The organism is Fodinibacter luteus (assembly GCF_039541575.1).
GTDB lineage: Bacteria > Actinomycetota > Actinomycetes > Actinomycetales > Dermatophilaceae > Fodinibacter > Fodinibacter luteus.
This window is the reverse complement of the sequence record NZ_BAABGM010000008.1, coordinates 1-189,767: the sequence shown is the minus strand read 5'-3', so window position 1 is coordinate 189,767 and position 189,767 is coordinate 1. Positions and strand designations below refer to the sequence as shown.

The following is a 189,767-nucleotide window of genomic DNA, read 5'->3' as shown; positions in this document are numbered from 1 at the left end:
CGGGCATCCTCGGATGAGTCAACGACTGCGACCACGCGGGCATTTAGCGTGAGTCAACTCGCGGATTTCGGTTCCCGGCGGGGATGCGTGTATCGTTCCGGGTCGCAGGACGGCCTCCCCTGGCCGCCCTCGCACCACTCGTCCGGGTGGCGGAATTGGCAGACGCGCTAGCTTGAGGTGCTAGTGCCCTTATTGGGCATGGGGGTTCAAGTCCCCCCTCGGACACACATGGTCGGCCCCGAGCCGTCCCTCGAGGTGCCCGAAGCTCCCGCCCGGTGACGTTCCGGCCGGGAGCTTTCGTCGTCCCCCGGGTCGGCCGCGCCAGCGTCAGGGACCATCCGCGGGTCCGGAACGGGCGAGGTCCTCGAGCACGCGGCCGAGCAGCTGCACTGCCTGACGCTGCTCGGGCTCGCTCAGCGCCCCGAGCCACTGCGTGACGGCGAGTCGGTCGTCGAGGTCGCGCCTCGTGAAGACCTCGCCGACGCGCGAGGTCACGGCGAGGCGGCGCACCCGGCGGTCGTCCCCGTCGTGCCGCACCTCGACCAGGCTCTTGCGCTCCAGGACGGCGACGACCTGACGCGCGTTCTGGTGAGAGGTGCCGAGTGCTCGAGCGGTCTCCCCGAGGGTGGGCGCACGCTCGCTCTCCTCGACGAAGGTGAGCACCGCCGCCTGCTGGGTGGTGAGGTCGAGCTCGGCCAACCGCTGGTCCATCCTCGTGCGCAGGTGGGTCGCCAGGACGAGGACGGTGCGGAAGAGCTGCACGGAGGGCTCGGAACCGAGCGCGGGATTGACGTCCGGGGGCATAGGTAATATCTTACATAGATTCCCAGAAGGCGGCGACGATGATCCTGCTCCTCCCACATGCCCTCTTCCTCTCCGAGGTCTCGAGGGCCGTGCAGATCGCCATGGCCCTGCGCGACCGCGGCATCCCCGTCGCCTTCGGCAGCCGCGGTGGCAGCTACGCCCACCTCATCGAGGCGGCCGGCTTTCCCGTGTCGCGGCTCGAGCCGGGCCTCACCCCCGAGATGGAGCAGTCGTTCCTCGAGGCGATCCTCGCCATGGGACCACGCACCAGCCGGGACTTCTACACCGACACCGAGCTGGTCGCCGCCGTCGACGCCGAGGTCGCCCTCATCCAGGAGGTTCGTGCCGACCTCGTCATCACCGGGTTCACCCTCTCCGCGTACCTCTCGACCCGGGTCGCCGGGGTGCCCCTGGCGACGGACCACGGTGGCTCGTTCGTGCCGCCCGTGCTGGCCCACGGGCTCTGCCCGGTCGCGGTCAACCCGCCGGACCCCAACCTCGCGAAGCTCCCTCACCGCGTGCAGCACTGGATCGCGAACCGGGCCCCCGCCCTCATCCGCGGGCCGGTCGCGCAGCTGAACCGGCACGCCGCGCAGCGGGGGGTCGACCCGCTGCCGCGCCTCCTGGGGCTGATGTGCGGCGACCTCACCCTCGTCACGGACCTGCCGGCGGTCCTCGGGCTGAGCGAGCACGAGCTGGAGCGCTGGGAGCCGCGGTGGCCCTTCCGGCTGCGACCGGGAACGACCTTCCGGTTCACCGGGCCGCTCTTCGCCCACCTCGACCTGCCCGTTCCCCCCGCGGTCGACGAGTTCCTCGACGGCGACGACCCGGTCGTCTACGTCGCGCCGACCTCGGTGAGCGAGCCGCTCCTCCGCTCGATCGTCGAACGCACTCGCGAGACCGGTCACCGGGTGCTCGTCGCGGCGACCGTCCACGACCTGACCGACCTGGCCGACGACCGCACCCTCGTCTGCGGCATCCTCCCGAACCACGAGGTCATGCCGCGCGTGGCCGCCGCCGTCATCATGGGCGGGCAGGGCAGCGTGCAGACCGCCATCGCCTCCGGCACCCCCTTCGTCGGCCTCCCGTACCACGGGGAGCAGGAGCTCAACGTCGCGGTCGCCGAGCGCCTCGGCATGGCGATCCGGATGTCTCCCGGCGAGGTGACGACCCCGGCCCTCACCGACGCGGTCGCCCGCCTCCTCACCCAGCCCCGCTACGGCGCAGCCGCCCGCTCGGCGGCCGGCCTCTACGCGGATGTCGACGGCGCTGCGCTCGCCGCCGACGTCATCCTCGCGTGGCTCGCCGAGCGCGCGGCAGAACGAGCAAAGGCACCCGCCTGACGCACACCGACAGCCTCACCGTCGCAGGGGTGCTCGCCGCACGTAGTGGCCCCGGCCCGGTTCGACGTCGGCCGGCTCGCCGTCGCGAGCGACGACGCGCCCGCGGCTCAGGGTCAGTGCGGGCCAGCCGGCGACCTGAAGGCCCTCGTAGGCGCTGTGGTCGCAGCGCGAGTGCAGGCGCACGGCATCCAGACGGCGGGTCGCCGACGGGTCGAAGACCACGAGGTCCGCGTCCAGGCCCGGCTGCACCGCACCCTTGACGTGGTCCAGGCCGAAGAGCCGGGCCGGTGCCCCGGACGTGACCTCGACCCACTGCTCGAGCGTCAGCCGCCCGTCGAGCACTCCCTGGTAGACGAGCGACAGCCGGGTCTCGACCCCGCTCAGACCCCCCGGGATCTGCCGGAAGTCCGCCCAGGCACCGCCGGCGGTCCCCCGTCGCCGGTCGGCGGTCGTGAAGGGGCAGTGGTCCGTCCCCACCACCTCGACGTCCCCGGCGCCGAGAGCCTGCCACAGCGCCGCCCGGTCCGCCGCCTCGCGCAGTGGCGGGGCGCAGACGAAGTCCTGCTCCCCCGCCTCGAGGTGCGACTGGTCGAGGTGGAGGTAGTGCGGGCACGTCTCGGCATGGATGTCGGCACCACGAGCCCTCGCCGCGCGAACGGCCTCCAGCCCGGCCGCGCTCGAGAGGTGGACGACGTACAGCCAGGCCCCCTGCGCGAGCGCCAGCTCCCCGACCCGCCGAACCGCGGAGGCTTCGACCGACGGCGGCCGGACCGACGGCACGGCCTCCGGCCCCGTCCTCCCGGCCGCGAGCGCCGCCGCCGCGAGGGCCTCGACGGTGGTGCCGTCCTCGGCGTGCACGCACACCCGCACCCCGGTGAGCCGGGACGCCGCCAGCGCCCGCCCGAGGGTCTCGTCGTCCACCATGAGCCGGTCGGGGTACGCCATGTAGAGCTTGACGCTCGTGACCCCCTCCTCGACGAACCGCTCGAAGCGGCGCACGGCGTCGTCGAGGCGCTCCGGCAGCTCGGTGATGGTGAGGTGGAACCCGTAGTCGACGACCGCTCGGCCCCGAGCGCGACCGTGCCACGTCGCCAGCGCCTCCTCCCACGGCTCGCGGCCCGCGCCGGCGAAGTCGACGACGCACGTCGTGCCGCCGCACGCCGCCGCCACCGTGCCCGACTCGAAGTCGTCGGCCGACGTCACCGCGCCCACGGGAAGGGCGAGGTGGGTGTGGACGTCGATGCCGCCCGGGACGACGTACGAGCCGCTCGCGTCGACGACGTCGGCCCCGGCCTCCGCACCGGCCCGGGCGAGGTCCGGCCCGACGGCGGCGATCCGCCCGTCGCGGACGAGCACGTCCGCGCGGCGTCGGCCGACGGCATCCACGACGGTGCCACCGCGCAGCACGAGCGGACGGTCCACGGCGGCCGCTAGGCGTGCAGGGCCCGCCACACCCGCTCGGGCGTGAGCGGGAGCGCGTTGACGGCGACACCGGTCGCGTCGAGAATCGCGTTGCGCACGGCGGGGGCCACGCCGTCGATCGCGATCTCGCCGACCGACTTCGCCCCGAACGGCCCGCTCGCCTCCATCGTCTGCACGAGGAACACCTCCATCGGCGGGGTGTCGTCGGACCGGAAGATCCAGTACGGCCCGAACTGGGCGTTGACGGCGCGCCCGAGCTCGTCGAGGACGACCTCCTCGGTGAGGGCGTACCCGAGGGCCTGCACCATCGCGCCCTCGACCTGCCCACTCGCGGTCGTCGGGTTGATCGCGACGCCGCAGTCGACGGCCATGACGAGCCTGACGACCGTGACCTGCCCGGTGTCGACGTCGACCTCGATCTCGGCCATCTGCGCGGCGAAGGGCGGCGGCGACACGCCCGAGACGTGGGAGGCCGTCGCCATGATCTGCTCCTGGTCCTCGACGTGGAGGGAGTGCAGCGCGACGTCCTCGAGCGAGACCGACCGCCCGTCGGGTGCCCACGCGCGCCCGTCGTGCAGCCGGATGCCGGCCGCGCCGTCCGTGCCCGCCGCACCGTCGGGGTAGAGCAGGCGGGCGGCCCGCACCGTGATCCTGGCGGCGACGGTCTCGGCCGCCTTCTTGACCGCCCCCCCGGAGATGTACGTCGTGCTGTCGGCGTACGCCCCGACGTCGAACGGCGTGAGGTCGGTGTCGGCCGCGTAGACGACGACGTCGTCCGCCTGCACGCCGAGCACCTCGGCGGCGATCTGCGCGAGGACCGTGTCGGCGCCGGTGCCGAGGTCGGTGGCCCCGACGAGGAGGTTGAACGACCCGTCGTCGTTCATCTTGATCGAGGCGCCGCCCATGTCGAGGTTCGGGATTCCGGTGGCCTGCATGCACAGGGCGAACCCGATGCCGCGCCGGAGGTGCGGCCGGTCGGCGGGCTGCCTCCACGCCGGGTCGTCCCTGCGCTCCCAGCCGATGGCGCGCCGGGCCTGCGCGACGCACTCGTCGGTGGCACAGGTGGTGACGCGCGGCATCCCCTCCGCCCCGACGTCCATGGCGCCGCGCTCGCCGAGCGCCGGGAGGATGTCGATGGGGTCACCGGTGCGCACCCAGTTCCGGCGCCGCAGCTCGATGGGGTCCAGGTCGAGCTCGCGGGCGATGTCGTCCATGTGCGACTCGAGGGCGAAGAGCGCCTGCGGGGCGCCGTAGCCGCGGAACGCCCCGGCCACCGGCCGGTTCGTGTAGGCGACGTCGGCCGTGTAGCGCTTGGCCGGGCAGTTGTACTCCGACAGCCCGCGCTGGCCGGCGACCGACTGCACGGTGAGGCCGTGCGTCGCGTACGGCCCGGTGTTGCCGACGACGTGGAGGTCCTGGGCGAGCAGCCGGCCCTCCGCGTCGACGCCGGTGCGGAAGGTCAGGGTCTGCGCGTGGCGGATCCGCGAGGAGACGAACTCCTCCTCACGGGTCAGCTCGAGGCGCACCGGGCGCCGGGTGGCCAGCGCGAGGTGGCCGACGACGTCCTCGAGGAGCATCTCCTGCTTGCCGCCGAACCCGCCCCCCATCCGCGGCTTGATGACGCGGATCCGCTTGACCGGCAGCCCGAGCACCGGCGCGACCATCCGTCGGGCGTGGAAGGGCACCTGGGTCGAGCTGCGCAGCACGAGCCGCTCGTCCTCGTCGAGCCACCCGATGCAGATGTGCGGCTCGATGGGGCACTGCTGCTGCTGCTGGACGTGGAAGGTCTGCTCGAAGACGTGCTCCGCCGCGTCGAAGGCCGCGGCGAGGGCGTCGTCCGGCACCGTCTGGCCGACGATGTGGTGGCTCGTGTTGCGGGCGGCGTCGTGGATGCCGTCGGTGTCACCCTCGTCGTGGATGACCGGCGCGCCCGGTGCGATCGCCTCGACCTCGTCGAAGACGGCCGGGAGGACCTCGTAGGTCACGTCGAGGAGCCGGCAGGCCTGCTCGGCCAGCTCGACCGTCTCGGCGGCGACGGCGGCGACCCGGTCGCCGACGTGGCGCACCTTGTCGTCGAAGCTCACCTGGTCCCACGGTCGGGGGTTCGGCCAGCTCTGGCCGCCGGACGCGTACTTGACCCGGGGGGTGTTGAACGCGTGGAGGACGGCGTGGACGCCGGGAAGGGCCCGCGCGCGCGAGTCGTCGATGGCGAGGATGCGGGCGTGGGCGTGCGGGCTGCGCAGCACCTTCGCATACAGCATCCCGCGCAGCTCGATGTCGTCGACGAAGGCGGGGCGCCCCTTGACGAGCCTGACGCCGTCGACCTTGGGCGCCGAGGTGCCGACGACCCGGGTCGGCGGGACGTCCGGTGACGGCACGAGGCGGGGACGGGCGAGCGGGGCGTCGGGCACGGCATCCGGCGCGGGCACGGCATCCGGCGTCGTGGCTCCCTCGAGGGGCGGGACGATGACGGGCTCCATCGGCTCGGGGGTCTCGCCCCGCAGCAGGGCCGCGGCGCGATGCACCGCGTCGACCACCTTCACGTAGCCGGTCTCGCGGTCGAGGATGCCGGAGAGGGCGTCGCGGATCTCGTGCTCGGAGGGGTCGGGCACCCGCTCGAGGAGCGCCCGGGTCGCGAGCACCATGGCCCCCGCCGAGTAGCCGGACTGCAGGGCCCCCGACTCGACGAACGCGGCCTGGATCGGGTGCAGCTCACCGGTGGCGACGTCGAGGGACTCCAGGGTCGTCACCTCGTGGCCACCCGCCTGGGCCGCGAGGAGCACGTCGGCCGCGACGAGGCGACCGTCGACGAGCACCGCCGCGGCCCCGGTCTCCCCCGTCTCGGACCCGTAGCGCACGCTGAAGCAGCCGAGGCGGCGCAGCACGGTGAGCAGCGAGTCACCGGGCGCGCAGGTGACGCGCCGCGGCATCCCGTTGAGGGTGAGCTCGACGTCCGTCATGCGATCGCCTCCACGGCTCGGGCCAGGAGCACCTCGGCGAGGGCCCTGCGGTAGTCACCGGCCCCCCGGAAGTCGCCCGGCGGGTCGGGCACGGCGCCGGGTTCGACGAGCACGGGGGTCGCGGCGACGCCGGTGAGCGCGAGGAGCCGGCCACCGTCGCTCGCGCGCGCGGCGGCCGCGACGATGGCACGGTCGGCCGGGGTGCGAGCCGTGCGGAACACCGCGGCGGGGCCGCTCGTCCGGATCGTGACCGCGGTGAGGAGGCTCGCCGCCGGCAGCGGCAGGTCGGCGAGGACCTGGGCGAGCGGCACGGCCTCGGTGGTCTCCCGGGTGCGCAGGTGGACGACCGCCTCGTGGACGAGCAGGGCCGCGAGCAGCTCGCTCTCCGGGTGCCCCGTGGCGAGGCATCCTCCGACCGTGCCCTGGGCGCGCAGCGTGCTCGGGTGCTCGCGGCGTGCGGCCTCGCGGACCACGTCCGGGACACCGTCGCCGTCGGCGAGGTGCTGCAGGGTCGTCATCGCCCCGATCGTCAGCTCGTCCCCCGCCCCCGCCCGGAAGCCGGCGAGGTCGAGGGCCTGGAGGTCGACGACCTCGACCTCCTCGTGCGTGCGCTCCCCGCCCAGCCGCGTTCCACCGGCGAGGGCCACCGCCCCGGGACGCTCCAGCAGCTCCAGGGCCTGCGCGACGGACGACGGGCGCCAGTAGGCGGTGGTGGTCACGACCCCAGCATGGTCCGCCCGCAGCGCTGCTGGCTAGGTGGTGTCGGCAAACTCTCGTGGGTCCCGGGTGCGGGACGAGCCGGCCGTCACCGACGTGCCCGCCTCGCCGCGCAAGGCGGCCTCGACGTGCTCGGGGTCGGTGATCACGGCCCGCTCTCCCCCGCCCTCGAGGAACTCGCACACGGCCCGGATCTTCGGCGCCATGCTGCCCTCCGCGAAGTGGGTGCCCTCGGCGAGGTACGCCCTGGCCTGCTCGAGGGTGAGGTGGTCCACCCACCGCGCCCGCGGCGTGCCGAAGTCGAGGGCGACCCGCTCGACGGACGTCGTGATGAGGAACAGCTCGGCCCCCAGCTCGCGCGCGAGCAGGGAGCAGGCAAGGTCCTTGTCGATGACCGCCTCGACCCCGAGCAGGTCCCCCGCCGCGTCGGCGGCGACCGGGATGCCGCCACCCCCGGCCGCGACGACGACCGCCCCGCTCTCGACGAGGGTGCGGATCGCGTCGAGCTCGACGATGCGGCGCGGTTCCGGCGAGGCGACGACCCTCCGCCAGCCGCGGTCGGCATCCCGGGCGACGTCCCAGCCGTCCTCCTCGCGGTGCCGTCGTGCGGCGTCCTCGTCGAGGAAGGACCCCACGGGCTTGCTCGGTCGGCCGAAGGCCGGGTCGTCCCGGTCGACCTCGACCTGGGTGACGACGGCGACGACCGACGTCCGGACGCCGTCGCGGCGCAGCCGGTTCTGCAGGTTCTGCGCGAGTGCGTACCCGATGGCCCCCTGCGTGTCGGCGCCGCAGACGTCGAGCGGCACCCGGTGCAGCTCGTGGGCGGCCAGGTCGGACCGCCGGAGGATGAAGCCGACCTGCGGCCCGTTGCCGTGGCCGATGACGACGTCCCACCCGTCCTCGACGAGGGCCGCGACGTGCTCGGTCGTCTCGTGGGCGGCGATGTACTGGGAGCGCACGTCCTGGTGCTGCCGGTCCTTGATGAGCGAGTTGCCGCCGATGGCGACGACCATCCTGCGCCGCATGCCCGATCCCTTCATCGCATCGTCAGCGCCATGACGGCCTTCTGGCCGTGCAGGCGGTTCTCGGCCTGGTCGTAGACCGCGCTGCGCGGGCCGTCGATGACCTCGTCGGTGACCTCGACGCCTCGCTCCGCAGGCAGCGGGTGCATGTACACGGCGTCCTCGCCGGCCGTGGCGAGCCGACGGCCGTCGGTGACCCACGACGCGTACCGGTCGAGGAGACGTGCCTCCTCGGCCTCGTCGGTCGCCGTGAGCACGGCGCCCCAGCTCTTGGCGTAGACGACGTCGGTGCCCCTGATGCCCTCGTCGAAGTCGTCGAGGACCTCGAAGGAGGCCCGGCTCCGGCGCGCGTTCTCCCGCGCCTGCTCGACGACCTCCGGCATGAGCGCGAACTCCGGCGGGTGCACGAGACGCACGTTCATCCCGAAGCGTGGCAGCAGCAGGATGAGGCTCTGCGGCACGCTGATCGGCTTGGAGTACGACCGCGCGCAGGCCCAGCTCACCGTCGCCGTGCGACCCCGCGGGTCACCGAACCGTTCGATGACCGTCATGAGGTCGGCGAGGGCCTGGTGCGGGTGGAACTGGTCGCACTGCATGTTGAGCACCGGCGCCCGGCTCGCCGTCGCGACCTCGCGCAGGTAGGTGTTGCCCACGCCCCAGTCGACGTTGCGGATCGCGATGCCGTCGTTGTAGCGCCCGAGGATCTCCCCGATCTCCTTCGCGGTGTCCCCGTGCGCGATCTGCGTCGACCGGCTCTCGATGAACTGCGCGTGCCCCCCGAGCTGGGCCATCCCCGCCTCGAACGAGGCGCGGGTCCGGGTGCTCGCGAAGAAGAAGAGCATCGCGAGCACCTTGTCGCGCAGGTACGGGTGCGGCTGCCCGAGGGCGCGGTCGCGCTTGAGGGCGAAGGCGACGTCGAGCACGGTGTCGACCTCGTCCTTCGTCCACTCCTGGAAGTCGATGACGTCCCGGCCGCGCAGGTTCGTCTGCATCGCCGCGGGCCCTACTCGACGGCCCCGAGGACGAGCGCGAGCAGCGCCATCCTCAGCACGACGCCGTTGGCCGCCTCGACCCAGTAGCGGGCGTGGCGCGTCGCGTCGACGTCGGTCGGCAGCTCGTCCATCCGGGGCAGCGAGTGCAGGATGATCGCGTCGCGCCGCGCCTTCTCGCGCAGCAGCTCGCGGGTGACCCGGTATGCCGCGGGCGTGCGCCCGCGCTCCTGCGTCGCCTCGACGCGGGCCTGGGTGTAGTCGGCCTGCACGACGGGCTCGACGTAGATGACGTCGGCGTCCGCGATGCACGCCTCGACCGACTCGACCGCGCGGTAGGTGACGTTGCGCTCGTCGAGCTCCGCCGTGAAGTCGTCGAGCAGCGACATGTCGGGCGGGGCGACGACCATCGCCTCCATGTCGAACTGCGACGCGGCGTACAGGAGCGAGTGCATCGTGCGCATCCGCATGTCGCCCACGCAGAGCACCCGCAGCCCGTCGAGCGTTCCCCGCTCCCGCCAGATCGTGTACAGGTCGGTGAGCACCTGGGTGGGGTGCTCGCCCCAGCCGTCCCCGCAGTTGATGACCGGCACCGAGGACCACCTGGCGGTCTCCTCGGGGGCGCCCTGCTGGTGGTGCCGCATCGCGATGACGTCCCCGTAGTACTCGAGCATCCGCGCGGTGTCCTTGAGCGACTCCTGGTAGAAGTCGCCGGCGCGGGTCATCTTCGCGTCGGAGAAGCCCAGCACGTGCCCGCCGAGCCGGTGCATCGCGGCCTCGGTCGACAACCGGGTCCGGGTGCTCGGCTGGTAGAAGGCCGTGAGGAGCGTCTTGTGCCGCAGCAGGTCGGTGTTGCGCCGGCTCTCGGCGTGGGGGCGCAGCTCCTCGGCGACCGCGAAGATCCGGAAGTACTCCTCGCGCTCGACGTCCCGCAGCGACAGGATGTCGCGCCCCTGGAAGCTTCTCATCGTGGCTCCTCCTCCATTCACTGGGCGAACGTGTCGATCATGAGCCGGACGTCGTCCCCGACCGGGTAGAGCACCGGGCAGGTCGACCCGGCGGCGAGGTACTCCTCGACCTTGGCGCGGCACTCGTCAGGGCTCCCCGACGCGGTGATCTGCTGGACGACGTCGTCCGGCACGAGCCGCATGGCCCGGCGGATCTCCTCTGGTCCGGCCGGCCAGGTGAGCACCTCGCCGATCCGGTCGAGCAGGTCGGGGTCGACGCCGCTGGCGCGCATGATGTGCGGCTGCTGCCCGAGGTACTGGGTCAGCAGCTCGCGCGCGCGGTCGAGGGCGAGCGAGCGGTCCCGGTCGACCGAGCAGACGACGAGCTGCGGGCGGTCGACGTCGTCGAGGGTGCGCCCCGCCCGCTCGGCTCCGGCCGACAGGGCCGCGAGCGCACGCTCGCCGTACTTCGGTTCGACCATGTAGTTGAGCAGGACCCCGTCGGCGATCGCGCCGGCGAGCTCCATCATCTGCATCCCGGTGGCGCCGATGTAGATCGGCACCCGTCGGGGCGTGCGGTCGCCGTGGACGACGTCGATCTCGACGTCGTCGAGGTGCACGAAGTCGCCGTGGTAGGTGACCCGCTCCATCGCGAGGAGCCGGCGGGTCGCCTCGACGGTCTCCCGCATGGCCCGCAGCGGCCGGCGACGGTCGATGCCGACCTTGCGCGCGAGCGGGTCCCACCAGGCCCCCAGGCCGAGCAGCACGCGTCCGGGGGCGAGGTCGTCGAGCGTCGCGAAGGTGGCGGCGAGCAGCCCGACGTTGCGGGTCCAGATGGGCACGACCCCCGCCCCGACCTTGACCCGGCTCGTCACGGCGGCGTACGCCGCCATGGGGACCGTCGCCTCGCGCACGAGGCGGCTCTCCGCCTGCCACACCGCCTCGAAGCCGCGGTCCTCCGCGTAGCGGGCGTACTCCATCCCGTCGCGCAGCGGGTGGAGGTCCTGCAGGTACAGGGCGACCCTCATGACTGGCTCCCTCGGGGCTCGAAGGGGTGCGGAGGGACCGACTCGAGCCGGGCCCGGAGCCGGGCGGCCTCGCGAGCGCCGTCCGCGGCGACCTCCGCCTCGTCGAGCCGCGTCGACCGGCGGTCGGCGATGACGAGCTCTCCCGCGACGACGACGTCGCGGACCTGCGCCGACGACAGGCCGAGCACCCAGTGGTCGGCGAGGGTGTCGGCGGTCACCGTGCCCGGGGCCGGGTGCTCGAGCACGACGAGGTCGGCCGGCGCCCCCGGACGCAGGATGCCGAGCAGCGGCTCGTCGTGGACCCGTCCGGCGAACCTGGCCCCCTCGGCGAGGCGGGCGAGCGGCCACGCCGTCGTCGTGCCGAGGTCGGCCTCGCGAGCCCGCAGGTAGCCGGCCTGCGACTCGGCGATCAGGTCTCCCCCGATGCCGTCGGTGCCCAGGGCCACGCCGGCGCCGACGTGGGCGAACGGTGACTGGCCGACGGCGTTGCCCATGTTGCTCCGCGGGCAGCACACGACGGTGGCACCGGAGCCGGCGATCCGGGCCACCTCCGGTGGGGACAGGTGCACGCAGTGGGCGAGCAGGGCCCGGTCGGTGAGGACCCCCGCGCGCTCGAGGCGGTCGACGACCCCCGCGCTCCCCCGCGCCCGGGCATCGTCCTGGTCGACCTCGCCCTCGGCGACGTGCACGTGGACGCCCACCCCGGCGCCGCGCGCGAGGTCGGCGAGCTCGCCGAGGGTGTCGTCGCCGAGCGTGAAGGACGCGTGGGCGCCCACCATCCCCCGGGCCAGGGTGTGCGATCGGGTGAGGAAGCGCCGGTTCTCGGCGAGGCCCGCCCGGGCCCGTCGCGGCCCGTCGCGGTCGGTCACCTCGTAGCAGAGCACGCTGCGGATGCCGACCTGCGCCAGGGCCTCGGCGATGACGTCGAGCGAGCCGTCGACCGCTTCGGGGGACGCGTGGTGGTCGACGACCGTCGTCGTCCCGGCGCGCAGCGCGTCGAGCCCGGCCCGCAGCGCCGAGGCCCGGACGGCATCCTCGTCGAGGGCGCGGTCGAGCCGCCACCACACCCGCTGGAGGATCTCGGTGAAGGTCGTCGGCGGGGGCAGGTGGTACGGCATCCCCACGGCGAGCGCGGAGTAGAGGTGGTGGTGGGCACAGACGCCACCGGGTACGACGAGCGTGCCGGAGCAGTCCCGGCGGGGCACGAAGGGGGGCGCGACCCCGACCGCGACGACCCGGTCGCCCGCGAGCACGACGTCGGCGTGCACGACCTCGGGCGGGTCGAGGTCGGTGACCACCGTCGCGCCGCACAACGCGAGGGAGGGAACGAGGCCCGAGACCTCCGCCATCGTGCGCACCTGCTTTCGTCCGCTTCCCAGAATGCTCCTGGGGCGGCCCGTGCCGCCATGACCACGGTCACCCGTGCGGTGACCGGTCGACCCCGGTGAACAGCACCCCCACCCGGTCGCCGGGGCCGACGGTGCCGTCGGCGACGAGGTCGAGCAGGCCCGCCAGCCCGGCCGAGCCCGTGGGGTCGACGGCGCACCCGGCTGCGTGGCCGAGGTCGTGCGCCTCGACGAGGCGGTCCTCGGTCACGACGAGCGGGTGGCCGCCGGTGGCGAGCATGCCGCCCACCACGGCGACCCAGTCGTAGGTCTCGTCGTCGAGGATGCCGGTCGCGAGGCTGTGCGGCTCCGCCTCCCACGGCCACATGAACCGTGACCGGTGCCGGGCGGCACGGTGCATGGCCCGCTCCACCTCGGCGGCCGACGGGGTCGGGGGCAGCCCGGCGCGCACCCGGTGGTAGGCGCGCTCGAGGGGGTGCCCCCCGGTCGTCTGCACCGTGTGCACCCGGGGGGCCCGTCCGATCGCGCCGAGTCGCACCGCCTCGTCGAGGGCCTGGACACAGGCGCTGGCCAGCGCTCCCCCACCGACCTGGACGACGAGGTGGTCCAGCGTCGTGCCCGCGACGCGCAGGTCGGAGACGACCTCCTGGGCCAGGGTCTCGCCGCCCTCGACGACGAGCCCGTTCTCGGGCCCCTGGCAGCTGAGCGGCAGGGAGCCGGCGGTCACCTCGGCGCGCAGCCGCTGGAGCGTCGGGTCCCCGTCGACCCCCGGCTCGCGCGCACAGGTGACGACGTCGGCACCGAGCTCGCGCAGCCCTGCGAGCACGGAGCGGTCGGCGTCGACCGGCACGAACACCCGGAGCCGGCGGTCCGCCGCGCGCGCCAGGACCGCCGCCGCGAGGGCGGCGTTGCCGCAGCTCGCGATGACGAGGTCGGGCCGCGCGCCGGGGTCCGCGAGGCCGAGCCGCTCCGCCACCTCGAGGTGGAGCAGGACCCCCATGAGGTGGCGTCCCTTGTGCGATCCGCTGACGTTGCCGGTCTCGTCCTTGACCCACACTCCCCCGCCGGCGGTGCCGGGGTCACCGCCGCCACCGAGGCCGAGCCGCTCGGACAGGATGCCGTCCCGCCGGAACGGCGTCGCCCGGAACCCCGTCCCGGCGACCCGTGCCACGGCGTCGTCGAGGCGGCAGGTCAGCTCGACGAGCTCGTCGTCGGCCACGCCGGCGGCTCGGGCCCGGTGGTGGCTGTGGAGCAGGCCGCGGTAGTGGACGAAGGGTGACGCTCCGCTGGCCGTGCCATCGGGGAAGCGCACCTGCTCGGGGTCGAGCACCCGGGTGAGCACGTGGTCGACGTCGCCGCGGCCGGCCCGCGGGCAGCGGAACGGGAACGGGTCGTCCGGTGGCGGCGAGGCACCGCAGCCGAAGCAGACGAGGCGGCTGGCCGGCATCCCCACCCGGCTCACCGCGCCGCGACGCCGGTGCGCTCGTTGAACTCGACGACGAGGTCGTCCCACGCGTCGATGCTGTCGAGCAGGCCCGTCCAGAACTCCGGGTCGCGCCGGGCGACGAAGTCCTCGACCGAGGTCCCGCGCTGCTCGACCCACGTGTAGTAGCCGAGGTTGAAGATCCGGTCGCGGTCCGCACGGGTCGCCTCGAGCACGTCCCCGGTGTCGGCGCCGAGCACCCACTGGCCGAGCACGCGCGCGGCCGCCGCCTCGTCGAAGCCGTCGGCGAAGTCCCGGGCCCGGATCCGTCGCCGCTCGCTCTCGTAGAGCTCGGCGCCGTCGGTGGCCACCGTGACGACGACGTCGTCGGGGCCGAGGTCGCGCAGCCGGGCGAGCTTGACGGCGGCGACGACGTTGCAGATGCTCGACAGCCCGAACGACGGCAGCGCGGCGAGGGTCGAGTCCGGCACGCCGCGCCGCTCCCGCAGGTAGGCGAGGCCGGCCGGGTCGTCGAACAGCACGGAGAGCTCGTCGGTCGCGCGGTCGCTGACGCCGACGACGGCGTCGGTCGCGTGGACGTGGTGGATGAGCGGGACGTGCTTGTCACCGATGCCCTGGATGTTGTGCTCGCCGAACCCGTTGCGAAGCAGCGTCGGGCACTCGAGCGCCTCGACGGCCACGATGTCGGCACCGTAGGCCTCGGCGAGGTGGTCGCCCGCCCCGAGGGTGCCGGCCGACCCGGAGGCCGCGACGAACGCGTGGAGCCGCAGCCCGGCATCCTCCTCGCGCAGGTGCTCGAAGACCGTCCCGAGCGCCCGGCCGGTGCACAGCCGGTGGACGAGGTGGTTGCCGAACTCGGAGAACTGGTTGATGACGACGTTCGCGGGGTCCTGCGCCAGCTCGTCGCAGCGCTCGTAGATCTCCCGCACGTTGCTCTCGGTCCCCGGGGTGGTGATGACGTCGTCCGGGGAGGTCACCCAGTGGCGCAGCCACGCGAAGCGCTCGGCGCTCATCCCCTCGGGGAGCACGGCCACCCCGCGGCAGCCGAGGATGCGCGAGATGGCCACCCCCCCGCGGCAGTAGTTCCCCGTCGAGGGCCACACGGCGCGCTGGGACCCCGGGTCGAAGCCCCCGGTGACGAGGCGCGGGACGAGGCAGGCGTACGCGGGCAGCACCTTGTGCGCGCGGATCATGGGGAACCGGTCGCCGAGCACGACGACGACCCGGGCGGCGACGCCGGTGAGCTGCGGTGGGAGCACGACGTGCTCGGGCACGCTGACCGACGAGCGCCGGGTGGCGTCGTTGAACCAGTGGATGCGGAAGAGGTTGCGGGGGTCGGCGTCGTCGGGCCCGACCCCCTCGAGGGCGGCCGTCACCCGCTCGGGGACGAGGGTGGGGTCGGCGAGCTGGCGCAGGGTGGGCAGGACGACGCCCGCGTCCCGCAGGTGCGCGACCGCGCGGTCGCGGGTGCGCTCGTCGACGACCCGGTCGGGGAGCTGGAGTGGTGGCACGACGTCTCCGTTCGGGGGGTCACACCAGCCGTTGGAGGCGGCTGGCGATGGTGTGGTGGCGGCGGAGCATGTCCTCGAGGCCGGGGCGCACGAGGGCCCCGTCCTCGACGACCGGCCGGCCGGCGACGACGGTGTGGCGGGGGGCGAGGGGGCCGCAGCGCAGCCACGCCTCGACGGGGTCGGTCAGGGCGCCGGCGAAGCGGATGCCGGTGAGCGGCCAGCACACGAGGTCACCCACCGCCCCGGGGGTGAGGGTGCCGAGCTCACCGGCGCGACCCAGGCACGCGGCGGACCCGCGGGTGGCGATGTCGAGCACGTCGCGCGCGGTCATGCCCGTCGGCCCCCTGCGCTGGTGGCCGAGGAGCAGTGCCGTGCGCGCCTCGAGCCACAGCGAGGCGTGGTCGGTGGAGGCGGAGCCGTCGCAGCCGAGCCCGACGGGGGCGCCCGCGGCCCGCAGCTCGGCGACCGGGGCGGTGCCGCCGCCACCGATGAGCATGTTCGACGAGGGACAGTGGGCCACACCCACCCCGGCGGCGCCGAGCCGGCGCACCTCACCGCCGTCGGGGTAGATGCAGTGCGCGACCCAGCTGCGCTCGCTCATCCACCCGACGTCCTCGAAGTGCTCGACCGTGCGGCAGCCGAAGGTGCGGGCCGCGAAGCGGTCCTCGTCGGGGTCCTCGGCGAGGTGGGTGTGCAACCGCACGTCGAGCCGCTCGGCGAGCTCGGCGGTGCGACGCATGAGGTCGGAGGAGACGGAGAACGGCGAGCAGGGCGCGAGCGCCACCCGTACCATCGCCCCCCACGAGCGGTCGTGGTGGAGGGCCACGAGCCGCTCGCTGTCGGCGAGGATGTCGTCGTCGTCCTGGACGACCGAGTCCGGGGGCAGCCCACCGTCCTTCTCCGACAGGCTCATCGAGCCCCGGGTCGGGTGGAAGCGCATCCCGAGCTCGTGGGCCGCCGCCACCTCGGCCGACACGAGGTCCCCCGCGCCCCGGGGGTGCACGTAGAGGTGGTCGGTCGTCGTCGTGCACCCGCCGAGGGCGAGCTCGGCCAGCCCGACCCACGTCGAGACGTGGACGGCCTCCTCGTCGAGCCCGGCCCACAGCGGGTACAGCGTCGTGAGCCACGTGAAGAGCGAGGCGTTGACCGTCGGCCGGTAGGCCCGGGTGAGGTTCTGGTACATGTGGTGGTGCGTGTTGACGAGGCCGGGGGTGACGAGGCAGCCGTCGGCCCGCAGCACCCGCTCGGCGGCCGGGCGCTCGTCGAACGGCCCTCCGACCGACTCCACGAGGCCACCGCGCAGCGCGACCCATCCCCCCGCGATCTCGCGGTCCTCGGCGTCGAGCGTCGTCACGAGCTCGGCCCCGTCGACGAGCAGCTCGACGGTCACCCCTCGACCGTACCGACCGCGCGTGCGCGTGGCACGGGGGTGCGCCCGAGAACACAGGCCCGGCGGGAGCGCTCAGTCCGCGAAGGCGTCGACGGCGTCGGTGACGTCGGCGAGGAGGGGGTCGAGGCGCTCGCCGCCCTCCGGCGGGATGGCGCCGGACTCGACCGCCTTGCCGTACTCCTCGACGAGCTTGTCGGTCTCGTCGGCGACCTTCCCCGCGTCGTCCTCGCGCAGCGCCCTCTCGATGTCCCGCACGATGTCGTCGAGGGTCTTGGCGGTGTCCCGGTCGACGACGTCGTCGCGCTGGAGGACGCCGAGCTCGTCGGCGAAGACGGACAGCGCACCGGCGACGGCCTCCGCAGGATCGGGCTCCTGCGTCGTCGGCGTGGGCTCCTGCGTCGTCGGCGTGGGCGTGGGCGTCGGGGTGGGGCTCGCCGTCGTCGGCGTGGGTTCGCTGCTCGGCGCCGACGTCGTGACCGTCGCGGTGGACGTCGGCGTCGCTCCCGCCTGCTGGGTGTCGTCCGGGCGCAGGAGGAGCCACAGCACGAGACCGACGGCGGCGAGCGCGACGGCCGCGAGCACCCAGGTGAGCGCCCCGGTGCCCCGCCCCTCGGGCTCGGGCTCGGGGTCGAGCGGCGCGCTCGGCGGGACCGGCACGACCGGCGGGGGCGGTCCCGGGTCGAGCCGCTGCGTCGTGGCGGCACCGGCCGCCGGCAGCACGGTGGTGCCCCCACCGGTCAGCGGCTCGCGCGCGACGAGGGCGGCGGCCACGGTGGCGGCCCCGGCCGGGCGGTCGGCGGGGTCCTTCGCGAGCAGCCCGTGGACGAGGTCGGCGAGCCAGTCCGGCGTGTCGGGGCGCAGGTCGCGCACGTCGGGGACGAGGTCGTGCGCGTGCATCATCATCGTCGCGACCGGGGTCGCGGCGCGGAACGGCGGACGTCCGGCGAGCAGCGCGTACAGCACGCACCCGAGGGCGTAGAGGTCGGCCCGCCCGTCGACGCGACCGCCGAGGGCCTGCTCGGGCGCGAGGTACTCGGCCGTACCCATGACGGTGTGGGTGGCGGTGAGGGCCTGCGACCCGGTGGACTCCGCGAGCTGGGTGATGCCGAAGTCGAGCACCCGGACCCGGCCGTCAGAGGCGTAGGCGATGTTGGCCGGCTTGATGTCGCGGTGCACGAGGCCGCGGGCGTGGGCGGCGTCGAGTGCCGACGCAACCTGCCGCCCCACCTCGACGACCTCCTCGACGGGCACGGTGCCCTCGGCGATGCGGTCGGCGAGGCTCGGTCCGGGCAGCAGCTCCATGACGAGGTAGGCGGTGTGGTCCTCGACCCCGCTGTCGTGCACGGTCACCACGCCGGGGTGGTTGAGCCCGGCGGTGACCCGGGCCTCGCGCTCGAAGCGCGCGGCCCCCGACTCGTCGGGGACCCGGCGCAGGTCGATGATCTTGACGGCGACCTCGCGGCCCAGCACCGAGTCGGTACCGCGCCACACCTCGCCCATGCCGCCGCGGCCGATCGGCGCCTCGAGGACGTACCGGCCGGCCAGGCGTCGCTGCTCGCTCGTCATCACCGCAACCCTACTGGCACTCCCGTAGCCTGTCGGGTGTGCTCGAGACCGTGACGGCGACGCGCTTCGTCGCACCCCTGCGCGAGGGCGGATCCCTGCCGGGGCTCGTCGAGGCCGACGACCTCGGCACCTACGTCGTGAAGTTCACCGGCGCCGGGCAGGGGCGCAAGGTGCTCGTCGCCGAGGTGCTCGTCGGCGAGCTCGCCCGCCGCCTCGGCATCCCCACCCCCCGCCTCGCGGTCGTCGACCTGCCGAGCGCCATCGCCCGGTACGAGGCCGACGAGGAGGTCCAGGACCTCCTCAACGCCAGCCCCGGTCGGAACCTGGGCGTCGACTTCCTCCCGGGGTCGTTCGGCTACGACGGGTCCCGGGCACCGGACGCCGAGGACGCCGGGGCGATCCTGTGGCTCGACGCCTACACCGCGAACGTCGACCGCACCTGGGCCAACCCCAACCTGCTCGTCTGGCACGGGCGCACCTGGGCCATCGACCACGGCGCCTCCCTGTGGTTCCACCACTCCTGGCCGAGCCGGCCGCCGGACGTGCGACGGTTCGTCGACCAGCCGTTCGACCCGAGCCGGCACGTGCTCGCCGCCGTGGCCACCCCGGTGGCGCAGACGCACGAGCGGCTCGCCCCGCTCGTCACCGACGCCGTCGTCGAGGAGGTCGTGGCGCTCGTGCCCGACGAGTGGCTCGAGCCGACGTCGAGCCTGCCCGACCCCGATGCCGCCCGCGCCGCCTACGTCGAGCACCTCACCCTGCGCCTCGCGGACCCCCGGGCCTGGATCGGAGCGGCGTCATGAGCCACCCGTACCAGTACGTCGTGCTGCGGTACGTCCCGCGCGTCGACCGCGGCGAGTGCCTCAACGTCGGGGTCGTCGTCCACTCCCAGTCGGCGGGCGTGCTGCGCTGCGCCTTCCACCTCGACGAGCCGCGCATCCTCGCCGTCGCGCCGGATGCCGACCTCCCCGGCCTGCGTGCCGCCCTCGAGGCCGTCGGCACGATGTGCGAGAGGCCCCCGAGCGAGGTCGACGCCACCCTGTCGACCCAAGGCAAGCGCTTCGGCTGGATCACCGCCCCCCGCTCGACGGTGCTCCAGCCCGGTCCCGTCCACGGCGGCTCGGTCGCGGACCCGGCCGCCGAGGCCGACCGGCTGCTCGACCGGCTCGTGCGCTAGTGCGTTGCACCGAAAATTCGCAAGATAGCTAGAAGAGCGCCGACGACGAAATCCTCGACTCGATCGGACGACTTCTTACAGGAATCTCAGGCGCAGGACACTAGTCGTTCGCGCCGAGCCCTGCCCGACGTGCCCGCTGCACCGCGTCTGCGCGGTCGGCGGCTCCCAGCTTGGTGAGCACCGACGACACGTGGTTGCGGACGGTCTTGTCGGAGAGGAAGAGCGCCTTGGCGATGCGCCGGTTGTCATAGCCACGGGCGAGGAGGTCGAGGACCTCGCGCTCCCGGTCGGTCAGCTGTGGGAACAGCTCGCGTCCGGGCTGGGCCGCCAGTCCGGAGAACCACGCGCCGAGTCGATCGGCTACCGCCGGGCTGAACACGGCGCCTCCGGCGGCGACGGTCCGCACCGCGTGGAGCAGGTCCTCCCGTCCGCCACCCTTGACGAAGTAGCCGCGGGCTCCCGATCTCATCGCGGCGACTACTGCGGCGTCGTCGGCCGACATCGTGATGACCAGGACCTTCGTGGCAGGGCAGAGGGCCGTGATCTCGCGGGTCGCGTCGGCGCCCGAGCCGTCCGGGAGGTTGAGGTCCATCAGGACGACGTCGGGGAGCAGCTCTTCGGTGAGCGCGAGTGCGGTGGCGACGTCGTGGGCCTCACCGATGACCTGCAGGTCTTGCTCACCGGCCAGCGCTGCGCGCACCCCGTCGAGAAACAGCGGGTGGTCGTCGACGAGCAGTAACGAGGTCACGAGGACACCTCCGAGATGGGTAGGAAGGCCTGGATGCGGGTGCCGCGCAGGCTCGTGGGAGTGGAGACCACGAGTCGACCACCGAGCTCCTCCGCGCGGTGGTGCATCGAGGTGAGCCCGACGCCGCGGCCGTCACCGGGCTGAAGACCGACCCCGTCGTCCTCGATGGTGAGGACGAGGACGGTGTCCTCGACGGCGAGGCTCACGGTGACCTGGCTCGCGCCGCTGTGCCGCACCACGTTCGCCAGTGCCTCGGCGGCGATCCGGTAGGCGGCGGCCTCGCTCGCCGGTCCCACGTCGGGAAGGGAGCCGACCTCGACGGTGACGTCGAGTCCCGGGGCACGCACGCGGTCCGCGGCAAGGGCGATGGCACGGCCCAGCCCGAGGTCGTCCACCCCCGGTGGGCGCAGACCTTCACAGATGTGTCGCACCTCGGCGACCGCCTGCGCGATGCCTTCACCCGTGCCGTCCAGGAGCCGTTGGGCGGTTGCGTCCCCGACGAGTCGGCGCGCCGACTCCACCTGCAGCCTCATCCCGGCGAGCGTCGCCCCGAGGCCGTCGTGCAGCTCCCGTCTCAGACGCCTCCTCTCGACCTCGCGGGTGGCGACGAGGGCCTGTCGGCTTCGCTGGAGCTGCTGGTGGAGCTGGAGTGCTGCCAGGGCCGGTGCGGCCTGGTCGGCGACGTGAGCCAGGATCTCGGCGTCCCGAGGGTCGAGCCTGCGCTCGCCCGGGCGTGGAGCCACCCGAAGCCGCCCGACGACCTCACCGCGGTGGCGGAACTCGAAGGCCGGTGCGCCCTCGGGCACCGAGCCCCCCGCCTCTGCCACGGCCCGGCGCTCGTGATCGACGTCGAGCTCGACCTCGGCGCCCCCCAACCGCAGCGAGGTGACGACGCGGTCACAGACGACATCCGGCACGCTCGACACGTCCAGGCCAGCGGTCGCGAGGTCCTGACCCAGGAGGGCGAGCACGGCGTAGGGGTCCGCGCGTTCGCCGTAGTAGAGCCGGTCCACCCCGGCGGAGAGTCGCTTGGCGAGGGGCTGGAGCACCACGCCGGTGATACCGGCGGCGAGTGCGGCGCCTGCCGTGGGGCCAGGGCCGAGAAAGGCGCGAAGCAGCGCCAGGGCGCTGACGTAGAGCCCCGCGAGGCAGACGGCCAGGCTCGCGGCGACCAGAGCCCGGCGCACCGCGAGGTCGAGGTCGTAGAGCCCGTGCCGGGTCACGGCGACACCGATGGCCAGCGGCAACAGGAGGATCGCGACGGCCTGGGCGAGCACGTCCCACGGTGAGGGGATCGCCCCCTGCGCGAGAGTGACCGCGAGGAGCAGAGCGGCCGGCACGACGAGCACGGCCACCTGGCGCCGGGCCACCCCGTGCGAGGAGCGCACCCGCACCACCAGCGCCGCGAGCCCTGCGAGCACCGCCGGCCCCACCAGCAGCGCACCCGGCACGGTGAATGCCATGGCGACCGTCTCCGAGGTGACCGGCTTCTCGACAGGGACCTGACCCAGGAAGGGTTCGGGGTACAGGCACACCCCCACCGACAGCAGGGCGGTCCCGACCACGGCGCAGCGCGCCGCAAGCCGCCATCCCCGCCCGAGCAGCAGACCGTCCGGGTAGAGCAACGGCACCAAGGTGATGAGCGGGAAGAAGCCCGGCACCCACAGCCAGCCCTGCAGCTGCACCAGGACCGCGGTGGAGGTGGCATCCGGCGGAAGAACGAGGGCAAGCGCGGTGCACAGCGCCGCGAACGCGGCCGCGACCCCGCTGACCAACATCACCCGACCGAGGGTGCGGGCGCCGGCCGTGACCTCGGCCACGGCGATGCCCACCGCGATCACCGGGAAGCCAAGGCCGACCGCCGCGTCGACGAGCACCTGGGGAGCGGGCGCCAGCGACCAGACCTCGCCGGTGAGGACGACGATGACTGCGACGACCGAGGCCACCACGGCCACCACCGCTGGTACGAGGGTGGCGATCGCGCCGGTCGCGGGTGCGCCGCCGGCGGCGCTGAGGACGCCGCCGGCCCCGCGGCGCCGGAGCGGCCGCGGGGCGACGTCGGGCGCAGGCATGCGCCGCAGTGTAGGCATCAGGTGGCCCGGTTCAGCGCCGGTTCCGGGACTGCGCGAGTCGCGGTGCGAGGAAGGACACGGCCCCCAGTGCCAGGACCGTTCCGGACCACACCGGAGACTCGCCCGTGGCCAGGCCCGCAGCGCCGATCACGCTGCAGGCGCCCGCCACCCAGCCGAACAGGCCACGTGCCTGGCGGACGGTAGCCCCGAGCAGCGCCAGCACGGTGAGGGTCGTGACCACCCAGGCCATGTCGAACAAATGCGGGTTCTGCGAGTGGTAACCGGTGGTCGCAGCGTTCTGCAAGGCGAGCTGGTCGACGGCGTACGGCATGAGGACCGCCCCGATGATCAGGGCGAGCGGCGTGAGCACCGGATCCACACAGACCGTCCCGCGCAGCCGCGGCCGCAGGGGAAGGGCAGCCCACAGGAGGGCGCCGGTCACCGTGATGACGGCCAGCAGCACTCGCGCGCCGCCGCCCCCGGCCACCGCCGAGGCGGCAAGTCCCGTGCCCATGAAGGCGAGGTGACGGTAACCCGCAGCGGTCGACGGTCGCCGGCCGCGCCATCCGGCTCGGGCGAGGGGCAGGACCGCGCCGAGCCAGAGGATCGTCAGGATCAGGCCCTGCCCGGTCAGCTGGTGGAAGCGGTGGTCGGCGTCGGCGCCGGTCAGCAGCATCGCGGTGATCGTCACCGTGAACATGATCGGGATGGCGCTGGCGGCTAGTGCAGCGGTGGCGACCGCGACGCGACGGCCAGCGCTGGGACGGGAGACTCCGGTGGAGTTCTCGGTGGACGGGACGGGTGCTGTGATGGTTGTCATGACGGCAACGCTCCCGTGCCCGATGTCCCGGGCACATCGCCGCAATGTCCCGAGGATGTCCCGGTCGAGCCGCTGCCGGAGACGCGGTCGACGGCGCCGTGCTCCAGACCCCCGGTCCGCCCTTCAACCCGGTGCGAAAGCACAGCTACGACGTCACCGGGACCTTGGTCTGCCTTGTCGGCGTCGCCATCATCATGTCCACCCCTCGCAACGCGTGAACGCACCCTCGGCCTACTCCCTGCGGCCAGGCGCAGACCCAGCACTGGAGCAAGTCGCCAAGATGCGTCTCTCCGCAGCAGTCAGACAACCCCACCCGCGAAGGCCCCCCGGCTACGAACGGGAGAACGTCTAGTGTCCTGCGCCTGAGATTCGTGTAAGAAGTCGTCCGATCGAGTCTCCTGGGCCGTGCACCCGCGGCGAGTGCGGAACCGGGTGCCGCGGCGACCGCGGGCGCCCGCACGGCGAGGTGTCAGCCGGGCACGCGCAGCGCCCACGCCGCGACCGCGCCGGCGGCCGCGACGTTGAGCGAGTCCACGCCGCCGCGCATCGGGATGCGCACCGTGACGTCGACGGCGGCGACGGTGTGCCGGGAGAGCCCGTCGCCCTCCGTCCCGAGCACGAGCGCGAGCCGGTGCGGGGGGTCGGCGGCGAGCACGTCGAGGGCGACGGAGTCGTCCTCGAGCGCGAGGGCGGCCACGGTGAAGCCGAGCTCGCGCAGCCGCTCGACTCCGCGCGGCCACGGCCCGGTCCGCGTCCACGGCACCTGGAAGACCGTGCCCATGGAGACCCGGATGGCGCGGCGGTAGAGCGGGTCGGCGCAGCGGGGGGTGACGAGCACGGCATCCACCCCGAGGGCGGCGGCGCTGCGGAACACGGCCCCGACGTTCGTGTGGTCGACGACGTCCTCGAGCACGAGGACCCGGCGGGCGCCGTCGAGCACCTCGGGCAGGGACGGGAGGGCCGGGCGGTGCATGGCGGCGAGTGCGCCCCGGTGCAGGTGGAAGCCGGTGAGGCCCTCGATGACCTCGTGCTCCCCCACGAAGACCGGGATGCCGGCCGCCTCGGCCCGCTCGACGAGGTCGGCGAGGTCGGCGAGCCAGCGGCGGGCCATGAGGTAGGAGCGCGGCCGGTGCCCCGCGGCGAGCGCCCGACGGATGACCTTCTCCGACTCCGCGATGTAGAGCCCGCGCTCCGGCTCGGTGCGGCGGCGCAGCGCGACGTCGGTCAGCCCGACGTAGTCCACGAGCCGCTCGTCCTGGGCGTCGGTGATCAGCTCGGGCACCCGTCGATCGTAGGTGCCCCGGGCAGCGACCACGGTGGGGTCGCCTCGGCGTCAGCCCAGGACCGCCCGGGCGATGACGACGACGCTCGCCACGACGCAGAAGGCGAGGACGGCGAGGCGGAAGCGGTCGGCGTCGACCCGCGCGCGCAGGGGTGCGGCGGTCGCGTAGCCGAGCAGGACGAACGGCACCCACGCGAGGCCGCCCACGACCTGCTCGCCGGTCAGCTGCCCGCCGAGGGCCAGCCCACCGATCCCGAGCGCCGACCCGGCGAGGAAGAAGACCGCGAGGGTCGAGCGCACCCGCTCGGGGCGCTCGTGCTGGAGCACGAGGGCGAGGAACGGACCGCCGATCGCGGCCGCCGTGCCGGAGACACCCGAGACGGCACCGGCGACCGCCGCGTTGACCGGGGTGGGCCGCAGCTCGATGGTGCGGACCGACAGGGCCACCGTCACGAGGATGAGCACGCCGACGAGGGCCGCGATCGCGCGGGGGGAGAAGGCGGCGACGACCGCCACCCCGAGCGGCGTGAACACGGCACGGGCCCCCAGGGCCCACCCCAGGGGCCGCCACGCGATGTCCCGGGTCCCGTGGGAGAGCTGGAGCACCGGCAGCGCCATGGCGGGGACGAGCAGGGCGGCCGGCATGAGCTCGGGGGCGAGGAGGACGACGAACGGGGCGGCCACGACCGCCATCCCGAACCCGATCGTCGACTGCACGACGCCCCCGGCGAGGACGACGAGGCCGAGGGCGAGGACGAGGGGCCAGTCCATCACGGCACGCTGAGCAGCCGGGCGATCGCGACGAGCCCGATGACGACGATGACGGCGCGCAGCACCGGCGGCCGGAGCCGGCGCCCCACGGTGGACCCGACGACCCCGCCGACGGTGGCGCCGACCGCGATGAGCAGGACGACGAGCCAGTCGATCTGGTCGGGTGCGACGACGACGAAGACGACCGCGGCGACGGCGTTGACGATGGTGGCGAGCACGTTCTTGTAGCCGTTGAGCCGCTGGATGGGGTGGGTCGACAGGGCCCCGAGGACGCCCATGAGGATGATCCCCTGGGCCGCGCCGAAGTAGCCGCCGTAGACCCCGGCACCGAACACGCCGGCCTGCATCGCCCGCTCGTGACCCCGCTGCGACGCCGTCCCCTCCGACCGCCTGCGCTCGGCCCAGGCGCTGAGCCGGGGTCCGGTCACGACGAGGACGAGCCCGACGAGGATGAGCACCGGCACGATCGTGCGGAACAGCTCGGGGTCGAGGACGAGGAGGAGGACCGCACCGGCGACCGCCCCGACGAAGGACATCGGGGCGAGCCGGAGCAGGTCGGCGCGGGCCCCGACGAGCTCACGGCGGTAGCCGATGCTGCCCGTGAGCGCACCCGGCACGAGGCCGATGTTGTTCGAGATGTTCGCGGTCACGGGCGGGACGCCGAGGAGCAGCAGCGTCGGGAAGGTGATGAGGGTGCCCGACCCGACGATCGTGTTGATCGTCCCGGCGCCGATGCCCGCGAGGACGACGAGCAGGGCATCGAGCGCGGACACCCGGACACCCTATGCGGGTGCCCGGGTGCCGAGGTCGCGTGGTCCGGTCAGCGCGGCGGGGGCGGCGGGGGCTGCTCCTCGCCACCAGGTGCCGGCGGTGCGGGCGGCGCGGGGGGTGCCGGCGGTGCCACCGGGGGGGCGTCGGGACGCGGCGGCACGGCATCCGGTCCGGGCTCGATGGGCGGCTGGACGCGCGACGCAGGGGCGGCGTGCTCCTCGGCCTCGCGGCTCGCGAGGCCGGCCTGGCCGCGGGCCCGGGCCAGCGCCTCGGCGGGGTCCTCGAGGGTGGTCTCCTCGAAGGCCTCGGCCATCTCGCCGGGGTCGACCCAGTCGTCCTCGCCGCCGTCGTCGAAGCCGCCCTGGCCGCGGCCGAGCATGCCCCCGATGCCCTTGAGGGCGTCGGTGAGCTCGCTCGGCACGATCCACATCTTGTTGGAGTCACCGCGGGCGATCTGCGGCAGCACCTGGAGGTACTGGTAGGCGAGCAGCTTCTGGGTCGGCTTGCCCCGGTGGATGGCGTCGAAGACCTGCTGGATGGCGCGGGCCTGGCCCTGGGCCTCGAGGATGCGGGCCTGGGCCGAGCCCTCGGCACGCAGGATCTGGCTCTGCTTCTCGCCCTCGGCGGTGAGGATCTGGCTCGCCTTGGTGCCCTCGGCGTTGAGGATGATGGCGCGCCGCTCGCGCTCGGCCTTCATCTGCTTCTCCATGGACTCCTGGATCGACTGCGGCGGGTCGATCGCCTTGAGCTCGACGCGGTTGACGCGGATGCCCCACTTGCCGGTGGCCTCGTCGAGCACGCCGCGCAGCTGGCCGTTGATCTGGTCGCGGCTGGTCAGGGTCTGCTCGAGGTCGAGCGAGCCGATGACGTTGCGCAGCGTGGTGACCGTGAGCTGCTCGATGCCCTGGATGAAGTTGGCGATCTCGTAGACGGCGGACTTGGGGTCGATGACCTGGTAGTAGATGACGGTGTCGATGCTGACGACGAGGTTGTCGCTCGTGATGACCGGCTGCGGCGGGAAGGAGACGACCTGTTCGCGCAGGTCGATGTTCGCGCGCACGATGTCGACGAACGGCACGAGCAGGTGCAGGCCCGGCTCGAGGGTGCGCGAGTAGCGCCCGAGCCGCTCGATGATGAGCGCCGTCTGCTGGGGGACGATGCGCACCGTGCGCATGAGCACGACGATGACGAAGCCCGCCAGCAGGAGCAGGACGATGAGCGGGACGATGCCGTCTGGCATGGGTCAGCCTTTCGCGAGGCGCCGGGTGGCGCGTCAGGGAGTGGGGTCGGGGGGTGGCGCGGCGGCCTGGGGCGGCGCGACGGGGACGACGATGGCCGTCGCCCCGTGGATGGCGATGACGCGGACCTCCGCACCCGGCGGCACGACCGACGTGGTGCCCTCGGCGAGGCGGGCCGACCAGGTCTCGCCGGCGAGCTTGATCCGGCCGTCGCTGTCGGTGACGGCCTGCAGGACCCGGGCGTCGCGCCCGACGAGGGCCGAGGTACCGATGTGGTGGTCGGTCTCGTCGTCGGTGAACTGCTTGCGGATGAGCGGACGCACCCCGAAGAGCAGGAGCATCGCGACGACGACCGCGACGACGACCTGCATCGCGAACGGGGCGCCGAGCGCCGCCGCGAGCGCACCGGCCAGTGCCCCGCCGGCGAACATGAGGAAGACGAAGTCGACCGTCGCCGCCTCGATGGCGGCGAGGACGAGCCCGATCCCGAGCCACCACAGCCACACGTTGTCGCTCAGCCAGTCCATGGGTGGTCCCCTTCTGCGTGGTGCGTGGGCGCGGGATCGACGGGTGGCGTCCGCGGGCGCGGGCCCCGGGCGTCAGCGGGCGCGGGCCGCATAGCGGTCTCGGCGGACCTCGAGCTCGAGCGGCAGCCCGAAGGTGGCCTCGAGGTTCTCGGCGGTCAGGGTGATCTCGATCGGCCCCTGCGCGACGACCCGGCCCTCACGCATGAGCAGGACGTCGGTGAAGTTCGGCGGCACCTCCTCGACGTGGTGGGTCACGAGGACGAGGGCGGGGGCCGCGAGGTCGGCGGCGAGCTCGCCGAGCCGTCGGACGAGGTCCTCGCGCCCGCCGAGGTCGAGCCCTGCGGCGGGCTCGTCGAGGAGCATGAGCTCGGGGTCGGTCATGAGCGCGCGGGCGATCTGCACCCGCTTGCGCTCCCCCTCGGAGAGCGTGCCGAAGTGGCGCTGCGCGAGGTGGACCGCCCCGAGCGCCTCGAGGAGCTCGTCCGCGCGCCCCTCGTCGAGGACGTCGTAGGCCTCGCGCCAGCGCCCGACGACGCCGTACGAGGCCGTGACGACGACGTCGCGCACGCGCTCGTGGCCCGGGATGCGCTCGGCGAGCGCCGCGGACGCGAGCCCGATGCGCGGCCGCAGCTCGAAGACGTCGACGGTGCCGAGGACCTCCCCGAGGATGCCGGCCACCCCGGTCGTGGGGTGGATGCGCGCGGCGGCGAGCTGGAGCAGCGTGGTCTTGCCGGCCCCGTTCGGGCCGAGGACGACCCAGCGCTGGCCCTCCTCGACCTCCCAGCTGACGTCGTCGAGGATGACGTTGCCCCCGCGGACGACGCTCACGCCGGCCAACGCAAGGACATCGCTCATGCGGTGAACCCTAACGGGTCACGACGACAGCATCCGGCGCCTCAGCACGTCGAGGTACACCTGGTTGGTCTGCTCGCCGATCGAGGCCCAGGAGAACGACTCCACGGCGCGCCGCCGCCCCGCGAGCCCCATCCGGTCGGCCCGTGCGGTGTCGGCGACGGCCTCGGTGAGGGCCGCGGCGAGGTCGGCGACGAACCGGTCGGGATCGACGGGTGTGCCCGTGCCGTCCTGGACCTGCTCGATGGGCACGAGCCAGCCGGTCTCGCCGTGGACGACGACCTCGGGGATGCCGCCGGTCGCGGTCGCGACGACGGGCAGCTCGCACGCCATCGCCTCGAGGTTGACGATGCCGAGCGGCTCGTAGACCGACGGGCAGACGAACACCGTGGCACTGCTCAGCATGGCGACGACCTCGTGCCGCGGGAGCATCGTCGGGACCCAGACGACGCCGTCGCGGGTCTCGCGCAGGCCGTCGATGAGGTGCTCGACCTCGGCCTTGATCTCGGGCGTGTCGGGGGCGCCGGCGAGGAGCACGAGCTGGACCCCGGGCGGGAGTGCCGCGGCGGCCCGCAGGAGGTAGGGCAGCCCCTTCTGGCGGGTGATCCGCCCGACGAAGATGACACTCGGACGGTCCGGGTCGACGCCGTGTCGGCGCACGACGTCGTCGTCACGCTCGCGCTGCCACAGCTGCGAGTCGATCCCGTTGTGCACCACCCGCACCCGGTCGGGGTCGACCGAGGGGTAGGAGCGCAGGATGTCCTCGCGCATGCCGGCGCTCACCGCGATGACGGCGTCGGCCGCCTCGTACGCGGTCCGCTCCACCCACGAGGAGACCCGGTAGCCGCCGCCGAGCTGCTCGGCCTTCCACGGCCGCATCGGCTCGAGGCTGTGCGCCGTGAGGACGTGCGGGATGCCGCCCATGAGGCTCGCGAGGTGGCCGCCCATGTTCGCGTACCACGTGTGCGAGTGGACGAGGTCGGCCCCCTCGCAGGCGGCGGCGAGCGAGAGGTCGACACCGAGGGTCGCGAGCGCCGGGTTCGTGCCGGCCAGCTCGGCGAGGTCGGGGTGACCCGTCGTGCCGTCCTCGTCGCGGGGCTCCCCGAACGCGTGGACCCGCACGTCGAGGTCGCCGCGCTGGCGCAGGGCTCGGGCCAGCTCGGTGACGTGGACCCCAGCACCGCCGTAGATCGCCGGGGGGTACTCCTTGGTCAGGATGTCGATGCGCACGAAACTCACCCTAGTGACGCCCGAGGCCTCCCGGCGAGGGCTGCGACCCAATAGCGTGGGGCCATGGCGTACCGCAGCGGAGGTCCGAAGGTCCTGGTCATCGTTCTCGCGGGCGGGGAGGGAAAGCGCCTCATGCCGCTCACGGCCGACCGGGCCAAGCCGGCGGTCCCCTTCGGGGGCATCTACCGGCTCATCGACTTCGCGCTGTCGAACGTCGTCAACTCCGGCTACCTCAAGATCGTCGTCCTCACCCAGTACAAGTCGCACAGCCTCGACCGGCACGTCACCAAGACGTGGCGGATGTCGACGATGCTCGGCAACTACGTCGCGCCCATTCCGGCCCAGCAGCGCATCGACAAGTCCTGGTACCAGGGCAGCGCCGACGCGATCTTCCAGAGCCTGAACACCATCACCGACGAGAAGCCCGAGGTCGTCGTCGTCGTGGGCGCCGACCACGTGTACCGGATGGACTTCTCCCAGATGGTCGAGCAGCACGTCTCGAGCGGGGCGGGGGTCACCGTCGCGGCGATCCGCCAGCCGATCGACACCGCCGACCAGTTCGGGGTCATCGACGTCGTGCCCGACGAGCCGATGCGCATCCGGGCCTTCCTCGAGAAGCCGACCGACCCCGACGGGCTGCCCGACTCGCCCGACGAGATCCTCGCGAGCATGGGGAACTACGTCTTCGACGCCGACGTGCTCATCGACGCCGTCACCCAGGACGCCGCCCGCGAGGGCTCGAAGCACGACATGGGCGGCGACATCGTGCCGGCCCTGGTCGCGGAGGGCTCCGCGTACGCCTACGACTTCAAGAACAACGTCGTCCCGGGCGGCACCGAGCGCGACCTGGGCTACTGGCGCGACGTCGGGACGATGGACTCCTACTTCGACGCGCACATGGACCTCGTCTCGATCCACCCGGTGTTCAACCTCTACAACTACGACTGGCCGATCTACACGACGTACGGGCCGTACCCGCCGGCGAAGTTCGTCCACGGCCACCACGGCCGCTTCGGTGAGGCCCTCAACTCCGCCGTCTCGCCCGGCGTCGTCATCTCCGGGGCCCGGGTCAACGGCTCGGTCGTCTCCCCCGACGTCCACGTCCACAGCTACACCGAGATCGACTCGAGCGTCATCCTCGACGGCGTCCAGATCGGGCGGCACTGCCGCATCCAGCGGGCCGTCATCGACAAGAACGTCGTCATCCCCGAGGGCGCCTCCATCGGGTACGACAAGGAGCGCGACCTCGAGCGCGGCTTCTCCGTGACCGACTCGGGGATCACCGTCGTGGGCAAGGGACAGGTCGTCGTCCCGTGACCGAGGCCCCAGGGCGACCCATCCGCGTCGCCGCCCAGCTCCAGCCGCAGCACGCCTCGTACGCCGACATCAGGCGGGCCTGCGCCGACATGGAGGAGATCGGGGTCGACGTGCTGTTCACGTGGGACCACTTCTTCCCCCTCTACGGCGACCCCGACGGAGCGCACTTCGAGTGCTGGACGACCCTCGCCGCCTGGGCGGAGGCCACCGAGCGCGTCGAGATCGGCGCCCTCGTGACGTGCAACGGCTACCGCAAACCCCAGCTGCTCGCCGACATGGCCCGCACGGTCGACCACATCAGCAACGGCCGGCTCGTCCTCGGCCTCGGCTCGGGCTGGTTCGAGCGCGACTACACGGAGTACGGGTTCGAGTTCGGCAGTGCGGGTGGGCGGCTCGATGCCCTGGCGCGGGACCTGCCCCTCATCAAGGAGCGCTGGTCGAGGCTGAACCCCCCACCGACGCGGGACATCCCCGTCCTCGTCGGCGGTGGTGGTGAGCGCAAGACCCTGCGGATCGTCGCCGAGCACGCGAACATCTGGCACGGCTTCGGCGACCCCGACACGATCGCCCACAAGCACGCCGTCCTCGACGACTGGTGCCGACGGGTCGGGCGCGACCCCGGCGAGATCGAGCGCTCGGCCGGGGTGTCACGTCGGCCCGGCCGGCTGCCCGAGGACGTCGGGGACTACGCGGCCGGCGCCGAGGCGCTGTACGAGGTCGGGACGCGCCTGTTCACCATCGGCCTGACCGGGCCGGGGTACGACCGCGGTCCGGTCCGTGACCTCGTCGCGTGGCGCGACTCCCACGCTCGATAGCCTGCAGGGGTGTCCAGCGCACCCGGCCCCCCTGCGCCACCCCTGCCGGACCCCCGGCAGCGCACCCTCCTCCTCACCCTCGACGGCCCGGACCGCCCCGGCGTGACGAAGGCGGTGTTCACCGCGGCCTCGACCGTCGGCGCCGAGGTCCTCGACCTCGAGCAGGTCGTCGTCCGCGGCCACCTCGCCCTGTCGGTGCTGCTGTCCCCGGCGCGCGACGAGAACGTGCTCGTCGACCGCATCACCCGGGCCGCCGACGAGCTCGGGATGCGCGTCGTCGCCGAGGCCGGCCTCGGCGACAACGCCCCGCGTCCCACCGGGCGGGCCGCCGTCGTCGTCATGGGCGCCCCGCTCCGGGCCCACCAGGTCGCGGCCGTCGCCACCGCGATCGCCGCCCACGGCGCGAACATCGACCGCATCCGGCGCCTCTCGCGCTACCCGGTGACGACCGTCGAGCTCGACGTCTCGGGCGCCGACGTCGCCGGCCTGCGGCACGACCTGTCACTCGTCTCCCACGAGGTGGGCGCCGACATCGCGGTCGCCCCGGCCGGGCTCGCCCGTCGCGGGGCACGCCTCGTCGTCATGGACGTCGACTCGACCCTCATCCAGGACGAGGTCATCGAGCTGCTCGCGCAGCATGCCGGTCGTGCCGAGGAGGTGGCCGCGGTGACCGAGGCGGCGATGCGCGGCGAGCTCGACTTCGCGCAGAGCCTGCACGCCCGGGTGGCCACCCTCGCGGGGTTGCCCGAGTCCGTCCTGGCCGACGTGCGCGACGCCGTGCGGCTCACCCCCGGCGCCCGCACCCTCGTGCGCACCCTGAAGCGCCTCGGCCTCACGGTCGCCGTCGTCTCGGGTGGCTTCGCCGAGGTCGTCGAGCCCATCGCCCGCGACCTCGGCGTCGACCACGTGCGCGCGAACCGGCTCGAGGTCGTCGACGGCCACCTGACCGGACGGGTCCTCGGCGACGTCGTCGACCGGGCCGGCAAGGCCGCGGCGCTGCGCGAGCTCGCCGCGCTCGAGGGCCTGCCGCTGACCCGCACGGTGGCGATCGGGGACGGCGCGAACGACCTCGACATGCTCGCCGCCGCGGGCCTGGGGGTCGCGTTCAACGCCAAGCCGCTCGTGCGCCGCCAGGCCGACACGGCCGTCACGGTGCCCTACCTCGATGCCGTGCTCTTCCTCCTCGGCATCTCGCGCGAGGAGATCGAGGATGCCGACGCCGCCGACGACGCGCCACTAGGCTGACCGGGTGCCGCGCTACCCCACCACCACCCCCACGCTGTTCGTCATCGGTGGGGCCGAGGACCGGGTCGGCAAGGCGTCCCTCCTGCGCCAGTTCGTCAAGCTGTCCGGGGGCCGGCGGGCTCGGCTCGTGCTCATCCCCACGGCATCCTCGTTCCAGGACGAGGTGACCGCGTCGTACACGGAGGTCTTCACGCGGCTCGGCGCCGCCGCGCCCGCCGTCGTCAACCCCACGACCCGCGCGGACTCCCACGACCCGCGGGCCGTCGCCGCCGTCGACGCCGCGACCGGCATCTTCATGAGCGGCGGCAGCCAGCTGCGGCTCTCCCAGCTGCTTCCCGGCACACCGCTCGGCGACGCCCTGCACCGGGCCCACGAGCGGGGGGCCGTCGTCGGTGGCACCTCCGCCGGGGCGTCGATCATGTCCGACTACATGATCTCGATGGGTGAGGAGGGGGTCACCCCGCGCCAGCGCGCCGGCCAGGTCACGGCGGGCCTCGGGCTCGTGCGGGGCGTCGTCGTCGACCAGCACTTCGACCAGCGCTCGCGCTACGGACGCCTGCTGTCGGTCATCGCACCGTCGCCGCACCTGCTCGGCATCGGGATCGACGAGGACACCGCGATCCTCGTGCACGACCGCACCGAGTTCACCGTGCACGGGTCGGGCGCCGTGTTCGTCGTCGACTGCCGCGGCGCGGTCACCGATGCCGCCGACGCACGACCCGGCGCCCCCGTGCTCGTGTCCGGCGCGACGGTGCACACCCTCCCGGCCGGCTCGACCTTCGACCTCGCGCACCGACGACTCACCGGCTTCGTCGAGCAGCATCCCGACCTCGTCGTCTCGGTCGCCGCCGCCAAGGCCTGACCGGGGCCACGGACCACCGCCCACCGACCCGAGGAGCAGCGCCGATGGACCGCCCCACCCCCACCGGGCCCCCCGCACCCGAGCTGCGGATCGTCGAGTCCCGCGTCTACCGCGGCGGCAACATCTGGTCCTACGACCCCTCGGTGCACCTCGTCGTCGACCTCGGCGTCCTCGAGGACCACCCGAGCGACACCCTCCCGGGCTTCACGGACCGACTCCTCGCGGTGCTGCCCGGGCTCGCGCACCACACCTGCTCCACGGGGGTGCGTGGCGGGTTCGTCGAGCGGCTGCGCGACGGCACGTGGCTCGGGCACGTCGCCGAGCACGTCGCCCTCCAGCTCCAGCAGGAGGCCGGCCACGACCAACGCCGCGGCAAGACCCGGATGGTCAAGGGCAGCCCGGGCCTCTACAACGTCATCTACGGCTACACGAACGAGGACGTCGGCGTGGCCGCCGGACACCTGGCCGTCCGCCTCGTCAACCACCTCGTGCAGGCCGAGGAGGGGTTCGACTTCCCGACCGAGCTCGAGCGCTTCCTCACCCGGGCCGAACGCACCGCCTTCGGCCCCTCGACCGGCGCCATCATCGAGGAGGCCGTGAGCCGCGACATCCCGTTCATCCGGCTCAACACGGGCAGCCTCGTGCAGCTCGGCCAGGGCGTGCACCAGCAGCGCATCCGGGCGACGATGACGTCGAAGACCGGGGCCCTGGCCGTCGACCTCGCCGGCGACAAGGACATGACGACCAAGCTGCTCGCGTCGGCCGGTCTGCCGGTCCCGAAGCAGGAGACGGTGCGCTCCGCCGACGGCGCGGTGGCGGCGGCCCGGCGGATCGGCTTCCCCGTCGTCGTCAAGCCGCTCGACGGCAACCACGGACGCGGCGTCTGCCTCGACCTGCGGGACGACGAGGAGGTGCGCGCCGGGTTCGCCGTCGCGGAGGAGCAGTCCCGGCGCGGCTACGTCATCGTCGAGTCGTTCGTCACCGGCCGGGACTACCGCTGCCTCATCGTCGGGGGCCGGATGCAGGCCATCGCCGAGCGCGTCCCCGCGCACGTGACCGGCGACGGCACCCACACGGTGCGCGAGCTCGTCGAGCTGACGAACGCCGACCCCCGACGCGGCGTCGGCCACGAGAAGGTCCTCACGAAGATCCGGGTCGACGCGGCAGCCGAGGAGCTCGTGCGCGAGCAGGGCTTCGGTCTCGACGACGTGCCCCCCGCCGAGACGATGGTCAAGCTCGCCCTCACCGGCAACATGTCGACGGGCGGCATCTCCATCGACCGCACCTTCGAGGCCCACCCCGACAACGTCGAGATCGCCGAGGAGGCGGCTCGGCTCATCGGGCTGGACGTGGCCGGCATCGACTTCATCGCCCCCGACATCGCCTCGCCGGTGCGCGAGGCCGGCGGCGCCATCTGCGAGGTCAACGCCGCACCGGGCTTCCGGATGCACACCCACCCGACGATCGGCGAGCCGCAGTACATCGCCAAGCCGGTCGTCGACCTGCTCTTCCCGCCCGGCGCCCCGTCGCGGGTGCCGATCGTCGCCGTCACCGGGACCAACGGCAAGACGACGACGGCGCGGATGATCGCCCACATCATGAAGGGGCTCGGCCGCCAGGTCGGCATGACCTCGACCGACGGCATCGTCATCGACGAGCGGCTCGTCGTGAAGTCCGACGCCTCGGGGCCACGCTCGGCGCGGATGGTGCTCCAGAACCCGCGCGTCGACTTCGCCGTCATGGAGGTCGCCCGCGGCGGCATCCTGCGCGAGGGCCTCGGGTACGACCGCAACGACGTCGCCGTCGTCACGAACGTCGCCCCGGACCACCTCGGCATGCGCGGCATCGACACCCTCGAGCAGCTCGCCGACGTCAAGGCCGTCGTCGTCGAGGCCGTCCCCCGCGACGGGTTCGCGGTGCTCAACGCCGACGACCCGCTCGTGCGGCGGATGCGGCGCCGGTGCTCGGGCTCGGTCGTGTGGTTCACCCTCGCCGAGCCCGGGAGCCGGGTCCGCGAGCTCATCGACGACCACTGCCGCCGCGGCGGCCGCGCGGTCGTCCTCGAGCCCACCGACCGGGGCGACATGATCGTCATCCGGCACGGGCGCCGGTCGATGCAGCTCGCCTGGACCCACCTGCTGCCGGCGACCTTCGGCGGCACCGCCCTGTTCAACGTCGCCAACGCGATGGCCGCCGCCGGAGCGGCGTTCGCGAGCGGCGCCGGGCTCCACGAGATCCGCCAGGGCCTGCGGACGTTCACGACGTCCTACTACCTCTCCCCCGGCCGGATGAACCAGGTCAACGTCCACAACGTCGACGTCATCGTCGACTACTGCCACAACGCGCCCGGGATGCGCGTCCTCGGTGACTTCCTCGAGCGCTACGCCGACGTGAAGGCCGGCCAGAGCGACCTGGGGAGGATCTCCCGGATCGGGATGGTCGCCACGGCCGGGGACCGCCGCGAGGACGACATGCGCGAGCTCGGCGCCGTGGCCGCCGAGCACTTCGACGTCGTCGTCGTCCGCGAGGACCAGCGCCTGCGGGGTCGCGAGCGGGGGTTCACCGCCGGCCTGGTCGCCGAGGGCGTGCGCAGCCGGATGGGCGAACCGGGCGTGCGCTGCCGCCAGGTGGAGATCGTCCTCGACGAGACCGAGGCCGTCCGCCACGTCATGGCCCGCGCCAACCCGGGCGACATCGTCGTGCTCACGGTCGACCAGCACGCGGCGGTCATGGCCGAGCTCGAGGAGATGACGAAGCGGGCCCAGCCCGGCACCCACACCCGGGACTCGGTCGGCGACCCCGACCTCGACCCGGAGACCCTGCAGGAGGAGGCCCGCGAGTCCGGCGACACCGCTGCGCGCGACCTCGAGCCGGTGCCGCCCACGCCCTGATCGACGGCCGGGGGTCAGCCCCGCAGCTCGGCGGCGTAGGCGGTGAGCGCCCGGCGGTAGCGCACGACGTCGGGGTCGGTGCTCGACGCGACGACGGCGGCGAGCAGGTCGGCGAGGGCGTGGGTCGGGGTGTCGGCGTCGTGGCGGACGAGGGCGCGGAACGCGGCGACCCCGAGGCTCTCGGGATGCCGGGCCGCGACGTCGTCGATGACCGCCACGGCCTCGTCGAGGCGGCCGAGGTTGCGCAGGGTCGACGCGAGCTGTACCTGGGCGCGGTGGCGCTGCGGCTCGCGCAGCCCGGTCGCGAGGGCCTCCTCGTAGAGCGGCACCGCCAGCTCGTCGTGGCCGGCGCTGTCGTGGGTGCCGGCGTACTCGTAGGCGATCCGCGCGTCGCCCGGGTGCGCCGCGTAGAGGCCGGCGGCGAGGGCGACCCGCTCCTCGGGGTCGGCGACCTCCCACAGGGCGGCGAGGTCGTCCTCGGCCTCGTGCTCGCCCCGGGCCCGCACGACCTTGCGGCGCACCGTCTCGGGGTCGTCGGCGGTGGCGCCGACCGAGCGCAGCCAGGCGACGATCTCGGCCCGCTCGGCGTGGCACATGACCGCCGCCACGTCGCCGTCGTCGGCGACGCCGACGATCGCCTGCAGCCCGGCCAGCTCTGTCGGGTAGGAGGCGATGTCGGCGACCCCGGCGTTCGCGAGGCCGACCCGCAGCTGCCCCTCGAGGTCCTCGGCGGTGCGCCCCCGCAGGTAGTGGGCCTTGTGCGCGGCGACGACGTGGTCGGCGCGCAGGCCGGCGATCTCCCCGAGCGCGCGCAGGATCTCGTCGGTGCGGTCGCCACCGGTCCCGAGCGCCAGGTGCACCCGGCCGCCGGGCACGCACAGCCCGCGGGCCACGTCGAGGAGGGCCTCGAGGCCGGCCTCGTTGTGGGCGAGGTCGACGACGACCGTGCACTCCCCCGCCGCCACCGGGACCGTGTAGGTGTTCATCCGCCCGGGGTTGAGCACGTCGTCGGGGCGGAAGCCGCGCAGGCCCTCGACGACCGCGTCGCGGCTCACCCCGAGGCCGAGGGCCGCCGACGCGCCGGCGAGGGCGTTGAGCACGTTGTGGTGCGACAGCCCGGCCAGGGCCATCGGCAGGTCGACGACCCGCACGAGCCGGTCGGGGGCCTGGTCGGGGGCGAGGACGGTGACGTGGCCGTCGAGGACGGTCGTCGCGCGGCCGCCCCCGCCGAGCGCCTCGCGGACGGCGGGGGCGCTCGGGTCGGCCGTGAAGACCCACGGGCGGGCCCGGATCCCGGCCCGCATCGCCCAGACCCGGGGGTCCTCGCCGTTGAGGACGACCCAGCCCGACGGGCGGGTGGCCCGGGTGACGATCGCCTTGACCTCCGCGAGCTGGTCGACGGTGTCGATGCCCTGGAGCCCGAGGTGGTCGGCCGAGACGTTCGTGACGACCGACACGTCGTTGTGGGTCACCCCCATGCCGCGCAGGAGCATGCCTCCCCGCGCCGTCTCGAGGATGCCGACCTGCACGCCGGGGCTCTCGAGCACCGCGCGGGCCCCCGCGGGCCCTGAGTAGTCGCCGGGCTCGACGACCTCGCCCTGGACGACGACGCCGTCGGTCGAGCTCCAGCCGGTCCGCAGCCCGGCCGTCATGCAGATGTGCGCGAGCAGCCGGGTCGTCGTCGTCTTGCCGTTCGTCCCGGTCACCGAGGCCACGGGGATGCGCGGGGTGACGACGCGGGGCCCGTCGCCGAGGGGCGCGGAGGCGACGGCCACGGCGTGCTGGGCGACGGCATCCTCGAGGTCCCGGCCGGCGAGGAGGTCGGCGAGCACCGGCCCGATCGCCGCGCCGAGCGCCTCCGCACGCCCCCGGTGCCGCCAGACGAACGCGCACACGACGACCTCGGTCTCGGTGGCCGCGCGGGTGCGCACCCCGAGGCGCCGGGTGCCGGCCTCGGTGGCCAGGGCCCGGGTGACCCGCTCGACGAGCCGCAGGAGCACCTGCTGGCGCTGCTCGGAGCCCGCTGCGCCCGGCTGCCCCCGGCGCAGGCCGACGGCCGCGGCGAGCGAGCGCACGCTCTCGGGCGGTGCGGCGAGGTAGCCGGGCAGGGCGAGGGTCACCTTGACGGCCGGGCGCGGGAAGTACAGGTTCGGGCCCTCGAGGACGCGCACCTCGCGGGTGGCGACGCTCGGACCGGTCTCGGCGGCCTCGCTGCTCACGCGGGGAGCCTAGTGCGCGCCGGGGTGGGTCGAACGCTCAGACGCCGAGGGCGTGGAACCCTCCGTCGACGTGCACCATCTCGCCCGTCGTGGCCGGGAACCAGTCGGACAGCAGTGCGACGCACGCGCGGGCAGCCGGCTCGGGGTCGTCGACGTCCCAGCCGAGGGGGGCGCGGGCCCCCCAGGCCTCCTCGAAGCGCTCGAACCCCGGGATGGACTTCGCGGCCGTCGTGCGGATCGGCCCGGCGGCGACGAGGTTGCAGCGCATCCCCTTCGGGCCGATGTCGCGGGCGAGGTAGCGGTTCGTCGACTCGAAGGCCGCCTTCGCGACGCCCATCCAGTCGTAGACCGGCCACGCGACGCGCGCGTCGAAGGTGAGCCCGACGACGCTGCTGCCCGGCCCCATGAGCGGCAGCGCGGCCTTCGTGAGCGAGGCCAGCGAGTAGGCCGAGATGTGGACGGCCGTCGAGACGTCCTCCCACCCGGCCTCCATGAACGTGAACGCCGCCTGCGGCGCGAAGCCGATCGAGTGGACGACGCCGTCGAGGTGGGGCACGTGCTCGCGCACCCGGTCGGCGAGCGAGCCGAGGTCGTCCTCGCTCGTGACGTCGAGCTCGACGACGGGTGGGGTCGTGGGCAGCCGCTTCGCGATCGTCGAGGTGATCCGCATCGTGCGACCGAAGGACGTGAGCACGACCTCGGCCCCCTGCTCCTGGGCGAGGCGGGCGACGTGGAACGCGATGGAGGAGTCCATGAGGACACCGGTGACGAGCAGCTTCTTGCCCTCGAGCAACATCTGGCTGGCCTTTCGGTGGGGGTCGGTCGACGTGGGCGCGGCGTGGACGGGCGGTCAGTGCCCCATGCCCAGGCCGCCGTCGACGGGGATGACGGCGCCGGAGATGTAGGCCGCCTCGGGGCTGGCGAGGAAGCGCACCGTCGCGGCGACCTCCTCGGGGGTGGCGAAGCGGCCCGCAGGGATCGCCGCCTGGTAGGACTTCCGGGTCTCGTCGGGCAGGACCGCGGTCATGTCGGTCTCGATGAAGCCCGGCGCGACGACGTTCGCCGTGATGCCGCGCCCCCCGAGCTCGCGGGTGATCGAGCGCGCCAGGCCGACGAGCCCCGCCTTGCTCGCGGCGTAGTTGGCCTGACCGGGGCCCCCGTAGAGGCCGACGACGCTCGAGATGAGGATGATCCGGCCGCGCCGCAGCCGGATCATGCCCTTGCTCGCCCGGCGTGCGCACCGGAACGCCCCGGCGAGGTTCGTGTCGACCACCGTGTCGAAGTCCTCGTCGGACATCCGCATGAGGAGGCCGTCCTTCGTGATGCCGGCGTTGGCGACGAGCACCTCGACCGGCCCACCGAGCAGCCCCTCCGCCTCGGTGAACGCGGCGTCGACGGATGCCGCGTCGGTCACGTCACAGCGGACCCCGACGAGCCCCTCGGGTGCGTCGCCGGACCGGTGGGTGACCGCGACCCGGTCGCCCGCGTCGGCGAACGACCGTGCGATGGCCAGGCCGATCCCTCGGTTGCCACCGGTGACGAGGACGGTACGGGGCTCGCTCATGCTGTCGAACCTAGTCGACTACCGCTGGGTAGCCCGAGCGGGCGGACATACAGTGGACGGGTGCCCACGCTCCACCACCACCGACGCGCCTCGCACGCGCAGTCGGTGACGAGCGCCCCGGCGTCACGCACCGAGGACCAGGCCCGACGGCTGCGGCAGTACCTCGTGACGATGGGCATCCGCACCGCGTGCTTCATCCTCCTCGTCGTCATCGACGACTGGTACCGCTGGATCTTCGCCGCCGGTGCGGTCTTCCTGCCGTTCGTCGCCGTCGTCGCGGCCAACGCGGTCGCGCCCCGGGTCACCGGCCGGGTGCGGCCCGTCGTGCCGGTCGCGGACGACACGCGGCTCATCACCCGCGAACCCGACTCACCCACCGATCGCTGACATCGGGCGCTGCGGCTGCTCGAAGTCGGGGCGGTCGATGCCGTGCCCGGGCTTCTTCGCCCACATCTCCGCGACGACGAGCTCGGCGAGGTCGTCGTCGCTCGCCCCCGCGCGCAGCGGACCCCTCAGGTCGACCTCGCGCCGCGCGAACAGGCAGTTGCGCAGCTGCCCGTCGGCCGTGAGCCGCACCCGGTCGCAGCTGCCGCAGAACGGCGCCGAGACGCTCGCGATGACCCCCACGGTGGCGGGGCCACCGTCGACGAGGAAGAGCTCGGCCGGCGCGCTCCCCCGCTCCGGCACGGGCGTGAGCCGGAACCGGGTGCCGAGCCGCTCGAGGACCTCGGCCTGCGACACCATCCGCGAGCGGTCCCACGCATGCTGGGCGTCGAGCGGCATCTGCTCGATGAAGCGCAGGTCGTAGCCGCGGTCGAGGCACCACCGGAGCAGGTCGGGAACGTCGGTGTCGTTGACGCCGCGCATCGCGACGGCGTTGACCTTGACCGGGCTCAGGCCGGCATCCGCCGCGGCCTTGAGGCCGGCGACGACGTCGTTGAACCGGTCGCGCCGGGTGAGCCGGGAGAAGTGCTCGGGGTCGATGGTGTCGAGGCTGACGTTGACGCGGTCGAGGCCGGCGGCGGCCAGGGGTGCGGCGAGGCGGTCGAGGCCGATGCCGTTCGTCGTCATCGCGATGCGCGGGCGCGGGTGCAGCGACGCGACCCGGCGGACGACGTCGACGAGGCTGCGGCGCAGCAGCGGTTCCCCGCCGGTGAGCCGCACCTGGGTCACGCCCAGCCCGACCATGACCGCGACGAGCCGCACGAGCTCGTCGTCGGTGAGCATCTCGGGCTTGGGCAGCCAGTCGAGCCCCTCCGCCGGCATGCAGTACGTGCACCGCAGGTTGCAGCGGTCGGTGACGGAGACGCGCAGGTCCCGCCCGACCCGACCGAACTGGTCGAGCAGGCGCGGGGCGGGGAGGTCGGTCATAGGGAACCAATGTACGACGGGTACCGTGGCCGGGTGCTCCGGCGGCTCGTGACTCCTCGCTGGCTGGGTGCCCTCCTCCTCGCCGCGCTCTTCGCCGTCGCCTGCTACCACCTCGGCTGGTGGCAGTACGACCGGCACCTCGCCAAGGTCGAGCGCAACGAGCGGCTCGACGAGCACTACCGGGCGGCGCCGGTGCCCTTGGCGCAGGTGCTGGCACCGGCCGGGCTCGACCCCGACGACGAGTGGACCCGGGTCACCGCCACCGGCCGGTACGTCGCGGGGCCGGTCTTCGTGCGCAACCGCACCCGCGAGGGCCAGGCGGGCCTCGAGGTGCTGTGGCTGCTGCGCCCGGCCGGTGGCGGCCCCGACGTCGTCGTCGACCGCGGCTGGGTGGGCGCGAGCGACGAGGGTGCGAGGGTGCTGCCCGAGGTCCCCCCGGCGCCCGGGGGCGACGTCGAGGTCACCGGGTGGGTGCGCCGCGGCGAGGCCTCCCGGGGCCGCGACATGCCGCAGGGCCAGGTGGCCTCGCTCAACGTGGCCGAGGCGGGGGCGGCACTCGGGGCGGCCGCCGTGCTGCCGGGCTACCTGCTGCTCGAGGGCGAGGTGCTCCCCGACGGGACCGCCCCGCCGCGCCCGCTGCCCCTCGGGACCCCCGACCGGAGCCTGGGGCCGCACCTGGCCTACGGCTACCAGTGGTGGCTCACGATGTCGGTCGGGTTCGTGCTCGTGTGGTTCGGCATCCGCCGCGAGCTGCGCGCCGAGGACCCCGAGAAGTACCCGCGCACGCCGAAGAAGACCCGGATCTGGGACGAGGAGGACGCATAGCCCGCCCCTGACGCGGGTCAGATCCAGCCCAGCTCGCTGAACTCCGGGAAGAACGACCCGTCGACGGCGAGCCAGGCGACGCCCCAGCCGAGGAGCAGCAGCAGCCCGAGGCCTCCGACGACGAGGAGGAGCCGCGACACCGGCGCGGGGCGCCAACGCAGCCCGGTGACGACGAGGGTGGCGAGGAACAGCAGGCCGAGCACCGGCTGGGCGCCCTCGATGTAGGTGTTGACGAGGGTGAGGGCGACGAGCCCGCCCACGAGCAGGTCGAGCGGCCCGACCCGGAACTCGACGTCGCGCAGCGCCCACGCGACGGCGAGGAGGACGACGAAGAGCCCCGTGTACCAGACGAGGTGGCTGACGACCTCGTCCCACAGGTGCACGATGCTCGAGTCGGCGACGACGGTGTCCGCGACGTTGCTCGCCGAGTTCGCCGAGATGTGCAGCCCCTTGCCGAGGGCGAACGACACCCCACCGACGCCGAAGAGCACCCACTGCGAGCGCGTCGCCCCGGCCCGCACGAGGACGACGGCGGCCGTGCCGAGCACGGCGTAGGGGGTGAGCAGGTCGACCCAGTCGGCGACCCGGGTCTCACCGGCCGAGCCGAGGGGCCGGAACACGGTGCCGGCCTGCATGCCGACGACGACGGCCAGGGCGAACCACCCGAGCCAGCCCCGCACGCCGGAGTCGGTGCGGGCGGGGGCCGGGGCGGGGCCGGCGGATGTCGAGGTGCTCATGGCGACCTCCCGGTCGGGGGACACTCCGCGGGCGGACCGTCCGCGTCGTCCACGCTACCCGCTCCCGTCGCGGGGGCGCCCTGCCTCGCCGGTCAAACCCTGACGCGCGCGCCCTGGCCCGAACCCGGGAACCGGCCCCGAGCGGCCCCGGGTCGGCCCCGGGGGCCCGACGCGGCCGGGGCCCCGGCGAGGGACCGGTGGGGCGTGTGCCATGGTGGTCCATGCCCGAGCCGTCGCCCGAGGAGCGTTCCGACATCATCGTGTCCACCCTGCTCGAGGCCTTCGAGCCGCTCATGCAGGCGGACCCGCACGGGTTTCGCATCAAGTTCCGCAAGATGGCCCGAGATCCGTTCGCGTTCTACCGCGGCACGGCGTGCCTGTTCTACGCGGACGTCGGCGAGGGCGGTCGGTACGCCGACTTCGACCGCGACTGGGTGGACGCGGAGTCGGCCCGGATCTGGGTCCAGGGGGACCTGCACGCCGAGAACTTCGGCACCTACCTCGACGCCGACGGGCGGCTCGTCTTCGACGTCAACGACTTCGACGAGGCCTACCTCGGCCACTGGACGTGGGACCTCGCCCGCTTCGCGGCCAGCCTGGCCCTGCTGTGCTGGCAGAAGGCGCTGCCGGACGAGGTCATCGACGACCTCGTCGGCCGGTACGTGCGTGCCTACGCCGAGCAGATCGAGCACTACCAGAGCGTGGCCGACGACACGGAGTGGGCCCTGACCCTCGGCACGGCGGAGGGAGCCGTTCTCGACGCCCTGCACCGAGCCAAGCTGTTGACCCGCTTCGGCATGCTCGAGTCGATGACCGTCGTCGAGGACTACCGACGCCGCTTCGCGGACGCCACCGGGGTCCGCCGGCTGCCCGACGACGAGGTGCAGGCGGTACGGACGGCGTTCGACGCCTACCTCGACACCCTTCCGGAGACCCGCCGGGGCGCGGTGACGTTCGACGTGCTCGACGTCATCGGGCGCTCCGGCTTCGGCATCGGGAGCGCCGGGCTGCCGGCGTACAGCATCCTCATCGAGGGGTTCTCCCAGGCGCTCGACAACGACGTCGTCCTGTCGATGAAGCTCGGCAACGTCGCCGCACCCAGCCGGGTGGTCCGCGACGAGCGCGCAGCCGGCTACTTCGAGCACCACGGGCACCGGACGGCCACGTCCCAGCGGGCCCTCCAGGCGCACGCCGACCGGTTCCTCGGCTGGGCCATCCTCCCCGGGTCGGGGGGGTCCGCCGGCTACGTCGTCAGCGAGGTGTCCCCCTACGAGGCCGACCTGGACTGGGACGACGTCACCGAGCCCGCCGACCTCGCGGTGCTCGTGAACCAGCTCGGCCGGCCACGGCGAAGATCCACTGCGTGGCCGACTCCGAGTCCGCGCAGGACCTCGTGACGGTGAGCGTCGAGGACGCGGTCGGCGCCTGCATCGGCGACGACGTCGACGGGCTCGTCGAGGTCCTCACCTCGTTCGCGCAGGGCTACGCCCGGCAGGCCCGCGAGGACCACCGGCTCTTCGTCGACGCCTTCCGCGGCGGGCGGTTCGCGCACGTCGCGCCGGCCTGACCCGCCCGCGCGGTCAGGCCAGCGACTCGTCGAGGACCTCGCCGAGCTCCTCGGAGAACTGGGTGCGGTAGAGCTCGCTGTACAGCCCGCCGGCGGCGACGAGCTCGGCATGGGTGCCGCGCTCGACGATGCGGCCCTCGTCGACGACGAGGATGAGGTCGGCGTGACGCACCGTCGAGAGCCGGTGCGCGATGACGAGGGCCGAGCGGTCGCGCAGCGCGTGGTCGAGGGCCCGCTGGAGCGCCTGCTCGGACTCGCTGTCGAGGTGGGCCGTCGCCTCGTCGAGGACGATGAGGCCCGGACCCTTGAGGAGCAGCCGGGCGATCGCGAGGCGTTGCTTCTCGCCGCCGGACAGCCGGTGCCCGCGGTCGCCGACGACCGTGTCGAGCCCCGACGGGAGCGAGTCGACGAGGGACCACACCTGGGCGGCCCTGAGGGCGGCCACCATGTCGTCCTCGCTCGCCTGCGGTGCGGCGTAGGCGAGGTTGGCCCGGATCGTGTCGTGGAAGAGGTGGGCCTCCTGGGTCACGACCCCGACGGCGTCGTGCAGCGACTCCAGGCTCGCCTCGCGCAGGTCGACGCCGTTGATCCGGACCGACCCAGCCGTGGGGTCGTAGAGGCGCGCGACGAGCGAGGTGATCGTCGTCTTGCCGGCACCGCTCGGGCCGACGAGGGCGACGAGGGTGCCGGGCTCGACGGTGAAGGAGACGTCGCGAAGCACCGGCCCGCTGCCGCGCCGGTCGCCGGTCGCCGTGCTCTCGAGCGAGGCGAGCGACACGTCGTCGGCCGAGGGGTAGGCGAAGGCGACGTCGTCGACCTCGACCCGCACCGGACCCGGCGGCACCGGCCGGGCGTCCGGCGCCTCGGCGACGAGCGGCTCGAGGTCGAGCACCTCGAAGACCCGTTCGAAGGAGACCAACGCCGTCATGACGTCGACGCGGACGTTCGAGATCGCCGTGAGCGGGCCGTAGAGCCGGGCGAGCAGCGCCGTCAGGGCGATGAGGGTGCCGACGGTCAGCGTGCCCCCGACGGCCATGAGACCGCCGACGCCGTAGACCATCGCGGTCGCGAGCGACGCCACCAGGGTGAGCGCGACGAAGAACACCGACCGGTTGACGGCGATGCGCACCCCGATGTCGCGCACCCGGGCGGCCCGCACGGCGTACTCGCCGTCCTCTACGACGGGTCGGCCGAAGAGCTTGACGAGCAGCGCGCCGGCGACGTTGAACCGCTCGGTCATCCGGGTGCCGAGGTCGGCGTTCTCCACCATCTGCTCGTGGGCCAGGCTCGCCAGGCGCCGGCCCATGAACCGGGCGGGGACGAGGAAGAACGGCACGAGCACGAGGGCGGCCAGGGTCAGCTGCCAGGACAGGGTGGCCATCGCGGCGACGATGAGCACGAGCGTGATGGCGTTGCTCACGACGCTCGAGAGCACCGACGTGAACGCCTGCTGGGCCCCGATGACGTCGTTGCCGAGGCGGGTGACGAGGGCCCCGGTCTGGGCGCGGGTGAAGAAGGCGACCGGCTGGCGCAGCACGTGCGAGAAGACCTCGGTGCGCAGGTCGTAGATCAGCCCCTCCCCGATCCGGGCGGAGAACCACCGCTCGACGAGGGTGAGGACGCCGCTCACGACCGCGATCGCCGCGACGACGAGCGACAGGCGCACGACGACCTCGGAGTCCTTGGGGTAGATGCCGTCGTCGATGAGGGACCGCAGCAGGAGCGGCGTGGCGACGACGAGCAGCGACTCGACGACGACGAGCCCGAGGAACCAGGCGATCTGCACCTTGTAGGGCCGCGCGTAGCCCAGCACCCGGCGCGTCGTGCCGGGGGCGAGGCGGCGCTCCTTGACGCTGGCGTCCCTGCTCAGGCTGTGCAGCGCCTGCCACCCGTGCATGCTCACCGGCCGTGCTCCTCGTCGTCGTGTGCCTGTCAGTCAACCACCGACGACCGACACGTGTTCCGGCCCTTGTGCGGATGCCGTGCCCTCACCGAGGATGTCGGCGCACCCCGCCGGCTCCGACGGCGGTCGACGACGGAGGTATGCCGTGCCCGCACCACTGCGCCACAAGGTCCTGCTCGACGAGGACGAGATGCCGACGCGCTGGTACAACATCCTCCACGACCTGCCGACCCCTCCCCCGCCGCCGCTCCACCCCGGCACCGGTCAGCCGGTCGGCCCCGAGGACCTCGCCGCGCTCTTTCCCATGGACCTCATCGCGCAGGAGGTCGCGAGCGAGCAGTACGTCGACATCCCCGAGGAGGTGCAGGACGTCTACCGGCTGTGGCGGCCCTCACCGCTGTTCCGCGCCCACCGCCTCGAGCAGGCGCTCGGCACCCCCGCCCGGATCTACTACAAGTACGAGGGCGTCTCGCCCGCCGGTTCGCACAAGCCGAACACCGCGGTGCCGCAGGCCTACTACAACGCGCGCGCCGGCATCCGGAAGCTGACGACCGAGACCGGGGCCGGGCAGTGGGGCACCGCCCTGGCCTTCGCGTGCGCGCAGTTCGACCTCGAGTGCGAGGTCTGGCAGGTGCGCGCCTCGTACGACGCCAAGCCGTACCGCAAGATCATGATGGAGACCTTCGGGGCCACGGTGCACCCGAGCCCGTCCGACCTCACGGAGGCCGGCCGCACGATGCTCGCGAGCGACCCGGGCTCCCCGGGGTCGCTCGGCCTGGCGATCAGCGAGGCCGTCGAGGTCGCGGCCCAGGATGCCACGGTCAACTACGCCCTCGGCTCGGTGCTCAACCACGTGCTGCTCCACCAGACGATCATCGGGGAGGAGGCGCTGCTCCAGCTCGCGAAGGTCGGCGAGAGCGCGGACCTCATCGTCGGGTGCACCGGCGGCGGCTCCAACTTCGGGGGCCTCACCTTCCCGTTCCTCCGCGAGAAGCTCGCCGCCGGCGGTGCGGGCCCGGTCATCCGCGCCGTCGAGCCGGCCTCCTGCCCGTCGCTGACGCAGGGCACCTACGCCTACGACTTCGGCGACGTCGCCGGGCTCACGCCGCTGCTCAAGATGCACACGCTCGGGCACGACTTCATCCCCGACCCGATCCACGCCGGAGGGCTGCGCTACCACGGCATGAGCCCCCTCATCAGCCACCTCTACGAGGAGGGCCTCGTCGAGGCCGAGGCGAGGACCCAGCGCGACTGCTTCGCCGCCGGCGTGCTCTTCGCCCGCACCGAGGGCATCGTGCCGGCCCCGGAGCCGACCCACGCGCTGGCCGCCGCCGTCGACGAGGCGATCCGCTGCGTCGACACCGGCGAGGAGAAGGTCATCCTCACGGCGCTGTGCGGGCACGGCCACCTCGACCTGCCCGCCTACGACGCCTACCTGCGGGGCGACCTCGTGGACCACACGTGGGAGGACAGCGAGCTCCAGGAAGCCGTCGCCGCGGCCCTGACCCGGCTCCCGGCGATCCCGGGGTGAGGCCCCGGCGATCCCGGGGTGAGGCTCAGGCGAGGGTGACGAGGTCGCGGTAGTCGGCGCTGAAGAGGTCCTCGACACCGTCGGGGAGCAGGAGGATGCGTTCGGGCTCGAGGGCGTCGACCGCCCCCTCGTCGTGGGTCACGAGCACGACCGCCCCCTCGTAGGTGCGCAGCGCCCCGAGGATCTCCTCGCGCGATGCGGGGTCGAGGTTGTTCGTCGGCTCGTCGAGGAGCAGGACGTTCGCCGACGAGACGACGAGCAGGGCGAGGGACAGGCGGGTCTTCTCGCCGCCGGAGAGCACCCCCGCCGGCTTGTCGACGTCGTCGCCGCTGAAGAGGAACGAGCCGAGCACCTTGCGCACGTCGGTCTCGCCGAGGTCGGGCGCGGCCGACTTCATGTTCTCCAGGACGGTCCGCTCGACGTCGAGGTTCTCGTGCTCCTGGGCGTAGTAGCCGAGCTTGAGGCCGTGCCCCGGCTCGACCTGACCGGTGTCGGGCGCGTCGACGCCCGCGAGCATCCGCAGCAGGGTCGTCTTGCCCGCGCCGTTGAGGCCGAGCACGACGACGCGCGAGCCCCGGTCGATCGCGAGGTCGACGTCGGTGAAGACCTCCTGCGAGCCGTAGGAGCGGGACAGCCCGCTCGCCCGCAGGGGCGTCCTCCCGCAAGGAGAGGGCTTCGGGAAGCGCAGCCTGGCGACCTTGTCGTGCGCCCGCTCGGTCTCCAGGCCCGCGAGGAGCCGCTCGGCCCGGCGTGCCATGTTCTGCGCGGCGACCGTCTTCGTCGCCTTGGCGCGCATCTTGTCGGCCTGGGCCATGAGCGCCGAGGCCTTCTTCTCGGCGTTGGCGCGCTCGCGCTTCCTGCGGCGCTCGTCGGTCTCGCGCTGCTGGAGGTAGGCCCTCCAGCCGAGGTTGTACTGGTCGAGCTCACCGCGGTTGGCGTCGAGGTGGAAGACCTTGTTGACGACGGCCTCGAGGAGGTCGACGTCGTGCGAGATGACGACGAGGCCGCCCCGGTAGCCCTTGAGGTGGTCACGCAGCCAGGCGACCGAGTCGGCGTCGAGGTGGTTGGTCGGCTCGTCGAGGAGCAGCGTCTCGGCGCCCGAGAACAGGATCCGGGCCAGCTCGATGCGGCGCCGCTGGCCGCCCGAGAGCGTGCCGAGCGTCTGGCCGAGGACCCGCTCGTCGAGGCCGAGCGCGCCGGCGATCGACGCCGCCTCGGACTCCGCGGCGTACCCGCCGGCGGCGACGAACTCGGCCTCGAGCCGACCGTAGCGCCGCATCGCGCGGTCCTGACCCTCCCCCGTGCGGCTGGCCATCGCGGCCTCGGCGGCGCGCAGCTCGCGCACGATCGTGTCGAGCCCGCGGGCCGACAGGACCCGGTCGCGGGCGGTGACGTCGAGGTCGACACCCCGCGGGTCCTGGGGGAGGTAGCCGACGGCGCCGGTGCGGGTGATCGTGCCGGCCGCCGGCTGGGTGACCCCTGCCAGTGCCTTCGTGAGGGTCGTCTTGCCGGCGCCGTTGCGCCCGACGAGGCCAACCCGGTCACCGGGGGCCACGCGGAAGCTCGCGTCGTCGAGGAGCAGGCGCGAGCCCGCGCGCAGCTCGACGGAGGCAGCGGTGATCACGAGGGCCTTTCGGTGAGGGTGGACGCGGTCGTCACGACGGCAGTGGGCGCACGACGACGGGCTGTCGCCCTCTAGTCTAGGTGCCGCCGCGCGCCGCGCGGTCCACGCCCTCGCGACGGGAGCCCGGCATGAGCTTCAACGACAACGTCACCCTGGACACCTCGCAGGTGCGCTCGGGCGGCGGCGGGGGCGCCCCGGGCGGGATGGTCGTGGGCGGCGGCATCGGCGGCATCATCATGCTCATCCTCGCGATGATCTTCGGCATCAACCCCGGTGACATCACCGGCGGCGGGACGACGACCGAGCCCGGCCAGGTGCAGGCCGGCGGCGAGCAGGGCTCGGAGGCCTTCGCCGCGTGCCGCACGGGCGCCGACGCCAACGAGAACACCGAGTGCCGCGTCATCGGCACGGTCAACTCGGTCCAGGCCTTCTGGGCCGGCGAGCTGCCCCGCTACGGCAAGGAGTGGCAGCCGACCCAGACCGTGCTCTACCGGGGCACGACGCAGTCGGCGTGCGGCACGGCATCCAACCAGGTCGGCCCGTTCTACTGCCCCCTCGACAAGATGGTCTACATCGACGCCGACTTCTTCCGCATCCTCGAGCAGCAGTTCGGCTCGAGCGCCGGTCCGCTCGCGCAGGAGTACGTCGTCGCGCACGAGTACGGCCACGCGCTCCAGGACCAGCTCGGGCTGCTCGGCCGCGCGCAGCAGGACCCGCAGGGTCCGGAGTCGGGCGCGGTGCGCGTCGAGCTCATGGCCGACTGCCTCGGCGGGGTGTGGGCCCACCACGCGACGACCGTGCCCGACGAGGACACCGGGCAGCCGTTCCTCGAGCCGCTGACCGACCAGGACATCCGCGACGCCCTGTCGGCGGCCTCGGCGGTCGGCGACGACAGCATCCAGCAGAAGACCCAGGGCCGGGTGACGCCCGAGAACTGGACCCACGGCTCGGCCGAGGCCCGCCAGCGGTGGTTCCTCCAGGGGTTCAAGACCGGTGACCTCAACCAGTGCGACACCTTCGCTGTCGCCTCGGTCAACTGAGCCGCCGCACCCCTCACGAGCTCGCGAGGGCGGCGAGGAACGCCACGTAGCAGCCCAGCCCGGCCCACGCGAGACCACCGCGCAGCCGGGACGGGCCGTCCGCGGCGCCGACGACCAGGGACGCCGCGAGCAGCGACCAGCACGCGCCGTGGCCGTGGCGCAGCACCACCGCACGCCAGCCCGTGGCCGCCTCGGCCGCGTCGGGGACCACGAGGAACCACACGACCGACAGGCCGGCGGCGCCGACCGCCGCGGCGACGAGCAGGGGCCGGCGGTGGCGCGCCCAGCGCTCGCGCACCCCGGCCGCCCCGCCCGCGCTCACGGTGCCACCGACAGCTCGGCGATCGTCGCGTCGCACCAGGCGAGCGACGCCGACGCGACAGCCACCCCGTGCCCGAGGGTGCGGCCCCACCACGGCACGTCCGGCGACGCGTCCTGCGCGAGCTCGGCGGCGATGGCGGCATAGCGCTCGAGCGCGACCGCCAGCGCCTGCCGTCGGGTGCGCAGGTGCCCGAGCAGCACGTCGGGGTCGACGTGGCGGCCGAGGAAGACCTTGAGGAGCAGCTCGTCGCGACCGGGCGCGACCGGCCCGACGGGTCGGGCCAGCCACCCGCGCAGCTCGGACCAGCCGGATGCCGTGAGCGCGTGGACCCGGCGCCGCGACCCACGCACCCCCGGCTCGCTCGTCGTGACGACGTGGCCCTCGGCCTCGAGGGTGCGCAGCGTGGGGTAGATCTGCCCGAACCCCTCGTGCCAGAAGTGCGCGAGCGGACCGGTGGCGAGGGCGTGCACCTCGCTGCCCGACATGGGCTCGATGCTCAGCGCGCCGAGGACGGCGTACCGGGTGCGCGACTCGCGGCGGCTCACCCCGGAACCATATCTCGCAGATATCACCGGGGACCAGCCCCACGATGCCTCCCGTGGGTGCGGACGTGGTCGCCGGGGCGACCGTCCCCGCTCTCACGGCGCTCACTCCTCGATGGTGACCCGCACCGCCCGGGCCCGCTCCAGGGCCTGCCGCAGGACGACGAGCCGCGGGTCCGGCAGGTCGTAGAGCTCGCGCCGGGGCAGCTCGACCAGCCCGGCCAGCCGGGGGTCCTCGAGCGCCGCCGCGACGAGCGCCCGGTCGCCACCCACGAGGAGACCGGAGCCGGCCGGCATCCGGACCGCGCCGGCGGGACCGCCGAGCACGCGGACGGCGTGCTCGACGGTGGCCGCGACGAGCTCGTCGGCCTGGTTGGCCCGGCGGCGCGCGAAGCGCTGCTGGCTCCAGCCGCCGGCCGCCGTACGGGACTGGACGTACCGGGTGCCGACCTTGTGCGCGCCGAGCCGCTCTCCGGACGCGAGGCCGACGGCGTACCCGCCGCGGCGGACCAGGACGAGGGCCAGCGGGTCGTGGTCGAAGCGGTCGACCCCGACGACCCGCTGGGGGCCGTCGGGGTTGTTCACGGCGAAGCGCTCGAGCCAGCCGTCGAGGCGTGCCGGCGCGACCTCGACGACTCTGCGGGGCACCGGAGGTGGGTCAGATGTTGAAGCCGAGGGCGCGCAGCTGCTCGCGGCCGTCGTCGGTGATCTTGTCGGGGCCCCACGGCGGCATCCACACCCAGTTGACCCGGTACGAGGCCACGAGACCCTCGAGGGACTGGGCGGTCTGGTCCTCGATGACGTCGGTGAGCGGGCAGGCCGCCGAGGTGAGCGTCATGTCGATGACGGCGTGGTTCTGGCCGTCGACGGTGATGCCGTAGACGAGCCCGAGGTCGACGACGTTGATGCCGAGCTCGGGGTCGACGACGTCGCGCAGGGCCTCCTCGACGTCGGCGACGTTGGCCGGCGTGGGGTTCGCGGGGGTGTCGGTCTGGGTCACTGCGGGGCTCCTTCGGCCTGGTGCAGGGCATCGGTGAACGCCATCCACGACAGGAGGGCGCACTTGACTCGGGCGGGGTACCTCGCGACCCCGGACAGGGCGACGCCGTCGCCGATCTGCTCCTCGTCGCCGGGGTCCTCCCCCTTGCTCGTGAGCATCGAGCGCATCGCCTCGACCGTCTCCCGGGCCTCGGCGACGCGCTCGCCGGTGACCTCCTCGGCGAGGATCGACGCCGAGGCCACGCTGATCGAGCAGCCCATGGCGTCGTACGACACGTCCTCGACGACCGCGTCGTCGCCCTGGCCGGCGAGGTGCACCCGCAGGGTCACCTCGTCGCCGCACGTGGGGTTGACGTGGTGGACCTGCGCCTCGAAGGGCTCGCGCAGGCCGGCCCGCACCGGGCGCTTGGAGTGCTCGAGGATGAGCTCCTGGTAGAGGTCCATCAGGCGGGCACCTCCAGCCCGAACACCGCCGGGACCCGGTCGAGCGCCTCGAGGAGCGCGTCGACCTCCGCGGGCGTCGTGTAGGCGGCGAAGCTCGCCCGGGTGCTCGCCTGCACCCGCAGGGCCCGGTGCAGCGGCCACGCGCAGTGGTGGCCGACCCGCACGGCGACCCCGCGGTCGTCGAGCACCTGGCCGACGTCGTGGGCGTGGACGCCGTCGACGACGAAGGCCACCGCTCCCCCACGCTCGCGCAGGTCGTCCGGCCCGAGGACGTGCACCCAGGGCCGCTCCCCGAGCCCGGTGACGAGGCGCTCGGTGAGGGCTTGCTCGTGGGCGTGGACGCGGTCCAGCCCGAGGTCGGTGAGGTAGTCGCAGGCCGCAGCCAGCCCGACGGCCTGGGCGGCCACCGGCACGCCGGCCTCGAACTTCTGCGGCACCGGGGCGTACGTCGCCCCCTCCATCGTGACCGTCTCGATCATCGACCCGCCGGTGAGGAACACCGGCATCTCGTCGAGCAGCTCGGGGCGGCCCCACAGCACGCCGATGCCGAGGGGGCCGAACATCTTGTGACCCGAGAACGCGAGGAGGTCGACCCCGAGCCGGTCGACGTCGACGGGCAGGTGCGGCACCGACTGGCAGGCGTCGAGCACGACGAGCGCGCCGACGGCGTGCGCCCGCGCCACGAGCTCGGTGACCGGGTTGATCGTGCCGAGGACGTTGGAGACGTGGGTGAAGGCGAAGACCTTGGTGCGCTCGGTGAGCAGCGCGTCGAGGTCGGTGAGGTCGAGCCGTCCGTCGGGCGCGACCGGGACCCAGCGCAGGGTGGCTCCGGTGCGCCGGCACGCCTCCTGCCACGGGATGAGGTTCGCGTGGTGCTCCATCTCGGTGACGAGCACCTCGTCGCCCGGGCCGAGGGTGAACCGGTCGCCCCGGCCGCCACCGCCGCCCGCGGCACCGTTGCTGAACGCGTAGGCGACGAGGTTGAGCGCCTCGGTGGCGTTGCGGGTGAAGACGACCTCGCTCGCCCGGGCCCCGATGAACCGGGCGATCGTCTCGCGGGCCGCCTCGTAGGCGTCGGTGCCCTCCTCCGAGAGCTGGTGCGCCCCGCGGTGCACCGCGGCGTTGGTGCGCTCGTAGAACCGTCGCTCGGCGTCGAGGACCTGGCGCGGCTTGTGCGAGGTCGCACCCGAGTCGAGGTAGACGAGCGGGTGCCCCCCGCGCACCGTGCGCGACAGGATCGGGAAGTCGGCCCGGATCCGGGCCAGCTCCTCGGCGGTGAAGGGGGCGGCGCTCACTCAGGCCCCGGCGGTCTCGGTGAGGAAGCGGTCGTAGCCCTCGGCCTCGAGGCGGTCGGCGAGCTCGCGGCCACCCTCCTCGGCGATCCGGCCGTCGACGAAGACGTGGACGAAGTCGGGCTGGATGTAGCGCAGGATGCGCGTGTAGTGGGTGATGAGCAGGACGCCGGCGCCGGTGCTCTCCGTGGCGCGGTTGACCCCCTCGGACACGACCCGCAGCGCGTCGACGTCGAGGCCGGAGTCGGTCTCGTCGAGGACGGCGAACTTCGGGCGCAGGAGCTCCATCTGGAGGATCTCGTGGCGCTTCTTCTCGCCCCCGGAGAAGCCCTCGTTGACGTTGCGCTCGGCGAAGGCGGGGTCCATGCGCAGGTTGCCCATGGCCTCCCGGACCTCCTTGACCCAGGTCCGCAGCTTCGGGGCCTCGCCCTCGACGGCCGTCTTGGCGGTGCGCAGGAAGTTCGACACCGTGACGCCGGGGACCTCGACGGGGTACTGCATCGCGAGGAACAGGCCGGCCCGGGCGCGCTCGTCGACGCTCATCGCGAGGACGTCCTCGCCGTCGAGGGTCACCGACCCGGAGGTGACGGTGTACTTCGGGTGGCCGGCGACCGAGTAGGCCAGGGTCGACTTGCCCGAGCCGTTGGGTCCCATGATGGCGTGGGTCTCGCCGGAGCGGATCGTCAGGGTGACGCCGCGCAGGATCTCCTTGGTGCCGTTCTCCGTCTCGACGGAGACGTGGAGGTCGCGGATCTCGAGAGTGCTCACAGGGTGCTCTTTCCTCAGTCGCTTCGGGGGGTGATGGGGGTCGTGCCGACGTAGACCTCGCCGTCCTCGACCTTCACCGGGTAGACGTTGACGGGGACGGTGGCCGGTGGGCCCGAGGGTTCGCCGCTGCGCAGGTCGAAGCGGGAGCCGTGGAGCCAGCACTCGAGCGTGTGGCCCTCGACCTCGCCCTCGGACAGCGAGACGTTGGCGTGCGTGCACGTGTCGTCGAGGGCGTACAGCTCGCCGTTCCCCGCGCGCACGATCGCCATGACCTGGCCGTAGACGTCGGCCGCGGCGGCGCCGACGGCGGGCAGCTCGTCGAGGCGGCAGACCCGGACGAAGTCGGTGTCGGTCAGCTGCTCGCTCATGCGGCACCCCCCGACAGCTCGCGCTCGATGGCCGCCATGAGGCGGTGCTCGACCTCGGGCACGCCGATCCGGCCGACGACGCTCGCGAAGAAGCCGTGCACGACGAGGCGGCGGGCCTCGTCCTCGGGGATGCCGCGCGCCATGAGGTAGAACAGCTGCTCGTCGTCGAAGCGCCCCGTCGCCGAGGCGTGGCCCGCGCCCTCGATCTCGCCCGTCTCGATCTCGAGGTTCGGGACCGAGTCGGCGCGCGCGCCCTCGGTGAGCACGAGGTTGCGGTTGAGCTCGTAGGTGTCGGTGCCCTCCGCGCTGGCGCGGATGAGGACGTCGCCGACCCACACGGTGTGCGCGGTGTCGCCCTGCAGGGCACCCTTGTACTCGACGTTGGAGCGGCAGTGCGGTGCCGAGTGGTCGACGAAGAGCCGGTGCTCGAGGTGCTGCCCGGCATCCGCGAAGTAGACACCGAGGCCCTCGAAGGTGCCGCCGGGGCCGGTGTACGAGGCGTTCGTGTTCATCCGCACGATGCCGCCGCCGATGGTGACCGCGATGTGCCGCACCGTGGCGTCGCGCCCGACGACGACGTCGTGCTGGGCGAGGTGGTGGGTGTCGTCGTCCCACTCCTGCACCGTGACGACGGTGACGTGCGCGCCGTCACCGGCGACGACGGAGAGCACCTCGCCGTACTCGGACACGCCGTGGTGCTCGAGGACGACGGTCGCGCGCGCGAAGCGCCCGACCCGCACGAGCAGGTGGCCGTGGACGACCTCGCGCCGGGTTCCGGTGAGCCGCACGCGCACGGGGGCGTCGAGCTCGGCCTCGGCCCGCACGTCGAGCACCGCGACGCCGCCGCTGTGGGCGGCGGCGACGGCCGCGGCCCGGTCACCCGGCGCCGGGGCCCCACTCGCCCGCCACTCCTCGACGGATGCCGTCCGGAGCGTGACGCCGTCGGGCAGCGTCGCGTCCCACTCCAGGCAGGCACCGGTCGCCTCGTCCCGGAACAGCGCGCCGAGGCGGTCGACGGGCGTGAAGCGCCACTCCTCCTCGCGCCCCGTGGGTAGCGGGAAGTCGGCGACGGTGTACGACGTCGTGCGCTCGGCGCGCGACTGGTTCGGGACCATCGTCGCGGCGCTGTCGGTGTGCGCGCCCGACGCGGGGCGCTGGGGGGTCAGCAGCGACATCAGCCGACCGCTCCTTCCATCTGCAGCTCGATGAGGCGGTTGAGCTCGAGGGCGTACTCCATGGGGAGCTCCTTGGCGATCGGCTCGACGAAGCCGCGCACGATCATCGCCATCGCCTCCTCCTCGGACAGGCCTCGGGACATGAGGTAGAACATCTGGTCCTCGGACACCTTGGAGACCGTGGCCTCGTGGCCCATCTGGACGTCGTCCTCACGGATGTCGACGTAGGGGTAGGTGTCGGACCGGCTGATCGTGTCGACGAGCAGGGCGTCGCACACGACCGAGCTCCTCGAGCCGTGGGCGCCCTCCATGATCTGGACGAGGCCACGGTAGGACGTGCGGCCGCCGCCGCGAGCGACGGACTTGCTGACGATCGAGCTGCTCGTGTTCGGGGCGGCGTGGACCATCTTGGAGCCGGCGTCCTGGTGCTGGCCCTCGCCGGCGAAGGCGATCGACAGGGTCTCGCCGCGGGCGTGCTCGCCGAGGAGGAACACGGCGGGGTACTTCATCGTGACCTTGGACCCGATGTTGCCGTCGATCCACTCCATCGTCGCGCCCTCGGCGCACGTCGCGCGCTTGGTGACGAGGTTGTAGACGTTGTTCGACCAGTTCTGGATCGTCGTGTACCGGACCCGGGCGTTCTTCTTGACGATGATCTCGACGACCGCGGAGTGCAGGGAGTCCGACTTGTAGATCGGCGCCGTGCAGCCCTCGACGTAGTGCACGTAGGAGCCCTCGTCGGCGATGATCAGGGTGCGCTCGAACTGGCCCATGTTCTCGGTGTTGATCCGGAAGTAGGCCTGGAGCGGGATGTCGACGTGCACGCCCGGGGGGACGTAGATGAACGAGCCGCCGGACCACACCGCGGTGTTGAGCGCCGCGAACTTGTTGTCACCGGCGGGGATGACCGAGGTGAAGTACTCGCGGAAGAGGTCCTCGTGCTCGCGCAGCCCGGTGTCGGTGTCGACGAAGATGACGCCCTTGGCCTCGAGGTCCTCGCGGATCTGGTGGTAGACGACCTCGGACTCGTACTGGGCGGCGACCCCGGCGACGAGGCGCTGCTTCTCGGCCTCGGGGATGCCGAGCCGGTCGTAGGTGTTCTTGATGTCCTCGGGCAGGTCCTCCCACGAGGTGGCCTGCTTCTCGGTCGACTTCACGAAGTACTTGATGTTCTGGAAGTCGATGCCGGACAGGTCCGAGCCCCAGCTCGGCATCGGCTTCCGGTCGAACAGCCGCAGCGACTTCAGGCGCAGGTCGGTCATCCACTGCGGCTCGCTCTTGCGGGCCGAGATGTCGCGCACGACCTCCTCGTTGAGCCCGCGGCGGGCGGTCTCGCCCGCGGTGTCGGTGTCGGCCCAGCCGTACTCGTAGGTGCCGAGGCCCTTCAGACCCGGGTTCAGCTCTTCGATGTGGCTCGTCATGACGAGGGCCTCTCGGTGGTCGGGGTGGGGACGAACGTGGTGCAGACGTGGTCACCGTGCGCGAGGGTCGCGAGGCGCTGGACGTGGACGCCGAGCAGGCGCGAGAAGGCCTCGGTCTCGGCCTCGCAGAACTGGGGGAACTCGGCCGCGACGTGCTGGACCGGGCAGTGGCCCTGGCACAGCTGGATGCCGGTGAGCGGGCCGCCGCCGCGCCCGACGGGCCGGGCCGAGGCCGCGAAGCCCTCGGTGTTGAGCGCGTCGACGAGGGCCCGGGTGCGCTCGGCGGTGTCGTCCCCGGCGGTGGCGACCCGGTCGGCGAGGCGCTGCTCGAGCCCGGCCACCCGGTGCTCGGCGAACGCCTGGACGGCGTCGGCGCCGACGGTGGAGCCGAGGAAGCGCACCGCTTCTCCGGCGAGGTCGTCGTAGTCGTTGACGAGGGCGCGGTGGCCGTGCTCGGTGAGCACCCACGCCTTGGCGGGACGCCCGCGGCGGCGCGGGCCCGCCGCCGGCCGGGGCTCGACGAGCCCGTCGGCGTGCAGCCCGTCGACGTGCCGGCGCACGGCCGTCTCGGTGAGGCCGAGCCGCTCGACGAGGGCCGGGATGCTCACCGGGCCCTCCTGGCTCACGACACGCAGCACCCGGTCGCGCGTGCGCGACTCGAGGACGTGGGTGTCGGGATTAACCACACACCCATGTTAGGTAATTCCGGGCGTCAGGTCCAAGCAAGGGCACCCTAAGAGGTCGCGCGGATAGGTCACGGGCGTCGGGCGGGTCGGGTGTCCCAGCGGTGGGTGGTCCAGGCAATGCGGATCAGTCGGCGGGTGATGATCACGGCGTTGGCCAGGGCGATGAACGCGTCGATGACGGGGCCGTGTCGTTCGGTGCAGATGGCCAGTTTCTTGAACCCGCGGTTGTGCCAGGAGTTCGTCCGCTCGACCACCCATCGGGCGCCGGCCTGTAGGGGGAAGCCCTTGACGCTGATCACGCCGTGGCATCCCAGCTCGTGGAGCAGGTCACGGGTCTTGGCACTGTCGTAGCCGGCGTCCAGGTGCACCGTGATCTGGTCGGGCAGTCCCACTCCAAGCCCTTGGTCGAAGCGCGCCAGCTTCTCTAGGGTCGGGCGCAGCAGCGGGGAGTCGTTGCGGTTCGCCGGAGCGATCACACACCCCAGCGGGATCCCGCCGCTGTCGACCAGCAGGGAGCGTTTCGTTCCCAGTTTCCCTCTGTCCACGGGCGATTTGCCGGCAACCTCGCCACCGCAGGGGGCTTTGACGATGCACCCGTCGACGATCACGCTCGACAGATCCACCCCGACGACCTGGTCGTAGGCGTCCAGGCAGATCTGTTCGAGCTGGTCGAAGACACCGGCGTGGATCCACTCGTCGCGCCGGTCACGGATCGTGGTCGCCGAGCAGGTGCGGTCCCCGGCCTTGCCATAACTGGCGCCGAGCACCAGTACCTCAACGAGCTTGTCGAACACGATCCGGTCGGCGATGCGGGGGCGATGACACCCCAGCGGGTGGACAACGACGCGTTCGGGAAGAAGGGCCGCGAACTGGGCCCACAACGGCTCGGTAAGAGAGGATGGAAGAGCAGGCACGAGCGCCTCCTGGAGACGGCTGACTAGACACCACCTCTCCTACTCGCGCTCGTGCCTGCACCCCGTCAGCAACACGCACCCCAGCAGCAACATCGCTCACCTATCCGCGCGACCTCTAAGCCTCGACGTCGGCCTCCTCCTCGTCGAGCGGGAGGAAGACCGACGGCATCCGGCGGCGGGGGGGCGCGACGGCATCCTCGCCGAGGATCCGCTCGCGCACCGGTGCGGTGAGCACGCCGAGCGGTGCGGTGAGCACGTAGCCGTAGGCGACGACGAGCGCCGTGAGCCCCGGCGCGAGGACGAGCCCGAGGACGATGGCGAGCCCGACGAGCGCCGTCGTGACCCGCGCCGGCCGGGTCGTCGGCGACAGGAGGGTGCGGAAGGACCGGAAGCGCACCGTCATGACCATGAGCAGCGCCGGCACGACGCTCACGACGAGGGGGAACCACGCCCGCCAGGGACCGGTGCCGGGGCCCCACTGCGGCGAGTCGAGCGCGAGGATCGTCGCCATGACGACGGCGGCGGCCCCCGGGGAGGGCAGGCCGACGAAGTAGCGCTTGTCCGCGAGCGGGTCGATCGTCACGTTGAACCGGGCGAGCCGGAACGCCGCGCACGCGAGCCAGAAGAAGGCGGCGAGCCAGGCGAGCACCGGCCACTCGTCGAGTGCCCAGGTGTGGACGAGGATCGCCGGCGCGAGGCCGAAGGAGATGAGGTCGGCGAGGGAGTCGAGCTGGAGGCCGAACGGTGAGGTCGCCCCGACGAGGCGTGCGACGAAGCCGTCGGCGATGTCGAGCACGATCGACACCGCGATGAGCACCGCGGCGACCGTGAAGTGCCCGCGGAACGCGAGGAGCACCGACGACAGGCCGCTCACCATGTTGAGGGTCGTGAACGCGCTCGGCGCGAGGAGCCGGGCCCGTTCGCGCTTCGGGAGCTGGCGGAGCGAGACGACCCGCGCCCCGGTCGGGGACACGAGGCGCCACCGGTCGAGGATCCGGCGGCGCCCGGGGGCCGCCGGTGTGCTCACGACCTCACCCGGGCGGGGCGGGTCCATCGGGCGATGACCGTCTCCCCCGCGACGACCCGGTCGCCGGCCGACACGAGCAGGTCGCACTGCGGCGGGACGAAGACGTCCATCCGCGAGCCGAACTTCATGAGCCCGACCCGCTGCCCGGTGCCCAGCTCGTCGCCGACGGCGACCCGGGTCACGACCCGCCGGGCCATGAGGCCGACGATCTGGCGGAAGTGGACGCGCCGCAGCTCGTCGCCGACCTCGCGCTCGACCGTGATGTCGCTGCGCTCGTTGAGGTGGGCGCTCTCGTGCCGGTAGGCGGCCAGCCACTGGCCGGGACGCCGGACGACCTCGGTGACCCGGCCGCCGTAGGGGGCCCGGTTGACGTGGACGTCGAAGGCGGACAGGAAGATGCTCACCTGCTGCCACTCCCCCTCGGGCGCGACGCCGACCTGGCCGGGCCCGGCGTACATGACCTTGCCGTCGGCGGGCGAGAGGACGTCGTCGACGGGGACGGGCCGGTGGTCCGGGGTGCGGTCGGGGTCGCGGAAGAAGGCGGCCACGGCGAGCGCCAGGACGCCGAGCGCGGCGGCCGCGCGGGGCCGGCCGAGCAGGAGGGCGAGGGCGGCGGGCGCGGCGGCCACGGCGGTGGCGGGCCCGGCCTCCCGGTCGATGCGTGGCATGGACGCCAGCCTAGGATGTCCGACCATGGCGGGTGCAGTCCACGTGCGCGAGCTGCGCAGGTCGTTCGGGGCGACCGTCGCCGTCGACGGCGCGAGCTGGGACGCCGACGCCGGCACCGTCACCGCGCTCCTCGGCCCGAACGGCGCGGGGAAGACGACGACCGTCGAGTGCCTCGAGGGCCTCCAGCGCCCGGATGCCGGGGTCGTGCGGGTGCTCGGCGCCGACCCGTGGCGGTCCGGCGCGGAGCACCGCGCCCGGGTGGGCGTCATGCTCCAGGAGGGCGGGCTGCCCACGACGAGCCGCCCGCTCCCGCTCCTGCGCCACCTCGCCGACCTGTACCGGGACCCGGTCCCGGTGGCCGACCTCGCCGGGCGCCTCGGCATCGAGTCGTTCGCCGGGACGACCGTGCGACGGATGTCCGGCGGACAGCGCCAGCGCGTCGCGCTCGCCGCGGCGCTCCTCCCCCGGCCCGACGTCCTCTTCCTCGACGAGCCGACGGCGGGGCTGGACCCCCACGCGCGGCTCGCCGTCTGGGACCTCGTGCGGGCCGAGGCGGCCCGCGGGGCCTGCGTCGTCGTCACGACCCACTCGTTCGAGGAGGCGCAGCGCCTCGCCGACCGCGTCGTCATCATGGCCGCGGGCCGGGTCGTCGCCGACGGCACCCTCGACGAGGTGCGCGGCGGGCGCACCCTCGAGGACGTGTACTTCGCCCTGACGACGGGGGCGGCGCGATGAGCGCCCCCGGGGTCGCCGCCCCACCACGGCGGCGGGTGCTGACCCGCGCCGCGTTCGAGACGCGGTTGCTCCTCGCGAACGGCGAGCAGCTGCTCGTGTCGGTGCTCCTGCCCGCCCTCGCCCTCCTCGGTCTCGCCCTGTCGTCCGTCCCCGACCTCGGCCCGGGCGAGCGGGTCGACCTCGCGACCGCCGGGGCCCTCGCCCTGGCCGTCGTGTCCACCGCCTTCACCGGGCAGGCGATCTCCACCGGCTTCGACCGGCGCTCGGGCGTGCTCCGGCTGCTCGGCACGACCCCCCTCGGCCGCGACGGCCTGCTCGCCGGGAAGGCGCTCGCGGTGCTGTCGGTGCTCGGGGTCCAGGTCGTCGTGCTCGGAGGCCTCGGGCTGGCCCTCGGCGCCCGGCCCGCCCCGGGCGGGCTCGTCCCGGCCGCGCTGGGCCTGCTGCTCGGCAGCGCGACGTTCGTCGCGCTGGCGCTGCTGCTGGCCGGCACCCTGCGCGCCGAGGCCGTGCTCGCCGTCGCGAACCTCGTCTGGGTGCTGCTCCTCGGGCTCGGCCTGCTCGTGCCGACCGCCGAGCTGCCCGGGCCCCTGCCGGCGGTCGCCGCGGCGCTGCCGTCCGGGGCGCTCGGCGACGCGCTGCGCGCCTCGCTCGTCGACGGTGGCTGGCCGTGGGCGCAGTGGGCCGTGCTGGCCGCGTGGGGGGTCGTGGCTGGTCTCGTCGCCCGGCGCTCCTTCCGGTGGTCGGACTGACGACCGGCCCGTCGAACCCCGGGACCCGAGCCGTAGCCTTGTGCCCGTGACGAGCACGAGCACGACCGACCCCACGGCCCCACCGGCCCCTCACCCCGGCTCCCGCTGGCTGGCCCCGATCCTCCTGGCCAACCTCGTGGCCGAGGTCGGGATCGTCGTCACGGGCGGGCTCGTGCGCGTCACGGGCAGCGGGCTCGGCTGCCCGACGTGGCCGGAGTGCGTCGACGGGTCGATCACGCCGACGCTCGAGCAGGCCGAGGGCTTCCACAAGTACATCGAGTTCGGCAACCGCACGCTGACCGGGGTGCTCGGGCTGCTCGCCCTCGCGACGGTCGTCGCCGTGTGGCGCTGGGCACCGCGCCGGGCGATGAAGGTCGCCTCGGTCCTCGTCCTCGCAGGGGTCGTCGGGCAGGCCGTGCTCGGGGGCGCCACCGTGCTCCTCGGCCTGCACCCCGCGACGGTGGCCGCGCACTTCCTCGTGTCGATGGGGCTCGTCGCGGCCGCGTCCTACCTGTGGTTCGCCCGGCACGAGGATGCCGTGGCCCCGGTCCCGCTCGTCCCCGTCCTCGTGAGCCGCCTCGCGTGGGCCACCTGCGCGGTCGCGGGGCTCGTGCTCGTCCTCGGCACCGTCGTCACCGGGTCGGGCCCGCACTCCGGCGACGCCGACGAACCCGCCCGGTTCGGCCTCGACGCGCGCACCGTGTCGTGGCTGCACGCCGACGTCGTCATGCTCTTCCTCGGCCTCGTCGTGGCGACGTGGCTCGCCGCCCGGCTCACCGCGGGCGCCGCGCAGGGTCCCGCGCGGGCCTGGCTCGTCGTCCTCGGGGTGGCGCTCGCCCAGGGCGTCGTCGGCTACGTCCAGTACTTCACCGACCTGCCCGAGGCACTCGTCATCGCCCACATGCTCGGGGCGACGCTCCTCGTCGTCGCGCTGACCCACGGCATCCTCGCGCTGCGCCGACGCACCGGCGCGGTCAGCACGTAGGGCGACCCGGAGGAGGCCGCCCTCACGACGAGGTGGCGAAGCGTTCCCAGACGCGGTGCCGTCGCATGCTCGCGAGGAGGTCCTCCACGACGGCGTCGGCCGAGCCGACGTGGACGCCCGGCACCGCCTCGCTGAGGCCGACCGCGGTCGCGGTGTCGGCCCCACCGACGATCCCGATCGCCTTCGCGTGGCGGTAGACCTCGTCGACGAGGAGGCTGACCCGCGCGTCGACGGCCGGTGTGGCGACGGCGGCGGCCTTGGTGTCGAGCGGTTGCAGGGCGTTCGGAGCCGGGGGCGGCACCGAGACGAGGACGACGGCGTCGAACTCGACCGACCGCGCCGTGAGGAGGGTGCGGTGGGCGACCTCGGCCCGGTCCGGCCAGACGGGGCCGCCGCGCGGCGCGACGAGGAGCGGGACGGTGCCCGCCTCCGCGAGGGCCGCGACGACGGCAGCGGCGACGTCGGGGTCGGCGTCCTCGTCGACGACGACGCCGACCGTGCGACCCTCGACCGGCCACTCCTCGCCGAGCTGCGACAGCGCAGGGCTCGGGGCGGTGTCGCCCGGCTGCGCCTCTGCCGCGGTGGGCTCGGGCAGACCGAGCCCCGCCGCGACCGAGGCCGCGAGCCGGCCGTCGATCCGGGTCAGGCAGTCGACCTGACGCCGGCGGATCGTCTCGTCGTAGCACTTGCCGAGCTCGAAGGTGTAGGCCTGCACGATGTGGTCCTGCTCGACCGGGGTCATGCTCAGCCAGAACAGCCGCGCCTGGCTGTAGTGGTCGTCGAAGGACGCCGGCAGCTCGCGCACGGTCCGGCTCTTCGCGGGGACGGCCCTCGGCACGTCGACATAGGCGTTCTCGGCGTCCCCGGCGACGAAGGGGCAGCCACCGTCGAGGGTGTTCGGCTTGTAGGGCGCGACCCCGCCGTGGACGGCGCTCTGGTGCATCCCGTCGCGGAGCATGTCGTTGACGGGGGCGTGGGTCCGGTTGATCGGCAGCTGGTTGAAGTTCGGCCCGCCGAGCCGGGTCAGCTGGGTGTCGACGTAGGAGAACAGGCGGGTCTGCAGGAGCGGGTCGTCGGTCACCGCGATGCCCGGCACGAGGTGGCCGACGTGGAACGCGACCTGCTCGGACTCGGCGAAGAAGTTCGTCGGGGTGCCGCTCAGGGTGAGGATGCCGATGGGCTGCACCGGAGCCAGCTCCTCGGGCACGAGCTTGGTCGGGTCGAGCAGGTCGATGCCCTCGAACACCTGCTCCTCGGTGTCCTCGAAGACCTGGATGCCGAGCTCCCACTGGGGGTACGCGCCGGCCTCGATCGAGTCGTAGAGGTCACGACGGTGGAAGTCCGGGTCGACCCCGGCGATCATCTGGGTCTCCTCCCACACGAGTGAGTGGACCCCGAGGAGCGGCTTCCAGTGGAACTTCACGAGCGTGGTGCTTCCATCGGACGCGGTGAGCCGGAAGGTGTGGACGCCGAAGCCCTCCATCATCCGGTAGGAACGGGGGATGGCCCGGTCCGACATCGCCCAGATCGTGTGGTGCTGGGCCTCGGTGTGCAGCGACACGAAGTCCCAGAACGTGTCGTGCGCCGTCTGGGCCTGCGGGATCTCCCGGTCCGGGTGCCACTTCGCGGCGTGGACGACGTCGGGGAACTTGATCCCGTCCTGGATGAAGAAGACCGGCATGTTGTTGCCGACGAGGTCGAAGACGCCCTCCGTCGTGTAGAACTTCGTCGCGAAGCCGCGGGTGTCGCGCACCGTGTCGGCGGAGCCGCGCGAGCCGATGACCGTCGAGAAGCGGACGAACACCGGCGTCTCGACACCCTCGCGCAGGAACGCCGCGCTCGTCAGGTCGGCGGCGGCGCCGTTGCCGACGAACACCCCGTGTGCTCCGGCGCCGCGGGCGTGGACGACCCGCTCGGGGATGCGCTCGTGGTCGAAGTGGGTGATCTTCTCGCGCAGGTGGTGGTCCTCGAGCAGGGTCGGCCCGCGTGACCCGGCCTTGAGCGAGTGGTCCGTGTCGCGCAGACGGGTGCCGGTCGACGTCGTGAGGAAGGCCCCCTGCTGGGCCATGTCCGTGGGCTCGGCATCGAGCGGGGCTCCCGTCGGGGTGGTGGGCACCGGGGACTGCTGCTCGGGCTTGGGCGGCAGGGGCTCCCGCGGCGAGGTCGGCTCCTCGAGCGGGGCGGCGGCGTGCGTCGGGGCGCCGGGGGGCGGAGTGGGACGGGCTGCGTCATCGGTGCTCATGGGGGACGTCTACCCGCGCCGACCTGCCCCTATTCGCCACGGCGTCGTCAGGCGCGGACGGCGGTGACCGATGCCGTGTGGCACCCGGGCCCCTAGGAGGCGGCGTCGTCCGCGAGGAGCCCGAGGGCCCGGGCCCGGGCCACCGCCTCGCCGCGGGAGGCGACGCCGAGCTTGGCGAGGATGTGCGACACGTGGACGCTCGCCGTCTTCGTGCTGATGAACAGCGCGCGGCCGATCTCCCCGTTCGACCGACCCCGGGCCAGCAGGCCCAGAACCTCCGCCTCGCGCGCGGTGAGGCCGGTGGGGCCGGTCGCCGCCGGCCGGGAGCCGAGCCGGCCGAGGGACTCCTCGAGGGGGCCGGCGCGCAGCGAGCGGGCCGTCGCGCGCGCGGAGCGGAGCACCTCGTCGGCGGCCGGGTCACCCGCCGCGAGCAGCACCTCGGCGAGGCGACCCCTGGCCCGCGCCCCCTCGTAGGGCTCGCCGTGCCCGTCGAAGAGGTCGACGACCGAGCGCCACAGGCCGACGAGGTCGCTGACGGCGACGGCCTCCCCGCACGCCCACCGCACCCGCTCGAGCTCGGCCCGGGCGCGGACCTGCCAGGCCCGCCCCTCGGAGGTGGGCGCGGACAGCACCGACCCCTCGCCCCAGACGGCCGCGGCCTCGGCGGCGAGGCGCTCCGCCTCGGCCCGCAGCCCGGCCCGTCGGCCCGTCGGCGCGCCTCGCACGGCCGACGCGAGGTGGCCCGTGACGATCGCCGCGAGACGGACCTCCGCGGCCACCCGCCCCTCGCCCCAGATCTGTCGGAGGAACCCGACGACCTCGGCGTGCAGGGCCAGCATCCGGTCGACGTCGCCGGCCCGGCCGAGCAGGTCGAGGGCCGCGGCCCCCGACTGCACCGCGATCCGGCCGTCCTCGGGCCACCACGGGCGGGTCGCGGCGAGCAGGTCCTCGGCGCCCACCTCCCCCCGGGCGGCGCGCACCCCCGCGGCGGCCGCGTCGACGCTCGCGACCGCCCAGGCCGGCATCCCCACCTCCGCGGCGTGGTCGGCCAGGCGCATCGCGTGCTCCCACTCCCCCATCTCGTAGGCCGTCGTCACCGCCATCGCCCGCGTGTCGACCCCGTAGACCGACCACTCGAGGCCGGCACGGCGCGCCTCGGCGAGGGTGCGCTCGAAGGCGGCCAGGGCGGCAGCGTGGTCGCCCTGGCGGTAGTGCACCGACGCGAGGATGTGCATCGCGCGCAGCAGGGCGAGGTCGGGGGCGCTCGTCCACGCGGCGACGGCACCCTCGAGCCGGCGGATCGACTCGCCCGGGTCCCCGGCGGTCTCGCTGAGCCGGGCGAGGATCGACGCGAGGTCGGTGCGGTCGACCGTGAGGTCGTGCTCGACGGCCAGGGCCATGGCCTCGTCGGCGACGGCGAGGGCCTCCGCGTGGGCACCGCCGTCCATGAGCGCCTCCGCCCGGCGGGTCAGGACCCCGACGCGCAGGCCGACCGGGGCGTCCGGGCCCAGCAGGTCGAGGGCCTCCCGGGTGAGGGCGAGCCGGTCGACCCGCTCCTCGGTCATCCGGGCCGCGAGTGCGAGGCCGCACAGCAGCTCCGCGCGCTCGTGCGCCGTGGGCAGGTCGGTGGCGAGCCTGGCTCGCAGGAGCGCCATCGCCCGGCCGGTGCGGCCGCTGCCGTTGGCGGCGGCCGCGGCTCGCAGGGTGAGCCGGTGACCGGCGCCGGGGTCGTCCCCGGACAGGGCGAGGGTGAGCGCCGTCTCGTAGTGGGTCAGGGCCTCCGCCGGCCCACCCATCCTCCGGGCGGCGTCCCCCGCCCGCACGGATGCCGTGAGCGCCGCCTCGCGGTCGCCGGAGGCCAGGGCGTGACGGGCGAGGTCGGCGGCGGTCCCGAGGGTGGGGTCGTCGCGCAGGGCGTCCGCGCAGGCGCGGTGCAGCTGGAGGCGCTCCGTCGGCAGGAGGTCGTCCGTGACGGCCTCGGCCAGCAGCGCGTGACGGAACTCGTAGCCACGCTCCCCCCGGGGCTCGAGGACGTGGTGCTCGACCGCCGAGCGCAGGCAGGCCCGCAGCACCGCGGGCTCGACGCCCGCGACCCGCTCGAGGAGGGCGTGCGGCACCCGCCGGCCGATGACCGCGGCGACCCGCACGACGCCCTGGGCCGCGTCGTCGAGCCGGTCGACCCGGGTGAGCAGGAGCCGGGCGAGGTCGGCTGGGCCGGACCCCGCGCGGTCGCCGGCGGCCGCGGCGAGCTCCTCGGCGAAGAAGGCGTTCCCCTCGGCCCGCCGGGCGACCTCGTCGACGACGTCCTCGCTGAGGTCGGCCCCGGCCCGCCGCACGATGCTGCGCAGGTCGGCGTCGGGCAGCGGCCCGAGCTCGACGCGGGTCAGGGCCGGGAGCCGGGACCACACCGCGAGGGTCCCGGCGAGCGGGTGCCGCCGGTGGACGTCGTCGCTGCGGTAGGTCGCGAGGAGCCCGATCCCGTCGGGGGCGCCGCGGGTGAAGAGCAGGGTGAGCAGCTCGCGGGTCGACTCGTCGGCCCAGTGGACGTCCTCGACGACGACGAGCAGCGGCGCGCGCCGGCCGAGGTCGGCGAGCACGGCGTGGACCGCCTCGACGAGCTCGGAGCGCACCGGGTCGGCCCGGGCCCCCGACGCCGCCCGTGGCACGAGCGGCACGAGGCCCGGGTGGTCGACGACGAGGTCGTCCACGAGCCCCCGCTCCCGGGTGTCGAGGGCCGCGAACATCTCGACGAAGGGCAGGTACGGCAGGCTCGGGCCCACCTCGCCCACGCAGTGCCCGAGGAGCGTGCGGCGGGCGGGGTCGCGGTGCACGACGTGCCCGACGAGGGCGGTCTTGCCGATGCCGGCATCGCCGCCGACGAGGACGGACCCACCTCCCCCGTCGTCCCAGCCCAGGGCCTCGACGACGCGGTGGACCTCCTCCCGGCGGCCGACGAGCTCGGTCACGGAACGAGGCGGCACGGCTCGATCATGGCACCGGTCGGGGCCGGGGTCACGGGTGGCGGGGCCGGCCCGGGGCGGGGATGCCGGCCGGTGCCGGCCGCAGGACCCGCCGCACCCGGCGGGCCAGGTGGAACAGTCGGCGGCGGCGCGCGGCCGGCCGGTGCGAGGGATGCCGGGCGTCGGCGAGCCCGAACAGCTCGAGGCGACGGTCGATCTCGGCCCGGAGGAAGAGCTGGTCCGCGTAGGTGTTCACGGTCACTCCTGGTGTCTGCTGCCGGGAGCGTCTCTCCCGGCACGACCCAATCTCGTCCGCTGAGGTGGGGCGGCACATCGGGCAGGCGGCGTATCCCGTCGGCCGTCGGCACGCCTGAGGTACCTCAGCCATCCCGGGCCGCAGCGCCGACTCGTGGGTGAGCGGCGCTGGACGCGTCAGGCGATGGCGACGTGGAGCAGCGGGTCGACCGCGACGGCGAGGAAGAGCAGCGTGACGTACGTGATGGAGTAGTGGAAGAGCCGCATCGGTTTGAGCGCGACCCCGGTGAGCCCGCCCCGGGCCGCCCGCAGCAGCCGGTGGGCCTCGACGAGGAAGAGCAGCCCTGCGAGCAGCGCGGTGCCGGCGTACACCCACCCCATGCCGGCGACCGGGACGAGGACGAGGGAGGTCGCGACCATGACCCAGGAGTACGCGACGATCTGGCGGCCGACGGCGACGGGGCCCTGCTCCACCGGCAGCATCGGGACGCCGGCGGCGGAGTAGTCGTCGCGGAAGGCCATCGACAGGGGCCAGTAGTGCGGCGGGGTCCAGAAGAAGATGACGAGGAAGAGCACGACCGCGGGCCAGCCGACCGTCCCGGTCACGGCGGACCAGCCGATGAGGGTCGGCATGCAGCCGGCGACGCCGCCCCACACGATGTTCTGCGACGTGCGGCGCTTGAGCAGCATCGTGTAGCCGACGGCGTAGAGCGCGATCGCGGCCAGGGACAGGAGGGCGGACAGCACGTTGACGACGAGGGCGAACCACAGCGTCGAGACGACGGTGAGGACGGCGCCGAAGACGAGGGCGTTGCGGGTGCTGATCGCCCCGGTGACCATCGGCCGGTTGCTCGTGCGGTGCATGAGCCGGTCGATGTCGCGGTCGTAGACGGAGTTGAAGGTGTTGGCGGCCCCGGCGCTCAGGGTGCCGCCGACGAGGGTCGCGACGACGAGCCACAGCGGGGGCACCCCGCCCTGGGCGAGGAACATGACCGGCACCGTCGTGACGAGCAGCAGCTCGATGATGCGCGGCTTCGTCAGGGCGACGTAGCCGGCCACCGTCCGGCGTCGCCCGAGCCGCGGGACCGACGGTGTGTCGGTCGTCATCGGGGTCGTGGCCACGTCGTCCTTCGGGTCGGCCTGGAGGGTGTCCGGCGATTCTAGCCGTCCGCCCGTCGGCGGCCCCAAACACCCGTACCCCAGACACTAGGGTGGTCGGGATCCGTCCCACCGTGTGCACGACCCCCGCAGGAGAGGCCCCAGTGAGCACGAAGACCACGAGCAGCCGCAGCACGAAACCGACCGCCGGCCGCAGCCGGGAGATCACCCGCCCGGTCATGAGGCGGGCGAGGTGGACCGAGCACGACCTGCGTGCCGTCGACACCGCGCGCCTCCTCGCGGCCGACGCCGTGCAGAACACCGGCAACGGCCACCCCGGCACCGCGATGAGCCTCGCGCCCGTCGCGTACCTGCTGTACCAGAACGTCATGCGGCACGACCCGTCCGACCCCGCGTGGCTCGGTCGGGACCGCTTCGTCCTGTCGTGCGGGCACTCCTCCCTCACCCAGTACGTGCAGCTCTACCTCAGCGGCTACGGCCTGGGGCTCAAGGACCTCAAGGCCCTGCGCACGTGGGGGTCGCTCACCCCCGGCCACCCCGAGGTCCACCACACCGCCGGCGTCGAGATCACGACCGGGCCGCTCGGCTCGGGCCTGGCCTCGGCGGTCGGCATGGCGATGGCTCAGCGTCGCCAGCGGGGGCTGCTGGACCCCGACGCCGCTCCCGGGACCAGCCCGTTCGACCACCACGTGTGGGTCCTCGCCTCCGACGGCGACATCATGGAGGGCGTCGCCTCCGAGGCGTCCTCGCTCGCCGGCCACCAGGAGCTCGGCAACCTCACCGTCGTCTACGACGCGAACCAGATCTCGATCGAGGACGACACCGACATCTCGTTCAGCGAGGACGTCGCGAAGCGCTACGAGGCCTACGGCTGGGAGGTCGTCGACGTCGACTGGCGTCGCTCGGACGACCCGGCCGGCACCGCCGACTACACCGAGGACGTCGATGCCCTCCTCGGCGCGCTCCAGCGGAGCAGGCGGTCACGCACCCGGCCGACCCTCGTGCGGCTGCACACCGTCATCGCGTGGCCGGCACCGAACGCCAGGGGGACGGGCAAGTCGCACGGGTCGGCCCTCGGGGCGGCCGAGGTCGCGGCGACCAAGGAGCTCCTCGGCTTCGACCCGGCGAAGTCCTTCCAGGTCGAGCGCGACGTCCTGGCCCGGGCCCGTGAGGTGCGCGCCCGCGGCAAGGCCGCCCACAAGGCCTGGGACAGGACGTATGCCGCGTGGCGCCGGTCCGAGCCCGAGCGCGCGGCCCTGCTCGACCGGCTCGTCGACGGCCGCCTGCCCGACGGGTTCGACCGGGCCCTGCCGGTGTTCGACCCCGACCCCAAGGGTCTGGCGACGCGCGCGGCATCCGGCAAGGTGCTCGGCGCGCTCGCCGCCGGCCTGCCCGAGCTGTGGGGCGGGTCGGCCGACCTCGCCGAGTCCAACAACACGACGATGGCGGGCGAGGCGTCGTTCATCCCCAAGGGCAAGCAGACGCGCGAGTGGAAGGGCGGGCCGTACGGCCGCACCCTGCACTTCGGCATCCGCGAGAACGCCATGGGCATGATCCTCAACGGCATCGCCCTCGAGGGGCTCACCCGGCCGTACGGCGGCACGTTCCTCGTCTTCTCCGACTACATGCGCCCCGCCGTGCGGCTCGCGGCGATCCAGCAGCTGCCGGTGACGTTCGTGTGGACGCACGACTCGGTCGGCCTCGGCGAGGACGGCCCGACGCACCAGCCGATCGAGCACCTCGCGTCGCTGCGGGCGATGCCGGGCCTCGACGTCGTGCGCCCCGCCGACGCCAACGAGACGGCGGCCGCCTGGGCCGAGGTCCTGCGGCGCGGCCGCACCGCCGGCATCGCGCTCTCCCGCCAGAACCTGCCCGTCGTCGACCGCACCGAGCACGCCTCCGTGGCGGGCGTCGCCAAGGGCGCCTACGTCCTCGTCGACGCGTCGTCGGGCGCCCCCGACGTCATCATCATCGCGACCGGTTCGGAGGTCTCGCTCGCCCTCGAGGCGCGCCGGCGCCTCGAGGCATCCGGGGTCGCGACCCGCGTGGTCTCGATGCCGTGCCGGGAGTGGTTCGAGGAGCAGCCCCGGGCCTACCAGAACAAGGTGCTGCCCCCGGCCGTGCGGGCCCGGGTCAGCGTCGAGGCCGGTGTCGCGATGGGCTGGCACGACCTCGTCGGCGACGCGGGACGGTGCGTCAGCATCGAGCACTTCGGGGCCTCGGCCGACGCGCAGACCATCTTCCGGGAGTTCGGGTTCACCCCCGAGAAGGTCGTCAGGGCCGCGAAGGACTCCCTCGCGGCCGCCCGCCGGGCCGGCCTCGTGCCCGCCGTGAACGACACCGCACCGCGCTCGCGCAAGGACACCGGTACCGACGTCCCCACGAAGAAGGCCCCGAGCCGCAAGAGCGCGGCCTCGGCCGGGAAGGCAGCCCGACGATGACGAGCACCGCCCTGCAGGACCTCGCCGCCCACGGCGTCTCCGTCTGGCTCGACGACCTGTCGCGCGAGCGCCTGACCTCGGGCAACCTCCAGCGGCTCATCGACGAGCGCGGGATCGTCGGCGTCACGACGAACCCGTCGATCTTCCAGGCGGCGCTCGCCGAGGGCCACGCCTACGACGCCCAGGTCCGTGAGCTCGCCGGGGCCGGCCGCACCGTCGACGAGGCCGTCTTCGCCCTCACGACCCAGGACGTCCGTGACGCGTGCGACGTCTTCCGACCGGTCCACGAGGCCACCGGGGGCCGCGACGGCCGGGTGTCGATCGAGGTCGACCCGCGCCTGGCCCACGACACCGCACGCACCGTCGAGGAGGCCACGGCCCTCGCGGCGGCGGTCGACCGCCCGAACGTGCTCATCAAGATCCCGGCGACGGTCGAGGGCCTGCCGGCGATCAGCCAGGTGCTCGCGTCCGGGGTCTCGGTCAACGTGACCCTCATCTTCGCCCTCGACCGCTACCGGGCGGTCATGAACGCCTTCCTCACCGGCCTCGAGCAGGCCCGTGAGCACGGTCGCGACCTGTCGACGATCCACTCCGTCGCGTCCTTCTTCGTCTCGCGCGTCGACACCGAGGTCGACGGCCGGCTCGACGCCCTCGGCACCGAGGAGGCCGCGGCCCTGCGCGGCAAGGCCGGGGTCGCCAACGCCCGGCTCGCCTACCAGGCGTTCGAGGAGGTCTTCTCGACCCCACGGTGGGGCTCGCTCGCGGATGCCGGGGCCAACGCCCAGCGTCCGCTGTGGGCGTCGACGGGGGTCAAGGACCCCGCGTACCCCGACACCCTCTACGTCACCGAGCTCGTCGCGCCCGGCACCGTCAACACGATGCCCGAGAAGACGCTCGAGGCGACGGCCGACCACGGTGAGGTCGTCGGCGACACGGTCACGCCCTACTACGCCGAGGCCGCCGAGGTGCTCGACAGCCTCGAGCGACTCGGCATCTCGTACTCGGAGGTCACGGCCCAGCTCGAGCGGGAGGGCGTCGACAAGTTCGAGTCCTCGTGGCGCGAGCTGCTCGCCGGGATCACCCGCGAGCTCGAGAAGGCCTCGGCATGAGCGCCCTCGACGTCACCGCGACCGGGGCCGCCGCCGAGGCGGTCGCCCGGCACGTGCCGACCCTCGTGGCCGACCGGGTCGCGAGCCGGCTCTTCGCCCGCGACCACACCCTGTGGGGACGGGCCGCCGAGGAGGAGTCGGCCAAGCGGCTGTCGTGGACCGGCCTGCACCGCACCTCGCGGCACCTCGTCGGCGAGGTCGCGGCGCTGCGCGACGAGCTCGCCGCCACCGGCTACGACCGCGTCGTCCTGTGCGGCATGGGCGGCTCGTCCCTGGCCCCCGAGGTCATCTGCGCGACGGCCGGTGTCCCGATCGTCGTGCTCGACTCGTCCGACCCCGACGTCGTCCGGGCGGCCCTGACCGACCTCGACCGCACCGTCGTCGTCGTGTCGAGCAAGTCGGGCTCCACGGTCGAGACCGACAGCCAGCGCCGGGCCTTCGAGCAGGCCTTCCGGGATGCCGGCCTCGACCCGGCGGCGCGGATGGTCGTCGTCACCGACCCCGGCAGCCCGCTCGACGCCGCCGCACGGGCCGGGGGCTTCCGCGTCGTCAACGCCGACCCCGACGTCGGTGGGCGCTACTCCGCGCTCACGGCCTTCGGGCTCGTCCCGAGCGGGCTCGCCGGCGCCGACATCGAGGCGCTCCTCGACGACGCCGAGGCGGTGGCCGACGTGCTCGCGGAAGACGACGACGCCAACCCTGCGCTGCGCCTCGGCGCCGCGATGGCGGGCACCGAGCCCCTGCGCGACAAGCTCGTCCTCGTCGACGCCGGCACCGAGAACGTCGGATTCGGCGCCTGGGCCGAGCAGCTCATCGCCGAGTCCACGGGCAAGGACGGCACCGGCATCCTGCCCGTCGTCGCCGTCGGCGCCGAGCCCGCGCGCCTCTACGACGACGGCACGGTCGTGCGCCTCGTCGCGTCCGACCACGACGCCGACGCCGACGCCGACCACGCGACTCCCGCGACGGCATCCTCCCTCGTGACCGTCGCAGGCCCGCTCGGCGCCCAGCTGCTGCTCTGGGAGGCCGCGACGGCGGTCGCCGGCCGGCTGCTCGGCATCAGCCCCTTCGACCAGCCCGACGTCGAGAGCGCCAAGGCCGCGGCCCGCGAGCTGCTCGAGGCCGGCATCGGCGCGGGCGAGGAGCCGGCGTTCACCGACGGCGCCGTCGCCGTGACGGCGCTCGGGGGCGACTGGCTCGGCGACGCGACGACCGTCGACGCGGCGGTCGACGCGCTGCTCGGGCAGCTCGACCGCGAGCGGGGCTACGTCGCCGTCATGGCCTACCTCGACCGCGAGTCGGACGCCGACCTCGAGCACGTCGCCCGGGACCTGTTCGACCGCACCGGGCGCCCGGCGACGTTCGGCTGGGGGCCCCGCTTCCTCCACTCGACCGGGCAGTACCACAAGGGCGGTCCCGCGACGGGTGTGTACGTGCAGGTGACGACCGCGCCGGCGCAGGACCTCCCCGTGCCGGGGCGCGACTTCACCTTCGGCGAGTTCATCGCGGCGCAGGCAGGTGGCGACGCCGCGGTCCTCGCCGACCACGGCCGCCCGGTGCTGCGCCTGCACCTGACGTCGCACGACGCGGGGCTCGAGCAGGTGCGTGCCGCGCTCGGCCGGGGCCGCCCGTGAGCCCCGCCCGCGTCACCGCCACCTCGAACCCGCTGCGCGACCCCCGCGACAAGCGCCTGCCGCGGATCGCCGGCCCCTGCTCGATGGTGCTCTTCGGGGTCACCGGCGACCTCGCCCGCAAGAAGCTCGTGCCGGCGATCTACGACCTCGCGAACCGGGGCCTGCTCCCGCCCGGCTTCTCGCTCGTCGGGTTCGCACGCCGCGACTGGGCCGACCAGGACTTCGGGAAGATCGTCTACGAGTCGGTGCGCGAGCGGGCCCGCACGCCGTTCCGCGAGGAGGTCTGGCGCTCGCTGTCCGAGGGTGTGCGCTTCGTGCCCGGCAGCTTCGACGACGACGCGGCGTTCGACCTGCTCGCCGAGACGGTCCGCGCGCTCGACGAGCAGCGCGGCACGGGCGGCAACCACGCGTTCTACCTGTCCATCCCGCCGTCGTCGTTCGCCACCGTGTGCGAGCAGCTCGAACGCTCCGGCCTCTCGACCCCCCACCAGGGATCGTGGCGGCGGGTCGTCATCGAGAAGCCGTTCGGTCACGACCTGGCCTCGGCGCGCGAGCTCAACACCATCGTCGAGAAGGTCTTCCCGGCCGACTCGGTGTTCCGGATCGACCACTACCTCGGCAAGGAGACCGTCCAGAACCTGCTCGCGCTGCGCTTCGCGAACCAGATGTTCGAGCCGGTCTGGAACGCCAACTACGTCGACCACGTGCAGATCACGATGGCCGAGGACATCGGCATCGGCGGCCGCGCGGGCTACTACGACGGCATCGGCGCGGCGCGCGACGTCATCCAGAACCACCTCCTCCAGCTCCTGGCCCTCACCGCGATGGAGGAGCCGGTCTCCTTCGACGCGCAGGGGCTGCGCCTGGAGAAGGAGAAGGTGCTGTCGGCGGTGCGCCTGCCCGACGACCTCGCCGAGGGCACGGCCCGCGGGCAGTACGCGAGGGGCTGGCAGGGCGGTGAGGAGGTCGTGGGGTACCTCGAGGAGCAGGGGGTCGCCGCCGGGTCGCGCACCGAGACGTACGCCGCGGTCCGCCTCGACGTCGACACGCGGCGCTGGGCCGGGGTGCCGTTCTACCTGCGCACCGGCAAGCGGCTCGGCAAGCGGGTCACCGAGATCGCCGTCGTCTTCAAGACCGCGCCGCACCTGCCGTTCAAGTCCACGGCCACCGAGGAGCTCGGCCAGAACGCGGTCGTCATCCGGGTCCAGCCCGACGAGGGCGTGACGCTGCGGTTCGGCGCCAAGGTGCCGGGCGCGCAGATGGAGGTCCGCGACGTCTCGATGGACTTCGGGTACGGTCGCGCCTTCACCGCGTCCTCCCCCGAGGCCTACGAGCGCCTCATCCTCGACGTCCTCCTCGGCGAGCCGCCGCTCTTCCCCCGCCACGAGGAGGTCGAGCTGTCCTGGCAGATCCTCGACCCCATCGAGCAGTTCTGGGCGAGGAAGGGCCGGGCACCCGAGCAGTACCTGGCCGGGGGCTGGGGCCCCGCGGGCGCCGACGCGATGATGCGGCGCGACGGACGCGAGTGGAGGCTGCCGTGATCGTCGACCTGCCGAGCACGACGACGGGCGACATCTCACGGCGGCTCGTCCGGCTGCGGGCCGACACCGGCTCGATGGCGCTCTCGCGCGTCCTCACCCTCATCGTCGTCGTCGACGAGTCCGAGGCCGAGTCGGCCATCGCCACGGCCAACGACGCGAGCCGGCAGCACCCGTGCCGGATCATCGTCGTCGTCACGGGCACCCGGCGCGGCGCCGCCCGCCTCGACGGCCAGATCCGCGTCGGGGGGGACGCCGGCGCCTCCGAGGTCGTCGTGCTGCGGCTGTTCGGCCCGCTCGCCGGGCACGGGCGCGCCGTCGTGACCCCGCTGCTGCTCGCCGACTCCCCCATCGTCGCGTGGTGGCCGAGCAACGGCCCGCGCAACCCCGCGCAGGACCCCATCGGCGTCATGGCGCAGCGGCGGGTCACCGACGCCGCGCGCTCGTCGAGCGCTCCCCGCACCGTGCTCCGGCGGCTGTCCGAGTGCTACGCCCCGGGCGACGGCGACCTCGCCTGGTCCCGCATCACGCTGTGGCGGGCGGTGCTCGCCGCCGCGCTCGACCAGCCGCCCTTCGAGCCGGTCACGGCGGCGACGGTCGTCGCGGCGGCGGACTCCCCGTCGGGCGAGCTGCTCGCCGGCTGGCTCGCGTCACGGCTGCGCTGCCCGGTGACCCTCGCCCGCTCGCGCAACCGCTCCGGCGTCATCTCGGTGCGCCTCGAGCGGGCGAGCGGCACGATCGACCTCGTCCGCCCCCAGGACGGCAACACCGGGACGCTGTCGCACCCCGGCCAGCCCGACCGCACCATCGCCCTCGCGCACCGCGGTGACGCCGAGTGCCTCGCCGACGAGCTGCACCGCCTCGACCCCGACGAGGTCTACCACGAGGCGCTCACCGTCGGGCTGGAGAAGGTGCGGCTGTCCCGCAGGCCGGCCAGCGAGGTCGTGCGGGCGGGTCAGGCCCCGTCGGTGGCCGAGGCCGAGCGCACGGTCAAGCGCCTGCGTCGAGCGGCCCGGGCGAGCGGGAGCAGCGCGATGGTCGAGGCGCAGCCCATGCCGCCGAAGGCCGACGAACCGGACCGCGTGCACCAGGCCGCGGCACGCCGGCTCGCGAAGGCGAAGGAGGAACGCCGATGACCACGACGGTCGTCGTCCACCCGACCCGGCAGGGCCTCGCCGACACCGCCGCCGCCCGGCTCGTCGTCGCCCTCGTCGACGCGCAGTCGGCCCGGGGCGAGGCGCACGTGTCGATGACCGGCGGGTCCATGGGGTCGCAGCTCGTCAGCTCGCTCACCCGCGTCCCGGCCCGGGACGCCGTCGACTGGTCGCGCGTCCACGTCTGGTGGGGGGACGAGCGCTACCTGCCCGCGGGGGACCCCGACCGCAACGACACCCAGAACGACGAAGCGGGGCTGTCGGCCCTCGGGCTCGACCCGGCCACGGTCCACCGGGTCCCCGGCCCCGACGCGAGCGCCAGCGCCGAGGCGAGCGCCCGGGCGTACGAGGCGACCCTGCGGGCCCACGGCGGCGGCGCCTTCGACGTCATGGTGCTCGGGGTCGGGCCCGACGGCCACGTCGCCTCGCTCTTCCCCCACCACCCAGCAGCCGCGTCGCGCGACGCGATCGCGATCGCCGTCCACGACTCGCCGAAACCCCCACCCACCCGGGTCTCCCTGACCCGCGAGTGCCTCGAGCGCTCGCGGGAGGTCTGGTTCCTCGTGAGCGGGGCGGACAAGGCGGATGCCGTGCGGCGGGGCGTGCGCGGCGCGCCCTTCGAGACCACCCCGGCCGCGCACGTGCACGGTCAGGAACGCACCCTGTGGCTCCTCGACGTGGACGCGGCCGGCGACCTCGGGGGATGATCGGGCGCATGGGACTGCTCGACAGGATCCGCGGCCGAGGCGTCGACGACCCCGGGGCCGGTGATCCCGACGACGCGTCCGACGGCGGCGCCTTCGACGGTGGGGCCCCCGACGGCGTCGAACCGGTCGAGGAGGTCGGCGTCCGGCGCCCGTCCCCCGAGGAGGAGGCGGTGCTCGACGCCGCGCGCGCCGAGTACGCCGCGCACGGCATCCGGCCGGAGGACCTCGCGAGCATCGCGGCCGCCTACGAGGGCGCGCTGGCGGCGCACGACGAGGCCGCGGACGCCTCGGGCGTCGTCGCCGTCATCGGCGCGGCGATCGGCGACCACCTCGTCGCGACCGCGGGCTACCGCTGGGTCGTGAGCACCGACCCGTTCGGCACCGACCTCGCGGTCGAGCCGCCACGGCGCGGCATCCCCGTCGTGACGCGGATGCTCGTCGCCGTGCGCTGGATGGGCCGCGAGAGCGGGTGGGTCGAGGGCGTCACCGCCCACCTGGCGCGCGCGGGTCGCGGCTGACCGGTCTCCGGTCGTGCACGGCCGCGGCTCTGGGCCGGATGCCGCGGTGACTGGACGAGGCCGCCGCTACTGGATGAGGCCGCGGTCGCGCAGCGACTCGAGCGCCTCGTCGAGGATGGCCTCGCCGTCGGCGTCGGAGCGGCGCTCCTTGACGTACGCGAGGTGGGTCTTGTACGGCTCCACCTTGGGCGGTGCCGGAGGGTTGTCCTGCTCGCGTCCCGCGGGGAAGCCGCAGCGTGGACAGTCCCACTGCTCGGGGATCGCGAGCCCGGGCTCCTCGGAGAAGCTCGGGCGCGTCTCGTGCCCGTTGGAGCACCAGAACGAGACGTGGACGCGCGGGGCGACCTCGCCGCGCTCGGCCTCTCCCATCGGGCCTGCCCCGACGCGCGACCCACGGATCGCGTTACCACCAGCCATGTGAAGACTCCCTGTCAGGCGAAGCGCTCGAGGACGCCGAGACCGACGACGCAGGTGAACCACACGAGCGCGACCGCGATCGTGATCCGGTCGAGGTTGCGCTCCGCGACGGACGAGCCGCCGAGCGAGCTGGACATCCCACCGCCGAACATGTCGGACATCCCGCCACCCTTGCCCTTGTGGAGCAGGATGAGCAGGGTCAGGAACAGGCCACCGAGGACCAGGAGGACCTGGAGGCCGATGCGAACCGCGTCCACGTGTGAATCCTTCGTGCGGGGTCGGGGGGACAACCGGTCAAGGATAACCGCTGCCCGCGGTTGTCCCCGTCAGGCCCGGGTCACGACGTCGCGAGGTGGTCCCGGAACCGGCAGATGGCCGCGAACTCGGCCGGGTCGATCGACGCCCCGCCGACGAGGGCGCCGTCGACGTCCTCCTTGGCCATGATCGCCGCGACGTTGCCGGAGTTCACCGACCCGCCGTAGAGCACCCGGATGCCGTCCGCGACGTCGCCGCTGTAGAGCTCGGCGAGCTTGGTGCGGATGGCGGCGCAGACCTCCTGCGCGTCCTCGGGCGTCGCGACCTCGCCGGTGCCGATGGCCCAGATGGGCTCGTAGGCGATGACGACCGTGCGGGCCTGCTCGACGGGCAGCCCGTCGAGGCCCGCCTCGACCTGGGCGAGCACGTGCTCGACGTGGGTGCCGGCCTGACGGACCTCGAGGCCCTCGCCGCAGCAGAAGATCGGGGTGAGCCCGTGCCGGAAGGCGGCCTTGACCTTCGCGTTGACGACGGCGTCGTCCTCGTGGTGGTACTCGCGACGCTCGCTGTGCCCGACGGTGACGTAGGTGCAGCCGAGCTTGGCGAGGAACGCGCCGCTCACCTCGCCGGTGTAGGCCCCCGAGTCGTGCATGGACAGGTCCTGCGCTCCGTGCTTGAGCTCGAGGCGGTCACCGTCGATGAGGGTCTGCACGCTGCGGATGTCGGTGAACGGCGGCAGCACCGCCACCTCGACCGCCCCGAAGTCGTGCTTGCCGTCCTTGAGCGTCCAGTCGAGCTTCTGGACGAGGTGGGTGGCCTGGAGGTGGTCGAGGTTCATCTTCCAGTTGCCCGCCAGGAGGGGGGTGCGGCCGGAGGTCATGCGTTCAGTGCTCCTTCGTCAGGATGGAGATGCCGGGCAGCTCCTTGCCCTCGAGGTACTCGAGGGAGGCACCGCCACCGGTGGAGATGTGGCCGAACTGGTCGTCGGCGAAGCCGAGCTGGCGCACGGCCGCGGCCGAGTCGCCGCCACCGACCACCGTGAGCGCGCCCTGCGCCGTGACCTCGACGAGCGCCTCGGCGAGCCGCCGGGTGCCGGCGGCGAAGGGCTCCATCTCGAAGGCGCCCATCGGGCCGTTCCAGAAGACGGTGCGGGTGTCGGCGAGCCGGTCGGCGTAGAGCTCGGCCGAGCGCGGGCCGATGTCCAGGCCCATCATGTCGGCCGGGATCGCGTCCGCCGCGACGGTCACCGTCTCGGTGTCCGCGGAGAACTCGCGACCGCACACGACGTCGACCGGGAGGATGATCTCGACCCCGGTGCGCTCGGCGCGCTCGAGGTACTCCTTGCACGCGTCGAGGCTGTCGGCGTCGAACAGGCTCGTGCCGATCTCGTGGCCCTGGGCCGCGAGGAAGGTGAAGAGCATGCCACCCCCGATGAGCAGGCGGTCGGCAGTGCCCATGAGGTTGTCGATGACGGCGAGCTTGTCGGCGACCTTCGCACCGCCGAGGACGACGGCGTAGGGGCGCTCGGGGTCGACGGTGAGGCGCTGGAGCACCTCGACCTCGGTGCGCACGAGGCCGCCCATGGCCGAGGGGAGCCGCGTCGCGACGTCGTAGACCGACGCCTGCTTGCGGTGCACGACGCCGAACCCGTCGGACACGTACGCGTCGGCGAGAGCGGCGAGGGCGTCGGCGAACTCCGCGCGGTCCTCGTCGGTCTTGGCCGTCTCCCCGGGGTTGAACCGGAGGTTCTCGAGCAGCACGACGTCACCGTCGGCCATCGCGGCGACGGCCGCCCGCGCGCTCTCGCCGACGGTGTCCGTGGCGAAGGTGACCGGGCGGCCGAGCAGCTCGGAGAGCCGGTCGACGACGGGCGCGAGTGAGTAGCGCTCCTCGGGAGCGCCCTTGGGCCGGCCGAGGTGGGCGCACACGATGACGCGTGCGCCCGCCTCGGCGAGCTGCGAGATGGTCGGGACCGACGCCCGGATCCGGCCGTCGTCCGTGATCGTCGTGCCGTCGAGGGGCACGTTGAGGTCGGATCGGACGAGCACGCGCTTGCCGCGCAGGTCGCCCAGCGAGGCGATGTCACCCATGTCGGTCGGTCCCGTCCGCTCAGAGGCTCTTGCCGACGTGCAGGACGAGGTCGATGAGGCGGTTGGAGTAGCCCCACTCGTTGTCGTACCAGCCGACGACCTTGACCTGGGTGCCGATGACCTTCGTCAGGCCCGAGTCGAAGATGCACGAGCTCGGGTCGGTGACGATGTCGGCAGAGACGATCGGGTCCTCGGTGTACTTGAGGAAGCCCTTGAGCGGGCCTTCGGCAGCCGCCTTGACGATCGCGTTGACCTCCTCGACGCTCGTCTCGCGGCCGGCCTCGAAGGTGAGGTCGGTGGCGGAGCCGGTCGGGGTGGGCACGCGCAGGGCGTAGCCGTCGAGCTTGCCCTTGAGCTCGGGCATGACGAGGCCGATGGCCTTCGCGGCACCGGTGCTCGTCGGGATGATCGACAGGGCGGCGGCGCGGGCGCGGCGCATGTCGCGGTGCGGGCCGTCGAGGAGGTTCTGGTCGGAGGTGTAGGCGTGGACGGTCGTCATCAGGCCCTTGACGATGCCGAGCTCGTCGGACAGCGGCTTGGCCATGGGGGCCAGGCAGTTCGTCGTGCAGGAGGCGTTGGAGATGACGTGGTGGTTCGCCGGGTCGTAGTCCTCGTGGTTGACGCCCATGACGAACGTCGCGTCCTCGTTCTTGCCCGGTGCGGAGATGATGACCTTCTTGGCGCCACCGTCGATGTGGGCGCGGGCCTTCGTCGCGTCGGTGAAGAAGCCGGTGGACTCGATGACGATGTCGGCACCCACCTCGCCCCAGGCGATGGCGGCCGGGTCCTTCTCGGCGAAGACCTTGACGGTCCGGGAGCCGACGGTGATCGAGTCCTCGGTGGACGAGACGTCGTCGGGGAGCACGCCGAGCACCGAGTCGTACTTGAGCAGGTGCGCGATGCTCTTGTTGTCCATCAGGTCGTTGGCGGCGACGATCTCGATGTCGGCACCGGACGCCTGGACGGCCCGGAAGAAGTTGCGGCCGATGCGGCCGAAGCCGTTGATCCCTACGCGAACGGTCACGGTATGTGCTGCCTTCCACTCATCGGGCGTGCCGCCGATGAGCGGCACAGGGGGTTCCTCTCCCACCCTAGACCCACCCCGGAGGCCGCTGCGAGGCGTCCGGGGTACGGGCGAGTAACCGTTTACGCATGAGACGCCCGGCGTCTGGATTCATCGGGTGTCCGGCAAACCCTCGGGCGTCAGGTGTCGAGCATGTCGGCGGTCAGGCCCGCCTCGGTGTTCGGGATGCCGTCGTCGGCCGCCCGCCGGTCGGCCATCGCGAGCAGTCGCCGGATCCGGCCGGCGACGGCGTCCTTCGTCATCGGCGGCTGGGCGAGCTGGCCGAGCTCCTCGAGGGAGGCCTCCTTGTGGGTGAGCCGCAGCTCGCCGGCCTCGCGCAGGTGGTCGGGGATCTCGTCACCGAGGATCTCGAGCGCCCGCTCGACCCGGGCCCCCGCGGCGACGGCCGCCCGGGCCGACCGGCGCAGGTTGGCGTCGTCGAAGTTCGCGAGCCGGTTGGCGGTGGCACGCACCTCTCGCCGGATGCGGCGCTCCTCCCAGGCCAGGACGGCGTCGTGCGCCCCGAGCCGGGTCAGCATCGCGCCGATGGCGTCACCGTCGCGGATGACGACCCGGTCGACCCCGCGGACCTCGCGGGCCTTCGCCGAGATGCCGAGCCGCCGGGCCGCGCCGACGAGGGCGAGTGCGGCCTCGGGCCCGGGGCAGGTCACCTCGAGCGCGGACGACCGTCCCGGCTCGGTGAGCGACCCGTGCGCGAGGAACGCGCCTCGCCACGCCGCCTCGGCATCGCACACCGACCCGCTGACGACCTTCGGCGGCAGCCCCCGCACCGGGCGGCCCCGGCTGTCGATGAGGCCCGTCTGGCGCGCGAGCGACTCCCCGTCGTGCACGACGCGCACGACGTAGCGGCTGCCCTTGCGCAGCCCTCCGGCCGCGAGGACGAGGACCTCCGGGGTGTGGCCGTAGACCTCGGTGAGCTCGCGTCGCAGCCGACGCGCGGCGTTCGCCGTGTCGAGCTCCGCCTCGACGACGATGCGCCCCCCGATGATGTGCAGCCCCCCGGCGAACCTCAGTGTCGCGGCGACCTCGGACTTGCGGCAGCACGGTTTGGTCACGACGTGCCTGCTCAGCTCATCCTTCACCTTCGCGGTCATCGCCATGGCCGTCATCCTGCCACGGGTCACGGGGCCGGTCGCGAGGTCGTCACGATGTCCCGCAGGGCCGCCGCGAAGCGCAGCGGATCGTGCTCACCGGGCCGGTCGCGGCGACCCACCGTGGCGACGAACAGGCTGGCGCCGAGGCGAGTGCAGTGCTCGGCGAGGTGCTCCGCGTCGTCGACGACGGCGGGGTCGGCGAGCACGGCGTCGAGCCGCAGCCGCGGCGCGAGAGCCGCGAACGTCTCGAGGTGCCGCTCGGCGCTGAACCCGGCCGTCTCCCCCGTGCCGGGGTCGAGGTTGAGCACGAGGAGGCGGCGCGCCCGGGTCACCTCGAGCGCCTCGCGGACCTCGGGGACGAGGAGGTGGGTCATGACGGAGGTGAACCACGACCCCGGGCCGAGGACGACCCAGTCGGCGCTGCGGATCGCCGCCACCGACTCCGGGTAGGCCGGTGGGTCGGCCGGCACGAGGCGCACCGTCTCGACCGTGCCCGGGGTGACGGCGACGGTGGCCTGCCCCCGGACGACGCGCACGGCATCCGGGTCGGCGGGGTCGAGGCCGCTGACGTCGGCCTCGATGGTCAGGGGGACGGCCGCCATCGGCAGGACCCGCCCCTGCGCCTGCAGCAGCCGCGCGACGAGGTCGAGCCCGGCGACGGGGTCATCGTGCAGCTCCCACAGCGCGATGATGAGGAGGTTGCCGAGGGCATGGCCGCCGAGGGGGCCGTCCCCGGCGAACCGGTGCTGCAGGACATCGCGCCAGGTGTGCCCCCACTCGCTCTCGCTGCACAGGGCGGCGAGGGCCATCCGCAGGTCGCCGGGTGGCAGGACGCCGAACTCCTCGCGCAGCCGGCCGCTCGAGCCGCCGTCGTCGGCGACGGTGACGATCGCCGTGAGCTCGTCGGTGACGTACCGCAGGGCGGTCAGGGTGGCGGCGAGCCCGTGGCCCCCGCCGAGCGCGGCGACGACCGGGCCCGTCACTCGCGCCCCAGGTCGCGGTGGACGACGAAGGTGGCGACCGCGTCGCTCGTGAGCCGGGCGGCGACGGCCTGGGTCATCGCGACCGACCGGTGCTTGCCCCCCGTGCACCCGATGGCGACCGTCGCGTAGCGCCGCCCCTCACGCAGGTACCCGGACGTCACCGGCTCGAGCAGGTCGACGACGCGGTCGAGGAACTGGCCCGCACCCTCCTGGCCCATGACCCAGTCCGCGACGGGGGCGTCGGCCCCCGTGAGCGCCCGCAGCTCGGGGACCCAGAACGGGTTGGGCAGGAAGCGCATGTCGAACACGAAGTCGGCGTCCAGGGGGACGCCGTACTTGAAGCCGAAGGACATGAGGGCCAGCCGCACGCTCGGCCCGCCCTCGACCCCCAGGACGGGGATGAGCTTGCGGCCGAGCTGGTGGACGTTCAGGCCCGAGGTGTCGATGACGACCTGTGACTCGGCGCGCAGGTCGCGCAGCATCTCTCGCTCGGCCTGGATGCCGTCGAGGAGCCGGCCCTCGCCCTGGAGCGGGTGCGGCCGGCGCACGCTCTCGAAGCGGCGCACGAGGGCCTCGTCGGTCGCGTCGAGGAAGATGAGGTGCGGCTGCCAGCCCGCGTCGCGCAGGGCCGCGAGCCCGGCCTGCAGCTGGGAGTGGAAGGCCCGGGCGCGCACGTCGACGACGGCGGCGATCCGCAGGTCGGGCACGCCGCTGCGCCGTACCCGCCCCGCGAGCTCGGCCATCGGGGACAGCAGCTGGGGCGGCAGGTTGTCGACGATGTACCAGCCGCGGTCCTCGATGACGTTGGCGGCCGTCGACCGCCCCGCCCCGCTCATGCCGGTCACGATGAGGAAGTCGTTCGGGCCGGGGGCCGGGACCCCGTCGACGGTCCCCCCGTCGTCAGGCGGGTCCGGGTGCATCGACACGGCTCGCTCCTTCCTCGTCGACGACCTCACCGGTCGCGAGGTTGACCGCGGGCGTGCTGTCCGCGGTGGAGCCCAACTCTGCCGCAACGACCGCGGCGAGCGCAGGTCCGATGCCGGGCACGTCGGCGAGCTCCTCGACCGACGCCGCCCGGATCCGCTTGACCGACCCGAACCGGGCGAGCAGCGCCTTGCGCCGCTTCTCACCGAGGCCCGGGATGCCGTCGAGCCGGCTCGCGGTCATCGCCTTCGAGCGCCGCTGGCGGTGGAACGTCACGGCGAAGCGGTGCGCCTCGTCGCGCAGCCGCTGGAGCAGGTAGAGGCCCTCGCTCGTGCGGGCGAGGACGAGGGGATGCTCCTCGCCGGGGACCCAGACCTCCTCGAGTCGCTTCGCGAGGCCGACGACGGCGACGTCGACGACGCCGCTCTCCTCAAGGGCCCGGGCCGCGGCGTTGACCTGGGGCAGCCCGCCGTCGACGACGACGAGGTTGGGCCGGTAGGCGAACCGCGCGGGCCGGGTGCCGCCCTCGCCGCCGGGATCGTCGGCCTCCTCCCGCTGCCCGCGGCGGAAGCGACGCGTCAGCACCTCGTGCATCGCCGCCGTGTCGTCGGTGGCACCGGTCTCGTCGCCCCGCACGATGAAGCGGCGGTACTCCGACTTGCGGGGCAGGCCGTCCTCGAAGACGACCATCGAGCCGACGACCTGGGTGCCCTGGACGTGGCTGATGTCGAAGCACTCGATGCGCAGCGGCGCCTCGTCGAGGTCGAGCGCGTCCTGGATCTGCTGGAGCGCCTGGCTGCGCGTCGTGAGGTCGCCCGCGCGGGCCACCTTGTGCCGGGCCAGGCTCTGCGTCGCGTTGCGGGCGACCGTCTCCATGAGGGTGCGCTTGTCACCGCGCCTCGGCACGCGCAGGTCGACCCGGCTCCCGCGCAGGCCGGAGAGCCAGGTGGCAAGGGCCTCGGCGTCGTCGGGCAGCACCGGCACGAGCACCTCGCGGGGCACGGCGTCGCCGGTCTCCGGTCCGTACACGCGCTGGAGCAGGTGCTCGACGACCTCCGGCGTGGCCTCGGCGTCGCGCTCCGCAACCCACCCGCGCTGGCCGCGAACGCGCCCGCCGCGCACGTGGAAGAGCTGGACGGCCACCTCGAGCTCGTCCTCGGCGAGGGCGAAGACGTCGGCGTCCGTGGCGTCGGGCAGGACGACGGCCGACTTCTCGAGGACCCGCTCGAGGGCCCCGATGTCGTCGCGCAGCCGTGCCGCGCGCTCGAAGTCGAGCGCCGCGGCGGCCTCCTTCATCTCCCGGGTCAGCCTGCCGACGAACCGGCCGGTCTCCCCCGCCATGAAGTCGCAGAAGTCCTGGGCGATCTCGCGGTGCCGCTGCGCGTCGACGCGCCCGACGCACGGGGCGCTGCACTTGTCGATGTAGCCGAGCAGGCAGGGCCGCCCGACCTGGCCGGCCCGCTTGAACACCCCCGCGGAGCAGGTGCGCACGGGGAAGACGCGCAGCGCCAGGTCGAGGGTCTCGCGGATCGCCCACGCGTGGGCGTACGGCCCGAAGTAGCGGGTGCCCTTGCGCTTGGCGCCGCGCAGCACCTGGGCGCGGGGGAACTCCTCGCCCATCGTCACCGCGAGGTAGGGGTAGGACTTGTCGTCGCGGTACTTGACGTTGAACCGCGGGTCGAACTCCTTGATCCACGCGTACTCGAGCTGGAGCGCCTCGACCTCGGTCGAGACGACGGTCCACTCGACGCTCGCGCCGGTGCGCACCATCGTCGCCGTGCGGTGGTGGAGCGCGGCGACGTCCTGGAAGTAGGAGGACAGCCGCGCCCGGAGGTTCTTCGCCTTGCCGACGTAGATGACCCGACCGTCCCGGTCACGGAACCGGTAGACCCCGGGGTCGGTCGGGATCTCGCCGGGTCGCGGACGGTACGTCGACGGGTCGGCCACGTGCCCAACCCTACGACCGGGGTACGACGGCCCGACCCGGGCGGGCCGGCGACCGATGCTCAGGACAGGGTGATGCCGTCCGCGCCCACGGACACGCCCTTGACCTCGAGGCCGCGCGTCGCCGGGCCCTGCGTCACCGCGCCCGTCGCGATGTCGAACTGGCTGCCGTGGCAGGGGCAGGAGATGACACCGTCGGCGACGCTGCCGACCGTGCACCCCTGGTGCGGGCACACGGCCGAGAAGGCCTTGTAGTCGCCTGCCGTCGGCTGGGTGACGACGACCTTGAGGTTCTCGAAGACCCGGCCGCCCCCGACGGGGATCTGCGCGGTCGCGATCGCGTCCCCGGCCGCGGAGGCGGCGGCCGACGCCGCCGAGGACGCGGCGGACCCCGCGGCACTCGCGGCCGCGTCGACGGCGGCCTCGCCGGCACCGCATGCGCCCAGGCCGGCCGTGCCGGCGACGACGACGCCGGCGGCCAGCAGGCTCTCGCGCCGGGAGACGCAGCCGCACCCCGACGTGGCGGCGGAGGCGGGCGAGGGGGAGACGGTCGGGTCGGTGACGTGGTCGGTGCTCATCGTGGTCCTCAGCTCTCGTGCGCCCCGCCCTCGTCGGCGCCGTGGCCGGGTGCGTCCCCCGAGTATCACCGCCGAACCTGTGCCGGGGGCGGGACCGCGGGAGAACGGGTCGCGTGTCGGAGGCCAGGTAACAACTCGGCACCACTCTGACGTCAATGCTGGGCCTCGCCGACGGCGTGTGGTTACAGTTCGCATGCTCGCCAGACGCGGGCACGAGCACACCAGCTCATCCCATCTGCTCTACTCAGGAGGAAACGTGCCCCAGCGTTCCGTGGTTGCCGTTGGCGCCTCGCTGCTCGTGGCCTCGCTCGCGCTCGCCGGTTGTGGCACGCGCGGCGAGAGCGACAGCGAGTCCACCGGCGGTTCTGGTTCCAGCGAGAACAAGGTCGCCAAGATCGGCGTCATCGCGCCCCTGTCCGGTGACCTCGCCGCCCTCGGCAAGGGCATCTCGAACTCGGTCGACCTCGCCATCAAGCAGGCCAACGAGGCCGGCACCATCCCGGGCTGGACCCTCGAGCTCGCCGCCGAGGACGACGAGGCCAAGCCCGACGTCGGCAAGAACGCCGCGACCAAGCTCGCCTCGGACGCCGACGTCGTCGGTGTCGTCGGCACGCTGAACTCGAGCGTGGCGCAGAGCGTCCAGCCGGTGCTCGCCTCGGCGAACATCGTCATGGTCTCGCCCGCGAACACCAACCCCTCGCTCACCCAGGGCGCGGACTTCGCGACGGCGCCCAAGCGCACCTACCCCAACTACTTCCGTACCTGCACGACCGACTCGGTCCAGGGCCCCTTCGCGGCGCGCTACCTGTTCGAGACGGCCGGCATCAAGGAGGTCGCGACGGTCCACGACAAGAAGACCTACGGCCAGGGCCTCGTCGACGCCTTCGCGGCCGAGTTCACCAAGCTCGGCGGCAAGGTCGTCGCGGCCGAGACGATCAACCCCGACGACGACAAGTACGACGCCGTCATCAGCAAGATCAAGCCGTCGAACCCGAAGACCGTCTACTACGGCGGCGAGTACCCGCAGGCGGGTCCGTTCTCGCAGCAGATGAAGGCCGCCGGCCTGAACGTCCCGCTCATGGGCGGCGACGGCATCTACTCCGGTGAGTTCATCAAGCTCGCCGGCGACACGGCCGAGGGCGACCTCGCCACCTCGGTCGGCGCCCCGACCGACACCCTCGAGTCGGCGAAGGACTTCATCGCCGCCTACGAGGCCGCCGGCTACGCCGAGCCGTACGAGGCCTACGGTGCCTACGCGTTCGACGCCGCCAACGCGATCATCCAGGCCCTCAAGGTCTCGCTCGCCAGCGCCGACTCGGCCGAGGCGTCCCGCCAGGCCACGATCGACGCGATGTCGGACGTCTCCTTCGACGGCGTCACCGGTGCCGTGGCCTTCGACGAGTTCGGTGACACGACCTCGCGCGTCCTCACCGTCTACGGCGTCAAGGGCGGCAAGTGGGAGGCCGTGAACACCGCGGAGTTCAAGTGATCCCAGCGGCGTGACGTCACGCTCGTGACGGCGCCCTGACGGCGGGGGTGGTCCACCCGGACCACCCCCGCCGTGCTGTCCGCGGGCGCCGGCCGCCGGGCCCGGCGATGCCTCGACGGATGCCGCGTGGCGCGGGACAGCGCTCGTCGCAGCCGCTACGCTCCCCCCAGCCTGTTCACGACACCTAGGAGATCGTGGTGGACCAATTCGCCCAGCAGCTCGTCAACGGGCTGACCCTGGGATCGCTCTACGCCCTCATCGCAGTCGGCTACACCGTGGTCTACGGCATCGTCCAGCTGATCAACTTCGCCCACGGCGAGATCTTCATGATCGGCGCATTCGGAGCCCTCTCGACGTGGCTGATCTTCTTCGAGGGCGAGACCGCCCTGTGGACCCTGCCGTTCATGATCGCGGGCGCGATCGCCGCCTCGGTCACCACCGCCGTGCTCATGGAGCGCGTCGCGTACCGTCCCCTGCGTGGTGCGCCGCGCCTGGCGCCCCTCATCACGGCCATCGGTATCTCGGTCTTCCTCCAGGAGTTCATCCGGCTCTTCTACGGCCGGATGCCGTTCGTGGACTTCCCGGACGCGAAGCAACGCGTGCCCTTCCCGCAGATCGACGTCGTGACCGGCCCGGCCTTCGAGGTCGGCAACGTGACGATCCAGCGCTCCGCCCTGTTCACCATCGGCTGCCTTATCATGTGCGCCGCCGGGCTGTGGTTCTTCGTCAACCGCACGAAGACCGGTCGCGGCATGCAGGCCGTGTCCCAGGACCCCGACACCGCGCGGCTCATGGGCATCAACGTCAACCGGATCATCGTCGTGGCGTTCGCCGTCGGCGCCACGCTCGCGGCCGTCGCCGGCGTGGCGCAGGGCCTTCAGGTCACGAACATCAACTTCCGGATGGGCTTCCTCGCCGGCCTCAAGGCCTTCACGGCCGCGGTGCTCGGCGGCATCGGCAACGTCTGGGGTGCCGTCGTCGGCGGGCTCACCCTCGGCATCGTCGAGGCCATGGCCGTCCAGTTCATCCCGGGCACCTTCGGTGGCAGCCCGTGGAAGGACGTCTGGGCGTTCGTCCTCCTCATCCTCGTCCTGGTCTTCCGTCCCCAGGGCATCCTCGGCGCGAAGGTGGTTGACCGGGCATGAGCAAGTACTCGCTCCCGGACAGCGTCCGGACCGCGCACGGCGCCAAGGCCCCCTGGCTGGCGATCGCCGGCGGCGCGCTCATCATCCTCAGCGGACTGCTGTCCTGGTCCTACGACGACCGCATCCTCGGTGACCTGTCGATCCGCTTCTACCCGGCGGGCATCCAGATCTACGCCATGCTCTTCGGCGTCATCGCGGTCGTCCTCGGCGCCCTGCTCCTGCGTCGTCCCGCGTGGCTGAGCCCGGCCCGCGGCCTGCGGTTCCTCGGCGTCACCGCGTTCGTCTTCGTCGTCTGGGTCGCGGCGGCGATCTCGTACCAGAGCGGCGGCCTCATCAACGTCAACGAGGGGGCCTACGTGGCCCTCGCCGGCGCCGTGCTCACGGCCGCTGCCGGCTTCCTGTCCCCCGAGGTCGACGTCGACGTCATGGCGTGGCCGCGGCTGAGCAGCACGGTCGAGATCCTCATCATCGTCGTGCTCATGGCGGTCCTGCTCTTCACCCTCGCCTACACGCTCGAGATCGACGACGGCGTCATCTTCGCGTCGTTCCTCGTCGCCCTCATCGCCCTCGTCGGTGGGCTGCTGGCAACCGGGTTCGGCGCCTACCTGGGCTTCATCGGCGCCAACAACCGTCGCCCCCTGCTCCTGGCCGCCTTCCTCGTCGCCTTCCTCTTCCCGTTCACCCAGGACGGCTCCGACGCCAACATGTCGATCGCGACGCAGATCCTCATCTTCGCCGCCACGGCCCTCGGCCTCAACATCGTCGTCGGCCTCGCCGGGCTGCTCGACCTCGGCTACATCGCCTTCCTCGGCACCGGGGCGTACGTCGGGGCGATGCTGTCGACCTCCGCCTTCGCGACGGTCGACATCAAGCCGCCGTTCGTCGTCGTCATGCTCATCGGCGCGGCGACGGCAGCCGTGTTCGGCCTCATCATCGGCTCGCCGACGCTGCGGGTCTCGGGCGACTACCTCGCCATCGTGACCCTCGGGTTCGGCGAGATCTTCCGCCTCGCGATGTTCAACCTCGACGGCAACAACGGGCCGTCCCTGACGAACGGCCCGAACGGCATCCCCGGCATCCCCGACCTCAACTTCTTCGGCTTCGACTTCGGAGAGGTGCACACGGTCGCGGGCATCCCGCTCGGCCGGTTCAGCAACTACTACTTCCTGCTCCTGCTCCTCCTCATGTTCGTCATGCTCGTGTTCACCCGGCTCAACGACAGCCGGATCGGGCGCGGCTGGGTCGCGATCCGCGAGGACGAGCGCGCGGCCGAGGCGATGGGCGTCAACACCTTCGGCCTCAAGCTGCTCGCCTTCGCGGTCGGTGCGGCGCTGGCCGGCCTCGCCGGGACCATCAAGGCCCACGTCGACACCTCGGTGACGCCCGACCAGTACATCTTCCTCGAGTCGGCGTTCCTCCTGTCGGCCGTCGTCCTCGGCGGTATGGGCACGGTGCTCGGCGTGCTCGTCGGGGCGACCATCCTCAAGCTCCTCCCCGAGAAGCTGCGCGAGGTCAACGAGTACCGGCTGCTCATGTTCGGCCTGCTGCTCGTCGTCATGATGCGGTTCCGTCCCGAGGGCCTCATCGCCAGCAAGCGGCGCCAGCTCGAGTTCCACGAAGAGGACGAGGAGCTCAGCGAGCTCCTCCAGGCCGAGCACCTCCAGGAGGCGAAATGACCGTCACGGAACCCCAGTCGACCGGGCACCAGGTCGGGGAGAAGGTCGTCCTCGAGGCCAACGGCGTCACGATGCGCTTCGGCGGCCTCACGGCCGTCGACGACGTGAGCATGAAGGTCCACGAGGGCGAGATCGTCGGCCTCATCGGCCCCAACGGGGCCGGCAAGACGACGTTCTTCAACTGCCTCACCGGCATGTACATCCCCACCGAGGGCCGCGTCGAGCTCAACGGCCAGACGCTGCCCCCGAAGCCGCTCAAGGTCGTCAAGGCCGGCATGGCGCGCACCTTCCAGAACATCCGCCTGTTCGCGAACATGACGGCGCTCGAGAACGTCATGGTCGGGCGGTACTGCCGCACGTCGTCGATGGCGCTCACCTCGATCCTGCGCGGGCCGAAGTTCCGGCGTGAGGAGGAGGCGACCCGCGTGCGGGCACAGGAGCTGCTCGACTACGTCGGGCTCGCGAGGTCCACCGAGCTGCTCGCCCGCAACATGCCGTACGGCGACCAGCGCCGGCTCGAGATCGCCCGCGCACTGGCCACCGACCCGCAGCTGCTGCTGCTCGACGAGCCGACGGCCGGGATGAACCCCAAGGAGACCGAGGAGACGATGCACCTGATCCGCAAGATCAGGGACAGCGGGCTCGCGGTCGTCGTCATCGAGCACGACATGCGGTTCATCTTCAACCTCTGCGACCGCGTGCTCTGCCTCGTGCGGGGAGCCCTCCTCGTCGAGGGCACCCCCGGCGAGGTGCAGTCCGACCACCGCGTCATCGAGGCCTACATCGGTGGCGACGACGAGGAGGAGAGCGCGTGAGCGCCATGCTGGAGGTCCGCGACCTCGAGGTGTCGTACGGCAAGATCAAGGCCGTCAAGGGCATCAGCTTCAGCGTCGACGAGGGCGAGGTCGTCACCCTCATCGGCACGAACGGCGCCGGGAAGACGACGACGCTCCGCACGATCTCGGGGCTGCTGCGCCCGAGCGCGGGGTCGATCACCTTCCAGGGCCAGGACCTGACGAAGGTCGAGGCCCACGACATCGTCCAGCTCGGCCTGGCGCACTCCCCCGAGGGCCGGCGGATCTTCCCGCGCCTGACCGTCGAGGAGAACCTCCTGCTCGGCGCCTTCTCGCGCAAGGACAAGGACATCGACTCCGACCTCCAGGCGGCGTTCGAGCTGTTCCCCATCCTCGAGGAGCGGCGCGCCCAGCCCGCCGGCACGTTCTCGGGCGGCGAGCAGCAGATGCTCGCCATGGGGCGCGCGATGATGAGCCGTCCCAAGCTGCTCATGCTCGACGAGCCGTCGATGGGCCTATCGCCGCTCATGATGAAGCGGATCATGACGACGGTCACGACCCTGCAGCAGCAGGGCACGACGATCCTGCTCGTCGAGCAGAACGCGCAGGCCGCGCTCAAGCGGGCGACGAAGGGCTACGTGCTCGAGGTGGGCAAGATCGTGCTCACCGGCAGCGGTGAGGAGCTGCTCACGAGCGAGGACGTCCGCAAGGCCTACCTGGGCGAGGACTGACCCCCGCATCACCACAGGTTTCCCGCCGGATGCGGAAACCTCGAGGTTCGCGGGGCTCGCGAGGTCCATGCGGGGCAACCTACCCGCCCGACGATCGCCCCCCACCGGCACAAGGGTCGGACAAAGCGGGGTCAGGGCCCCGATATCTCCGAGGCTTGTTCGTCGCCCGGTCGACAGTGGTGAGGTTCCGCCGCGAACCTCAGGTTTCCCCCATCCGGCGGGAAAGATGCTGGGGCCGAGGAGCCCGGATGCCGTGCCACGGCATCCGGGCTCGCTCTCGTCCCGCTCGGCCGGCACGCTCAGCCGGCGTCCCGCTCGGTCGGCACGCTCAGCCGGCGGCCCGCTCGGTCGGCACGCTCAGCCGGCGGCCCGCTCGGTCGGCACGCTCAGCCGGCGGCCCGCTTGGCCGGCGCCTTGCGGGCCGACGCCTTCGTGGCCGCCTGCTTCGTGCCCCCCGGCTTGGTGGCCGCCGACCGTCCGTCAGCCGCGCGGGGTGTGCGGGGGTCGGTGGCCGCCGACACCGTGCCGGTCGTGGCCTTCCTCGCCGGGGCCCGGGTGCCCGCGGTGGCGCGCGCACCGGTGGCGCGGGCCGTGGTGCGGGCGGTCTTCGCGAGCACCGGCGCGAGGAACCGGCCGGTGTGCGAGTGCTCGAGGGTCGCGACGCGCTCGGGAGTTCCCTCGGCGACGACCCGCCCACCGCCGCTGCCACCCTCGGGCCCGAGGTCGACGATCCAGTCGGCGCTCTTGATGACGTCGAGGTTGTGCTCGATGACGATGACCGTGTTGCCCTTGTCGACGAGGCCCTGGAGCACCCCGAGCAGCTTGCGGATGTCCTCGAAGTGCAGGCCGGTCGTCGGCTCGTCGAGCACGTAGATCGTGCGGCCGGTGGAGCGCTTCTGCAGCTCGGTGGCGAGCTTGACGCGCTGGGCCTCACCGCCGGACAGCGTGGGCGCCGGCTGGCCGAGCCGGACGTAGCCGAGGCCGACGTCGTTGAGCGTGCGCATGTGCCGCGCGATGGCGGGCACGGCGGAGAAGAACTCGGCGGCCTCCTCGATCGGCATGTCGAGGACGTCGGCGATCGTGCGGCCCTTGAAGTGCACCTCGAGCGTCTCGCGGTTGTAGCGCGCCCCGTGGCAGACCTCGCACGGCACGTAGACGTCGGGCAGGAAGTTCATCTCGATCTTGATCGTGCCGTCGCCCGAGCACGCGTCGCAGCGACCGCCCTTGACGTTGAACGAGAACCTGCCGGGCTGGTAGCCGCGGACCTTGGCCTCGGTCGTCGTCGCGAAGAGCTTGCGGATGTGGTCGAACACGCCGGTGTACGTCGCCGGGTTCGAGCGCGGGGTGCGGCCGATCGGGCCCTGGTCGACGTGGACGACCTTGTCGAGGTGCTCGAGCCCGGTGACCGTCTTGTGCCGGCCGGGGACGTGCCGGGCGCCGTTGAGCTTGTTGGCGAGGACGTTGTAGAGGATGTCGTTGACGAGCGTGGACTTGCCCGAGCCCGAGACGCCGGTCACGGCGACGAGGTTGCCGAGCGGGAAGGACACCGAGACCGCGTCGAGGTTGTGCTCGCTGGCCCCGACGACGGCGACCGACCTGCCCTTCTCCTGCGGGCGCCGCACCGTGGGCGTCGGGATCTCGCGGCGGCCGGAGAGGTACTTGCCGGTGAGCGAGTCGGGGTGGGCGAGCAGGTCGGCGACCGTGCCGGAGTGCACGACCTGCCCGCCGTGCTCGCCCGCGCCCGGCCCGATGTCGACGACCCAGTCGGCGGTGGAGATGGTGTCCTCGTCGTGCTCGACGACGATGAGGGTGTTGCCGAGGTCGCGCAGCCGGGTCAGCGTCTCGATGAGGCGGTGGTTGTCGCGCTGGTGCAGCCCGATGCTCGGCTCGTCGAGCACGTAGAGCACCCCGACGAGCCCTGACCCGATCTGGGTGGCGAGCCGGATGCGCTGGGCCTCCCCGCCGGAGAGCGTGCCCGCCGGCCGGTCGAGGCTGAGGTAGTCGAGCCCGACGTCGAGGAGGAACCCGAGGCGGGCGTTGATCTCCTTGATGACGCGCTCGGCGATCTGGCGCTCGCGGACCGTGAAGTCGACGTCGTCGAAGAAGCGTGCGGCGTCGGCGATCGCCAGCCGGGACACCTCGGCGATCGAGCGCCCGCCGATGAGCACCGCGAGGGACTCGGGCTTGAGCCGGGCGCCGCGGCAGACGGGGCACGGGACCTCGCGCATGTAGCCCTCGTAGCGCTCGCGGCTCCAGTCGGAGTCGGTCTCGGCGTGGCGTCGCTTGACGAACTCGACGGCCCCCTCGAACCCCGTGGAGTAGGAGCGCTCCCGGCCGAAGCGGTTGCGGTAGCGCACGTGGACCTTGTGGTTCTTGCCGTGCAGCAGCGCCTGCTTCGCGCGCTGCGGAAGCGCCCGCCACGGCGTGTCCATCGAGAAGGCGAGGTCGTCGGCGAGGGCCGCCATGACCCGCTGGAAGTAGTCGGCGGCGCCGGACCCGCTCGCCCACGGCGCGATCGCCCCCTCGCCGAGGCTGAGGTCCTCGTCGGGGACGATGAGGTCGGGGTCGACCTCGAGCTCGGTGCCGATGCCGGTGCACTCGGGGCAGGCGCCGAACGGGCTGTTGAACGAGAACGAGCGCGGCTCGACCTCGTCCATCTGGAGCGGGTGGTCGTTGGGGCAGGCCATCTTCTCGGAGAAGCGGCGCTCGCGCTCGGGGTGGCCCTCCTCGACGTCGACGAACTCGACGACGAGGACACCGCCGGCGAGGCCCAGGGCCGTCTCGACCGAGTCGGTGAGGCGCCGCTTGGCCGAGGTGTCGTCGGCGCCCTTGGCGACGAGGCGGTCGACGACGACGTCGATCGTGTGCTTGACCTGCTTCTCGAGCTTCGGCGGGTCGGTGAGGGCGACGACCTCGCCGTCGACGCGGGCCCGGGCGAAGCCCTTGGACTGCAGCTCGGCGAACAGGTCGACGTACTCGCCCTTGCGGGCGCGCACGACCGGGGCGAGCACCTGGAACCGGGTGCGCTCGGGCAGCTCGAGGAGCCGGTCTACGATCTGCTGCGGGCTCTGGCGGGTGATCGGCTCACCGCACACCGGGCAGTGCGGACGCCCCGCGCGCGCGAAGAGCAGCCGCAGGTAGTCGTAGACCTCGGTGATCGTGCCGACGGTGGACCGGGGGTTGCGGTTCGTCGACTTCTGGTCGATGGACACCGCCGGCGAGAGCCCCTCGATGAAGTCGACGTCGGGCTTGTCCATCTGGCCGAGGAACTGGCGGGCGTACGCCGAGAGCGACTCGACGTAGCGGCGCTGGCCCTCGGCGAAGATGGTGTCGAAGGCCAGGCTGGACTTGCCGGACCCGGACAGGCCGGTGAAGACGACGAGGCTGTCGCGGGGCAGCTCGATGCTGATGTCCTTGAGGTTGTGCTCGCGGGCACCACGGACGACGAGGTGGTCATGACTCACGTCGTCCAGCCTAGGTGGGACCACCGACAGACCCCCCATCGGCGTCGTCGGGGCCCCGGCGTGGGTGCCCGGGGGTAGCGTTCGGAGCATGGCCACCGGCATCCCCGACGTCCTCGCCCGCGTCACGCCGCACACCGACCGCCTCCTCGCGACGGCCCGCGCGCTCGACGACGCGGCAGCACCCTCGCTCTGCGAGGGGTGGACACGCGGGCACGTCCTGACACACCTCGCCCGCAACGCCGACGGCCTGTCCGCCCTCGTCCGCTCCGCCGTCGACGGCACCGGCGAGACGATGTACGCGAGCCCGCAGGCTCGCGACGACGACATCGAGGCCGGCGCCGCCCGGCCGCTGCACGAGCTCGTCGCCGACGTCGAGGCCAGCGCCGGGTCCCTCGCCCAGGTGCTGCCCCGGCTCGGCCCCGGGCACGCCGAGCAGCGGCTCGAGCGCACGCCCGGCGAGTTCCTCGTCAAGGCGAAGAACATCCCGTTCATGAGGCTGCGCGAGGTCGTCTACCACCACGTCGACCTCGACGCGGGCTTCACGTTCGCCGGGGTCGAGCCCGACCTGCTCCGAGCCTTCATCGCCGAGGAGGTCCGCCGCCTCCGCGCGCTCGACCCCGCTCCCGACCTGACGCTGCGCACCCCCGAGGGTGACGAGTGGACGGTCGGCGTCGGCACGGCATCCGTGACCGGCTCCCCCGCCGCGCTCCTCGCCTGGCTGGCCCGCGGGCTCACCGGCGGGGTGGCCGGCGACCCCCTCCCCCGACTCCCGAAGGGACGGTGACACCCGTGACCTACACCGGCCACGTGACCCCCGGAGGCCCGACCGACATCCGCCGGCTCGAGCGCGCGACGATCCGCAAGATGTCGGTCTCCGAGATGCACAACAACGTCTACCTCGTGACCTGCAACGCCACCGGGGAGCAGCTGCTCATCGACGCCGCCGACGACGCCCACCGCTGCCTCGGCCTCGTGCGCGAGGGCACCGGGCGGCTCGACCACCTCGTCACGACGCACAGCCACTGGGACCACGTGCGGGCCCTGGCCGACGTCGCCCGGGCGACCGGCGCCACGACGTACGCCGGGGACGACGACGCCGACGCCCTCCCGGTGGCGCCGGACGTGCGGCTGCGGCACGGGGACGTCGTCACCGTGGGCGAGCTCGAGCTCGACGTCATCCACCTGCGCGGCCACACCCCCGGGTCGGTCGCGCTGTCGTGGGCGGACCCCGACGGCCACGCCCACCTGTTCACCGGCGACTCGCTGTTCCCCGGGGGCGTGGGCAACACGAAGAACCCCGGGCAGAGCTTCGACTCGCTCTACCGCGACGTCGTCGAGCGCCTGTTCGCGACCCACGGCGACGACACGTGGTTCTACCCCGGCCACGGCGACGACTCGACGATCGGAGCCGAGCGGCCGCACCTGGACGAGTGGCGCGAACGCGGCTGGTGACCGGCGGTGCGGACGGCCGTCCCGTCCGTGGGCGACCGGACGCAGCGCTCGGGCACCGGCGTCGGCTGGCTAGCCTGACCCGGTGACGAGCGCCGCCGACCGGGTCCCTGCCCCCCTGCTCGTCCTCGGCGGGATCGTGTCCGTGCAGTTCGGCGGTGCGCTCGCCCAGACCCTCATCCCGGTCATCGGCGCCGGCGGGTCGGTCGTGCTGCGCCTGCTCATCGCCACCGCGCTGCTGCTGCTCATCGTGCGACCCCGGTGGCACGGGCACTCGCGCCGGGCCTGGCTCACTGTCATCGCCTTCGGCGTGGCGCTCGGCCTGATGAACTTCGCCTTCTACAGCTCCCTCGTCCACCTGCCGATCGGGGTCGCCGTGACGATCGAGTTCATCGGCCCGCTCACGCTCGCGGCGGCGATGTCCCGCCGGCTCGTCGACGCGGTGGCGGTCGTGGCGGCCGCGCTCGGCGTCGTGCTCATCTCCGAGGCCCTCGAGACCCCGCTCGCCGAGCTCGAGTGGGTCGGCATCGCACTCGCCCTGGCGGCCGGCGGGTTCTGGGCCGCCTACATCGTGCTCTCCGGGCGCACCGGGGCCCTCTTCCCCCGCCTCGAGGGGCTCGCCATCGCGATGGTCGTGGCGACCGTCGTGACCCTGCCGTTCGGCGTCTCGAGCGTGCCGTCGTGGACCGGCGAGACGATCCTCAAGGGCCTGGGGATCGCCGTGCTCTCGTCGGTGCTGCCCTACTCGCTCGAGCTGCTCGCCCTGCGCAGGCTCTCGGCGAAGGTGTTCGGCATCCTGCTCAGCCTCGAGCCGGCCGCCGCCGCCCTCGCCGGTCTCGTCGTGCTCGGGCAGGTGCTCTCGGCGACCCAGCTCGCGGGCATGGCGCTCGTCGTGGCCGCCTCCGCCCTCGTGCTCGGGCTGGGTGCGCGCCGGGAACCGGACCCGGCCGAGACCGCGAACACCTGACGCGCACGGCATCCGGCTGCGCCGACGGACGCACCGGACGCACGGATGCCGGTCAGGAGCCGAGCCGCTGCTGCTCCTCCCGCTCGTCCTTCCGGGTCTTGAGCAGGCTGAGGACCGTCGTCGTGCCGAGGATGACGACGATGGCTCCGAGGGACATCCAGATCGGGATCTCGGGCACGGGCACGTTCTCGCCGCCGTTGATGAACGGCAGCTCGTTCTCGTGGAGGGCGTGGAGGAGCAGCTTGACGCCGATGAAGGCCAGCAGGACCGCGAGGCCGATGCTGAGGTAGACCAGCCTCTGGAGCAGGCCGCCGAGCAGGAAGTAGAGCTGGCGCAGCCCCATGAGCGCGAAGAGGTTGGCGACGAGCACGATGTAGGGCTCGCGGGTCAGGCCGTAGATCGCGGGGATGGAGTCGAGGGCGAAGAGCAGGTCGGTCGTGCCCAGGGCCACGATGACGAAGAAGAGCGGGGTCGCCAGGCGCTTGCCGTTCACCACGAGGAAGAGCTTCGTGCCGTGGTACTGCTGGGTCGCGGGGAAGCGCGACTCCACCCACTTCATGAAGCGGTTCTCCTCGTACTCGTCGTCGTCGGTCTCCCCCTCACGGGCCAGCTTGACCGCCGTGTAGATCAGGAAGGCACCGAAGATGTAGAACACCCAGCTGAAGTTCTCGATCGCGGCCGCGCCGAGCCAGATGAAGATGCCGCGCAGCACGATGGCGATGATGATGCCGATCATGAGGGCGAACTGCTGGAGCTTCTCGGGCACGGCGAACTTCGCCATGATGAGCAGGAAGATGAAGAGGTTGTCGACGGAGAGGGAGTACTCCGTGAGCCAGCCGGCGTAGAACTCCCCCGCGAGCTGGGCGCCTGCGAAGTACCACATGCCCAGGCCGAAGAGGATGGCCCCACCGACGTAGACGGTCAGGGCGAGGCCTGTTTCCTTGTTGGACGGGCGGTGCGGGTTTCGGGCGATCCAGACGACGTCGAAGATGAGGACGGCGGCAGCGACGCCGATCGTGACCCACCACACCCAGGGGTCGAGGTCGAGGGTCTCGGTGGCGGTCGGAAGGATCGCTGAGGTCACCGGCGGAGTCTACCGAGGCACGCCCGCCCCCACGAACGCGCGTGACGCGCCCCCGGTGTGCTCGCACGGGGCGGGGGCTCGACGGCGGGCACCTCCTCATGGGGCCGGACCGGTCGGTGGTGGGGTGAGGTCACCTCGTGGCCTCGCTCATCTGGCGGAGCTCCTTCTTGAGGTCACCGATCTCGTCGCGCAGCCGGGCCGCGAGCTCGAAGTGCAGGTCCGCGGCCGCTTGGTGCATCTGGGCGCTGAGCTCCTGGATGAGGCCCGCGAGGTCGCTCGCCGCCACCGGCGCGGACCGGCGGGCGCCGAGCGCGATGTCGGCGGATGCCGCGCCCCGGCCACCGCGCCCGCCGTCGCTCTTTCCGCGCGAACGGGCCCGCCCGGAACCGAGGAGCTCCTCGGTGTCGGCGTCCTCGCGGTTGAGCATGTCGGTGATGTCGTTGATCCTCTTGCGCAGCGGCTGGGGGTCCAGGCCCCGCTCGCGGTTGTACGCGATCTGCTTCTCGCGCCGCCGCGTCGTCTCCTCGACGGCCTCCGCCATCGACGGGGTGACCTTGTCGGCGTACATGTGCACCTGGCCCGAGACGTTGCGCGCCGCGCGCCCGATGGTCTGGATGAGGCTGCGTCCGGACCGAAGGAAGCCCTCCTTGTCGGCGTCGAGGATGGCCACGAGGGAGACCTCGGGCAGGTCGAGCCCCTCGCGGAGCAGGTTGATGCCGACGAGGACGTCGAACTCGCCCAGCCGCAGCTCGCGGAGCAGCTCGACGCGGCGCAGGGTGTCGATGTCGGAGTGGAGGTAGCGCACCCGCACTCCCTTGTCGAGGAGGTAGTCGGTGAGGTCCTCGGCCATCTTCTTCGTCAGGGTCGTCACGAGGACGCGCTCGTCGCGCTCGGCACGCATGCCGATCTCGTGGAGGAGGTCGTCGATCTGCCCCTTCGTCGGCTTGAGGATGATCTCGGGGTCGACGAGACCGGTGGGGCGGATGATCTGCTCGACGACGCCACTCGCCTTGGCGAGCTCGTAGGCGCCCGGGGTGGCCGACAGGTAGACGGTCTGGCCGATGCGCTCGAGGAACTCCTCCCATTTCAGGGGCCGGTTGTCCATGGCCGACGGCAGGCGGAACCCGTGGTCGACGAGGGTGCGCTTGCGCGAGGCGTCGCCCTCGTACATCGCGCCGATCTGGGGGACGGTGACGTGGGACTCGTCGATGACGAGGAGGAAGTCCTCGGGGAAGTAGTCGAGGAGGCAGTTGGGTGCGCTGCCCGGAGAGCGGCCGTCGATGTGCATCGAGTAGTTCTCGATGCCGGAGCACGACCCGACCTGGCGCATCATCTCGATGTCGTAGGTCGTGCGCATCCGCAGGCGCTGGGCCTCGAGCAGCTTGCCCTGCCGCTCGAAGACGGCGAGCTGCTCCTCGAGCTCGCGCTCGATGCCGGCGATGGCCCGTTCCATGCGCGCCGGGCCGGCCACGTAGTGCGAGGCCGGGAAGACGTACATCTCGTCCTCCTGGCGCACGACCTCGCCGGTGACCGGGTGGAGGGTGTAGATGGCCTCGATCTCGTCGCCGAAGAACTCGATGCGCAGGGCCAGCTCCTCGTACATCGGGATGATCTCGACCGTGTCACCCCGCACCCGGAAGGTGCCCCGGGTGAAGGCGAGGTCGTTGCGGGTGTACTGCATGTGGACGAACTTGCGCAGGAGGTCGTCGCGAGGCACCTCGTCGCCGACCCGCAGCGGCACCATGCGGTCGACGTACTCCTGCGGGGTGCCCAGGCCGTAGATGCAGGACACCGAGGCGACGACGATGACGTCGCGCCGGGTGAGCAGCGAGTTGGTGGCGCTGTGGCGCAGCCGCTCGACCTCGTCGTTGATCGAGGAGTCCTTCTCGATGTAGGTGTCGGTCTGCGGGACGTACGCCTCGGGCTGGAAGTAGTCGTAGTAGCTGACGAAGTACTCGACCGCGTTGTGGGGAAGCAGCTCGCGGAACTCGTTGGCGAGCTGGGCGGCGAGGGTCTTGTTCGGCGCCATGACGAGCGTGGGCCGCTGCACCTGCTCCACGAGCCAGGCCGTCGTCGCCGACTTGCCGGTGCCCGTCGCACCGAGCAGCACCGTGTCCGTCTCCCCCGCCCTGACCCGACGGGCCAGCTCGGCGATGGCGGCGGGCTGGTCGCCGGCGGGCTGGAAGTCGGAGACGACCTCGAAGGGCGCGACTCGCCGCTGGAGCTCTGTGGTCGGGCGCATGCTCCTACGGTATGCCGCGGCACCGACACGGGGGCTGGGCGACGGTGCAGCCCCGGCTGGCCATGCCGCGGCACCGGTCCTTGGGCCGACCCCGCACCAGGGGCGAGCCGACCGCGCACCGCGGGTGGGACGCGGGTCGGCGGATGGTCAGAAGGGCGGCGGGTCCACGGCCGCCCTGCCGCCCCGGCGACCGGGGTGGTGGTGACGACGGTGCCCGGGCGGCGCGGTGTAGGTGTAGGACCGACACCCCGTGGCGTCGGGACGCGGTGGCGGGGCGATCCGAAGCAGCTGCACCCGGGGGCCGCGCCACACCCCGCCCGGTCCACGCCGGGAACCGGCCGTCCCGCCGACACGCACGGAACTCGGCCCCGGCGTCCGCGGCCGAAGGTCGTCGTGACCACCGAGCACCTCGAGAACCGTCTCGAGATCGCTCACCGGACCCGTGGCCCCGGTGGGCGAGCCGGATGCCGTGCCCTTGGCCCGCTCGTCACCGGGCACGGGGGTCGCCGGGGCGGTGACCGTCGGGCTGCGGGAGCGGAGGACGACGAGGTCGAGGAGGTTGCGCGGTGCCGTCATCCGCCGACGACCGGTGGGGTCGGTCCACACGGCCGTGCCGTCGGGGTGGAGGCGCACCCTCCAGCCCGGCCGCTGCTTGATCCGGTGGTGCCGTCTACAGAGGCACATGATGTTGCGGTCGCTCGTGGGCCCGGTCGGCCACGGCCTGACGTGGTCGAGGTCACAGAACCGGGCCGCGACGGAGCACCCGGGGAACCGGCACCGTCCGTCGCGGGTCCGGACGAGCGCTGCGACCCGAGCGCTCGGCCGGTACGTCGAGGCCACGCGACCGGTCGGGTCGAGCAGTGCCCCCGTGGCCGGGTCGCAGGGGGCGTTGCGCGTCATGGCTCCCCGGATGAGGGCTTCCAGCCACTCCCGTCGCACGAGCACCGGGTCGCCGGGGAGGGGCCCGAGGATCTCGACGAGGTCGTCGGGCGACGGCCCGGGGTCGAGCGCCTCGGGGTCGCCCGGGCTCCGACCGAGGGGGCTGCGGGCGAGCCCGGGGTCTGCCACCGGGTCGGCAGGGCCGACCGGCCCGGTGCCTTCGGCGTGCTGGGCGGGACGCTCCGGTGTGGCGCTGTCGGGCGCCCCGTCAGCGTCGGAGGGCTCGGCACGCTCGACCGGGTCGGAGGTTGCGGGGACGGTGACGACGACCTCGGCGTCGATCGTCGCGCTGCCGGTGACGAGGTCGATGAGTGCCCGGCCACGGGCCGCCTCGATGCCGTCGCACACCCCCTCGGAGACGTACCGGCGGGCCAGGGCGTCGACCGCCGCCCAGCCGAGTGCGGCGTCCTCGGAGGGGAAGGTGCCCTCCCAGTGGTCGACCCCGGGCCCCTCGGGCCAACGGCGCAGCCCGCACTCCTTGCGGGCACGCTGGGCTCGCCGGCGCAGGAGATCGGGGCTGATCCGGGTGAGCACCCGCCGGCACCGGCGCCTCAGCTGGGTGGCCGTCTCGTCGCCGAGGTGGCCCTGCAGGGCGGCGACGACGGCGGCCGCGACCTCGAGCGGCGCCTCCTCGAGCTCGTCGACGATCACTCCCGCCCGGTATCCGTCGAGCCGACCCTCGAGCATCGCCGCGTGCAGCGCGCCGAGCCCGGACACGGCATCCGAACCGTCGGGCTCGCTGCCCGCGCGGGCGCCGCCCGCGCCGACGAGACGGGTGGCGTGCACGACGCGCCGCTGCGCGTACGCGTGCGACACGCACAGCGGGCCGGCCACGACGTCGGGGGCGTCGAGAGCCACGTGCCCCAGGGCCCGCCTCGACTCGACGACCGTGCCGTCCTCGAGCCACTCCTCCTCGACGGCAGCCACCCGCGCGATGGCGGCGTCCTGGATCGCGGTCGCCGTGTTGACGAGGCCCTGGCAGCCGGCCACCACCTCGGCCCACTCGGCCCGGGTGCGGCTCGACGCGCGGCCATGTGCCTGAATGCAACGCGCCAGGGTGTCGAGGGCCCGCCGAGCCTCCAGCAGCTCGGCCTCCGAGGGCGGAGCGGCGTCGCGGGTCGGCGCACCGCCGTCGACCGACGGAGTCACGACGTCGTCCATGCTCGCCCCTTCACCCAATCCCGCTCTCCCCCAGCAGGTCTCACCCTGCTCGAGCTGATGTGAGAAGCGTATCGCCGCCCACCGACAGGCCCTCCCGGCTCACACCGACCGCCGAGACCGGCCCGCAGCCGCCACCTCCCACGGACCCTCTGGCCACGACCACGCCACGGTGGGACGATCCGAGCATGCCGACGCCGACCCACGAGCCCCCGGCCTCCGTTCCCGGCCCCGACCCCCCTCCGTGCCGAACGGCCCGGAGCGCGCCCGTGAGCACCTGTGAGGGCTACCAGGACGGCGGCGACCACCCGACCCGCCGCGCCCACTCCCGCACCCGCAGGTCGGCGTCCTCGAACCACGGTTCCTTGGCCTCGGCGTAGTCCTGCGTCGACGCGACCGCCGTGGCCAGCACCGTCTTCATCGACGCGTACCCGGCGCGCTCCTGCGCGTCGGCGCGCAGCCAGTCACGGAACATCAGGGCCCACGACCACCCCGGCGACCCGACCTCACGGACGTGGACGTGGGCGATCCGGCCGGGGTCGCACGAGGCGTGGAAGCGCTTGTCCCACCGGACGCCGTCCTTGCCGTTGTCCCACCAGTTCCCCTCCTGACGGACGAACCCGGCCGTCGCCATCGCCCCGACGAAGGCGGGATCGTCGGCCGCGGCGAGCGACGCGACGCCCACCTGCAGGTCGACGACGTCCTTCGCGACGAGCCCCGGGACCGCGGTGGACCCGATGTGGTCGAGCGTCACCGCTTCCTCGCCCACGGCGTGCCGGATGCGCGCGAGCAGGCGCGCGGCCTGGGCCGGCCACGTCGGGTCGGGGGCCGAGAGCGTGGGGTGGGTGAGCCGCGACCGGATGCCGTGGCGCAGGTTGAGCTCGAACGGCTCGATCCGCTCGTGCCAGAGGCGCAGGACGCAGGCGCGCAACGCCTCCGGCGTCGCCTCGTTCTCGAGCCACACGTCGGCTGCTGCCCGCCGCTCCTCGTCGACCGCCTGGGCGGCGATCCGGGCCCGCGCGTCGGACTCCGTCATGCCGCGCAGCTCGACGAGCCGGCGGAGCCGGACCTCCTCGGAGGCACCGACGACGACGACGAGGTGGTACTGGGCCCCCATGCGCTTCTCGACGACGAGGGGCATGTCGTGCACGACGACGGCATCCGGTGGGGCTGCCGCGACGAGCTCGGCCGTCCGCGCCCAGATCGCCGGGTGCGTGATGGCCTCGAGGTCCGCGAGGGCGGCGCCGTCGCCGAAGACGACGCGGCCGAGCGCAGGCCGGTCGAGGCCGCCGTCGGGCCCGATCACCTCCGAGCCGAACCGCTGCCGGATCGCCGCCAGGGCGGGAGAGCCGGGCTCGACGACCTCGCGCGCGACGGCATCCGCGTCGACGACGACGGCACCGAGGGCCGCGAGCTGGGCGGACACGGTGGACTTGCCCGACCCGGTCCCGCCGGTGAGGCCCACGCGCAGCATGGACCGACCCTAGTGCGCCTCGTCGCGCACGTCCGCCCAGAGGTCCGCGAGGACGGCGTCGAACGCGACGGCGTCCCGGGGACCGTCGAGCCGCCGTGCGGTGAGGAGCGCGACGGTGCGCCCGGCGGCGGGGTCCGCGATCCCGAGGGTGCCCGTGCCACCGGCCCAGCCGGCGGAGCCGCGACGAGGGCCGGCCGGGTCGTCACGCATCGCCACCGACACGTGGTGGCCGAAGGAGTAGCCCGCGGGGACGAACGGTCGCGCCGCCGCGAGCTGGAGGTCCGTGAGGGCGGGCCGCCGCACCGCCCGGATGAGGTCGGCAGGGGCGACCGTGGGGGTCACGAGCTCGGCCAGGACCCGGGCTGTGTCGGCCGCGGTGCCCCAGAGGCCGCTCGAGAGCGTGAGCATGGCCGGTTCCGCCGGCCCGTCCGCCTCCAGGGGTTCCCATCCGCCCGGCCCACGCGCGTGGGCCGGCGCGGCCGTCTCGGGCCCCGGCGCGGCGAAGGAGACCGACGGGGTGTCGAGCGGCTGCGTGAGGCGGTCGGCGAGCAGCCGGTCCAGGGGCTGGCCCGAGGCGCGGGCGAGGACGACCGACAGCACGTCCGTGGACGTGTGGTACGCCCATCCCGCGCCGGGCTGGAAGGCGAGCGGCAGCTCGGCGAGCCGGGCGAGGAAGGTGACGTCGTCGACGGTGGGGGGCAGTGGGCCCGGGTGCACGCCCGCCCTCGCCATGGCCCGGGACAGCGGCGTCTCGCTCATGCCCATGCCGAGCCCGCTCGTCATCGTGAGGAGGTCGCCGACCGTCACCGGTCTGGTCAGCGGCTCGGTGTCGTCGAGGTCGGCATCCGGCCTGCGCAGCACCCGGACCCCGTCGAGCTCGGGCACCCACCGGCGCACCTCGTCGTCGGGAGCCAGCACCCCCTCCCCGCGGAGCACGGCCACGAGCAGGGCGGCCACCGGCTTGGACAGCGACGCGAGCCGGTACGACGACGCCTCGGTGACGGGAGGCCCGGTGTGGGGCCCGGTCGCACCCCGCACGGTCGTCAGGGTCCGGCCGTCGCGACCGCGCAGGGCGACGGAGTAGCCGAGCAGCTCGCCGTCCTCGACGAGCCGGTCGAGTGTCGGGGTGCGCAGGGGGTCCGTCGCGTCGGTGCGAGCCATCCGTCCACCCTGCCACGGTCCCGCCCGCGGGACGTCCGCAGCGACGGACGGCCGAAGGCCCGGGCACCCCTCACGGGTGACCGGGCCTTCGTCGGTGGGCGGACGGCATCCGAGGGGACGCCGTCGTGCCTCAGTTGCCGGTGAGCTTCTCCCGGAGGGCGGCCAGGGCCTCGTCGGAGGCCAGCGTGCCCTCGGAGGCCGGGGCCGGCGGGCGCGGCGCGCTGCCCTCGTCGGACGAGGAGGGCGTGGACGACGGCGAGCCCGACTCCGAGGAGTACGAGGTGGCCTCGCTGCCACCGGCGGCCTCGGCGTCGGCCTTGGCGAACGCCTCGACCTGGTTGCGGTGCGACTCCCAGCGCGCGTGCGCCTCGGCGTACTGCTTCTCCCAGGCCTCACGCTGCGACTCGAAGCCCTCGAGCCACTCGTTGGTCTCGGCGTCGAAGCCCTCGGGGTACTTGTAGTTGCCGGCCTCGTCGTACTCGGCCGCCATGCCGTACAGCGTCGGGTCGAACTCGACCTGGTTGGCGCCGTCCTCGTTGGCCTGCTTGAGCGAGAGCGAGATGCGGCGACGCTCGAGGTCGATGTCGATGACCTTGACGAAGATGTCGGTGCCGACGGTCACGACCTGCTCGGGCAGCTCGACGTGGCGCTCGGCGAGCTCGGAGATGTGGACGAGGCCCTCGATGCCGTCGTCGACGCGCACGAACGCACCGAACGGGACGAGCTTGGTGACCTTGCCCGGCACGACCTGGCCGATCGCGTGGGTCCGGGCGAAGTGCTGCCACGGGTCCTCCTGCGTCGCCTTGAGCGACAGGGAGACCCGCTCCCGGTCCATGTCGACGTCGAGCACCTCGACGGTGACCTCGTCGCCGACCTCGACGACCTCGGACGGGTGGTCGATGTGCTTCCAGGACAGCTCGGAGACGTGGACGAGACCGTCGACGCCGCCGAGGTCGACGAACGCACCGAAGTTGACGATCGAGGACACGACACCGCTGCGGACCTGGCCCTTGCCGAGCTCCTTGAGGAACGTCGTGCGGACCTCGGACTGCGTCTGCTCGAGCCAGGCACGGCGCGACAGGACGACGTTGTTGCGGTTCTTGTCGAGCTCGATGATCTTGGCCTCGATCTCCTTGCCGACGTACGGCTGGAGGTCGCGCACGCGACGCATCTCGACGAGGGAGGCGGGAAGGAAGCCGCGCAGGCCGATGTCGAGGATGAGCCCACCCTTGACCACCTCGATGACGGAGCCGGTGACGACGCCGTCCTCCTCCTTGATCTTCTCGATCGTGCCCCAGGCGCGCTCGTACTGCGCACGCTTCTTGGACAGGATCAGGCGACCCTCCTTGTCCTCCTTCTGGAGGACCAGGGCCTCGACCTCGTCGCCGACGGAGACGACCTCGTTGGGGTCGACGTCGTGCTTGATGGACAGCTCGCGCGAGGGGATGACGCCCTCGGTCTTGTAGCCGATGTCGAGCAGGACCTCGTCCCGGTCGACCTTGACGATGCGACCCTCGACGATGTCGCCGTCGTTGAAGTGCTTGATCGTCGCGTCGATCGCGGCGAGGAGGTCTTCCTCAGAGCCGATGTCGTTGATGGCAACCTGAGGGGCGGTCGTGTCGACCGTGCTGGCAGTCATGTAGTAGGAACTCCGATGTGGACAGATGGAATCGATGGGAAGGTACGAGCGCACGCGTGACCGCAAGCAGCCACACGGGTGCTGGGTCAGCCTACTGGTGCCCGCACGTCGGGGGCAAAACCTCTCGGATGCCGTCCGCCCGCCCCGTCCCGTTCACGCGGCCCCGGCCGTGAGCCAGGACGCCACCCGTCGCCCCGTCGGCGCGGCCGAGACCCGCTCGGCCAACCGGTCGTGGTGGGACGGCGAGGCCGAGGACTACCACGCCGAGCACGGCGCCTTCCTCGGTGACAGCGACTTCGTCTGGGGGCCGGAGGGCTGGACCGAGGCCGAGCTCGACCTCCTCGGGGTGCGCGACGGCATGACGGTGCTCGAGATCGGGTCCGGGGCGGCGCAGTGCTCGCGCTGGCTGGCTCGCACGCACCGCGGCCTGCGGGTCGTCGCCACTGACCTGTCGATGGGGATGCTGCGCACCGCCCGCCGGATCGACACCACCACAACGGATCTTCACCCACGTTCGGAGGCCGGCCGAGGGGTGCCACTGCTCCAGTGCGACGGCCAGGCCCTGCCGCTGGGCGACGAGACGGTCGACCGGGTGTTCACCGCGTACGGCGTCATCCCCTTCGTCGCCGACAGCGGCGCCGTCCTGGCGGAGGCCGCCCGGGTGCTGCGCCCCGGTGGTCGGTTCGTGTTCTCGACGTCGCACCCGGTGCGCTGGGCGTTCCCGGACGACCCGGGGCCGAACGGGCTCACGGCCACGACGTCGTACTTCGACCGCACGCCCTACGTCGAGAGCGAGGCGGGGGTCGTGACGTACGCCGAGCACCACCGCACCCTCGGCGACCTCGTGCGACAGGTCGTCGCCGCCGGGCTGGTGCTCACCGACCTCGTGGAGCCCGAGTGGCCCGCTCGCACCGAGGCGACGTGGGGCGGGTGGTCGCCACTGCGCGGCCGGCTCCTGCCCGGGACGGCGATCCTCGTCGCGGACCGCCCGGGCTGAGTCCGGGCGGGGCGGTGGAGACCCCGCAGGGGCGGTGCCGGACCGGCACCGCCCCTGCGTGTGACCTCAGGCGGTCTGCCGTCGGAGGAGGAACGCCCCGCCCGCTGCCAGGCCGAACAGCGCTGCCGCAACCAGTCCGCGTTGCAGGTTGTTGCCCGAGGTGCTGTCCACACCTGCGATCTCGATGGAGTAGGCCGCCTTTCCGGTGGCGTCAGCCGGTGCTCCGTAGATCATCGCCTCGGTCTGGGCCCGCTCCGCACCCGCCTCGATGAGCGCGTACTTGACGCCGTAGTCCGCTGCCGTCGCCTTGCCGGCGTCGATGAGCTTGCTCGTGCCCTCGTCGGAGAGCCGCTGCGCGCCCTCGGGCAACGCCGGGGCCGCCTCGGCGGCGGTTCCGAGGCCCACGGCGAGCTGGGACGAGCCGTCCGCCGCGGTGAGCAGCCCGTCGGCGAGCTGGTTCGCGCCGACCGCCAGCAGCTGGGTGCCGTCGGCGAGCTTCGCGGAGCCCGCACTGGCCGTGCCGGTTCCGTCGGCGAGCTGGTCGGCACCCGAGGAGACCTGTCCGGCACCGTCGGCGAGGGTGTCGAGGCCGGTGGCGAGGTCGGCGTTGCCCTCGGCGACGAGGGTCGCACCGACGGACAGCTTGTCCAGCCCGAGGATGAGGGCCTGGCCACCCGCGGACAGCTCGTCCACGCCGGCCTGGAGCGAGTGGATCCCACCGCGCAGGGTCTTGTCCGCGGAGGTGTCGTTGTCGTCGCCGACGGCAGCGACAACACCCCCGACGAGCGTGGCCACGCCCTCGTCGACCAGCTGCAGGCCCTCCAACAGCCCAGGCGTGTCTGGATCACAGACCCCCGGGAGACTCGCGTTGCTGAGCCCGCACTCGATCCGCGCCAGACCGGTGGCCGCTTCGATGAGGCTCGCCTTGAGCGCGGCGATGCCCGGAGAAACCTGGCCCGACAGGCCCGCTGCGATCTTCAGCAGACCCTGGATGGCACCCGGATTGTCCGGGTCGGTGTTCGACAGCCCTGTCGAGACCGCGGTGAGGACTTGCTCCGAAGTGGTGGCACTCGTCCTCAGCTGGGACTCGATGTTGGTCGCCGTGCCGTTGACGGTCCCGACGCACAGCGGGTCCGCGGCGCACGAGGGGACGTCGGCAATGTCGCGGATCGCGTTCCCGACCTGCTCGATGCTGCCGCCCGGCGCCAGTGCCGCGGTGTTCCCGTCCCTGACCCCGTTCACGCCGAGGAGCGCCTTCTCGAGGCCGGCTGCGATGGTCTCGGCGCCAGCGGCTGCGCCATCGACGCCGCCCTTGAGCTGGTCGATGGACCCACCGGTGGCCGTCGCCGCGGCCAGACCGGCGCGGATCTTCTCCACGCCCCCGAGGAGCGTCGTCGCATCGCCCGTGGTGCCGATCCCGGCGATGAGCTTCTTGATGCCGGCCTGCAACAGGCCGACGCCCTGCGTGGTGTCGGGGTCGGTCAGTGTTTCGGAGAGTGTCTCGAGGCCCGCGTCGACCTGGGCGAGGCCGGCGGCGACCTGGTCGAGCCCGGCGATCAGTGCCGGCGCTTGGGCCCCCGCCTGGTCCAGGCCGTCGGCGACCTGTGCCGACCCGCCGGCCAGCGTGTCGGCACCGGTCGCGGCCGTGCCGGCACCGTCAGCGACCTGGCCGGCGCCGTCGGCGAGCTGGTTCGCGCCGTCGTCGAGCTGGCCGAGGCCGCTGCTCAGCTCGGCGGCACCGGCGGCTGCCTGGTCGGTTCCGTCGGCCAGCTTGGCAGCACCGGGTGCCGCCGTGCCGGTGAGACCCGCGTTGAGCTGGCCCGCGCCGTCTTTCAGCTTGATGAGGCCGGCGAGGAGCTCGCCGGCGCCGTCGCGCAGCTTGAGGAGGTTGTCGTCGATCGTCGTCGCGCCGGCCGTGAGCGTGGCACCGGTGACGGCGCCCGACTGGTAGGCCGCGGAGCCACCCTTGAAGGACGGGCTGTCGAGCGGGCTCACCGGCAGGGCCGAGATGCTCGCGGGCGGGATCACCCCGTCGGAGATGTTCGCGCGGTAGCCGAAGGTCGCCTCCGGCGCACCGATCGGGCCGAACAGCGTCATCGTGAACGACATCTTCGTGCCGCCCCGACCGTCACCGGCCATGTTGGCCTCGTTGGACGTGACGTCGGTGAACGCCGGCGGGAGCACGGTGGTCAGCGAACCGACCATGGGGATGACGACGTCCTCGGTCGCCGTCACCATCGTGCCGGTGCCGTCGTCGTACGTGATGTCCTGCGGCTGCCCGGTGACGTTGCGCACGGTGTACTGGACCTCCAGGGTCCCGGTCTCGCCGACGACGTCCTCCGGCTCCACCTGCTCACCATCGAGGGCGTACGTCACCGCGACCTCGAGGGGCAGCTCCTGCGGGAAGTCGCTGACCGCGCGCAGTCGCAGGTCGCCGTCGACCTCGTAGGTGCCGACGATCTCACCGTCCACGACCTCGAACCCGCCGAAGGAGTCGAGGTTGCGCAGGCCCTCCGTCTCGACCGGGTTGCGCAGGTCGACGGTGCCGTTGCCCTGCATGGCGATCTGGTCGTAGATCCGCGCCACGTCGAGCTGACCGGTGGGGTCGAGGTAGGCCTGGACCGTCTCGGTGTTGGTGACGACGACGTCGTCGGCCACGATCGTGGCCGCGGCGGCCGGGCTCACGCCCAGCACCATCGCCGCCGAGGCGGCCAGCAGCGTGACGCCGAAACCGGCGACCCTGTGGGTTGTGCTCACTTCTTCTCTCCTGCCATCAGGCCGTTCAGTCGGTCGAGATCCTCGCCCGGAGTCTCAGGGGTTGCCGCGGGGGACGCAGGACCGGAGTCGCGACCCAGGCGGTGCGACCCGCGCTCGTCCGGAGTGTCACTCACCATTTCAGCGATCACCGACGTGGCCAGGTACCCCAGGCCAGCGGCGAGCAGCACGGTGGTCGCCGCCTGGGGCGACTCGTTGAGGAACTGCGCGGGCGCGTTGGTGAAGATCTCCTCGTAGGCGCCGATGATGGCCGCGACCCCGAGCAGGGCTGCCCACAAGGGGAGCCGGTTCATGCTGAACGCACACGCCGCCGCGCACAGCGCGACGACGAGGAAGGCCACGACGGCGCGTCCGTTCGCCGAGTCGGGGATGACCGCGGCCCGCAGTGCGAAGCCGATCCAGGCCAGGACGAAGCCGACCAGGAACGCGGCGATCCGCCCCCAGGAGTAGGGGTGTGGGACCAGCCCCAGGGCGCCACCGATGGCGCCGCCGAGCAGCGCGATGTGCTCGAGGTCGGAGTCGAGCATCCCTCCGACGCTGATGGCCAGTGCCGCAAGCACGGCCAGTACAAGCCCGGCGATCAGGCTTCGTCGCATAAACACCTCGCAAGAAAGGCACCCGACTGCGGTGGCGGGTGCGCTGGGTTACCAGACAGTATCGGCTACCTGCGGAAATGTGGTTGAAATCCGCGAAGCCACGCCAAGGTCAGTCTCCTCCCGCCCCGACCTGGCACGGGACGATCTCGGGGTGACCTTGACGACACCCGTCGGGGCCCGATGACGGGCGGTCCCCGCCTCAGTGGGCGGCGTCGTGCCAGGACCGGCCGACCCCGATGCTGACGTCGAGCGGGACGTCCATCTCGACCGCCGCACCCATCTCGCGCCGCACGAGCGCCTCGACGGCCTCCCGCTCCCCCGGGGCCACCTCGACGACGAGCTCGTCGTGCACCTGGAGCAGGATCCGCGAGCGCGCGCCCTCGGCGGTGAGCGCCCCGTCGACGCCCTTCATCGCGAGCTTGATGATGTCGGCGGCCGACCCCTGGATCGGCGCGTTGAGCGCCATCCGCTCGGCCCCCTCCCGCCGCTGGCGGTTGTCGCTCATCAGGTCGGGCAGGTAGCGGCGGCGGCCGAGCATCGTCGCGGTGTACCCCGTGGCCCGCGCCTCGGCGACGACCTCGCGCAGGTAGTCGCGCACCCCCCCGAAGCGCGCGAAGTACTCGTCCATGAGCCCCTGCGCCTCGCCGGTGGTGATCGTGAGCTGCTTGGACAGGCCGAACGCGGAGAGCCCGTAGGCCAGCCCGTAGCTCATCGCCTTGACCTTGCTGCGCATCGCGGGGGTGACGTCGCCGGGCTCGACCCCGAAGACCCGGGCCCCGACGAAGCGGTGGAGGTCCTCCCCCGAGCGGAACGCCTCGATGAGCCCCTCGTCGCCCGAGAGGTGCGCCATGATCCGCATCTCGATCTGGCTGTAGTCGGCCGACATGAGCGACTCGAAGCCCTCGCCGACGACGAACACCTCGCGGATGCGACGCCCCTCCTCGGTGCGGATCGGGACGTTCTGCAGGTTCGGGTCGGTCGAGGACAGCCGACCGGTGGCGGCGATGGTCTGGATGTACGTCGTGTGGATGCGGCGATCCGGCGCGACCGACTTGATGAGGCCCTCGACGGTCACCCGCAGGCGGCTCGTGTCGCGGTGGCGCAGCAGCGCCTCGAGGAAGGGGTGCTCGGTCTTGACGAAGAGGTCGGCGAGCGCGTCGGCATCCGTCGTGTACCCGGTCTTGGTGCGCTTGGTCTTCGGCATGCCGAGCTGGTCGAAGAGCACCTCCTGGAGCTGCTTCGGGCTGCCGAGGTTGACGTCGCGGCGGCCGATGGCCTCCCAGGCGTCCTCCTGTGCCTGGCGCATCTTGGCGCCGAAGTCGGCCTCGAGCGCCGTGAGCGCGGGCTCGTCGACGGCGATGCCGGTGCGCTCCATCCGCGCGAGGATGTCGACGAGGGGCAGCTCGAGGTCGCGCAGCAGCTCGGTGCCACCCGTCTCCTCGAGCCGCGTGGCGAGCACCTGGGACAGCTCGAGCACGGCACGGGCACGCACCATCGCCTCGCGCTCCGCCGCGTCGTCGTCGGCGGCGAAGTCGAGCATGCCCTGGTCGCCGGCCCCGGTCTCGGCCTTGAGCTCGCGGCCGAGGTGGCGCACGACGAGGTCCTCGAGGTCGAAGGACCGCTGGTCGGGCCGGACGAGGTAGGCGGCCAGCGCGGTGTCGGATCGCACGCCCCGCAGCTCCAGGCCGCGGCAGCTCAGCGCCTGCAGCTGCTCCTTGGCGTCGTGGAGCACCTTGGGCGCGTCCGGGTCGGCGAGCCACGCGGCGAGGACCGCCTCCTCGGCAGGGGTGAGCGCCGTGAGGTCGAGGTAGCCGGTCGTGCCGTCCTCGCCCGCGAAGGCGACGGCACCGGCATCCCCGCCGCCGCCGCGGTAGTGACCGACGACGACGACGCCGTGCGGCATCCGGCGGCCGTGGGCTCCGTCACCGAAGCGCAGGGGCAGGTCGGGGGCGTGCACGACCTCGCCCTCGAGCTCGAACCCGCCCTCGACCTCGTCCTGCTCGACCTCGAAGGTCTGGAACAGCCGGTCGCGCAGCACCCGGAACTCCAGGCCGTCGAAGACCCGGTGCACCTCCTCGCGGTCCCAGGAGGCGCGCTCGAGGTCGGGGACGCCGAGGGGCAGCTCGAGGTCGTCGACGAGCCGGTTGAGGCGGCGGTTGCGCAGCACCCCGTCGAGGTGGGCCCGAAGGTTCTCGCCGACCTTGCCCTTGATCTCGTCGACGTGGGCCACGACCCCGGCGAGGTCGCCGTACTGTGCCAGCCACTTGGCGGCCGTCTTCGGGCCGACCCCGGGCACGCCCGGCAGGTTGTCGCTCGACTCGCCGACGAGCGCCGCGAGGTCGCTGTAGCGCTCGGGCGCGACGAGGTACTTCTCGGTGACCGCGGCCGGGTCCATCCGCCAGACCTCGGACACGCCCCGGACCGGGTAGAGCAGGGTGACCTTGTCGGACACGAGCTGGAAGGCGTCGCGGTCGCCGGTGCAGATGACGACCTCGTGCCCGGCCTCGACGGCCTGCCGGGTGAGGGTGGCGATGACGTCGTCGGCCTCGAACCCCTCGACGCCGACGTGCCGGATGCGCAGTGCGTCGAGGACCTCGCGCAGCAGGGGCAGCTGGCCCGAGAACTCGGCCGGGGTGACCGAGCGACCCGCCTTGTAGTCGGGGTACTCGTCGGCGCGGAAGGTCTTGCGCGAGACGTCGAAGGCGACGCCGACGTGGGTGGGGGCCTCGTCGCGCAGGACGTTGATGAGCATCGCCGTGAAGCCGTAGACGGCGTTGGTGTGCTGCCCCGTGCTCGTCGAGAAGTTCTCGACCGGGAGCGCGAAGAAGGCCCGGTAGGCGAGCGAGTGTCCGTCGAGGAGGAGGAGCTTCACGCGTGGCAGCCTATCCACCATGACCGACACCCCCGGCCCTCCCGGCGCCGCCCCCGACCCTGCCCTCGACCCCACCCCCGACCGCACTCCCGGCACGCCCGGACCCCGTCCCGGCGTCGACCCCGGCGCCGACGCGCTGCGCGAGATGAACCCCGACTCGCTCATGCACCGGATGGGCATCGAGGTCGTCGAGGCCAGCGCCGAACGGCTCGTCGCGACGATGCCGGTGCGGGGCAACACCCAGCCCTACGGCCTGCTCCACGGCGGGGCGTCGGTCGTCCTCGCCGAGACGCTCGGGTCGATGGGTGCGGCGCTGCACGCCGGCCCGGACAAGGCCGTCGTCGGGCTCGACATCAACGCGACCCACCACCGCGCCGCCCGCTCCGGGGTCGTCACCGGCACGGCGACGCCGATCAGCCTCGGGCGCACCCTGGCCTGCTACGAGGTCGTCGTCACCGACGACGGCGGCCGGCGCGTCTGCACGAGCCGGATCACCTGCCTCATCCGGGACGCCGCCCCGGGCTCCTGACGGCCTCCCGGATGCCGTGCCGGGCCCGTCGGGTGCCGTGCCGGGCCAGCCGGACGCCGTGCCGGGTCGGAAGGCTGCCCGTCCCGCGTCAGAACGGACGCGACGCCGCGGGCAGGGCGCGGCTGCGCAGCGACCGCCGCCGCCGCAGCAGCTCGTTGCCGGTCTCGCAGCTCTCGGGGGCGAGCTTGCGGCGCAGCTGGCTCGTCGAGACGACCCGGCGCACGATGACCGAGGAGAACCCGAGCCGCGCGAAGAAGCGGTTGGCGTCGCGGCTGGCCTGCGGCACGTTCGAGACGACGAGCTCGCAGCCGGAGCGCTCCGCCGCCGACAGCACCGCCGCGATGAGTGACTTCGCCACCCCGTGGCGGCGGGCGGCGGGCGCGACCCACAGCTGCTCGATGGCGAGCTCGGCCTGGGGGCTGAGCCCGAACGGGTTCTCGGTCGTGATGGCGTAGCCGACGGCCTCACCGTCGAGGCGCGCGACGAAGACGTTGACGCCGGGCCGCCGCAGGGCCCAGCCGAGCCGGCCGTCGGCGACGAGGCGGGTGGCCGCCTCCCTGCTCGAGCCCGAGTCGACGCGGGCCGCGAGCCACAGCCCGGTGACGTCCCGCAGGTCGTCCCGGTCGACCGGGGTCACCTCCACCGTCCGCCTGGCCACAGCACCTCCGTCTCGGTCGACCCCGGCGTCGTCACCGGGCGGGAACGCTCCCGAGCACCCGACCCTAGACCCCGGGTGGGGGCGGGCGGAAGCCCGGGTCGGTGAGGATGTGGCCGTCGCCGTAGGCTGCCGCCGTGACCTCGCTGTTCCCGGGCGCCGGGACCCTTCTCAACGTCCTCACAGTCCTCGTCGGCGCCGGTCTGGGGATGGCCGTGGGGCACCGGTTCAAGGAGCACACGCGCTCGGTCGTCACCGACGTGCTCGGGCTCGTGACCCTCCTCGTCGCGGGGCTGTCGGCCATGTCGGTCACCGACCCGGCGCTGCGCGAGGCGGTGGGCGCGGGGTTCCCGCTGCTCGTCGTCCTCGGGTCGCTGCTCATCGGCTCGATCCTCGGTTCGGTGCTGCGGATCGAGGCCCGGCTCGAGGGCCTCGCGGGCACGATCCAGGCCTTCGTCTCCCGTCGGTGGAGCTCCGAGGGCGGCACCGACCACGCCGCCCGGGAACGCTTCATCGAGGGCTGGCTCACGGCATCCCTGCTCTTCTGCGTCGGCCCGCTGACCATCCTCGGGTCGCTCAACGACGGGCTCGGGCGCGGCATCGACCAGCTCGCCCTCAAGGCGGTGCTCGACGGCTTCGCGGCGATGGCGTTCGCCGCGAGCTTCGGAGTCGGGGTGCTGCTCTCCGCGGTGTCGGTGCTCGTCGTCCAGGGCACCCTGACCGTCGTCGGCGTGCTGCTCGGCTCGCTCGTCCCCGAGGCCCACATCGCCGCGCTCACCGCGACGGGCGGCCTCATGCTCGCGGGCATCGCGCTGCGGCTGCTGCGGATCCGCGACGTACCGGTCGGCGACATGCTGCCGGCCCTCGTCGTCGCGCCGCTGCTCACCCAGGTCGTCGTCTGGCTTCGCTGAGGTGCACGGGTCCGGGTGCCCCACTTTTCCGCCCCATGAGGGAAGCCCGCGGTCCACACGGGTTGACATGCCGTGCGAACCTCGCGTGTGCCGTGCCCAGCCGGGTCGCCCCGGTGCGCCACGGCATCCGTCGTGGGCGCAGGACATCCGTCGCGGGCTCAGGGGATCCGTCGTGGGCGCAGGACCTCAGGCCTTCTCCATGCCGGCGACGACCGCCTCGGCGACCTCGCGCATCCCCATCCGGCGGTCCATCGCGGTCTTCTGGATCCAGCGGAAGGCATCGGCCTCGGTGATCTTCAGCTTGGTCATGAGCACGCCCTTGGCCCGGTCGACGGCCTTGCGGGTCTCGAGCCGGTCGCCGAGGTCGGCGACCTCGGCCTCGAGCGCCTTGAGCTCGGACCAGCGCGACAGGGCGATGTCGATCGCGGGGGTGACGTCACCGGCCGTGAACGGCTTGACGATGTAGGCCATGACGCCGGCGTCGCGGGCCCGCTCGACGAGCTCGGTCTGGCTGAAGGCCGTGAGCATGACGACCGGGCAGATCCGCTCCTTGCCGATCTGCTCGGCGGCGGTGATGCCGTCCATGACCGGCATCTTGATGTCCATGATGACGATGTCGGGCCGCAGCGCGGTGGCCATCGCCACGGCCTGCTCGCCGTCGCCGGCCTGTCCGACGACGTCGTAGCCGGCCTCGCCGAGCATCTCGGCCAGGTCGAGCCGGATGATCGCCTCGTCCTCGGCGACGAGGACGCGCTTGGTCGACGCAGGGGACGCGGGGGGCGTGCTCTCACTCATGTGCCGGGAGCGGGACTCGAACCCGCACGCCCTCGCGGGCAGAGCATTTTGAGTGCTCCGTGTCTGCCGTTCCACCACCCCGGCGGGGGCCGTCGCCAGCATAGCGACGGGCGGCGTGGCCCCCGTCAGACGGTCCCCGAGGCGATCTCGCTGTACGCCGGGGCCACCCGGTTCTTCGCGTCGCCGATGCGGTGCACCCGCAGCGCGTTCGTGGACCCGGGGATGCCGGGTGGGGACCCGGCGACGATGACGACCTGCTCGCCCTCGACGACCCGGCCCGCCGCGAGCAGCACCTCGTCGACCTGCATCGCCATCTCGTCGGTGTGCTTCGCCTCCCCGACGAGGAAGGTCTCGACGCCCCAGGCGAGGGCGAGCTGGCTGCGGGTCCACTGGTTGGGGGTGAACGCGAGCATCGGGATGCGGGGGCGCACCCGGGCCAGGCGGCGGGTGGAGTCGCCGCTCGTCGTGAAGGTGATGAGGTACTTGACCCCGAGCAGCTCGCCGATGTCGGCGGCCGCCGCCGTGACGGCGCCGCCCTTGGAGCTCGGGCGGGTGCCGAGGGGCCGGATGCGGTGCATGCCGTGGTCCTCGGTGTTCTCGATGATGCGGGCCATCGTGCGCACCGCCGCGAACGGGTTCTTGCCGATGCTCGTCTCGCCGGACAGCATGAGCGCGTCGGCGCCGTCGAGCACCGCGTTCGCGGCGTCCGAGGCCTCGGCGCGCGTCGGGCGGCTGTTCTCGATCATCGACTCGAGCACCTGGGTCGCGACGATGACCGGCTTGGCCCGGCGGCGGGCGATCTCGCACGCGCGCTTCTGCACGAGCGGGACCTCCTCGAGCGGCATCTCGACGCCGAGGTCGCCGCGGGCCACCATGACGCCGTCGAAGGCGCGGATGATCTCGTCGAGGTTCTCGACGGCCTGCGGCTTCTCGATCTTGGCGATGACCGGGAGGCGGATGCCCTCCTCGTCCATGATCTGGTGGACGTCGCGGATGTCCTCGGCGGTGCGCACGAAGGACAGCGCGATCATGTCGACGCGGATCCTGAGCGCCCAGCGCAGGTCGTCCTTGTCCTTCTCCGACATCGCCGGCACCGAGACGGCGACTCCGGGCAGGTTGATGCCCTTGTTGTTCGACAGCGTGCCGCCCTCGAGCACCTGGCAGACGACGTCGGTCTCGGTGACGTCGGTCGCGATGAGCGCGAGCTTGCCGTCGTCGATGAGGATGCGGTCGCCGGCGGTGACGTCGCCGGGCAGGCCGGCGTACGTCGTGCCGACCTCCTTCTCGTCGCCGGGGACGTCGCGGGTGGTGATCGTGAACTGCGTGCCCGGGACGAGCTCGATCGGGCCGTTCGCGAAGCGGGCGGTGCGGATCTTCGGGCCCTGGAGGTCGACGAGGATGCCGACCGCGCGCCCGGTCACGTCGCTCGCCTTGCGCACGTCGCGGTAGACCCGCTCGTGGTCGGCGTGGTCGCCGTGGCTGAGGTTGAGCCGGGCGACGTCCATGCCCGCGCGGACGAGCTCACGCAGGTTCTCGGCGGAGGTCGTGGCGGGCCCGAGGGTGCAGACGATCTTGGCGCGGCGCATGCGGCAAGGGTATCGGTGGAAACGCTTCCACCGTGACGGGTGCCACATCCCGGACCGGGCTTCGGGACCCGCGCCGCGGGGCTTCCCGGGTCAGGCGATGAGGGGGCGGTCGGTCGGGTTCACCGGCCGGGGCAGGCGGGACGGCTTGCCCATGAGCCAGGCGTCGACCTCGTGCGCCGCCGACCGGCCCTCGGCGATGGCCCAGACGATGAGCGACTGCCCGCGCCCCGCGTCGCCGGCGACGAACACCCCGGGCACGTTGGTCATGAACGCGTCGTCGCGGGCGGCGTTCGTGCGCGCGTCGCGCTCGACGCCGAGCTGGTCGAGGAGGTCCTGCTGCGGTCCGAGGAAGCCCATCGCGAGGAGGACGAGCTGGGCCGGGATCTCGCGCTCGGAGCCCTCGACCCTCTCGAACCCGCTCTCCCCCATCCGCACCTCGTGCAGCCGCAGCCCGCTGACCCGCCCCTGCTCGTCACCGACGATCTCGCTCGTCGACACCGCGTAGACACGCTCGCCACCCTCCTCGTGCGCCGAGGCGATGCGGAAGGTCATCGGGTAGGTCGGCCACGGCTGGTTCGCGGCGCGCTCCGCCGGCGGCTGCGGCATGATCTCGAGGCTCGTCACCGACCGCGCACCCTGGCGGTGCGAGGTGCCGATGCAGTCGGCACCGGTGTCGCCACCGCCGATGACGACGACGTCCTTGCCCTCGGCCGTCACCTGGCCCTCGACGCTCTGGCCGAGCGCGACCCGGTTGGCGGGCGGCAGGAAGTCCATCGCCTGGAGCACCCCGTCGAGCTCGCGGCCCGGCACCGGCAGGTCGCGCGGCACCGTGGCGCCGGTCGCGACGACGACGGCGTCGAAGCGCTTGCGCAGGTCGGCGGCCGTGAGGTCGCGCCCGATCTCGACGCCGGTGCGGAAGCGGGTGCCCTCGGACTTCATCTGCGCGATGCGCCGGTCGAGGACGGCCTTCTCCATCTTGAACTCGGGGATGCCGTAGCGCAGCAGCCCACCGGGGGCGTCGGCCCGCTCGTAGACCGCGACCGTGTGCCCGGCACGGGTCAGCTGCTGGGCGGCGGCCAGGCCCGCGGGGCCTGAGCCGATGACGGCGACGGTCTTGCCGGAGAGCCGCTCGGGCGCCTCCGGGGTGACCGTGCCGTTCGCGAAGGCCCGGTCGATGATGCTGACCTCGACCTGCTTGATCGTGACGGCCGGCTGGTTGATGCCGAGGACGCAGGCCGCCTCGCACGGAGCCGGGCACAGCCGCCCCGTGAACTCGGGGAAGTTGTTCGTCGCGTGGAGGCGGTCGATCGCCTGGCGCCAGTCGCCGCGCCACGCGAGGTCGTTCCACTCGGGGATGAGGTTGCCCAGCGGACAGCCGCTGTGGCAGAACGGGATGCCGCAGTCCATGCAGCGGCCGGCCTGGCGCTGCAGCTCGGTGACCGGCTGCTCCTCGTAGACCTCCTTCCAGTCCTTGATCCGGACCGGCACGGGTCGACGGCGCGGCAGCTCGCGCTCGCGCGTCCTCAGGAATCCCTGGGGGTCAGCCACGGGAGGCCTCCATGATCCGCTCCCACACCTGGGTGCCGTCGAGGTCGAGGCCCTCCGCCGCAGCCTTCGCCCGCACGTCGAGCACGCGCTGGTAGGCCCGGGGCAGGACCAGGGTGAACGCCGAGCGGGACGCGTCCCAGTCGGCGAGGAGCCGGGCAGCCACCGACGAGTCCGTCCACCGGAGATGGCGCTCGAGGAGGTCGCGCACGACGAGCTCGTCCTCGGGCCGCAGCGAGCCGAGGTCGACGAGCTCACGGTTGACACGGTCGTGGTCGAGGTCGAGCACGTACGCGACCCCGCCCGACATCCCGGCCGCGACGTTGCGGCCGGTGGGGCCGAGGATGAGCGCGGTGCCACCGGTCATGTACTCGAGGCCGTGGTCCCCCACGCCCTCGACGACCGCCGTGGCGCCGGAGTTGCGCACGCAGAACCGCTCGCCGACCCGGCCGCGCAGGAAGAGCTCGCCGGAGGTGGCGCCGTAGGCGATGACGTTGCCCGCGATGACGTTCTCCTCGGCGACGAGCGCCGAGCCGGGGGCGGGCCGCACGACGACCCGGCCACCGGACAGGCCCTTGCCGACGTAGTCGTTCGCGTCGCCCTCGAGCCGAAGGGTGATCCCGGACGGCAGGAAGGCGCCGAAGCTCTGCCCGGCCGACCCGGTGAACGTGAGGTCGACCGTGCCGTCCTCGAGCCCCGCCGGGTGGGCCTTGGTGACCTCGTGGCCGAGCATCGTGCCGACGGTGCGGTTGACGTTGCGGATCGGGAACCGGGCCGTGACCGGGGCGCCGTGGTCGATCGCGTCGCGCGCCGCGGCGATGAGCTGGTGGTCGAGCGCCTTCTCGAGCCCGTGGTCCTGCCCCGTCGTGTGCCGGATGCCGGAGCCGTCGGGGCTGTTCACCCTGGCCAGGACCGGGGCGAGGTCGAGGCCCGAGGCCTTCCAGTGGGTGATGGCCCGGGACGCGTCGATGTGCTGGACCTGCCCCACGGCCTCCGCGACGCTGCGGAAGCCGAGCGCGGCGAGGTGCTCGCGGACCTCCTCGGCGATGTACTCGAAGAAGGTCTCGACGAACTCCGGCGTGCCGGAGAACCGGGCCCGCAGCTCGGGGTTCTGCGTCGCGATGCCGACCGGGCAGGTGTCGAGGTGGCACACCCGCATGAGGATGCACCCCGACACGACGAGGGGGGCGGTGGCGAAGCCGAACTCCTCGGCGCCGAGCAGCGCGGCGACGACGACGTCGCGCCCCGTCTTGATCTGGCCGTCGACCTGGACGACGATCCGGTCGCGCAGCCCGTTGAGGACGAGGGTCTGCTGGGTCTCGGCGAGCCCGAGCTCCCACGGCCCGCCGGCGTGCTTGAGGCTCGTCAGCGGGCTCGCGCCGGTGCCTCCGTCGTGCCCGGAGATGAGGACGACGTCGGCGTGTGCCTTGCTCACCCCGGCCGCGACCGTGCCGACCCCGACCTCGGAGACGAGCTTGACGTGGATGCGCGCCCCGGGGTTGGCGTTCTTGAGGTCGTGGATGAGCTGGGCGAGGTCCTCGATGGAGTAGATGTCGTGGTGCGGCGGCGGGCTGATGAGCCCGACCCCCGGCGTCGAGTGCCGGGTGCGCGCGACCCACGGGTACACCTTCGGGCCGGGCAGCTGGCCCCCCTCCCCCGGCTTGGCGCCCTGGGCCATCTTGATCTGGATGTCGTCGGCGTGGGTGAGGTAGAGCGAGGTGACGCCGAAGCGACCGGACGCGACCTGCTTGATCGCGGACCGTCGCTCGGGGTCCATGAGCCGCTCGGGGTCCTCGCCGCCCTCGCCCGTGTTCGAGCGGGCCCTGAGGCGGTTCATCGCGATGGCGAGGGTCTCGTGGGCCTCCATGCTGATCGAGCCGTAGCTCATCGCGCCGGTGTTGAACCGCGTGACGATCTCGCTGACCGGTTCGACCTCCTCGATCGGCACCGGGGGCCGCGGGTCGGCGCCGCCGAGCTCGAAGAGCCCACGCAGGGTCATCAGCCGCCCGGACTGCTCGTCGATGCGCTGGGTGTACTGCTTGAACACGTCGTAGCGGCGCGACCGGGTCGCGTGCTGGAGGCGGAAGACCGTCTCGGGGTCGAACAGGTGCGGTTCGCCCTCGCGGCGCCACTGGTACTCGCCGCCGACCATGAGCTTGCGGTGGGGCTGCCGGATGCCGTCCGGCGGGTAGGCCATCGCGTGCCGCGCCGCGGTCTCGGCCGCGAGGACGTCGAGCCCCACCCCGCCGAGCTGGCTCGACGTGCCGGTGAAGAACTCGTCGACGAGCTCCTGGGACAGGCCGATCGCCTCGAACACCTGGGCCCCGCGGTACGACGCGACCGTCGAGATGCCCATCTTGGACATCACCTTGAGCACGCCCTTGCCGAGCGCCTTGATGAGGTTGGCCACCGCCTTCTCCTCGGTGACCGAGGTGACGGCGCCGCTGCGGACCATGTCCTCGACGGTCTCCATGGCGAGGTAGGGGTTGATCGCCGCCGCACCGTAGCCGACGAGGAGCGCGACGTGGTGCACCTCGCGCACGTCGCCGGCCTCGACGAGGAGTCCGACCTGGGTGCGGGTCTTCTCCCGGATGAGGTGGTGGTGCACCGCGGAGGTCAGCAGCAGCGACGGGATCGGCGCGAGGTCACGGTCGGAGTCGCGGTCCGACAGCACGACGAAGCGTGCCCCGCCGGCGATCGCGGCCGAGACCTCGTCGAAGATCTCGTGCAGCCGTGCCCGCAGGGCGTCCGCCCCGCCGGTGACGTCGTAGGTGCCCTTGACGACGACGGTGCTGTAGCCGGGCAGGTCGCCGTCGGCGTTGATGTGGACGATCTTGGCCAGCTCGTCGTTGTCGATGACCGGGAAGGGCAGCACGACCTGGCGGGCGTGGGCGGGGTTGGCGTCGAGGACGTTGCCCTCGGGGCCCATCGTCGTGCCGAGCGAGGTGACGAGCTCCTCTCGGATGGCGTCGAGCGGGGGGTTGGTCACCTGGGCGAAGAGCTGCGTGAAGTAGTCGAAGACGAGCCGGGGCCGCTCCGACAGCACGGCGATCGGGGTGTCGGTGCCCATCGACCCCAGGGCCTCACCACCGGTGCTCGCCATCGGGGCGAGGATGACCTTGAGCTCCTCCTCGGTGTAGCCGAAGGTGCGCTGACGCCGCGCGACCGAGGCCGCGGTGTGGATGATGTGCTCGCGCTCGGGCAGGTCGGACAGCTCGATGAGCCCGGCGTGGAGCCACTCCTCGTACGGCTTCTCACCGGCGAGGGTGGACTTGACCTCCTCGTCGCTGACGATCCGGCCGGCCGCGGTGTCGACGAGGAACATCCGGCCCGGCTGGAGCCGCCCGCGCCGCACGACGTTCTCGGGCTCGATGTCGAGCACGCCGGCCTCGGAGGCGAGGACGACGAGGCCGTCGCCGGTGACCCAGTAACGGCCGGGGCGCAGCCCGTTGCGGTCGAGGACGGCGCCGATGAGGGTGCCGTCGGTGAACGTCACGCACGCCGGGCCGTCCCACGGCTCCATGAAGGTGGAGTGGAACTCGTAGAACGCCCGTCGGGCGGGGTCCATCGACTCGTGGTTCTCCCAGGCCTCCGGGATCATCATGAGCACGGCGTGCGGCAGGGACCGGCCGCCGAGGTGCAGCAGCTCGAGCACCTCGTCGAAGGTCGCGGAGTCCGAGGCCCCGGGGGTGCACACCGGGAAGATCCGCTCGATGTCGCCGGGGATGACGTCGGAGCTGATCTGGCTCTCGCGGGCCCGCATCCAGTTGCGGTTGCCCTTGACCGTGTTGATCTCGCCGTTGTGGGCGATGAGGCGGTACGGGTGGGCGAGCGGCCAGCTCGGGAAGGTGTTCGTCGAGAAGCGCGAGTGCACGAGCGCGAGCTCGGAGGCGAAGCGCTCGTCGGACAGGTCGGGGAAGAACGGCTCGAGCTGCCCGGTCGTCAGCATGCCCTTGTAGACGACGGTGCGCGCCGACAGGGACGGGAAGTAGACCTCGGCCTCGTGCTCGGCCCGCTTGCGCAGGCAGAACGCCACCCTTTCCAGCTCGAGCCCGGTGAGGCCGGCGCCGGACGCGACGAAGAGCTGGCGGAAGACCGGCATGCACTCCCGGGCCGAGCGGCCCACGAGGTCGGGGGTCACCGGGACGTCACGCCAGGCGAGGACGCGCAGGCCCTCCTCGCCGGCGATCCGCTCGATCCGGGCCTCGGCGGTGGTGCGCGCGTCGGCGTCCTGCGGCAGGTAGGCCATGCCGACGGCATACCCGCCCGCGGGCGGCAGCTCGGCGTCGAGGACCGCCCGGAAGAACGCGTCGGGCACCTGGGTGAGGATGCCGGCCCCGTCACCGACGAGGGGGTCGGCGCCGGTGGCGCCGCGGTGGTCGAGGTTGCGCAGCGCGTCGAGCGCGTGGACGACGATGTCGTGCCCGGCACTGCCCCGCATCGTCGCGACGAGGGCCACCCCGCAGGCGTCGTGCTCGTGCTCGCCGCGGTAGAGGCCCACGTCGTCGGGCTGGGCGGAGAAGCGGGCGACGGTCACGTCGCATCACCGTCCTCGGGGTCGTCGACCCCCGAGGGGGCCGGGCACGGCAAGGTCAGGCGCGGACGGCTCTGGCCACGTGCCGGAAGGATATCGCCGCACCCGCGCGTCTTGCCATCCGAGCGGTGCTATCCCACATCCTGGGACTTGGGGTCGCTCTCCGGGACGCGCCGGCGACGGTCGAGCCGGCCGGTGTACCAGATGATCCACACCCCGAGGAGGAAGACGAGGATGCTCGTCCAGACGTTGAGCCGCTGGCCGAGGACGAGCTCGGCCTCGTCGGTGCGCATCCGCTCGATGATGATCCGCCCGACCGGGTACCCCGCGACGTAGAGCCCGAAGAGCTGACCCGGGGCGAGTGTGCGCCGCTTCTCGACGACGAGCAGGGCGACTGCCAGCAGGACGAGGAAGACGGCCTCGTACAGGAAGGTCGGGTGGAAGACCCCGAGGAGCACCGGGTTGCCGGCCGAGTCGACGACCGCCCGACCGGCGGCCTGGTCCCACTCGTGGATCTCGAGCCCCCAGGGCAGGGTCGTCGGGCCGCCGTAGAGCTCGTTGTTGAACCAGTTGCCGAAGCGGCCGATGGCCTGGGCGAACGCGACGCCCGGGGCGGCCGCGTCCGCGAACGCGAGGAAGCTGATGCCCTGGCGACGGCATCCGATCCAGGCCCCGAGGGCACCGAGCGAGATCGCCCCCCAGATGCCGAGCCCACCCTCCCAGATCCGCAGGGCGTCGAGCGGGTTGCCGTCCGGGCCCCAGTACGGGTCGGGGGTCGTGATGACGTGGTAGATCCGGCCGCCGACGATCCCGAACAGGACGGCGTACGCCGCGACGTCGAGGGCCTGGCCCGCCTCGTACCCCCGCGGGACGAGGCGCCGGCCGGTGAGCCACACGGCGACGACGATCCCGATGAGGATGCACAGCGCGTACATCCGCAGCGGGAGCGGGCCGAGGTGGAGCACCCCGACCGTGGGGCTCGGGAGGTAGGCCGGGAGGTAGGCCGTCACTGGGTGGCGTTCTCGATGGCCTCGGTGAGCAGCTCGGGCGACGCGATGGAGCCGAGCTCGACGTCCTCGCCGTTGATCCGCACCGTCGGGGTGCCGCGCACGCCGTCCTGGAAGCTCGTCGCCTCGACCGAGTCGACGTAGTCGACGTACTTGCCGGCGTCGACGCAGGCCTGCCACGTCGTGAGGGCCGGGCCGGTCACCCCGGCGGCCTCGGCCATGCTCTGGAGCTGGGCGTCGGTGAAGCCCTCGCCCTCGACCGCGGGCTGGTTCGGGAACACCTGCTCGTGGAACGCCTCGAACCTGCCGTCGTCCGACGCGCAGAACGCGGCGTTGCCGGCCCGGGTCGAGCTGTCGTTGCCGAGGTTGTCGTCGAGGAAGTTCTTCACGTGGTAGACGAGCTTGATCTTCCCCTCCTGCGCCAGGCTCGTGAACGTGTCACCGACGACCGCCTCGAAGCTGGCGCACGCGGGGCACTGGTAGTCGACGTAGACGTCCACGGTCGGCGCGTTCGCGGCCGCGGTGACGTCCTGGAAGGCCGGGAAGCCCTGGCCGAGCTCGCTGACCCCGGTCGGCAGGGCGTTGCCCCCACCCGTGATCTCGTCCTCCTGGGACTGCTGCATCCAGATGACGCCGCCGACGACCGCGATGATCGCGACGACGAGCACCACCGTCGCCACGACGATCTTGTTGGCGCCGGAGCCCTGCGAGGTCTGCGCGGCCTGGATCTTGGCCTGGCGCGACGAGGCGGGCTGACGGGTCGGCTTCTTGCCCATGGTGGTCGGGATCTCCTTCAGTGTCCGAACAGGATGCGGTCGAGGGACGCGAGGGACCGCGGCCGCCACCACAGCCACGCGCCGGCGAGGGCGAAGGCGGCGTCACGGGCGATCTCCTGCGGGTACTGCGTCTCGTCGGCGCCGATCTCCCCGCCACCGCCGAAGCAGCCGCAGTCGATCGTCAGGCCGCGGGCCCACGCCTGGGCGATGCCGACGATGAACGCCAGCATGAGCAGGGTGGAGACGATGGCGACGGGGCGGGTGAACAGGCCGAGCACGAGGAGCACCCCGAGGACGATCTCGACGAACGGCAGCGTGAGGCCGATCCAGCCGGCGAGGTCCATCGGGAAGATCTCGTAGGCCTGCACCGCGCGCTCGGAGGTCAGCGGCTTGCCGACCTTGGCCGCGCCGGCCCAGATGAGGACGACCCCGAGGAAGAGCCGCGCCACGAGGCCGACGACGTCCTTGACGCGCTCACCCCGCTCGGGGCGGTGGCCGAGGTCGCCGGCGGTCGGCTCGGTCGTCGTGCTCACGCTCGTCCCCGCCTCACTCCGTCGGCCAGCTCTGTCGTCAGTGCGCGCAACGCCTCGAGGCGGTCGCCGAGTTCCCCCGGCCCGCCCAGGGCGCGCACGAGCGCCGAGCCGACGATGACCCCGTCGGCGTACGCGGCGAGCTCGGCCGCCTGGTTGCCCGACGAGACACCGAGGCCGACGCACACGGGCAGGTCGGTGACGGCGCGGGTGCGCTCGACGAGCCCGCGCGCGTCGGAGTCGACGCTCGTGCGCGCGCCGGTGACTCCCATCGTCGAGGCGGCGTAGACGAACCCGCGGCAGGCGGCGGTCACCCGGACGAGGCGCTCGGCGGTGGACGAGGGCGCGACGAGGAAGACCCGGTCGAGGCCGTGCTCGTCGCTCGCGGCGAGCCACTCCTGCGCCTCCTCGGGGATGAGGTCGGGCGTGATGAGGCCGGCACCCCCGCCCGCGGCGAGGTCGGCCGCGAAGCGGGCGACCCCGCGGCGCAGCACGAGGTTCCAGTACGTCATGACGAGGGGCGTGCCCCCGACCTCGCGCACCGTGGCGGTGGCGCGGAACACGTCGTCGACCCGAGTGCCGCCGGCGAGCGCCGCCGCGGCCGCGTGCTGGATGACCGCGCCGTCCATGAGCGGGTCGCTGTAGGGGACCCCGACCTCGACGACGTCGCACCCGGCCTCGACGAGCACCCGCATCGCCTCGATCGACGCCTCGACGGTGGGGAACCCCACCGGGAGGTAGCCGATGAGCGCGGCGCGGCCCTCGTCGCGGCAGCGCCGCAGCACCTCCTCGACCCCGCGGACGGTCGTCGTCACGATGCCCCCTCGACGAGGCCGAAGTACTCGGCGGCGGTGTGCATGTCCTTGTCGCCGCGCCCGGAGAGGTTGACGAGCAGGAGGGCGTCGGGCCCGAGCTCCGCGCCGACCTCCATGGCCCCGACGAGGGCGTGCGCCGACTCCAGGGCGGGGATGATGCCCTCGGTGCGGCTCAGCAGGGCGAACGCCTCCATGACCTTGTCGTCGGTGGCGTAGCGGTACTCGGCGCGCCCGCTGTCGCGCAGGAACGCGTGCTCGGGGCCGACGCTCGGGTAGTCGAGCCCCGCCGAGATCGAGTGCGACTCGACGGTCTGCCCGTCGTCGTCCTGCATGAGGTAGCTCATCGCGCCGTGGAGCACCCCGGGTGAGGCCGAGGCGAACCGCGCCGCGTGCCGCCCGGACGCGATGCCGGCCCCGCCGGCCTCCACGCCGATGAGCCGCACCCCGGCGTCGGGGACGAACCGGTGGAAGATCCCCATCGCGTTCGACCCGCCACCGACGCACGCGATGACCGCGTCGGGCAGGCGTCCGGTGAGCTCGAGGACCTGCTCGCGGGCCTCCTCGCCGATGATCTTGTGGAAGTCGCGGACCATCTCGGGGAACGGGTGCGGGCCGGTGACGGTGCCGATGAGGTAGTGCGTCGAGCGGACGTTCGTCACCCAGTCGCGCAGGGCCTCGTTGATGGCGTCCTTGAGCGTGGCGCTGCCGTGCTCGACGGGCACGACCTCGGCCCCGAGGATCTTCATCCGGGCGACGTTGAGCGCCTGGCGCTCGGTGTCGACCCGGCCCATGTAGACCGTGCACTCGAGCCCGAGCAGCGCCGCGGCGGTGGCGGTGGCGACGCCGTGCTGGCCGGCGCCGGTCTCGGCGATGACCCGGATCTTGCCCATCCGCTTCGTGAGCAGGGCCTGCCCGAGGACGTTGTTGATCTTGTGCGACCCGGTGTGGTTGAGGTCCTCGCGCTTGAGGACGACCCGGGCCCCACCGCAGTGGGCCGCGAACCGTGGGACCTCGGTGATGATGCTGGGCCGCCCCGTGTACGTGCGGTGCAGCCGGGCCAGCTCCTCCTGGAACTGCGGGTCGACGGCGGCCTTCTGGCGGGCCTCGTCGAGCTGCTCGAGGGCGGGGACGAGCGCCTCGGGGACGTAGCGGCCGCCGAACTCGCCGAACCGCCCGGGGCGGGGCAGCGGCTCGGGCTCGAGGACGCCGTCGGGAACGGGGGTCTCGGTCGTCGGGTCAGGCACCGGGGGTCCTCCCTGCGGCGGTGGACCCGGCCGCGACGATGGCGGCGGCACCGGCCCGCGGGTCGCCGGTGCGCACGAGCGCCTCGCCGACGAGCACGGCATCCGCACCCTGCGCGGCGTACGCCGCGGCGTCGTGGGCGTCGGCGATGCCCGACTCGGCGACCGTGACGCACGCCTGCGGGATGAGCGGGCGCAGCCGCGAGAAGGTCTCGGGGTGGATGTCGAGGGTCTTGAGGTTGCGCGCGTTGACGCCGATGACGGTCGCGCCGGTGTCGACCGCGCGCTGGGTCTCGACCTCGTCGTGGACCTCGACGAGTGCGGTCATGCCGAGCTCGCGAACCCGGCCGAGCAGGGCCGACAGCTGCTCGTCGTCGAGTGCGGCGACGATGAGCAGCACGAGGTCGGCACCGTGGGCCCGGGCCTCCCAGACCTGGTAGTCGGTGACGACGAAGTCCTTGCGCAGCACCGGCAGCGACACGGTGGCGCGGACGGCATCCAGGTCCTCGAGGCTGCCGCCGAAGCGGCGCGCCTCGGTGAGCACGGACACCGCCGCGGCTCCCCCGGCCTCGTACGCCGCGGCGAGGGCGGCCGGGTCGGGGATGTCCGACAGGGCGCCCCGGCTCGGGCTGGCCCGCTTGACCTCCGCGATGAGCGACAGGCCGGGGCGGCGCAGCACGGCCTCGGCGTCGATCGCCGGGGGCGTGGCGAGCACGGCGTGCTCGAGGTCGGAGATGGACCGGTGGCGCTCGCGCACCGCGAGGTCCTCGCGCACGCCCGCGACGATCGTGTCGAGGACGGTGGTCACGGTCGGACCGCCATCAGCGGATCGAGGGGGCCTCGTCGCGGTCGCGCTGGGCCGCGCCGTAGCCGGCCATCGACAGCACCTTCCCCGCGACGATCCCGACGACGGCCAGGATGGCGCCGCCGACGAACAACCACACGTTGGGGAACACCACCGCGAGCGACATGATCGCGGCGGCGACGATGAGGATGGTCACCGCGGTCCAGGCGGCGACGCTGTGCCCGTGGTCTTCGTGCTCGCTCATCTCGTCAACTTTCGTGCGGGGGCCGGCGACCCGGTTGGCTCGTGCCCGATTCTGTCAGGTTCGCTCGTCCGGACCCACATCGGTGGGGTCCCGGCCGGCGCTCAGCTCGTCCCAGTCGCTGCCGACGCGCTCCCCGCGCGGACCTGCGACGTCGGCGCCGGCCCCGGCGTCCGGGACCTCGTAGCGCGCCGACGGACCACCCCACTCCCGCAGGCCGCGCACGGCCCCGACGAGCCCGACGAGGGCGACGCCGCACGCGAGCAGCGCGACCCACGGCCACACCGTCGTGTCCGCGACGTTCTCGACCGACCCGGTGCGCCCCACCCGGGACGCGGCGACCGGGCCGAGCACGCCCTCGGGGTCGAGGAGGACCCGCACGGCGAGGGCGGCGGCCAGGCCGACCGAGGCGGCGTACGCGACGAGCGCGATGGCGCGCGCGACCCGCCCTGCGGCGACGACCGCGATCGCCGCGGCGGCGACGGCGAGGGCGAGGGCGGTCAGTCCGGGGGCCACCTCGGCGCCGGTCGCGCTGATCCGGGTGGCGCCGAGCACCGCGTCGTCGACCGCCCCGGTGACCCACGGCCGGAACGCGCTGACGAGCAGGCCCACCGCCCCGAGCAGGGCGAGCCCGACGACCGCGCCCTTCGTCGTGAGCCTCGTCACGAGACCGTCCGCATCGCCGAAGCGGTGGCGACCGCACGCAGCGCGGCCGTCGCCTTGTGAACGCACTCCTCGTGCTCGCGCTCCGGCACCGAGTCCGCGACGATGCCGGCGCCGGCCTGCACGTGCGCGACGCCGTCCGTCACGACGGCCGTGCGGATGGCGATGGCCATGTCGAGGTCGCCGTGGAAGTCGAGGTAGCCGACGACCCCGCCGTACACACCGCGGCGGGAGGGTTCGTACTGCTCGATGAGGGCCAGCGCACGCGGCTTCGGGGCCCCGGAGAGAGTGCCGGCCGGGAACGTGGACACGAGGACGTCGTAGGCGCTCACGCCGGGGCGGGTGTCACCGACGACCGTCGACTCGAGGTGCATGACGTGGCTGTAGCGCCGCACGTCCATGAACTCGACGACGTCGACGGTGCCCGGCAGGCAGACGCGCTGGAGGTCGTTGCGCCCGAGGTCGACGAGCATGACGTGCTCCGAGCGTTCCTTGGGGTCGGCGAGCAGCTCCTCGGCGAGCCGGACGTCGTCCTCGGGGGTCTTGCCCCGCGGGCGCGAGCCGGCGATCGGGTGGGTGATGGCGCGGTCGCCGGTGACGCGCACGAGCGCCTCCGGGCTGCTGCCGACGACGGCGTAGGACGACCCGTCGGGGTGCGGGAGCCGGAAGAGGTACATGTACGGGCTGGGGTTGGACGCGCGCAGGGCGCGGTAGACGTCGAGCGGGTCGGCGGCGCAGTCGAGGCTGAACCGCTGCGACAGGACGACCTGGAAGACCTCGCCCGCGCGGATGTCCTCCTTCGCGAGCTCGACGACCTCCTCGTAGCGCTCCCGTGTCGTGTTCGAGCGCACCCCGGCCATCGCCGCGTCGACGGCCGCGGTGTCGACGACGGCGACGGTGCTCTCGGCCGGGGCCGCGAGGGCCCGGGTCATCTCGTCGAGGCGAGCCACGGCATCCGCCCACGCCTGCTCGACCCGCTCGTCGGTGTCGTCGTAGTTGACGGCGTTGGCGACGAGGAGGATCGAGCCGTCGGTGTGGTCGAGGACCGCGAGGTCGGTGGCGAGCATGAGGGCGAGCTCGGGCAGGTGGAGGACGTCGGGGGTCGTGTCCGGGACGCGCTCCCAGCGCCGCACGGCATCGTAGGTGATGGCGCCGACCATGCCGCCGGTGAGCGGGGGCAGGCCGGCGATCGGCTCGGTCGCGAGGGCCTGCATCGTCCCCCGGAGCGCGTCGGTGGCGAGGCCGGTCGTCGGCACGCCGACCGGCGGCTCGCCGATCCAGTGCGCCTCGCCGTCGCGCTCGGTGAGGGTGGCCCGGCTCGCGGCGCCGACGATCGACCAGCGCGACCACACGCCGCCGTGCTCGGCCGACTCCAGGAGGAAGGTGCCGGGGCGCTCCCCCGCGAGCTTGCGGTAGACGCCCACCGGCGTCTCGGCGTCGCCCATGAGGCGGCGGACGACGGGGATGACCCGGCGGTCGCGGGCGAGCACGCCGAAGACGTCGAGGGTGGGCCAGGTCTGGCCGTAGGCGAGGTCGGGGGTGGTCGCCCGACCGTCGGATGCCGTGCTCACGCCCCGCCGTCCGGGTCGCCGCTGGTGCCGTCCGGGTTCCCGACGGCGGCAGCGAGGTGGTCCGCCCCGCCGTCCGGGTCGCCGCTGGTGCCGTCCGGGTCGCCGCTGGTGCCGTCCGGGTCGCCACTGCTGCCGTCCGGGTTGGCGACGGCGGCAGCGAGGTCACCGGCGTCGAAGCAGGTGCGGTCGCCGGTGTGGCAGGCCGCGCCGACCTGGTCGACGCGCACGAGCAGGGCGTCGCCGTCGCAGTCGAGGGCCACCGAGCGGACGTGCTGGACGTGCCCGGACGTGTCCCCCTTGCGCCAGTACTCGCGTCGGCTGCGCGACCAGTACGTGACCCGGCCCTCGGTGAGCGTGCGGCGCAGGGCCTCGTCGTCCATCCAGCCGAGCATGAGCACCTCGCCGGTGTCGTGCTGCTGGACGACGGCGGCGACGAGGCCGGCGGCGTCGCGCTTCAGCCGCGCGGCGACGGCCGGGTCCAGCGGGGAAACGTCGCGGGTCGGCCGCGCGGCGACGGGCGGCTCGGCAGCGGGGGACGTCGGGTCGGGGCTGGGCACCCGGTCATTCTGCCGTGACGGGTCGACGTCCCGGTCCGGGGGCCGACCCGCGGACCGGCAGCCGCCTGGCTCGGCCGGGAGGGCACGGGTCGCGGGGTTGCCCTCGGGCTACCGCCTGGTACTCGCTGCCCGGGCGACGAGTACTGAGTGGTAGGTCGCGCCGTCACCACGACCGACCCGGCAACGCCGAGCCGGGACCAGCCGACCTCCCCGGGCACCCGGCATCCGACGTACGGCCCGAACCCAGGAGCCTCCACCGAGTCGAGGTGATACCGCTCGCGACAACGTGCCATCACCTCCACCCCGCCAGCACCCGCCGAGGCCAGGTGATACCGCTCGCCACAACGCGCGCCATCACCTCCACCCCCGCGTCCCGGCCCGACTCCGGGGCATCCCCGCGGGGTCAGCGCACCGGCTGGCCGTCGGCGCGCAGCGCGTCCTTGACCTCGGCGATGGTCAGCTCACCGAAGTGGAACACGCTCGCCGCGAGGACGGCATCCGCGCCGGCCCGCACGGCGGGGGCGAAGTGCTCCACCCGGCCCGCTCCCCCGCTCGCGATGACCGGCACGGTCACCTCGGCGCGCACGAGTGCGATGAGCTCGAGGTCGAAGCCGTCCTTCGTGCCGTCGGCGTCCATCGAGTTCAGGAGGATCTCGCCGGCGCCGAGGGCCTGCGCCCGCACGCACCACTCGACGGCGTCGATGCCGGTGCGGGCGCGCCCACCGTGGGTCGTGACCTCGAACCCCCCGGCGGGGCGACCGGAGTCGTCGCGGCGGCGTCGGACGTCGGCGGACAGCACGAGTACCTGGGCCCCGAACCGGTCGGCCGTCTCGGCGATGAGCGCGGGCCGCGCGACCGCCGCGGTGTTGACCCCGACCTTGTCGGCGCCGGCCCGCAGGAGGCGGTCGACGTCGTCGACGGTGCGCACCCCGCCACCCACCGTGAGCGGGATGAAGACCTCCTCGGCGGTGCGGGCGACGACGTCGAGCATCGTGGCGCGGTCGCCGCTGCTCGCCGTGACGTCGAGGAAGGTCAGCTCGTCGGCGCCCTGCTCCCCGTAGCGCCGGGCGAGGGCGACCGGGTCGCCGGCGTCGCGCAGGTTCTCGAAGTTGACCCCCTTGACGACGCGACCGTCGTCGACGTCGAGGCACGGGATGACGCGGACCGCCACGGACATGCGCCCAATGTAGCCAGCACTAGAGTCGCCGCCATGTCCCACCCGCCCCTCGAGCGGCACCGGCCGGTCGAGCACGCCGACCCCGACCACGTCGCGGCGGTCACGGCGGCGGCCCGGGCGGCCCGACCCGTGGCGGGCGGCCCGGTGGTCGTGGCCGTCGACGGCCGCAGCGGCTCGGGCAAGACCCTCCTCGGCACGGCGGTGGCGCGCGAGCTCGGGTGCCCGGTCGTCCACGTCGACGCCGTGTACCCCGGCTGGGACGGGCTCTCCGCGGGGGTCGCCCTCGTGACCGAGCACGTGCTCGAGCCCCTCGCTCGCGGCGAGCGGGCGAGCTACCCGCGGTGGGACTGGATGCGCTCGCGCCCCGGCCGCACGGTCGCCGTGCCGCCGGGCACCCACCTCGTCCTCGAGGGCTGCGGCTCCCTCGTGCCGCCGGCGGTGGCCCACGCCGCCGTGCGGGTCTGGGTCGAGGCCCCGGAGGACCTGCGTCGACAGCGGGCCCTCGGGCGCGACGGTGACACCTACGCCCCGCACTGGGACCGCTGGGCGGCCCAGGAGGATGCCGTGTACGCCGCCTCGCGACCCTGGCTCACCGCCCACCTCGTGCTGAGGACGGCGCCGGCGTGACGCTGCTCGGGGCCCGCCGGGCCCTGGCCCGGGGCGTGGACCGGCTGCTCGACCGGTGGGTGCTCCTCCTCCAGATCGGCGTGGCGGTGCTTCTCGCCTGGCTCGTGGCGAGCGAGCTCCTCGGCCACGACAACCCGTTCTTCGCCCCCGTCACCGCGATCCTGTGCCTGGGGCTCACCTACGGCCAGCGGTTGCGGCGCATCGTCGAGGTGACGGTCGGCGTGGCCATCGGCGTGCTCGTCGGCGACCTCATCGTCATGGGGCTGGGATCGGGTGCGTGGCAGATGGCGCTCGTCGTCGTGCTCGCGATGGGTCTGGCGGTCGTCGTGTCGTCGGGGCAGCTGCTCGTCATCCAGGCCGGGGTGCAGTCGGTGTTCATCGTGGCGTTCGTCGCCGACCAGAGCGCGTCGTTCTCGCGCTGGGTCGACGCCGTCATGGGCGGCCTCGTCGCCCTCGTCATCGGGGCCGTCGCCCCCACCTCCCCGGTCCGCCGGCCCCGGGCGCTGGCCGCGCGCACGACCCGCGAGGTCGCCACGACCCTGCGCGACGTCGTCGCGGCCCTGCACCGCCGGGACCGCGTGCTCGCGGGCGCCGCGCTCGACGGCGCCCGGGCCCTGGAGACCCAGCTCGGCGAGCTGCGGACCGCCGCCGCCGAGGGCTCGGCCGTCGTGCGCCAGTCCCCCCTGCTGCGCCGGCACGCGCCGGTGGCCGAGGCGTCGTCGGCTCTCGTCGTCCCGCTCGACCGCTGCGTGCGCAACCTGAGGGTGCTCGCCCGCCGGGCCGGGGTCGCGGTCGCTCGCGACGAGGACGTGCCCGAGCACTACGTCGACCTCGTCGCGGCGCTCGCCGCCGCCGCCGAGGACCTCGCCCGGGTGCTCGACGAGCACGCGACCCCCTCGGCGGGTCGCCGGGTCCTCGAGCGCGTCGCGGGGCTGTCGGCGCGGGTCGACCCCACGGCGGGGCTGTCGGCCGAGATGATCCGCGGCCAGGTGCGCTCGATGGTCGTCGACCTGCTCGTCGTCGCCGGCCTGGACGAGGACGAGGCGCTGCGGCTCGTGCCGGAGTCCTACCTGCCCTGACGCGCGCCGCGCCGTCGGCCCCGGTGGTCGGCGACGAGGGCGGCGAGACGCCCGGCCTCGGCCCGGGCGAGGTCGCCGTCGGCGCGCTGGATCGCCATGACGGCGAGCTCGTCGGTGTCCTCGAGCTCTAGGCTCACCCACGGGGCGCCCTCGGGGAAGCGGACGTCGACGACCTCCTCCCACAGGACGGTGCGGGTCACCATGAGGTTGCGCACGGTGAGGCCGACGTCGTCCGGGACGGCCCGGATGCTCGCGTACCGGCCGAGGAAGGCGGCGAGCCCGGCGCCCAGGCCGACGAGGGCGAGTTGGTCGCCGACGGCCCAGCCGGTGCGGCCCATCCCGACCGCGACGCCCGCACACACGACGAGGGCCACCCCCGCCATGACGAGCGGCATGACCCGGCCGCGCCGGGGCCGGAACGGGGCGTCCGGGGCGCCGGGACCCTGCGCGGGGACGCTCACAGGCGGCAGGCCGTGATGTCGGTGACGAGGATCGCGCGCGCGCCCAGGTCGTACAGCTCGTCCATGACGGCGTTCGTGCCGGTGCGGGGCACCATGGCCCGCACGGCCACCCAGTCGCGGTTCTGCAGCGGCGACACGGTCGGCGACTCCAGGCCGGGGGTGATCGCGCAGGCGTCGTCGACGAGGGAGGCCGGCACGTCGTAGTCGAGCATGACGTAGTGGCGCGCGGTGATGACGCCGAGGAGGCGGCGACGCAGCACCTCGACCGCCGCGGTCTCCTCGCTGCCCTCGCGCCGCACGAGCACCGCCTCGCTGCGCAGGATCGGCTCGCCGAACACCTCGAGCCCCTGGGAGCGCAGCGTGGCGCCGGTCTCGACGACGTCCGCGATGACGTCCGCGACCCCCAGGGTGATCGCGGTCTCCACGGCCCCGTCGAGGCGGACGACCGCCGCCGGGATGCCGTGGTCGGCCAGGTGCTTCTCGACGAGGCCCTGGTAGCTCGTCGCGACCCGGTGGCCCGCGATGTCGGCGAGCGCGGAGGCGGTGCCGGGACGGGCCGCGTACCGGAACGTCGACGCCCCGAAGCCCAGTCCCATGACCTCGACGGCGGCCGAGCCGGAGTCGAGGAGCAGGTCGCGACCGGTCACGCCGCAGTCGACGGTGCCCGACCCGACGTAGACGGCGATGTCGCGGGGGCGCAGGTAGAAGAGCTCGACGCCGTTGTCGGCGTCGGTGACGACGAGCTCCTTGGGGTCGCGGCGGGTGCGGTAGCCGGCCTCGCGGAGCATGGCGGCCGCGGGCTCGGACAGGGAGCCCTTGTTCGGGACGGCGATGCGGAGCATGGGTTCGTGGGTCTCCGGTCAGAGGTGCTGGTAGACGTCGTCGGGCGAGATGTCGGTGGCGAGCATGAGCACCTGCACGTGGTAGAGCAGCTGGCTGATCTCCTCGGCGGTGCGCTCGGCCCCCTCGTGCTCGGCGGCCATCCAGACCTCCGCCGCCTCCTCGACGACCTTCTTGCCGATGGCGTGCACGCCGGCATCGAGGGCGAGCACTGTGCCCGACCCCGAGGGTCGGGTGCGGGCCTTCTCGGCCAGCTCGGCGTACAGGTCGTCGAACGTCTTCACGAGGGGCAAGCCTACGGGGGGCCCGCCCACCGACCGTCGAGCGTCCACCGGACCCCGGACCCCCGGACCCGGGCCACGGCCCCGGCCATCTGACCCGGCCATCTGACCCGGCCACCGGCTCCCGGCGGCGGCGCCGGCGCCGGCGCCGGGTCAGCCGACCGGGTCGAGCTCGCGCTCCGGCAGCGGGTCGGGCTCCTCGGTGCGCGAGGCCCGCAGCCACACGGTGAAGCCGACGAGGACGAGCCCGCCGTAGACCGCGTACAGCACCGCCGTCGCGTAGTACCCGCTGTGCCAGAGCAGGGGCACGCCGACGAGGTCGACGGCGACCCACATGAGCCAGAACTCGTTCCAGCCCCGGGCCATGGCGTACGTCGCGAGCATCGAGCCGACGAGGATCCACGCGTCGCACCAGAAGTACCAGCGCGGCGCGGGCCAGGCCGCGCCGATCGACGCGAGCACCCACTGGGCGACGACGACGCCACCGACCCAGGCGAGGAGGTAGCCGGCGCGCTCGCCCCCGGTGGCCCAGCGCGGGGTGATGGCCGGGGTGTCGGCGGGAGCGCCGGCGGCCAGCCGCGCGGTGCGGTGCTCCTGCCACCGCCACCAGCCGTACAGGCTCGTCATGATGAAGAACACCTGCCGGCCCGCCTGCCCGAAGAGCGGGGTGCGCGCGTCGGCGTCGAAGGTCGCGGACACGAAGATGACGAAGAGCAGGAGGTTGCCGACGATGCCGATCGGCCACGCCCACACCCTGCGCCGCATGCCGAGGATGGCGGACGCGAAGCCGAAGGCGTTGCCGACGACCTCGATCCACGGCAGCTCGTGGCCGGCGACCGTCACGGACTCGGCGTGGAGCCACGCGAGCAGCTCACGGAACGCGTTCACGTGGCGGAGCCGGCCCGTTCGAGGTCCCGCAGCGTGACGGCGGTCGCGACGGCGGCCGTCGCGGCCTCGTGGCCCTTGTCCTCCGACGAGCCCGGCAGGCCCGAGCGCTCGAGGGCCTGCTCGACCGTGTCGCACGTGAGCACGCCGAACCCGATGGGGACACCGGTGCCGACGGCCACCGCGGTCAGCCCGGCGGTGACCCCCTGGCAGACGTACTCGAAGTGCGGTGTCCCGCCCCGGACGACGACACCGAGGGCGACGAGGGCGTCGTACCGGGTCGCGAGGCGGGCACAGGCGACGCTCAGCTCGACGGTGCCCGGGACGCGGACGAGCGTCGGGCGCTCGACACCGGCATCCGCGAGGCCGCGCAGCGCGCCGGCGACGAGGCCGCCCATGACCTGCTCGTGCCACGACGCCGCGACGACGGCGACCCGCAGGCCGGTGCCGTCGACGGCGACGACGGGTGCTCCTTCTCCGCTCATGCTGTGCTGCTCCTCGGGTCGGGCGGCCGCGGTCAGGCCGTCGTGCCGGTGTCGGCCGTGTCGATGACGAGGTCGTGGCCCATCCGGTCGCGCTTCGTGCGCAGGTACGCGGCGTTCTCGGCGACCGGCGCGATCCGCAGCCGCTCGACGACGACGACGTCGATGCCGTGCTCGCGCATCGCCTCGACCTTGGCCGGGTTGTTCGTCAGCAGCCGTACCTCGGTGACCCCGAGGTCGACGAGCACGGCCGCCCCGGCGGCGTACTCGCGGGCGTCGATCGGCAGGCCCAGCTCGAGCTGCGCGTCGACCGTGTCGAGGCCCCGGTCCTGCAGCTCGTAGGCGCGCAGCTTCGCGCCGAGCCCCACCCCGCGGCCCTCGTGGCCCCGGACGTAGACGACGACGCCACCCTCGGCGGCGACCCGCTCCAGGGCGCGGTCGAGCTGGGGGCCGCAGTCGCACCGCTGCGAGCCGAGCACGTCACCGGTGAGGCACTCGGAGTGCACCCGCACGAGGGGGGCGTGCTCGGGGATGCCGCGCGGGCTGACGAGTGCGACGTGCTCGACCCCGGTGACCACGTCGCGGTAGGCGATGGTGCGGAAGGTGCCGTGGCGGGTCGGCAGCACGGTGTCGGCGACCCGCTCGACCCGGTCGTGGCGCTGCCGCCAGGCGATGAGCTCGGCGATCGTGATGACGGGCAGCCCGGCCCGCTCCCCCAGCTCGAGCACCTCGGGGGTGCGCAGCATGCTGCCGTCGTCGGCGACGAGCTCACCGATCGCGCCGACCGGCGCGAGGCCCGCGAGGCGGCACAGGTCGACCGCGGCCTCGGTGTGGCCGGGCCGGGCGAGCACCCCACCGGGACGGGCCCGCAGCGGCACGACGTGGCCGGGCCGGATGAGGTCGGTCGGAGTGGCGGTGCGGTCGCTCAGCGTGCGGATCGTGTGGGCCCGGTCGGCCGCCGAGATGCCGGTCGTGACCCCGGATGCCGCGTCGACCGTCACGGTGTAGGCGGTGCGGAGCGGGTCGCGGTTGTCGCGGACCATGAGCGGCAGCGCGAGGCGGTCGGCGACCTCCTCGGTGACCGGGGCGCAGATGTACCCCGACGTGTGGCGGATCGTCCACGCCATCCACGCATCGGTGAGGGTCTGCCCGGAGAGGACGACGTCGCCCTCGTTCTCGCGGTCCTCGTCGTCGAGGACGAGGACGGGGCGCCCGTCGCGCAGGGCCTGGAGGGCCTCCTCGACCGTCGCGAGGCTCATGACGCCTCCACCGTGGCGAACCGGGTCGCGAGCAGGCGCTCGACGTACTTCGCGAGCACGTCGACCTCGAGGTTGACGACGTCGCCGGCGCCCTTGGTCCCGAGCGTCGTCAGCTCGAGCGTCGTGGGGATGAGCGAGACCGTGAGCGCGTCGTCGATCACGCTGACGACGGTCAGGCTCACCCCGTCGACGGTGATCGAGCCCTTCTCGACGACGTAGGGCGCGAGGTCGGGCGGCACGGAGACCTCGACGAGCTCCCAGCGGTCGCCGGGGCTGCGGGCCGTGATCGTCCCGGTGCCGTCGACGTGCCCCTGCACGACGTGGCCACCGAAGCGTCCGGAGGCGGCCATGGCGCGCTCGAGGTTGACCCGGTCGCCGGGTCGCAGCGCCCCGAGGCTCGAGCGGTGCAGGGTCTCGGCCATGACGTCGACGGTGAAGTCGCCCTCACCCACCTCGACGACGGTGAGGCACACCCCGTTGACGCAGATCGAGTCGCCGTGGGTCGCGTCGCTCGTCACGAGTGGCCCGTGGACGGTCAGGCGTGCGGAGTCCGCGGCGGGCACGAGCTCGGTGACGGTGCCGAGCTCCTCGACGATCCCGGTGAACATGGCGGTCAGCTCCTCTGGAGGGGGCGGGCGGTGATCCGGACGTCCGGACCGAGGACGGTGACGTCGGTGGGGCGCAGGCGCACGGCATCCGAGATGGACCTGACCCCGAGGTCGGCCACCGTGGACGGACCGGCGCCGAGCAGCACGGGGGCCACGTAGGCGACGAGCTCGTCGACGAGTCCGGCGGCGAGGAAGGCGGCGAGGATCGTCGGGCCCCCCTCGAGGAGCACCCGGTGCACCCCGCGGGCGTGCAGGTCGGCGAGCACCACGGCGGGGTCGTGGGTGGCGAGGGCCAGCGTCTTGGCGGAGCCGTCGAGGAGGTGGCTCCCCTCGGGCACCGGGCGGAGCCCGACGACGACGCGCAGCGGCTGGCGCGGCGCCGCGGCGCCGTCCGCGCCGCGCACGGTGAGGCGCGGGTCGTCGGCGAGGGCGGTGCCGGTCCCGACGACGACGGCCCCGCAGCGGGCCCGCAGCGCGTGCACGTCGGCCCGCGCCACCTCCCCGGTGACCCACCGGCTCGAGCCGTCGGCCGCGGCGACGCGTCCGTCGAGGGTCGAGGCGGTCTTGGCGACGACCCACGGCCGGGCGGCCCGCCGGGCGTGGAGCCAGGACGCGTTGAGCTCCTCGGCCTCGGCCGCGAGCAGCCCTCCCTCGACGGCGACGCCCGCGCCGGCCAGCCGGGTGGCGCCGCCGGCGGCGCGCGGGTCGGGGTCGGTGACCGCGTAGACGACCCGGGACACGCCGGCGGCGAGCAGCGCCTCGGTGCACGGGGAGGTGCGCCCGGTGTGGTCGCAGGGCTCGAGGGTGACGTAGGCCGTGCCCCCGCGGGCCGCGTCGCCGGCCCGGGAGAGCGCGTCGACCTCGGCGTGGGGGGTGCCCGCCCCACGGTGGTGACCGACCGCGACGAGCCGGCCCGCGGCATCCGTGACGACGCAGCCGACGCGGGGGTTCGGGTCGGCCTCGGGACCCATCCGGGCAGCGTCGAGCGCCCGCTGCATGAGCGCGATGTGCTCGTCCATGTGCTGCCCTCGTGCCTCGAACCGGTCGTCGGTCGGGCTCCGGGCGATGGCCGGCGAGCGACGACGCCGCGAGGGCGCCGCCGACCACGGCCGCCGACGCCGACCCGAGGGCCGTCGTCGGCACGTGCTGCCTACCATCCGGACTTTCACCGTCGGTCCCGGAGTTCCACCGGGTCCACCGGCCGCTGGCTGCGGCCGGGTCGCGGACTGTCACCGCCGGTTCGGAGTTGCACCGACCCCGGAGCACGTGTCCCGGCCAGTATGCCGCACCGGGTGGCGCCGTCCAGCGCCGTTTCGCTGTGCGCTCACTCACGCGGCCCGGGGCGTGACGGGCGCCCGGGAGTCACCCCTCGACAACGACCCCCAGCGCGACGAGGAGCCCCGCCGCGCCGAACGCGTCGACGCGCAGCCCCCGGACGCGGTTGTCCGTGGGGTCGAGCACGTACCCCGTCGCGCCGAGCAGGCTCGCCCCCCGCAGGTCCGTCCCGGCGAACACCGCCCCGCCGAGCTCGCAGTCCCCGAAGTCGACGTCGCGGGCGTCCGCCCCGCTCAGGTCGGCCTCGCGCAGCGAGCAGCCGTCGAAGCGCGACCCGGTGAGCACGGCATTCTGGAAGGAGGCCAGGTCGAGCCGGCACTTCTCGAAGTCCCAGGGGCGGCTCGACAGCGCCGCCTCCGCCGCGCGCGACCAGGTCACCGCCAGGGCCGTGCACTCGACGAACCGGCAGTCGACGAACCGGGATCCGAGGACGTCGACCCGGTTGAGGTTGCAGCCGACGAAGACGCAGTCGGTGAAGGTGCACCCGCGCAGGACGGCGCCCTCCAGCACCGAGCGCTCGAACCGGCAGCCCTCGAGCTCGACCCCCTCGAGGACCTCCCCCGGGGCGAGACCCTCGGTGACGTGGAGGTCCGCGGCGTACCCACCCGCCCCGGCGAGGCGGTCGAGCAGGGATGCCGTGGCCGTCACCCGTGGGCGTGGCGCAGGGCGAGCGCCCGCAGCTCGGCGATCGCCCCGGCGGCCGACTCGGCTCCGTAGACGGCGGACCCGGCGACGAAGACGTCGGCCCCGGCCTCGGCGCACTGCTCGATGGTCGTCGCCGACACGCCGCCGTCGACCTGCACCCAGATCTCGCCGCCGTGCCGCCGCACCGCCTCGCGGGCCTCGCGGACCTTGGGCATCTGGTCGGCCATGAACGCCTGCCCGCCGAACCCGGGCTCGACGGTCATGACGAGCACCATGTCGACCTCGGGCAGCAGGTCGGCGTACGGCGCGAACGGGGTGCCGGGCTTGAGCGCGAAGGCGGCCCGCGCTCCGGCGGCGCGGATCGCCCGGGCCGTCGCGACAGCGTCCCGGACGGCCTCGACGTGGAAGGTGACCGACTGGGCGCCGGCCTCGGCGTACCCGGGAGCCCACCGGTCGGGGTCCTCGATCATGAGGTGGCAGTCGATGGGGACCGGCGACACCTCGAGCAACGCCTCGACGACCGGCAGGCCCAGGGTGAGGTTGGGCACGAAGTGGTTGTCCATGACGTCGACGTGCGCCCAGTCGGCGTCCGCGACCCGCCGCAGCTCGGCCTCGAGGTTGGCGAAGTCGGCGGACAGGATCGACGGGGAGATCTGCACGGCGACGACCCTAGCCGCCCGGGCCGACGCGGCGGATCCGGTGCAGGCCGTGCCGGCGGCAGGTGCTCACGTCAGCTTTCGGACGAGGGCGAAGAACATGGCGTCGGTGCCGTGGACGTGCGGCCACAGCTGGACGTACGGCCCGTCGCCGAGCCCGGGGACGGGCCGTCCGGCCGCATCCGTGAAGAGCTCGCGGGCGTCGACGACCTCGACGTCGCGGCGCCGCTTGACGACGTCGGACACGACGAACCGGGTCTCGGCGATGTGCGGGCTGCACGTGGCGTAGCCGATGACGCCGCCCGGGGCGACGGCGTCGAGGGCCGAGGCCAGCAGGGCGCGCTGGAGCGGCGCGAGCGCGGCGACGTCGGACGGCTGGCGGCGCCACCTCGCCTCGGGCCGTCGGCGCAGCGCGCCGAGGCCCGTGCACGGGGCGTCGACGAGCACCCGGGCGTAGGCCTCGGGCTCGTCCTCGCCGAGCTCGCGGCCGTCGGCCGTGCGCACCTCGATGCGACGGCCGAGACCGTCGGCGTGGCGGCCGAGCGCCGCGAGCGTCCGGCGGACGAGCTCGGCCCGGTGGGGGCTCACCTCGACGGCCGTGAGGTCGGCGCCGGCCTCCACGGCCAAGGCACCGAGCACCCCGGCCTTGCCGCCGGGTCCGGCGCACAGGTCGAGCCACCGGGCGGGCGCGCCGGGTGCGACCTCGGCGCGGGCGAGCGCGACGGCGAGCAGCTGGGAGCCCTCGTCCTGGACCGCGGCCCGTCCCTCCCGGACCGCGGCGACCGCCCCCGGGTCCCCGCCGCGCAGCACGACCCCGAGCGGGGAGAGCGCGCTGGGCTCGGCGTCGGCGGCCGCGACGAGCTCGGCGACGCTGCTCAGGCCCGGGCGGGCGACGAGGTGGACGCGCGGGGGGTCGTTGTCCGCCTCGAGGAGGGCCTCGAGCTCGGCGTCGACCGTGGCGGCGGTCGCCCGGCCGTGCCCGAGGAGCGATGCCCGCAGGGCGGTGACGACCCACTCGGGGTGGCTGTGGCGCACGCCGAGGGAGACCGCTCCTCCCCCGGGGGGCACGACGGCTTCACGCCACTGCTCGAGGTCGCGTTCGCTGACCCGGCGCATGACGGCGTTGACGAAGCCCCCGGCGCCGGCGCCGGCGACGACCGTGGCGAGCCCGACGGTCTGGTCGGCCGCGGCGTGGGTGGCGACCCGCATCCCGAGCAGCTGGTGGGCGCCGAGGCGGAGCACGTCGAGCACCTGCGGGTCGATCCGGGTGAGCGGCCGGCCCGCCGCGTCGGCGATGACGGCGTCGTAGAAGCCCTGCCACCGGATCGTGCCGAACCCGAGCTCGGTCGCGAACGCGGCGTCGCGACCGTCGAGGCGGTGGCGGCGCAGGATGGCCGGAAGCTCGAGGTTGGCGTAGGCGCCGTCGGCGACCCCGCGCAGCAGCGTGTAGGCGGCGAAGCGGGTCGGCTCGGCGCGGCGGGTCCGAGCGGACGGCGCCGTCGCACTGCGTCGCCGCGGCCCTCGGGCGCCGCCTCGTGCACGGTCCGGACCGCTGGGTCGCTGCCGTCCGCGCCCCTCCGGTCGACCTCCGCTCGGGCCTCCCTGCTCAGCCATCGAACCGCTCCCCCGGCGCGATGCGGATGCCGCGCGCCCAGTCCGCGGCCGCCATCGGCTTGCGTCCCTGGGCACGCACCTCGCCGAGCCGCACCGGCGAGGACCCGGTGCCGACGAGCACCTCGTGCTTCGTGACGAGCAGCTCGCCCGGGACGAGCGCGGGCTGGGACGTCGAGGCGGCGGCAGACGAGGCGACGGCAGACGAGGCGGCCGGCATCCCGGGAACGTCACCGGCCGGCATCCCGGGAGCGACCCCGGCCGACATCCCGGGAGCGACCCCGGCCGACATCCCGGGGGCGACCCCGGCCGGCATCCCGACCGGACCGAGCTTGAGCCGCTCACCCCGCAGGGTCGTCCACGCGCCCGGTGCGGGGGTGCACCCGCGCACGTGCCGGTCGACGACGTGGGCCGGCAGGCGCCAGCGGACCCGCGCCTCGTCGCTCGTGAGCTTGGGGGCGTGGCTCACGCCGTCGGAGGGCTGGGGCACCGGTCGCAACGAGCCGTCGGCGAGGCCGTCCATCGTCGCGACGAGCAGCCCGGCCCCGGCGTGGGCGAGCCGGTCGAGGAGGCTGCCCGCGGTGTCGTCCAGGCGGACCCGCTCGGTGAGCGTGCCGAGCACGGGACCGGTGTCGAGCCCCTCTTCGAGGACGAAGGTGCTCGCCCCGGTGACGTCGTCGCCGGCCATGAGCGCCCGCTGCACCGGAGCCGCGCCCCGCCAGGCGGGGAGCAGCGAGAAGTGCAGGTTGACCCAGCCGCGTGCGGGGACGTCGAGCGCGGCCCGGGGCACGAGCGCACCGTAGGCGACGACGGGGCAGCAGTCGGGGGCGAGGTCACGCAGCCGCTCGAGGAATGCGGGGTCGCGCGGCGTCGGGGGCGTCAGCACCTCGAGCCCGTGCTCGAGGGCGACCTGCTTGACCGGAGACGGCGCCAGGGTGCGCCCGCGACCGGACCGGGCGTCGGGGCGGGTGACGACCGCGACGACCTCGTGCGACGAGGCGAGCAGGGCGCGCAGCGAGGGCACTGCCGTCTCGGGGGTGCCGGCAAGGACGAGGCGCACTCAGCGCCTCCCGAGGGCGCCGACGTGCGGGCTGACCCGCACGACGGGGGGCGTCGCCCCCCAGTCGGTCTCCCGGACGAGGCGCATCGCCTCGCGGCGCCGCTGTGGGTCGAGCCGGTCGATGAACAGGATGCCGTCGAGGTGGTCGGTCTCGTGCTGCACGGCCCGCGCCAGGAGGTGCGTGCCCTCGATGGTCGCCGGCTCCCCGTGCATCGTGCTGCCGTGCGCGACGACCCGCACGGCGCGCGGCGTGTCGAGGCGCAGCCCCGGGAAGGACAGGCAGCCCTCCTGGTCCGTCTCCTCCTCGTCACCGAGCCTCAGCTCGGGGTTGACGAGGTGCCCGATGACGCCCTCGACGTGGTAGGTGAACACCCGCAGGCCGACCCCGAGCTGGGGTGCCGCGAGCCCCGCCCCACCGGCGTCGAGCATCGTGTCGGTGAGGTCGGCGACGAGGCGGCGCAGCTCCGCGTCGAAGTCGACGACCGGCGCCGCGGGGGTGCGCAGGACGGGGTCGCCGAAGAGGCGGATGGGGGTGACGCTCACGCCGGGGAGTCTAGGACGGATGCCGTGGCGCGGGTCACGTCGTCGGGTCGGGTGGGTCGACCCGGACCGACACCGGCTCCGGGTCCTTGCGGGCCGAGGCGCGCGCTCGCAGGGCGGCGAGCTCACGGGTGAGGGCGGGCCCGTCGGCCGGGGGCACCGTGACGACGGTGCGCCAGCGCTCCTCGCCCGTGTGGGCGCCCGGGCGCATGGGACCGAGCGGCAGGGGGCCGAGGACGGCCGCCGCGACGGGGAGGTCGAGCTCACCGACGGCGGCCTCGAGGGCGTGGCGGGCGCCGGTGAGCACGGCGAGGCGAGCGGCCGGCGGCAACGACAACCCCCGCCGCTCGTCGAGCTCGCGCTCGGCGAACCAGGCGGGGTCCCAGCGCACGAGCGCCTCGACGGCGGGAACGGGCACGTCGGTCGGCGCACCACAGAGCACGACCCGACCACCCTCGGCACCGGGACGCACGAGGGCCGCGGCCGCCAGCCACCGGCGCAACGACTCCTCCCCCGCGGTGAGGCTGGGGCGGTCGAGCAGCGCCCAGGCGTCGAGCAGGAGCGCAGCCGTGTAGCCGCCGGGCACCACGGGCTCGGCCCCCGGCGTGGACACGACGAGCCGCGGACTCGCCGCGACGGCATCGAGGACCGTGCCTGCTCCCGAGCGTTCGACCGGCACCCCGGGGAAGGCCCGCCCGAGCTCCTCGGCCGTGCGCCGCGCCCCCGTGACGGAGGAGCGCAACCGGAGGCCACCGCACGAGGGGCACGAGAACCCGGTCTCGACCCGGCCGCACCACCGGCAGGCCGGGGGCGCCTGCGGCCCGGGCAGGCCGAGCGGGCCGGCGCAGGTGGGACACCGGGCCGGCCGGCGGCACTCCTGGCACGACAGCGAGGGCAGGTACCCGCGGCGGGGCACCTGCACGAGGACCGGCCCGTCGACGAGTGCCTCCTTCGCCGTGCGCCACGCGATGCTCGGCAGGTGCGCGGCGGCGACCGCCGGGTCGCGCTCGGCGTCGTGTCCCTCCCCCGCCACCCGCACGGCGGGCACGGCGCGGCGCACGACCCCCCGCGGCGCCTCGACGGGCCGGAGGACCCCACGGTCGACGAGGCCGGCCACGGCGACCGACCGGCCGTACCCGGCGGCGAGCACGCCGGCGCCGTGCACCGCGGCGCGGGCGAGGATCACCTCGCGCACGTGCGGGTACGGGGCACGCGGCTCCTCGAGGAGGTCGTCGCCGTCGTCCCACCAGGCGAGGAGCCCGAGGTCGCGAACCGGGGCGAAGGCCGCCGCGCGGGTCCCGACGACGACGTCGACGTGCCCGCGCAGGGCCTTGAGGTAGGCCGTGTACCTCGCTTGCGGACCCTGGTCGGCCGTGAGCCTCGTGTGCCGCCCCGGCCCCAGGACGCGGGTCAGGGCGGGCTCGAGGCGCGCGACGTCGCGGTGGTCGGGGACGACGAGCACGGCGCCGCGCCCGCCGTCGACGGCGGCCCGGGCCGCCTCCGCGAGCAGGGACGGCCAGTCGGTCTCGGGATCCGTCGAGGGGAGCGTGACCACCGACGCGGCGGGCGCCCCGCCGTCGGTCAGGTGCCCCAGGAAGGCCGCACCGGCCGGGTAGGGGGACCAGGCCTGCGGCGAGCGCACGGGCAGGGGTGGCCGCGGCCGTGGCTGCGCGGCGAGGGCCTTCTCGGCGGTCGCGTGCCGCGGAGGCACGGCGAGGCGCAGCACGTCGCCGAGCGACCCGGCGTAGCGGTCGGCCAGCACACGGGCCGCCTCGAGCACCTCGGGGGCGAGGACCGGTTCCGGCGACACGACGCGCCTCAGGGGGCTGAGCCGGCCGGGGTGGTCGGCGTGGTCGCGGCGGTCGAGGACGAAGCCGTCGAGGTCCTGCCCGGCGAAGCGCACCTTGACCCGCACCCCCGGCGCGGCCGTCGTGGCCATCGAGGTGGGCACGGAGTACTCGAAGGGGCGGTCGAGGTGGGCCAGCCCGGTGTCGACCTGGACGAGCGCGACCGGCTGCACGTCCGTCGTGGGGTCGTCGCCGGCGAGCCGACGGGGGCGCCCGGGGGCTCTCGGCACGTGCAGCGCGAGCTGCCGTGCCTCGTTCTCCCGGGTCGCCGTCATGGCCCCGAAACTAGCGGAGCCCACCGACCGCGACCGGGTCGTCGGCTCGCGCTGTGGACACCGGCCCGGCAGGGCTCGGCTGTGGACGGCCCGGCCCTCAGCCGCGCGCCGCGCGCTGGAGGTCCTCCACCCGGTTCGTGCGCTCCCACGTGAAGCCGTGGTCGACCCCGTCGGCGTGGGTCCGGCCGAAGTGGCCGTAGGCGGCGGTCGCCTTGTAGATCGGGCGGAGGAGCTCGAGCTCCTCGAGGATCGCGGCGGGGCGCAGGTCGAAGGTCGCGACGATGGCCGCCTGGATGCGGTCGGCCGGCACGGTCTCGGTGCCGAACGTCTCCACGTAGAGGCCGACGGGCTGCGCCTTGCCGATCGCGTAGGCGACCTGGACCTCGCAGCGCCGGGCCAGGCCCGCCGCGACGACGTTCTTCGCGACCCACCGGGTCGCGTAGGCGCCCGACCGGTCGACCTTGCTCGGGTCCTTCCCGGAGAACGCGCCGCCACCGTGCCGGGCCATGCCCCCGTACGTGTCGACGATGATCTTGCGGCCCGTCAGTCCGGCATCCCCCATCGGGCCGCCGATGACGAACTTCCCGGTCGGGTTGATGTAGGCGCGGAAACCGTCGGTGCGCAGCTCGGTGCCGGCGTCGCGCAGCTCGGCGAGCACCGGGTTGATGACGTGCTGGTGGACGTCCGGCTCGAGAAGCCCCTCGAGCGAGACGTCCTCCGCGTGCTGGCTGGACACCACGACAGCATCGAGCGAGACGGCCCGGTCGCCGTCGTAGCCGATGGTCACCTGGGTCTTGCCGTCGGGGCGCAGGTAGGGCAGCTCACCGCCCTTGCGGACCGCGGTGAGCCGCTCCGCGAGGCGGTGCGCGAGGAACACCGGCAGCGGCATGAGCTCGGGGGTGTCGTCGCAGGCGTACCCGAACATCAGGCCCTGGTCACCCGCCCCCTGCTTGTCGCGCGGGTCCACGCCACCGGTACGGCTCTCGAAGGCCGTGTCGACGCCCTGGGCGATGTCCGGGCTCTGCTGGCCGATCGAGACGCTGACCCCGCACGACGCCCCGTCGAACCCCTTCGTCGAGCTGTCGTAGCCGATGGTGAGCACGGTGTCGCGCACGATCTTCGGGATCTCGACGTAGGCCTCGGTCGTGACCTCTCCCGCGACGTGCACGAGGCCGGTCGTCACCATCGTCTCGACGGCGACCCGGCTGCGGGGGTCCTGCGCGAGCATCGCGTCGAGGATGGAGTCCGAGATCTGGTCGCAGATCTTGTCCGGGTGCCCCTCGGTGACGGACTCGGACGTGAACAGGCGTGCGGACACGCGGTACTCCTTCGGGTGGGATGGGACCGACCGCGCCGAGCGGTCCCGTGCTCGGGTCAATCTACCCGCGCCCCTCCCCGCCCGCCGACACCGTCCGCGGCCTCCCCGATCGTCTGGGATCATGGGGTGCGTGTCAGACGGCTCGGCGAGAGAGGCGACGGCGGTGGACGCGGCCGCCGGAGCGCCCGTGACCCCCGTCGACGAGGCGCTCTCCGTCCTCACCCGGGCCCAGGCGCTCGCCGATCGCCTGCGCGCCGAGGCGCACCGCGAGGCCACCGAGGCCACCGCCGAGGCGAGCCGGGTGCGCGGCGAGACCCGGGAGGCCGCACACGAGCTCGAGCAGCTGCAGGCCGCCGCGCGCTCCGCGCGCGAGGAGTGCGAGCGACGCCTCGAGGAGACCCGCGTCGAGGTCGAGATCATGCTCACCGACGCGGCCGACCAGGCGTCCCTCCTGCGGGCGCGGGCGACCAAGGCGAGTGACGAGGCCGTCGCCGTCGCCGAGGAGCAGGCCGAGGCCCGGCTCGCCGAAGCCCGGGCCACCGCCGGCGAGCTGCTCGAGCGCGCCCGGCTCGAGCACGAGAGCACGATGGGCCGCCTCGCCGACGAGGAGCGCGCCCACCAGGAGCGCTGGTCCCGCGAGCACGACGCGCACGCTGCCGAGCTCGCCGACCTGCGCTCGACGACGCTCGCCGACCTCGAGCGGCTGCGCCGCGAGAGCGAGGCGTACGCCACGACGCAGCGCAGCGAGGCCGACCGGCACGTCGCGGCCCGGCTGGCCGAGGCCGAGCAGCTCGACGAGGGCTCGCGCGCCCGCGCCGACGAGCTGCTCCGATCGGCCCGCGAGCAGGCCGCCGCGCTCGTCGCCGAGGCCCGCGCCGAGGGCGACGAGCTGCTCACCGCCGCCGAGGCGCACCTCGCCTGGGCGCAGGGCACCGTGCGCGACATCCTCGCCCGAGCCGAGGCCGATGCCGAGGCGCGCTCGCGGTCCCACCACCAACAGCTCGCCGAGCGGTCCCGCGCCCACCGCCACCGGGTGCAGACCCTGCTCGGCAGTGCGACGACCCGCAGCCGCGACCGGCTCGCCGAGGCCGAGGCCGAGGCGACCCGGATGCGCGAGCAGGCCACCGCGGTGCTCGCCGAGGCGCAGGCGGATGCCGCCCGCACGCGCGCAGCCTCCGCTCGTGAGGCGGAGCGGGTGCTCGACGAGGCCCGGGCCCGTGAGGCCGAGGCCCACGAGCGCGCCGAGCGCCGGCTCGCCGAGGCCGAGCAGGGGGCCGGCCTCGTGCGCCAGCGGGCCGCCGAGGACGTCGAGCGGATGCACCGGGAGGCCCACGAGCACCACCGGGCCGCTCGCGCCGAGATCATGCGTGCCTCGCAGGAGGCTCGCGAGCGGGCCGACACCGTGCGGGCCGAGGCCCAGGCCGTCGTCGAGCGGGCCAGGGCCGAGGTCCACACCCTCGCCGCCCGTCGCGACGCGATCACCGCCCAGCTCGGCAACCTCTCGGGGGTCATCGACGCCCTCGCCGTCTCGCCGGAACCTGATCCACCCACCCCTGACCAGGAGTCATCATGAACCAGCCGGAGTTCCCGACCGTCTTCCGCGGGTACGACCCCGTGCAGGTCGACCAGCACGTCACCGCTCTCCAGCAGGCCGCGGACGCGGCCCGCCAGGAGGCGGCGCAGAGCTCGGTCGAGCTGACCAAGCTCCGCCAGGCCCACAACGCGCTCGCGGTGCAGCTCGAGGCCCAGCGCGACAGTGTCGCAGAGCTCGAGGAGCAGGCGCGCCGGGTCTCCAGCCCCACCTTCACCGACCTCGGGGAGCGCATCGGTTCGATGCTCACCCTGGCCGACGAGGAGGCCGCCGCCATCCGCGGGACGGCCGCCGAGGAGGCCGCCCAGACCCGGCTCGCCGCCGACGAGGCAGCCGCCCTCGTGCGGGCCGAGGCCGACCGCTACGCCGAGGAGGTGCGCTCGCGCGCCGAGGTCGACGCCTCCGAGGCCGTCTCGCGCGCCCGGCAGGAGGCCGACTCGATCGTCGACGACGCCGCACGCGAGGCCGCCGCCCGTCGCGAGGAGGCGGAGGCGTACTTCGAGAAGCAGCGCGCCACGGCAGCCGCCTCCGCCGCCGACTTCGAGCGCACCCTCGGGGAGCGGCGCGAGCGCGCCGCGGCGGAGTTCACCGCCCAGATGGCCTCCCAGGACCAGGCCCTGGCCGCGGTCCAGGAGCGCGCCGACCTGCTCGCCCGAGAGGCCGAGGACGAGCGGGCCACCGCCTCTGCCGAGGCCTCCCGCCACCTCGAGGCCGCCCGCGCCGAGGCTGCCGCCCTCGTGGCGTCCGCGAAGGACCATGCCGAGCGGATCCGCCGCGACTCCGAGCGCGAGCTCGCAGCCGCCACGGCCCGCCGCGACAGCATCACCGCCCAGCTGAGCAACGTGCGCAACATGCTCGCCACCCTCGGCGGCACCGCCGCCGTCGCCGACGTGGCGGACGTCGACGCGCACACGGCCGTCAGCGCCGACGAGGACACCGAGGGCGAGGAGCCCGCCGACCTGGACGCGCACACCGAGGTCGCGGCTGACGCCGAGGTCGGGGAGCAGACCGGGATCGAGGCGAACTCCGAGGCCGAGGAGCCCGCCGACGTGGAGGAGCGGGCCGAGGTCGACGAGCCCGCCGACGTGGAGGAGCAGACCGAGGTCGAGGGTCACGCCGGGGTCGAGGCCAAGCGCGAGGCCCACGCCCACCGCTGACGACCCGGCGGCGCGGGGTGGTGGGCGGTCAGAGCAGCGGCAGGACGGCATCCCAGACGGCGTGCGCGATCTCGCCCTTCGAGGCGGGCCCGACGTCGGTGACCGTGTCGGACCCGCGACGCAGGATGTGCACGGTGCTGTCATCGCGCCCGAAGGTCACCCCGACCCCGACCTCGTTGACGACGAGCAGGTCGCAGCCCTTGCGGGCCAGCTTGGCCCGCCCGTGCTCGAGCACCGTGCCCTCGGCGTCGCCGGTCTCGGCCGCGAAGCCCACGATGACGGGTGAGCCGGCGGCACCACGGGCGGCGACGAGCCCGGCGAGCACGTCGGGGTTGCGCACGAGCTCGACGACCGGCGCCGACTCGTCGGCGCTGCCGTCGGCACCCGTCGCGTGCGTCTTCTTGATCTTGTGGTCGGCGTACGCCGCGGGCCGGAAGTCGGCCACCGCCGCCGCCATGACGACGACGTCGGCGCCGCGGGCGGCATCCGTGACGGCCGCCTCGAGCTCGAGCGCGGTCTCGACGGGCACGACGTCGACGCCGACCGGGGTGGGCAGCGACGACGACGACACGAGTGTCACGCGGGCGCCACGCGCGGCGGCGGCCTCGGCGAGGGCGTGGCCCTGCTTCCCCGATGACCGGTTGCCCAGGTAGCGCACCGGGTCGAGCGGCTCGCGCGTGCCACCGGCGCTGACGACCACCCGGCGACCCTCGAGGTCCCGCCGGGCGGATGCCGTCGCCTCCCCCACGGTCGTGTCCCCCACCGTTTCTCGCGCCCTCGCCGGCGTGGCCGCCGCAGCAGATCGGGCGAGCTCGCGCTCGCACACCGCGTACAGGTGCTCGGGCTCGGGCAGTCGCCCGGGACCGGTGTCACGGCCGGTCAGCCGCCCGGACGCCGGGGGCACGACGTGGACGCCGCGCTCGCTCAGGGTACCGACGTTGGCCTGCGTGGCGGGGTGCTCCCACATCTCGGTGTGCATCGCCGGCGCCATGACGACGGGGCAGCGGGCCGTGAGCAGGACGTTCGTGAGCAGGTCGTCGGCCTGGCCCGTGGCGGCGCGCGCCAGCAGGTCGGCGGTCGCGGGCGCGACGACGACGAGGTCGGCCTGCTGGCCCAGGCGCACGTGGGGCACCTCGGTGATGTCGGACCACACGTCGGTGTGCACCGGCTGGCCCGACAGGGCCGACCACGTCGCCTCCCCGACGAAGCGCAGCGCCGCGGCCGTCGGCACGACGGTGACGTCGTGGCCACCCTCGGTGAGCAGCCGCAGGAGCGAGCAGGCCTTGTACGCCGCGATGCCCCCGGCGACCCCGAGGACGACCTTCACGAGGTCACTCCTCGGTGGGCGTGGAGGTCAGGAGCCCCTCGTTGATCTCGCGCAGGGCGATCGACATCGGCTTCTCGTGGACCTCGGAGTCGACGAGCGGACCGACGTACTCGAGCAGACCCTCCTGGAGCTGGGCGTAGTAGGCGTTGATCTGGCGGGCCCGCTTCGCCGAGTAGAGGACGAGCGCGTACTTGGAGTCCGCGCGCTCCAGCAGCTCGTCGATCGGCGGGTTGGTGATGCCGATGGGGTCGGCCTTGGTTCCGGACACGCGTCAGTCTCGCTTCGCTTCGGGGACGGGGGATCTCATCAATGATACGAGTTCCTCGGCCGCCCGCCGGACGTCGTCGTTGAGCACGACGGCGTCGAACTCCTGCGCGGACGCGAGCTCGACGCGGGCCGTGGCGAGCCGGGCCTCGCGCTCCTGCGCGTCCTCGGTGCCGCGGCCGACGAGCCGGCGGACCAGCTCGTCCCACGTCGGGGGGGCGAGGAAGACGAAGAGGGCGTCGGGCATCGTCCGGCGCACCTGCCGGGCGCCCTGCAGGTCGATCTCGAGCAGGGCCGGACGCCCCGCGTCGAGAGCCCGTTCGACGGGCGCCCGAGGGGTGCCGTAGCGGGCCCGGCCGTGGACGACGGCCCACTCGAGGAGCTCTCCGGCAGCGGCCATCCGGTCGAACTGGGCGTCGTCGACGAAGTGGTAGTGCACTCCGTCGACCTCCCCGGGGCGTGGTCGACGCGTCGTCGCGGAGACGGAGAGCCAGACCTCGGGATGGTGCTCGCGGACGTAGGCCGCCACGGTCCCCTTCCCTACAGCGGTGGGACCGGCGAGGACGGTGAGGCGGGAGCGGCCCGTCACGACCGCCCGAAGCGGTCGAGGAGCGCGGCGACCTGGTTCTGGCCGAGACCACGGACGCGTCGGCTCTCGGAGATGCCGACCTCCTCCATGATCTGGCGGGCCCGCACCCGGCCGACGCCGGGCATGGACTCGAGGAGGGCCGACACGCGCATCTTGCCGATGACGTCGTTGGTCTTGCCGTCGGTGATGACGTCGCTGAGCGAGGCGCCCGAGTGCTTGAGCCGGTGCTTGACCTCGGCGCGCTCGCGCCGGGACGCCGCGGCCTTCTCGAGGGCGGCGGCACGCTGTTCGGGGGTGAGCGGCGGAAGAGCCACGGGAGGAGTCCTTCGTCGACATGCGGGAGCTGGCTTCTCAACTCCCGGCGGTACGCGCTCGACTCTATCGCGCAGGCCACGGGACGTCCGGCACGTCGGGGGTCCCAGCCCCCGAGGTGCCGGACGCTGCGCCCAGCCCCCACGGGACGTCCGGCACGTCGGGGGTCCCAGCCCCCGAGATGCCGGACGCTGCGGGGTCAGCCCACCGCGGCCCGGACGGCCTCCGCCTCCCGTGCGGCCGCGCCGGCGAGCGCGGTGACCGAGGGCCCGGCCGACAGCACCGAGCGCGAGACGTTGGGCAGCACCTGCCCCAGGGCCGACCCGAACACCGCCCGCAGGTGCGCCGGCCCGGCTCCCTGGGCGCCCAGCCCGGGCGCGAGCAGGGGGGCCGCGCTCGCGGTGAGGTCGAGGCCGAGGCGGGACACGGCATCCCCGACCGTCGCGCCGACGACGAGTCCGACGTGCCCGAGCTCGCCCCGGGCGGCGGCGGCTGCGTTGTCGGCGGCAGCGCCGGCGACGACCGATGCCGCGACCGAGCGACCGTCCGCACAGGCGTGCTGCACCTCGGGCCCCTCCGGGTTCGAGGTGAGCGCGAGGACGAACACGCCGCGCCCGGTGGCCGCCGCGAGGTCGAGGGCGGGGCGCAGCGAGCCGTAGCCGAGGTAGGGGCTCACCGTGAGCGCGTCGGCCCGGCCCGGGCCGTCGTCGGAGAGGAACGCCTGGGCGTACGCCTCCATCGTCGACCCGATGTCCCCGCGCTTCGCGTCGAGGATCGTCATCGTCCCGGCGTCGCGCAGGTCCGCCAGCACCCGCTCGAGCACCGCGACCCCGCGCGACCCGAAGACCTCGAAGAACGCGGACTGCGGCTTGACGACCGCCACCCGTGCGGCGAAAGCCTCGACGCACGTCATCGCGAAGTGCTCGAGCCCCGCCACGGTGACCGGCAGGTCCCAGGCGGCGAGCAGGGCCCGGTGCGGGTCGATGCCGACGCACAGCGGGCCGTGCTCGTCCATCGCGGCTCGCAGCCGCACGCCGAAGGGGCGGCGGGTCGTCACGGGCGGAGTCGTCACGGGCGGACCATCCTCTCGTGGGCGATGCCGACGACGTCGGCGAACCGGGTGAAGCCGTGCCGGACGACCTCGGCCTCGAGCTCGTCGACGACCCGCCGCGGTCGGGACGGGTCGTTGAACGTCGCGGTGCCGACCTGCACGGCGCACGCCCCTGCGGCCACGAGCTCGAGCGCGTCGCGCCCGGTGCGCACTCCCCCGACCCCGACGAGCGGCGCCGTCGGCAGGCGACCGTCGCGCATCGCGGCGGTGACCTGCCACAGCGCGCGCACGGCCACCGGGCGGATCGCGGGGCCGGACAGGCCGCCGGTGACCCCCGCGAGCTGGGGGCGCAGAAGGTCGGTGTCGATGACCATGCCGAGCAGGGTGTTGATCATCGTCAGCCCGTCGGCGCCCGCGAGGAGGGCCGCCTCGGCGATCCCCACGATGTCGGTGACATCCGGCGTGAGCTTCGCGAGGATCGGGGTGGTCGACGGCAGCCGGTCGCGCACGATCCGCACGACCAGGTCCGACGACACCGGGTCGCAGGCGAAGACGAGGCCGCGGTTCGCGACGTTGGGGCACGAGATGTTCACCTCGACCCCGACGACGGCGCCGAACGCCGGGCTCGCCGCGAGCCGCTCGGCGACGTCGCCGAACTCCTCGGCCGTGGTGCCGGCGATCGAGACGAGCACCCGCGCGCCCACGGAGGCCAGCCAGGCGAGGTCCTTCTCGACGAACGCGTCGATGCCCGGGCCCTGGAGCCCGATCGAGTTGAGCATGCCGGATGCCGTCTCGGCCATCCGCGGCGTGCCCCGGCCCGAGCGCGGTGCGGCCATGACCGTCTTCGTCACGAAGGCGCCGAGCTCGGGGACCGGGAAGAACCGGTGCAGCTCCTGCCCGTTGGCCGCGCAGCCGGATGCCGTCATGACCGGGTTCGGCAGCGTGACCGGTCCCAGCGTCGTGCTCATGTCGACCATCAGTGACCCCCTGCCCGCGGCGCCCCGAGCGTGTCGGCGGGCACCCGGCAGATGCCGTCGCCGAAGGAGTCCCAGCGCACCCGGTCGCCCCGGAAGACCGGGCCCTCGACGCACGAGCGGACCATCCGGGTCACGCCGTCGTTGCCCGTCACGGGCATGACGCAGGTCATGCACACCCCGACCCCGCAGGCCATCGACTCCTCGACGGCCACCTGGGCGACGGCGCCGTGCCGCCCGGCGATCTCGGTGACCGCGCGCAGCATGGCCATCGGGCCGCAGCCGTAGACGACGCCGGCACCGGTGCGGTCGACGACCTCGCCGAGGACGTCGGACACCCAGCCGCGGCGGCCCGCCGACCCGTCGTCGGTCGTGACGCTCACCCCGTCGGCGCCGCGCCGGGCCTCGACGACGCCGAACAGCCGGTCCTCGGACGCCGCGCCGAGCACCATCTCGACGTGGCAGCCCCGCTCGCGCAGCGCCTCGGCGAGCCAGAAGAGCGGGGCCGAGCCGTAGCCGCCCCCGACGAGCACGCAGGGCACCGGCTCCGCCGGCAGCGGGAACGGGCGGCCGAGCGGGCCGACGACGTCGACGGGGTCGTGCACGCGCAGCCCGGTGAGCCACGTCGTGCCCGGGCCGTGCGCGGCGACGACGACGTCGACGGTGCCGCCGTACGTGCCCGACGGCTTGACCTTGTGGATGGAGAAGCAGCGCCGCAGGAGGGTGGCCGACGTCGGGCCTCCCACGGCGAGGGCGACGAACTGCCCGGGACGGGCCAGCTCGGCGACGCCGGGGGCGACGAGCGTGAGGTGGTGGTAGGCCCCGGCGCGCCGGGTGGCGATGAGCTCTCCGGTCACCTGGACGACCCCGCTCACGCCCGCGCCTCCACGCCGTAGAGGTCTAGGGCGGCCGCGTGGTCCTGCAGCGAGGTGACGTCGAGCTCGCCGGTGATGATGGCCTCGATGGCCTGCACGGCCGCCGCGAGCTGCTGCACCGTCGTGATGATCGGCTTGTCCATGGCGGTCGTCGCGGCGCGGATCGCGTAGCCGTCGGCCCGGGCCGACGCACTCGGCCCGCTCGGGCTGTTGACGACCATGTCGACCTCGCCGGCGTTGATCCAGTCGACGATGGAGCGCCCCTCGGGGCCCCGTTCGGCGTGCTTGAGCACGACCTCGGCCTCGATCCCGTTGCGGCGCAGCACGTCCGCGGTGCCAGACGTGGACACGATCCGGAAGCCGAGGTCGAGCAGCCGCTTGACGGGGAAGATGATCGCCCGCTTGTCGCGGTTGGCGACGGACACGAACACCGTCCCGGTCGTCGGCAGCCCGCTGATCGCGCCGAGCTGCGCCTTGGCGAAGGCGCGGCCGAAGTCGGTGTCGATGCCCATGACCTCGCCCGTGGAGCGCATCTCGGGCCCGAGCAGGCTGTCGACGACGAGCCCCTCGGCGGTGCGGAACCGCTTGAACGGCAGCACCGCCTCCTTGACCGACATCGGTGCGTGCGCCGGCATCCGCCCGCCGTCCGTGTGGGCGGGGAGCACCCCCTCGGCCCGCAGCTCGGCGATCGACGCCCCGAGCATGATCCGGGCCGCGGCGTTCGCGAGCGGCACCCCCGTCGCCTTCGCGACGAACGGCACCGTGCGCGACGCCCGGGGGTTGGCCTCGAGGACGTAGAGGATGTCCTGGGCGAGGGCGAACTGGACGTTCATGAGCCCCCGCACGCCGATGCCCTCGGCGAGCCGGAGGGTGGACTCCCGCACCCGCTCGAGCTCGCTCGCACCGAGCGTGACCGGCGGCAGGGTGCACGAGGAGTCGCCCGAGTGGATACCGGCCTCCTCGATGTGCTCCATGATGCCGCCGACGTACATGTCGACTCCGTCGTAGAGCACGTCGACGTCGATCTCGATCGCGTCGTCGAGGAAGCGGTCGACGAGCACCGGGTGCTCGGGGCTCGCGACCGTCGCCCGCTCGACGTATCCGCTCAGTGTGACGTCGTCGTAGACGATCTCCATGCCCCGCCCGCCGAGGACGTAGGACGGACGGACGAGCACGGGGTAGCCGATCTCGCGGGCGATCTCGACCGCCTCGTGGGCGCTGTACGCGGTGCCGTGCTTGGGCGCCGGCAGGTCCGCCTCGTGGAGCACCCGGCCGAACGCCCCGCGGTCCTCGGCGAGGTCGATGGCCTCGGGCGAGGTGCCGACGATCGGCACCCCCTCGGCCTTGAGCGCCTTCGCGAGCCCGAGCGGCGTCTGCCCCCCGAGCTGCACGATGACCCCGGCGACCGGGCCGGCCCGGCGCTCGACGTGGACGACCTCGAGGACGTCCTCGAGGGTGAGCGGCTCGAAGTACAGGCGGCTGCTCGTGTCGTAGTCGGTGGACACCGTCTCCGGGTTGCAGTTGACCATGACCGTGTCGTAGCCGGCGTCGCGCAACGCGAAGCTCGCGTGGACGCACGAGTAGTCGAACTCGACGCCCTGGCCGATGCGGTTCGGCCCCGACCCGAGGATGAGGACGGCGGGGCGCTCGCGCGGGGCCACCTCGTCCTCCTCGTCATAGGTGCTGTAGTGGTAGGGCGTGAGCGCCGCGAACTCGGCCGCGCAGGTGTCGACCGTCTTGTAGACCGGGCGCACCCCGAGCGCGTGCCGCACCCCGCGGACGACGGCCTCCGGCATCCCGCGCAGGGCCGCGACCTGTGCGTCACTGAACCCGTGGCGCTTGGCCAGCCGGAGGAGGTCGGGGTCGAGGCCGGGGGCGTCGGCGACGGCGTCCGCGACCTCCTCGATGAGCACCATCTGGTCGAGGAACCACGGGTCGATGCCGGTGACCTCGTGCACCTCCTCGACCGACAGGCCGCCCCGCAGTGCCTGCTGGACGAGCACGATGCGACCGTCGGTGGGGCGGCGGGCGTCGGCGAGCAGGGCGCGTGCCCCCTCGGTCGTCGGGCGCGAGCCGTCCCAGTGGAAGCTGCTGCCCGTCTTCTCGAGCGAGCGCAGCGCCTTCTGGAGCGCCTCGGTGAAGTTCCGGCCGATCGACATCGCCTCGCCGACCGACTTCATCGTCGTCGTCAGGGTGTCGTCGGCGGCCGGGAACTTCTCGAACGCGAACCGGGGCACCTTGACGACGACGTAGTCGAGCGTCGGCTCGAAGGATGCCGGGGTCTCCCTCGTCACGTCGTTGGGCACCTCGTCGAGGGTGTAGCCGATCGCCATCTTCGCCGCGATCTTCGCGATCGGGAACCCGGTGGCCTTCGACGCCAGCGCCGAGGAGCGGGAGACGCGCGGGTTCATCTCGATGACGATGATCCGGCCGTCGGCGGGGTTGACCGCGAACTGGATGTTGCAGCCGCCGGTGTCGACGCCGACCTCGCGGATGACCGCGATGCCGATGTCGCGCAGCCGCTGGTACTCGCGGTCGGTCAGGGTGAGCGCCGGGGCGACCGTGATCGAGTCGCCGGTGTGCACACCCATCGGGTCGAGGTTCTCGATCGAGCAGACGACGACGACGTTGTCGGCGTGGTCGCGCATGACCTCGAGCTCGTACTCCTTCCAGCCCAGGATCGACTCCTCGAGGAGCACCTCGGTGACCGGGCTGTACTGCAGGCCGGCGCCCGCGATGCGCACGAGCTCGTCCTCGTCGTGGGCGAACCCGCTGCCCAGACCGCCCATCGTGAACGACGGGCGGACGACGACGGGGAAGCCGAGGTCCTCGGCCGCGGCGAGCACCTCGCCCATCGTGTGGCAGATGACCGAGCGGGCCGACTCTGCGCCGCAGCGCTCGACGACGCCCTTGAACTTCTCGCGGTCCTCGCCGAGCTCGATGGCCTCGACGTTGGCCCCGATGAGCGGACAGTCGTACTTCTCGAGCACCCCGCGGTGGTGCAGCTCCATCGCGCAGTTGAGCGCGGTCTGCCCGCCGAGGGTCGCGAGCACGGCATCCGGTCGCTCTTTGGCGATGATCCGCTCGACGATCTCCGGGGTGATGGGCTCGACGTAGGTCGCGTCGGCGAACTCGGGGTCGGTCATGATCGTCGCGGGGTTGGAGTTGACGAGGACGACGCGGATGCCCTCCTCGCGCAGCACCCGGCAGGCCTGGGTGCCGGAGTAGTCGAACTCGCAGGCCTGGCCGATGACGATCGGGCCGGAGCCGATGACGAGCACGCTCGTGATGTCCTGCCGCTTCGGCACGTCAGGCCACCTCACCGTGCGTGGTGTCGCGCGTTCGGGCACTCGTCATGAGGTCGACGAAGCGGTCGAAGAGGTAGGCGGCGTCGTGCGGACCGGCGGCCGCCTCCGGGTGGTACTGCACCGAGAAGGCCGGCACGTCGAGGCACTCCAGGCCCTCGACGACGTCGTCGTTGAGGCAGACGTGGCTGACCCGCACCCGGCCGAAGGGCGTCTCGCTCTCGCGGTCGAGCGGGGCGTCGACGGCGAACCCGTGGTTGTGCGCGGTGACCTCGACCCGGCCGGTGGAGCGGTCCAGGACCGGCTGGTTGATGCCGCGGTGGCCGTACTTCAGCTTGTAGGTGCCGAACCCGAGGGCCTTGCCGAGGATCTGGTTGCCGAAGCAGATGCCGAAGTAGGGGATCCGCTCGGTGAGCACCTCGCGCAGCAGCGTGGCCTGCGGCTCGGCCGTGCTCGGGTCACCCGGCCCGTTGGAGAAGAAGACGCCGTCGGGCTCGACGGCCCGCACGTCCTCGATGGTGGCCGTCGCGGGCAGCACGTGGACCTCGATGCCCCGCTCGGCCATCATCCGCGGGGTCATCGACTTGATGCCGAGGTCGACGGCGGCCACGGTGAACCGCCTCTCCCCCACCGCCGGCACGACGTACGCCGTGTCGGTGGCCACCTGCTCGGCGAGCGAGGCGCCCTCCATGGCGGGCGAGTCGATGACCTGGGTGAGGAGGCGCTCACGGGGTGCGCTCGCGGCATCCCCGCTGAAGATGCCGACGCGCATGGCGCCGCGCTCGCGCAGGTGGCGGGTCAGGGCGCGGGTGTCGAGGTCGCAGATGCCGACGACGCCCTGGGCGTCGAGCTCGTCCTCGAGGGAGCGGCGCGAGCGCCAGCTCGAGGGTCGCAGCGCGGGGTCGCGCACGACGAAGCCGGCGACCCAGATGCGCCCGGACTCGTCGTCCTCGTCGTTCCAGCCGGTGTTCCCGACGTGCGGGGCGGTCATGACGACGACCTGGCGGTGGTAGCTGGGGTCGGTGAGCGTCTCCTGGTAGCCGGTCATGCCGGTGGAGAAGACGGCCTCGCCCACGGTCGTGCCGCGGTGCCCGAAGGCGCGGCCGGTGAAGGTGCGGCCGTCCTCGAGCACGAGCACGGCGGGCTCGCGGGTGGTCAGCATGCGGTGGGCTCCCCTCCTCGCGCGGTCACGGTGCCGCGCAGGATCGTCGTGTGGACCGCGCCGGTCAGGGTGCGGCCGTGCCACGGGGTGTTGCGGGACAGGGACTGCGACGCGTCGCGGTCGACGGTGACCGTGGCGGCGGGGTCGACGAGCACGAGGTTGGCCGGCCCACCGGGGGCGAGCGGACGGCCGTGGTCGGCGAGGCCGGCGATGCGGGCCGGGCCGGTGGACAGGAGCCGGGCGAGGTCGGCCCAGCCGAGCCGGCCGTCGGCGACGAGCAGGTCGTGGACGACCGAGAAGGCCGTCTCGAGGCCGAGCATCCCGAAGGCGGCGTCGACGAACGCGTGCTCCTTGTCGTGTCGGGCGTGGGGGGCGTGGTCGGTGGCGACGGCGTCGATCGTGCCGTCGAGCAGGGCGTCGACGAGGGCCGCGCGGTGCTCGTCCGGGCGCAGCGGCGGGTTGACCTTGAAGACCGGGTCGTAGCCGGCGAGCAGGTCGGTGCCGAGTGCGAGGTGGTGCGGGGTGACCTCCGCGGTCATCCGGATGCCGCGCGCCTTGGCCCAGCGCACGACGTCGACCCCCTCCGCCGTGCTCACGTGGGCGACGTGGACGCGGCTGCCGGTGTGCTCGGCGAGCATGGCGTCGCGGGCGATGACGCTCGCCTCGGCGACGGCCGGCCAGCCCGGCAGCCCGAGCCGGCCCGACAGCTCGCCCTCGTGGCAGCAGGCCTGGGGCCCGGCGAGGCTCGGGTCCTGGCTGTGCTGCGAGACGACGCCGTCGAACGCGCGGACGTACTCCAGGGCCCGACGCATGACCCGGGCGTCGGCGACGCAGCGGCCGTCGTCGGAGAAGACCCGCACCGCGGCGCGCGAGCGGTGCATGAGCCCGAGCTCGGCGAGCTCGGCGCCCTCGAGGCCCTTGGTCACGGCCCCGACCGGCACGACGTCGACGAGCCCGGCGGCGCGCCCGAGGTCGAGGATGCGCTCGGCGGCCTCGGCGGTGTCCGTGACGGGGCTCGTGTTCGCCATCGCCAGCACCGCGGTGAAACCACCGACGGCCGCGGCTCGGGAGCCGGACTCGATCGTCTCGGTGTCCTCCCGGCCCGGTTCGCGCAGGTGGGTGTGCAGGTCGACGAAGCCGGGAAGGAGCACCAGCCCGTCGGCGTCGACGCGCTCTGCGTTCTTCGGCGCGTCGACGGTGCCCACCTGCGCCACGACCCCGTCGGTGAGCAGCACGTCGCCGCGCTCGGAGGTGCCGTCGACGGCATACCAGGTGGGGCCGGTCAGCAGGAGGGAGCTCACGCGGCCACCCCCTCTCCGGCGAGCAGGTGGTACAGGACGGACATCCGCACGGCAACCCCCGCCGACACCTGGTCGAGGACGAGGCTCTGCGCGGCGTCGGCGGCGTCCGCGCTGATCTCGAGGCCGCGGTTCATCGGGCCGGGGTGGCAGATGACGGCCTGCGGGTTGGCGTCGGCGAGGGCGCGGAGGCGCTCGCGGGTGAGGCCGAACCCGATGGTGTACTCGCGGGGCGTCGGGAAGAATCCGCCGCTCATCCGCTCGCGCTGCACGCGCAGCATCATGACGGCATCCGGCCCGCTCGCGAGCAAGGCGTCGAGGTCGTCGCTCAGCTCGAGCCCGTCGGCGGCGGCCCAGGCCCCGATGCCGCTCGGCATGAGGGTCGGGGGCGCGACGAGGGTGACGTGGGCGCCCAGGGTGCGCAGCGTGATGGCGTTGGAGCGGAACACCCGGCTGTGGGTGAGGTCGCCGACGATGGCGACGTGGGCCCCGTCGAGGTCGCCGAGGCGGTGCTCCATCGTGTAGGCGTCGAGCAGGGCCTGGGTGGGGTGCTCGTGGGTGCCGTCCCCGGCGTTGACGACGCTCGCGTCGACCCACTGGCTCACCTGGTGGGCGGCCCCGCTGGCCATGTGCCGCATGACGATGGCGTCGACCGACATGGCGTCGATCGTGCGCACCGTGTCGCGCAGCGACTCGCCCTTGCTCGCGGAGCTGCCCTTGCCGGTGATGTTGATCGTGTCGGCGCTCATCCACTTGCCGGCGATCTCGAAGCTGCTGCGGGTGCGGGTGGAGTCCTCGAAGAAGAGGTTGATGACGGTGCGGCCGCGCAACGTCGGCAGCTTCTTGACGTCGCGGCGCTGGACCTCGTGCATCTCGGATGCCGTCGCGAGCAGCATCCGCACGTCGTCGCGGGTGAGGTCGGCGCTGGAGAGCAGGTGGCGGTTCACCGCGGCTCACCCCCCGCGATGCGCACGACGTCCTCGACGCCGTCGAACCCGGACAGGCGCACCTGCACCTTCTCGGCGTGGCTCGTCGGGAGGTTCTTGCCGACGTGGTCGGCGCGGATCGGCAGCTCGCGGTGTCCGCGGTCGACGAGCACGGCGAGCCGGACCGCGCGGGGGCGGCCGAGGTCGGAGAGCGCGTCGAGGGCGGCTCGGATGGTGCGCCCGGAGTACAGGACGTCGTCGACCAGGACGACGACCTTGTCGTCGATGCCTCCCGCCGGGATGACGGTGTGCATCGGTGCCCGCGTGGGCTGGTGGCGAAGGTCGTCGCGGTGCATCGTGATGTCGAGACTGCCGACGGGGACGTCGGCGCCCTCGACCTCGCGGATGAGGTCGACGAGCCGGTGGGCGAGCTCGACCCCACGGCTCGGGATGCCGAGGAGGACGAGGTCGTCGGGCCCCTTGTTGTGCTCGAGGACCTCGTGCGCGATGCGGCGCAGGGCCCGGGACACGTCGCTCGCGGAGAGGACGGTGCGACCGGACGGGTCGAGGGGGTGCCCGGCGGGCACGGTGCTGTCGGCACGCGTCACGACGCGGACCTCCTTCCCTGCCTCACGGGACAGGTCGTTAAAGGATGTCTGGGTGCTGCGGGGCCCACCGTACCGGGTCGCCGGGCGGGTCCCGACGACGGCTCGCGGAGTGGACGGGGGTGGACGTCGCGAGGGCACCAGGACCCACCGGCCCCGTCAGGGCACCGGGGGCGGGTCGTCCTCCCAGGACCGCCCGGGGCCGAGCGAGCGCTCGACCTCGAGCCCGTGGGCGTCGGCGACGCGCCGCACCCGGTGCACGAGGAGGGCGAGGTGGCCCGGGTCCGCGCGGCGCTGCGAGTCCTCGGGGGCGCCGGTCACCGTGACGCGCACCGCCGCGACGCCGGCGTCCCCGGAGGTCCCACCAGCAGCGTCCAGCGTCACCACCGCGCGCCACCACCCGGCGCCGGGGTCGATGACGACGAGCAGGTCATCCGGAGGAACCGGCTGCCGCGCCGACGCTCGCGTACCCGCCGCCTGCCCGGCGAGCTCCGCCGCCACGTCCAGGGCCTGCGCCCTCTCGAGCCGCGGGCGTCGACGCAGCGGGCCCCGAGCCCGGGGGCGCAGGAGGTGGGTCTCCCACGGCGAGAAGGACTCGAGAGCCTGTCGCGCCCAGTCCTCCTCGGTCCGCACCCGGGTTCCGACGAGCTCGTCGACGAGCGCCGAGAGGGCACGGGGGTCCGCGCCGGACCGGATGCGCTCGATGCAGCCGAGCACGCCGCGAACCGGCGCGTGCGCCGTCCCACGACCGTCGTCCGTGACGACGAGCAGCCCCGCGTCCCGGCTCGTGCCCGGCGCCCAGCGTGCTCCGACGGCGCGGGCCCCCTCGACCTCGAGGTCCCCCGCCCGCACGGCGAGCGCGTCGAGCACGGGAAGCGCCCCCGCCGGCAGGGAGCCGGCGAGCACGCGCGCCCCGGGTGCACCCGCCCACCACGGGGGTCGGGCGCCCAGCGGGGCGTCGCGGCCGGCCCAGACCCCCTCGAGCGCGCGGACCGCGTCGTCCAACCCCGGGCGATCGTCGGCCAGGCCGGCGAGCGGGCCGCCGGCGGACCGGAGGGCGGCCCACGCGACCCTGGCCGTCCCGAGCCGGTCGGCCGGCCCACCCTGCGTCGTCACACCCCGCACCCTGACACGCGGCGTCGTCGGAGACCACATGTCGGGATCTATAACTTATCGCTATACATGAACTAACCTGGTGTGATGCAATGGGGGCCGCGGGCCCGTACCCGGCCCGCCCCGCCACGTCGTGAAGGAGGCCACCGTGCACCCGTCCGTCCCGCCCCCCACCCACCGTGACGCCTCCTGTCGCGACGCCTCCGCCGGAGCTGCGCCCGCCGCCCCGGCGCCCGCTCCGCTCTTCCCGCCGAGGGACGCCGACGACGAGACCCGCCGCCGCTGGCTCGCGACGTCGCCCTGGCCGGAGGTCGTGTTCGCCTCGGCCGGTGCGGTCTGACGCCTCCGGGCCGCCCGTCCCGACGCCGGAGCCCCGGTGGCGAGGAGTCCTCGCCACCGGGGCCCGGTGTACTGCGGCGGGTGCGGTGCGCCTCAGAAGGCGCCGCGGTCGTACGTGCCGCCGTAGTACGTGCCCAGGCGGTCTCGATAGGCCGCGTCGTCGGACATCATCGTGTCGTCGAACTCCGGGGAGTCCTTGATCTGGTCCTTGGTCCGGTCCACGTAGACCTTCTCCTCGTTCCAGTCGACCCGGTCGATCGTGCCGGCCGGCAGCATCACCTTCCGGCCGAAGATCCACGGTCCGGTGTCGACGACGACATAGCTGCTGCCGACGTCGAGCGTGGCTCGGTCGATCTTGCCGATCGAGCCGTCGACGGCCTCCACGGAGAACCCGGTCAGGTCCTTGCCGCGGGACGACACCTCAGCGCTCTCGCGATAGTTCCAGGCATCCCAGGTACGGGTGGCCATGGCTTTCTCCTCTCGTTCGAGTGTTGCGGGCACCGGCACTCCTACCCGCCCAGCCACGGCCGAACCACGCTCTCAGGAAACGCTCAGGTGGAGATCCGCCGGGGCGGCGGCACCCGTCGGGCCCACTCCCCCACGCCCGGGGTGGCCCGACGACCGGCGGGCGAGGATCATCGCCCGTGAGGGGCGTCGCCGACGCCTCCGCGAGCGAGAGGGCCCGACCATGGCACACACGTACGGCATCACCGAGGTCGTCGGATCGTCGACGACCTCCATCGACGACGCCATCACGAGCGCGGTGGCGCGGGCGTCGACCACCGTGCGCGGGCTCGACTGGTTCGAGGTCACCGAGATCCGAGGGCACCTCGCCGACGGCGCGGTGGCGCACTACCAGGTCGGCCTCAAGATCGGGTTCCGCCTCGAGGAGTGAGCCGGCGGGCTGCTCGAGGAATGACCCGGCGGGCCGACCGCCGCAGCGAACGGCGGCGCGCGAGCAGCCTCAGGCCAGGGTGGGCTTGACCTCGGCGAGCCGTGCGAGCAGGCCGTTGACGAACCGCGGGCTGTCGTCCGTGGACAGCTCGGTCGCGAGCCCGACCCACTCGCTGATCGCCACGACCTCGGGCACGTCGTCGGAGTGGAGCACCTCGTAGGCGCCGAGCCGCAGGATCGCGCGGTCGACGGCCGGCATCCGGTCCAGGGTCCAGCCCTGCGCGTACGTCGCGATGAGTTCGTCGAGCTGCGCCCAGTGCTCGACGACCCCGCTCACGAGCTCGGCCGTGAACTCGGACAGCGGTGCCTCGGTCACCGGCGCGGCGAGCCGCTCCCGGAGCAGATCGCCGACGTTGACCTTGCGCTGCTCGGCCTCGAAGAGGAGGTCGAGCGCCCGCTTGCGGGCCTTGGTGCGGGCGGCCACGGGGTCAGCTGACCCGACCGAGGTACGAGCCGTCGCGGGTGTCGACCTTGACCTTCGTCCCGGTCTCGAGGAACAGCGGCACGGCGATCTCGGCGCCGGTCTCGAGCGTCGCCGGCTTCGTGCCACCCGTGGAGCGGTCGCCCTGCAGGCCCGGCTCGGTGTAGGTGATCTCGAGGACGACGGATGCCGGCAGCTCGATGAAGAGCACGGTGCCCTCGTGCCGGGCCACGATGGCGTCCTGGTTCTCGAGCATGTACTTCGCGGCGTCGCCGACGACCTCCGGGCTGACCGCGATCTGGTCGTAGGTGTCGCCGTCCATGAAGATGAAGTCGGTGCCGTCGTTGTAGAGGTACTGCATGGTGCGCTTGTCGACGTTCGCGGTGTCGACCTTGACGCCGGCGTTGAAGGTCTTGTCGACGACCTTGCCGCTCATGACGTTCTTCAGCTTGGTCCGCACGAAGGCCGGGCCCTTGCCGGGCTTGACGTGCTGGAACTCGACGACGGTCCACAGCTGGCCCTCGAGGTTGAGGACGAGGCCGTTCTTGAGGTCGTTGGTCGATGCCACGGGTGGTTCTTCGCTTTCGTCGACGTCGTGTGCCGTGCACCCGGTCGAGGGCGCGCGTCACCCCCGCGAGGGGGTGGGGATCCGCACGAGTCTAGCGCGACCGTGCCGAGCCCTGTGCGGCCGGCCGGGCCCTGTGGGGGCCCTGTGGGGCCGGTCGCGTGAGGCTGGGCTCGTGGGTCAGACCGCCACCGTGAGGGCGGCGACGTACCCGGCAGCCGCGTCGCCCGTCACCGTCGCGAGCTGGTGGATGCCGCCGTCGTCACCGAACACCATGTCGCGGGTCAGCGAGGTCCGGGCGAGGTTGGCCGCACTCGACGGGTAGGTCGCGCTGTCGCCGTACACCGCCTCGCTCGCCGCCCGGGGCAGGGCGACCTGGCTGGTCCTCACGATCCGCCCGTCGCTCGTCGCCTCCTTCGTGCTCCGGTAGACCTCGAAGTGGATGTGCGGCCACCGGCCGTCGTAGCAGCCCGGGAACACCGTGGTGAAGCTCGCGGTGCCCGAGGCGTCGGTCGGCTGCACCCCGCGGAGGTAGTTCTCGTGCTCGACACCCTGCGAGTACATCGAGTAACGGCCCTGCGCATCGGCGTGCCAGGCGTAGACCGCGACGCCCTCCATGGCGACGTACCCGGCGTCGGAGTCGAGCACGGTGAGGTGCACCGTGAGCGGAACGCCGGTGGCCGTGGTCGTCGAGGTGCCGAACGACGAGGTGATGTCGTGCCGCACGATCCCCGAGTCGTCGAGCACGTCGGCGCCGTTGCTCCCGTCACCCGGGAAGGGGCCTGCCGTCTCCTCGGGAACAACCGCGTCGACCGCCGTCGTGGATGCCGTCGCGCCGGGGGTCGCACTGTCCGTCGCCGCGTTCGTGGTCGACGCGCCGGAAGCCGTCACGGTCGTGGCGGCGGACGTGCCGTCCGAGCAGCCCACGAGGGCGAGGAGCCCGGCGCCGGACAGCAACCCGAGCGCGGACCGGCGCGCCACGAGGGTCCGGACGTCGAACTCGAGCCCGCGGTCGTGGTCGGGGTGCACCGGCTGTTCTGCGCCACCCACCGGCGTCTGCGGGTGCGGGTGCGGGTGAGGTCGTGACGTCGTCATGGCTCAACCATGGGGTGGCGCCCGGTGCCTGCGCCATGGGTCCGCTGTGCCCCGCCTGTGCCCGCGGCTGCTCGTCAGGGGCGCTCGGCGATGGCCTCGTAGGCTCCGCGCAGCCAGGCGTCGTCGGGCCCCTCGAGCCGCACCGGCCGCCCGACGTCCTCGAGGACGACGAAGCGCAGCAGCGTCCCTCGCGACTTCTTGTCCCGCCGCATCGCGGTGAGCAGCTCGTCGAACCGCCCTCCGGGGTAGGTCGTGGGCAGCCCGAGCGAGCCCAGCACCGACCGGTGCCGGTCGACGACGTCCTGCGCGAGGCGACCCGAGCGCAGCCCGAGCTCCGCGGCATACGTCATGCCGATGGCGACGGCCTCGCCGTGCCGGCGGCGGTAGCCCTCGACCTGCTCGACCGCGTGGCCGAAGGTGTGGCCGTAGTTGAGGACCTCGCGCAGCCACGACTCGGTGAGGTCCTGGGCGACGACCTCCGCCTTGACGCGGATCGCCCGCTCGACGAGCTCGCGCACGGGCGGGCCGTCCCACCGCGCCGCGCCGGACGGGTCGGCCTCGACGAGCTCGAGGATGCGCGGGTCGGCGATGAACCCCGCCTTGACGACCTCGGCGAGCCCCGCGACGAGGTCGGTGTGCGGCAGGGTGGCCAGCACGTCGAGGTCGCAGAGCACCCCGGCCGGCTCGTGGAAGGACCCGACGAGGTTCTTGCCCTCCGCCGTGTTGATCCCGGTCTTGCCCCCGACGGCGGCGTCCACCATGGCGAGCAGCGTCGTGGGCACGTGGACGACAGACACACCGCGCAGCCACGTCGCCGCGACGAACCCCGCGAGGTCGGTGACCGTCCCGCCGCCGACCGCCACCACGGCATCCGAGCGCGTGAAGGCCTGGCGACCCAGGGTGGCCCACAGCCCGGCCGCGACCTCGGCGGTCTTCGCCCCCTCGGTGTCGGGCACGCTCGCCTCGTGGACCGTCAGCCCCGCCGCCCGAAGCCGCGAGACGACGGGCGCGGCGAGCCCCACGAGGGCGTCCGGGCGCACGACGAGCACCTGCCGCACGGGCGGTGCGAGCAGGTCGGTGACCCGGTCGGACACCCCGTGCCCGACGACGACGTCGTAGGCCGCCCCGACCGGGATGACCGACGGGGCGCTGCCGCTCACGACGCCCCCAGGAGCCCGGCGACCTCCGACGCGACGTCCTCGGGCGTGCGGCCGGCGGTGTCGACCCGGTGGGTCGCGAGGCGCTCGTAGACCGGTCGGCGCTCGTTCATGAGCCGGACCCACGACGCGCGCGGGTTGACGGCGAGGAGCGGCCGGCTCTGGTCGAACCCGACGCGCTTCGCGGCATCCGCGATGCCGACGTCGAGGAAGACGACCACCTGCCCCGCGAGCACCTCCTGGGTGACCGGGTCGACGGGTGCCCCGCCACCGAGGGCGAGCACCCCCTCCTCCTCGGCCACGGCGCGGGCGACCTCGGCCCGCTCGAGCGCCCGGAAGGCCGCCTCGCCGTCCTCGACGAAGATGTCGGAGACGGTGCGTCCCGTCGCGGCCTCGACCGCCGCGTCGGTGTCGTGGAGCGGCACCGCGAGGAGCGCCGCGAGGGCGGCACCGACCGTGCTCTTCCCGGAGCCGGGAGGCCCGACGAGCACCACGCGGGGCGTCACTCGTCGTCCCAGGTGCGCATCGAGGCGGGGATGGCCGCGAGGTAGGCGGCGTGGTTGCGGGCGGTCTCGCCGACCGAGTCGCCGCCGAACTTCTCGAGGCACGCCTGGGCGAGCACGAGGGCCACCATCGCCTCGGCCACCACGCCGGCCGCCGGGACGGCGCACACGTCGGAGCGCTGGTGGATGGCTCGCGCGGGCTCGTCCGTGGCGACGTCGACGGTGGCGAGGGCTCGGGGCACCGTCGAGATCGGCTTCATGGCGGCGCGCACGCGCAGCAGCCCACCGACCGACATGCCGCCCTCGGTGCCACCGGCTCGGCCGGTGCGGCGGCGGATGACGCCGTCGGCACCCCGCTCCATCTCGTCGTGGGCGACCGACCCGCGGCGGGCGGCCGTGCGGAAGCCGTCGCCGACCTCGACACCCTTGATCGCCTGGATGCCCATGAGTGCGGCCGCGAGCCGGGCGTCGAGCCGACGGTCCCAGTGCACGTGCGACCCCAGACCCGGCGGCAGCCCGGTCACGACGACCTCGACGACCCCACCGAGCGTGTCTCCGTCCCGGTGGGCGGCGTCGACCTCGGCCACCATCGCCGCCGAGCCGGTCGGGTCGAACGCCCGCACCGGGTCGGCGTCGAGCGCCTCGACGTCGTCGGCGGTGGGCAGCGGTGCGTCCTCGGGGACGCTCGCCGCACCGATCGCGACGGTGTGCGACACGAGCCGGATGCCGTACGCCTGCTCGAGGAAGCGGGCCGCCACCTCGCCGAGCGCCACCCGGGCCGCGGTCTCCCGGGCCGAGGCACGCTCGAGCACCGGTCGCGCGTCGTCGAAGCCGTACTTCTGCATGCCGACGAGGTCGGCATGACCGGGGCGCGGCCGGGTGAGCGGCCGGTTGCGGGCGATCTCGCGCTCGGCGTTGACGTCGTCGGCGGCAGCGAGGTCCTCGACCGCGACGGGGTCGGGACTCATGACCGTGCGCCACTTCGGCCACTCGGTGTTGCCCACCCGGATCGCGATCGGCGAGCCGAGGGTGACCCCGTGCCGGACCCCCCCGAGGAACTCGACCTCGTCCTGCTCGAAGCGCATCCTCGCGCCGCGCCCGTGGCCGAGCCGCCGGCGGGCGAGGGCCGCGGTGAGGTCGGCGGTGGTCACGCGGATTCCCGAGGGCAGACCGTCGACCGTCGCGACGAGCGCGGGCCCGTGCGACTCACCGGCGGTCAACCAGCGCAGCATGGCCCGAATCCTGTCACGCGGTGCTCAGCCGCCTGACAGCCAGGTCAGGATCCGGGACGTGCCGCCGATCGCCAGCCAGGCCCCGAGGCACATCGCCGGCCCGTACGCGATCGCGGTCTTCGGCCCCGCCCGGCGCGCGAGCAGCAGGCCCGCCGCGGCCACGCCCCCGACGAGGAACCCCGCCGTGAGGCCGACGACGAGCTGCGCCGCGCCCAGCCAGCCGAGCAGCGCCCCGATGAGGGGGGCGAGCCGCACGTCCCCCCCGCCGACGCCTCCCCCGGGCAGCACGCCGAGGAGCAGGTAGACCCCGCCCATGACGACGAACCCGACGGCGGCACCGCGCCACCGGGGCTCGCCGGAGGCCACCGTCGCCACCGCGAGCAGCCCGAGGATGGCTGCCCCGGTGGGCACGACGAGACCGACGGGGAGCCGGTGCACGTCGAGGTCGATCCACACGAGCCCGACGGTCAGCCAGGCGAAGAGCAGGTATGCCGGGAGCGCGGCCCAGGCGGCCAGGTCACCGATGGCCCACGCCGCCACGGCGGACAACAGCGCGGTGAGCGGGCCGGGCCACCAGTTGCGGCCCGGGGGGTGGTCCGCCTCGTCTTCGGGGATGCGGTAGCCGCCGGTGGCGAGCTCGCGCCCGGTGCGGTGGCCGACGGCGCCCATGACGAGCGCCACGGCGAGCACGACCCACGAGGGGGTCACCCGGCCCCCAGGGCGGCGCGCCCCGCGGCGGCCATCGCCGCCACGGGGGCCTCGTGGCCGGTGAAGAGCCGGAACTGCTCGGCCGCCTGGTGCACGAGCATGTCGAGCCCGGAGACGACCGACATCCCTGCCTCCCGCCCGGCGTGGGCCAGCGGCGTCGGCCATCCGGCATAGGCGACGTCGAGCAGCACACCGTGGTGCACCGCGGGCACCCCGGCGGCCGCGACGTCGCCGGCGGCGGCCGGCAGCGTGGAGACGACGACGTCGTCGGCGGTCGTGACCCACGGCCCGAGACCGGCGGCCGAGCCGCTGCGGATGCCGGCGCCCAGGTCGAGCGCCCACGCGAGCAGGTCGGCGGCCCGGCTCGTGTCGCGGGCCCGGACGGTGAGGGTCGTGACCCCGAGCTCGGCGAGGGCGAGCACGCTCGAGCGGGCCGTGGCCCCGGCGCCGAGCACGAGCGCGCGGGTCGCGCCCTCCGGCAGGTGCGGCGCCAGGGCCCGGACGAGGCCGACGACGTCGGTGTTCGTCGCGTCCCAGCCGCCGTCGCCCCGGCGCACGAGCGTGTTGACCGCGGCGGAGCGCCGGGCCACGTCGTCGACCGTCGTCGCGACCGTCGCCCCGACCTCCTTGAGCGGCATCGTGAGCGACAGGCCGCGCCACTGCCGGCCGAGGCCGGCGATGAAGCCCGGAAGATCTGCCGCGTCGACCTCGTGGGCGTCGTACTCCCAGTCCGCGAGGCCCGCCGCGGCGTACCCGGCGCGGTGGATCGCCGGGGAGAGCGAGTGGGCGATCGGGGACCCGAGGACCGCCGCCCTCAGCACTTGCCCGGGTTCGCGGAGCACCAGGCCTGGAACTCCTTGACGTTGGCGTCGTGCTCGGCCTGGGTGACGGCGAACTTCGTCTCGCCGGTGCCGGGGTCGACGGTGACGAAGAAGTGCCAGTCCCCGTCGGCCGGGTTCGCCGCGGCCTCGATCGACGCCGCGCCGGGGGTGCCGATCGGCCCGGGCGGCAGCCCCTTGACCTTGTAGGTGTTGTAGGGGCTGTCGGAGGCCCGCTGCTCGTCGCTCGTGCCGGCCCTGCCACGCTCCTGGGCGACGAAGTGCACGGTGGAGTCCATCTGGAGCAGGCCGTAGTTCGGCGGCCCGTCGTCGAGCCGGTTGAGGATGACCCGGGCGACCTTCGCGCGGTCGGCGTCCCCGTTGACCTCGCCCTCGACGATCGAGGCGATCGTCAGGGTGCGCTGCCACTCCTCGCGCGGGATGCCGGCCGCCTCGAGGGTCTTGACCGTCTGCGCGACCATCGTCGCGAGCTGGTCGGCGGCAGGGGTGTCGTCGGCGAACTCGTAGGTCGACGGGAAGAGCCAGCCCTCGACCTCGCCGCCGGCCTCCTCGGGCAGCCCGATGGCGGCGGGGTCCTTCGCGGCCGCCTCGTAGTCCTCGACCGGCACGCCGGTCGCTTTGGACAGGGCGGCGAAGGTCTCGGCCTTCCACAACCCCTCGCGGATCGTCGTGCCGGCGGCGACCCGGTTGGAGGGGTCGGTGAGGATGTCGAAGGCCTCCTGCGCCGGCATCCCCTTGAGGAGTGAGTACGTCCCCGGCTGGATGGCGGCGGCCGCCTGCGGGTCGGCCTGGGCCACCTCGATGTAGGCAGTGCGGGTCTTGACGACCTCCGCGTCGCGCAGGGTCGTCGCGATGTCCTCACCGGTCTCGCCGGACCGGATGACGACCTCGACGGCGCCCTCGCCGGGGCCGGCGAAGTCCTGGGCCTCGGACTGCGTGAACAGTCCGGACACCATCGGCACGATGACGCCGACGGCGGCCCACGCGGCGGCGCCCACGAGGACGATCGCGAGGAGGAGCACGAGCCAGCGTCGGTGGCCCCGGCGCGGCTTGCGGTGCCGGTGGAGGTCACGACGGCGACGCACCGGGGGCGGGGGCTCCCCGAAGATCGTGTGGGAGACGTCGTGCTGGCTCACGGCCTCGTGCCCTTCGTCCGTGGCTTGCGCCGTCCGGGTCGGACCCGCTCCCCGGGTGGGGAACCGGTGCTGCGCTCGGTGTCGAGGGCCGTCTGGAGGATGAGCACCGCGGCCGCCTGGTCGACCACGGCGCGCTGCCTCCGACCGGCCAGCCCGCTCTCGCGCAGCGTGCGGTGGGCGTCGACACTGGTGAGGCGCTCGTCGACGAGACGCACCCACACCGGCGCGATGCGCGCCGCCACCACGGCAGCATACGTGCGGGCCGCAGCCGCAGCGGGGCCTTCGTCCCCGGAGAGTGAGCGGGGCAGCCCGACGACGACGCCGACGGCAGCGTGCTGCGACACGAGGTCGGCGACCGCCTCGACGTCGGGGTCGCCGGCCGCGGGGCGGCTGTCCGGGTGCCGGGCGAGCGTCGTCACGGGGGTCGCGAGGATGCCGTCGGGGTCACTCAGTGCCACCCCGACGCGCACGGTCCCGACGTCCACGCCGATCCGCACCCCCCGCTGGGGGGTGGCCCGGGTCGTCGGGGCGGGCCCGTGGGTCGTCGGCATCAGCCGGCGAGCTCCCCGACCCGCCACTCGACCGCCGACAGCGCGTCGCCCACCTTCGCGGGGTCCTGGCCGCCACCCTGGGCGATGTCGTCCTTGCCCCCGCCGCCGCCACCGAGGGCCGTCGCGGCGACCCGGACGAGCTCGCCCGCCCGGATGCCGCGCGCCCGGGCCGCCTCGTTGGTCGCCACGACGACGACCGGGCGCCCCTTCGCGGCGCCGGTGATGGCGACGACGCTCGGCCGCTCCGTGCCGAGGCGGCCCCGCAGGTCGAGCACCATGGTGCGCACGTCGTCGGCGCCGGCCGCACCGGCGTCGTGACCGAGGAAGGTGACCCCGTTGACGTCGCGGGCCCGCTCGGTGAGCGATCCCGCGGCAGCCGAGACCTGCTCACGGCGGACCCGCTCGAGCTCGCGCTCGGCGTCCTTGAGGCGCGAAACCAGGGCGCCGACCCGCTCGGCGAGCTCGTCGGGCCGTGCGCCGACGAGGGTGCTCAGCTCGGCGACGACGGCCCGCTCACGGGCGAGGTGGCGCAGCGCCTCGATGCCGACGAAGGCCTCGACGCGGCGCACCCCCGACCCGACGGAGGACTCACCGGTGAGCGTCAGGGCGCCGATCTGGCTCGAGTGCTGGACGTGGGTGCCGCCGCAGAGCTCCCGGCTCCACGGCCCCCCGATCTCGACGACGCGGACGTCCTCGTCGTAGGTCTCGCCGAAGAGGGCGAGCGCCCCGATCTCGCGGGCCCGCGGCAGCGGCATGAAGGTCGCGGAGACGGGGAGGTCCCGGCGCACGGCGAGGTTGGCGACCTCCTCGATCTCGCTGCGGGTCGCCGCCGACAGCGCCTGCCCCCACGCGAAGTCCAGGCGCAGGTAGCCGGGCTTGTTGTACGAGCCGGACTGCAGGGCCGACGGGCCGAGCACCTGGCGCAGCGCGGCGTGCACGACGTGCGTGCCCGAGTGCGCCTGGCACGCCGACAGGCGCCACTCGGGGTCGACCTCGGCGAGCACGCTCGCGCCCGTGCGCAGCGGGCCGGTCACCACCTCGACGGTGTGCGCGATGAGGCCCTTGACCGGCCGCTGGACGTCGACGACCTTGAGGTGCGCGCCGTCGCCGGCGATGACGCCCTCGTCGGCGACCTGCCCTCCGGACTCGGCGTAGAACGGCGTGCGGTTGAGCACGACCTGGCCGCGCTGGCCGGGCTCGATCTCGGTGACGGCCGCGCCGTCGACGACGAGCCCGATGACCGTGGCCTCGCTCGTCAGCTCCTCGTAGGCCCGGAACTCGGTCGCGCCGTTCGCGCGCAGGTCGCGCCACACCTCGGTGTTCGCGTGGCCCGACTTCTTCGCCCTGGCATCGGCCTTGGCCCGCTGGCGCTGCTCGCGCATGAGGTGCGCGAAACCCTCCCGGTCGACCTCGAGGCCCTGCTCGGCCGCCATCTCGAGGGTGAGGTCGATGGGGAAGCCGTACGTGTCGTGCAGCTGGAAGGCGTGCTCGCCGGCGAGGGTCGCACCGCCGGACTCCTTGGTCCGCGCGACCGCCGTGTCGAGGATCGTCGTGCCCGCGGCGAGGGTGCGGCGGAACGCCTCCTCCTCCGCGTACGCGATCTGGGCGATGCGGTCGAACCCGGTGCCCAGCTCGGGGTAGGACTGGCTCATCCGCTCGAGCGAGACCGGCAGCAGCTCGGGCAGGCAGGGGTCGTCGTGGCCGAGCAGGCGCATCGAGCGCACGGCCCGGCGCAGCATCCGGCGCAGCACGTAGCCCCGGCCCTCGTTGCCCGGAGTGACCCCGTCGCCGATGAGCATGAGCGAGGAGCGCACGTGGTCGGCGACGACCCGCAGCCGCACGTCGTCGGGGTGGCTCGACCCTGCCGAGTGACCGGAGCGCGCGCCGTACTGCTTGCCCGTCATCTCCGCCGCCCGGGCGAGGACGGGGTAGACCTCGTCGATCTCGTACATGTTGTCGACCCCCTGGAGGATCGACGCCATCCGCTCGAGCCCCATGCCGGTGTCGATGTTCTTGCTCGGCAGGTCGCCGGCGATGTCGAAGTCGACCTTGCTGCGCACCTCGGACAGCTCGTGCTGCATGAAGACGAGGTTCCACACCTCGAGGAAGCGGTCCTCGTCGACGGCCGGGCCGCCGTCGGGGCCGTAGTCCGGGCCGCGGTCGACGTAGATCTCCGAGCACGGGCCCCCGGGCCCGGGCACCCCCATGTGCCAGTAGTTGTCGGCCTTGCCGCGACGCACGATGCGGTCCGTGGTGATGCCGGTGACGCTCGGCCACAGCTCGGCGGCCTCGTCGTCGTCCTCGTAGACCGTGGCCCACAGCAGGTCCCCGTCGAGCCCGTAGCCGCCCTGCTCCGGGGAGGAGGTGAGCAGGTCCCAGGCGAGGCGGATCGCCCCCTCCTTGAAGTAGTCACCGAAGGAGAAGTTGCCGTTCATCTGGAAGAACGTCCCGTGCCGGGAGGTCTTGCCGACCTCCTCGATGTCCCCGGTGCGCACGCACTTCTGCACGCTCGTCGCCCGGTCCCACTGGGGCGTCTCCTGGCCGAGGAAGTAGGGCTTGAACGGCACCATGCCGGCGTTGACGAACAGCAGGTTCGGGTCGTCGTGGATGAGCGGCGCGGAGGGGACGACGCTGTGGCCGTTCTTCTCGAAGAAGGCCAGCCAGCGGCGCCGGATCTCAGCGGTTTCCATGCGGTCTCAGTCCTAGGGGGTCATCGGTGCCACCGGGTGCGGGCACGCGCCATCGTATGCCGCGCGCGACCGGCGGGTCGGTGGGCTCGGGCGAGGGGCGGGGGCGCAGGGCCCCTACGGAGCTCGCTCGCCCGTGGGGTCGAGGAGCAGGGCCCGCGCCTCCTCCGGCGACAGCGAGCGGCCGGGGTCGTCGGCGCCGAGCGAGGCCGCTGTTCGCGCGCCCGCGGTGTGTGCGCCCGCGGTGTGCGAGCCCGCAGTGTGCGAGCCCGCGCGGCCGTGGCGGCGGTCGCGGTCCCAGCCCGCCTCGACGTCGAGCTCGGGGACCGTCGCGCCAGCGGCGTGGCGGGGGGCCCGGGACGTCGCGTCGGTGCGTACGGCCACCTCGACGGCCTCGCGCAGCTCGGCCTCGCGACGGGCGCTGGCCTCCCTGACCGTCCTGACGAAGCGCCGGGTCGCGGGCAGGCGCCACACGGCGTAGCCGACACCGACCGCCACGGCCGCGAGGACGACGGTGCGCCGGCTCACCGGCGTGCCCTGCGCAGGCCGGCCATCGCCGTGCGCACCCCGTAGCTGAACGCGGCGACCTTGATGAGCGGCGAGCCGACCGTCGCGGCCGCCACGGACGTCAGTGCGGACGCGTTCGTCGTCATCGACGAGACCGAGCTCGTGATGCCGTCGACCCGGGTCAGCTGGTCGTTCGTCAGGCTCACGGTGTCGGTGAGGCCCTTGAGCGTGGGCTGGACGTTGTCGCTCGTCGTCCGCAGGCTGACGGCGGTCTCGTCGAGGATCCGCCCGGCCCTGCCGAGCAGGCCGGCCAGGCGCACCACGAGGTACGCGAACGCGAGCGCGGCGATGAGCCCCGCGATGCCCCCAAGGGTCCATTCCATGCGCCCGAGCCTAGCGTCCGGGGCGCTCCTCGTCCGCGCCGGGCGCGCGCCCCAGCCGCCCCTTGAGCCACGTCCAGCGTTCCTGGAGCCGGCTCTCGAACCCCCGGTCGGTCGGCCGGTAGTAGTCCGTGGTCCCGGCGAGGTCGTCGGGCAGGTACTGCTGGGCGGCGACGGCATCCGGCGCGTCGTGCGAGTACACGTAGCCCTTGCCATGGCCGAGGCGCGCGGCGCCGGCGTACCCGCTGCCCCGCAGGTGCGCTGGCACCGCCCCGCCGCGTCCGGCACGGACGTCGGCGATCGCCTCGTTGATGCCGGTGTAGGCGGCGTTCGACTTCGGGGCCAGCGCGTTGTGGACGACGGCCTGGGCGAGGATGATGCGCGCCTCGGGCATGCCGATCTGCGCGACGGCGTGCATGGCGGCGACGGCGGTCTGCAGGGCCGTGGGGTCGGCGAGGCCGACGTCCTCGGAGGCGGCGATGACGATGCGGCGGGCGATGAACCGAGGGTCCTCCCCGGCCTCGAGCATCCGGGCCAGGTAGTGCAGCGCGGCGTCGACGTCGGAGCCGCGCATCGACTTGATGAGGGCGGACGCGACGTCGTAGTGCTGGTCGCCGGTGCGGTCGTAGCGCACGGCGGCGTGGGCGACGGCCTGCTCGGTCCGTGCGAGGGTGATGGGCAGGACGTCGGGACGCTCGGCTCCGGCGGCGAGGGCGTCCTCGGCCACGCCGGCCGCCGCCTCGAGGAAGGTCAGGGCGCGGCGGGCGTCGCCCCCGGCCAGTCGGACCAGGTGCTCGCGGGCGTCGTCGTGCAGGTCGTAGGCGGCGTCGAGGCCCCGCTCGTCGGCCACCGCGGACGTGAGGACGTCGGCGACCTCCTCGTCGGTGAGGGGCACGAGGGTCACGAGCATCGACCGCGAGAGCAGGGGTGCGATGACCGAGAACGACGGGTTCTCGGTGGTGGCGGCGACGAGCACGACCTGGCGGTTCTCGACCCCGGGGAGCAGGGCGTCCTGCTGGGCCTTGGTGAACCGGTGGATCTCGTCGAGGAAGAGCACGGTCTGCCGGCCGTACATGTCGCGGGCCCGGTTCGCGTGCTCCATGACGGCGCGCACGTCCTTGACGCCGGCGGTGACGGCCGACAGCTCGACGAACTCGCGGTCGGCGGCGGTCGCGACGAGGTGGGCCAGGGTCGTCTTGCCGGTGCCGGGGGGCCCCCACAGGATCGCCGAGATGGGGCCGGCCGCTCCCCCGCTGCCCTCGATGAGCCGGCGCAGCGGGCTGCCCGGGCGGAGCACGTCCCCCTGGCCGCGGACCTCCTCGACCGAGCGCGGGCGCATCCGCACGGCGAGGGGCGGCAGGGATGCCGGTCCGCCGCCGCCCGCGCCGCCGGCGGCGGCCGCGCCGAACAGGTCGGTGTCGTCGAGACTCACCCGCCGAGGCTACCGACCGGACCCGACACCCCTGGAGCACATCGTCGAGGGCTCGCCCGACCGTCGCCCCCACCCCTCGTCCGGCCCGTCGTCCGCGCCGCCGCACCCCCGTGGGACGCTGTCGCCATGACGACGCCCGACCCCCGCCACGGCGCCCTCCTGCGCCGGTGGGGCCGGCTCGTCGCCCGCCGGGCCAGGGCGGTCGTCGTCGGGTGGCTCGTCTTCATCGTCGCCGGTTTCGCCGTCGCGCTCGGCGCGCTCGGCACCCCGAGCCTGTTCGACCGCCTCGACAGCGGCGAGATCGTCGTCGACGGCGAGAACCAGCAGGGCCGTGACCTGCTCGCCGAGGGTGGCGGCAGCGGCTTCAGCACCTACACCCAGACCCTCACCGGGGTCGACCTCGCCGACCCGGCCGTCGCGACGGCGGCCACCGTCGCGGTGCGCGACCTCACGGCCATCGAGCACGTCGAGTCGGCGGTCAACCCGTTCGTCGTGCCCGAGGGGCCCACCTCCCCCCAGGCGCTGCGGTTCGTCCTCGACGGCGACCCGGCATCCGGCGGCTTCGCGACGGTCGTCACCTTCGACCCCGACAACACGGCCGAGGACGAGGCCGCCGCCACCGAGGAGGTCGACGTCGTCCTCGACACCCTCGCCGCGCAGACCGGCGCCACGGGGGACCAGCGCGGTGGGCTGCGCGCCCTCGTCGACCGCATCATCGAGCAGGTCAAGATCGACGGCCAGCGCGGTGAGGGCATCGCCCTGCCGGTCAGCTTCCTCGTCATGGTCGTCGTCTTCGGCGGGTTCGTCGCCGCGGGCTTCCCCGTGCTCGGGGCGGTCGCCTCGATCGCCGGGGCGCTGGCGTCGCTGCTCGGCCTGTCCTACGTGCTCGACCTCGACGCGTCCGTCGTCAACGTCGTCACCGTGCTCGGCCTCGGCCTGTGCATCGACTACGGCCTGCTCGTCGTCTCCCGATTCCGCGAGGAGCTGCGCGCGCTGCTCCGGGGCGCACCGGTCAGCGAGACGACCCGCGACCAGGTCATGGCGGCCACCGCGTCGACGATGGACCGCGCCGGACGCACCGTCGTGTTCTCCGCGATCACCGTCGCCATCTCGCTCGCGGGTCTGCTCGTCCTCGAGATCCCCTTCATCCGGGCGGTGAGCGTCGCCGGGGTCTCGGTCGTCCTCATCGCACTCGCCGTCGCCCTCACGCTCATCCCGGCCCTGTGCGCCCTCGGGGCCCGGCGGCTGCTGCGCAAGGGCACCGAGTCGGCCGCCGACGTCGGCGTCTTCTCGCGCCTCGCCGAGGTCGTGCACCGGATGCCGTGGGCGGTCATCGCGGTCGTGTCCGGGCTGCTCGTCGTCATGGCCCTGCCGACGTTGCGGCTCGAGCTCACGTCCTCCGGCCCGGAGCTGCTGCCGAAGGGCACCCCCGAGCGCGTCTTCTACGAGGACTTCCGCGCGGGCTACCCCCTGCTCGCGGGCGCCGAGGTGCTCGTGGTCACGCGGGCCCCGGTCGCCGAGGTCGAGGCGTGGGCGTCGACACTCGGTGAGCGGCCCGGCGTCGAGTCGGTCGACCCGGTGAGGACGCTCGAGCGCGGGGTCTCGACGGTCGGCATCCAGACCGGCGACTCCGGCACCGGCGACGCGTCGCGCGCGCTCGTCGACTCGTTGCGCACCGACCGGCCGCCGTTCGAGGCCTTCGTCGTGGGTCAGGCCTCGGGCATCGTCGACTTCCGGGCGACGGTGGCCGAGCGCGCGTGGTGGGCGGTGGGCCTCGTCGTGCTCGCGACCCTCGTCCTGCTCTTCCTCATGACCGGATCGGTCGTCATCCCGGTCAAGGCGCTCGTCATGAACGTGCTGTCCCTCGGGGCAGCGCTCGGTGTCACCGTGTGGATCTTCGAGGACGGCCACCTCGAGGAGCTGCTGCGCTTCACGTCGACCGGCGCGGTCGAGAACACGATCCCACTGCTCGTCCTCGCCTTCGGGTTCGGGCTGTCCATGGACTACGAGGTCTTCCTGCTCTCGCGCATCGTCGAGCTCCACGAGCAGGGGTACGACACCCGGACGGCGGTGACGCTGGGCCTGCAGCGCTCCGGTCGGATCATCACCTCCGCGGCCCTGCTCATGGTCATCGTCTTCGCGGGCTTCGCCGCGGGCGACCTGCTCGTCATGAAGCAGATGGGCGTGGCCCTCGTGCTCGCCATCACCATCGACGCCACACTCGTGCGGATGCTGCTCGTCCCGGCGACGATGTCCGTGCTCGGCTCGGCGAACTGGTGGGCGCCCCGCCCCCTCCGAAGGCTTCACGAGCGGTGGGGCATCACCGAGTGAGCGTCGTGCGTCCCCTGACGACCCTCGACGAGCTCGTCACCGCGGTCGGCGGTCACCCGGTGGCGGTGCTCGACGTCGGCGCCGGGTTCGTCGCCCCCGCGTACGCCGTCGACGACGGTCACGACCTCACCGTCGCCTTCCACCGCCGCTCGGACCACGGCGTCCCGGGCTCGGCCGTCCTCGGCACGGCGACCGGTCTGGCGATGCTGCTCGACGACCCGACCGTCCGGGCCTGGGTCACCGGCGGCGGCAACCGGCACCTCAGCGTGCCGCGAGGGCTCGTCGGGGTCGTCGAGCAGCGGCTCGACCTCGGCCGCCGCGGAGGCGAGTGGGACTGGCTGTGGACCCGCGACCTCCCGCCGGTCGTCGCTGGGGAGGAGCGTGTCGTCGGCGTCGACCCGTCGCACCGCCGGGAGGCCGAGGACTTCCTCACTCGCCACAGCCCGCGCACCCACGGCGAGCCGTTCGCCCGTCCCGGCCAGCTGTGGGTCGGCGTGCGCGACGAGGCCAGCGGGCGGCTCGTCGCCCTCGGTGGGAGTGAGCCGTGCGCCGCCGGCACCCCGACGCTGGCGGGCATCGCGGTCGACATCGCCCGGCGTGGCGAGGGCTGGGGTGCCGCGGTCACCGCCCACCTCACCCGGCGGGCGGTCGTCGGCACCGGGGCGTGCGCCCTGGGCATGTTCGCCGACAACGACGTGGCCCGTCGGCTCTACGAACGGCTCGGGTTCCGCACCGGGATGCAGTGGACGAGCCGCTGGTTCGGTTGACAGGGTCGCAGCATGTTGCGTGACCGCCGCCGTGGTTGCGAGCCCGACCCACCCAGCGACTGGTGCATGGGGTCGTGAGGTCGGCCGAAGTCGCTACCGGCGCAGCGGGTCGCGAGATGGCGGAGACGTGTCGGGTCGGTCGACCACCGAGGCCCCCGGTCCCGAGCTTCCTGCTCAGAAGGGGGGTTCCTCGGGGAACCTCGCGAGGGCGCGGCGTCGGGCCGTCGCGGCGCGTAGGGCGGCGGCGGTGCACCGACGGTGCCCGGGAGGCATGACGACCCGGGCGTGGGTCAGTCGCGGGACGTGGTCGACCGTGAACTCGAGGTGGGTCTCCAGGGCGCTCCACGGTCCCATCCTCACAGCCGCGTCGCCGCGGCCCTCGAGGGCGTCACCGTCGCCATACCCACCGGGTGGGTCATCGTGGCCGTGGTCAGCGGGTACGTCGTCCCGGCCGGCTGTGCCGTCGGGACCCCGGGGCTCGTCACCTCGGAGGACGAGCACGGCCAGGGCGTCCAACGCCTCGGTGGTGCGCACCGTGCCGAGCGGGTCGGTCCAGCTCGCGCTGCCGTCGTTGTGCAGGCGCACCGACCAGCCGGGGGACTGCTTGATCCGGTGGTGGCGTCGACACACCGTCAACAGGTTGCCGGCCGCGGTCGGCCCAGCCGGCCACGGTCGCACATGGTCCAGGTCGCAGAACCGGGCCGCGACCGTACACCCGGGGAAGCGGCACCGCCCGTCGCGGGCGCGCACCAGCGCCGCCAGCGCCGGGCTGGGCCGGTAGGCGCCGCTGGCCAGGTCCTGCCCGGGGTCGACCCGGGCCCCGGACACCGGGTCACACGGCACCACCCTCGGCTCGATCACCGGGGCGGTCGAGCACGGGGCGGTCGAGCACGGGGCGGTCGACGTCGGCCCGGCCCGGTCCGGCGTGCCGTCGCGGCGTCGCCGGCGCCGGTGCCGGTGTCCTGGCTGCTTCCCGGACGAACCGCGTGCCAGGTGCTCCAACAGCCAGGCCCGGGGCACCAGCAACGGCTCCGACGGGCGGCACCCCTGCACCTGCACCAAGTCCTGCCCACGCACCGCTTCGCAACCATCCGTCGCGCAAGCCCTCTGCACGCCCGGCGGCCCCGCGGCTGCGGAATCAGCAGGCGAGTTCGAGCGTGTCGCGCGCGACTCGGCGCGTTCAGCCCCCTGAGTGTCCTCGCCAGCCGACGCCGAAACCTGCGACCCGCCCTCGGACGCGACGCCTCCGTCAGGACCGCCGCCCCCGTCCGCGACAGCACCGCCCTGAGGAGGCGGGTCAGCCTTGCCGACCCCGCCGTCGTGTCGGCAGGTACCGCCCGGCGTCCGCGCAGGGTCGGCCGGGTCGGTGGGCGCCGGGTCGGTGGGCGCCGGGTCGGTGGGCACCGGGTCGGTGGGGCAGGCGTCGGCGGGCACGGTCAGCACCACCTGGACCTCGACCGTGGCGTTGCCGGTGACCAGGTCGGTCAGGGCCTGGCCGCGGGCCTGCTCGACGTTCGCACACACTCCCTGGGCGACGTAGTCGTGGGCCAGGCGGTCGATCGCCGCCCACGCGGTCGCGGCGTCC

At 73.6% G+C, this 189,767-nt stretch carries 170 protein-coding genes, 2 tRNA genes, 1 pseudogene and 1 riboswitch; of the genes and pseudogenes, 44 read left to right on the top strand and 129 right to left on the bottom strand.

The features are described 5' to 3' along the window. Positions 1 to 140: 140 nt before the first annotated feature. A tRNA-Leu gene (locus ABD899_RS06845) sits at positions 141 to 225 on the top strand. A 102-nt stretch (positions 226 to 327) separates the two neighbouring features. On the opposite strand, the gene ABD899_RS06840 is transcribed toward ABD899_RS06845, so the two are convergent. Then, on the bottom strand, positions 328 to 804 hold the full coding sequence (locus ABD899_RS06840; RefSeq protein ID WP_345203880.1) for a MarR family winged helix-turn-helix transcriptional regulator: 477 nt from the start codon (positions 802 to 804) through the stop codon (positions 328 to 330). Between the two features lie 38 nt (positions 805 to 842). On the opposite strand from ABD899_RS06840, the gene ABD899_RS06835 reads away from it, so the two are divergent. Beyond that, complete coding sequence (locus ABD899_RS06835) at positions 843 to 2,147, top strand: nucleotide disphospho-sugar-binding domain-containing protein (RefSeq protein ID WP_345203878.1); 1,305 nt, start codon at positions 843 to 845, stop codon at positions 2,145 to 2,147. A gap of 15 nt (positions 2,148 to 2,162) precedes the next feature. Here ABD899_RS06835 and hydA read toward each other — a convergent pair whose 3' ends face one another. From hydA to ABD899_RS06775, 12 genes are all read right to left on the bottom strand, one after another. After that, positions 2,163 to 3,569 carry a dihydropyrimidinase gene (gene hydA, locus ABD899_RS06830; protein ID WP_345203876.1) on the bottom strand — a complete coding sequence of 469 codons (1,407 nt, stop codon included), beginning with the start codon at positions 3,567 to 3,569 and terminating at the stop codon, positions 2,163 to 2,165. 8 nt (positions 3,570 to 3,577) lie between these two features. After that, entirely contained in the window at positions 3,578 to 6,529 is a 2,952-nt protein-coding gene (locus tag ABD899_RS06825) for a molybdopterin-dependent oxidoreductase (protein WP_345203873.1), read from the bottom strand. Then, the gene (locus tag ABD899_RS06820; RefSeq protein ID WP_345203871.1) at positions 6,526 to 7,248 is read right to left on the bottom strand and encodes an FAD binding domain-containing protein; all 723 of its coding nucleotides are present in this window, start codon (positions 7,246 to 7,248) and stop codon (positions 6,526 to 6,528) included. Before ABD899_RS06820 ends, ABD899_RS06825 begins: the two co-directional genes overlap by 4 nt. Positions 7,249 to 7,281: 33 nt before the next feature. Next, a complete protein-coding gene (locus ABD899_RS06815) occupies positions 7,282 to 8,271 on the bottom strand; it encodes a carbamate kinase (protein ID WP_345203869.1) in 990 nt (329 codons plus the stop codon). Between the two features lie 11 nt (positions 8,272 to 8,282). Beyond that, on the bottom strand, positions 8,283 to 9,260 hold the full coding sequence (locus ABD899_RS06810; RefSeq protein ID WP_345203867.1) for an ornithine carbamoyltransferase: 978 nt from the start codon (positions 9,258 to 9,260) through the stop codon (positions 8,283 to 8,285). 11 nt (positions 9,261 to 9,271) lie between these two features. Further along, positions 9,272 to 10,225, bottom strand: coding sequence for an aspartate carbamoyltransferase (pyrB, locus tag ABD899_RS06805; protein WP_345203865.1), 954 nt, complete (start codon positions 10,223 to 10,225; stop codon positions 9,272 to 9,274). A 17-nt stretch (positions 10,226 to 10,242) separates the two neighbouring features. Beyond that, a complete protein-coding gene (locus ABD899_RS06800; protein ID WP_345203861.1) occupies positions 10,243 to 11,232 on the bottom strand; it encodes an LLM class flavin-dependent oxidoreductase in 990 nt (329 codons plus the stop codon). Beyond that, a complete protein-coding gene (locus ABD899_RS06795) occupies positions 11,229 to 12,581 on the bottom strand; it encodes an amidohydrolase family protein (protein ID WP_345203902.1) in 1,353 nt (450 codons plus the stop codon). The genes ABD899_RS06800 and ABD899_RS06795 overlap by 4 nt, the downstream gene beginning before the upstream one ends. A gap of 67 nt (positions 12,582 to 12,648) precedes the next feature. After that, positions 12,649 to 14,025 carry a pyridoxal-phosphate dependent enzyme gene (locus tag ABD899_RS06790; protein ID WP_345203858.1) on the bottom strand — a complete coding sequence of 459 codons (1,377 nt, stop codon included), beginning with the start codon at positions 14,023 to 14,025 and terminating at the stop codon, positions 12,649 to 12,651. A gap of 11 nt (positions 14,026 to 14,036) precedes the next feature. Next, positions 14,037 to 15,533, bottom strand: coding sequence for a pyridoxal-phosphate dependent enzyme (locus tag ABD899_RS06785; RefSeq protein ID WP_345203855.1), 1,497 nt, complete (start codon positions 15,531 to 15,533; stop codon positions 14,037 to 14,039). A 19-nt stretch (positions 15,534 to 15,552) separates the two neighbouring features. Then, positions 15,553 to 16,923, bottom strand: a complete 1,371-nt coding sequence (locus ABD899_RS06780) for an 8-oxoguanine deaminase (protein ID WP_345203852.1) — start codon at positions 16,921 to 16,923, stop codon at positions 15,553 to 15,555. A 72-nt stretch (positions 16,924 to 16,995) separates the two neighbouring features. After that, on the bottom strand, positions 16,996 to 18,489 hold the full coding sequence (locus ABD899_RS06775; protein ID WP_345203850.1) for a serine/threonine-protein kinase: 1,494 nt from the start codon (positions 18,487 to 18,489) through the stop codon (positions 16,996 to 16,998). Between the two features lie 38 nt (positions 18,490 to 18,527). Between ABD899_RS06775 and ABD899_RS06770 the strand changes: the two genes are divergently transcribed. Together ABD899_RS06770 and ABD899_RS06765 are read left to right on the top strand one after the other, a co-directional pair. Next, positions 18,528 to 19,292, top strand: a complete 765-nt coding sequence (locus ABD899_RS06770) for a HipA family kinase (RefSeq protein WP_345203847.1) — start codon at positions 18,528 to 18,530, stop codon at positions 19,290 to 19,292. Beyond that, positions 19,289 to 19,666 (top strand): DUF3037 domain-containing protein, encoded by a 378-nt coding sequence (locus tag ABD899_RS06765; protein ID WP_345203845.1) that lies wholly within the window; start codon positions 19,289 to 19,291, stop codon positions 19,664 to 19,666. Before ABD899_RS06770 ends, ABD899_RS06765 begins: the two co-directional genes overlap by 4 nt. Before the next feature lie 100 nt (positions 19,667 to 19,766). Here the strand turns inward: ABD899_RS06765 and ABD899_RS06760 are convergent, their stop codons facing one another. From ABD899_RS06760 to glgA, 10 genes are all read right to left on the bottom strand, one after another. Further along, entirely contained in the window at positions 19,767 to 20,414 is a 648-nt protein-coding gene (locus ABD899_RS06760; RefSeq protein ID WP_345203843.1) for a response regulator, read from the bottom strand. Beyond that, a complete protein-coding gene (locus ABD899_RS06755) occupies positions 20,411 to 22,486 on the bottom strand; it encodes a sensor histidine kinase (RefSeq protein ID WP_345203841.1) in 2,076 nt (691 codons plus the stop codon). The genes ABD899_RS06760 and ABD899_RS06755 overlap by 4 nt, the downstream gene beginning before the upstream one ends. Before the next feature lie 31 nt (positions 22,487 to 22,517). Beyond that, complete coding sequence (locus ABD899_RS06750) at positions 22,518 to 23,177, bottom strand: hypothetical protein (RefSeq protein ID WP_345203838.1); 660 nt, start codon at positions 23,175 to 23,177, stop codon at positions 22,518 to 22,520. A 598-nt stretch (positions 23,178 to 23,775) separates the two neighbouring features. Further along, entirely contained in the window at positions 23,776 to 24,588 is an 813-nt protein-coding gene (locus ABD899_RS06745; protein WP_345203835.1) for a TrmH family RNA methyltransferase, read from the bottom strand. 51 nt (positions 24,589 to 24,639) lie between these two features. Continuing rightward, on the bottom strand, positions 24,640 to 25,359 hold the full coding sequence (locus ABD899_RS06740) for a sulfite exporter TauE/SafE family protein (protein WP_345203833.1): 720 nt from the start codon (positions 25,357 to 25,359) through the stop codon (positions 24,640 to 24,642). Then, a complete protein-coding gene (locus ABD899_RS06735; RefSeq protein ID WP_345203831.1) occupies positions 25,359 to 26,132 on the bottom strand; it encodes a sulfite exporter TauE/SafE family protein in 774 nt (257 codons plus the stop codon). The genes ABD899_RS06740 and ABD899_RS06735 overlap by 1 nt, the downstream gene beginning before the upstream one ends. A 47-nt stretch (positions 26,133 to 26,179) precedes the next feature. Next, on the bottom strand, positions 26,180 to 27,370 hold the full coding sequence (locus tag ABD899_RS06730) for an SPFH domain-containing protein (RefSeq protein ID WP_345203828.1): 1,191 nt from the start codon (positions 27,368 to 27,370) through the stop codon (positions 26,180 to 26,182). A 33-nt stretch (positions 27,371 to 27,403) separates the two neighbouring features. Then, positions 27,404 to 27,895 carry an NfeD family protein gene (locus tag ABD899_RS06725; protein ID WP_345203825.1) on the bottom strand — a complete coding sequence of 164 codons (492 nt, stop codon included), beginning with the start codon at positions 27,893 to 27,895 and terminating at the stop codon, positions 27,404 to 27,406. A 72-nt stretch (positions 27,896 to 27,967) separates the two neighbouring features. Further along, on the bottom strand, positions 27,968 to 28,750 hold the full coding sequence (locus tag ABD899_RS06720; protein ID WP_345203823.1) for an ABC transporter ATP-binding protein: 783 nt from the start codon (positions 28,748 to 28,750) through the stop codon (positions 27,968 to 27,970). Positions 28,751 to 28,768: 18 nt separating this feature from the next. Further along, the gene (glgA, locus tag ABD899_RS06715; RefSeq protein ID WP_345203820.1) at positions 28,769 to 29,977 is read right to left on the bottom strand and encodes a glycogen synthase; all 1,209 of its coding nucleotides are present in this window, start codon (positions 29,975 to 29,977) and stop codon (positions 28,769 to 28,771) included. Positions 29,978 to 30,040: 63 nt separating this feature from the next. On the opposite strand from glgA, the gene glgC reads away from it, so the two are divergent. The 5 genes from glgC to cphA are packed head-to-tail and all read left to right on the top strand — an operon-like array spanning position 30,041 to position 37,107. Continuing rightward, positions 30,041 to 31,294: a glucose-1-phosphate adenylyltransferase gene (gene glgC, locus ABD899_RS06710; RefSeq protein ID WP_345203818.1), complete on the top strand. Its 1,254-nt coding sequence runs from the start codon at positions 30,041 to 30,043 to the stop codon at positions 31,292 to 31,294. Then, on the top strand, positions 31,291 to 32,109 hold the full coding sequence (locus ABD899_RS06705; RefSeq protein ID WP_345203815.1) for an LLM class F420-dependent oxidoreductase: 819 nt from the start codon (positions 31,291 to 31,293) through the stop codon (positions 32,107 to 32,109). The genes glgC and ABD899_RS06705 overlap by 4 nt, the downstream gene beginning before the upstream one ends. A gap of 9 nt (positions 32,110 to 32,118) precedes the next feature. Continuing rightward, positions 32,119 to 33,354 (top strand): phosphoserine phosphatase SerB, encoded by a 1,236-nt coding sequence (gene serB, locus ABD899_RS06700; protein WP_345203813.1) that lies wholly within the window; start codon positions 32,119 to 32,121, stop codon positions 33,352 to 33,354. Between the two features lie 4 nt (positions 33,355 to 33,358). Beyond that, the gene (locus tag ABD899_RS06695) at positions 33,359 to 34,216 is read left to right on the top strand and encodes a cyanophycinase (RefSeq protein ID WP_345203811.1); all 858 of its coding nucleotides are present in this window, start codon (positions 33,359 to 33,361) and stop codon (positions 34,214 to 34,216) included. 44 nt (positions 34,217 to 34,260) lie between these two features. Beyond that, positions 34,261 to 37,107, top strand: coding sequence for a cyanophycin synthetase (gene cphA, locus ABD899_RS06690; protein WP_345203808.1), 2,847 nt, complete (start codon positions 34,261 to 34,263; stop codon positions 37,105 to 37,107). A 14-nt stretch (positions 37,108 to 37,121) separates the two neighbouring features. Here the strand turns inward: cphA and ABD899_RS06685 are convergent, their stop codons facing one another. Genes ABD899_RS06685 through fabG form a run of 3 tightly spaced genes read right to left on the bottom strand, consistent with a single transcriptional unit; the run spans position 37,122 to position 40,890 of the window. Next, the gene (locus ABD899_RS06685; protein WP_345203806.1) at positions 37,122 to 39,326 is read right to left on the bottom strand and encodes a tetratricopeptide repeat protein; all 2,205 of its coding nucleotides are present in this window, start codon (positions 39,324 to 39,326) and stop codon (positions 37,122 to 37,124) included. Between the two features lie 37 nt (positions 39,327 to 39,363). Continuing rightward, a complete protein-coding gene (fabI, locus tag ABD899_RS06680) occupies positions 39,364 to 40,122 on the bottom strand; it encodes an enoyl-ACP reductase FabI (protein ID WP_345203803.1) in 759 nt (252 codons plus the stop codon). Positions 40,123 to 40,176: 54 nt separating this feature from the next. Then, the gene (fabG, locus tag ABD899_RS06675; protein ID WP_345203800.1) at positions 40,177 to 40,890 is read right to left on the bottom strand and encodes a 3-oxoacyl-ACP reductase FabG; all 714 of its coding nucleotides are present in this window, start codon (positions 40,888 to 40,890) and stop codon (positions 40,177 to 40,179) included. 60 nt (positions 40,891 to 40,950) lie between these two features. On the opposite strand from fabG, the gene ABD899_RS06670 reads away from it, so the two are divergent. Further along, positions 40,951 to 41,277 (top strand): DUF3099 domain-containing protein, encoded by a 327-nt coding sequence (locus ABD899_RS06670; RefSeq protein WP_345203797.1) that lies wholly within the window; start codon positions 40,951 to 40,953, stop codon positions 41,275 to 41,277. Here the strand turns inward: ABD899_RS06670 and moaA are convergent. Then, positions 41,260 to 42,261: a GTP 3',8-cyclase MoaA gene (moaA, locus tag ABD899_RS06665; protein ID WP_345203794.1), complete on the bottom strand. Its 1,002-nt coding sequence runs from the start codon at positions 42,259 to 42,261 to the stop codon at positions 41,260 to 41,262. The two genes, ABD899_RS06670 and moaA, sit on opposite strands and share 18 nt — an antisense overlap. Positions 42,262 to 42,294: 33 nt before the next feature. Between moaA and ABD899_RS06660 the strand changes: the two genes are divergently transcribed. Further along, entirely contained in the window at positions 42,295 to 43,086 is a 792-nt protein-coding gene (locus ABD899_RS06660; protein ID WP_345203792.1) for an SURF1 family cytochrome oxidase biogenesis protein, read from the top strand. Positions 43,087 to 43,103: 17 nt separating this feature from the next. Here ABD899_RS06660 and ABD899_RS06655 read toward each other — a convergent pair whose 3' ends face one another. Next, positions 43,104 to 43,823, bottom strand: a complete 720-nt coding sequence (locus ABD899_RS06655) for a hypothetical protein (RefSeq protein ID WP_345203790.1) — start codon at positions 43,821 to 43,823, stop codon at positions 43,104 to 43,106. A gap of 221 nt (positions 43,824 to 44,044) precedes the next feature. Here ABD899_RS06655 and ABD899_RS06650 point away from each other — a divergent pair, with 221 nt between their 5' ends. Both ABD899_RS06650 and ABD899_RS06645 read left to right on the top strand, forming a co-directional pair. Next, on the top strand, positions 44,045 to 45,220 hold the full coding sequence (locus ABD899_RS06650) for a DUF2252 domain-containing protein (RefSeq protein WP_345203787.1): 1,176 nt from the start codon (positions 44,045 to 44,047) through the stop codon (positions 45,218 to 45,220). Continuing rightward, positions 45,187 to 45,390: a hypothetical protein gene (locus ABD899_RS06645; protein WP_345203785.1), complete on the top strand. Its 204-nt coding sequence runs from the start codon at positions 45,187 to 45,189 to the stop codon at positions 45,388 to 45,390. Before ABD899_RS06650 ends, ABD899_RS06645 begins: the two co-directional genes overlap by 34 nt. A gap of 13 nt (positions 45,391 to 45,403) precedes the next feature. Here the strand turns inward: ABD899_RS06645 and ABD899_RS06640 are convergent, their stop codons facing one another. Next, positions 45,404 to 47,287 (bottom strand): ABC transporter ATP-binding protein, encoded by a 1,884-nt coding sequence (locus ABD899_RS06640; protein WP_425474946.1) that lies wholly within the window; start codon positions 47,285 to 47,287, stop codon positions 45,404 to 45,406. Between the two features lie 151 nt (positions 47,288 to 47,438). On the opposite strand from ABD899_RS06640, the gene ABD899_RS06635 reads away from it, so the two are divergent. Continuing rightward, the gene (locus tag ABD899_RS06635; protein WP_345203780.1) at positions 47,439 to 48,824 is read left to right on the top strand and encodes a TrpB-like pyridoxal phosphate-dependent enzyme; all 1,386 of its coding nucleotides are present in this window, start codon (positions 47,439 to 47,441) and stop codon (positions 48,822 to 48,824) included. A 25-nt stretch (positions 48,825 to 48,849) separates the two neighbouring features. On the opposite strand, the gene ABD899_RS06630 is transcribed toward ABD899_RS06635, so the two are convergent. Further along, positions 48,850 to 50,448: an ABC-F family ATP-binding cassette domain-containing protein gene (locus ABD899_RS06630; protein WP_345203778.1), complete on the bottom strand. Its 1,599-nt coding sequence runs from the start codon at positions 50,446 to 50,448 to the stop codon at positions 48,850 to 48,852. A gap of 128 nt (positions 50,449 to 50,576) precedes the next feature. On the opposite strand from ABD899_RS06630, the gene ypfJ reads away from it, so the two are divergent. Further along, on the top strand, positions 50,577 to 51,488 hold the full coding sequence (ypfJ, locus tag ABD899_RS06625) for a KPN_02809 family neutral zinc metallopeptidase (RefSeq protein WP_345203776.1): 912 nt from the start codon (positions 50,577 to 50,579) through the stop codon (positions 51,486 to 51,488). Positions 51,489 to 51,501: 13 nt separating this feature from the next. Here ypfJ and ABD899_RS06620 read toward each other — a convergent pair whose 3' ends face one another. From ABD899_RS06620 to ABD899_RS06555, 14 genes are all read right to left on the bottom strand, one after another. Continuing rightward, the gene (locus tag ABD899_RS06620; protein WP_345203773.1) at positions 51,502 to 51,810 is read right to left on the bottom strand and encodes a hypothetical protein; all 309 of its coding nucleotides are present in this window, start codon (positions 51,808 to 51,810) and stop codon (positions 51,502 to 51,504) included. Next, complete coding sequence (locus ABD899_RS06615) at positions 51,807 to 52,355, bottom strand: PadR family transcriptional regulator (protein WP_345203770.1); 549 nt, start codon at positions 52,353 to 52,355, stop codon at positions 51,807 to 51,809. Before ABD899_RS06615 ends, ABD899_RS06620 begins: the two co-directional genes overlap by 4 nt. 102 nt (positions 52,356 to 52,457) lie before the next feature. Continuing rightward, positions 52,458 to 53,000, bottom strand: coding sequence for an acVLRF1 family peptidyl-tRNA hydrolase (locus ABD899_RS06610; RefSeq protein ID WP_345203768.1), 543 nt, complete (start codon positions 52,998 to 53,000; stop codon positions 52,458 to 52,460). Positions 53,001 to 53,010: 10 nt separating this feature from the next. Then, entirely contained in the window at positions 53,011 to 53,352 is a 342-nt protein-coding gene (locus ABD899_RS06605; RefSeq protein WP_345203766.1) for a metal-sulfur cluster assembly factor, read from the bottom strand. Then, the gene (gene sufU, locus ABD899_RS06600; RefSeq protein ID WP_345203764.1) at positions 53,349 to 53,795 is read right to left on the bottom strand and encodes a Fe-S cluster assembly sulfur transfer protein SufU; all 447 of its coding nucleotides are present in this window, start codon (positions 53,793 to 53,795) and stop codon (positions 53,349 to 53,351) included. Before sufU ends, ABD899_RS06605 begins: the two co-directional genes overlap by 4 nt. Beyond that, positions 53,795 to 55,090: a SufS family cysteine desulfurase gene (locus tag ABD899_RS06595; RefSeq protein ID WP_345203761.1), complete on the bottom strand. Its 1,296-nt coding sequence runs from the start codon at positions 55,088 to 55,090 to the stop codon at positions 53,795 to 53,797. The genes sufU and ABD899_RS06595 overlap by 1 nt, the downstream gene beginning before the upstream one ends. Continuing rightward, positions 55,091 to 55,855, bottom strand: coding sequence for a Fe-S cluster assembly ATPase SufC (sufC, locus tag ABD899_RS06590; protein ID WP_345203758.1), 765 nt, complete (start codon positions 55,853 to 55,855; stop codon positions 55,091 to 55,093). Between the two features lie 14 nt (positions 55,856 to 55,869). After that, positions 55,870 to 56,223: a non-heme iron oxygenase ferredoxin subunit gene (locus tag ABD899_RS06585; protein WP_345203755.1), complete on the bottom strand. Its 354-nt coding sequence runs from the start codon at positions 56,221 to 56,223 to the stop codon at positions 55,870 to 55,872. After that, complete coding sequence (gene sufD / locus ABD899_RS06580; RefSeq protein WP_345203753.1) at positions 56,220 to 57,398, bottom strand: Fe-S cluster assembly protein SufD; 1,179 nt, start codon at positions 57,396 to 57,398, stop codon at positions 56,220 to 56,222. The genes ABD899_RS06585 and sufD overlap by 4 nt, the downstream gene beginning before the upstream one ends. After that, on the bottom strand, positions 57,398 to 58,819 hold the full coding sequence (sufB, locus tag ABD899_RS06575; protein WP_345203751.1) for a Fe-S cluster assembly protein SufB: 1,422 nt from the start codon (positions 58,817 to 58,819) through the stop codon (positions 57,398 to 57,400). Before sufB ends, sufD begins: the two co-directional genes overlap by 1 nt. Continuing rightward, the gene (locus ABD899_RS06570; RefSeq protein WP_345203747.1) at positions 58,816 to 59,505 is read right to left on the bottom strand and encodes a helix-turn-helix transcriptional regulator; all 690 of its coding nucleotides are present in this window, start codon (positions 59,503 to 59,505) and stop codon (positions 58,816 to 58,818) included. Before ABD899_RS06570 ends, sufB begins: the two co-directional genes overlap by 4 nt. A 68-nt stretch (positions 59,506 to 59,573) precedes the next feature. Then, a complete protein-coding gene (locus ABD899_RS06565) occupies positions 59,574 to 60,419 on the bottom strand; it encodes an IS5 family transposase (RefSeq protein WP_345203744.1) in 846 nt (281 codons plus the stop codon). Between the two features lie 115 nt (positions 60,420 to 60,534). Next, a complete protein-coding gene (pssA, locus tag ABD899_RS06560) occupies positions 60,535 to 61,446 on the bottom strand; it encodes a CDP-diacylglycerol--serine O-phosphatidyltransferase (protein WP_345203742.1) in 912 nt (303 codons plus the stop codon). Continuing rightward, a complete protein-coding gene (locus ABD899_RS06555) occupies positions 61,443 to 62,114 on the bottom strand; it encodes a phosphatidylserine decarboxylase (RefSeq protein ID WP_345203740.1) in 672 nt (223 codons plus the stop codon). Before ABD899_RS06555 ends, pssA begins: the two co-directional genes overlap by 4 nt. 25 nt (positions 62,115 to 62,139) lie before the next feature. Between ABD899_RS06555 and ABD899_RS06550 the strand changes: the two genes are divergently transcribed. From ABD899_RS06550 to ABD899_RS06540, 3 genes are read left to right on the top strand one after another with little or no spacing between them, the layout of a single operon-like run. Beyond that, positions 62,140 to 62,850, top strand: coding sequence for an ABC transporter ATP-binding protein (locus ABD899_RS06550; protein ID WP_345203739.1), 711 nt, complete (start codon positions 62,140 to 62,142; stop codon positions 62,848 to 62,850). Then, entirely contained in the window at positions 62,847 to 63,599 is a 753-nt protein-coding gene (locus tag ABD899_RS06545; protein WP_345203737.1) for an ABC transporter permease, read from the top strand. The genes ABD899_RS06550 and ABD899_RS06545 overlap by 4 nt, the downstream gene beginning before the upstream one ends. Before the next feature lie 46 nt (positions 63,600 to 63,645). Next, entirely contained in the window at positions 63,646 to 64,584 is a 939-nt protein-coding gene (locus ABD899_RS06540; protein ID WP_345203735.1) for a COX15/CtaA family protein, read from the top strand. Between the two features lie 22 nt (positions 64,585 to 64,606). Here the strand turns inward: ABD899_RS06540 and ABD899_RS06535 are convergent, their stop codons facing one another. The 4 genes from ABD899_RS06535 to ABD899_RS06520 all read right to left on the bottom strand — a co-directional run bounded on the left by ABD899_RS06535 (position 64,607) and on the right by ABD899_RS06520 (position 71,148). After that, a complete protein-coding gene (locus ABD899_RS06535) occupies positions 64,607 to 66,826 on the bottom strand; it encodes a catalase (RefSeq protein ID WP_345203732.1) in 2,220 nt (739 codons plus the stop codon). A gap of 92 nt (positions 66,827 to 66,918) precedes the next feature. Continuing rightward, positions 66,919 to 69,807, bottom strand: a complete 2,889-nt coding sequence (locus tag ABD899_RS06530; RefSeq protein WP_345203729.1) for a helix-turn-helix transcriptional regulator — start codon at positions 69,805 to 69,807, stop codon at positions 66,919 to 66,921. A 31-nt stretch (positions 69,808 to 69,838) separates the two neighbouring features. After that, the gene (locus ABD899_RS06525) at positions 69,839 to 70,042 is read right to left on the bottom strand and encodes a hypothetical protein (RefSeq protein ID WP_345203726.1); all 204 of its coding nucleotides are present in this window, start codon (positions 70,040 to 70,042) and stop codon (positions 69,839 to 69,841) included. Between the two features lie 176 nt (positions 70,043 to 70,218). Beyond that, entirely contained in the window at positions 70,219 to 71,148 is a 930-nt protein-coding gene (locus ABD899_RS06520) for a heme o synthase (RefSeq protein ID WP_345203899.1), read from the bottom strand. Positions 71,149 to 71,378: 230 nt separating this feature from the next. Here ABD899_RS06520 and tkt point away from each other — a divergent pair, with 230 nt between their 5' ends. Genes tkt through ABD899_RS06485 form a run of 7 tightly spaced genes read left to right on the top strand, consistent with a single transcriptional unit; the run spans position 71,379 to position 80,261 of the window. Beyond that, on the top strand, positions 71,379 to 73,601 hold the full coding sequence (gene tkt, locus ABD899_RS06515) for a transketolase (protein WP_345203897.1): 2,223 nt from the start codon (positions 71,379 to 71,381) through the stop codon (positions 73,599 to 73,601). Then, positions 73,598 to 74,710 (top strand): transaldolase, encoded by a 1,113-nt coding sequence (gene tal / locus ABD899_RS06510; RefSeq protein WP_345203724.1) that lies wholly within the window; start codon positions 73,598 to 73,600, stop codon positions 74,708 to 74,710. Before tkt ends, tal begins: the two co-directional genes overlap by 4 nt. Next, positions 74,707 to 76,344, top strand: a complete 1,638-nt coding sequence (locus ABD899_RS06505) for a glucose-6-phosphate isomerase (protein ID WP_345203721.1) — start codon at positions 74,707 to 74,709, stop codon at positions 76,342 to 76,344. The genes tal and ABD899_RS06505 overlap by 4 nt, the downstream gene beginning before the upstream one ends. Beyond that, the gene (zwf, locus tag ABD899_RS06500) at positions 76,341 to 77,885 is read left to right on the top strand and encodes a glucose-6-phosphate dehydrogenase (RefSeq protein WP_345203719.1); all 1,545 of its coding nucleotides are present in this window, start codon (positions 76,341 to 76,343) and stop codon (positions 77,883 to 77,885) included. The genes ABD899_RS06505 and zwf overlap by 4 nt, the downstream gene beginning before the upstream one ends. Then, complete coding sequence (gene opcA / locus ABD899_RS06495) at positions 77,882 to 79,018, top strand: glucose-6-phosphate dehydrogenase assembly protein OpcA (RefSeq protein ID WP_345203714.1); 1,137 nt, start codon at positions 77,882 to 77,884, stop codon at positions 79,016 to 79,018. The genes zwf and opcA overlap by 4 nt, the downstream gene beginning before the upstream one ends. Then, positions 79,015 to 79,743: a 6-phosphogluconolactonase gene (pgl, locus tag ABD899_RS06490; protein WP_345203712.1), complete on the top strand. Its 729-nt coding sequence runs from the start codon at positions 79,015 to 79,017 to the stop codon at positions 79,741 to 79,743. The genes opcA and pgl overlap by 4 nt, the downstream gene beginning before the upstream one ends. 8 nt (positions 79,744 to 79,751) lie before the next feature. Next, on the top strand, positions 79,752 to 80,261 hold the full coding sequence (locus ABD899_RS06485) for a DUF3806 domain-containing protein (protein WP_345203710.1): 510 nt from the start codon (positions 79,752 to 79,754) through the stop codon (positions 80,259 to 80,261). 66 nt (positions 80,262 to 80,327) lie between these two features. Here the strand turns inward: ABD899_RS06485 and ABD899_RS06480 are convergent, their stop codons facing one another. From ABD899_RS06480 to ABD899_RS06435, 10 genes are all read right to left on the bottom strand, one after another. Then, the gene (locus ABD899_RS06480) at positions 80,328 to 80,678 is read right to left on the bottom strand and encodes an RNA polymerase-binding protein RbpA (protein WP_345203708.1); all 351 of its coding nucleotides are present in this window, start codon (positions 80,676 to 80,678) and stop codon (positions 80,328 to 80,330) included. 14 nt (positions 80,679 to 80,692) lie between these two features. Continuing rightward, on the bottom strand, positions 80,693 to 80,935 hold the full coding sequence (gene secG, locus ABD899_RS06475; protein ID WP_345203706.1) for a preprotein translocase subunit SecG: 243 nt from the start codon (positions 80,933 to 80,935) through the stop codon (positions 80,693 to 80,695). 80 nt (positions 80,936 to 81,015) lie between these two features. Then, the gene (gene tpiA, locus ABD899_RS06470; RefSeq protein ID WP_345203704.1) at positions 81,016 to 81,813 is read right to left on the bottom strand and encodes a triose-phosphate isomerase; all 798 of its coding nucleotides are present in this window, start codon (positions 81,811 to 81,813) and stop codon (positions 81,016 to 81,018) included. A 4-nt stretch (positions 81,814 to 81,817) separates the two neighbouring features. Beyond that, complete coding sequence (locus tag ABD899_RS06465; protein ID WP_345203701.1) at positions 81,818 to 83,023, bottom strand: phosphoglycerate kinase; 1,206 nt, start codon at positions 83,021 to 83,023, stop codon at positions 81,818 to 81,820. Between the two features lie 19 nt (positions 83,024 to 83,042). Then, positions 83,043 to 84,047 (bottom strand): type I glyceraldehyde-3-phosphate dehydrogenase, encoded by a 1,005-nt coding sequence (gene gap / locus ABD899_RS06460; RefSeq protein ID WP_345203699.1) that lies wholly within the window; start codon positions 84,045 to 84,047, stop codon positions 83,043 to 83,045. 179 nt (positions 84,048 to 84,226) lie between these two features. Next, a complete protein-coding gene (gene whiA / locus ABD899_RS06455) occupies positions 84,227 to 85,207 on the bottom strand; it encodes a DNA-binding protein WhiA (protein ID WP_345203697.1) in 981 nt (326 codons plus the stop codon). A 20-nt stretch (positions 85,208 to 85,227) separates the two neighbouring features. Next, complete coding sequence (locus tag ABD899_RS06450) at positions 85,228 to 86,184, bottom strand: gluconeogenesis factor YvcK family protein (protein WP_345203695.1); 957 nt, start codon at positions 86,182 to 86,184, stop codon at positions 85,228 to 85,230. After that, positions 86,181 to 87,104, bottom strand: a complete 924-nt coding sequence (rapZ, locus tag ABD899_RS06445; protein WP_345203894.1) for an RNase adapter RapZ — start codon at positions 87,102 to 87,104, stop codon at positions 86,181 to 86,183. The genes ABD899_RS06450 and rapZ overlap by 4 nt, the downstream gene beginning before the upstream one ends. Further along, on the bottom strand, positions 87,085 to 89,055 hold the full coding sequence (gene uvrC, locus ABD899_RS06440; RefSeq protein ID WP_345203692.1) for an excinuclease ABC subunit UvrC: 1,971 nt from the start codon (positions 89,053 to 89,055) through the stop codon (positions 87,085 to 87,087). Before uvrC ends, rapZ begins: the two co-directional genes overlap by 20 nt. A 59-nt stretch (positions 89,056 to 89,114) precedes the next feature. After that, positions 89,115 to 89,630: a Rieske (2Fe-2S) protein gene (locus ABD899_RS06435; RefSeq protein WP_345203690.1), complete on the bottom strand. Its 516-nt coding sequence runs from the start codon at positions 89,628 to 89,630 to the stop codon at positions 89,115 to 89,117. Between the two features lie 256 nt (positions 89,631 to 89,886). Here ABD899_RS06435 and ABD899_RS06430 point away from each other — a divergent pair, with 256 nt between their 5' ends. The 5 genes from ABD899_RS06430 to ABD899_RS06410 all read left to right on the top strand — a co-directional run bounded on the left by ABD899_RS06430 (position 89,887) and on the right by ABD899_RS06410 (position 95,465). Beyond that, positions 89,887 to 91,119 (top strand): branched-chain amino acid ABC transporter substrate-binding protein, encoded by a 1,233-nt coding sequence (locus ABD899_RS06430; protein WP_345203687.1) that lies wholly within the window; start codon positions 89,887 to 89,889, stop codon positions 91,117 to 91,119. 197 nt (positions 91,120 to 91,316) lie between these two features. Beyond that, positions 91,317 to 92,264 carry a branched-chain amino acid ABC transporter permease gene (locus tag ABD899_RS06425; protein ID WP_345203684.1) on the top strand — a complete coding sequence of 316 codons (948 nt, stop codon included), beginning with the start codon at positions 91,317 to 91,319 and terminating at the stop codon, positions 92,262 to 92,264. Beyond that, positions 92,261 to 93,940, top strand: a complete 1,680-nt coding sequence (locus ABD899_RS06420) for an ABC transporter permease subunit (RefSeq protein WP_345203682.1) — start codon at positions 92,261 to 92,263, stop codon at positions 93,938 to 93,940. The genes ABD899_RS06425 and ABD899_RS06420 overlap by 4 nt, the downstream gene beginning before the upstream one ends. After that, positions 93,937 to 94,755 (top strand): ABC transporter ATP-binding protein, encoded by an 819-nt coding sequence (locus ABD899_RS06415; protein ID WP_345203680.1) that lies wholly within the window; start codon positions 93,937 to 93,939, stop codon positions 94,753 to 94,755. The genes ABD899_RS06420 and ABD899_RS06415 overlap by 4 nt, the downstream gene beginning before the upstream one ends. Before the next feature lie 5 nt (positions 94,756 to 94,760). Further along, positions 94,761 to 95,465: an ABC transporter ATP-binding protein gene (locus tag ABD899_RS06410; protein WP_425474945.1), complete on the top strand. Its 705-nt coding sequence runs from the start codon at positions 94,761 to 94,763 to the stop codon at positions 95,463 to 95,465. 386 nt (positions 95,466 to 95,851) lie between these two features. Here the strand turns inward: ABD899_RS06410 and uvrA are convergent, their stop codons facing one another. Next, complete coding sequence (gene uvrA, locus ABD899_RS06405; protein WP_345203892.1) at positions 95,852 to 98,968, bottom strand: excinuclease ABC subunit UvrA; 3,117 nt, start codon at positions 98,966 to 98,968, stop codon at positions 95,852 to 95,854. A gap of 49 nt (positions 98,969 to 99,017) precedes the next feature. On the opposite strand from uvrA, the gene ABD899_RS06400 reads away from it, so the two are divergent. The 3 genes from ABD899_RS06400 (at position 99,018) to ABD899_RS06390 (ending at position 101,345) form a co-directional block, all read left to right on the top strand. Then, positions 99,018 to 99,713, top strand: a complete 696-nt coding sequence (locus tag ABD899_RS06400; RefSeq protein WP_345203676.1) for a maleylpyruvate isomerase family mycothiol-dependent enzyme — start codon at positions 99,018 to 99,020, stop codon at positions 99,711 to 99,713. Between the two features lie 5 nt (positions 99,714 to 99,718). Further along, a complete protein-coding gene (locus ABD899_RS06395) occupies positions 99,719 to 100,381 on the top strand; it encodes an MBL fold metallo-hydrolase (protein ID WP_345203673.1) in 663 nt (220 codons plus the stop codon). Positions 100,382 to 100,463: 82 nt separating this feature from the next. Then, on the top strand, positions 100,464 to 101,345 hold the full coding sequence (locus ABD899_RS06390; RefSeq protein WP_345203671.1) for an EamA family transporter: 882 nt from the start codon (positions 100,464 to 100,466) through the stop codon (positions 101,343 to 101,345). Between the two features lie 52 nt (positions 101,346 to 101,397). Here ABD899_RS06390 and ABD899_RS06385 read toward each other — a convergent pair whose 3' ends face one another. The 6 genes from ABD899_RS06385 to rpsA all read right to left on the bottom strand — a co-directional run bounded on the left by ABD899_RS06385 (position 101,398) and on the right by rpsA (position 111,042). Then, on the bottom strand, positions 101,398 to 102,429 hold the full coding sequence (locus ABD899_RS06385; protein WP_345203668.1) for a TerC family protein: 1,032 nt from the start codon (positions 102,427 to 102,429) through the stop codon (positions 101,398 to 101,400). A 130-nt stretch (positions 102,430 to 102,559) separates the two neighbouring features. Beyond that, positions 102,560 to 104,671, bottom strand: a complete 2,112-nt coding sequence (gene uvrB, locus ABD899_RS06380; RefSeq protein ID WP_345203666.1) for an excinuclease ABC subunit UvrB — start codon at positions 104,669 to 104,671, stop codon at positions 102,560 to 102,562. Between the two features lie 147 nt (positions 104,672 to 104,818). Beyond that, a complete protein-coding gene (locus tag ABD899_RS06375; RefSeq protein WP_345203663.1) occupies positions 104,819 to 106,771 on the bottom strand; it encodes an HNH endonuclease signature motif containing protein in 1,953 nt (650 codons plus the stop codon). Between the two features lie 283 nt (positions 106,772 to 107,054). Next, the gene (gene coaE / locus ABD899_RS06370) at positions 107,055 to 108,242 is read right to left on the bottom strand and encodes a dephospho-CoA kinase (protein WP_345203661.1); all 1,188 of its coding nucleotides are present in this window, start codon (positions 108,240 to 108,242) and stop codon (positions 107,055 to 107,057) included. A gap of 9 nt (positions 108,243 to 108,251) precedes the next feature. Beyond that, positions 108,252 to 109,403, bottom strand: a complete 1,152-nt coding sequence (locus ABD899_RS06365; RefSeq protein ID WP_345203659.1) for a serine hydrolase domain-containing protein — start codon at positions 109,401 to 109,403, stop codon at positions 108,252 to 108,254. A 130-nt stretch (positions 109,404 to 109,533) separates the two neighbouring features. Beyond that, a complete protein-coding gene (rpsA, locus tag ABD899_RS06360; protein WP_345203656.1) occupies positions 109,534 to 111,042 on the bottom strand; it encodes a 30S ribosomal protein S1 in 1,509 nt (502 codons plus the stop codon). Positions 111,043 to 111,211: 169 nt separating this feature from the next. On the opposite strand from rpsA, the gene ABD899_RS06355 reads away from it, so the two are divergent. Then, positions 111,212 to 112,039: a class I SAM-dependent methyltransferase gene (locus ABD899_RS06355; RefSeq protein WP_345203654.1), complete on the top strand. Its 828-nt coding sequence runs from the start codon at positions 111,212 to 111,214 to the stop codon at positions 112,037 to 112,039. Between the two features lie 66 nt (positions 112,040 to 112,105). Here the strand turns inward: ABD899_RS06355 and ABD899_RS06350 are convergent, their stop codons facing one another. The 3 genes from ABD899_RS06350 to polA form a co-directional block, all read right to left on the bottom strand. Then, complete coding sequence (locus ABD899_RS06350; protein ID WP_345203652.1) at positions 112,106 to 114,796, bottom strand: hypothetical protein; 2,691 nt, start codon at positions 114,794 to 114,796, stop codon at positions 112,106 to 112,108. Then, positions 114,793 to 115,410: a hypothetical protein gene (locus tag ABD899_RS06345; RefSeq protein ID WP_345203650.1), complete on the bottom strand. Its 618-nt coding sequence runs from the start codon at positions 115,408 to 115,410 to the stop codon at positions 114,793 to 114,795. The genes ABD899_RS06350 and ABD899_RS06345 overlap by 4 nt, the downstream gene beginning before the upstream one ends. Before the next feature lie 199 nt (positions 115,411 to 115,609). After that, complete coding sequence (polA, locus tag ABD899_RS06340; RefSeq protein ID WP_345203648.1) at positions 115,610 to 118,303, bottom strand: DNA polymerase I; 2,694 nt, start codon at positions 118,301 to 118,303, stop codon at positions 115,610 to 115,612. Between polA and ABD899_RS06335 the strand changes: the two genes are divergently transcribed. Next, the gene (locus ABD899_RS06335) at positions 118,302 to 118,811 is read left to right on the top strand and encodes a PaaI family thioesterase (protein ID WP_425474944.1); all 510 of its coding nucleotides are present in this window, start codon (positions 118,302 to 118,304) and stop codon (positions 118,809 to 118,811) included. The two genes, polA and ABD899_RS06335, sit on opposite strands and share 2 nt — an antisense overlap. A gap of 88 nt (positions 118,812 to 118,899) precedes the next feature. Here the strand turns inward: ABD899_RS06335 and ABD899_RS06330 are convergent, their stop codons facing one another. Further along, positions 118,900 to 119,454: a GNAT family N-acetyltransferase gene (locus ABD899_RS06330; RefSeq protein ID WP_345203646.1), complete on the bottom strand. Its 555-nt coding sequence runs from the start codon at positions 119,452 to 119,454 to the stop codon at positions 118,900 to 118,902. A gap of 149 nt (positions 119,455 to 119,603) precedes the next feature. Between ABD899_RS06330 and ABD899_RS06325 the strand changes: the two genes are divergently transcribed. Further along, on the top strand, positions 119,604 to 120,377 hold the full coding sequence (locus ABD899_RS06325) for a DUF554 domain-containing protein (RefSeq protein ID WP_345203643.1): 774 nt from the start codon (positions 119,604 to 119,606) through the stop codon (positions 120,375 to 120,377). A gap of 186 nt (positions 120,378 to 120,563) precedes the next feature. Here the strand turns inward: ABD899_RS06325 and ABD899_RS06320 are convergent, their stop codons facing one another. The 16 genes and pseudogenes from ABD899_RS06320 to hisF all read right to left on the bottom strand — a co-directional run bounded on the left by ABD899_RS06320 (position 120,564) and on the right by hisF (position 138,220). After that, on the bottom strand, positions 120,564 to 121,172 hold the full coding sequence (locus ABD899_RS06320) for an ANTAR domain-containing response regulator (protein ID WP_345203641.1): 609 nt from the start codon (positions 121,170 to 121,172) through the stop codon (positions 120,564 to 120,566). 1 nt (position 121,173) lies between these two features. Next, a tRNA-Leu gene (locus tag ABD899_RS06315) sits at positions 121,174 to 121,256 on the bottom strand. Between the two features lie 41 nt (positions 121,257 to 121,297). Further along, positions 121,298 to 122,758, bottom strand: coding sequence for a pyruvate kinase (gene pyk / locus ABD899_RS06310; RefSeq protein ID WP_345203639.1), 1,461 nt, complete (start codon positions 122,756 to 122,758; stop codon positions 121,298 to 121,300). Positions 122,759 to 122,848: 90 nt separating this feature from the next. Next, on the bottom strand, positions 122,849 to 124,306 hold the full coding sequence (locus ABD899_RS06305) for a glutamate synthase subunit beta (protein ID WP_345203637.1): 1,458 nt from the start codon (positions 124,304 to 124,306) through the stop codon (positions 122,849 to 122,851). After that, positions 124,299 to 128,840 carry a glutamate synthase large subunit gene (gene gltB, locus ABD899_RS06300; RefSeq protein ID WP_345203635.1) on the bottom strand — a complete coding sequence of 1,514 codons (4,542 nt, stop codon included), beginning with the start codon at positions 128,838 to 128,840 and terminating at the stop codon, positions 124,299 to 124,301. The genes ABD899_RS06305 and gltB overlap by 8 nt, the downstream gene beginning before the upstream one ends. A 128-nt stretch (positions 128,841 to 128,968) precedes the next feature. Further along, complete coding sequence (gene lgt / locus ABD899_RS06295; protein ID WP_345203632.1) at positions 128,969 to 129,847, bottom strand: prolipoprotein diacylglyceryl transferase; 879 nt, start codon at positions 129,845 to 129,847, stop codon at positions 128,969 to 128,971. After that, positions 129,844 to 130,620 carry a DsbA family protein gene (locus ABD899_RS06290; RefSeq protein ID WP_345203629.1) on the bottom strand — a complete coding sequence of 259 codons (777 nt, stop codon included), beginning with the start codon at positions 130,618 to 130,620 and terminating at the stop codon, positions 129,844 to 129,846. The genes lgt and ABD899_RS06290 overlap by 4 nt, the downstream gene beginning before the upstream one ends. A 17-nt stretch (positions 130,621 to 130,637) precedes the next feature. Next, positions 130,638 to 131,153, bottom strand: a complete 516-nt coding sequence (locus tag ABD899_RS06285) for a MauE/DoxX family redox-associated membrane protein (RefSeq protein WP_345203627.1) — start codon at positions 131,151 to 131,153, stop codon at positions 130,638 to 130,640. Then, entirely contained in the window at positions 131,150 to 131,965 is an 816-nt protein-coding gene (trpA, locus tag ABD899_RS06280) for a tryptophan synthase subunit alpha (RefSeq protein WP_345203625.1), read from the bottom strand. The genes ABD899_RS06285 and trpA overlap by 4 nt, the downstream gene beginning before the upstream one ends. Next, positions 131,962 to 133,152 (bottom strand): tryptophan synthase subunit beta, encoded by a 1,191-nt coding sequence (gene trpB / locus ABD899_RS06275; RefSeq protein ID WP_345203888.1) that lies wholly within the window; start codon positions 133,150 to 133,152, stop codon positions 131,962 to 131,964. Before trpB ends, trpA begins: the two co-directional genes overlap by 4 nt. Before the next feature lie 49 nt (positions 133,153 to 133,201). Then, entirely contained in the window at positions 133,202 to 134,014 is an 813-nt protein-coding gene (gene trpC, locus ABD899_RS06270; protein WP_345203622.1) for an indole-3-glycerol phosphate synthase TrpC, read from the bottom strand. Between the two features lie 13 nt (positions 134,015 to 134,027). Next, complete coding sequence (locus tag ABD899_RS06265) at positions 134,028 to 134,255, bottom strand: HGxxPAAW family protein (protein ID WP_345203620.1); 228 nt, start codon at positions 134,253 to 134,255, stop codon at positions 134,028 to 134,030. A gap of 54 nt (positions 134,256 to 134,309) precedes the next feature. Further along, on the bottom strand, positions 134,310 to 134,918 hold the full coding sequence (locus ABD899_RS06260; RefSeq protein ID WP_345203618.1) for a Trp biosynthesis-associated membrane protein: 609 nt from the start codon (positions 134,916 to 134,918) through the stop codon (positions 134,310 to 134,312). Continuing rightward, positions 134,915 to 136,486: an anthranilate synthase component I gene (locus ABD899_RS06255; protein WP_345203615.1), complete on the bottom strand. Its 1,572-nt coding sequence runs from the start codon at positions 136,484 to 136,486 to the stop codon at positions 134,915 to 134,917. The genes ABD899_RS06260 and ABD899_RS06255 overlap by 4 nt, the downstream gene beginning before the upstream one ends. 140 nt (positions 136,487 to 136,626) lie before the next feature. After that, positions 136,627 to 136,968: pseudogene (hisI, locus tag ABD899_RS06250) on the bottom strand (phosphoribosyl-AMP cyclohydrolase); the annotation flags it as partial. 478 nt (positions 136,969 to 137,446) lie between these two features. Beyond that, on the bottom strand, positions 137,447 to 138,220 hold the full coding sequence (gene hisF / locus ABD899_RS06245; RefSeq protein WP_345203613.1) for an imidazole glycerol phosphate synthase subunit HisF: 774 nt from the start codon (positions 138,218 to 138,220) through the stop codon (positions 137,447 to 137,449). Between the two features lie 33 nt (positions 138,221 to 138,253). On the opposite strand from hisF, the gene ABD899_RS06240 reads away from it, so the two are divergent. Continuing rightward, positions 138,254 to 138,847: a nucleoside/nucleotide kinase family protein gene (locus tag ABD899_RS06240; RefSeq protein ID WP_345203610.1), complete on the top strand. Its 594-nt coding sequence runs from the start codon at positions 138,254 to 138,256 to the stop codon at positions 138,845 to 138,847. Further along, positions 138,844 to 139,926 carry an FUSC family protein gene (locus tag ABD899_RS06235; protein ID WP_345203608.1) on the top strand — a complete coding sequence of 361 codons (1,083 nt, stop codon included), beginning with the start codon at positions 138,844 to 138,846 and terminating at the stop codon, positions 139,924 to 139,926. The genes ABD899_RS06240 and ABD899_RS06235 overlap by 4 nt, the downstream gene beginning before the upstream one ends. Here ABD899_RS06235 and ABD899_RS06230 read toward each other — a convergent pair. The 15 genes from ABD899_RS06230 to metK form a co-directional block, all read right to left on the bottom strand. Continuing rightward, positions 139,914 to 140,387 carry a PH domain-containing protein gene (locus ABD899_RS06230; protein WP_345203605.1) on the bottom strand — a complete coding sequence of 158 codons (474 nt, stop codon included), beginning with the start codon at positions 140,385 to 140,387 and terminating at the stop codon, positions 139,914 to 139,916. The two genes, ABD899_RS06235 and ABD899_RS06230, sit on opposite strands and share 13 nt — an antisense overlap. Next, a complete protein-coding gene (hisG, locus tag ABD899_RS06225) occupies positions 140,384 to 141,229 on the bottom strand; it encodes an ATP phosphoribosyltransferase (RefSeq protein WP_345203602.1) in 846 nt (281 codons plus the stop codon). The genes ABD899_RS06230 and hisG overlap by 4 nt, the downstream gene beginning before the upstream one ends. Positions 141,230 to 141,247: 18 nt before the next feature. After that, positions 141,248 to 141,511 carry a phosphoribosyl-ATP diphosphatase gene (locus tag ABD899_RS06220; RefSeq protein WP_345203600.1) on the bottom strand — a complete coding sequence of 88 codons (264 nt, stop codon included), beginning with the start codon at positions 141,509 to 141,511 and terminating at the stop codon, positions 141,248 to 141,250. Between the two features lie 150 nt (positions 141,512 to 141,661). Next, positions 141,662 to 142,396 carry a nicotinamide riboside transporter PnuC gene (pnuC, locus tag ABD899_RS06215; RefSeq protein WP_345203598.1) on the bottom strand — a complete coding sequence of 245 codons (735 nt, stop codon included), beginning with the start codon at positions 142,394 to 142,396 and terminating at the stop codon, positions 141,662 to 141,664. Beyond that, a complete protein-coding gene (gene ribH / locus ABD899_RS06210) occupies positions 142,393 to 142,878 on the bottom strand; it encodes a 6,7-dimethyl-8-ribityllumazine synthase (RefSeq protein ID WP_345203596.1) in 486 nt (161 codons plus the stop codon). The genes pnuC and ribH overlap by 4 nt, the downstream gene beginning before the upstream one ends. 32 nt (positions 142,879 to 142,910) lie before the next feature. Further along, entirely contained in the window at positions 142,911 to 144,134 is a 1,224-nt protein-coding gene (locus tag ABD899_RS06205; protein WP_345203594.1) for a bifunctional 3,4-dihydroxy-2-butanone-4-phosphate synthase/GTP cyclohydrolase II, read from the bottom strand. Then, positions 144,131 to 144,742, bottom strand: a complete 612-nt coding sequence (locus ABD899_RS06200) for a riboflavin synthase (RefSeq protein WP_345203592.1) — start codon at positions 144,740 to 144,742, stop codon at positions 144,131 to 144,133. The genes ABD899_RS06205 and ABD899_RS06200 overlap by 4 nt, the downstream gene beginning before the upstream one ends. 5 nt (positions 144,743 to 144,747) lie before the next feature. Then, a complete protein-coding gene (gene ribD / locus ABD899_RS06195; RefSeq protein WP_345203590.1) occupies positions 144,748 to 145,761 on the bottom strand; it encodes a bifunctional diaminohydroxyphosphoribosylaminopyrimidine deaminase/5-amino-6-(5-phosphoribosylamino)uracil reductase RibD in 1,014 nt (337 codons plus the stop codon). A 120-nt stretch (positions 145,762 to 145,881) separates the two neighbouring features. Then, positions 145,882 to 146,012, bottom strand: a riboswitch (FMN riboswitch). Between the two features lie 92 nt (positions 146,013 to 146,104). Beyond that, entirely contained in the window at positions 146,105 to 146,725 is a 621-nt protein-coding gene (locus tag ABD899_RS06190; RefSeq protein ID WP_345203588.1) for a pentapeptide repeat-containing protein, read from the bottom strand. Next, entirely contained in the window at positions 146,722 to 147,381 is a 660-nt protein-coding gene (gene rpe, locus ABD899_RS06185; protein ID WP_345203586.1) for a ribulose-phosphate 3-epimerase, read from the bottom strand. The genes ABD899_RS06190 and rpe overlap by 4 nt, the downstream gene beginning before the upstream one ends. Before the next feature lie 66 nt (positions 147,382 to 147,447). Further along, a complete protein-coding gene (locus tag ABD899_RS06180) occupies positions 147,448 to 148,992 on the bottom strand; it encodes an RsmB/NOP family class I SAM-dependent RNA methyltransferase (RefSeq protein WP_345203584.1) in 1,545 nt (514 codons plus the stop codon). Next, positions 148,985 to 150,049: a methionyl-tRNA formyltransferase gene (gene fmt, locus ABD899_RS06175; protein WP_345203582.1), complete on the bottom strand. Its 1,065-nt coding sequence runs from the start codon at positions 150,047 to 150,049 to the stop codon at positions 148,985 to 148,987. Before fmt ends, ABD899_RS06180 begins: the two co-directional genes overlap by 8 nt. Next, positions 150,050 to 150,592: a peptide deformylase gene (def, locus tag ABD899_RS06170; protein ID WP_345203579.1), complete on the bottom strand. Its 543-nt coding sequence runs from the start codon at positions 150,590 to 150,592 to the stop codon at positions 150,050 to 150,052. Between the two features lie 34 nt (positions 150,593 to 150,626). Beyond that, positions 150,627 to 152,711 carry a primosomal protein N' gene (locus tag ABD899_RS06165; protein ID WP_345203578.1) on the bottom strand — a complete coding sequence of 695 codons (2,085 nt, stop codon included), beginning with the start codon at positions 152,709 to 152,711 and terminating at the stop codon, positions 150,627 to 150,629. 97 nt (positions 152,712 to 152,808) lie between these two features. Then, on the bottom strand, positions 152,809 to 154,029 hold the full coding sequence (metK, locus tag ABD899_RS06160; protein WP_345203576.1) for a methionine adenosyltransferase: 1,221 nt from the start codon (positions 154,027 to 154,029) through the stop codon (positions 152,809 to 152,811). 163 nt (positions 154,030 to 154,192) lie between these two features. Here metK and ABD899_RS06155 point away from each other — a divergent pair, with 163 nt between their 5' ends. Together ABD899_RS06155 and ABD899_RS06150 are read left to right on the top strand one after the other, a co-directional pair. Next, positions 154,193 to 155,602: a coiled-coil domain-containing protein gene (locus ABD899_RS06155; protein WP_345203574.1), complete on the top strand. Its 1,410-nt coding sequence runs from the start codon at positions 154,193 to 154,195 to the stop codon at positions 155,600 to 155,602. Continuing rightward, complete coding sequence (locus tag ABD899_RS06150) at positions 155,599 to 156,777, top strand: coiled-coil domain-containing protein (protein ID WP_345203571.1); 1,179 nt, start codon at positions 155,599 to 155,601, stop codon at positions 156,775 to 156,777. The genes ABD899_RS06155 and ABD899_RS06150 overlap by 4 nt, the downstream gene beginning before the upstream one ends. Positions 156,778 to 156,805: 28 nt before the next feature. On the opposite strand, the gene ABD899_RS06145 is transcribed toward ABD899_RS06150, so the two are convergent. The 13 genes from ABD899_RS06145 to ABD899_RS06085 all read right to left on the bottom strand — a co-directional run bounded on the left by ABD899_RS06145 (position 156,806) and on the right by ABD899_RS06085 (position 170,581). Beyond that, on the bottom strand, positions 156,806 to 158,104 hold the full coding sequence (locus ABD899_RS06145; RefSeq protein WP_345203568.1) for a bifunctional phosphopantothenoylcysteine decarboxylase/phosphopantothenate synthase: 1,299 nt from the start codon (positions 158,102 to 158,104) through the stop codon (positions 156,806 to 156,808). Between the two features lie 4 nt (positions 158,105 to 158,108). Further along, the gene (gene rpoZ, locus ABD899_RS06140) at positions 158,109 to 158,372 is read right to left on the bottom strand and encodes a DNA-directed RNA polymerase subunit omega (protein WP_345203565.1); all 264 of its coding nucleotides are present in this window, start codon (positions 158,370 to 158,372) and stop codon (positions 158,109 to 158,111) included. A gap of 3 nt (positions 158,373 to 158,375) precedes the next feature. Further along, positions 158,376 to 158,957, bottom strand: a complete 582-nt coding sequence (gene gmk, locus ABD899_RS06135; RefSeq protein WP_345203563.1) for a guanylate kinase — start codon at positions 158,955 to 158,957, stop codon at positions 158,376 to 158,378. Beyond that, positions 158,954 to 159,271, bottom strand: coding sequence for an integration host factor, actinobacterial type (mihF, locus tag ABD899_RS06130; RefSeq protein WP_345203560.1), 318 nt, complete (start codon positions 159,269 to 159,271; stop codon positions 158,954 to 158,956). Before mihF ends, gmk begins: the two co-directional genes overlap by 4 nt. A gap of 197 nt (positions 159,272 to 159,468) precedes the next feature. Further along, positions 159,469 to 160,341 carry an orotidine-5'-phosphate decarboxylase gene (gene pyrF / locus ABD899_RS06125; RefSeq protein WP_345203557.1) on the bottom strand — a complete coding sequence of 291 codons (873 nt, stop codon included), beginning with the start codon at positions 160,339 to 160,341 and terminating at the stop codon, positions 159,469 to 159,471. Next, on the bottom strand, positions 160,338 to 161,288 hold the full coding sequence (locus ABD899_RS06120) for a dihydroorotate dehydrogenase (RefSeq protein ID WP_345203554.1): 951 nt from the start codon (positions 161,286 to 161,288) through the stop codon (positions 160,338 to 160,340). Before ABD899_RS06120 ends, pyrF begins: the two co-directional genes overlap by 4 nt. An 8-nt stretch (positions 161,289 to 161,296) precedes the next feature. Continuing rightward, positions 161,297 to 162,169, bottom strand: coding sequence for a dihydroorotate dehydrogenase electron transfer subunit (locus tag ABD899_RS06115; RefSeq protein WP_345203552.1), 873 nt, complete (start codon positions 162,167 to 162,169; stop codon positions 161,297 to 161,299). Beyond that, a complete protein-coding gene (gene carB / locus ABD899_RS06110; protein ID WP_345203549.1) occupies positions 162,166 to 165,477 on the bottom strand; it encodes a carbamoyl-phosphate synthase large subunit in 3,312 nt (1,103 codons plus the stop codon). The genes ABD899_RS06115 and carB overlap by 4 nt, the downstream gene beginning before the upstream one ends. Position 165,478: 1 nt before the next feature. After that, positions 165,479 to 166,636, bottom strand: a complete 1,158-nt coding sequence (carA, locus tag ABD899_RS06105; RefSeq protein ID WP_345203547.1) for a glutamine-hydrolyzing carbamoyl-phosphate synthase small subunit — start codon at positions 166,634 to 166,636, stop codon at positions 165,479 to 165,481. Further along, complete coding sequence (locus ABD899_RS06100) at positions 166,630 to 167,937, bottom strand: dihydroorotase (RefSeq protein ID WP_425474943.1); 1,308 nt, start codon at positions 167,935 to 167,937, stop codon at positions 166,630 to 166,632. Before ABD899_RS06100 ends, carA begins: the two co-directional genes overlap by 7 nt. Beyond that, positions 167,934 to 168,881 (bottom strand): aspartate carbamoyltransferase catalytic subunit, encoded by a 948-nt coding sequence (locus ABD899_RS06095; protein ID WP_345203545.1) that lies wholly within the window; start codon positions 168,879 to 168,881, stop codon positions 167,934 to 167,936. The genes ABD899_RS06100 and ABD899_RS06095 overlap by 4 nt, the downstream gene beginning before the upstream one ends. Next, positions 168,878 to 169,468, bottom strand: coding sequence for a bifunctional pyr operon transcriptional regulator/uracil phosphoribosyltransferase PyrR (gene pyrR / locus ABD899_RS06090; protein ID WP_345203542.1), 591 nt, complete (start codon positions 169,466 to 169,468; stop codon positions 168,878 to 168,880). Before pyrR ends, ABD899_RS06095 begins: the two co-directional genes overlap by 4 nt. Before the next feature lie 156 nt (positions 169,469 to 169,624). After that, positions 169,625 to 170,581 (bottom strand): serine/threonine-protein kinase, encoded by a 957-nt coding sequence (locus ABD899_RS06085; RefSeq protein ID WP_345203539.1) that lies wholly within the window; start codon positions 170,579 to 170,581, stop codon positions 169,625 to 169,627. A gap of 145 nt (positions 170,582 to 170,726) precedes the next feature. Between ABD899_RS06085 and ABD899_RS06080 the strand changes: the two genes are divergently transcribed. Then, positions 170,727 to 170,918: a hypothetical protein gene (locus ABD899_RS06080; protein ID WP_345203537.1), complete on the top strand. Its 192-nt coding sequence runs from the start codon at positions 170,727 to 170,729 to the stop codon at positions 170,916 to 170,918. Positions 170,919 to 171,010: 92 nt separating this feature from the next. On the opposite strand, the gene ABD899_RS06075 is transcribed toward ABD899_RS06080, so the two are convergent. Further along, positions 171,011 to 171,385, bottom strand: a complete 375-nt coding sequence (locus ABD899_RS06075; protein WP_345203534.1) for a PRC-barrel domain containing protein — start codon at positions 171,383 to 171,385, stop codon at positions 171,011 to 171,013. 220 nt (positions 171,386 to 171,605) lie between these two features. Here ABD899_RS06075 and ABD899_RS06070 point away from each other — a divergent pair, with 220 nt between their 5' ends. Next, entirely contained in the window at positions 171,606 to 171,812 is a 207-nt protein-coding gene (locus tag ABD899_RS06070; protein ID WP_345203532.1) for a dodecin, read from the top strand. A gap of 69 nt (positions 171,813 to 171,881) precedes the next feature. On the opposite strand, the gene nusB is transcribed toward ABD899_RS06070, so the two are convergent. The 14 genes from nusB to ABD899_RS06000 form a co-directional block, all read right to left on the bottom strand. Next, positions 171,882 to 172,295 carry a transcription antitermination factor NusB gene (gene nusB, locus ABD899_RS06065; protein ID WP_345203530.1) on the bottom strand — a complete coding sequence of 138 codons (414 nt, stop codon included), beginning with the start codon at positions 172,293 to 172,295 and terminating at the stop codon, positions 171,882 to 171,884. A gap of 4 nt (positions 172,296 to 172,299) precedes the next feature. Next, entirely contained in the window at positions 172,300 to 172,860 is a 561-nt protein-coding gene (gene efp / locus ABD899_RS06060) for an elongation factor P (protein WP_345203528.1), read from the bottom strand. Between the two features lie 177 nt (positions 172,861 to 173,037). Further along, positions 173,038 to 173,952 carry a dioxygenase family protein gene (locus ABD899_RS06055; RefSeq protein WP_345203526.1) on the bottom strand — a complete coding sequence of 305 codons (915 nt, stop codon included), beginning with the start codon at positions 173,950 to 173,952 and terminating at the stop codon, positions 173,038 to 173,040. Between the two features lie 74 nt (positions 173,953 to 174,026). Continuing rightward, positions 174,027 to 175,112, bottom strand: a complete 1,086-nt coding sequence (aroB, locus tag ABD899_RS06050; RefSeq protein WP_345203524.1) for a 3-dehydroquinate synthase — start codon at positions 175,110 to 175,112, stop codon at positions 174,027 to 174,029. Further along, positions 175,109 to 175,615: a shikimate kinase gene (locus ABD899_RS06045; protein ID WP_345203523.1), complete on the bottom strand. Its 507-nt coding sequence runs from the start codon at positions 175,613 to 175,615 to the stop codon at positions 175,109 to 175,111. The genes aroB and ABD899_RS06045 overlap by 4 nt, the downstream gene beginning before the upstream one ends. Beyond that, entirely contained in the window at positions 175,612 to 176,844 is a 1,233-nt protein-coding gene (gene aroC / locus ABD899_RS06040) for a chorismate synthase (RefSeq protein ID WP_345203521.1), read from the bottom strand. Before aroC ends, ABD899_RS06045 begins: the two co-directional genes overlap by 4 nt. Positions 176,845 to 176,868: 24 nt before the next feature. Continuing rightward, positions 176,869 to 177,552 (bottom strand): prepilin peptidase, encoded by a 684-nt coding sequence (locus ABD899_RS06035; RefSeq protein ID WP_345203518.1) that lies wholly within the window; start codon positions 177,550 to 177,552, stop codon positions 176,869 to 176,871. Then, the gene (locus ABD899_RS06030) at positions 177,549 to 178,394 is read right to left on the bottom strand and encodes a shikimate dehydrogenase (RefSeq protein ID WP_345203515.1); all 846 of its coding nucleotides are present in this window, start codon (positions 178,392 to 178,394) and stop codon (positions 177,549 to 177,551) included. Before ABD899_RS06030 ends, ABD899_RS06035 begins: the two co-directional genes overlap by 4 nt. Then, the gene (gene mltG / locus ABD899_RS06025) at positions 178,367 to 179,527 is read right to left on the bottom strand and encodes an endolytic transglycosylase MltG (protein ID WP_345203513.1); all 1,161 of its coding nucleotides are present in this window, start codon (positions 179,525 to 179,527) and stop codon (positions 178,367 to 178,369) included. The genes ABD899_RS06030 and mltG overlap by 28 nt, the downstream gene beginning before the upstream one ends. Further along, a complete protein-coding gene (gene ruvX, locus ABD899_RS06020; protein ID WP_345203510.1) occupies positions 179,524 to 180,078 on the bottom strand; it encodes a Holliday junction resolvase RuvX in 555 nt (184 codons plus the stop codon). The genes mltG and ruvX overlap by 4 nt, the downstream gene beginning before the upstream one ends. Continuing rightward, a complete protein-coding gene (gene alaS, locus ABD899_RS06015; RefSeq protein ID WP_345203508.1) occupies positions 180,078 to 182,768 on the bottom strand; it encodes an alanine--tRNA ligase in 2,691 nt (896 codons plus the stop codon). Before alaS ends, ruvX begins: the two co-directional genes overlap by 1 nt. Positions 182,769 to 182,882: 114 nt before the next feature. Further along, positions 182,883 to 183,293, bottom strand: coding sequence for a hypothetical protein (locus tag ABD899_RS06010; RefSeq protein ID WP_345203505.1), 411 nt, complete (start codon positions 183,291 to 183,293; stop codon positions 182,883 to 182,885). Then, positions 183,290 to 183,655 (bottom strand): DUF948 domain-containing protein, encoded by a 366-nt coding sequence (locus tag ABD899_RS06005; RefSeq protein ID WP_345203503.1) that lies wholly within the window; start codon positions 183,653 to 183,655, stop codon positions 183,290 to 183,292. The genes ABD899_RS06010 and ABD899_RS06005 overlap by 4 nt, the downstream gene beginning before the upstream one ends. A 10-nt stretch (positions 183,656 to 183,665) precedes the next feature. Next, positions 183,666 to 185,084, bottom strand: coding sequence for a replication-associated recombination protein A (locus tag ABD899_RS06000; protein ID WP_425474942.1), 1,419 nt, complete (start codon positions 185,082 to 185,084; stop codon positions 183,666 to 183,668). A gap of 126 nt (positions 185,085 to 185,210) precedes the next feature. On the opposite strand from ABD899_RS06000, the gene ABD899_RS05995 reads away from it, so the two are divergent. Beyond that, on the top strand, positions 185,211 to 187,415 hold the full coding sequence (locus tag ABD899_RS05995) for an MMPL family transporter (protein WP_345203500.1): 2,205 nt from the start codon (positions 185,211 to 185,213) through the stop codon (positions 187,413 to 187,415). Next, the gene (locus ABD899_RS05990) at positions 187,412 to 188,182 is read left to right on the top strand and encodes a GNAT family N-acetyltransferase (protein WP_345203497.1); all 771 of its coding nucleotides are present in this window, start codon (positions 187,412 to 187,414) and stop codon (positions 188,180 to 188,182) included. Before ABD899_RS05995 ends, ABD899_RS05990 begins: the two co-directional genes overlap by 4 nt. Before the next feature lie 174 nt (positions 188,183 to 188,356). Here ABD899_RS05990 and ABD899_RS05985 read toward each other — a convergent pair whose 3' ends face one another. Then, entirely contained in the window at positions 188,357 to 189,025 is a 669-nt protein-coding gene (locus ABD899_RS05985; protein ID WP_345203494.1) for an HNH endonuclease signature motif containing protein, read from the bottom strand. Between the last annotated feature and the right edge of the window lie 742 nt (positions 189,026 to 189,767).

Excerpts from the sequence above, each read along its gene's own strand:
- ABD899_RS06485 (WP_345203710.1), top strand. The coding sequence starts at position 79,752 with ATGGGACTGCTCGACAGGATCCGCGGCCGAGGCGTCGACGACCCCGGG.
- ABD899_RS06290 (WP_345203629.1), bottom strand. The coding sequence starts at position 130,620 with ATGGGCAAGAAGCCGACCCGTCAGCCCGCCTCGTCGCGCCAGGCCAAG.
- ABD899_RS06795 (WP_345203902.1), bottom strand. The coding sequence starts at position 12,581 with ATGGCGGAGGTCTCGGGCCTCGTTCCCTCCCTCGCGTTGTGCGGCGCG.
- coaE (WP_345203661.1), bottom strand. The coding sequence starts at position 108,242 with ATGCTGCGCGTGGGCCTCACCGGCGGGACCGGGTCGGGCAAGTCCACC.
- ABD899_RS06825 (WP_345203873.1), bottom strand. The coding sequence starts at position 6,529 with ATGACGGACGTCGAGCTCACCCTCAACGGGATGCCGCGGCGCGTCACC.
- ABD899_RS06840 (WP_345203880.1), bottom strand. The coding sequence starts at position 804 with ATGCCCCCGGACGTCAATCCCGCGCTCGGTTCCGAGCCCTCCGTGCAG.
- ABD899_RS06740 (WP_345203833.1), bottom strand. The coding sequence starts at position 25,359 with ATGGACTGGCCCCTCGTCCTCGCCCTCGGCCTCGTCGTCCTCGCCGGG.
- hisF (WP_345203613.1), bottom strand. The coding sequence starts at position 138,220 with ATGTCCGTGGCGGTCCGCGTCATCCCGTGCCTCGACGTCGACGACGGT.
- ABD899_RS06420 (WP_345203682.1), top strand. The coding sequence starts at position 92,261 with ATGAGCAAGTACTCGCTCCCGGACAGCGTCCGGACCGCGCACGGCGCC.
- ABD899_RS06120 (WP_345203554.1), bottom strand. The coding sequence starts at position 161,288 with ATGAGCACGACGCTGGGACCGGTCACGCTGCCGAACCCGGTCATGACG.
- ABD899_RS06335 (WP_425474944.1), top strand. The coding sequence starts at position 118,302 with ATGACCGACACCCCCGGCCCTCCCGGCGCCGCCCCCGACCCTGCCCTC.
- fabI (WP_345203803.1), bottom strand. The coding sequence starts at position 40,122 with ATGTTGCTCGAGGGCAAGAAGCTGCTCGTCACCGGTGTCCTCATGGAC.
- ABD899_RS06585 (WP_345203755.1), bottom strand. The coding sequence starts at position 56,223 with ATGAGCGAGCAGCTGACCGACACCGACTTCGTCCGGGTCTGCCGCCTC.
- ABD899_RS06240 (WP_345203610.1), top strand. The coding sequence starts at position 138,254 with ATGTCCCACCCGCCCCTCGAGCGGCACCGGCCGGTCGAGCACGCCGAC.
- hisG (WP_345203602.1), bottom strand. The coding sequence starts at position 141,229 with ATGCTCCGCATCGCCGTCCCGAACAAGGGCTCCCTGTCCGAGCCCGCG.
- ABD899_RS06520 (WP_345203899.1), bottom strand. The coding sequence starts at position 71,148 with ATGACGACCGACACACCGTCGGTCCCGCGGCTCGGGCGACGCCGGACG.
- ABD899_RS06480 (WP_345203708.1), bottom strand. The coding sequence starts at position 80,678 with ATGGCTGGTGGTAACGCGATCCGTGGGTCGCGCGTCGGGGCAGGCCCG.
- rpsA (WP_345203656.1), bottom strand. The coding sequence starts at position 111,042 with ATGACTGCCAGCACGGTCGACACGACCGCCCCTCAGGTTGCCATCAAC.
- ABD899_RS06375 (WP_345203663.1), bottom strand. The coding sequence starts at position 106,771 with ATGGACGACGTCGTGACTCCGTCGGTCGACGGCGGTGCGCCGACCCGC.
- ABD899_RS06005 (WP_345203503.1), bottom strand. The coding sequence starts at position 183,655 with ATGGAATGGACCCTTGGGGGCATCGCGGGGCTCATCGCCGCGCTCGCG.
- ABD899_RS06150 (WP_345203571.1), top strand. The coding sequence starts at position 155,599 with ATGAACCAGCCGGAGTTCCCGACCGTCTTCCGCGGGTACGACCCCGTG.
- ABD899_RS06070 (WP_345203532.1), top strand. The coding sequence starts at position 171,606 with ATGGCACACACGTACGGCATCACCGAGGTCGTCGGATCGTCGACGACC.
- ABD899_RS06505 (WP_345203721.1), top strand. The coding sequence starts at position 74,707 with ATGAGCGCCCTCGACGTCACCGCGACCGGGGCCGCCGCCGAGGCGGTC.
- tkt (WP_345203897.1), top strand. The coding sequence starts at position 71,379 with ATGAGGCGGGCGAGGTGGACCGAGCACGACCTGCGTGCCGTCGACACC.
- ABD899_RS06655 (WP_345203790.1), bottom strand. The coding sequence starts at position 43,823 with ATGAGCACCTCGACATCCGCCGGCCCCGCCCCGGCCCCCGCCCGCACC.
- ABD899_RS06545 (WP_345203737.1), top strand. The coding sequence starts at position 62,847 with ATGAGCGCCCCCGGGGTCGCCGCCCCACCACGGCGGCGGGTGCTGACC.
- ABD899_RS06435 (WP_345203690.1), bottom strand. The coding sequence starts at position 89,630 with ATGAGCACCGACCACGTCACCGACCCGACCGTCTCCCCCTCGCCCGCC.
- ABD899_RS06800 (WP_345203861.1), bottom strand. The coding sequence starts at position 11,232 with ATGAGGGTCGCCCTGTACCTGCAGGACCTCCACCCGCTGCGCGACGGG.
- tpiA (WP_345203704.1), bottom strand. The coding sequence starts at position 81,813 with ATGACCTCCGGCCGCACCCCCCTCCTGGCGGGCAACTGGAAGATGAAC.
- pyrB (WP_345203865.1), bottom strand. The coding sequence starts at position 10,225 with ATGAGAAGCTTCCAGGGGCGCGACATCCTGTCGCTGCGGGACGTCGAG.
- ABD899_RS06720 (WP_345203823.1), bottom strand. The coding sequence starts at position 28,750 with ATGAGCGATGTCCTTGCGTTGGCCGGCGTGAGCGTCGTCCGCGGGGGC.
- fabG (WP_345203800.1), bottom strand. The coding sequence starts at position 40,890 with ATGAGCGAGCCCCGTACCGTCCTCGTCACCGGTGGCAACCGAGGGATC.
- ABD899_RS06765 (WP_345203845.1), top strand. The coding sequence starts at position 19,289 with ATGAGCCACCCGTACCAGTACGTCGTGCTGCGGTACGTCCCGCGCGTC.
- cphA (WP_345203808.1), top strand. The coding sequence starts at position 34,261 with ATGGACCGCCCCACCCCCACCGGGCCCCCCGCACCCGAGCTGCGGATC.
- carA (WP_345203547.1), bottom strand. The coding sequence starts at position 166,636 with ATGCTGACCACCCGCGAGCCCGCCGTGCTCGTGCTCGAGGACGGCCGC.
- tal (WP_345203724.1), top strand. The coding sequence starts at position 73,598 with ATGACGAGCACCGCCCTGCAGGACCTCGCCGCCCACGGCGTCTCCGTC.
- ABD899_RS06725 (WP_345203825.1), bottom strand. The coding sequence starts at position 27,895 with ATGGACTGGCTGAGCGACAACGTGTGGCTGTGGTGGCTCGGGATCGGG.
- ABD899_RS06815 (WP_345203869.1), bottom strand. The coding sequence starts at position 8,271 with ATGCGGCGCAGGATGGTCGTCGCCATCGGCGGCAACTCGCTCATCAAG.
- ABD899_RS06365 (WP_345203659.1), bottom strand. The coding sequence starts at position 109,403 with ATGGCTCGCACCGACGCGACGGACCCCCTGCGCACCCCGACACTCGAC.
- uvrA (WP_345203892.1), bottom strand. The coding sequence starts at position 98,968 with ATGGGGGGTCTGTCGGTGGTCCCACCTAGGCTGGACGACGTGAGTCAT.
- ABD899_RS06775 (WP_345203850.1), bottom strand. The coding sequence starts at position 18,489 with ATGACGAGCGAGCAGCGACGCCTGGCCGGCCGGTACGTCCTCGAGGCG.
- ABD899_RS06180 (WP_345203584.1), bottom strand. The coding sequence starts at position 148,992 with ATGGCTGAGCAGGGAGGCCCGAGCGGAGGTCGACCGGAGGGGCGCGGA.
- ABD899_RS06075 (WP_345203534.1), bottom strand. The coding sequence starts at position 171,385 with ATGGCCACCCGTACCTGGGATGCCTGGAACTATCGCGAGAGCGCTGAG.
- sufD (WP_345203753.1), bottom strand. The coding sequence starts at position 57,398 with ATGTCGCTGCTGACCCCCCAGCGCCCCGCGTCGGGCGCGCACACCGAC.
- ABD899_RS06345 (WP_345203650.1), bottom strand. The coding sequence starts at position 115,410 with ATGCGACGAAGCCTGATCGCCGGGCTTGTACTGGCCGTGCTTGCGGCA.
- ypfJ (WP_345203776.1), top strand. The coding sequence starts at position 50,577 with ATGAGCTTCAACGACAACGTCACCCTGGACACCTCGCAGGTGCGCTCG.
- ABD899_RS06535 (WP_345203732.1), bottom strand. The coding sequence starts at position 66,826 with ATGAGCACCGATGACGCAGCCCGTCCCACTCCGCCCCCCGGCGCCCCG.
- sufU (WP_345203764.1), bottom strand. The coding sequence starts at position 53,795 with ATGGACCTCTACCAGGAGCTCATCCTCGAGCACTCCAAGCGCCCGGTG.
- sufB (WP_345203751.1), bottom strand. The coding sequence starts at position 58,819 with ATGACGAGCCACATCGAAGAGCTGAACCCGGGTCTGAAGGGCCTCGGC.
- ribH (WP_345203596.1), bottom strand. The coding sequence starts at position 142,878 with ATGAGCGGAGAAGGAGCACCCGTCGTCGCCGTCGACGGCACCGGCCTG.
- glgC (WP_345203818.1), top strand. The coding sequence starts at position 30,041 with ATGGCGTACCGCAGCGGAGGTCCGAAGGTCCTGGTCATCGTTCTCGCG.
- ABD899_RS06835 (WP_345203878.1), top strand. The coding sequence starts at position 843 with ATGATCCTGCTCCTCCCACATGCCCTCTTCCTCTCCGAGGTCTCGAGG.
- alaS (WP_345203508.1), bottom strand. The coding sequence starts at position 182,768 with ATGGAAACCGCTGAGATCCGGCGCCGCTGGCTGGCCTTCTTCGAGAAG.
- whiA (WP_345203697.1), bottom strand. The coding sequence starts at position 85,207 with ATGGCGATGACCGCGAAGGTGAAGGATGAGCTGAGCAGGCACGTCGTG.
- polA (WP_345203648.1), bottom strand. The coding sequence starts at position 118,303 with ATGGTGGATAGGCTGCCACGCGTGAAGCTCCTCCTCCTCGACGGACAC.
- ABD899_RS06465 (WP_345203701.1), bottom strand. The coding sequence starts at position 83,023 with ATGGGTGACATCGCCTCGCTGGGCGACCTGCGCGGCAAGCGCGTGCTC.
- ABD899_RS06410 (WP_425474945.1), top strand. The coding sequence starts at position 94,761 with ATGCTGGAGGTCCGCGACCTCGAGGTGTCGTACGGCAAGATCAAGGCC.
- ABD899_RS06055 (WP_345203526.1), bottom strand. The coding sequence starts at position 173,952 with ATGACGACGTCACGACCTCACCCGCACCCGCACCCGCAGACGCCGGTG.
- pgl (WP_345203712.1), top strand. The coding sequence starts at position 79,015 with ATGACCACGACGGTCGTCGTCCACCCGACCCGGCAGGGCCTCGCCGAC.
- ABD899_RS06320 (WP_345203641.1), bottom strand. The coding sequence starts at position 121,172 with ATGAGTGAGAGCACGCCCCCCGCGTCCCCTGCGTCGACCAAGCGCGTC.
- ABD899_RS06730 (WP_345203828.1), bottom strand. The coding sequence starts at position 27,370 with ATGCCAGACGGCATCGTCCCGCTCATCGTCCTGCTCCTGCTGGCGGGC.
- ABD899_RS06400 (WP_345203676.1), top strand. The coding sequence starts at position 99,018 with ATGGCCACCGGCATCCCCGACGTCCTCGCCCGCGTCACGCCGCACACC.
- ABD899_RS05995 (WP_345203500.1), top strand. The coding sequence starts at position 185,211 with ATGACGACGCCCGACCCCCGCCACGGCGCCCTCCTGCGCCGGTGGGGC.
- rapZ (WP_345203894.1), bottom strand. The coding sequence starts at position 87,104 with ATGCACCCGGACCCGCCTGACGACGGGGGGACCGTCGACGGGGTCCCG.
- ABD899_RS06650 (WP_345203787.1), top strand. The coding sequence starts at position 44,045 with ATGCCCGAGCCGTCGCCCGAGGAGCGTTCCGACATCATCGTGTCCACC.
- ABD899_RS06165 (WP_345203578.1), bottom strand. The coding sequence starts at position 152,711 with ATGACGGCGACCCGGGAGAACGAGGCACGGCAGCTCGCGCTGCACGTG.
- uvrB (WP_345203666.1), bottom strand. The coding sequence starts at position 104,671 with ATGCGCCCGACCACAGAGCTCCAGCGGCGAGTCGCGCCCTTCGAGGTC.
- ABD899_RS06810 (WP_345203867.1), bottom strand. The coding sequence starts at position 9,260 with ATGCAGACGAACCTGCGCGGCCGGGACGTCATCGACTTCCAGGAGTGG.
- ribD (WP_345203590.1), bottom strand. The coding sequence starts at position 145,761 with ATGGACGAGCACATCGCGCTCATGCAGCGGGCGCTCGACGCTGCCCGG.
- ABD899_RS06790 (WP_345203858.1), bottom strand. The coding sequence starts at position 14,025 with ATGCCGGCCAGCCGCCTCGTCTGCTTCGGCTGCGGTGCCTCGCCGCCA.
- ABD899_RS06205 (WP_345203594.1), bottom strand. The coding sequence starts at position 144,134 with ATGAGCCTCGCGACGGTCGAGGAGGCCCTCCAGGCCCTGCGCGACGGG.
- ABD899_RS06640 (WP_425474946.1), bottom strand. The coding sequence starts at position 47,287 with ATGCACGGGTGGCAGGCGCTGCACAGCCTGAGCAGGGACGCCAGCGTC.
- ABD899_RS06265 (WP_345203620.1), bottom strand. The coding sequence starts at position 134,255 with ATGAGCGAGCACGAAGACCACGGGCACAGCGTCGCCGCCTGGACCGCG.
- ABD899_RS06555 (WP_345203740.1), bottom strand. The coding sequence starts at position 62,114 with ATGCCACGCATCGACCGGGAGGCCGGGCCCGCCACCGCCGTGGCCGCC.
- moaA (WP_345203794.1), bottom strand. The coding sequence starts at position 42,261 with ATGACCGACCTCCCCGCCCCGCGCCTGCTCGACCAGTTCGGTCGGGTC.
- aroC (WP_345203521.1), bottom strand. The coding sequence starts at position 176,844 with ATGCTGCGCTGGTTGACCGCCGGTGAGTCGCACGGGCCCGCGCTCGTC.
- ABD899_RS06200 (WP_345203592.1), bottom strand. The coding sequence starts at position 144,742 with ATGTTCACCGGGATCGTCGAGGAGCTCGGCACCGTCACCGAGCTCGTG.
- pyk (WP_345203639.1), bottom strand. The coding sequence starts at position 122,758 with ATGCGCCGCGCCAAGATCGTCTGCACCCTCGGGCCCGCCACGACCTCC.
- ABD899_RS06415 (WP_345203680.1), top strand. The coding sequence starts at position 93,937 with ATGACCGTCACGGAACCCCAGTCGACCGGGCACCAGGTCGGGGAGAAG.
- ruvX (WP_345203510.1), bottom strand. The coding sequence starts at position 180,078 with ATGCCGACGACCCACGGGCCCGCCCCGACGACCCGGGCCACCCCCCAG.
- ABD899_RS06755 (WP_345203841.1), bottom strand. The coding sequence starts at position 22,486 with ATGCCTGCGCCCGACGTCGCCCCGCGGCCGCTCCGGCGCCGCGGGGCC.
- ABD899_RS06550 (WP_345203739.1), top strand. The coding sequence starts at position 62,140 with ATGGCGGGTGCAGTCCACGTGCGCGAGCTGCGCAGGTCGTTCGGGGCG.